Annotated in this window: 228 protein-coding genes and 7 tRNA genes (2 of these 235 cut by a window edge); 133 read left to right on the plus strand and 102 right to left on the minus strand. The window is 68.4% G+C overall.

The features are described from left to right. The 7 genes from AMK34_RS17810 to AMK34_RS17840 all read left to right on the plus strand — a co-directional run. Positions 1-763, plus strand: the 3' portion of a protein-coding gene (locus AMK34_RS17810) for an NAD-dependent epimerase/dehydratase family protein (RefSeq protein WP_037333500.1). The gene continues 170 nt to the left of window position 1, outside the view; 763 of the gene's 933 nt are visible here — the last part of the coding sequence; its start codon lies beyond the left edge, outside the window; the stop codon is at positions 761-763. Between the two features lie 26 nt (positions 764-789). Continuing rightward, a complete protein-coding gene (locus AMK34_RS17815; protein WP_038507471.1) occupies positions 790-1,986 on the plus strand; it encodes a glycosyltransferase family 4 protein in 1,197 nt (398 codons plus the stop codon). After that, complete coding sequence (locus tag AMK34_RS17820) at positions 1,973-2,599, plus strand: acyltransferase (protein WP_038507474.1); 627 nt, start codon at positions 1,973-1,975, stop codon at positions 2,597-2,599. Before AMK34_RS17815 ends, AMK34_RS17820 begins: the two co-directional genes overlap by 14 nt. Positions 2,600-2,866: 267 nt before the next feature. Further along, positions 2,867-3,205, plus strand: coding sequence for a Uma2 family endonuclease (locus AMK34_RS17825; RefSeq protein ID WP_228694833.1), 339 nt, complete (start codon positions 2,867-2,869; stop codon positions 3,203-3,205). A 159-nt stretch (positions 3,206-3,364) separates the two neighbouring features. Beyond that, positions 3,365-3,925: a copper resistance CopC family protein gene (locus tag AMK34_RS17830; protein WP_073846038.1), complete on the plus strand. Its 561-nt coding sequence runs from the start codon at positions 3,365-3,367 to the stop codon at positions 3,923-3,925. Between the two features lie 46 nt (positions 3,926-3,971). Then, positions 3,972-4,481, plus strand: a complete 510-nt coding sequence (locus tag AMK34_RS17835; RefSeq protein ID WP_037333490.1) for a SigE family RNA polymerase sigma factor — start codon at positions 3,972-3,974, stop codon at positions 4,479-4,481. Beyond that, a complete protein-coding gene (locus tag AMK34_RS17840; RefSeq protein ID WP_073846039.1) occupies positions 4,478-5,215 on the plus strand; it encodes a hypothetical protein in 738 nt (245 codons plus the stop codon). Before AMK34_RS17835 ends, AMK34_RS17840 begins: the two co-directional genes overlap by 4 nt. Here the strand turns inward: AMK34_RS17840 and AMK34_RS17845 are convergent. From AMK34_RS17845 to AMK34_RS17855, 3 genes are read right to left on the minus strand one after another with little or no spacing between them, the layout of a single operon-like run. Then, entirely contained in the window at positions 5,205-5,699 is a 495-nt protein-coding gene (locus tag AMK34_RS17845; RefSeq protein WP_073846040.1) for a hypothetical protein, read from the minus strand. The genes AMK34_RS17840 and AMK34_RS17845 overlap by 11 nt on opposite strands. Positions 5,700-5,730: 31 nt before the next feature. Beyond that, on the minus strand, positions 5,731-6,690 hold the full coding sequence (locus AMK34_RS17850; RefSeq protein WP_038507488.1) for a Gfo/Idh/MocA family protein: 960 nt from the start codon (positions 6,688-6,690) through the stop codon (positions 5,731-5,733). Beyond that, the gene (locus AMK34_RS17855; protein WP_038507491.1) at positions 6,687-7,793 is read right to left on the minus strand and encodes a DegT/DnrJ/EryC1/StrS family aminotransferase; all 1,107 of its coding nucleotides are present in this window, start codon (positions 7,791-7,793) and stop codon (positions 6,687-6,689) included. Before AMK34_RS17855 ends, AMK34_RS17850 begins: the two co-directional genes overlap by 4 nt. A gap of 158 nt (positions 7,794-7,951) precedes the next feature. Here AMK34_RS17855 and AMK34_RS17860 point away from each other — a divergent pair, with 158 nt between their 5' ends. The 7 genes from AMK34_RS17860 to AMK34_RS17890 are packed head-to-tail and all read left to right on the plus strand — an operon-like array spanning position 7,952 to position 14,363. Beyond that, on the plus strand, positions 7,952-8,683 hold the full coding sequence (locus AMK34_RS17860; protein WP_073846041.1) for a UDP-N-acetylglucosamine acyltransferase: 732 nt from the start codon (positions 7,952-7,954) through the stop codon (positions 8,681-8,683). Between the two features lie 10 nt (positions 8,684-8,693). Further along, positions 8,694-8,933, plus strand: a complete 240-nt coding sequence (locus tag AMK34_RS17865) for an acyl carrier protein (RefSeq protein WP_037333479.1) — start codon at positions 8,694-8,696, stop codon at positions 8,931-8,933. After that, complete coding sequence (locus AMK34_RS17870; protein WP_073846042.1) at positions 8,933-9,658, plus strand: SDR family NAD(P)-dependent oxidoreductase; 726 nt, start codon at positions 8,933-8,935, stop codon at positions 9,656-9,658. Before AMK34_RS17865 ends, AMK34_RS17870 begins: the two co-directional genes overlap by 1 nt. Beyond that, the gene (locus AMK34_RS17875) at positions 9,658-11,067 is read left to right on the plus strand and encodes an AMP-binding protein (protein WP_073846043.1); all 1,410 of its coding nucleotides are present in this window, start codon (positions 9,658-9,660) and stop codon (positions 11,065-11,067) included. Before AMK34_RS17870 ends, AMK34_RS17875 begins: the two co-directional genes overlap by 1 nt. Beyond that, positions 11,064-12,116 (plus strand): LuxE/PaaK family acyltransferase, encoded by a 1,053-nt coding sequence (locus AMK34_RS17880; protein ID WP_073846044.1) that lies wholly within the window; start codon positions 11,064-11,066, stop codon positions 12,114-12,116. The genes AMK34_RS17875 and AMK34_RS17880 overlap by 4 nt, the downstream gene beginning before the upstream one ends. Then, positions 12,113-13,354 carry an acyl-CoA reductase gene (locus AMK34_RS17885; RefSeq protein WP_073846045.1) on the plus strand — a complete coding sequence of 414 codons (1,242 nt, stop codon included), beginning with the start codon at positions 12,113-12,115 and terminating at the stop codon, positions 13,352-13,354. Before AMK34_RS17880 ends, AMK34_RS17885 begins: the two co-directional genes overlap by 4 nt. A 34-nt stretch (positions 13,355-13,388) precedes the next feature. Beyond that, complete coding sequence (locus AMK34_RS17890) at positions 13,389-14,363, plus strand: lysylphosphatidylglycerol synthase transmembrane domain-containing protein (RefSeq protein WP_073846046.1); 975 nt, start codon at positions 13,389-13,391, stop codon at positions 14,361-14,363. A gap of 4 nt (positions 14,364-14,367) precedes the next feature. On the opposite strand, the gene AMK34_RS17895 is transcribed toward AMK34_RS17890, so the two are convergent. Beyond that, complete coding sequence (locus AMK34_RS17895; protein WP_073846047.1) at positions 14,368-16,311, minus strand: DUF6541 family protein; 1,944 nt, start codon at positions 16,309-16,311, stop codon at positions 14,368-14,370. A 260-nt stretch (positions 16,312-16,571) separates the two neighbouring features. On the opposite strand from AMK34_RS17895, the gene AMK34_RS17900 reads away from it, so the two are divergent. The 3 genes from AMK34_RS17900 to AMK34_RS17910 are packed head-to-tail and all read left to right on the plus strand — an operon-like array spanning position 16,572 to position 20,403. Next, entirely contained in the window at positions 16,572-18,182 is a 1,611-nt protein-coding gene (locus tag AMK34_RS17900) for a hypothetical protein (protein WP_038507509.1), read from the plus strand. Continuing rightward, entirely contained in the window at positions 18,179-19,615 is a 1,437-nt protein-coding gene (wsfD, locus tag AMK34_RS17905; protein ID WP_073846048.1) for a glycan biosynthesis hexose transferase WsfD, read from the plus strand. The genes AMK34_RS17900 and wsfD overlap by 4 nt, the downstream gene beginning before the upstream one ends. Positions 19,616-19,668: 53 nt before the next feature. Then, complete coding sequence (locus AMK34_RS17910) at positions 19,669-20,403, plus strand: lysophospholipid acyltransferase family protein (protein WP_073846049.1); 735 nt, start codon at positions 19,669-19,671, stop codon at positions 20,401-20,403. Between the two features lie 73 nt (positions 20,404-20,476). Here AMK34_RS17910 and AMK34_RS17915 read toward each other — a convergent pair whose 3' ends face one another. After that, positions 20,477-21,292: an HAD family hydrolase gene (locus AMK34_RS17915; RefSeq protein ID WP_228694834.1), complete on the minus strand. Its 816-nt coding sequence runs from the start codon at positions 21,290-21,292 to the stop codon at positions 20,477-20,479. 66 nt (positions 21,293-21,358) lie between these two features. Between AMK34_RS17915 and AMK34_RS17920 the strand changes: the two genes are divergently transcribed. Then, positions 21,359-22,252 carry an LLM class flavin-dependent oxidoreductase gene (locus AMK34_RS17920; RefSeq protein ID WP_073846050.1) on the plus strand — a complete coding sequence of 298 codons (894 nt, stop codon included), beginning with the start codon at positions 21,359-21,361 and terminating at the stop codon, positions 22,250-22,252. Between the two features lie 280 nt (positions 22,253-22,532). On the opposite strand, the gene AMK34_RS17925 is transcribed toward AMK34_RS17920, so the two are convergent. Next, complete coding sequence (locus AMK34_RS17925) at positions 22,533-24,542, minus strand: DUF6541 family protein (protein ID WP_038507520.1); 2,010 nt, start codon at positions 24,540-24,542, stop codon at positions 22,533-22,535. Between the two features lie 82 nt (positions 24,543-24,624). On the opposite strand from AMK34_RS17925, the gene glf reads away from it, so the two are divergent. From glf to AMK34_RS17950, 5 genes are all read left to right on the plus strand, one after another. Then, positions 24,625-25,851 (plus strand): UDP-galactopyranose mutase, encoded by a 1,227-nt coding sequence (glf, locus tag AMK34_RS17930; RefSeq protein WP_038507525.1) that lies wholly within the window; start codon positions 24,625-24,627, stop codon positions 25,849-25,851. Beyond that, positions 25,844-26,359 carry a phosphatase PAP2 family protein gene (locus tag AMK34_RS17935; RefSeq protein WP_037333445.1) on the plus strand — a complete coding sequence of 172 codons (516 nt, stop codon included), beginning with the start codon at positions 25,844-25,846 and terminating at the stop codon, positions 26,357-26,359. The genes glf and AMK34_RS17935 overlap by 8 nt, the downstream gene beginning before the upstream one ends. Next, positions 26,356-27,315, plus strand: coding sequence for a decaprenyl-phosphate phosphoribosyltransferase (locus AMK34_RS17940; RefSeq protein WP_038507528.1), 960 nt, complete (start codon positions 26,356-26,358; stop codon positions 27,313-27,315). Before AMK34_RS17935 ends, AMK34_RS17940 begins: the two co-directional genes overlap by 4 nt. Positions 27,316-27,413: 98 nt before the next feature. Further along, positions 27,414-27,782, plus strand: coding sequence for a hypothetical protein (locus tag AMK34_RS17945; protein WP_073846051.1), 369 nt, complete (start codon positions 27,414-27,416; stop codon positions 27,780-27,782). Positions 27,783-27,820: 38 nt separating this feature from the next. Beyond that, positions 27,821-29,326: a hypothetical protein gene (locus tag AMK34_RS17950; RefSeq protein ID WP_073846340.1), complete on the plus strand. Its 1,506-nt coding sequence runs from the start codon at positions 27,821-27,823 to the stop codon at positions 29,324-29,326. A gap of 95 nt (positions 29,327-29,421) precedes the next feature. Here the strand turns inward: AMK34_RS17950 and AMK34_RS17955 are convergent, their stop codons facing one another. Both AMK34_RS17955 and AMK34_RS17960 read right to left on the minus strand, forming a co-directional pair. Further along, on the minus strand, positions 29,422-30,177 hold the full coding sequence (locus AMK34_RS17955; protein WP_073846052.1) for a decaprenylphospho-beta-D-erythro-pentofuranosid-2-ulose 2-reductase: 756 nt from the start codon (positions 30,175-30,177) through the stop codon (positions 29,422-29,424). Further along, positions 30,174-31,544: an FAD-binding oxidoreductase gene (locus tag AMK34_RS17960; RefSeq protein ID WP_073846341.1), complete on the minus strand. Its 1,371-nt coding sequence runs from the start codon at positions 31,542-31,544 to the stop codon at positions 30,174-30,176. The genes AMK34_RS17955 and AMK34_RS17960 overlap by 4 nt, the downstream gene beginning before the upstream one ends. A 101-nt stretch (positions 31,545-31,645) precedes the next feature. On the opposite strand from AMK34_RS17960, the gene AMK34_RS17965 reads away from it, so the two are divergent. The 3 genes from AMK34_RS17965 (at position 31,646) to AMK34_RS17975 (ending at position 35,194) form a co-directional block, all read left to right on the plus strand. Further along, entirely contained in the window at positions 31,646-32,128 is a 483-nt protein-coding gene (locus AMK34_RS17965) for a GtrA family protein (RefSeq protein WP_038507536.1), read from the plus strand. A gap of 6 nt (positions 32,129-32,134) precedes the next feature. Then, entirely contained in the window at positions 32,135-34,060 is a 1,926-nt protein-coding gene (locus tag AMK34_RS17970) for a glycosyltransferase (RefSeq protein ID WP_073846053.1), read from the plus strand. Positions 34,061-34,180: 120 nt separating this feature from the next. After that, the gene (locus AMK34_RS17975) at positions 34,181-35,194 is read left to right on the plus strand and encodes an acyl-CoA dehydrogenase family protein (RefSeq protein ID WP_073846054.1); all 1,014 of its coding nucleotides are present in this window, start codon (positions 34,181-34,183) and stop codon (positions 35,192-35,194) included. On the opposite strand, the gene AMK34_RS17980 is transcribed toward AMK34_RS17975, so the two are convergent. After that, a complete protein-coding gene (locus tag AMK34_RS17980) occupies positions 35,191-35,433 on the minus strand; it encodes a hypothetical protein (protein WP_016330689.1) in 243 nt (80 codons plus the stop codon). The genes AMK34_RS17975 and AMK34_RS17980 overlap by 4 nt on opposite strands. 114 nt (positions 35,434-35,547) lie before the next feature. Here AMK34_RS17980 and AMK34_RS17985 point away from each other — a divergent pair, with 114 nt between their 5' ends. From AMK34_RS17985 to AMK34_RS18000, 4 genes are all read left to right on the plus strand, one after another. Beyond that, entirely contained in the window at positions 35,548-36,312 is a 765-nt protein-coding gene (locus AMK34_RS17985; RefSeq protein ID WP_038522168.1) for an ESX secretion-associated protein EspG, read from the plus strand. A gap of 143 nt (positions 36,313-36,455) precedes the next feature. After that, a complete protein-coding gene (locus AMK34_RS17990; protein ID WP_228694835.1) occupies positions 36,456-36,932 on the plus strand; it encodes a hypothetical protein in 477 nt (158 codons plus the stop codon). Between the two features lie 6 nt (positions 36,933-36,938). Further along, complete coding sequence (locus AMK34_RS17995; protein WP_073846055.1) at positions 36,939-37,490, plus strand: DUF3558 domain-containing protein; 552 nt, start codon at positions 36,939-36,941, stop codon at positions 37,488-37,490. A gap of 10 nt (positions 37,491-37,500) precedes the next feature. Continuing rightward, entirely contained in the window at positions 37,501-38,958 is a 1,458-nt protein-coding gene (locus AMK34_RS18000; protein WP_073846056.1) for a hypothetical protein, read from the plus strand. Positions 38,959-39,021: 63 nt separating this feature from the next. Here AMK34_RS18000 and AMK34_RS18005 read toward each other — a convergent pair whose 3' ends face one another. Genes AMK34_RS18005 through wzm form a run of 4 tightly spaced genes read right to left on the minus strand, consistent with a single transcriptional unit; the run spans position 39,022 to position 43,483 of the window. Then, a complete protein-coding gene (locus tag AMK34_RS18005) occupies positions 39,022-40,749 on the minus strand; it encodes a hypothetical protein (RefSeq protein ID WP_241832790.1) in 1,728 nt (575 codons plus the stop codon). A 56-nt stretch (positions 40,750-40,805) separates the two neighbouring features. Beyond that, a complete protein-coding gene (gene glfT1 / locus AMK34_RS18010) occupies positions 40,806-41,714 on the minus strand; it encodes a galactofuranosyltransferase GlfT1 (RefSeq protein ID WP_038507551.1) in 909 nt (302 codons plus the stop codon). Further along, entirely contained in the window at positions 41,711-42,535 is an 825-nt protein-coding gene (wzt, locus tag AMK34_RS18015; RefSeq protein WP_073846057.1) for a galactan export ABC transporter ATP-binding subunit Wzt/RfbE, read from the minus strand. Before wzt ends, glfT1 begins: the two co-directional genes overlap by 4 nt. Before the next feature lie 3 nt (positions 42,536-42,538). Next, positions 42,539-43,483, minus strand: a complete 945-nt coding sequence (gene wzm / locus AMK34_RS18020; RefSeq protein WP_073846058.1) for a galactan export ABC transporter permease subunit Wzm/RfbD — start codon at positions 43,481-43,483, stop codon at positions 42,539-42,541. A gap of 145 nt (positions 43,484-43,628) precedes the next feature. Here wzm and AMK34_RS18025 point away from each other — a divergent pair, with 145 nt between their 5' ends. From AMK34_RS18025 to pseI, 4 genes are read left to right on the plus strand one after another with little or no spacing between them, the layout of a single operon-like run. Continuing rightward, positions 43,629-44,258 carry a hypothetical protein gene (locus AMK34_RS18025; protein ID WP_038507558.1) on the plus strand — a complete coding sequence of 210 codons (630 nt, stop codon included), beginning with the start codon at positions 43,629-43,631 and terminating at the stop codon, positions 44,256-44,258. A 35-nt stretch (positions 44,259-44,293) separates the two neighbouring features. Beyond that, positions 44,294-44,734 carry a hypothetical protein gene (locus AMK34_RS18030; RefSeq protein WP_038507561.1) on the plus strand — a complete coding sequence of 147 codons (441 nt, stop codon included), beginning with the start codon at positions 44,294-44,296 and terminating at the stop codon, positions 44,732-44,734. Between the two features lie 3 nt (positions 44,735-44,737). Further along, the gene (locus tag AMK34_RS18035; RefSeq protein ID WP_038507563.1) at positions 44,738-45,190 is read left to right on the plus strand and encodes a GNAT family N-acetyltransferase; all 453 of its coding nucleotides are present in this window, start codon (positions 44,738-44,740) and stop codon (positions 45,188-45,190) included. Positions 45,191-45,220: 30 nt separating this feature from the next. Further along, a complete protein-coding gene (gene pseI / locus AMK34_RS18040) occupies positions 45,221-46,276 on the plus strand; it encodes a pseudaminic acid synthase (protein WP_038507566.1) in 1,056 nt (351 codons plus the stop codon). Between the two features lie 235 nt (positions 46,277-46,511). Here pseI and AMK34_RS18045 read toward each other — a convergent pair whose 3' ends face one another. Both AMK34_RS18045 and pseB read right to left on the minus strand, forming a co-directional pair. Then, positions 46,512-47,645 (minus strand): DegT/DnrJ/EryC1/StrS family aminotransferase, encoded by a 1,134-nt coding sequence (locus tag AMK34_RS18045; RefSeq protein WP_038507569.1) that lies wholly within the window; start codon positions 47,643-47,645, stop codon positions 46,512-46,514. Then, the gene (gene pseB, locus AMK34_RS18050; protein WP_038507572.1) at positions 47,638-48,621 is read right to left on the minus strand and encodes a UDP-N-acetylglucosamine 4,6-dehydratase (inverting); all 984 of its coding nucleotides are present in this window, start codon (positions 48,619-48,621) and stop codon (positions 47,638-47,640) included. Before pseB ends, AMK34_RS18045 begins: the two co-directional genes overlap by 8 nt. Positions 48,622-48,670: 49 nt before the next feature. On the opposite strand from pseB, the gene AMK34_RS18055 reads away from it, so the two are divergent. The 4 genes from AMK34_RS18055 to AMK34_RS18070 are packed head-to-tail and all read left to right on the plus strand — an operon-like array spanning position 48,671 to position 53,149. Further along, positions 48,671-49,417 (plus strand): cytidylyltransferase domain-containing protein, encoded by a 747-nt coding sequence (locus AMK34_RS18055; protein WP_073846059.1) that lies wholly within the window; start codon positions 48,671-48,673, stop codon positions 49,415-49,417. Then, the gene (locus tag AMK34_RS18060; protein ID WP_073846060.1) at positions 49,414-50,382 is read left to right on the plus strand and encodes a spore coat protein; all 969 of its coding nucleotides are present in this window, start codon (positions 49,414-49,416) and stop codon (positions 50,380-50,382) included. The genes AMK34_RS18055 and AMK34_RS18060 overlap by 4 nt, the downstream gene beginning before the upstream one ends. After that, positions 50,379-51,956: a hypothetical protein gene (locus tag AMK34_RS18065; protein ID WP_073846061.1), complete on the plus strand. Its 1,578-nt coding sequence runs from the start codon at positions 50,379-50,381 to the stop codon at positions 51,954-51,956. The genes AMK34_RS18060 and AMK34_RS18065 overlap by 4 nt, the downstream gene beginning before the upstream one ends. 38 nt (positions 51,957-51,994) lie before the next feature. Then, positions 51,995-53,149: an epoxide hydrolase family protein gene (locus AMK34_RS18070; protein ID WP_073846062.1), complete on the plus strand. Its 1,155-nt coding sequence runs from the start codon at positions 51,995-51,997 to the stop codon at positions 53,147-53,149. Positions 53,150-53,216: 67 nt separating this feature from the next. On the opposite strand, the gene AMK34_RS18075 is transcribed toward AMK34_RS18070, so the two are convergent. Then, positions 53,217-53,825 (minus strand): bacterial proteasome activator family protein, encoded by a 609-nt coding sequence (locus AMK34_RS18075; RefSeq protein ID WP_038507584.1) that lies wholly within the window; start codon positions 53,823-53,825, stop codon positions 53,217-53,219. A 135-nt stretch (positions 53,826-53,960) separates the two neighbouring features. Here AMK34_RS18075 and AMK34_RS18080 point away from each other — a divergent pair, with 135 nt between their 5' ends. Then, a complete protein-coding gene (locus AMK34_RS18080) occupies positions 53,961-55,160 on the plus strand; it encodes a cysteine desulfurase-like protein (RefSeq protein WP_016330709.1) in 1,200 nt (399 codons plus the stop codon). Here AMK34_RS18080 and AMK34_RS18085 read toward each other — a convergent pair. Continuing rightward, positions 55,157-56,134: an NAD(P)H-quinone oxidoreductase gene (locus tag AMK34_RS18085; RefSeq protein ID WP_038507587.1), complete on the minus strand. Its 978-nt coding sequence runs from the start codon at positions 56,132-56,134 to the stop codon at positions 55,157-55,159. The two genes, AMK34_RS18080 and AMK34_RS18085, sit on opposite strands and share 4 nt — an antisense overlap. A gap of 80 nt (positions 56,135-56,214) precedes the next feature. Between AMK34_RS18085 and AMK34_RS18090 the strand changes: the two genes are divergently transcribed. After that, positions 56,215-57,756 (plus strand): M28 family metallopeptidase, encoded by a 1,542-nt coding sequence (locus tag AMK34_RS18090; protein ID WP_193786322.1) that lies wholly within the window; start codon positions 56,215-56,217, stop codon positions 57,754-57,756. Between the two features lie 537 nt (positions 57,757-58,293). On the opposite strand, the gene ypfJ is transcribed toward AMK34_RS18090, so the two are convergent. Further along, on the minus strand, positions 58,294-59,211 hold the full coding sequence (gene ypfJ / locus AMK34_RS18095; RefSeq protein WP_073846063.1) for a KPN_02809 family neutral zinc metallopeptidase: 918 nt from the start codon (positions 59,209-59,211) through the stop codon (positions 58,294-58,296). 538 nt (positions 59,212-59,749) lie between these two features. On the opposite strand from ypfJ, the gene AMK34_RS18100 reads away from it, so the two are divergent. Beyond that, the gene (locus tag AMK34_RS18100; RefSeq protein WP_073846064.1) at positions 59,750-60,253 is read left to right on the plus strand and encodes a MarR family winged helix-turn-helix transcriptional regulator; all 504 of its coding nucleotides are present in this window, start codon (positions 59,750-59,752) and stop codon (positions 60,251-60,253) included. Here AMK34_RS18100 and AMK34_RS18105 read toward each other — a convergent pair. Both AMK34_RS18105 and AMK34_RS18110 read right to left on the minus strand, forming a co-directional pair. Further along, complete coding sequence (locus tag AMK34_RS18105) at positions 60,243-61,388, minus strand: RNA polymerase sigma factor (protein ID WP_241832791.1); 1,146 nt, start codon at positions 61,386-61,388, stop codon at positions 60,243-60,245. The genes AMK34_RS18100 and AMK34_RS18105 overlap by 11 nt on opposite strands. Continuing rightward, a complete protein-coding gene (locus tag AMK34_RS18110; protein ID WP_038507599.1) occupies positions 61,385-61,792 on the minus strand; it encodes a YciI family protein in 408 nt (135 codons plus the stop codon). Before AMK34_RS18110 ends, AMK34_RS18105 begins: the two co-directional genes overlap by 4 nt. Positions 61,793-61,895: 103 nt before the next feature. Here AMK34_RS18110 and AMK34_RS18115 point away from each other — a divergent pair, with 103 nt between their 5' ends. Next, positions 61,896-63,620: an RICIN domain-containing protein gene (locus AMK34_RS18115; RefSeq protein WP_073846065.1), complete on the plus strand. Its 1,725-nt coding sequence runs from the start codon at positions 61,896-61,898 to the stop codon at positions 63,618-63,620. 48 nt (positions 63,621-63,668) lie between these two features. Here the strand turns inward: AMK34_RS18115 and AMK34_RS18120 are convergent. The 3 genes from AMK34_RS18120 to AMK34_RS18130 form a co-directional block, all read right to left on the minus strand. Continuing rightward, positions 63,669-63,757, minus strand: a tRNA-Ser gene (locus AMK34_RS18120). Positions 63,758-63,852: 95 nt separating this feature from the next. Then, positions 63,853-64,218, minus strand: coding sequence for a DUF4190 domain-containing protein (locus tag AMK34_RS18125; protein WP_038507605.1), 366 nt, complete (start codon positions 64,216-64,218; stop codon positions 63,853-63,855). 23 nt (positions 64,219-64,241) lie between these two features. Further along, positions 64,242-64,529 carry a DUF2277 domain-containing protein gene (locus tag AMK34_RS18130; RefSeq protein ID WP_038522179.1) on the minus strand — a complete coding sequence of 96 codons (288 nt, stop codon included), beginning with the start codon at positions 64,527-64,529 and terminating at the stop codon, positions 64,242-64,244. A 113-nt stretch (positions 64,530-64,642) separates the two neighbouring features. Here AMK34_RS18130 and AMK34_RS18135 point away from each other — a divergent pair, with 113 nt between their 5' ends. Continuing rightward, positions 64,643-65,596, plus strand: coding sequence for an Ldh family oxidoreductase (locus tag AMK34_RS18135; protein ID WP_228694837.1), 954 nt, complete (start codon positions 64,643-64,645; stop codon positions 65,594-65,596). On the opposite strand, the gene AMK34_RS18140 is transcribed toward AMK34_RS18135, so the two are convergent. Next, the gene (locus tag AMK34_RS18140; RefSeq protein WP_016330720.1) at positions 65,593-65,811 is read right to left on the minus strand and encodes an RNA-binding S4 domain-containing protein; all 219 of its coding nucleotides are present in this window, start codon (positions 65,809-65,811) and stop codon (positions 65,593-65,595) included. The two genes, AMK34_RS18135 and AMK34_RS18140, sit on opposite strands and share 4 nt — an antisense overlap. 7 nt (positions 65,812-65,818) lie before the next feature. Continuing rightward, positions 65,819-66,580, minus strand: coding sequence for a trypsin-like serine peptidase (locus AMK34_RS18145; RefSeq protein ID WP_073846066.1), 762 nt, complete (start codon positions 66,578-66,580; stop codon positions 65,819-65,821). Positions 66,581-66,725: 145 nt separating this feature from the next. On the opposite strand from AMK34_RS18145, the gene AMK34_RS18150 reads away from it, so the two are divergent. Beyond that, entirely contained in the window at positions 66,726-67,550 is an 825-nt protein-coding gene (locus AMK34_RS18150; RefSeq protein ID WP_037333367.1) for an SDR family NAD(P)-dependent oxidoreductase, read from the plus strand. 102 nt (positions 67,551-67,652) lie between these two features. After that, positions 67,653-68,330: a hypothetical protein gene (locus AMK34_RS18155; RefSeq protein WP_083649891.1), complete on the plus strand. Its 678-nt coding sequence runs from the start codon at positions 67,653-67,655 to the stop codon at positions 68,328-68,330. Here AMK34_RS18155 and AMK34_RS18160 read toward each other — a convergent pair. Continuing rightward, positions 68,318-69,166 carry a LysR family transcriptional regulator gene (locus tag AMK34_RS18160; RefSeq protein ID WP_241832792.1) on the minus strand — a complete coding sequence of 283 codons (849 nt, stop codon included), beginning with the start codon at positions 69,164-69,166 and terminating at the stop codon, positions 68,318-68,320. The genes AMK34_RS18155 and AMK34_RS18160 overlap by 13 nt on opposite strands. Before the next feature lie 76 nt (positions 69,167-69,242). Between AMK34_RS18160 and AMK34_RS18165 the strand changes: the two genes are divergently transcribed. The 3 genes from AMK34_RS18165 to AMK34_RS18175 all read left to right on the plus strand — a co-directional run bounded on the left by AMK34_RS18165 (position 69,243) and on the right by AMK34_RS18175 (position 72,724). Then, positions 69,243-69,959, plus strand: coding sequence for a CTP synthase C-terminal region-related (seleno)protein (locus tag AMK34_RS18165; protein ID WP_073846068.1), 717 nt, complete (start codon positions 69,243-69,245; stop codon positions 69,957-69,959). A gap of 72 nt (positions 69,960-70,031) precedes the next feature. Further along, positions 70,032-71,294, plus strand: coding sequence for an MFS transporter (locus AMK34_RS18170; RefSeq protein ID WP_038507619.1), 1,263 nt, complete (start codon positions 70,032-70,034; stop codon positions 71,292-71,294). Between the two features lie 293 nt (positions 71,295-71,587). Continuing rightward, entirely contained in the window at positions 71,588-72,724 is a 1,137-nt protein-coding gene (locus AMK34_RS18175; protein WP_228694839.1) for a GGDEF domain-containing protein, read from the plus strand. Positions 72,725-73,274: 550 nt separating this feature from the next. On the opposite strand, the gene AMK34_RS18180 is transcribed toward AMK34_RS18175, so the two are convergent. From AMK34_RS18180 to AMK34_RS18205, 6 genes are all read right to left on the minus strand, one after another. After that, on the minus strand, positions 73,275-73,799 hold the full coding sequence (locus AMK34_RS18180) for a YbaB/EbfC family nucleoid-associated protein (protein WP_073846069.1): 525 nt from the start codon (positions 73,797-73,799) through the stop codon (positions 73,275-73,277). Beyond that, positions 73,796-74,125, minus strand: a complete 330-nt coding sequence (locus AMK34_RS18185; protein ID WP_038507628.1) for a type VII secretion target — start codon at positions 74,123-74,125, stop codon at positions 73,796-73,798. The genes AMK34_RS18180 and AMK34_RS18185 overlap by 4 nt, the downstream gene beginning before the upstream one ends. Beyond that, complete coding sequence (locus AMK34_RS18190) at positions 74,122-76,107, minus strand: WXG100 family type VII secretion target (RefSeq protein WP_073846070.1); 1,986 nt, start codon at positions 76,105-76,107, stop codon at positions 74,122-74,124. The genes AMK34_RS18185 and AMK34_RS18190 overlap by 4 nt, the downstream gene beginning before the upstream one ends. A gap of 11 nt (positions 76,108-76,118) precedes the next feature. Continuing rightward, on the minus strand, positions 76,119-76,529 hold the full coding sequence (locus tag AMK34_RS18195; RefSeq protein ID WP_038507635.1) for a hypothetical protein: 411 nt from the start codon (positions 76,527-76,529) through the stop codon (positions 76,119-76,121). Between the two features lie 30 nt (positions 76,530-76,559). After that, the gene (locus AMK34_RS18200; RefSeq protein ID WP_038507638.1) at positions 76,560-77,411 is read right to left on the minus strand and encodes an ESX secretion-associated protein EspG; all 852 of its coding nucleotides are present in this window, start codon (positions 77,409-77,411) and stop codon (positions 76,560-76,562) included. A gap of 180 nt (positions 77,412-77,591) precedes the next feature. After that, entirely contained in the window at positions 77,592-80,531 is a 2,940-nt protein-coding gene (locus AMK34_RS18205; RefSeq protein ID WP_073846071.1) for an ATP-binding protein, read from the minus strand. 472 nt (positions 80,532-81,003) lie between these two features. Here AMK34_RS18205 and AMK34_RS18210 point away from each other — a divergent pair, with 472 nt between their 5' ends. After that, positions 81,004-82,098, plus strand: a complete 1,095-nt coding sequence (locus AMK34_RS18210) for a S1 family peptidase (RefSeq protein ID WP_038507645.1) — start codon at positions 81,004-81,006, stop codon at positions 82,096-82,098. A 74-nt stretch (positions 82,099-82,172) separates the two neighbouring features. On the opposite strand, the gene AMK34_RS18215 is transcribed toward AMK34_RS18210, so the two are convergent. Both AMK34_RS18215 and AMK34_RS18220 read right to left on the minus strand, forming a co-directional pair. Beyond that, complete coding sequence (locus tag AMK34_RS18215; protein WP_016330736.1) at positions 82,173-82,577, minus strand: SsgA family sporulation/cell division regulator; 405 nt, start codon at positions 82,575-82,577, stop codon at positions 82,173-82,175. A gap of 206 nt (positions 82,578-82,783) precedes the next feature. After that, positions 82,784-83,257 (minus strand): Lrp/AsnC family transcriptional regulator, encoded by a 474-nt coding sequence (locus AMK34_RS18220; protein WP_037333334.1) that lies wholly within the window; start codon positions 83,255-83,257, stop codon positions 82,784-82,786. Between the two features lie 154 nt (positions 83,258-83,411). Between AMK34_RS18220 and AMK34_RS18225 the strand changes: the two genes are divergently transcribed. After that, on the plus strand, positions 83,412-84,449 hold the full coding sequence (locus tag AMK34_RS18225; RefSeq protein ID WP_073846072.1) for a beta-ketoacyl-ACP synthase III: 1,038 nt from the start codon (positions 83,412-83,414) through the stop codon (positions 84,447-84,449). On the opposite strand, the gene AMK34_RS18230 is transcribed toward AMK34_RS18225, so the two are convergent. Continuing rightward, complete coding sequence (locus tag AMK34_RS18230) at positions 84,436-85,914, minus strand: adenylate/guanylate cyclase domain-containing protein (RefSeq protein WP_037336012.1); 1,479 nt, start codon at positions 85,912-85,914, stop codon at positions 84,436-84,438. The two genes, AMK34_RS18225 and AMK34_RS18230, sit on opposite strands and share 14 nt — an antisense overlap. Positions 85,915-85,998: 84 nt before the next feature. On the opposite strand from AMK34_RS18230, the gene AMK34_RS18235 reads away from it, so the two are divergent. After that, entirely contained in the window at positions 85,999-86,499 is a 501-nt protein-coding gene (locus AMK34_RS18235; protein WP_073846073.1) for an FBP domain-containing protein, read from the plus strand. Positions 86,500-86,549: 50 nt separating this feature from the next. On the opposite strand, the gene AMK34_RS18240 is transcribed toward AMK34_RS18235, so the two are convergent. Next, positions 86,550-87,365, minus strand: coding sequence for a class I SAM-dependent methyltransferase (locus AMK34_RS18240; RefSeq protein WP_073846074.1), 816 nt, complete (start codon positions 87,363-87,365; stop codon positions 86,550-86,552). A 77-nt stretch (positions 87,366-87,442) separates the two neighbouring features. Next, entirely contained in the window at positions 87,443-88,135 is a 693-nt protein-coding gene (locus AMK34_RS18245; protein ID WP_073846075.1) for a FadR/GntR family transcriptional regulator, read from the minus strand. A gap of 74 nt (positions 88,136-88,209) precedes the next feature. Here AMK34_RS18245 and AMK34_RS18250 point away from each other — a divergent pair, with 74 nt between their 5' ends. The 3 genes from AMK34_RS18250 (at position 88,210) to AMK34_RS18260 (ending at position 90,034) form a co-directional block, all read left to right on the plus strand. Then, on the plus strand, positions 88,210-88,836 hold the full coding sequence (locus AMK34_RS18250) for a GNAT family N-acetyltransferase (protein WP_073846076.1): 627 nt from the start codon (positions 88,210-88,212) through the stop codon (positions 88,834-88,836). Position 88,837: 1 nt separating this feature from the next. Continuing rightward, positions 88,838-89,191, plus strand: coding sequence for a VOC family protein (locus AMK34_RS18255; RefSeq protein WP_073846077.1), 354 nt, complete (start codon positions 88,838-88,840; stop codon positions 89,189-89,191). Between the two features lie 81 nt (positions 89,192-89,272). Then, a complete protein-coding gene (locus tag AMK34_RS18260) occupies positions 89,273-90,034 on the plus strand; it encodes a sulfite exporter TauE/SafE family protein (RefSeq protein WP_038507665.1) in 762 nt (253 codons plus the stop codon). A 153-nt stretch (positions 90,035-90,187) separates the two neighbouring features. On the opposite strand, the gene hisC is transcribed toward AMK34_RS18260, so the two are convergent. Beyond that, a complete protein-coding gene (gene hisC, locus AMK34_RS18265) occupies positions 90,188-91,243 on the minus strand; it encodes a histidinol-phosphate transaminase (RefSeq protein WP_038507668.1) in 1,056 nt (351 codons plus the stop codon). Positions 91,244-91,340: 97 nt separating this feature from the next. Between hisC and AMK34_RS18270 the strand changes: the two genes are divergently transcribed. The 8 genes from AMK34_RS18270 (at position 91,341) to AMK34_RS18305 (ending at position 98,342) form a co-directional block, all read left to right on the plus strand. After that, positions 91,341-91,973, plus strand: a complete 633-nt coding sequence (locus AMK34_RS18270) for a dienelactone hydrolase family protein (RefSeq protein ID WP_037333315.1) — start codon at positions 91,341-91,343, stop codon at positions 91,971-91,973. A gap of 48 nt (positions 91,974-92,021) precedes the next feature. Beyond that, entirely contained in the window at positions 92,022-92,501 is a 480-nt protein-coding gene (locus AMK34_RS18275) for a hypothetical protein (RefSeq protein ID WP_228694840.1), read from the plus strand. Beyond that, positions 92,501-93,634 carry a PPE domain-containing protein gene (locus AMK34_RS18280; RefSeq protein WP_073846078.1) on the plus strand — a complete coding sequence of 378 codons (1,134 nt, stop codon included), beginning with the start codon at positions 92,501-92,503 and terminating at the stop codon, positions 93,632-93,634. The genes AMK34_RS18275 and AMK34_RS18280 overlap by 1 nt, the downstream gene beginning before the upstream one ends. Continuing rightward, positions 93,634-94,395 (plus strand): ESX secretion-associated protein EspG, encoded by a 762-nt coding sequence (locus AMK34_RS18285; protein WP_073846079.1) that lies wholly within the window; start codon positions 93,634-93,636, stop codon positions 94,393-94,395. Before AMK34_RS18280 ends, AMK34_RS18285 begins: the two co-directional genes overlap by 1 nt. Before the next feature lie 19 nt (positions 94,396-94,414). Beyond that, positions 94,415-96,391, plus strand: coding sequence for an acetoacetate--CoA ligase (locus tag AMK34_RS18290; RefSeq protein ID WP_073846080.1), 1,977 nt, complete (start codon positions 94,415-94,417; stop codon positions 96,389-96,391). A 30-nt stretch (positions 96,392-96,421) separates the two neighbouring features. Further along, positions 96,422-98,071 carry a phosphatidylglycerol lysyltransferase domain-containing protein gene (locus AMK34_RS18295; RefSeq protein WP_073846081.1) on the plus strand — a complete coding sequence of 550 codons (1,650 nt, stop codon included), beginning with the start codon at positions 96,422-96,424 and terminating at the stop codon, positions 98,069-98,071. A gap of 65 nt (positions 98,072-98,136) precedes the next feature. Next, positions 98,137-98,226 (plus strand) — tRNA-Ser (locus AMK34_RS18300). A gap of 42 nt (positions 98,227-98,268) precedes the next feature. Beyond that, positions 98,269-98,342: transfer RNA gene (locus tag AMK34_RS18305), tRNA-Arg, on the plus strand. A gap of 401 nt (positions 98,343-98,743) precedes the next feature. Here AMK34_RS18305 and AMK34_RS43950 read toward each other — a convergent pair. The 3 genes from AMK34_RS43950 to AMK34_RS18320 are packed head-to-tail and all read right to left on the minus strand — an operon-like array spanning position 98,744 to position 102,829. Then, the gene (locus tag AMK34_RS43950) at positions 98,744-99,610 is read right to left on the minus strand and encodes a protein NO VEIN domain-containing protein (protein WP_083649892.1); all 867 of its coding nucleotides are present in this window, start codon (positions 99,608-99,610) and stop codon (positions 98,744-98,746) included. Further along, positions 99,594-101,426, minus strand: coding sequence for a DEAD/DEAH box helicase (locus AMK34_RS18315; protein WP_073846083.1), 1,833 nt, complete (start codon positions 101,424-101,426; stop codon positions 99,594-99,596). Before AMK34_RS18315 ends, AMK34_RS43950 begins: the two co-directional genes overlap by 17 nt. After that, the gene (locus tag AMK34_RS18320; protein ID WP_073846347.1) at positions 101,426-102,829 is read right to left on the minus strand and encodes a ParB/RepB/Spo0J family partition protein; all 1,404 of its coding nucleotides are present in this window, start codon (positions 102,827-102,829) and stop codon (positions 101,426-101,428) included. Before AMK34_RS18320 ends, AMK34_RS18315 begins: the two co-directional genes overlap by 1 nt. Positions 102,830-102,942: 113 nt before the next feature. Here AMK34_RS18320 and AMK34_RS18325 point away from each other — a divergent pair, with 113 nt between their 5' ends. Then, positions 102,943-103,641 (plus strand): hypothetical protein, encoded by a 699-nt coding sequence (locus AMK34_RS18325; RefSeq protein ID WP_198941681.1) that lies wholly within the window; start codon positions 102,943-102,945, stop codon positions 103,639-103,641. A gap of 135 nt (positions 103,642-103,776) precedes the next feature. Here the strand turns inward: AMK34_RS18325 and AMK34_RS18330 are convergent, their stop codons facing one another. Then, positions 103,777-105,015, minus strand: a complete 1,239-nt coding sequence (locus tag AMK34_RS18330; protein WP_073846085.1) for a DNA cytosine methyltransferase — start codon at positions 105,013-105,015, stop codon at positions 103,777-103,779. Between the two features lie 93 nt (positions 105,016-105,108). Here AMK34_RS18330 and AMK34_RS18335 point away from each other — a divergent pair, with 93 nt between their 5' ends. Continuing rightward, positions 105,109-105,597 (plus strand): DNA mismatch endonuclease Vsr, encoded by a 489-nt coding sequence (locus AMK34_RS18335; RefSeq protein WP_073846348.1) that lies wholly within the window; start codon positions 105,109-105,111, stop codon positions 105,595-105,597. Between the two features lie 9 nt (positions 105,598-105,606). On the opposite strand, the gene AMK34_RS18340 is transcribed toward AMK34_RS18335, so the two are convergent. Then, positions 105,607-106,164, minus strand: coding sequence for a TetR family transcriptional regulator (locus tag AMK34_RS18340; protein ID WP_073846086.1), 558 nt, complete (start codon positions 106,162-106,164; stop codon positions 105,607-105,609). Positions 106,165-106,211: 47 nt separating this feature from the next. On the opposite strand from AMK34_RS18340, the gene AMK34_RS18345 reads away from it, so the two are divergent. Beyond that, positions 106,212-106,880, plus strand: coding sequence for an SDR family NAD(P)-dependent oxidoreductase (locus AMK34_RS18345; protein WP_073846087.1), 669 nt, complete (start codon positions 106,212-106,214; stop codon positions 106,878-106,880). A gap of 5 nt (positions 106,881-106,885) precedes the next feature. Then, the gene (locus AMK34_RS18350; protein ID WP_073846088.1) at positions 106,886-107,779 is read left to right on the plus strand and encodes an SWIM zinc finger family protein; all 894 of its coding nucleotides are present in this window, start codon (positions 106,886-106,888) and stop codon (positions 107,777-107,779) included. Here the strand turns inward: AMK34_RS18350 and AMK34_RS18355 are convergent. Next, positions 107,776-108,768 carry an SEL1-like repeat protein gene (locus tag AMK34_RS18355; RefSeq protein ID WP_073846089.1) on the minus strand — a complete coding sequence of 331 codons (993 nt, stop codon included), beginning with the start codon at positions 108,766-108,768 and terminating at the stop codon, positions 107,776-107,778. The genes AMK34_RS18350 and AMK34_RS18355 overlap by 4 nt on opposite strands. A 157-nt stretch (positions 108,769-108,925) precedes the next feature. Between AMK34_RS18355 and AMK34_RS18360 the strand changes: the two genes are divergently transcribed. Continuing rightward, positions 108,926-109,594: an HNH endonuclease family protein gene (locus AMK34_RS18360; RefSeq protein WP_038507695.1), complete on the plus strand. Its 669-nt coding sequence runs from the start codon at positions 108,926-108,928 to the stop codon at positions 109,592-109,594. Between the two features lie 28 nt (positions 109,595-109,622). Beyond that, on the plus strand, positions 109,623-110,279 hold the full coding sequence (locus AMK34_RS18365; protein WP_073846090.1) for an alpha/beta hydrolase: 657 nt from the start codon (positions 109,623-109,625) through the stop codon (positions 110,277-110,279). On the opposite strand, the gene AMK34_RS18370 is transcribed toward AMK34_RS18365, so the two are convergent. After that, positions 110,257-110,892 carry a nitroreductase family protein gene (locus AMK34_RS18370; protein WP_038507699.1) on the minus strand — a complete coding sequence of 212 codons (636 nt, stop codon included), beginning with the start codon at positions 110,890-110,892 and terminating at the stop codon, positions 110,257-110,259. The two genes, AMK34_RS18365 and AMK34_RS18370, sit on opposite strands and share 23 nt — an antisense overlap. Before the next feature lie 55 nt (positions 110,893-110,947). Between AMK34_RS18370 and AMK34_RS18375 the strand changes: the two genes are divergently transcribed. Further along, positions 110,948-111,424, plus strand: coding sequence for a MarR family transcriptional regulator (locus AMK34_RS18375; protein WP_073846091.1), 477 nt, complete (start codon positions 110,948-110,950; stop codon positions 111,422-111,424). Here AMK34_RS18375 and AMK34_RS18380 read toward each other — a convergent pair. The 3 genes from AMK34_RS18380 to AMK34_RS18390 form a co-directional block, all read right to left on the minus strand. Beyond that, entirely contained in the window at positions 111,393-111,818 is a 426-nt protein-coding gene (locus AMK34_RS18380; RefSeq protein WP_038507701.1) for an ATP-binding protein, read from the minus strand. The genes AMK34_RS18375 and AMK34_RS18380 overlap by 32 nt on opposite strands. Positions 111,819-111,895: 77 nt before the next feature. Next, positions 111,896-112,669: a SigB/SigF/SigG family RNA polymerase sigma factor gene (locus AMK34_RS18385; RefSeq protein WP_038507703.1), complete on the minus strand. Its 774-nt coding sequence runs from the start codon at positions 112,667-112,669 to the stop codon at positions 111,896-111,898. Continuing rightward, a complete protein-coding gene (locus tag AMK34_RS18390) occupies positions 112,666-113,082 on the minus strand; it encodes an ATP-binding protein (protein ID WP_016330768.1) in 417 nt (138 codons plus the stop codon). The genes AMK34_RS18385 and AMK34_RS18390 overlap by 4 nt, the downstream gene beginning before the upstream one ends. Positions 113,083-113,218: 136 nt before the next feature. On the opposite strand from AMK34_RS18390, the gene AMK34_RS18395 reads away from it, so the two are divergent. From AMK34_RS18395 to AMK34_RS18415, 5 genes are all read left to right on the plus strand, one after another. Beyond that, positions 113,219-113,527 (plus strand): WhiB family transcriptional regulator, encoded by a 309-nt coding sequence (locus AMK34_RS18395; RefSeq protein ID WP_016330769.1) that lies wholly within the window; start codon positions 113,219-113,221, stop codon positions 113,525-113,527. 214 nt (positions 113,528-113,741) lie between these two features. Next, the gene (locus AMK34_RS18400) at positions 113,742-114,095 is read left to right on the plus strand and encodes an STAS domain-containing protein (protein WP_016330770.1); all 354 of its coding nucleotides are present in this window, start codon (positions 113,742-113,744) and stop codon (positions 114,093-114,095) included. A gap of 54 nt (positions 114,096-114,149) precedes the next feature. Next, positions 114,150-114,935 carry a metal-dependent hydrolase gene (locus AMK34_RS18405; RefSeq protein WP_038507705.1) on the plus strand — a complete coding sequence of 262 codons (786 nt, stop codon included), beginning with the start codon at positions 114,150-114,152 and terminating at the stop codon, positions 114,933-114,935. Positions 114,936-114,998: 63 nt separating this feature from the next. Further along, positions 114,999-115,556 (plus strand): TetR/AcrR family transcriptional regulator, encoded by a 558-nt coding sequence (locus tag AMK34_RS18410; protein ID WP_038507707.1) that lies wholly within the window; start codon positions 114,999-115,001, stop codon positions 115,554-115,556. 53 nt (positions 115,557-115,609) lie between these two features. Further along, on the plus strand, positions 115,610-115,933 hold the full coding sequence (locus AMK34_RS18415; protein ID WP_073846092.1) for a hypothetical protein: 324 nt from the start codon (positions 115,610-115,612) through the stop codon (positions 115,931-115,933). Between the two features lie 51 nt (positions 115,934-115,984). Here AMK34_RS18415 and AMK34_RS18420 read toward each other — a convergent pair whose 3' ends face one another. Both AMK34_RS18420 and AMK34_RS18425 read right to left on the minus strand, forming a co-directional pair. Then, positions 115,985-117,622: an ABC transporter permease gene (locus tag AMK34_RS18420; protein WP_073846093.1), complete on the minus strand. Its 1,638-nt coding sequence runs from the start codon at positions 117,620-117,622 to the stop codon at positions 115,985-115,987. Continuing rightward, positions 117,619-118,515, minus strand: a complete 897-nt coding sequence (locus AMK34_RS18425) for an ABC transporter ATP-binding protein (protein WP_038507711.1) — start codon at positions 118,513-118,515, stop codon at positions 117,619-117,621. Before AMK34_RS18425 ends, AMK34_RS18420 begins: the two co-directional genes overlap by 4 nt. 94 nt (positions 118,516-118,609) lie before the next feature. On the opposite strand from AMK34_RS18425, the gene AMK34_RS18430 reads away from it, so the two are divergent. Further along, positions 118,610-119,113, plus strand: a complete 504-nt coding sequence (locus tag AMK34_RS18430; RefSeq protein WP_038507712.1) for a GbsR/MarR family transcriptional regulator — start codon at positions 118,610-118,612, stop codon at positions 119,111-119,113. Between the two features lie 192 nt (positions 119,114-119,305). Here the strand turns inward: AMK34_RS18430 and AMK34_RS18435 are convergent, their stop codons facing one another. Next, a complete protein-coding gene (locus AMK34_RS18435; protein ID WP_038507713.1) occupies positions 119,306-119,905 on the minus strand; it encodes a TetR/AcrR family transcriptional regulator in 600 nt (199 codons plus the stop codon). 96 nt (positions 119,906-120,001) lie between these two features. On the opposite strand from AMK34_RS18435, the gene AMK34_RS18440 reads away from it, so the two are divergent. The 6 genes from AMK34_RS18440 (at position 120,002) to AMK34_RS18460 (ending at position 125,786) form a co-directional block, all read left to right on the plus strand. Beyond that, positions 120,002-120,634, plus strand: coding sequence for an NAD(P)-dependent oxidoreductase (locus AMK34_RS18440; protein WP_038522202.1), 633 nt, complete (start codon positions 120,002-120,004; stop codon positions 120,632-120,634). 83 nt (positions 120,635-120,717) lie between these two features. Beyond that, the gene (locus AMK34_RS18445) at positions 120,718-121,434 is read left to right on the plus strand and encodes an SGNH/GDSL hydrolase family protein (protein WP_073846094.1); all 717 of its coding nucleotides are present in this window, start codon (positions 120,718-120,720) and stop codon (positions 121,432-121,434) included. Positions 121,435-121,559: 125 nt separating this feature from the next. Next, complete coding sequence (locus tag AMK34_RS43185; RefSeq protein ID WP_167337756.1) at positions 121,560-121,730, plus strand: hypothetical protein; 171 nt, start codon at positions 121,560-121,562, stop codon at positions 121,728-121,730. Between the two features lie 331 nt (positions 121,731-122,061). Next, on the plus strand, positions 122,062-122,667 hold the full coding sequence (locus AMK34_RS18450) for an RNA polymerase sigma factor (RefSeq protein ID WP_007030724.1): 606 nt from the start codon (positions 122,062-122,064) through the stop codon (positions 122,665-122,667). Continuing rightward, entirely contained in the window at positions 122,664-123,143 is a 480-nt protein-coding gene (locus AMK34_RS18455) for a hypothetical protein (protein ID WP_016330781.1), read from the plus strand. Before AMK34_RS18450 ends, AMK34_RS18455 begins: the two co-directional genes overlap by 4 nt. A gap of 42 nt (positions 123,144-123,185) precedes the next feature. Then, on the plus strand, positions 123,186-125,786 hold the full coding sequence (locus AMK34_RS18460; protein ID WP_083649894.1) for a CHAT domain-containing protein: 2,601 nt from the start codon (positions 123,186-123,188) through the stop codon (positions 125,784-125,786). Between the two features lie 223 nt (positions 125,787-126,009). Here AMK34_RS18460 and AMK34_RS18465 read toward each other — a convergent pair whose 3' ends face one another. Next, entirely contained in the window at positions 126,010-126,450 is a 441-nt protein-coding gene (locus AMK34_RS18465) for an SRPBCC family protein (protein ID WP_073846095.1), read from the minus strand. A 49-nt stretch (positions 126,451-126,499) separates the two neighbouring features. Here AMK34_RS18465 and AMK34_RS18470 point away from each other — a divergent pair, with 49 nt between their 5' ends. The 5 genes from AMK34_RS18470 (at position 126,500) to AMK34_RS18490 (ending at position 130,653) form a co-directional block, all read left to right on the plus strand. After that, positions 126,500-128,464 (plus strand): FUSC family protein, encoded by a 1,965-nt coding sequence (locus AMK34_RS18470; protein ID WP_073846096.1) that lies wholly within the window; start codon positions 126,500-126,502, stop codon positions 128,462-128,464. Positions 128,465-128,503: 39 nt separating this feature from the next. Further along, the gene (locus tag AMK34_RS18475) at positions 128,504-128,818 is read left to right on the plus strand and encodes a hypothetical protein (RefSeq protein WP_073846097.1); all 315 of its coding nucleotides are present in this window, start codon (positions 128,504-128,506) and stop codon (positions 128,816-128,818) included. A 72-nt stretch (positions 128,819-128,890) separates the two neighbouring features. Beyond that, a complete protein-coding gene (locus tag AMK34_RS18480) occupies positions 128,891-129,229 on the plus strand; it encodes a hypothetical protein (RefSeq protein WP_037333240.1) in 339 nt (112 codons plus the stop codon). Between the two features lie 202 nt (positions 129,230-129,431). Next, the gene (locus AMK34_RS18485; protein WP_073846098.1) at positions 129,432-130,364 is read left to right on the plus strand and encodes a TauD/TfdA dioxygenase family protein; all 933 of its coding nucleotides are present in this window, start codon (positions 129,432-129,434) and stop codon (positions 130,362-130,364) included. 61 nt (positions 130,365-130,425) lie between these two features. Beyond that, complete coding sequence (locus AMK34_RS18490) at positions 130,426-130,653, plus strand: antitoxin (protein WP_016330787.1); 228 nt, start codon at positions 130,426-130,428, stop codon at positions 130,651-130,653. A 76-nt stretch (positions 130,654-130,729) separates the two neighbouring features. Here AMK34_RS18490 and AMK34_RS18495 read toward each other — a convergent pair whose 3' ends face one another. The 5 genes from AMK34_RS18495 to AMK34_RS18515 all read right to left on the minus strand — a co-directional run bounded on the left by AMK34_RS18495 (position 130,730) and on the right by AMK34_RS18515 (position 135,751). Next, entirely contained in the window at positions 130,730-131,683 is a 954-nt protein-coding gene (locus tag AMK34_RS18495) for a prephenate dehydrogenase (protein WP_037333234.1), read from the minus strand. Between the two features lie 48 nt (positions 131,684-131,731). Continuing rightward, positions 131,732-133,750 carry an NADPH-dependent 2,4-dienoyl-CoA reductase gene (locus AMK34_RS18500; protein ID WP_073846099.1) on the minus strand — a complete coding sequence of 673 codons (2,019 nt, stop codon included), beginning with the start codon at positions 133,748-133,750 and terminating at the stop codon, positions 131,732-131,734. Positions 133,751-133,759: 9 nt separating this feature from the next. Next, the gene (locus tag AMK34_RS18505) at positions 133,760-134,296 is read right to left on the minus strand and encodes a PadR family transcriptional regulator (protein WP_037333229.1); all 537 of its coding nucleotides are present in this window, start codon (positions 134,294-134,296) and stop codon (positions 133,760-133,762) included. A gap of 111 nt (positions 134,297-134,407) precedes the next feature. Continuing rightward, positions 134,408-135,256 (minus strand): SAM-dependent methyltransferase, encoded by an 849-nt coding sequence (locus AMK34_RS18510; RefSeq protein ID WP_174491988.1) that lies wholly within the window; start codon positions 135,254-135,256, stop codon positions 134,408-134,410. A 27-nt stretch (positions 135,257-135,283) separates the two neighbouring features. After that, positions 135,284-135,751, minus strand: coding sequence for a MarR family winged helix-turn-helix transcriptional regulator (locus AMK34_RS18515; protein ID WP_037333227.1), 468 nt, complete (start codon positions 135,749-135,751; stop codon positions 135,284-135,286). 144 nt (positions 135,752-135,895) lie between these two features. Here AMK34_RS18515 and AMK34_RS18520 point away from each other — a divergent pair, with 144 nt between their 5' ends. Both AMK34_RS18520 and AMK34_RS18525 read left to right on the plus strand, forming a co-directional pair. Beyond that, entirely contained in the window at positions 135,896-136,843 is a 948-nt protein-coding gene (locus AMK34_RS18520) for an alpha/beta hydrolase (RefSeq protein ID WP_073846100.1), read from the plus strand. A gap of 136 nt (positions 136,844-136,979) precedes the next feature. Then, a complete protein-coding gene (locus AMK34_RS18525; RefSeq protein WP_073846350.1) occupies positions 136,980-138,197 on the plus strand; it encodes an alpha/beta hydrolase in 1,218 nt (405 codons plus the stop codon). Here the strand turns inward: AMK34_RS18525 and AMK34_RS18530 are convergent. Together AMK34_RS18530 and AMK34_RS18535 are read right to left on the minus strand one after the other, a co-directional pair. Continuing rightward, a complete protein-coding gene (locus tag AMK34_RS18530) occupies positions 138,177-139,028 on the minus strand; it encodes an oxygenase MpaB family protein (protein WP_073846101.1) in 852 nt (283 codons plus the stop codon). The genes AMK34_RS18525 and AMK34_RS18530 overlap by 21 nt on opposite strands. A gap of 45 nt (positions 139,029-139,073) precedes the next feature. Continuing rightward, positions 139,074-139,979: a serine hydrolase gene (locus AMK34_RS18535; RefSeq protein WP_073846102.1), complete on the minus strand. Its 906-nt coding sequence runs from the start codon at positions 139,977-139,979 to the stop codon at positions 139,074-139,076. Positions 139,980-140,110: 131 nt separating this feature from the next. Between AMK34_RS18535 and AMK34_RS18540 the strand changes: the two genes are divergently transcribed. Beyond that, positions 140,111-140,707 carry a DUF4383 domain-containing protein gene (locus AMK34_RS18540; RefSeq protein ID WP_038507725.1) on the plus strand — a complete coding sequence of 199 codons (597 nt, stop codon included), beginning with the start codon at positions 140,111-140,113 and terminating at the stop codon, positions 140,705-140,707. A gap of 3 nt (positions 140,708-140,710) precedes the next feature. On the opposite strand, the gene AMK34_RS18545 is transcribed toward AMK34_RS18540, so the two are convergent. The 3 genes from AMK34_RS18545 to AMK34_RS18555 form a co-directional block, all read right to left on the minus strand. Then, a complete protein-coding gene (locus AMK34_RS18545; RefSeq protein WP_038507726.1) occupies positions 140,711-141,691 on the minus strand; it encodes a lipoprotein in 981 nt (326 codons plus the stop codon). 82 nt (positions 141,692-141,773) lie between these two features. Continuing rightward, complete coding sequence (gene pcaB, locus AMK34_RS18550; protein ID WP_073846103.1) at positions 141,774-143,147, minus strand: 3-carboxy-cis,cis-muconate cycloisomerase; 1,374 nt, start codon at positions 143,145-143,147, stop codon at positions 141,774-141,776. 25 nt (positions 143,148-143,172) lie between these two features. Next, positions 143,173-143,712, minus strand: coding sequence for a DinB family protein (locus AMK34_RS18555; protein WP_073846351.1), 540 nt, complete (start codon positions 143,710-143,712; stop codon positions 143,173-143,175). Positions 143,713-143,811: 99 nt separating this feature from the next. On the opposite strand from AMK34_RS18555, the gene AMK34_RS18560 reads away from it, so the two are divergent. After that, positions 143,812-143,887, plus strand: a tRNA-Lys gene (locus tag AMK34_RS18560). Positions 143,888-143,926: 39 nt separating this feature from the next. Here AMK34_RS18560 and AMK34_RS18565 read toward each other — a convergent pair. The 4 genes from AMK34_RS18565 to AMK34_RS18575 all read right to left on the minus strand — a co-directional run bounded on the left by AMK34_RS18565 (position 143,927) and on the right by AMK34_RS18575 (position 146,208). Then, the gene (locus tag AMK34_RS18565; RefSeq protein ID WP_073846104.1) at positions 143,927-144,400 is read right to left on the minus strand and encodes a tyrosine-type recombinase/integrase; all 474 of its coding nucleotides are present in this window, start codon (positions 144,398-144,400) and stop codon (positions 143,927-143,929) included. Between the two features lie 30 nt (positions 144,401-144,430). Continuing rightward, the gene (locus AMK34_RS42690; protein ID WP_143202472.1) at positions 144,431-144,901 is read right to left on the minus strand and encodes a site-specific integrase; all 471 of its coding nucleotides are present in this window, start codon (positions 144,899-144,901) and stop codon (positions 144,431-144,433) included. A 443-nt stretch (positions 144,902-145,344) separates the two neighbouring features. Further along, positions 145,345-145,623 carry a hypothetical protein gene (locus tag AMK34_RS18570; RefSeq protein ID WP_073846105.1) on the minus strand — a complete coding sequence of 93 codons (279 nt, stop codon included), beginning with the start codon at positions 145,621-145,623 and terminating at the stop codon, positions 145,345-145,347. Positions 145,624-145,794: 171 nt separating this feature from the next. Then, positions 145,795-146,208: a hypothetical protein gene (locus AMK34_RS18575; RefSeq protein ID WP_083649895.1), complete on the minus strand. Its 414-nt coding sequence runs from the start codon at positions 146,206-146,208 to the stop codon at positions 145,795-145,797. A 9-nt stretch (positions 146,209-146,217) separates the two neighbouring features. Between AMK34_RS18575 and AMK34_RS18580 the strand changes: the two genes are divergently transcribed. Continuing rightward, positions 146,218-147,309 (plus strand): nucleotide kinase domain-containing protein, encoded by a 1,092-nt coding sequence (locus tag AMK34_RS18580; RefSeq protein ID WP_073846106.1) that lies wholly within the window; start codon positions 146,218-146,220, stop codon positions 147,307-147,309. Positions 147,310-147,321: 12 nt separating this feature from the next. Here the strand turns inward: AMK34_RS18580 and AMK34_RS18585 are convergent, their stop codons facing one another. Genes AMK34_RS18585 through AMK34_RS18600 form a run of 4 tightly spaced genes read right to left on the minus strand, consistent with a single transcriptional unit; the run spans position 147,322 to position 149,744 of the window. After that, entirely contained in the window at positions 147,322-148,113 is a 792-nt protein-coding gene (locus tag AMK34_RS18585; protein WP_073846107.1) for a hypothetical protein, read from the minus strand. Beyond that, positions 148,110-149,090: an ImmA/IrrE family metallo-endopeptidase gene (locus AMK34_RS18590; protein WP_073846108.1), complete on the minus strand. Its 981-nt coding sequence runs from the start codon at positions 149,088-149,090 to the stop codon at positions 148,110-148,112. The genes AMK34_RS18585 and AMK34_RS18590 overlap by 4 nt, the downstream gene beginning before the upstream one ends. Beyond that, positions 149,087-149,461: a helix-turn-helix domain-containing protein gene (locus AMK34_RS18595; RefSeq protein ID WP_073846109.1), complete on the minus strand. Its 375-nt coding sequence runs from the start codon at positions 149,459-149,461 to the stop codon at positions 149,087-149,089. Before AMK34_RS18595 ends, AMK34_RS18590 begins: the two co-directional genes overlap by 4 nt. Before the next feature lie 10 nt (positions 149,462-149,471). Next, complete coding sequence (locus AMK34_RS18600) at positions 149,472-149,744, minus strand: acyl carrier protein (protein WP_158073290.1); 273 nt, start codon at positions 149,742-149,744, stop codon at positions 149,472-149,474. Between the two features lie 119 nt (positions 149,745-149,863). On the opposite strand from AMK34_RS18600, the gene AMK34_RS18605 reads away from it, so the two are divergent. The 3 genes from AMK34_RS18605 to AMK34_RS18615 all read left to right on the plus strand — a co-directional run bounded on the left by AMK34_RS18605 (position 149,864) and on the right by AMK34_RS18615 (position 153,355). Continuing rightward, positions 149,864-150,727, plus strand: coding sequence for a nucleoside triphosphate pyrophosphohydrolase family protein (locus AMK34_RS18605; RefSeq protein ID WP_073846111.1), 864 nt, complete (start codon positions 149,864-149,866; stop codon positions 150,725-150,727). A 151-nt stretch (positions 150,728-150,878) separates the two neighbouring features. Beyond that, positions 150,879-151,895: an HNH endonuclease gene (locus AMK34_RS18610; RefSeq protein WP_143202473.1), complete on the plus strand. Its 1,017-nt coding sequence runs from the start codon at positions 150,879-150,881 to the stop codon at positions 151,893-151,895. A 662-nt stretch (positions 151,896-152,557) separates the two neighbouring features. Continuing rightward, a complete protein-coding gene (locus AMK34_RS18615) occupies positions 152,558-153,355 on the plus strand; it encodes a hypothetical protein (RefSeq protein ID WP_073846113.1) in 798 nt (265 codons plus the stop codon). Positions 153,356-153,398: 43 nt separating this feature from the next. On the opposite strand, the gene AMK34_RS18620 is transcribed toward AMK34_RS18615, so the two are convergent. Continuing rightward, positions 153,399-153,944 (minus strand): response regulator transcription factor, encoded by a 546-nt coding sequence (locus AMK34_RS18620; protein ID WP_241832794.1) that lies wholly within the window; start codon positions 153,942-153,944, stop codon positions 153,399-153,401. A 395-nt stretch (positions 153,945-154,339) separates the two neighbouring features. Here AMK34_RS18620 and AMK34_RS18625 point away from each other — a divergent pair, with 395 nt between their 5' ends. Both AMK34_RS18625 and AMK34_RS18630 read left to right on the plus strand, forming a co-directional pair. After that, a complete protein-coding gene (locus tag AMK34_RS18625) occupies positions 154,340-155,377 on the plus strand; it encodes a hypothetical protein (RefSeq protein WP_073846114.1) in 1,038 nt (345 codons plus the stop codon). 240 nt (positions 155,378-155,617) lie between these two features. Continuing rightward, positions 155,618-158,200: a hypothetical protein gene (locus tag AMK34_RS18630; RefSeq protein ID WP_143202474.1), complete on the plus strand. Its 2,583-nt coding sequence runs from the start codon at positions 155,618-155,620 to the stop codon at positions 158,198-158,200. Between the two features lie 83 nt (positions 158,201-158,283). Here AMK34_RS18630 and AMK34_RS42695 read toward each other — a convergent pair whose 3' ends face one another. Next, positions 158,284-158,835, minus strand: coding sequence for a hypothetical protein (locus AMK34_RS42695; protein ID WP_143202475.1), 552 nt, complete (start codon positions 158,833-158,835; stop codon positions 158,284-158,286). Here AMK34_RS42695 and AMK34_RS18635 point away from each other — a divergent pair. Continuing rightward, entirely contained in the window at positions 158,792-159,811 is a 1,020-nt protein-coding gene (locus AMK34_RS18635; RefSeq protein WP_143202476.1) for a hypothetical protein, read from the plus strand. The genes AMK34_RS42695 and AMK34_RS18635 overlap by 44 nt on opposite strands. Before the next feature lie 226 nt (positions 159,812-160,037). On the opposite strand, the gene AMK34_RS43190 is transcribed toward AMK34_RS18635, so the two are convergent. Then, on the minus strand, positions 160,038-160,277 hold the full coding sequence (locus tag AMK34_RS43190; RefSeq protein WP_073846117.1) for a hypothetical protein: 240 nt from the start codon (positions 160,275-160,277) through the stop codon (positions 160,038-160,040). 74 nt (positions 160,278-160,351) lie between these two features. Between AMK34_RS43190 and AMK34_RS18645 the strand changes: the two genes are divergently transcribed. After that, on the plus strand, positions 160,352-160,726 hold the full coding sequence (locus AMK34_RS18645) for a class F sortase (protein WP_241832795.1): 375 nt from the start codon (positions 160,352-160,354) through the stop codon (positions 160,724-160,726). Between the two features lie 16 nt (positions 160,727-160,742). Here AMK34_RS18645 and AMK34_RS18650 read toward each other — a convergent pair whose 3' ends face one another. The 4 genes from AMK34_RS18650 to AMK34_RS18665 form a co-directional block, all read right to left on the minus strand. Beyond that, complete coding sequence (locus AMK34_RS18650) at positions 160,743-161,726, minus strand: variant leucine-rich repeat-containing protein (RefSeq protein ID WP_073846119.1); 984 nt, start codon at positions 161,724-161,726, stop codon at positions 160,743-160,745. Positions 161,727-161,813: 87 nt separating this feature from the next. Then, positions 161,814-162,542 carry a dienelactone hydrolase family protein gene (locus tag AMK34_RS18655; protein WP_038520360.1) on the minus strand — a complete coding sequence of 243 codons (729 nt, stop codon included), beginning with the start codon at positions 162,540-162,542 and terminating at the stop codon, positions 161,814-161,816. A gap of 168 nt (positions 162,543-162,710) precedes the next feature. Beyond that, complete coding sequence (locus AMK34_RS18660; protein WP_073846120.1) at positions 162,711-163,919, minus strand: amidohydrolase family protein; 1,209 nt, start codon at positions 163,917-163,919, stop codon at positions 162,711-162,713. A 61-nt stretch (positions 163,920-163,980) separates the two neighbouring features. Then, entirely contained in the window at positions 163,981-168,447 is a 4,467-nt protein-coding gene (locus AMK34_RS18665; protein ID WP_073846121.1) for a DUF6531 domain-containing protein, read from the minus strand. A gap of 213 nt (positions 168,448-168,660) precedes the next feature. Between AMK34_RS18665 and AMK34_RS18670 the strand changes: the two genes are divergently transcribed. Next, positions 168,661-170,187 (plus strand): nucleobase:cation symporter-2 family protein, encoded by a 1,527-nt coding sequence (locus AMK34_RS18670; RefSeq protein WP_073846122.1) that lies wholly within the window; start codon positions 168,661-168,663, stop codon positions 170,185-170,187. Positions 170,188-170,211: 24 nt separating this feature from the next. On the opposite strand, the gene AMK34_RS18675 is transcribed toward AMK34_RS18670, so the two are convergent. After that, the gene (locus tag AMK34_RS18675; RefSeq protein ID WP_038520354.1) at positions 170,212-170,931 is read right to left on the minus strand and encodes a MerR family transcriptional regulator; all 720 of its coding nucleotides are present in this window, start codon (positions 170,929-170,931) and stop codon (positions 170,212-170,214) included. 20 nt (positions 170,932-170,951) lie between these two features. After that, the gene (locus AMK34_RS18680) at positions 170,952-171,785 is read right to left on the minus strand and encodes an alpha/beta fold hydrolase (protein WP_073846123.1); all 834 of its coding nucleotides are present in this window, start codon (positions 171,783-171,785) and stop codon (positions 170,952-170,954) included. A 183-nt stretch (positions 171,786-171,968) separates the two neighbouring features. Here AMK34_RS18680 and AMK34_RS18685 point away from each other — a divergent pair, with 183 nt between their 5' ends. Then, complete coding sequence (locus tag AMK34_RS18685; RefSeq protein ID WP_005149851.1) at positions 171,969-172,172, plus strand: cold-shock protein; 204 nt, start codon at positions 171,969-171,971, stop codon at positions 172,170-172,172. 102 nt (positions 172,173-172,274) lie between these two features. Then, complete coding sequence (locus tag AMK34_RS18690; protein ID WP_073846124.1) at positions 172,275-172,919, plus strand: GNAT family N-acetyltransferase; 645 nt, start codon at positions 172,275-172,277, stop codon at positions 172,917-172,919. Here the strand turns inward: AMK34_RS18690 and AMK34_RS18695 are convergent. Continuing rightward, positions 172,909-173,556 carry a response regulator gene (locus tag AMK34_RS18695; RefSeq protein WP_038520348.1) on the minus strand — a complete coding sequence of 216 codons (648 nt, stop codon included), beginning with the start codon at positions 173,554-173,556 and terminating at the stop codon, positions 172,909-172,911. The genes AMK34_RS18690 and AMK34_RS18695 overlap by 11 nt on opposite strands. Continuing rightward, positions 173,553-174,749, minus strand: a complete 1,197-nt coding sequence (locus tag AMK34_RS18700) for a sensor histidine kinase (RefSeq protein ID WP_073846125.1) — start codon at positions 174,747-174,749, stop codon at positions 173,553-173,555. The genes AMK34_RS18695 and AMK34_RS18700 overlap by 4 nt, the downstream gene beginning before the upstream one ends. Positions 174,750-174,889: 140 nt before the next feature. On the opposite strand from AMK34_RS18700, the gene AMK34_RS18705 reads away from it, so the two are divergent. After that, positions 174,890-175,978: an alpha/beta hydrolase family protein gene (locus tag AMK34_RS18705; protein ID WP_073846126.1), complete on the plus strand. Its 1,089-nt coding sequence runs from the start codon at positions 174,890-174,892 to the stop codon at positions 175,976-175,978. On the opposite strand, the gene AMK34_RS18710 is transcribed toward AMK34_RS18705, so the two are convergent. Beyond that, positions 175,975-176,931, minus strand: coding sequence for an SDR family NAD(P)-dependent oxidoreductase (locus AMK34_RS18710; protein ID WP_073846127.1), 957 nt, complete (start codon positions 176,929-176,931; stop codon positions 175,975-175,977). The genes AMK34_RS18705 and AMK34_RS18710 overlap by 4 nt on opposite strands. 56 nt (positions 176,932-176,987) lie before the next feature. Here AMK34_RS18710 and AMK34_RS18715 point away from each other — a divergent pair, with 56 nt between their 5' ends. The 3 genes from AMK34_RS18715 (at position 176,988) to AMK34_RS18725 (ending at position 178,894) form a co-directional block, all read left to right on the plus strand. Continuing rightward, positions 176,988-177,380, plus strand: coding sequence for a MerR family transcriptional regulator (locus AMK34_RS18715; RefSeq protein WP_038520341.1), 393 nt, complete (start codon positions 176,988-176,990; stop codon positions 177,378-177,380). Between the two features lie 37 nt (positions 177,381-177,417). Further along, positions 177,418-177,801, plus strand: a complete 384-nt coding sequence (locus AMK34_RS18720) for a PPOX class F420-dependent oxidoreductase (RefSeq protein WP_073846128.1) — start codon at positions 177,418-177,420, stop codon at positions 177,799-177,801. 106 nt (positions 177,802-177,907) lie between these two features. Next, positions 177,908-178,894, plus strand: a complete 987-nt coding sequence (locus tag AMK34_RS18725) for an MCE family protein (protein WP_073846129.1) — start codon at positions 177,908-177,910, stop codon at positions 178,892-178,894. 15 nt (positions 178,895-178,909) lie between these two features. Here AMK34_RS18725 and AMK34_RS18730 read toward each other — a convergent pair whose 3' ends face one another. Together AMK34_RS18730 and AMK34_RS18735 are read right to left on the minus strand one after the other, a co-directional pair. Continuing rightward, a complete protein-coding gene (locus tag AMK34_RS18730) occupies positions 178,910-179,332 on the minus strand; it encodes a hypothetical protein (protein WP_198941682.1) in 423 nt (140 codons plus the stop codon). Then, complete coding sequence (locus AMK34_RS18735; RefSeq protein ID WP_073846130.1) at positions 179,325-179,690, minus strand: hypothetical protein; 366 nt, start codon at positions 179,688-179,690, stop codon at positions 179,325-179,327. Before AMK34_RS18735 ends, AMK34_RS18730 begins: the two co-directional genes overlap by 8 nt. 425 nt (positions 179,691-180,115) lie before the next feature. Between AMK34_RS18735 and lanKC the strand changes: the two genes are divergently transcribed. The 4 genes from lanKC (at position 180,116) to AMK34_RS18750 (ending at position 186,523) form a co-directional block, all read left to right on the plus strand. Continuing rightward, positions 180,116-182,659 carry a class III lanthionine synthetase LanKC gene (lanKC, locus tag AMK34_RS18740; protein WP_073846131.1) on the plus strand — a complete coding sequence of 848 codons (2,544 nt, stop codon included), beginning with the start codon at positions 180,116-180,118 and terminating at the stop codon, positions 182,657-182,659. 39 nt (positions 182,660-182,698) lie between these two features. Then, the gene (locus AMK34_RS42700; RefSeq protein WP_123798255.1) at positions 182,699-182,842 is read left to right on the plus strand and encodes a SapB/AmfS family lanthipeptide; all 144 of its coding nucleotides are present in this window, start codon (positions 182,699-182,701) and stop codon (positions 182,840-182,842) included. 280 nt (positions 182,843-183,122) lie between these two features. Then, positions 183,123-184,790: an ABC transporter ATP-binding protein gene (locus AMK34_RS18745; RefSeq protein WP_073846132.1), complete on the plus strand. Its 1,668-nt coding sequence runs from the start codon at positions 183,123-183,125 to the stop codon at positions 184,788-184,790. Then, entirely contained in the window at positions 184,787-186,523 is a 1,737-nt protein-coding gene (locus AMK34_RS18750) for an ABC transporter ATP-binding protein (protein WP_038520334.1), read from the plus strand. Before AMK34_RS18745 ends, AMK34_RS18750 begins: the two co-directional genes overlap by 4 nt. Here AMK34_RS18750 and AMK34_RS18755 read toward each other — a convergent pair. Further along, a complete protein-coding gene (locus AMK34_RS18755) occupies positions 186,479-186,898 on the minus strand; it encodes an acyl-CoA thioesterase (RefSeq protein WP_073846133.1) in 420 nt (139 codons plus the stop codon). The two genes, AMK34_RS18750 and AMK34_RS18755, sit on opposite strands and share 45 nt — an antisense overlap. Next, positions 186,892-188,124 carry a hydroxyacid-oxoacid transhydrogenase gene (locus tag AMK34_RS18760; protein ID WP_038520332.1) on the minus strand — a complete coding sequence of 411 codons (1,233 nt, stop codon included), beginning with the start codon at positions 188,122-188,124 and terminating at the stop codon, positions 186,892-186,894. The genes AMK34_RS18755 and AMK34_RS18760 overlap by 7 nt, the downstream gene beginning before the upstream one ends. 171 nt (positions 188,125-188,295) lie before the next feature. Between AMK34_RS18760 and AMK34_RS18765 the strand changes: the two genes are divergently transcribed. The 3 genes from AMK34_RS18765 (at position 188,296) to AMK34_RS18770 (ending at position 190,854) form a co-directional block, all read left to right on the plus strand. Then, on the plus strand, positions 188,296-189,957 hold the full coding sequence (locus tag AMK34_RS18765; RefSeq protein ID WP_255355312.1) for a thiamine pyrophosphate-binding protein: 1,662 nt from the start codon (positions 188,296-188,298) through the stop codon (positions 189,955-189,957). A gap of 259 nt (positions 189,958-190,216) precedes the next feature. Then, complete coding sequence (locus tag AMK34_RS43195; protein WP_162836881.1) at positions 190,217-190,387, plus strand: hypothetical protein; 171 nt, start codon at positions 190,217-190,219, stop codon at positions 190,385-190,387. Between the two features lie 263 nt (positions 190,388-190,650). Further along, positions 190,651-190,854 (plus strand): cold-shock protein, encoded by a 204-nt coding sequence (locus AMK34_RS18770; protein WP_005163378.1) that lies wholly within the window; start codon positions 190,651-190,653, stop codon positions 190,852-190,854. Between the two features lie 69 nt (positions 190,855-190,923). Here AMK34_RS18770 and AMK34_RS18775 read toward each other — a convergent pair whose 3' ends face one another. Continuing rightward, positions 190,924-191,586, minus strand: a complete 663-nt coding sequence (locus tag AMK34_RS18775; RefSeq protein ID WP_073846134.1) for a response regulator — start codon at positions 191,584-191,586, stop codon at positions 190,924-190,926. Then, positions 191,583-192,842 carry a sensor histidine kinase gene (locus AMK34_RS18780; protein WP_073846135.1) on the minus strand — a complete coding sequence of 420 codons (1,260 nt, stop codon included), beginning with the start codon at positions 192,840-192,842 and terminating at the stop codon, positions 191,583-191,585. Before AMK34_RS18780 ends, AMK34_RS18775 begins: the two co-directional genes overlap by 4 nt. 186 nt (positions 192,843-193,028) lie before the next feature. On the opposite strand from AMK34_RS18780, the gene AMK34_RS18785 reads away from it, so the two are divergent. The 4 genes from AMK34_RS18785 to AMK34_RS18800 all read left to right on the plus strand — a co-directional run bounded on the left by AMK34_RS18785 (position 193,029) and on the right by AMK34_RS18800 (position 197,706). Then, the gene (locus tag AMK34_RS18785) at positions 193,029-193,898 is read left to right on the plus strand and encodes an ATP-NAD kinase (protein ID WP_051972704.1); all 870 of its coding nucleotides are present in this window, start codon (positions 193,029-193,031) and stop codon (positions 193,896-193,898) included. Between the two features lie 76 nt (positions 193,899-193,974). Then, positions 193,975-195,225, plus strand: a complete 1,251-nt coding sequence (locus AMK34_RS18790; RefSeq protein WP_174492073.1) for a GAF domain-containing protein — start codon at positions 193,975-193,977, stop codon at positions 195,223-195,225. A 130-nt stretch (positions 195,226-195,355) separates the two neighbouring features. After that, positions 195,356-196,741, plus strand: a complete 1,386-nt coding sequence (locus AMK34_RS18795) for a hypothetical protein (RefSeq protein WP_073846136.1) — start codon at positions 195,356-195,358, stop codon at positions 196,739-196,741. Further along, positions 196,741-197,706, plus strand: coding sequence for a glutamate ABC transporter substrate-binding protein (locus tag AMK34_RS18800; protein WP_038520324.1), 966 nt, complete (start codon positions 196,741-196,743; stop codon positions 197,704-197,706). The genes AMK34_RS18795 and AMK34_RS18800 overlap by 1 nt, the downstream gene beginning before the upstream one ends. 43 nt (positions 197,707-197,749) lie before the next feature. Here AMK34_RS18800 and AMK34_RS18805 read toward each other — a convergent pair whose 3' ends face one another. From AMK34_RS18805 to AMK34_RS18820, 4 genes are all read right to left on the minus strand, one after another. Beyond that, positions 197,750-199,219: a PPE domain-containing protein gene (locus AMK34_RS18805; protein WP_073846137.1), complete on the minus strand. Its 1,470-nt coding sequence runs from the start codon at positions 199,217-199,219 to the stop codon at positions 197,750-197,752. A 20-nt stretch (positions 199,220-199,239) separates the two neighbouring features. Further along, positions 199,240-199,755 carry a DUF3558 family protein gene (locus AMK34_RS18810; protein ID WP_073846138.1) on the minus strand — a complete coding sequence of 172 codons (516 nt, stop codon included), beginning with the start codon at positions 199,753-199,755 and terminating at the stop codon, positions 199,240-199,242. 49 nt (positions 199,756-199,804) lie between these two features. Beyond that, positions 199,805-200,221: a hypothetical protein gene (locus tag AMK34_RS18815; protein WP_073846139.1), complete on the minus strand. Its 417-nt coding sequence runs from the start codon at positions 200,219-200,221 to the stop codon at positions 199,805-199,807. 94 nt (positions 200,222-200,315) lie between these two features. Next, entirely contained in the window at positions 200,316-201,068 is a 753-nt protein-coding gene (locus tag AMK34_RS18820) for an ESX secretion-associated protein EspG (RefSeq protein WP_228694761.1), read from the minus strand. 137 nt (positions 201,069-201,205) lie between these two features. Between AMK34_RS18820 and AMK34_RS18825 the strand changes: the two genes are divergently transcribed. Continuing rightward, the gene (locus tag AMK34_RS18825) at positions 201,206-203,881 is read left to right on the plus strand and encodes a tetratricopeptide repeat protein (RefSeq protein WP_038520313.1); all 2,676 of its coding nucleotides are present in this window, start codon (positions 201,206-201,208) and stop codon (positions 203,879-203,881) included. Positions 203,882-203,948: 67 nt separating this feature from the next. On the opposite strand, the gene AMK34_RS18830 is transcribed toward AMK34_RS18825, so the two are convergent. The 6 genes from AMK34_RS18830 to AMK34_RS18855 all read right to left on the minus strand — a co-directional run bounded on the left by AMK34_RS18830 (position 203,949) and on the right by AMK34_RS18855 (position 209,065). Further along, positions 203,949-204,533 (minus strand): PaaI family thioesterase, encoded by a 585-nt coding sequence (locus tag AMK34_RS18830; RefSeq protein ID WP_038520311.1) that lies wholly within the window; start codon positions 204,531-204,533, stop codon positions 203,949-203,951. A 9-nt stretch (positions 204,534-204,542) separates the two neighbouring features. Further along, complete coding sequence (locus AMK34_RS18835) at positions 204,543-205,958, minus strand: MFS transporter (protein ID WP_038520309.1); 1,416 nt, start codon at positions 205,956-205,958, stop codon at positions 204,543-204,545. A gap of 214 nt (positions 205,959-206,172) precedes the next feature. Beyond that, the gene (locus AMK34_RS18840) at positions 206,173-206,631 is read right to left on the minus strand and encodes a hypothetical protein (RefSeq protein ID WP_241832796.1); all 459 of its coding nucleotides are present in this window, start codon (positions 206,629-206,631) and stop codon (positions 206,173-206,175) included. Positions 206,632-206,635: 4 nt separating this feature from the next. After that, the gene (locus AMK34_RS18845) at positions 206,636-207,193 is read right to left on the minus strand and encodes a SigE family RNA polymerase sigma factor (RefSeq protein WP_073846141.1); all 558 of its coding nucleotides are present in this window, start codon (positions 207,191-207,193) and stop codon (positions 206,636-206,638) included. Next, positions 207,194-207,538 carry a hypothetical protein gene (locus tag AMK34_RS18850; RefSeq protein WP_038520304.1) on the minus strand — a complete coding sequence of 115 codons (345 nt, stop codon included), beginning with the start codon at positions 207,536-207,538 and terminating at the stop codon, positions 207,194-207,196. It abuts the gene before it with no gap. A 288-nt stretch (positions 207,539-207,826) separates the two neighbouring features. Beyond that, positions 207,827-209,065 carry a L,D-transpeptidase gene (locus AMK34_RS18855; protein WP_073846142.1) on the minus strand — a complete coding sequence of 413 codons (1,239 nt, stop codon included), beginning with the start codon at positions 209,063-209,065 and terminating at the stop codon, positions 207,827-207,829. 421 nt (positions 209,066-209,486) lie between these two features. Between AMK34_RS18855 and AMK34_RS18860 the strand changes: the two genes are divergently transcribed. Then, the gene (locus AMK34_RS18860) at positions 209,487-209,690 is read left to right on the plus strand and encodes a cold-shock protein (RefSeq protein ID WP_003097368.1); all 204 of its coding nucleotides are present in this window, start codon (positions 209,487-209,489) and stop codon (positions 209,688-209,690) included. A gap of 118 nt (positions 209,691-209,808) precedes the next feature. Here the strand turns inward: AMK34_RS18860 and AMK34_RS18865 are convergent, their stop codons facing one another. Further along, positions 209,809-210,228: a hypothetical protein gene (locus AMK34_RS18865; protein WP_016330848.1), complete on the minus strand. Its 420-nt coding sequence runs from the start codon at positions 210,226-210,228 to the stop codon at positions 209,809-209,811. 514 nt (positions 210,229-210,742) lie between these two features. On the opposite strand from AMK34_RS18865, the gene AMK34_RS18870 reads away from it, so the two are divergent. From AMK34_RS18870 to AMK34_RS18910, 8 genes are all read left to right on the plus strand, one after another. After that, positions 210,743-211,000 carry a hypothetical protein gene (locus AMK34_RS18870; RefSeq protein ID WP_020633070.1) on the plus strand — a complete coding sequence of 86 codons (258 nt, stop codon included), beginning with the start codon at positions 210,743-210,745 and terminating at the stop codon, positions 210,998-211,000. 126 nt (positions 211,001-211,126) lie between these two features. Beyond that, positions 211,127-211,906: an SCO6745 family protein gene (locus AMK34_RS18875; RefSeq protein ID WP_073846143.1), complete on the plus strand. Its 780-nt coding sequence runs from the start codon at positions 211,127-211,129 to the stop codon at positions 211,904-211,906. Positions 211,907-212,051: 145 nt separating this feature from the next. Further along, positions 212,052-212,124 (plus strand) — tRNA-Glu (locus tag AMK34_RS18880). Positions 212,125-212,152: 28 nt separating this feature from the next. Beyond that, a tRNA-Asp gene (locus tag AMK34_RS18885) sits at positions 212,153-212,226 on the plus strand. Between the two features lie 31 nt (positions 212,227-212,257). After that, a tRNA-Phe gene (locus tag AMK34_RS18890) sits at positions 212,258-212,331 on the plus strand. A gap of 91 nt (positions 212,332-212,422) precedes the next feature. Continuing rightward, positions 212,423-213,340 carry a tyrosine-type recombinase/integrase gene (locus tag AMK34_RS18895; protein WP_073846144.1) on the plus strand — a complete coding sequence of 306 codons (918 nt, stop codon included), beginning with the start codon at positions 212,423-212,425 and terminating at the stop codon, positions 213,338-213,340. A 731-nt stretch (positions 213,341-214,071) separates the two neighbouring features. Beyond that, positions 214,072-214,677 (plus strand): hypothetical protein, encoded by a 606-nt coding sequence (locus AMK34_RS18905; RefSeq protein WP_073846145.1) that lies wholly within the window; start codon positions 214,072-214,074, stop codon positions 214,675-214,677. A 117-nt stretch (positions 214,678-214,794) separates the two neighbouring features. Beyond that, on the plus strand, positions 214,795-215,352 hold the full coding sequence (locus tag AMK34_RS18910) for an NUDIX hydrolase (RefSeq protein WP_073846146.1): 558 nt from the start codon (positions 214,795-214,797) through the stop codon (positions 215,350-215,352). A gap of 3 nt (positions 215,353-215,355) precedes the next feature. Here AMK34_RS18910 and AMK34_RS18915 read toward each other — a convergent pair whose 3' ends face one another. Next, positions 215,356-216,807, minus strand: coding sequence for a twin-arginine translocation signal domain-containing protein (locus AMK34_RS18915; protein WP_241832797.1), 1,452 nt, complete (start codon positions 216,805-216,807; stop codon positions 215,356-215,358). A gap of 232 nt (positions 216,808-217,039) precedes the next feature. On the opposite strand from AMK34_RS18915, the gene AMK34_RS42705 reads away from it, so the two are divergent. From AMK34_RS42705 to AMK34_RS18950, 7 genes are all read left to right on the plus strand, one after another. Beyond that, a complete protein-coding gene (locus tag AMK34_RS42705) occupies positions 217,040-217,654 on the plus strand; it encodes a hypothetical protein (protein ID WP_143202478.1) in 615 nt (204 codons plus the stop codon). Then, positions 217,641-218,009 carry a hypothetical protein gene (locus AMK34_RS18925; protein ID WP_143202479.1) on the plus strand — a complete coding sequence of 123 codons (369 nt, stop codon included), beginning with the start codon at positions 217,641-217,643 and terminating at the stop codon, positions 218,007-218,009. Before AMK34_RS42705 ends, AMK34_RS18925 begins: the two co-directional genes overlap by 14 nt. Before the next feature lie 74 nt (positions 218,010-218,083). Next, positions 218,084-218,422 carry a hypothetical protein gene (locus tag AMK34_RS18930; RefSeq protein ID WP_143202480.1) on the plus strand — a complete coding sequence of 113 codons (339 nt, stop codon included), beginning with the start codon at positions 218,084-218,086 and terminating at the stop codon, positions 218,420-218,422. A gap of 173 nt (positions 218,423-218,595) precedes the next feature. Beyond that, the gene (locus tag AMK34_RS18935; protein ID WP_083649923.1) at positions 218,596-219,315 is read left to right on the plus strand and encodes a hypothetical protein; all 720 of its coding nucleotides are present in this window, start codon (positions 218,596-218,598) and stop codon (positions 219,313-219,315) included. Beyond that, positions 219,293-220,756: a B12-binding domain-containing radical SAM protein gene (locus AMK34_RS18940; RefSeq protein ID WP_073846150.1), complete on the plus strand. Its 1,464-nt coding sequence runs from the start codon at positions 219,293-219,295 to the stop codon at positions 220,754-220,756. The genes AMK34_RS18935 and AMK34_RS18940 overlap by 23 nt, the downstream gene beginning before the upstream one ends. Next, positions 220,753-221,394 (plus strand): dTMP kinase, encoded by a 642-nt coding sequence (gene tmk / locus AMK34_RS18945; RefSeq protein ID WP_073846151.1) that lies wholly within the window; start codon positions 220,753-220,755, stop codon positions 221,392-221,394. Before AMK34_RS18940 ends, tmk begins: the two co-directional genes overlap by 4 nt. 71 nt (positions 221,395-221,465) lie before the next feature. Beyond that, complete coding sequence (locus AMK34_RS18950) at positions 221,466-221,927, plus strand: NUDIX hydrolase (RefSeq protein WP_073846152.1); 462 nt, start codon at positions 221,466-221,468, stop codon at positions 221,925-221,927. A gap of 8 nt (positions 221,928-221,935) precedes the next feature. On the opposite strand, the gene AMK34_RS18955 is transcribed toward AMK34_RS18950, so the two are convergent. Beyond that, positions 221,936-222,553 carry a hypothetical protein gene (locus AMK34_RS18955; protein WP_073846153.1) on the minus strand — a complete coding sequence of 206 codons (618 nt, stop codon included), beginning with the start codon at positions 222,551-222,553 and terminating at the stop codon, positions 221,936-221,938. After that, positions 222,553-223,306 carry the 3' portion of a hypothetical protein gene (locus AMK34_RS18960; RefSeq protein WP_073846154.1) on the minus strand. It continues 290 nt past the right edge of the window, so the window shows 754 of its 1,044 coding nt (coding positions 291-1,044); its start codon lies beyond the right edge, outside the window; its stop codon occupies positions 222,553-222,555. The genes AMK34_RS18955 and AMK34_RS18960 overlap by 1 nt, the downstream gene beginning before the upstream one ends.

The following is a 223,306-nucleotide window of genomic DNA, read 5'->3' on the forward strand; positions in this document are numbered from 1 at the left end:
GAAGGACGTGCGCTACGGCGGCGCCGTGCGTGAGGCCATGCGCGGCTGCACGCACGTCATCCACTTCGCCACCGTGTCGATCAACAAGTCGGTCGCCGACCCGCACGAGTCCATCGACATCAACATGGTCGGCAACCACAACGTCTTCGCCGCCGCGGCGGACGAGGGTGTCGAGCGGGTCGTGTTCGCCTCGACCGCGTCCGTCTACGGCGACCCGAAGCGGCTGCCGATGCACGAGGACGACGAGCTCAAGCCGCTCACGCCGTACTGCATCTCGAAGCGCGCCGGCGAGGACATGCTCGGCTTCTACGAGCGCACCAAGGGGCTGTCCTGGAACGCGCTGCGGTTCTTCAACGTGTACGGCCCCGGCCAGAAGATCGAGGCCTACTACACGTCGGTGATCAACCACTTCATCCAGCGCCTGCGCGCGGGCCAGCCGCCGATCATCGACGGCCGCGGCGACCAGTCGATGGACTTCGTGCACGTCACCGACCTGGCCCGTGCCGTCGTCGCCGCGCTCGAATCGGAGAAGGCGAACGTGCCGATCAACATCGGCACCGGTATCGACACCTCCATCGCGACGCTCGCGAAGATCCTCATCGACGCCGTCGGCGTGAACGTCGAGCCGCTGTTCAACGAGCGCGACGTGCTGGTTTCGCGGCGTGCCGCCGACATCACCCGTGCCCGCGAGATCCTCGGCTGGGAGCCGAAGATCTCGGTGGAAGAGGGCATGTACGAACTGGTGAAGGCTTCGGAGGGATGACCGCCGGGCCAGGGGAGAGTCGCCCCATGCGTATCGCCGTGGTGAACAACTTCTTCCCGCCGAGGGTGGGCGGAAGCGCGCACATGGCGGCTTCCCTGGCCGAGCAGTACGCGGCGCGCGGGCACGAGGTGCTCGCGATCACCGCCGCGTACGCCGACGCCCCGGCCGACGAGACGAAGGACGGCTACCGCGTCGTCCGCCTGCCCGCGGTGAAGATGCCGCAGCTGGGCCTGTCGATCGACTTCGACATGAGCTTCGCCTCGCTGCGGCCGGGGAACTGGCGACGGCTGCGGAAGCTGCTGGACGAGTTCAAGCCGGACGCGATCCACCTGCACGGGCAGTTCTTCGACCTGTCGTGGCTGGCCGGACGGTACGCGCGGCGGCACAAGCTGCCGATGCTGCTGACCATCCACACGCTGCTGATCAGCGACAACAAGCTGTACGGCGGCGTCTTCCGGTTCCTGGACACCGTGCTGGTGAACCCGATCCTGCGCTACCTCAAGCCGCGGTACGTCATCCTCGACAAGCTCGGCGTCGACTACTGCGTCGAGCGCTACGGCACGAGCGACGCGAACTCGGACTACTTCCCGATCGCCGTCGACACCGGGAACTTCGAGAAGCCTTTGACGAAGGATGTCCGGGCGGAGCATGGACTCGGCGACGGTCCGGTGATCGTCTCGCTCGGGCACGTGATCCCGCTGCGCAATCGGCTGCCGCTGGTCGAAGCACTTCCGTCTATTTTGGACAAACACCCCGGCGTGAAGGTGGTCGTCGTCGGCCGCGTGTATCACGACGTCTTCCTCAAGCGAGCGGAAGAACTCGGGGTCGCGGACGCCATCATCGTCACCGGTGCCGTGCCGAAGGCGGACGTGCCCGCGTACTTCGCCGCCGCCGACATCGTCACGCACGACCTCAACGGCGGCTGCGGCACCGCGTCGCTGGAGGCGATGCTCTCGGGCACCGCGACCATCGCTTCGGTCACCGAGGACAACTACCCGGGCATCGAACTGCGCAACGGCGAGAACATCCTGCTGGTGCGCCCGGACGACAGCGAGGCGGTGGCGAACACCGTCATCGAACTGCTCGACGACCCGGAGAAGCGGGCTTTGGTGGCACAGCGGGAAAGCGCGATGGTGCGGGCCAACTTCGGCCTCGACGTCGTCGCCGAAGAACACCTGCGTACCTTCGAGAAACTGGTGACCGAGGCCGATGTTCTTCGATGACGAGCGCAGCAACCGGCTGCGCCCGCAGATCCTGACCGAACTCGTTTCGCAGTACATGAACGACGCCGAGCGCGCTCGTTTCTACGGGCTGCCGGAGTCGACCCGGGTCCGCGAACGCGTGAAGATCATCAGCCCGGAGAACCTGAAGATCGGCGAACACTGCTGGATCGGCGAAGGCGCGGCGCTCGACGCGAGCGGCGGGCTGGAGATCGGCGAGCACACCAGCATCGGCCTCAACACGCTGATCTTCACGCATTCCAGCTGGCTCGCGAACATGACGCTGCAGAACCACTCGGGCAGTGACCTCATCGAACGCAAACCCGTGAAAATCGGCAAAGGCTGCTTCATCGGCGGCCTCGTGGTGATCATGGCCGGCGTCACGATCGGCGATTTCGCCACCGTGCAGCCGAATTCCGTGGTCGCCAAGGACGTCCCGCCACGCAGCCTGGTGGCGGGCAACCCGGCGCGCGTCTTCCAGAAGTACGACGACGAGTACATCCAGTCCGAAGTGGAGCGTGTGCGCGCCGAAAACGCGCGGCGGCGGGCGCTGGCCGAGGAACGCGGGGACGCCGCTGGTTCTTGGGGCGCCCCGGCAGGCGATTTCACGGAATAGCTCCGGGGCCGCCGTCACGTGATCAGGCACGTGACTCGCGTGATTGGATGCCGCACTCGGTGTTCCGCCTCTGATCACGCGAGTTCCGGCTTCGATCACGCGAGTGCGGTCTTACGACCCACTGCACCGGCTGCCCGCTGGCGCTTCGACGATTGTGCGCGTTCGACCGGACGGCGCGTGTGGCGTGGGGCGAAGGCTCCCTTCGCCGCATGAGACGCGACGAAGGGAGCCTTCAGCCCAGGCTGGTTGTTGGTCGCCGAGGAGCCGTTGACCATTCGCGTGCCGGACGTACTCGTCACGAGCTCGACCGAGCTGAACGTCCGCCGAGCCTCGCCGTCGGACGTGCGGTTGGTCATCGAGGTGCTCTCCGAGGGAACCGTCCGCACCGACCGGGTCACCAAGTTCTCCGAATACGCCGAAGTCGGCATCGAGCACTACTGGATCGTCGACCTCGAAGAACCGGCGAGCATGACCACGTACCGCCTGATCGACGGCGAGTACGAGAACTTCGGCGAGCACACCGGCAAGGTGAGCCTCGACTTCGACGGCACTCCGCTCACGCTCGACCTCGACGCGCTGACCACCCGCCACGCGCAGCGCCCCTAGATGTCATGAACGACCCTTTCCTGACGAAAAACGTCAGGAAAGGGTCGTTCATGACATTCGACAAAGCTGCAGCGCCCCTGATCACGAGCCGGAACCAACGCCCTTCCCGGCCCGACTACTAGGCTCGGCGGGGGAGTTCCCCGGTGAGAAGGGTGTCTGATGAGGTTCAAGCGGTTCGGTGCGTCGTTGCTGGTCACCGGGTTGGCCCTGCTGGGCACCGCGTCCCCGGCGCTGGCCCATTCGGAGCTGAAGAGCAGTGACCCGGCGAGGGGCGCTTCGCTGGCGACGCCTCCGACGCAGATCAAGCTGACCTTCTCGGGCCCGGTCACCCTCGCCGACCAGAACCCGATCCAGATCACCGGCCCCGAGAACGCGTCGTGGACGGTCGGCCGCGCGGAGGTCGCCGGAACGGTCGTCACGGCGCCGGTCCAGGCCGTCGGCCCCGCGGGCGAGTACACGCTCCGCTACAAGGTCACCTTCGAGGACACGCACGCCACGAGCGGCTCGGTGAAGTTCAACCTCAGCGCGCCGGCACCGAGCCCGACGAGCCAGGCCCCGACGAGCAGCCAGGCTCCGGCCAGTAGCGCTGCCCCGGCACCGCAGGCCGGCGAGACCACTCCCGAAGACCTCGTGCCCACTTGGGTGTGGATCGTCCTCGCGGTGGCCGTGGTCGTGGCGGGGATCGTCGTCGCGCTCCGGTTCATTCGCCGGAAGGACTGAAGCAACCTTTCAGGTGGTCAACCGTCGAACGGAGATGAGGACCAGGGTGGCTCGCGGCGACGACGAGTTCGTCGAGTTCGTGCGGAACTCGGCGACCCGTCTTCAGCATGCGGCCTTCCTGCTCACCAGCGACCGTCATCAAGCGGAGGACGCCACCCAGACGGCGCTCGCCAAGACGTACGCGGCCTGGTCGCGGGTACGCCGCAAGGACGCCTACGCGTACGCGCGGCAGGTGCTCGTCAACCACGTCATCGACGGCTGGCGGCGCCCGATTCGCGAGAACGCCACGGAGGACATCCCCGAGCAGCCGAGCGGCATGGACGTCGCCGGTGCCGTTGTCCAGCGGAAATGGCTGCTTGACGCGTTGCGTACGCTCACAGACCGGGAGAGAGCCGTCGTGGTGCTCAGGCACTTCTTCGACTTGAAGGAATCCGACGTGGCGGGCGAATTGGGTGTCTCGGTCGGCACCGTGAAGAGCACCAATTCCCGCGCCCTGACCAAACTGCGGATCACCGCGGAGGACGGAACGGAACTGATCGGGGGGCTGGGACGATGACCGACCTCGAGACGTTGCGATCGGCTTTGCGGGAACCGCCCGCCGAAGGGTTCGCCGAACCCGACCTCGGCGCGATCATGACCAAGGGCAGGCGTATCCGCCGTCGCCGCCGGCTCGCGACCGGCGCGGGCGGGGTCGCCGCCGCCGTGGTGACGGTGCTGGTCATCGTCGGCGCGGTCGCGCTGCGGGAGCCCGCTCAGCAGCCGCTTCCACCCGCCGCGAGCGCGCCCGTCGCGTCCGCCCCGGTTCCAGCACCGGCGAGCCCGTCGATCACGGCTGCACCCTCGGACGCTCCGTTCGGAGAGGTGATCCCGCTCGGGTACAAGGGCGAAGGTGGCCGTGAGCTGGTGATCTACGCGTCCGAGATCGACGAGCCGTCGATGCCGGACGTCCGGTTCGGCCTGCAGGTCGCGTACCGGACCGGCGCGGGCGAGTACGAGGCGCTCCTGGCCGCCAACGAATTCAAGGGATCCGACCGGTCGTTCGGCTTCCACGCCGTGGACGGCGGCGACGTGATCCGGGGGACGTTCGTACCGGTGTTCGGCTACTTCTCCGGTCCGGCGGTGCGGGTCACCAGCACCGTCCGTGGGAAACCGGTCGAGGCCAAGGTGATCCCGTGGAGTGAGGACCCGTCGGTCGTCATCTTCTGGTTCAGCCCCGGCCAGGTGGAGTCGCCGTACGTGCTGACCCCGCTAGTCGCGTACGACGCGAAGGGCCAGCGGCTCACGAAGTGAGCGACTCAGGGCGCTGTCGCCGGATTTCGGCGAAATAGGCGTTGACCGAGGGCCGGTACAACCCGACGAGTCCGAGCACCGCTCCCGTGAGGGCGAACGCGTCGATCACGACGAGCACGATCCCCGGGACCGGCAGTCGCCAGCCCTCGCCCGCCGCGGTCGCGTCCAGGATGGTCACCGCCGCGTGGACCACGGTGATCAGCAACATGAGGCTCACGAGGGCCGCCGAGCAGGTGAGGAGCACGCGTGCCCAGCTCCGGCCCGAGCGCGTCAGCAGGCACAGCGCCATCTGGACGACGCCGATCACGAGGATCCAGACGATGACCGGCGGGTCCGTGTCCTCCGAGCGGAGGCGGATGCCCTCCGCGGCTTCGGCGTCCGCGGTCAACGCGGCGTCGAGGAGCGAAAGCAGCCCTGACGTGATCATCCACGTCAGGGCCGCCAGCGCGAGCACGGTCGTCGCGCGCTTCAGGGTCTTGGGCACCAGCGAAAGATAGCGCCCCCGCCGCGAAAGGTCAGGCCGCGGCCTGCGTCAGCACCTGGTCGACGACGGCGTGCGACGGCAGGATCAGGTCCCGCTCGACGTCCACGTCGACCTTGCCTTCGAGCAGGTCGACGAACCGGTCCAGCTGCGTCGCGAGCGGCTCGCGCGCGGTGACCAGTTCCGGGATCTCGATGACGGTCTGCTGCCGGTAGCCGAGGCCGTCCTCGGTGACCGAGTCGTGCGAGACGTGCCGGTAGATGGTGACGTCGCGGCGGAGCAGGTCGATCTCGATCATGCGGTCCAGTTCGGACACCCACAGCGAACGGACCTTGCGCTGGCCGAGCCGGGACGCCGAAACCGTGGCGAGCCCGGACTCGAACGACAGCACCGTCTCGATGGTGTCCTCGGCGCCTTCGACGGAGCTCGGGTGGAAGTAGCCGGCACCGGAGGCGACCCGCTGCGGGGTCGCGCCGCCGAAGAACTGGATCGCCAGGTCGACGTCGTGCACCAGGAGGTCCCACGCGACACCGGTCTTGATCCGCGGCGCGTACGGGCCGTGGCGGCGGGCCATCAGGTGGATCGGCTCGTTGACCAGCGCCCGCGCGGTCATCACGGCCGGGTTGTAGCGCTCCAGGAGCCCGCACATCAGCGGGATGCCCTTCTTCGCCGAGAGCCCGACGATCTCCTGGGAGAACTCGAGGCTGTTGCACACCGGCTTCTCGACCAGCATCGGCTTGCCCTGGCCCAGGATCTCCTGCGCCAGCTCGTAATGCGCCTCGGTGGCCGAAGCGAGCACGACGGCGTCCACATCGGACAGCGAGCCGATTTCGGGCGTCCACTGGGTTTCGTAGCGATCGGCGACCTTGCGGCCGGCCTCTTCGCGCGGGTCGATCACGCGGACGAGGTCCACGCGCTCGTTCGCGGCGAGGACACGGGCGTGCAGCGAGCCCATGTTCCCGGTGCCGATGAGGGCGATCTTGTGGGTGGTCATGCGCCGAGTACCTCGCGAACCGTTTCGATGATGGTGTCCAGGTCGGACTCGGAAAGGTGCGGGTGCACCGGCAGGGAAAGCGCCTGCGCGGCGACGGAAGCGGCCACCGGGAAGTCCTCGACCTTCGCGTCGGGGATCAGCGGGTTGTTCCGGTAGCAGTCGTAGTCGAAGACGATCTTCGGGTAGTAGATCCCGTTGCCGATGCCCCGCTCGGTGAGCGCGGCGGCGAGCTCGTCACGCGAGAGGAAGGCGTGCGGGCCGACCAGCACGGTGTACTGGTGCCACACGTGTTCGCGGCCCGGAAGGACCTGCGGGATGTCGAGACCCGGGGTGCCGGCGAGACCTTCGGAAAGACGCTTCGCGTTGGCCTGGCGGGCGGCGGTGAGCTGGTCCAGCTTCTCCAGCTGCGGGATGCCGACGGCGGCGTGCAGGTCGGTCATCCGGTAGTTGTGCCCGGCGACCTCGTACTGGTACCGGGCGCGCATGCCCTGGTTGCGCAGCACCCGCAGGCTGTCGGCCAGCTTGTCGTCGTCCGTGGTGATCACGCCGCCCTCGGCGGTGGTCACGTTCTTGGTGGCGTACAAGGAGAAGCAGCCGATCCCGAAGGAACCCGACGGCTTGCCCTGGAACGACGCGCCGACGGCCTGCGCGGAGTCCTCGATGATCTTGAGGCCGTGCTCGGCGGCCAGCGGCGCGAGCTTGCCCATGTCGGCCGTCTGCCCGTAGAGGTGCACGGGCATGAGGACCTTGGTGCGGTCGGTGATCGCGGCGGCGACGGCGTCCGGGTCGATCGCGAAGTCGTCGCGCCGGATGTCGGCGAAGCGGACGGTCGCGCCGGCTTCCAGGATCGCGTTCAGCGTCGCCACGAAGGTGAACGGCGAGGTGACGACCTCGTCGCCCGGCTTGAGGTCGAGCGCCTGGATGGCGGCGACCAGCGCGGTGGTGCCGTTGTTGACGGCGATCGCGTGCTTCGTGCCGGAAACGCTCGCGAACGCGTCCTCGAAGCGCTTGACCATCGGTCCCTGTGCGATGGCGCCGGATCGCAGCACCTCGACGACGAGGTCCTCCGCGTCACGGACGTCGACCACGGTAATGGGGATCATCTGCAAGTCTCTCTCGACTGGGCGTTCTGGTGCGTCCGGTACAGTGAGCCGCCGGTTCTGCGCCCGGCCGCCCCCTCTGGCGCGGGCCACACGTTACCGGGACCGCCGAAGCGCCCATTACCCCAGGCTGCCTCCAGCCACAACGAACGGATCTTCACGTGGTGAACCGCATCCACCCGACAGCAGTCATCGGCGAGGGTGTCGAGCTCGGCGACGACAACGTCATCGGACCGTTCACGGTCATCGTGGGCCCCACCCGGATCGGGGACGGCAACTGGATCGGCCCGCACGTGACCATCGGGACCCCCGGCGAGGACCGCGGCCGCGAACACCCCGCCGCCTGGGAAAGCGCGCCGAACGGTGATCCCGATCACGACGGCCACGGTGTCGTCATCGGCAGCCGGAACCGGATCCGCGAGTACGTCAGCGTCCACCAGGGCACCTGGCGCACCACCACCATCGGCGACGGCGGCTATTTCCTCCGCGGCTCGCATATCGCCCACGACTGCCTGGTCGAGGACGTCGTCACGGTCGCGTCGAACGTCATCACCGGCGGCCACTGCCATATCTGGTCCGGGGCGAACCTGGGCATGGGCGCGATCCTGCACCAGCGGGTCGTCATCGGCCCCGGCGCGATGGTCGGGATGAGCTCCGCGGTCCGCAAGGAGGTGGGCGCGTTCACCATCGCCGTGGGCAACCCCGCGCGGGTGACCGGCGTCAACACGGTGGGCCTGTCCCGCCGCGGCCTGGACGAGGCCGCCATCGAGGCGCTGGGACCGTGGCTGAAGGGTAAGGCCGGTCTCCCTGAGGACGGGCTGGCCGACCGGCTGCCCGGCGACCTCTCTACCTTGGTGAAGGCGTGGGACGCCCGTCCACGCGACGAGCATTAGGAGTACGGACATGGCGGAAGTCGCCGGCAAGCTGCGTGAGGTCTTCGTCGAGGCGCTGGACCTCGACGGCGAGGTCGATGTCGAGAACCTGAAGTACCGCGACATCGAGGCCTGGGACTCGGTCGGTCACATGGCGCTGGTCGCGGCCATCGAGGACGAGTTCGATGTGGAATTCGACACCGACCAGGTGATCGACATGTCCAGCTTCAAGGTCGCCGTCGACATGGTGACCGACCTCCAGAACAAGTGATGCTGGAAGGCAAGGTCGCCCTGGTCACCGGGGGTACCCGGGGTATCGGGCTGGCCACCGCGCGGGCGCTCGCCGAGGCGGGCGCCACCGTCGTGCTGACCGGCCGCGACGAGGCGAAGGCCAAGGAAGCGGCGGCCGCGGCGGGGGCCGCGAGCGGGCTCGCCCTGGACGTGACCGATGCCAAGGCCGTGTCGACGCTGGTCCGCGGGGTGGCCAAGGAGCACGGCAAGCTCGACATCGTGGTCGCCAACGCCGGGATCATGGAGGACGCGCTCCTCGGCATGATCCGCGAGGAACTGGTCGACACCACGCTGAGCACGAACGTCGCCGGCACGCTGCACACCGTCCAGGCCGCGGCCAGGGCGATGATGCGCAAGAAGACCGGTGCCATCGTGGTGCTCGCTTCGATCGTCGGCGAGCACGGAAGCGCCGGTCAGACGGTGTACGCGGCCTCGAAGGCGGCGGTGGCGAACATCGCGCGTTCGGCCGCGAAGGAACTCGGCCGGTCCGGCATCCGGGTCAACGCGGTGGCGCCCGGCGTCATCGACACCGACCTGACCTCCGGCCTGACCGAGGACGCCAAGGCCGAGAACATCGGCAAGACCCCGCTGGGGCGCCTCGGGACGCCCGAGGACGTGGCGAACGCGATCCGGTTCCTCGTCAGTGATGACGCTTCGTTCATCACCGGGCAGGTGCTGGGCATCGACGGAGGCTTGGTTCTGTAATGACCCTTCTGGGTGTGGGTGCGCGACTGATCGACGTCACGAGCGGCAGGACGCTCGAGGGCGAGGAACTCGACACCGAGGTCACCCGCGTGGGTGCCGCGTTGTCGCTGCTGCCGCCGGGCGCGCTGTTCGCGCGGATGTCGGTGGACCTCTCCAGCGTCCTGAACTACCTCGGCGCTTTCGAGGCGGGCCGCGCGATCGCGCTGATCGACCCGGCGCTGGACGCCGACGTCCTGGCGGGGCTCATCGAGCGTTTCCGCCCGGCCGCCGTGCTGTCCGCGCCGGACGCGCCCGCCCCCGAGGGGTACGGCGTCTCCGACGGCCACTGGGTCCGGGAGTCCGCCGAAGGGGTCGAGCCGCATCCGCAGCTCGCGGTCCTGTTGCCGACCAGTGGTTCCACCGGGAATCCGAAGCTGGTCCGGCTCTCCCGTGGCGCGGTGTACGCCAACGCCGACGCGATCGCCGAGGTGCTCGGTATCGACCGCCACGAGATCGCGCCGACCAGCCTCCCGCTGCACTACAGCTACGGCCTGTCCGTGCTGAACTCGCATCTCGTCCGCGGCGCGACCGTGGTCATCGAGCCCTCCGGCGTGCTGGGGCGCGGGTTCTGGGACGCGGTCAACGAACACAAGGTCACCTCGCTCGCCGGGGTGCCGTACCACTACGAGATGTTGCGGCGCCTCAAGTTCGACCCGGCGAAGTACCCGACGCTGCGCACGCTGACCCAGGCGGGCGGCAAGCTTCGCGACGATCTCGTCGCCCAGTTCAACGACAAGATCCGCGAGGTCGGCGGGCGGATGTTCGTGATGTACGGGCAGACCGAGGCCGCGCCGCGGATGACCACCGTCCCCGCGGAACGGCTCGCGGAGAAGCTCGGTTCGGCCGGGCCCGCGCTGCCCGGCGGTGCGTTCGCCATCCGGCGTGAGGACGGTTCCGAGACCACGCATCCGAAGATCGTCGGCGAGGTCGTCTACCGCGGGCCCAACGTGATGATGGGGTACGCCGAGGACGAGGCCGGGCTGGCCGCGGGCGACGAATACGGCGGCGTGCTGGCCACCGGCGACCTCGGCTACCTCGACGAGGACGGGTTCCTCTACATCACCGGACGCCTCAAGCGGATCGGCAAGGTCTTCGGCAACCGCGTCAGCCTGGATGATCTCGAGCACGCCGTGCGTTCGGCTTCGGTGGGGATCGACGTCGTGGCCGCCGTCCCGGCCGGGGACAAGGTCGTCCTGTTCGCCGAGTTGCCTGAGGGCGACGGAGCCAAGGCCATCTGCAAGGACGCCGCCAAGGCGCTGTCCGAGCGGCTGCACCTGCACACGAGCGGTTTCGACGTCCGCCCCATCGACACCGTGCCGTTGCTCGCCAGCGGCAAGATCGACTACCGGTCGCTGGAGGCCCAGGTATGAGCGTCTTTACGTTGTCCCAGGCGGAGCGCGAGAAGCATCTGCTTCCGCAGCTCGCCGAACTGACCGCGCACCACCGTGAGAACTCCGAAGGCTACGAGCGCATCCTGTCGTCGCTCGGTATCGCGCGGGACGCGTCGTTCGCGTCCATCGCGGAACTGCCGTGGCTGCCGGTGCGGATGTTCAAGACGCACGACCTGCGCAGCATCCCCGAGTCCGAGATCTTCAAGACGCTGACCTCCTCGGGCACCACCGGCGCGGGCGCGTCCCGGATCTACCTGGACAAGGACGCCGCCGGCGCGCAGACCAAGCAGCTCGGCGCCACCCTTCAGGAGGTCCTCGGCGGCGAGCGCCTGCCGATGCTGATGGTCGACACCATCGGCATCATCAAGAACCGCCGCTCGTTCTCCGCGCGCGGCGCGGGCGTGCTGGGCATGGCGAACTTCGGCCGCAAGCACACCTACGTGCTCGACGAGAAAGATCAGCCGGACGTCGAGGCGGTCAAGACGTTCCTGGCGACCTACGGCGACAAGCCGTTCCTGATCTTCGGCTTCACCTTCATGGTGTGGCAGTACCTCTACGAGGTCGCCCGCGAGCACGAGCTGGATCTCTCCAACGGGATCCTGATCCACTCCGGCGGCTGGAAGAAGCTGATCGACCGCGCGGTGGACAACACCGAGTTCCGCCGTCGCTTCAAGGAGGACACCGGGCTCACCCGGATCCACAACTACTACGGGATGATCGAGCAGATCGGTACCGTGTTCCTCGAAGGACCGTCCGGGAACTCGTTGTACTGCCCCGATTTCGCCGATGTGGTGATCCGGAACCCGGAGACCTGGGAAGAGCAGCCGGTCGGCGAGCCCGGGGTGATCGAGGTCGTCAGCACGCTGCCGCGTTCGTACCCCGGCCACGTCCTGCTCACCGAAGACCTCGGTGTCTACAACGGGATCGACGACGGCGACTGGCCGGGCAAGCACTTCTCGGTCATGGGCAGGCTGCCCAAGGCCGAGGCCCGCGGTTGCTCGGACACCTTCCAGGGAGCGGCGGCATGAGTCTCAACCAGCGTTTTCCGCTCGGCGACGCGATCGAGGTCGACAAGCTGGTCGAGGAGCTGCGGGCCGAACCCGTCGGCGGACGGCTCCGCGTCGGCGACCCGCGTGTCGTCGAGTTCCTGACGAAGTTCGCGCGCAAGCTGCTCGCACCCGCGACGGCCCGCCGCTTCCCGGAGCTGGCGTCTCTCGGTTTCTTCCTGCGCAAGGGAGAGATCGCCAAGGCACTGTCCACTTTGGAGACTTCCGGCGACGCGCTGCGCTTCCCGCGCGGGCTGGTCTTCCACGTGCCGCCCGCCAACGTCGACACGATCTTCGTGTACTCGTGGGCGCTTTCGGCGCTGGCGGGCAACCACAACGTCGTCCGCGTCTCCTCGCGTTCGGCCGGTGCCGCCGAAACCGTGCTGGAGGCGCTGAACGCCGCACTGTCCGAAGTGGACGCCGACACCGCCGCCGCGATCACCGCGACGCAGCGCATGGTCACCTACGACCGCAGCGACGCGATCAGCGGCGCACTGTCGGTCGCCGCGGATCTGCGGGTGATCTGGGGCGGCGACGCCTCGGTCGCCGCGCTGCGCAAGTACCCGCTCGCGCCGCACGCCCGCGACCTGACCTTCCCGGACCGGTCGTCGTTCGCGGTCGCGTCGGTCCGCGGCTGGCAGAACGCCTCCGAGGCCGAGCGCCGCGGTGCCGCCGAGGGCTTCTACAACGACTCGTACTGGTTCGATCAGGCCGCCTGCTCGTCACCGCGCGCGGTGTTCTGGGTCGGTGAGGAAGACGGCGCCCGCGAAGCCGGGCAGGAGTTCCGGAAGCTGCTCGCCGAGGTGCTGGCGACGAAACAGCACGTCACCGAGCCCGCCATGGCCGTGCAGAAGCGGGTTTCGGCGTACGGCGCGGCCGTCGACGGGCTCGTCAACGGCATCGAGTTCCAGGGCAACGGCATCGCGACACTGGAGCTGGCCGACCCCGCCGTCCTGCCGCGCGAATGGCTCGGCGCGGGCACTTTCGCCAACGCACGGGTCGACACGCTTTCCGACCTCGTCCCGATCGTGCTCCGCAAAGATCAAACCGTCGGTCAATTCGGCTTCACCAAAGAAGAATTGACGGAATTCGTGACGGAATTGGCGGGCCGCGGCGTGGACCGGGTCGTTCCCTTCGGTTCGGCCCTGACGTTCTCCGCGATTTGGGACGGCTACGATCTGCTGACCGAGTTCAGCCGCTTGGTGACCGTACAGGCCTGACCTGCGGTGACGAGGTAGCAGCAGAGGAGGTTCAGTGACGACGGTCGAAACGCCCGAAGAGGACACTTCGGTTGCGGTAAAACAACCGAAATCCACGAAGGCGAAGATCCTCGACGTCGTCCGCTGGGTCGCCATCCTGCTGGTCGTCGGTTTCGCGGCGAAGACACTTGTCACCAATTGGGGTGAATTCTGGCGGACCTTGTCCGAGGTCGCGTGGGAATCCTCCACGTTGAGCCTGCTCGCGCTCATCGCCGCGATCATGGTGTCGACCTACGGCTGGCAGGTCATGGTCGACGACCTCGGCAAGCCGATCGGCTACGCCCGCGGCGCGCAGATCTGCCTCGTCGGCTCGCTCGGCAAGTACGTGCCGGGTTCGGTGTGGGCGTACCTGCTGCAGATGGAGCTGGGCCGCAAGGCCGGGCTCGCCAGGGCCCGGATCTTCACCGGCTCGCTGATCCAGCTCGGCGTCGGCGTGGTGTCCGCGCTGGTCGTCTCGCTGCTCGCGGCCCCCGCGGTGTTCAGCAACAGCCCGCGGGCGATGTGGCTGTTCGTGCTCATCCCCGTCGGGCTCGCGATGCTGCACCCGCGCGTGCTCACCTGGGGCACGTCGCTGGTGCTGCGGATCCTGCGCCGCCCGCCGCTGGACCACCGGCTGAGCTGGTCGGTCGTCGGGAAGGTCTTCGGCTCGTCGACGGCCGCCTGGGCGCTGCAGGGCGTGCATCTGTGGCTGCTGGCGAACTCCGTCGGCACGCCGGGCTTCAGCGGTTTCGTGCTGTGCGTCGGCGCGATGGCGGTCGCGATGACCGTCGGGACGTTCGCGTTCATCCTGCCCAGCGGGGTCGGTGTCCGCGAGGTCGCGCAGGTCGCCGTGCTGACCGCCTCGGGTCTCACCGTCGTCCAGGCGACGGCCTTCGCCATCGCGTCGCGGGTGATGTTCACCGTCGCGGACCTGATCACCGCCGGCGGCGCCGCCCTCTCGGCCCGCCTCGTCACCCACGACCGCAATTAGTCGACTAATTGCGGGGGTTCAGGCGGTAGATGACGGCGTCGGGGTTGCGGTACACCTCGGTCACGAAGTTCAGCCCGTCCAGGTCGCGCAGGCCCGCCTGGCGCGGAGCACCGGTCGGGTAGCCGTACTGCCCGAGGATCACCCACCGCACGTTCAGCCGCGCCACCGCCGCCCGCACCTGGGCGTTCGACGGGTACTCGCGGAAGTGCCACTCCAGCAGCCGCGCGTCCGACGGCGACAGCGTCTCGTCGAAATGCCCGGAAGTCGTGCGGACGCCGGAGAGCGCGTAGGTCCACACCGTCCCGTCCAGCCGGTCGTTCAGCGCGCGCTCGCCGGGCTTCGCGAACTCGGCGAGCTTCTCCATCGCGACGACCTCGTCCGGGCTCACCGGCAGTTTGTGCTGGTCGATGCCGGGGGTGTTCGCGTAACCGGGCGCGACCTTCGCCGCGTTGGACGGCGCGTAGAAACCGTTGCTGAGGAAGGCGAACGCGCCGAACACCACCACCGCGACGGCGAACGCGGGCACCTTCCGGTGCGCGACGTTGTCCCGCAGCCACGCCTGCGTCTCGGCGAGACCGTGCGCCGCGATGATCGACAGCGGGATCGCCGCCATCGACATGAACCGGTACGGGTCGTTCCACCACGGCCGGGACAGCGCCAGCACGAGCGGCTGCTCGGACGACGTCACCGCGATGTAGGCGAGCCCGGTGATCAGCGCCGTGACCCCGATCCAGCGCAGCGCGCCCGCGCGCGAGAAGAAGATGAAGCCCAGCAACAACGCCACGGAAAGCCAGATCTGCGGATACGGCTCGTGGTGCTGGAAGCCGAGCAGTGCGCCGAGCGCGGTCGTCGCCCGCCATTCGACCGGCCAGCTGCGGTAGGGCACCTCGCCGCTCGCGAGCCCGATCGCGCCGAACAGTTGCAGCCACGCCACGAGGATCGCGACGACCCCGACGATCGCCAGCGCGCGCAGATCCCGCCCGATCCGCCGCCACCGTTCCCCGGGCGCGAGCCAGCGCTGCAGCAGGAGCGGGCCGGCGAACAGGATCGCGCCGAACAACGCCGACGAGTGCACGCAGAGCAGTCCGACGGCGCCCGCCAGCAGCACGAATCCGGTGTCGGGTGCGGGACGGTCGAGGTATCGCTTCACCGCGACGGCGGCCAGCGGCGTCAGCGCGAGGCCGAGCAGGAACGGGAGCAAAGGTCCCCTGCTCATCGATTCGTACAGGCCCATCACCGGCGCGATCGAGACCAGGGCGACGGCGCCCGCGAACACCGCGCGCCCCCGGAACACGCGCACCATCGTGACCAGCGACAACGCCAGCAACGCCGGCAGCAGTGCGGTGTTCACGTCCAGGGTCAGCGGGATGGTCGCCGGGCTCAGCAGATACACGACGGACGCGAGCAGGTGGTACGCGTTGGGGTAGAACACCGGCGCCGCGTCGCCGTACCAGTTCACCTCGCCGGTGCCGAACAGGCTGCCGTCCCCGGTTTCGGCGATCTGCCGGACGCCGTTCGCGTGATACACCGCGTCGAACCCCTGCGGGATGGCGTCCAGCCTGCCCATCCCGCGTACCACCGCGTACATCCCGACGGCGGCCGCGAGCAGCAGGCACGCCCCGACGGCGAGGTGCCCGGAGCGTCCCCACAGCGGTTCTTCCGGCACGGGCGGCCACCGGCGCAGCGTGAGCCGCCGCAGTCCGAACGCGGCACCGGCGAACAGCGCCGTCGCGACCGCGTACGTGACGGGGTTGAACGGCAGCCCGAGCGCGGCCGCCCACGGTCCCGCGAGCCCGCCGATGGCGTAACTCAGCAACGGCGTCATCCCCGCGAGCACCCAGCCGCGCAGGCCGGCGGCGAGACCGGTGAGCAGACCCGGAAGGCCGATGACGAGCAGCGCGACGACCACCGTGAGGACGTCGGCCGACAGGGAGGTGTGGGTGGGCACGGGCTACCTCGGATGGGGAATCCGCACAGAACCCCCGAGGTGCGGAACGGAATGGGAAGCCAGATTAACCACCGGGGACCGATACCCGAAGGAGTCACATCCCGACGGGGAAAACCTCGCGACTCCGTTTACTCGGCGCACACGTCGCTCGCCCATTCGTGTCAATTGACTGCGCCGAAAGAAACACCTTGGCGCGGTGATCGATACTTGACCGTAGTCTTTCGTCAGGGGAGTGGCACGGCCCGGGAGGGTGGGATCAGGTGGTGGTCGCGCTTGTCGTCGCCTGGTCCGCGGTCGCGATCTTCGTGCTGGTGGCCTGGCCCAAGATCGGCGCGGACAAGGGCTGGCGCGCCGCCGCGCTGATGCTGACCCTCGGTTTCTCGCTGGTGCACCAGCTGGTGTTTTCGACCATCGCGGAAGACGCCTACATCACCTTCAGATACGCCCAGAACATCGCCGACGGCAATGGGCCGGTGTTCAACACCGGTGAGCGGATCGAGGGGTACACGAATTTCCTCTGGATGATCGTGATCGCGTTGCCGAAAGCCGCTTTCGGGGCCGATATCGAGACCTCCGCGGTCGTACTCGGCATTCTCGCCACGCTCGGTGCCGTCCTGCTCGCCTACGTGACCGTGAACCGGGTGGTCGCGCGGGCCGCGGGTGAGCCGCGGCCCGCCTACGGGGTGGCCGCCGCGGTGCTCGTCGCCGGAGCCGGGGGCCTCGCCGCATACGGCGGCTCCGGTACCGAGACGCCCTTGTTCGTGCTGCTCCTGTTCGGCGTCTTCGCCGCGCTCGCGGCCCGGCGGCCGGTGGTCGCGGGAGTGCTCGTGGCCTTCGCGATGATGACGCGTCCGGCGGGGATCCTGCTCGCGGTGCTGGTGGGCTGCTGGCTCGTCGTCGCCGCCCTGCGCCGCCGGTACACCTGGTGGTCGCCGGTGGGCTGGCTGCTCGGCGGGCTCGTGTTCGCCGCGCCCTGGACGGCCTGGCGGGTGACCTACTACGACCATGTCCTGCCGACCTCGGTCGTGATCCCCTTCGACCTCGGCATCCAGTCCCGGATCGACCGCGGTTGGCAGTACCTGTCGGGGTTCTCCGTGGTCCACCAAGGATTCCTGCTGCTCGGCCTGATCTCGGTGGTGGCGCTGTCGCTGCGCCGCACCGGCCGGACCCCGCACGAGGCCGAAGCCCGGTCGCTGACCTGGCTGATGCTCGGCACCGCCGTCGCGCTCACCGGGTTCGTGGTCTTCTTCGGCGGCGACGCCGCGCCGGCCTGGCGTTTGCTGGCCCCGATCCCGCCGCTGCTGTCGGTGGCGGCGGTGTCGGTCTACGGCGTGCTGATGGTGGCCGCGAAGCCGAGCCCGCGGCCTCGGCCGCCGATCCGACTGCTGATGCCCGCCGCCGCGGTGACGTTGTCCGGGCTCGCGGTGCTGGTGTCGGTGTTCAGTCCGGAGATGCTGGGCCGGGTGCGTGCCTGGCACGACCACGGCGCGCAGATGGAGGAGATCGGCCGCTGGCTCGACGCCTACCTGCCGCCCGGTTCGGTCGTGAGCACGTCGGCGCCCGGCGTGCTGTCGTATCACGCCGGGACGCAGCTGCAGATCGTCGGCGTCCGCGGTCAGACGGAGGAAGTGGGTGAGGCCGTCGTCTCCCGGCGCCATCCGACGATCGCCGTCATCACCGACAGCGGCTATGCGGCGAAGCAGTCCTGCGTGATCGACCCGGCGTACGCGGCGAGGTACCGCGTCGCGACCTTCGCGCGTGAAGGAAGCTCGTCGTGGATCACCGTGTTCCTGCGGGCGGACGTCGAGCGGGTGGTCAGGGCGGCCCTCGACCGCTCACCCGATTTCCGCCACGTACCGTGCCCTGCGTGAGTGTCGTTTCCCCCAGCAGACCGGCAGCGCTCGAAGCATCGTCGCGCCTGTTCGGCGTCGGCGTGTTCGCCGCCGCGCTCACCGTGCTGCTGGTGCGTTTCCTCGTGCCGAGGCCGGTCGCGATGGCCGACAACGGTGACGGTTTCCGCGTGCTGTGCGGCGCGGGCATCCCGTGGAAGGGCAAGCCGGAGGGCTTCGTCCACCTCGCCTACACCGTTCCGGCCGGCGAATGCGACGCCACCTATCTCCTGACCCAGAGCTGGTTCGCGCGGATCGCGCGGTCGATCGGCGGTGTGCTCGGCCTCGAATCGACGCTCAGCCTGGTGGTTCTCGGCGTGCTCACCAGCGTCCTCGCCGCCGCGGCGGTCGCGCTGATCGTCGTCGGGCTGCCGTACTCGCGCCGCGTCCGCGGCTCCGCGGCTGTCGGGCTGCTGCTCGTCGTCGCGGACTCCGCGTTCTTCGGCTACTTCGCGTCCGTGCTCGGCGAAGGCGCCGCGTTCCTCGGTCTCCTGCTCGCCGTCGGCGGTCTCCTGGTGTCCGCGAGGCCGGGCTGGTGGCGCTACGCGGGCTTGGCCGTGCTGCTCTTCGGTGGCGTGATCGCGGTCAACGCCAAGGTCCAGACGCTGATGATCCTGCCGTTGCTCGCGCTCGCCGCGCTGCTCGTCCGCCCGGCGGGCGTCCACGGCCTGAAGCGCTGGCTCCCCGTGGTGTTCGTCATCGGCGCGCTCGCCGGGGGAACGGCCTACGCGCAGCAGACCGTCGAGCCCGCGAAACTGCCCGACGGCTCACTCGCCGCGCGGCCGGGCGACGATTCGCGGGAGATCAACATGTTCAACACGATCTTCTTGACCATTGTGGACGGTCGGCACGACACCGAAGCCGACCTCGCCGCCTTGGGACTGCCCGCCTCGTTCGGCCAGTACGCGGGCAACGGCTGGTGGCATCCGAAGCCCGCGACACTGGATCCCGAGTACCCGAAGTACCGCGAGCAGATCAGCAGGCGCAACGTCGTCGAGTATTTCGCGACGCATCCCTTCCGCACGGTCGAGATCCTGGATCGCGCGGCGGGCGATCTGCTCACCGCGCGGCCGCCCTACCTCGGCAGCTTCGACCAGTCGGCCGGCTTCGCCCCCGAAGCGCGGGAATATCGCGTCCCCATCGTCTCGACCGCGACGAAACTGCTGGCGCCACTGGGTTTCTTCGCCCTGCTGCCGATATGGGCCCTGATCGCGTGGCGTGGCTGGAAGACCCGGCGCACCGCGCTGGGTGCCGTGCTGGGCTTCCTGCTCGCCGTGGCCGCCGGGCAGTTCGTGCTGGCGGCGCTGGGTGACGGGCTGGAGAACGTCAAACACCAGGTGATCGCGCTGTACTGCACGCTGCTCGGCGTCGTCCTGGCGGTGGTGACCTTCGCGCGTCAGGAGCGCTCGGAGTGATGTGACCTACGCGACCGTAGGTTGGTTACCCTACGGTAGCGTAACCTGAACGAATGGCTGAGCTCGTTTACCCGCCCGTCATCATGGCGGCGAAGTTGATGTTCCGGGTGCTGGACAACCGCATCCGGGTGGAGGGGACCGAGCACATCCCGTCGACGGGCGGGGCGGTCATCGCCTGCAACCACGTGAGCTATCTCGACTTCATCTTCTGCGGGCTCGGCGCGCAGCCGGCGAAACGCCTGGTCCGGTTCATGGCGAAGAAGGAGATCTTCAGCAACCGCGTCGCCGGACCGCTCATGCGCGGCATGCACCACATCTCCGTCGACCGCGGTGCGGGTCTCGCCTCGTACCGGGAAGCCGTCGAGCGCCTGAAGGCAGGCGAGGTCGTCGGCGTGTTCCCCGAGGCCACGATCAGCCGGTCGTTCACCGTGAAGGACATCAAATCCGGCGCCGTCCGGATGGCCGCCGAGGCGGGCGTCCCGGTCGTGCCGATGGCGCTGTGGGGCACGCAGCGGCTGTGGACCAAGGGCCGCCCGAAGGACCTCACCAAACGCCACGTCCCGATCTCGATCCTCGTCGGCGAGCCGATGCACCCGAAGGCCGACGAAGACGCCGAAGTCCTTTCGAAGGACCTTCGCGTGCGGATGTCGGCGCTCGTGGACCGCGTCCAGGCCGGCTACCCGGAGAAGCCCGCCTCCGACGACGAGCGCTGGTGGCTGCCCGCGCACCTCGGCGGCACCGCGCCGACGCCGGAAGAGGCCGCGAAACTCGACCGCGAAGGCCGCTAGCCCCCGGTCCGTGAAGGCCTCCTTGAGGGACCCAGAGTCCCTCAAGGAGGCCTTCACGGACTTGCCGGTCGCCTCAGAACCAGCGCTCCAGCACCTGCGCGACGCCGTCCTCGGAGTTCGGCCCCGTCACCTCGTCGGCGACGTCGAACACGTAGCGGTGCCCGTTGGCCATCGCGACGCCATGGCCGGCCCAGCCGAGCATCTCGACGTCGTTGGGCATGTCCCCGAACGCGATCACCCGCTCGGCGGGCACGTCCAGCCGCTCGCAGACCTCGGCCAGCCCGGTCGCCTTCGTGATGCCGTGCGCGGCGACCTCGATCAGGCCGGTGTCGGTCGAGTAGGTGATGTCGACGGAGCCGTCGAGCACCTCACGCGCCGCCCGCGCCATCTCGTCGGAGCTCATCCCGCGCCTGCTGATCAGCAGCTTGATCGCCGGATGCCCGAGCACCTCGGCCCGCGGCGCCTCCGCGCCCTCGTGGTTGCCCCACGGATTGTGGTAGTCGGGCTCGATCACGAAGCTGCGGACGCGCGGGTCCTGCGCGGACTCGCCGACTCGTTCCGCGGCGAACCGGCAGCCGGGCAGGGCGTGATCAAGAGCACTCACGGTGTCGTGCAGCAGTGCCGGTTCGAGCAGGCCGTGGACCGCCACGATCCGGTCCGTCCCGATCTCGTAGAGCACCGCGCCGTTCGCACAGACCGCGTAGCCGGTGAGGCCCAGCGGGTTCGCGATCGGGGCGATCCAGCGCGGCGGACGGCCGCTGGCCAGCACGAAGGGGACCCCGTCCTCGGTGACCCGCCGGACGATGTCGATCGTGCGTTCGGACAGGACCTCCAAAGGGGCGAGCAGGGTGCCGTCGACGTCGGAGGCGATCAAGAGGGGCTTTTCCACCGGCACATTGTCCCCGAAGATCCGCCCATCGGGCGAAGTGTCGGTCTGGACCAGTACCTTCCCGGTGTGCGCGTAGGCATCGTGATCCTTCCGGAAGATCGTTGGTGGGCGGCCGAGCCGAAATGGCGGGCCGCCGAGGAATACGGCTTCGACCACGCTTGGACGTACGACCACCTCGGCTGGCGGACTCTCGTCGACGGCCCGTGGTTCAGTGCGATGCCAACGTTGACGGCGGCCGCGATGGTGACGTCGCGGATCAGACTGGGCACCTTCGTGGCATCGCCGGTCGCCCGGCATCCCGTGCCGTTCACCCGCGAGCTGACCACCCTCGACGACATCTCCGACGGCCGCTTCATCCTCGGCGTCGGCGCGGGCGTCCCGAACACCAACTACGACGCCACCGTGCTCGACGGTCCCGAACTGTCGGTCAAGCAGCGCACGGACCGTTTCGCCGAGTTCGTCGAAGCGCTCGACGGGCTCTTGATGACCGACGGCTTCGACTTCGAGGGCGTGTACTACCGGGCCAAGGGCGCACGGAACCTGCCGGGCTGCGTGCAGCGGCCGCGGCTGCCGTTCCTCGTGGCCGCGAACGGCCCCCGCACGATGACGCTCGCCGCGCGGTTCGGCGCGGGCTGGGCCACCACCGGCGTCAAGGCGGACACCCAGGACGAGTGGTGGAAGGGCGTCGCGGAGCTCGTGAAGACCTTCGACGAGCGGCTCGACGCCGTTGGCCGGGACAAGGCGAGCGTGCAGCGGTTCCTGAGCCTCGACGCGGCGCCGGTCTTTTCGCTCGAGAGCGTGGGCGCGTTCACCGACGCCGCCGGGCGGGCCGGTGAACTCGGGTTCACCGACATCGTCACGCATTGGCCGAGGTCCGGCGACTACTACGTCGGCCGCGAGTCGACGCTCGAAGAGGTCGTGAGCGACGTACTCCCGGTACTCCAGGGGAGAAGCTCTTAGGCCGATCGGGTGACATTGGCGAGCCGGGTAAACCGGTTCCGCCCAGTAGTCGTCTGAAGAACAAGTACAGCGAGTGGGTGTGGCCGACGACGGCTACCCCTCATGGGTCACCCCGGGGGTGAATGGGGGACGAAAGGCTCGCGTGGTCGCGGCAGGGGCAGTCCGCGACCACGCGAGCCTTTTATCTGTGGACCCGCCCGATGCTAGGAACGGTCCTTTCCTCGCAAAATTTGCAAGGAAAGGACCTTTCATTGCACGCGCCGGCCGCGCGAAGCAGCCGTCAGCGCGTCAACGTGTAGATCGAAGCGCCCGCGTTGGAGAAGTCCTTCCGCAGGAAGTTCAGCCCGTCCAGATCCCGCAGCCCCGGCGCCGGCGGCTCGCCGATCTTGATCGGGGTGCTCCCGATCAGCACGTGCTTGATGTTCAGTCGCTTCACCGCGGCCTGCACCTCGGGGTCGGTGTCGTAGTCGCGGAAGTGCAGCGCGAGGTACTTCGCGTCCGGCGGCGGCACACCCGGGTCGTAGTGCCCGGCGACCGGGTGGATACCGGTGATCGCGTACAGCCACGCCGTCCCGTCGAAGCGCTCGTTGAGCACCTTCTCGTCCGGACCGATGTTCATCTTGGTCAGCTCGTTCATCGCGGCCAGTTCGTCGGCGCTGACCGGCGGCGTGACCTCGCCCTCGGGCCCGTTGTAGTACAGGAACGACACCGCGTGCGCGTTCGACTCGGTGTAGAAACCCTTGGTCAGCACGGCCGACGCGGCCACGACGAACACGGCGGTGGCCAGCCCCAGCCTGGCGGGCAGCGCGGGACGGCTCTTCACCCAGGACCGGCCGCTCGCCCACTTGGCGAACCAGCGCTGCAGCTCCGCCATCCCGTGCCCGGCGAGCAGGCACAGCGGGATCGCGGCGAGCGCCATCAGCCGGTACCGGTCGTTCCACCAGGGCCGCGACAGCGAGATCACCCACGGTTCGGCGCCGTACGAGGCGACCAGCACGAACAGCGCCGAGAAGCCGATCGCCGAAAGCCCCACCCAGCGCATCCGCCCGAGCCGGAACAGGCTCAGCGCGCCGATCGCCAGCAGCACCGTCAGCCACACCTGCGGCGCGCTCAGCACCTGCCGGAAGGTCACCAGCAGCCCCAGCGACTTCAGCACCGGCAGGTCGGAGCCCCACGCGTAATAAGGGTATGAACCCGAGGTGAATTTCAGGGCGCCGAGGATGTGCGGCGCCGCGAGCAGCGCGCTCCCCACCATCACCGGCACCATCTTGACGACGTCGCCGCCGATGACCCGCCAGCCGCCGCGGCCCTCGGGCACGCCGTCGAGCGGCTTGTGCCGCAGCGCGCGGTACCAGCGCTGCACCACCAGCGGGAAGGCGAACAGCAGCGCGCCGAACAGGGCCGACGAATGCGCCGCCAGCAGGCCGACCGCGGTCAGCGCGAGCACGTAGCCGGTGTCGAGGCCGGGACGCGCGAGGAAGCGGGCCAGCGCGACCACGGCCAGCGGCGTCAGCACGATCCCCAGCGCGAACGGCAGCAGCCCGCTCGACACCGACTCGTACGCGCCGGTGGTGGCCGCCGCGGCCACCAGCGCCGTGCAGCCCGCGAACACCGCCCGCCCGCCGAGCTGGCGGATCAGGGCGACCATCGACAGCGCGAAGATCCCGGCGACCGGCATGGTGATGGCGTTCAGCGTGACCGGGATCGTCGTGCCCGAGATCGAGTACACGAGCGAGCCGACCAGGTGATACGCGTTCGGGTAGAACGAGCCGTCCGGGTACCAGTTGATGGTGCCCATCCCGGTCAGCGAGCCGTCGCCGGTCTCGGCGATGTAGCGGATGCCGTTCGCGTGGAACACGGTGTCCCAGCGCTGGAACACCGCCGTCGTGCCGCCGCGGGCCGAGAGCACCACGAGGATCGAGATGCCGACGGCCAGCGCGACGCAGGCCGCGACGGCGTAGTGCGCGCGCGGGTGCCACTTCGTCGGCGGCTCGTCGGCGCCCGGTTTGATCCAGCCGCGTGCCTGGCCCAGCTTCCGAAGGCCGAAGCCCAGTCCGGCGAGCACGGCCGTGACGGCCGCCACGGTCAGGGGGTTGTACGACACGCCCGCGAGTGCCAGCCACGGACCGGCCAGTCCGGTTACCGTGTAGGACAGCAGCGGGGCCAGCCCCGCCAGGGCCCAGCCGCGCAGGCCGGCGGCGCGGCCGACGAGCCCGCCGGGGACCGCGAGGACGGCCAGGTAGGTGAGGGTCGCACCGAAGTACGACCAGAAGGTGTCCGGAGTAGGCACTGCTTCCTAAAATGTGTCTGTCGAAGGTGAAAACCGGTGCTCGCTGCAGGGCACGGAGTCGACGTGCGTACCCTCGACGCCCGTGAGCGCGCACACGAACCCCGACAAGATTACTGAAGCCGATTTCACCGGCTACGACCTCATCGTGGTCGGCTCCGGATTCTTCGGGCTGACCGTCGCCGAACGGGCCGCGGCCGAGCTCGGCAAGAAGGTCCTCGTGCTGGAGCGGCGTCACCACATCGGTGGCAACGCCTACTCCGAGGCCGAGCCCGAGACCGGGATCGAGGTGCACCGCTACGGTGCGCACCTGTTCCACACCTCCAACAAGCGTGTGTGGGAGTACGTCAACCGCTTCACCGACTTCACGAACTACCAGCACCGGGTGTTCGGCAAGTACCAGGGTCAGGTGTACCCGCTGCCGATGAACCTGGCGCTGATCAACCAGTTCTTCGGCAAGTCGCACACGCCGGACGAGGCCCGCGAGCTGATCGCCAAGCAGGCGTCGGAGTTCGAGACCGCGAACGCGCAGAACCTCGAGGAAAAGGCCATCTCGCTGATCGGCCGCCCGCTCTACGAGGCGTTCATCCGCGGCTACACGGCCAAGCAGTGGGAGAACGACCCGAAGAACCTCGGCGCCGACATCATCACCCGGCTCCCGGTCCGCTACACCTTCGACAACCGCTACTTCAACGACACCTACGAGGGGCTGCCGGTCAACGGCTACACCGCGTGGCTCGAGAAGATGGCGGAGCACGAGAACATCGAGGTGCGGCTGAACGTCGACTACTTCGACGTCCGCAAGCACATCCCCGCCGGCACCCCGACCGTCTACACCGGGCCGCTGGACCGCTACTTCGACTACTCCGCGGGCCGCTTCACCTGGCGCACGGTGGACTTCGAATCCGAGGTCGTCGAGACGGGTGACTTCCAGGGAGCTTCGGTCGTCAACTACAACGACGAAGAGGTGCCCTACACCCGGATCATCGAGTTCCGGCACTTCCACCCGGAGCGCAAGCACTACCCGAACGACAAGACGGTCGTGTTCCGCGAGTACTCCCGCTTCGCCGGCGAGGCCGACGAGCCGTACTACCCGATCAACACGCCGGAGAACCGCGAGAAGCTCGAGGCCTACCGCGAGCTGGCGAAGGCCGAGGCCAAGGACAAGAACGTGCTGTTCGGCGGCCGTCTCGGCACCTACAAGTACCTCGACATGCACATGGCCATCGGTTCGGCGCTGTCCGCGTTCGACAACAAGATCGCGCCGCACCTGACCGATGGCGCGCCTCTCGACGGGTCCCTCGATGCTTGAGAAGGGCGCACCCACGGGTGAGGTAGCCGTTCTCGCGAAGGCTCAGGGCGTCCTCAAGAGCGACGTCACGGTGAAGGCGGCGCGGGGTCTTTCGCACTTCGGCGAGCACAGCGCGGGCTGGTTCGCGCTGGGGCTCGTCGGGGCCGCGGTCGACAAGAAGCGACGCAAGGACTGGCTGGTCGCGGCGGCGGGCGTCGTCGGCGCGCACGCCGCGTCCATCGCGGTGAAACGCGTGGTCAGGCGGCCGCGACCGGACCACCCGAGCGTCGAGGTCCTGGTCTCCACGCCGAGCAAGCTGAGCTTCCCGTCCTCGCACGCGACCTCGACTACGGCGGCGGCGGTGCTCTACTCCGGATTGACCGGGCGTAACCTGGTCCCGGCCCTGGTACCGCCGATGCTGGCCTCCCGGCTCGTGCTCGGCGTCCACTACCCGACCGACGTTCTGGCCGGAGCGGCCCTTGGGGGCGTAGTCGGCGGCTTGATACGTAGGAAGCTGAAGCGACGATGAGTGAAACGACCGAGAAGGCCGATTCCAAGCCTGACGACGTAGAACCCGTGGCCGAGGCCGCCGAGTCGAAGAAGGTCGCCGGCGGTCTCGTCGGCGGCATCATCAAAACGGCACGCCCGCGCCAGTGGGTGAAGAACGTGCTGGTGTTCGCCGCACCGTTCTTCGCCTTTTCGAAGTCGACGGACCGGACCGGCCTGCTGATCGCCGCGCTGATCGCCTTCGCGGCGTTCTCGCTGGTGGCCTCCTCGGTCTATCTCATCAACGACGCGATCGACGTCGAGGCGGACCGTGCGCACCCGACCAAGCGGAACCGGCCGATCGCGGCCGGGATCGTGCCGGTGCCGGTGGCGTTCGTCGCGGCGGCCGTGTTCTTCGCCGCCGGTCTCGGCATCTCGTTCTTCGCCAGCTGGCAGCTCGCGGTCGTGCTGGCGGTCTACGAGGCCGTCCAGCTCGGCTACTGCTTCGGGCTCAAGCACCAGCCGGTGGTCGATCTGGCCATCGTCGGCTCGGGCTTCCTGATGCGGTCGATCGCCGGCGGTGTGGCCGCGGGTATCGCGCTTTCGCAGTGGTTCCTGCTGGTCACCGCGTTCGGCTCGCTGTTCATGGTGGCGGGCAAGCGCTACGCCGAGATCATGCTCTTCGAGCGCACCGGGGCGAAGATCCGGTCTTCGCTCAAGAAGTACTCGGCGAGTTACCTGCGGTTCGTCTGGGCGACGTCCGCGGCGATCCTGATCATGTCCTACTGCCTGTGGGCGTTCGAGATCCGCCAGGTCGAGCACGACTCGGTCTGGGCGGTCGTCTCGATGGTCCCGTTCGTGGTGGCCGTCCTGCGCTACGCCGTCGACGTCGACGGCGGCAACGCGGGCGAGCCGGAGGAGATCGCGCTCAAGGACCGCGTGCTCCAGGTGCTCGGCGCGAGCTGGGTGGTCACGCTGTTCCTGTCGTTCTATCTCTGATTCGACAGCTCACACACAGCGCATCCATAGGAAGCGCACGCATCCTCGGTGATGGGGGCGGGCACACAGCCCGCCCCCATCAGCCTGAGGAGCGAAAGATGACTGACCAGCAGCGGCCGTCCGAAGACGAGGACAAGACGGTCGAGCAGCCCGCCGCCGAGAAACCCGCCGAGACCCCGGCCGCCGCTCCCGCGGGCCCGCCGCCGGGCTGGGTTCCGGCGCAGCAGGCTCCGCCCGCGAAGGGCGGTTTCCGCCGCTTCGCCGGGCACCGCGCGACGCAGCTGGTCGCGGTCGGCGTACTCGGCTTCGTCCTCGGTGGCGGCATCATCGGCACCGCCGTCGGACTGGCCTCCCGCGACGGCGACCGGCCCGGTTTCTCCCGTGAACACCGTGGCCCCGGCGGCCACGGCATGGATCGCGACTTCCGTGACGGCCCCGGCTGGCGTGACCAGCGCCACGGCGGGTAGATAACGGAATCATCACGGCACCGTGTACGGTGTTCGTGATGCGAAGCGCCTCCGCTGATCTGCCCCAGGCTTCCGGTGCGCTGCCGGGAGCCGCCGTCCTTACCCGACCCTGGGTGCTCCCGGCCGGGGCGGCGGTGGCGTCGGCCCTGGTGTTCGTGCTGGTCAGCGGACATTTGATCGACGACACGTACATCACGCTCTCGTACGCGAAGAACCTCGCCTTCCACGGCCACTGGGGCCTGATCGAAGAAGGCACCGCCAACACCGCGACGTCGCCGCTGAACGTCCTCGTGCTGGCGCTCGTCACCTTCATCGTGCGAGACGCCGTGTTCGCCGCCGGGATCGTCTTCGTCGCGAGCCAGGTGGCGCTCGTCCTCGGCCTCCGCCGGATCGGCGCCGCGACCGGCCTCTCGGGCTGGTTCGCCCCGCTCGCGCTGGGCTTGCTGCTGGTGAACCCGCTGCTGCTGTCGTCGGTCGGCCTCGAAGTCGCCATGGGCGCGACGGCCGTCGTCTGGTCGATGGTGTTCCTGCACGAACGGCGGCCAGCCGCCGCGGGCGCGATGATCGGCCTGATCGCGCTGATCCGGATCGATCTGCTGCTGATCGCGTTCGTGCTGTTCCTCGGGCGCCGCGAATTCTGGGTGGGCATCTGGCGGATGACGTTCGCCGCACTCGCGGTGATGCTGCCGTGGTTCGTGTTCAGCTGGCTGGTGCTGGGTTCGGCGGTGCCGGACACCCTGGTCATCAAGATCATGCAGCGGTCGTGGGGACCGTTCAGCTTCACCAACGGCCCGCTGCTGTATTGGCGCAATTTCCCGGTGGCGGCGACACTTTCCTTCCTGCCGCTCGTGATCGGCGCGCTCGCCGGTCTACTGTGGACGTTCCACTTCCGGCGCGGCTCGGAGCGGGCGAAGCGCCTGCTGCCGTTCGCGACCCTCGCCATCGCCGGCGCGGCGCATTATCTGGCCTATTGCTGGCTGAACGTCCCGCCGTACCACTGGTACTACGCGCCCAGCATCGTCGGCGCGACGGTCTTCCTCGCCGCCGCGGCTTGCGCGGTACCCGGCCGGGCCCGGCTCGGGACGGGGATCCTCGCGGGCGCGTTCCTGCTGACGAGCGCCGTCGCCTACGCGGCTCCCGAACTGCCGCGCCGGTTCGCGCCGATCACCAGCAACCATGCCGCGTCGGACGAATATCGTGCGATCGGCTCGCAACTGGGCGAACTGACCAAGGGACGCAAGGTGGAGAGTGCGGGCGAGGTCGGCGCGCTCGCGTACTCCTGCGACTGCGACATCGTCGACCAGTTCTCCGACCGCGGCTCCGTCGACCCGGCGATCATCGAGACGAAGAACCGCAGCAGCGAACTGGGGAAGGCGCTGCTGGCGGCGAACTTCCGGTTCTTCGACCACAGCGTCCCGCCCGCGACACCGGATCTGGTGCTGGCCACCACCAGCAAGGCCCCGCCCCCGAACGCCCTGGCGACCTGGACCATCCACTCGCCGTGGATGGGCACGCAAAGCCTGTACCTCCTCCCGGCCCGCTGACCCCCGCATTTCGTCCTCTGAATGCGGTAGTTCGCGATGCCAACTACCGCATCCAGAGGACGAAACGCGAGGGTGGGAGCGGGTCCGGGTCGGCCTTAGATCGGCAGCTTCCGGAAGATCGGCCGGGGGATGTGCCGCAGCGCCGACATGACCAGCCGGAACGGCGCGGGCGACCACACCAGTTCCTTACCGGCGCGCGAAGCGGCGACGGCGGTCTCGGCGACCTGCTCGACGTCCACCGTCAGCGGGGCGTCCTTGAGGCCTTCGGTCATCTTGGTCCGGACCTGGCCGGACCGGACGACGGTGATCTGCACGCCGAACTCCGCCAGCGCCTCGCCGAGGCCCAGGTAGAAGCCGTCGAAACCGGCCTTGGAGGAGCCGTAGACGAAGTTCGACCGGCGGACCCGCTCACCGGCGACCGAGGACAGCGCGATGACCTTGCCGTGTCCCTGCGTCTTGAGCTTGTTCGACAGCGCGACCCCGACGGACACCGCGGACGTGTAGTTCACGGTCGCCGCCTCGACGGCCTTCGCGTGGTCCTGCCACAGCTCTTCCTGGTCGCCGAGCAGGCCGAACGCCACGACGGTGACGTCGATGTCGCCACCCTCGAAGGCCTTGTCCAGCACGGCGGGGTGGCTGTCCAGGGCCTTCGCGTCGAAGTCGACGGTGGACACTTCGGCGCCCTTGTCCTTCAGGCGCTGAGCGGCCGCGTCGAGCCGCGGCGACTGGCGGCCGGCCAGTACGACGCGGAGTGGCCGCTCGGACAGGTACTTCTCCGCGATCGCGAGCGCGATGTCGGAGGTGCCGCCGAGCAGCAGCAGGGACTGGGGGTTGCCCACAGCGTCGATCACAGTTCCAACCTTCGGGACATGTCAGAGGCGAAAACGCCTTCGGGGTCTACGGAAGCGCGGACCTTGCGCCATTCCTCGAGCCGCGGGTACATCTTCGCGAAGTTCTCCGCGGAGGTGCGCGAGTCCTTCGCCGTGTACAGACGGCCGCCGAGGGCGAGCACGTCCTCGTCGAGTTCCTGGCAGAACCGGCTCAGCCCGTCCTTGATCGGGAAGTCGAGGCAGACCATCCAGCCGGGGTGCGGGAACGACAGCGGCGCCGCGTTGCCCTCGCCCATCTGCTTGAACACGTTGAGGAACGACACGTGTCCGGAGTCGGCGACCTTCTGGATGATCCGGCGCAGCGGCTCGTGCGCGTTCAGCGGCGTGCTGAACTGGTACTGCAGGAAGCCGTTGGTGCCGTATGCCCGGTTCCACTCGCCGAACAGGTCTAGCGGGTGGTAGAAGGCGGTCAGGCTCTGGATCACGTCGCGCGCGTTCTTGGCGGTCTTGCGGTAGTACAGCTCGCCGATCGCGGAGAACGACAGCTTGTTCGCCAGCCCGTTCGGGAACACGTCCGGCAGGGTGGCCAGAGTGCCCGGGTTGAACTTGAGCGGGTCGGCCCGCAGCTTGGGCGGCAGTTCGTCCAGTTTGGCGAGCGAGCCGCGCTGGAAGGCGGCGCGGCCGAGCTTCGCGCCCCTGGAGATCGAGTCGAACCAGCCCGAGGAGTACGTGTAGTTGTCCTCGGAGCCGTCGGTGACCAGCGCCAGCGTCTCGTCGAGGTTCGCGGTGCGCTGGATGTCGGCCTTGAAGTAGGCCGTCTCCGTCTTGGTCATCCGGATCTTGGCGCGGACGACGATGCCGGTCAGGCCGATGCCGGCCACGGTCGCCCAGAACAGCTCCGCGTCGGGGCCGTCCGGCGTGATCGTGCGCACCTGCCCGTCGGCGGTGACCAGGTCCATCGACACCACGTGGTTGCCGAAGCTGCCCGCCGAGTGGTGGTTCTTGCCGTGGATGTCGTTGGCGATCGCCCCGCCGATGGTCACCTGGCGCGTGCCCGGCAGCACCGGGACCCACAGGCCGTACGGGAGGCCCTCGCGCATCAGCTTGTCGAGGCTGACCCCGGCGTCGAGGTCGACGATGCCCGAATCCGGGTCGATCGAGTGGATGCGGTCCAGCGCGGTCATGTCCACGACCAGGCCGCCCGCGTTCTGCGCCGGGTCGCCGTACGAGCGGCCGAGACCACGCGCGATGACCCCGCGTTCCCCGGCCCGCGTCACCGCGCGGGCGATGGCTTCCACGTCGGGGGTGCTCAGGACGTTCGCGATACTCGGCGACGTCCTTGCCCAGCCCATGAGCGACTGCCGCTGTGTCTTGGGTGCTTGGGTCACGCCGACCAGGGTAACCACGCCGAACACTGCCCGGAACGTGACCCTGAAGTGCTCGCTTCTACACTTTGCGCATCAGCCCCAGCAGTTTATGAGGTAGAGCAGTGGTGGCGACCGACCCGAAAGCCGGCGTGACGGCAGCAGCGCCGTCCTCCCCTGGGCTGCTCGGGCAGCTCATCCGCTTCGGCCTCATCGGCGGTTTCTGCGCCCTGGTCGATTTCGGCGTCTACCAGGGGCTTCGTGCCCTCGGAATGGACGTGACGCCGTGGGTGGACATCGCCCGCGCGCTCAGCTTCATCGTGGGCACCACGACCGCCTTCTTCCTGAACCGCAAGTTCACCTTCGCCGGTGGACGTCAGGAGGGCGCGCGTCAGATCGGTGGCTTCGTGCTCTTGTACGCCGTGACGTTCCTCGTGGCCGTCGGCGTCAACCGCACGATGCTGCACGTCCTGCCGGAGTCGGCCTGGAAGGCCACCTTCGGTTGGGTCGTCTCGCAGGCAACCGCGACCGTGATCAACTTCGTCATGCTCAAGTGGGTCGTCTTCCGTGAGCCCCGCGCCACCGCCACCAGCACAGAGGAGAACTGAGGATTCATGCCCGGTAAAGCCGCCGTCACCGGAGAGGCCCCGAGCGCCATGGTGAGCACTGTCGACGACACCCGCTTCGCGGAACGCACCCCGCAGGGCCGTCTCACCGCGCAGCGCGGGCTCTACGCCGGCCCGGCCCCCATCGTCAGCAAGGACCTCTACGCCGAACTCGAATGGGGTACCGCCGTGCGCGAGCGCGGGGGCATCTCCATCGAGCCCGCGTCGAAGGTGTCCGGCAACACGTACTTCGGCCGGTTCCCCGCCAGCTACTGGCAGCGCTGGACCGACGTGACCGAGGTCCAGGTCGAGGCCGTCGTCACCGGTGACGGCCAGCTGTCCGTCGGCGCCTCCGACATCGAGGGCGACTCGCGAGTCGTCGCCGCCGAGGTCGTCGCGGGTGCGAAGCAGCAGAAGGTGACGCTCACCGCGAAGCTCGACAAGTTCTACGACGGCGGCGCGCTCTGGCTCGACATCGAGACCGAGGGCGGCCAGTCGCTGTGTGTCGAGAAGGTCCGCTGGACGGTCGAAGCGCCGGAGAAGATCCGCCCGACCGCCGTGACCATCTGCACGATGAACCGCGCCGACGACTGCCTGTCGAACCTGCAGGCGCTCGCCGCCGACGTCTCCTCGCTGGAGACGCTCGACGCGATCTACGTCGCCGACCAGGGCACCGACCTCGTCGAGTCGCGCGACGGCTTCGAGCAGGTCGCCAAGGATCTCGGCGACAAGCTGCACTACATCAAGCAGCCGAACCTCGGCGGTGCCGGCGGGTTCACCCGCGGCCTCTACGAGGTCGCCGGGCACACCGAGACCGAGCACGCGAACGTCCTGTTCATGGACGACGACGTGCTGCTGGAGCCGGATCTGGTGATCCGGATGACCGCGTTCTCCAACCGCACGGTCAACCCGGTCATCGTCGGCGGGCAGATGCTGAACCTGCTGCACCCGAACCAGCTGCACGTCGGCGCCGAATACGCCCGGCTGAACACGCTGGAGCCCGGCCAGCCGGTGACGCACTCGCTCTCGACCGCCGACCTGCTCGGCGTCGACGAGGAGACCCTCAAGCCGAACCGCCAGGAACGCCGCCTCGACGCCGGGTACAACGGCTGGTGGTCGTGCCTGATCCCGTACGAGGTCGTCAAGGCCACGGGCTACCCGCTGCCGTTCTTCTTCCAGTGGGACGACGCGGAGTACAGCTACCGCGCCCGCGCGCACGGCTTCCCCACGGTCACCCTTCCGGGCGCCGGCGTCTGGCACGCCGACTTCCACTGGAAGGACTGGGACGAGTGGCACCGCTACTTCAACCTGCGGAACTCGATCATCACCGCCGCGCTGCACTCGCCGTTCAACCTGAACCTGCTCTCGCGCGTGCTCATCGCGCAGCTGGTCCGGTACCTGCTCGGCATGCAGTACGGCCTGTCCGCCACGCTGATCAAGGCCGTCGAGGACTTCCTCGAGGGGCCGGAGGTCCTGCGTGACGGCGGCGTCGCCGCGATGAAGGAGATCCGCCGGATCCGCGACGAGTACCCCGAGACCAAGCGGCACAAGGCCACCGACGTCCCGGGTATCGCGTCGAACGACATCGGCATCATCAACAGCGCGCCGCGGCCCAGCATGCAGCGTCTGGTGCTGATCAAGCGGATCCTCGACCGGGTGCTCGGCCGCAGCCGCCACTCGCTCGGCGCGATCCCGATCGACGAGGCCCACTGGTGGCACGTCGCGACCTTCGACACCGCCGTCGTCACCGACGCTTCGCAGGAAGGCGTGCGGGTCCGCTCGTACGACCGCGCGAAGATGTTCGACCTGGCGCGCCGGGGCGCGAAGGTGATCCAGCGGCTCCGCAAGGAAGGCGCGGCGGTGCAGGAGCAGTACAAGCGCTCCATGCCCGAGCTGACCTCGCGGGACAACTGGAAGCGGCTTTACGAGCTGTAAGCACGCTTCGCTTCACTCGCGTGCCAGGAAAGGCTCTTTCCTTGCAAATTTTGCAAGGAAAGAGCCTTTCCTGGCGTTCGGGGACGGGCGACAAGAGGTCAAGTAAGGGTAGCCTTCCACATGACGGATCTGGTCACCCGAGCCCAAGCCCTCGCCGATGATCTCCTCTTCCCCGCGGCCACCGAAGTCGACCTCAAGGGCGAAGTGCCCTCAAGCCACTTCGACGCTCTCGCCGCCGAAGGCTTCTACGGTCTCGCGGCGCCCAAGGAAGCCGGCGGTCCGGGCGCCGACCTCCCGACGATCGTCCAGGTCCTGGAGACCCTGGCGGGCGGCTGCCTCAGCACGATGTTCACCTGGATCCAGCACCACGGCCTGGTCGCGGCGCTCACGACGGCCGGCAACACGGAACTGCGCGACCGCTATCTCCCGCGGCTGGTCAGCGGGGAACTCAAGGCGGGCGCCGCGTTCGCCGCGGTGATCCCGACCCCGCCCAGGTTGCGCGCGGAACGCGTCGAGGGCGGCTACCTGCTCGACGGCGAGGCCCCGTTCGTCAGCGGCTGGGGCGTCATCGACCTGCTCCAGCTCTGCGCCCGCGACGGCGACACCGTCGTGAGCGCGATCATCGACCCGGTGGCGGGGGAGCGGCTGGAGGCCCGGCCGCTCGACCTCGTCGCGGCGCAGGGCACGGCCACCGTGCACCTCGTCTTCACCCGCTACTTCCTGCCCGACGACCGCGTCTACGGGAAGACCCCGCACGCCGATTTCGTCGCGGGCAACACTTTCGCCTCCCGGCTCAACGGCTGCGCGCCCCTCGGCCTCGCCGCCCGTGCCGCGCGGCTCATCGAGGAACTCGGGAAGGCCGACGTCGCCGCTGGGATCCGGGCCGAGATCGACGCCGCCCGGCTGCGGCTCGACGCGGCACTCGCCGATCCGCCCTCGCTGCCCGCGGCCAGGGCGGCGGGCGCGGAGCTCGCCTTCCGGGCCGCGGGCGCGCTGGTCGCGGCCAACGGCAGCACGTCGGTACTCGCCGGACGACACCCCCAGCGGCTCGTCCGGGAAGCCACCTTCCTGCTGGTCGCCGCCAGCCGTCCGGAGATCAAAACGGGACTGCTGGAGCTCTTCTCCCGGAACTAGTGCAGCCCGAACACTCGGGTCTTGCGGTTCAGATCGTCGATGTAGGCGGCGGCGACGTGGGAGAAGTTGATCGCCACCTCGGAGTCGTCCCTCGTCTGGATCGTCTGCACCGAACCGGTGCGGACGAAATGCGAGAGATCCTTGGTCAGCCGTTCGGTTTCTTCCGTCGTGAGCGCGAAGAGCAGCGGCTCCCCGCCGGTGGCGAGATGGAGGACGAGCGCGGGTTTCTGGTCTGCCATGGATCCATGGCACCAGCCGTGATCACGGCCGGGCAAGCGGGTTCGCTGCGGGCGTATCGGGCGCGTGGACTACGTTCATCCCGACGGACAAGACACCCGCGGGGGGAAATGGCGATGCCGCATTCGTTCTCGTTGTCGCTGGCGGCGGTGGACATCCTGCTCGAACACGGCCGGTTCGGGCCGGCGCCCGTCCCGTTCGAGATCCCGCACATCGGCACGACGACCGATCAGCGCGCGATGGTGCGCGAGGCCGTCTTCCGCGACCTCGAAGGCCGCGGCCTGATGCGCGGCGGCAGGCTCGACGCCGACGTCGAACTCGCGATCGCGACCTTCGCCGACCCGCAGCTCGCCGTCTGGGCGGTCGCGCAGATGGACAAGGACAAGCAGCTGCTCGCGAGGGCGGCGACGAACGGGCAGTTCGCGGTCGTCGTGCGCCAGGACGAGAACCTGCTCGTGTTCGAGGAGACCAGGCCGACCGCGATCGTCGCGTCCATCGTCGACCTGCTGCCGCTCACCCCGGCAGGCCCCGGTCAGTCGGTCACCATCGCGAAGCCGGCGAGCGCGCCGAAGCGCCCTCGAAACGACGACACGTACGACCCCTTCGCCAAGGTCAGCGGGCCGCGGTCGCACGGGTCGAACCCGCAGCTGCGGCACGTGGAGCGGATCTTCGAGAAGCCGAAGACGCGAGTGGGCCAGTTCAGCGTGTTCATCCGCGGTGGCCAGGTCTTCCCGCCGCTGGCGTGGTTCGACACCGAAGCGGGCCGCTTCATGATGACTTCGCGCCAGGCGGCCGACGGGCAAAGCTGGCTGACCTACGCTCCCGCCGACAACGCGAGGATCGCTCAGCAGCTGTATGCCCAGCTCGAAGGGCAGTTCTGAACCACGGGGAACCGGGGTGACGCCCGTTTCGTCACAGTCACGGAGATCTTCGGCGATCGGTGAATCACCGTCGCGCTGAGTGCCCGGCTAGTAGACTGCCGGGCGATACGCACGGGCGAGCAGACGAGGCAGTGGGGCGGGCGATGGCTTTCGAAGCGGACGGCGGACAGGCGGCACCGGACTTCTCGATCGGCGCGGCCATGGGCGCGGCAGCCGGTTATGTGGCGGCGGGTGGCCTGAACGCGGCCGCGGTAGCCCAGGTGAGCGCGGAGACCCAGAAGCTGGTCTCGGCCGCCAAGAGCGGCGGCTTCAAGATCACCTCCGAAGGCGTCAAGCCGCTGCTCAAGGCGGTGCGCGACATGGGGACCGAGCTCACCAGGCTGGAGCGGCAGACGATCCGGCTCTCCGAAGCGCCGCAGCTCGGCGACCACCCGTACGGCAGGGCCGTCGCGGCCCACGACCAGAAGGGCGCCGCCCAGTCGGCCAATTCGGCGAGTGCCGTACTCGGCAAGTTCAAGCAGGTCGTGCAGGACACCGAGGAAGCGCTGTTGCGCGCGTCGGGGCAGTACAAGAAGAAGGAAGACGAAACGGTCGAGGCGCTCGATCGGCTCAAGAACTGAGGCGGAATGAAGAAGCTGCTCCTCGTACCGCTGACCGCGGCCGCGTTCGTGCTCGCGGCCTGTTCCACCGAAAAGCCGGGCACACCCTCCGCGGCGCCGTCGTCGCCGTCGCAAGGCGGCGAGTCCACCGCCCCGACGACGGCCACCGGTGGCGCCGACCCCGCGTCGATCGATCCGTGCTCGCTCCTCGGCGTGGCCGATCTCGCGTCGTACGGCACCTTCAAGGCGCCGGTTCCCCAGAACGACGCCGGTGCCCGTGGCTGCGAGTTCACCAAGGAGGCCGAGACGGCGGCGGACGCCGTCTCGCTCGGCGTCGACATCCGTGACAAGCAGGGCATCGACAGCGTCTCCGACGGTGGGAACGGCAAGACCACCGGCAACGTCAACGGCCGCAAAGCGGTACTCGTCCCGAAACCGCCCTCCGGCTGCCTGATGGCGCTCGAAATCGGCGCCTCGGCCCGGGCCGACATCGTGGTCGTCGCCTCGGATCCGGAGAAGTCGTGCGGGATGGCGGAAAAGATCGCCGACATCGTCGAACCGAAACTTCCGAAGGGCTAGGGGGACCAGGATGACCACCAACAAGGCTCAGATGACCGAGCAGGAGTACGTCGCCGGTCTCTCGCCCCAAGCCCGGGACCAGTACTACCGGGACAAGGCGAGCGGCGAGGGCGACGACGGGCCGTTCGGCATCTTCCAGCGGTTGATCGCCCAGGGCAGGGCTCAGCAGCAGTCCGAAGACGTCGGTGACAAGACCGTCGACGAGCTGACCAAGAACAAGGACGTCAAGTACGTCGAGGGGCTCGAGCCGCCGAACGGCGACTACCTCGGCTACGACCACGAGAAGCTCGAACAGTTCGTCAACAGCAACCTGAACGTCGAGCAGGTCTCCGAGGTCTCGACCGCGTACCACGAGATCCACAAGGCCTTCGACACCTTCTCGAGGACGATGGACCAGGCCGTCACCGCTTCGCAGGGCACCTGGGAAGGTGACGCGGCGGGCAACGCGCAGGGCTACTTCAAGAGCCTCAGCAAATGGTCCGAGGCGAACTCCCAGAACGCCAAGCTCGCCTCCGAGACGATCTACGACCAGGGCACCGCGGCCTCCACCGTGAAGAACACGATGCCCAAGCCGATCCCCTTCAGCTGGAAGGAAGAGGTCGGGGGGTGGATGACGTCGAACCCGTTCAACATGGGCGAGAACATCGACAAGTCCATCCAGAAGCAGAAGGACAGCCAGGAGGCCCACACCCAGGCGGCCTCCGCCATGAACAGCTACGACAAGTCCTTGTACGAGGCCGCGTCGAAGCAGCCGGTGTTCGCCGAGCCGCCGAAGTTCGGCGAGGGTGGCGGAGGCGGTATCGACGATCCGGGCAAGCCGCAGCCGTACCAGGTGCCGCCCGGTTCGAACACGCCCGGCTCCAACAACCCCGGCAACACCTACATCCCGCCCGGCAGCGGTGGCGGGGGTAGCGGCGGTGGTGGAGGCGGTGGCGGCGGCTACGGCTCCAACCTGCCCGGCCCGGGCAGCACCACGGGATCCGGCAGCCTTCCGTCGGGTACGACGCCGTCCGGCTTCCAGAACGGGCCGGCGCCGATCACCACGCCCGGCCCCAACAACAACACCGCGATGCCGATCAGCCCCATGCCGATGGCGCCGCCCATGATGGGTGGCGGCATGGGCGACTCGGACTACAACAGCCGAACCGGCCGCGGTGGCGGCGGAAGCGGGTTCGGCCCCGGCAGCGGCGGCGGTTCCACGCCCGGTTCGGGTTCCGCGTCCGGCGCGGCCCGCCCGGGTGGTATCGGTGCCGCCGAAGCGGCCGCCGGCCGCGGTATGGGCGGTCTCGGCGGCGGCGCGGCCGGTCGTGGCGGGCCGGGGATGGGCGGCGGCATGGGTGGCCGCGGCCAGCAGTCGGACGGGGACGAGGACACCGAGCACCAGCGTCCGACGTACCTCGTCGAGGGCGACCCCGACGAGGTCTTCGGGACCGACATGCGCACCGCGCCGCCGGTCATCGGCGAGTAGACGTCTCCGAAAAGGCCCTTCCGCACGCCAGGCGTACGGAAGGGCCTTTTTCGTATCCGGAGGTCAGCGTCCGAACTGCGCGACGTACGGGTCGCGGTCGTAGCGCAGGCTGGACCGGCCGACCGAATGCACCAGGTTCTGCCAGAACCGGTTTCCGGTCAGCGGTGCTCGCACGGAAGCCAGCATTTCCTGGATCTCGGGCCGCGCGAGGGAACGCCTCGCGGACGCGATCTCCTCCGCGGGAACCACGCCTTCGGTCGCCGCGGACAGCTCTTCCGGCGTGCCCCGGCCGGCGTCCGCGAGGGTCCAGGCGACCGAGAGCAGCTTGTCGTGCCCCATCGCCCCGCCTTCGATCGAGAGCGAGTGCGACGCCAGCGGGCTCGCCAAGCCGAGGTCGTCGACCACCTTGTAGTCGTAGGACAGCAGCATTCCGGGGAAGCCGAGTGCGCCGGGAGAGGAGACCACGGTCCGCTCCCGCGCCGGCACGACGAGCCATCGGTGGTAACGCGACACCGCGACGACAGGCCCCTGCTCGCCTTCCATGGCCGTGGCCAGTTCCGGCAGATACCCGATGGCCTTGGCGGCGTCCTCGGCCAGGATCGGATGGGACTTGCCCGTGGTGTCGAGCCAGAAGACGCGGGAATCGGTGATGGCGTGGGCGCCGATCTTGTGCTCGACCGCCGAGGGCGCCCGCAGCCAGCCTCCGCTCACCACGGCCCACACACCGAGCACCAGCAGGGGTAGCGCGGTCCACTTGCTCAGCGGTACGGCGAGCACCGGGAGGAGAAGCAGCAAGAGCGACGGAAGCAGCATCCGGCCGTGCATGTAGTCACCGCCGACGCGCGTGACGTAGAAGAGCAGGCAAAGCGCGGCGACGACCGGCATCACGACCGCGATGGTCGTCGCACGCGTCAGCCTCCGAAGCACCAAGGCTGCGAGAACCACCAGCGTGAGCAGCGGGATCACCAGCAGATACGGGTCGAGCAGGTCGGCGATGTAGAAGAATCCCCGGTCCCAGCGGGCCTTCGAGGCTTCTTTCGCCAGCGCGGTGTTCGGCGTGATCAGGCCGTAGTAGCCCATCCGGAACACTTGATAGCCGGCCGGCAGTGCGCCCGCGACGAGAATCCAGAGCAGGGCGCGTTTCCAGCCCGGCTTGGCGATGAGGAGCAAGGCGACGCCCCCCAGCGCCGTCACCACTGCGAATTCGGGGCGGACCAGCGGGCCGAGGCCGAGGATGAACACCGTCGCCCATGGTCGCGTGTCGGGCCGGGTGGCGTGGCGGACCAACAGCCACCACACGCCGGCGAGCCAGCAGGTGACGAGGCCGGTTTCGAGGCCCGAGGTCGCGAAGTCCCAGAACGGGGAGAGGCCGAGAAGCAGGAGCGCTCCGGCGGGAAGGATCGGTTTCGAGGGATGCAGGCGCCGCGCGCCGTCGAGGCCGAGCGCCATTCCGGCGACCGCGAAGAGCAGTCCGAGAACGACGGCGGCCCATTCGAGCCGGACGCCGAGGAGGCCGGGAAGTGCGAGGAGGTACGTCCAAAGTGTGCTGGTGTTCGCTTCGACGCGTTCACCGGCGTTGAAGACCGGACCGTTGCCGTCCAAGAGGTTCTGCACGGTCCGAAGCACGATCAGTCCGTCGTCGCACACCCATCTTCGGTTCCAGGCGATGACCGCGAAGAGGGCCACGACCAGCCCGATGGTGACGAAATTCCCGTCGAACCGGCGGCTGGGTCTATGTCTGGATCTAGGTCTCGCCTCGGTGGTTTCCAGCGCGAGTACAGGTGCGTTCACGAGCTGAGCACGCCTGAGGCCGGGCACAGGTTGCCCGGCCACGGCCGGAAATGCGCTCAGTAGCGGTAGAACTTCTCCTTGCGACCCTGGCGGACCAGCTTCAGCCACTGCAGGAAGGCCTTCGGGTCCCGCTTCACGCCGACGAAGTACAGGCCGAACCGCACCACTTCGAGCGCGCCGATCTTGCGCATACCCGGCTGGGACAGCAGGTATCCACGGTTTCGGTAGGTGTAGTAGCGCTTGACCTCGTTCTCCGGATCCTGCGCGTGGAACCGGCCGCCCAGCATCGGCTTGAACTCGTCCGAGCCGTCCGGGTGCAGGTACGCGGTCTTGAGCGAGGTGCCGAACGGCAGCCCGGAACGCACCAGGCGCCGGTGCAGTTCGACCTCGTCACCGCGGAAGAACAGCCGCAGATCCGGCACGCCGACGACGTCCAAAGTGGACGCGCGGAACAACGCGCCGTTCATCAGCGAGGCGATCCCCGGCAGGAAGTCGACGCCCAGTTCCGACGACGAGCGCTTCCAGGTCAGCCCGCGCCGCAACGGGAACGCGAGTTTGTCCGGAGCGTCGATGTTGGACACCACCGGGGAGATCTCGGCCAGGTCCCGCTTCTCGGCCTCCTCCAGCAGGATCGCGAGGACGTTCTCGTCGGCGGGGCGGCCGTCGTCGTCGGCCAGCCAGATCCAGTCCGCGCCAAGGGAAAGCGCGTGCAGCATGCCGAGCGCGAACCCGCCCGCACCGCCGAGGTTGCGGTGCGAAGGCAGGTACGTGAAGGGAAGCGGGTAGTCCTCGACGATGTCCCGCGCCGACTTGTCCGGCCCGTTGTCGACCACGACGAGGTGGTCGACCGGCCGGGTCTGCGCGGCGATCACCTTGAGCGAGTCCGCGAGCAGTTCCCGTCGATGGCGCGTGACGACCACGCCGACGACGGCGCCTTCGGGTAACTGCCGGGTCTCGCTGGTCATCCTTGGCCACCGTTCGTCGTCGCCACCGGCTCGGGTTCGATACCGAACCGCTCCAGCGTCTCCTGGCTCATGTTCTCGAACGGGTCGCGCCCCTTGTAGCCGGTGAGCACGTCGCGCAGCGAACCGCGCTGCTTGACGTGCCCCTCGTCCATCCAGATGGCGGAGTCGCAGAGCTCGAAGAGGAACTCGTCCGAGTGGCTGGCGAACACCAGGATCCCCGACCGCTTCACGAGGTCCTTGAGCCGGTCCTTCGCCTTGTTGAGGAACGCCGCGTCGACCGCGCCGATACCCTCGTCGAGGATCAGGATCTCCGGGTCGATCGAGGTGACCACGCCCAGCGCCAGGCGCACCCGCATACCGGTCGAGTACGTCCGCAGCGGCATCTGCAGGTAGTCGCCGAGTTCGGTGAACTCCGCGATGTCGTCGACCCGGGCTTCCATCTGCTTCGCGGTCATCCCGAGGAACAGGCCGCGGATGATGATGTTCTCCATCCCGGAGATCTCCGGGTCCATGCCGATGCCGAGGTCGAAGACCGGGGCGATCTTGCCGGTGATCCGCGCCGAACCACGGGTGGGTTCGTAGATGCCGGACAGCAGCCGCAGCAGCGTCGACTTCCCGGCGCCGTTGTGGCCGACGAGGCCGACCCGGTCGCCTTCGCGGAGCTGAAGGCTCACGTCGTGCAGGGCTTCGATGATCGGCACCTTGCTCTCGGTGCCGATCTTGCCGCCGACCTTGCCCAGCACCTTTTTCTTCATGGAGCGGGTCTTCGCGTCGAAAATGGGGAAGTCGACGTAGGCGTTGTGCACATCAATGCTGACCATCTGTCACACCCAATAAGAGACGCGGGAACGGTAATTGCGCATCGCGACCAGCGCGAGGCCCCAGCCGACGACGGTGATGCCGAGCACCACGTACCAGCTGTTGATGCTGACCGCCTGGCCGATGAGCGGCGCGCGGACGATCTGGATGAAGTGGAAGAGCGGGTTGGCGTAGACGAACGGCAGGGCACCCGAAATGCCGTCGCGGGCCCCACCCGCCATCAACTGGTCGATCGGCCACACGATCGGCGTCATGTAGAAGAGCAGCTGGATGAGCGAGTTGATCACCTGCGGGATGTCGCGGTAGCGGGTCGAGATGATGCCCAGCAGCAGGGTGACCCAGCCGGCGTTCAGCGCGAGCACCAGAATGCCGGGAATCGCGCTCAGCGAGTACCAGCCGAGCCCGGGGTGGCACAGGACCTGGCCGACGCACTCGCCGCTCATCGCATACGGCTGGTCCAGGCTGGTGAAGAAGATCGCGACCACGATCACGTAGACGATCAGGTTGTGCGCCAGCATCAGCGTCTGGCGCCAGACCGTCCGCAGCACGTACACCGAAAGCGGCGCCGGGAGCTGTTTGATCAGCCCCTCGTTGGAGATGAAGGTCTCCATGCCCTCGGACAGGCAGCCACTGATGAAGCCCCAGATGATGAAGCCGGTGCTGATGTAGGGAAGGAACGTCGCCGTCGGCAGGTTGAACAACTGTGAGTACAGAAGCCCCAGGCCGAGTGCGATGACGCCCTGGCTGATGGTGATCCAGAACGGGCCGATCACCGAGCGGCGGTAGCGCTGCTTGATGTCCTGCCAGCCGAGGTGTCCCCACAGCTCTTTGGCGGCGAAACCGGTCTTGATGTCGGCGAACGCGCGCGAAAAGGTCTTGCTGTCCGAAATCGGCGGAACCGAGGTCGGAGCAGCACCGTCGGCGGCGTGAACCGTGCTGGTGGCATGCACGGGAACGAGGGTACCGATGGGGCCGATGATGCCTGGGGCGCCCCGTCCCGACCACGGAACGCTACCGTCGGATTCGCACCCGAACGCGGTGCGTGTGCTGGTACTTTCTGCCCTCATGACTGCTGCACTCGGCGACGCGAGCCTGATGGTCAATCTGCTCGCCGCATACGCCGACCGGCCGGAGCCCCGTTCGGTGGCCGTGGTCGGGAATCAGCCGCTTCCGCCGGACCCCCGGCGCGCGAAGGCCATCGACGCGTGTGACCTCGTGATCCGCGTCAACGGCTTCGTCGTCGACGAGCCGGGTGGCCCCGAAACGGTCGGCAGCCGGGTGCACGTCGTCGTGTTCAACCGCGCCGTCCGCGCCACCAAGCACGTCTTCCGTGACTACCGCAAACGGCTCTACCTGCTGGTCGAGCCGGGCCGGATGCACTGGGAGCCCGAAGACATCCCAGGCTGGTGGCCCGGTGACCTCGGTTACGTGCCGGTGCCGAACCGCGAGGTCGTCCTGCCGCTGTCCGACGCGCTCGGGCTGCCGAGCCGCGAAGAGGGTCTGTGGTCGACCACCGGGACGCTGGCCGCGTGGATCGCGCGCACGTCGTTCCCGCACGCCACGCTGGTCCTGTCCGGGTTCTCGTTCATCGACGACCCGGCCCAGACCCACTGGGAGCACGCCGCGGGCGACTCCTGCATCGTCGGACCCGAGCACCGCATCGCCGCCGAGGGCAGGCTGCTGGACTCGTGGACGAAGACCGGCGAAACCGAACTCCTGCGCTGAACTCCCAGCCAGCCCATCCCGAGAAGGAACACCCCATGGCAGTGCAGAAACTCCGCAGCGGCGTGATCGGCCGGATCGCCCGGCTCATCGACTTCCGGATCGACGAGCGGCTTCGCGACCTCAACGGGCGCGTCAACGACCTCGAACACGCCACCGCGGACCACCGCCGACGGCTCGACGGCGCCGAGAGCGGCCTCGAGCACGCTCGCGGCGACTTGCGCTGGACCCGTGCCGAGCTGGACCGCCTGATCCCGAGTGTCGCGGCCCAGGAGGCCCAGCTGGAGGATCTGCGCGAGTCGCTGTCGCTGCCGGTGCACGCGGACAAGCCCGAGCTGGCCGAGGCGCGCAGCCTGATCCAGGAGATCCAGCGCCAGCACGCCCAGATCCGCGTCCGGCTCGCCGGGATCGCCCGGTACGAGGACCGGCTGCGCCGGATCGAAGACCGCCAGCGCGAAACCATCGAGCAGACGCAGTAATCCGTGCTGGCTCGCGAGGCCACGGAGGCCGACGCCGGATTGCTGCTCGCCTGGCGGAACGATCCTCGTACCCGGCAGGCGTCCCGTTCGACCGCGGTGATCACGCTCGACGAACATTCCGCGTGGCTGCGTGGGGTGCTGGCGTCGCCGGACAGGGTGCTGTACGTCGTCGAACTCGACGGGATCCCGGTCGGCACCGTCCGGTTCGACCGCGAGGACGAAGGGGTCTGGGAGGTCAGCATCACCCTCGCGCCGGAAAGCCGGGGCCGCGGCTTGTCGGCTTCGGTTCTGGCGGAGGGCGAGCGGGCCTTCACCACCGGTCACCGCGTGCGGGTGGTGACCGCGGCCGTGCACCGGGACAACGCGGCGTCGGCCGCGCTCTTCGACCGGGCCGGGTACGCCGAGACCGCGCCTGCCGTCGACGGTTTCCGGAAGCTGCGTAAGACTGTGTCCTGACCAGACCGTCGTCAGGGAGGCGTTTCGTCCATGTCAGCACAGGAAGTCCGGATCGGCGCGCACCGCATCGGGGCCGGGCATCCGCCGTTCGTCATCGCCGAAATGTCCGGTAACCACAACGGCGAGCTCGCCAGGGCGCTGGAGATCGTCGACGCGATCGCCGAAACCGGCGCGCAGGCGGTCAAACTGCAGACCTACCGGCCGGACACGATCACGATCGACGTCGACGCCCCCGCTTTCCGGGTGAGCGACTCGCATTCGCTGTGGGGCGGCGAGAACCTCTACAAGCTCTACGAGCGCGCCCACACGCCGTGGGAATGGCACGAGCCGCTGTTCGAACGCGCCCGCGCCCGCGGCTTGGAGATCTTCTCCAGCCCGTTCGACCCCACCGCCGTCGAACTGCTGGAGTCGCTGGACGCGCCCGCGTACAAGATCGCGTCGTCGGAGATCGTCGACCTGCCGCTGATCGAACTGTGCGCGAAGACCGGCAAGCCGCTGATCATCTCGACCGGGATGGCCAGCGTCGCCGAGATCGACGCGGCGGTCCGGACCGCGCGGGAGGCGGGCAATGACAGGCTGATCGTGCTCGGCTGCACCGCGAGCTACCCGGCGTCGCCCAGCGAGAGCAACCTGCGCGGCCTGCCCGTCCTGGCGGGCGTGACCGGGACGCTCGTCGGGCTGTCCGACCACACACCCGGCATCGGCGCCCCGCTCGCGGCCGTCGCGCTCGGTGCCGTCGCCATCGAGAAGCACGTGACGCTGGCCAGGAGCGACGGCGGCGTCGACTCGGAGTTCTCCCTGGAGCCCGCCGAACTGGCCGCGCTGGTCACCGAATCGCACCGTGCGTGGGAGGCGCTGGGCGCCGCCGTGATCGGGCCGCGCGAGAGCGAGAAGGAAGGACTGCGGCTGCGGCGTTCCCTGTACGTCGTCGAAGACGTGCGTGCCGGGGACACCGTGACGCGGGAGAACGTCCGCTCGATCCGGCCGGCCGGCGGGCTGGCCCCCGCCGAGATCGTGAACGTGCTCGGCCGCACCTTCTCGTCCGATGTCCCGAAGGGCACCGCGCTCACCTGGGGCCTGATCTAGCCTCGCGTGACCTGGTGGACGACACGCGTGATCCGACGGACGACACGTGTGATCCGACGGACGACACGCGTGACTGGATGGACGACACACTCGCGGCCGGGGCTATGGCGCGTGTCGTCCGCCCAGTCACACGTGTCGTCCATCCCGACACGTGTGTCGTCCGTCCAGTCACGCGAAACCGCCACCCGTGCACCCGTGCACCGGTGGGACGTACCTACCAAAGGCACGGTCGGCCTTAGCCGAAGAAGCCGTGGACCTCGTCGATGACGCGGTCCACGTCGGCGTCGGTCAACGCCGGGAACAGCGGCAGCGAAAGCTCCTGGCCGTAGTACAGCTCCGCGTTCGGGCACATCCCGCGCCGGTACCCGAGGTCCTCGAACACCGGGTGCCAGTAGGCGGGGATGTAGTTGACCTGCACGCCGATCCCCTTGGCGCGCAAGTGATCGAACAGCGCACGGCGACGTCCTTCGAGGACTCGCAGCGGGTACAGGTGCCACACCGGATCCGCGCCTTCGCGCACGGCAGGCGTCAGCACTCCGTCCAATGAGGACAGTGCGGCGGTGTAACGCGCGTGGATCTCCGCGCGCCGCTTCTTGAACTCCGCGAGCCTCCGCAGCTGGCTGCTTCCCAAGGCGCACAACACATCCGGCAAGCGGTAGTTGAGGCCGAACTCGTGCACCTCCTGGTGCCAAGCGCCTTCGTCCGGATACCGCTGCGCCGCCTTGTCCCGCACCAGCCCGTGGTTGCGGAAACCGCGGGCGCGCGCCAGCAGCTCGTCCGAACCGGCGACCACCGCGCCGCCTTCGGCCGTGGTGAGGTTCTTGGTGGGGAAGAAGGAGAACGTCGTGAGGTCGGCGAGCGAGCCGACCGGCCTGCCCTGCCAGCTTCCGCCGACGGAATGCGCCGCGTCCTCCAGCAGCAGCGCGCCGTTGTCGTGCGCGATCCGGCCGAGCTCGTCCAGCTCGGCCGGGTGGCCGGCGTAGTCCACGGCCGCGACGACCTTGGTGCGCGAGGTGACGGCAGCCGCAGCCGCCGCCGGGTCGAGGTTGCCCGTGTCCGCCTCGACATCGGCGAACACGACGTTGCCGCCGAGCAACGCGGCCGTCGCGGCGGTGGCGACGAACGTCATCGGCGAGGTGACGACCTCGTCGTCAGGGCCGATCCCCGCTGCCGCGTACGCGACGTGCAACGCGGCCGTGCCCGACGTGACGGCCACCGCGGGCGTGCCACCGGTGTGCTCGGCGAGGTCGGATTCGAACCGCGTGACGGCGGGGCCGGTGGTCAGCCAGTCGCCGCGCAGCACCTCGGTGACGGCGGCGATGTCCTCGTCCGAAACGGACTGACGGCCGTAGGGCAGGAAGTCAGCCATACTGCTCGACCAGGTCGCGCAGCTCGTCCGCGTCGAGCCACAGGTCGTTGGTGTCCGAGCGGTAGGCGAAGTTCTCCGGCACGGCCTCGCCGCCGGTCGGCGGTTCGTAGCCCCAGCCCGCGATATGCGGCTGGACGACGTACCGGTCGCTCAGCCGCACGGTGCGGCGGGCGTCGTCGGGGGCGATCATCTCTTCGTGCAGCTTCTCGCCGGGGCGGATGCCGACCTCGTGCATCGGCGAACCGGGCGCGATCGCCTGGGCGAGATCGACCAGCCGCATGCTCGGGATACGCGGCACGTACAGCTCGCCGCCGTTCATCTGGTCGAACGAATCGATCACGAACTGCACGGCCTGCGGGAGCGTGATCCAGAACCGGGTCATCTCCTTGTGCGTGATCGGGAGCGACTCGCCCTTGGCCGCGAGCGCGCGGAAGAACGGGATCACACTGCCGCGCGAGCCCATCACGTTGCCGTAGCGGACCACGGAGAACCTGGTCGGATGCGTCGCGGCGTAGTGGTTCGCGCTGATGAACATCCGGTCGGCGCACAGCTTCGTGGCGCCGTAGAGGTTGATCGGGCTGGACGCCTTGTCCGTCGACAGCGCGACGACCTTCTTCACCCCGGTGTCGATCGCGGCCTCGATGACGTGCTGCGAGCCGACGACGTTGGTCTGCACGAATTCGAACGGGTTGTACTCACCCGTGTCGACCTGCTTGAGCGCGGCGGCGTGCACCACGTAGTCGACGCCGTGCATCGCGCGCTCGAGGCGGCGGCGGTCCCGGATGTCGCCGATGAACCAGCGCAGCCGCGGGTCGTTGTCGAACTGCTGGCGCGCTTCGTACTGCTTGAGCTCGTCGCGGGAGAGCACGACCAGCCGTCGCGGGTTCAGCTCGGCCAGGGCGTAGGTGATGAACGCCTTGCCGAACGAACCGGTCCCGCCGGTGAGCAGGATGCTGGAGCCATCCAGCTCGGACATCGTTGACCTCCGCGTTTCGGTGCTACTGCCGCACGACATCATGTCACCCATGGATCCAGACCCCGGGGCCCACGTGGTCAACGCCGTCATCCAGGCACGCGCGTCGTCCACCCGGCTACCTGGCAAGGTGCTCCGCCCCCTGGCGGGCCGGAGCGTCCTCGGCTGGGTCGTCCGTGCCGCCGCCGCTTCGCCGGGGATCGACGACGTCGTGGTCGCGACCTCGACGGAGGCCGACGACGACGCGGTGGCCGAGGAGGCCGCCCGGCACGGCGCCCTGGTCGCCAGAGGTCCGCTCGACGACGTCCTCGCGCGTTTCGCGGTCGCTATCGAGTCGTACCCGGCCGACGCGGTGGTGCGGCTCACGGCGGACTGTCCGTTGCTGGATCCCCACCTCATCGGCCAGCTCGTGGCGCAGTGGCGCGCGCAGCCGTCGCTGGACTACTTGAGCACCGTGCTGGTGCGCACCCTGCCACGCGGTTTCGACGCCGAGCTCGTGCGCACCGGAGTGCTCGCCGAACAGATCGAGACGGCCCGGGGTGCCGACCGCGAGCACGTCACCTCCGGCGTCTACGCGCACCCGGAGCGGTACTCGTGCGCCGGGATCGTCGTCAGCCCGGCCGCCGACGACCTGCGCGTGACCTTGGACACCGTCGAGGACTGGTCGGTCATCGAAGGCATCGTCGCCGAACTGGGCGACCGCGTCGGCGACTGGCGCGAGGTGGTCGCGGTGCTGCGATCCCGGCCCGAGCTGGCGAAGCTCAACGCGCACGTTGAGCAGAAGAAGGTGGCCAGGTGACCCGGCTGCTGCTTCGAGCCGACGCCTCGCCGTCGATCGGCGCGGGCCATGTCTCGCGCATGGTCGCCTACGCCGAGCGTGCCGTCGCGCGCGGCTGGGAAGTCGTGTTCGCGGGGCGGGTGGACAACGCCGAATGGCTGGCCGCGCGATTCGCGGAGCTGTCCGTTCCGGTGGTGCCGACCGCACCCTTCGAGGGCTTCGACGCGGTGGTCGTCGATCACTACGGTCTCGGCGAGCTGCGTGAGGAGGTCAACGCCGCGGGCGCGCTGCTGGTGTCCATCGAGGACGACGTTTTCGGCAGGCGTGCGGCGGATCTCGTGGTCGACTGCGCCTTCGAGCCGAAGCCGCGTCCCGAGGACGGCTCGGGAGAGTTGCTGCGCGGCGCGCGCTACGCGCCGCTGAGGGAAGCCGTCGTGCGGGCGCGGGAAAAGCGGTCCCAGGGGCCGGCTGGGGAACGGCCGCGGATCACCGTCGTGCTGGGAGGCGGCGCGGAATGGGCCGATACGGTCAGCGCGCTCTTACGTGCCCTTCGCGACACTCGCGCGCCCTTCGAAGCCGACGTGCTCGTACGCGGTGAGCCGACCGTGCCCGAACCGCTGCCCGGCCAGGAGTTCCGGATCGCACCGCCGGGGCCGGGCCTGCTCGACCTGCTGGTGGAAACGGACGTGGCGATCAGCGCGGCGGGGGTGACGCTGCTCGAACTGTGCTGCCTCGGCGTACCCACCGCCGTCGTCCGGCTCGTGGAGAACCAGGACGCGGGATATCGCGCGGCTTTGGATCTCGGGCTGGCGGCCGGGCTGGGCAGCGCAGACGCGCTCGACGGCCGAGCCACCGAGACGCTCGGAGAATTGCTTTCGGACTCGGCCGTGCGTAACGGTCTTTCCGCGACTTCGATGGCTCTTGTGGACGGGCGAGGAGTCGACCGCGTACTGGACCGGCTGGAGAAGACGAGGATGGCGGAATGACGACCACGGCGGAGCGAAGCGAGGCCGACGCCGTCCAGGAACCGAAGCCGCGTCGAGGGCTTCTCGCCGTCTTGCTCGGTTTCGGAGCGCTCTTCCTCGCCGGGTGCTGGGCGGCGTGGTTCTTCACCGTCGACGACGCCTTCATCACCTTCCGGTACTCGGCGAACATGGCGAACGGCCACGGTCCGGTGTGGAACGTGGGAGAAGACCCGATCGAGGGCTTCACGAACTTCCTCTGGATGCTCTGGCACGTCCCGTTCGCCCTCGCGGGCCTGCCGTTGGAGACCGTCGCCAAGGTGACGTCCGTCGTGCTGGGCGCCTTGATCCTGGTGATGCTGGTCCGCGCCGGGCATCGCGCGGCGGGTGTCCTCGGCGCGCTCGTGGCGGGCGGCACGCTGCTGCTGTTCGTGCCGACCTACTTCCACGTCACCGCCGGCCTGGAGACCATCGCGTTCGCCGCCGTCGTGCTGCGCGCCGCCATCGTCGGCGTGGACCTCGTCCAGGGCCGCGCGGTACGCGACTGGGAACCGCCGCTCTTGCTGCTGCTCGCCGGGATGATCCGGCCCGAAGGTGTCCTCGCGACCTTCCCGGCGTTCCTGATCTGGCTGTGGCTCGGGCGCGGGCGACGGCGGACCTGGGCACTGGTCGCCGCCGTCCTCGTCGTCGGCGGCGGATACTTCGCCTGGCGGTGGGCCTACTTCGGGCATCCGTTCCCGAACACCTTCTACGTCAAGTTCGGCAACCTCGACGCCGGATCGGTCTGGCTGGAGACCACCGCCTGGCTCGTCCTCCCGCTGCTGGCGCTGACCGCCTTCCTGCTGTTCCGCAAGACGAGCAGGGGAGCGGGCCTGGTGCTGTCCTCGGTCGTCCTCCTGACCGGCATGACCTACGCGGTTTCCGGGCCGACCATGGACTACATCCACCGCTTCGCCTTCCACGCCTTCCCCGTGCTCTGCCTCGGCGCGGGGCTGGCCATGGCGCACCTCGGCCGCCGGTGGATCGCCGCGGTGTCCGGCGCGGTGGCGGTCGGCTGGGTCGCCGTCACCGGTGCCCAGTCGACGGATCTGCCGGTGATCGCCAACTACGGTCCCGACCTGCAGCGCGCCCACGTCGCCATCGGCAAGGGCCTCGCGAACGCCCAGGTGCCGGAGGCGGCACGGAGCCTGGCGGTCTCCGACGCGGGGGCGATCCCGTACTACAGCGGCTGGAAGTCGATCGACTACATCGGACTGAACGACGAGGCCATCGCGCACGGCGCCTCGCCGACGGACGTCGTCAAGGCCGTCCGCCCGACGGTCATCGTCGTCACCGCTCGCGACCGCGGGGCCACCCCCGGCTGGGCGTACGGCCTCGTCGTCCCCGACGCGGCGCGCGACTACCAGCTGGTCGCGGACGTGCAGATGCGCGAGGGCTACTTCCAAGAGGTCTTCGCCCTGCCCGAGCACGCCGCGCGGATCCGCGCGGCGCTCGACGAGTCCGTCGGCGAGGCACAGCGCCGGAACGACCCCGGCCGGTACGAGGACACCATCGACCGGTGGCTCGATCGCCTGCGTGCTCAGCTGCCGGGAGGCTGAGGACCGCGGCTGTCCTCGATCCTCCCTACCGTCGCCCCATGACCATCACGCCGTTCACGATCGACGTCCCCCAGCGCGACCTCGACGACCTCGCCGCCCGCCTGGCGAACACCCGCTGGCCGGACGAGATCGGCGGCGTCGGCTGGGGCCTCGGGACGCCGCTCGGCTACCTCCAGGAGCTCGCCGAATACTGGCGGCTCCGCTACGACTGGCGCACCCACGAGGAGCGGCTCAACGGTTTCCCCGGGTTCCTGACGAACATCGACGGCGCGAACGTCCATTTCCTGCACGCGCGGTCACCGGAGCCGGACGCGATCCCGCTGGTGCTCACGCACGGCTGGCCGGGGTCCATTGTGGAATTCCTCGACGTCGTCGGGCCCCTTTCGGACCCGCGCGCGTACGGCGGAGATCCGGGGGACGCGTTCCACGTCGTCGTGCCGTCGCTGCCGGGGTTCGGTTTCTCCGGGCCGACGACCGAGGCGAACTGGGGTTCGGACCGGACCGCGGACGCCTGGGTCGAGCTGCTGTCGCGCCTCGGGTACGAGCGGTTCGGGCTGCACGGCGGAGACTGGGGCGCGATCGTGTCGCGCGCGGTGGGCGTCCGGTGCCCGGAACGGGTGATCGGCGCGCATCTGACGATGTTGCCTCACGCGGTGCCCCGGAGCGAGGCCGATCTCGAAGGACTCACCGGCGAAGAACTCGCGCGGGGCGAGGCGGCGCTGGCGCGCGGGCGGGAGTTCCAGAGCGGCGAATTGGGCTACGCGATGATCCAGTCGACCAAGCCGCAAACGCTTGCCTACGGGCTCACCGACTCGCCCGCCGGGCAGCTCGGCTGGCTGGTGGAGAAGTTCAAGTCCTATTCGGACTCGTGTGACGTCCCGGAGGACGCGATCGATCGCGACGATCTGCTCACCAGCGTGATGCTCTACTGGCTCACCGGCACGGCGAACTCGTCATCGCGGATCTACGCCACGCTGGGCCCGGCTTGGGGTACGCCACCGCCACAGTCCACAGTGCCCACTGGAGTGGCCGTGTTCCCGAAGGACACCGGCCTGCCGATCCGGCACCTCGCCGAGCGCACCGACAACGTCGTGCACTGGTCCACTCCGGACCGAGGGGGTCACTTCCCCGGGCTGGAGGTGCCGGATCTGCTCATCGACGACCTGCGGACGTTCTTCCGCCCGCTGCGCTGACTCCCGGCTGCAATGAAAGGACCTTTCCTTGCAAAATTTGCGAGGAAAGGACCTTTCCTTGCGCGTGTCAGAGGTACTGGCCGGGCCCGTGAGACTCGCCGGCGGCCCCGTGCCCACCCAAAGCGGCGCCGCCCGCGGACGGACCCGCCGGAAGCCCCCGCCGCATCTGCTCCAGCTGCACCCGCGCCGCCATCTGCTGCGCGAACAGCGCGGTCTGGATGCCGCTGAACAGCCCTTCCAGCCAGCCGACGAGCTGCGCCTGCGCGATCCGCAGTTCGGCATCGGACGGCGTCGAGTTCTCGGTGAACGGCCGTACGAGCCGCTCCAGCTCGTCCTGCAGCTCGGGCGCGAGCGCCTGCTCCAGCTCACGGATCGAGGTCTGGTGGATCTCGCGCACGCGGGTGCGGCTGGCGTCGTCCAGCGGTGCGGCGCGGACCTCCTCCAGCAGCTGTTTGATCATCGTGCCGATGCGCATCACCTTGGCGGGCTCTTCGACGAGGTCGCCGAGCGATTCCTCGTGCGCCTCCTCGCCGGAGTCGGAGCCGGGGGCGGCGATGCGTGCGGTGCCGACCGGCGTGCCGTCGGGACCGACGACCACCACATGGTGTTGGGAGTCTCCGCCGCCGTCACCGGGGGTGGTCGATTCGCGGGAAACTGGGTCGGTCATGTGCTCCATCCTGGCCTACGTCGGGCACGAAGCGCAGTGTGGTTTTTCGGCGCCGTCTCCGAGCGTAGCGGGAATCGTCGCGCCCCGTGGTCGGGCAGCCAACCCCGGGTAAAGCGCCAAACCGCACGTCCGTACGGTGTCCACATGGCGTTCGACGTCGCTCGTATCCGTGGGTTGTTTCCCGCGCTGGGTGACGGCTGGATTCACTTCGACGGCGCCGCCGGAATGCTCGTACCTGAACAGGTCGCTTCGGCCGTATCCACGGCCATGCGCGCTCCGGTGTCCGGGCCGGGTGGAGCGTTTCCGGCCTCCCAGCGCGCGGAAAGCATTGTCACGGCCGCTCGCCGGGCGGTCGCCGACCTGGTCGGCGCCGACCCGGCCGGAGTCGTGCTCGGACCCAACGCGCCCGATCTCATCCGCCGTCTCGTCGACGCGATGGCCGATCGCTGGACGATCGGCGACGAGGTCGTCGTCTCCCGGCTCGACGAGGAGGCCAACCTCGCGCCGTGGCGCCGCGCGGCGAAACGCGTCGGCGCGGTCGTGCGCTGGGGCGAGATCGACATCGAGACCTGCGAGCTGCCCGCCTGGCAGTACGAGAACCTCGTCTCCGCGCGCACCAAGGCCGTCGCGGTCACGCTGGCGTCCGGTTCGGTCGGCACCCGGCCCGACGTCCCGACGGTGATCGAGTTCGCCAAACGCGTCGGCGCGCTGGTCGTCGTCGACGCGACGTACGCGGCGCCGTTCGTGCCGCTGGACCTCAACGCGCTCGGCGCCGACGTGATGGTGGTTTCGGCGCAGGCCTGGGGCGGGCCGTCGGTGGGGGCGCTGGTCTTCCGCGACCCCGAACTGCTCGAACGCCTGCCGTCGGTCTCGCTCGACCCGGCCGCGCGCGGTCCGGCCCGGATGGAACTGGGGCCGCACGCGTACCCGTTGCTGGCCGGACTGATCGCGTCGATCGACTACCTGGCCGGTCTGGACGACGCCGCGCTGGGCTCCCGGCGCGAGAAACTGGTGACGTCGCTGGGCTCCGCGAAGTCGTACCACGCGGGACTTCTGGCGCAACTGTCCACAGAGCTGCGTTCGCTGCGGCACGTCATGGTCATCGGCGACGCCATGCGCCGGATCCCCGCGCTCGCGTTCGCCGTCGCGGGCAAGAAAGCGCCCGAGGTCGCCGAATACCTGGCGTCCCAGGGGCTCTGCGCCTTCGCCGACGACGGCACGAGCGGTGTCTTCGGCTCCCTCGGCGCCGCCGAAGTCGGCGGCGCCGTCCGCATCGGACTCGCGCACTACTCGAACGTCTTCGAGGTCAATCAGCTCGTCCGAGTGCTGGAAGAGATCCGCTAGGACTTCGCGGCGAGGAGAACCTTGCCGAAAACCGTGCCTTCTTCGAGCGCGCGGTGCGCGGACGCGGCTTCGGCCATCGGGACGACCTGACCGACGATCGGCTTCACCGAACCCTGCTCCACCAACGGCCACAGCCGCTCGCGGACGTCGGCGACGATCGCCGCCTTCTGCGCCAGCGGCCGCGAACGCAGGCCCGCCCCGAACACGCTCGCCCGTTTGCCCATCAGCTTGCCGATGTTCAGCTCGCCCTTGACGCCGCCCTGCATGCCGATGATCACCAGCCTGCCGTCCATGGCCAGCGCGTCGATGTTGCGGCCGAGGTACTTGGCGCCCATGTTGTCGAGGATGACGTTCGCGCCGCCGGTTTCGGCGCGCAGCACCTCGACGAAGTCCTGCTCCTTGTAGTTGATCGCGATGTCGGCGCCGAGCTGGCGGCAGCTCTCCAGCCGCTCATCCGAACCCGCGGTCACCGCGACCGTCGCGCCGAGCGCCTTGGCGACCTGGATCGCGTGCGTGCCGATCCCGCCCGCGCCGCCGTGGACGAGCAGGACGTCACCCTCGGACAAGCCGCCGTGCATCACCACATTCGCCCAAACCGTGCACGCGACTTCGGGCAGTCCGGCGGCCGCGAGCAATTCGACTTCGGCGGGAAGAGGAAGCAGTTGTCCGGCCGGGACGGCGACCTTTTCCCCGTAGCCACCACCGGCGAGCAAAGCACAAACTTCGTCGCCGATTCGCCATCCTTCGACGCCCTCGCCGATTTCGGCGATCGTGCCCGAACATTCGAGCCCGAGGATTTCGCTGGCACCCGGCGGAGGCGGATAGTTTCCCTGCCGTTGCAGCAGGTCAGCGCGGTTGACGGCGCTCGCGGCGACTTCGATGACGACTTCGCCTTCACCCGCCACGGGATCAGGGACCTCGGTCCATTCGAGAACATCGGGATCGCCGGGCTCACGGATGGTGATCGCGTACATACAAACGACCCTATCCCGGTGTCGTAAAGTCCGCCGAACGTCGGTTGACCTGTGGCGCAAACCACACAAAGGTGACGCTCATGTCATATTCGCGAAGAAGCATTGTTCCCTCGATCGTGGTGATGGCCACCGCCGCGCTCACGGTCGGAATGGCTCCCGCTGCGACGGCCACGACCGGAATCGACGGTCCCGCGCTGGCCAAGCAGCTCGTCAAGAAGGTCGACGTGAACAACGTCAACCGGCACCTGATCGCGCTGCAGCGGATCTCGGACGCGAACGGTGGCCGCCGCGCCGCCAGCACCGAAGGGCACAAGAAGTCCGCGGAGTACGTCGCCACGAAGCTGGAGCAGGCGGGCTTCACGGTGACGCGGCAGGAGTTCCCCTTCACCTACGCGGAAACCCTCGCGGAGAAGCTGACGGTCGCGGGCGCCGACGTCCCGATCATCATCATGTCCTACAGCCCGTCGACGCCCGCCGGCGGAATCACCGCCCCGCTCGCGGTGGTCCCGGTCGACGACACCAGCGGCTGCGAAGCGACCGACTACGCCGGCGGCGTCACCGGCAAGATCGCGCTGATCCAGCGCGGTGGCTGCTCCTTCGCGCAGAAGCAGGCGACGGCCGCGGCGGCGGGCGCCGTCGGCGCGATCGTCTACAACAACGTCCCGGGCCCGGTCAACGGCACCCTGGGCGACCCGGCCGCGGGCAAGATCCCGACCGGCGGCATCACCCAGGCCGACGGACAGGCGCTCGCCGGCAAGGCCGGTGCCTCGGTCACCCTCGACCTGCGTGCCTTCCAGGAGGCGCGGACCAGCTACAACGTCCTCGCCGAGACCAAGACCGGTCGCAAGGACAACGTCGTGATGCTCGGCGCCCACCTCGACAGCGTCACCGAGGGCCCCGGCATCAACGACAACGGCACCGGCTCCGCCGCGCTGCTGGAGACCGCGCTGCAGCTGGGCAGCAAGCCCAAGGCCAACAACGCCGTCCGCTTCGGCTGGTGGAGCGCCGAGGAGTTCGGCCTCGTCGGCTCGACCTACTACGTCAACTCGCTGAGCTTCGAGCAGCAGCTCGACATCGCGCTCTACTACAACTACGACATGATCGGCTCGCCGAACGCGGCGTACTTCGCCTACGACGGTGACAACTCCGACGGTGTCGGCGCGGGCGCGGGCCCGTACGGTTCCGCGCAGCTCGAGAAGACGCTCGTGGACTACCTCCAGCTCGGCAAGGGTGTCCCGGTCGAGGGCACGGACTTCACCGGTCGCTCCGACTACGGCCAGTTCATCGCGGTCGGCATCCCGGCCGGTGGCCTGTTCACCGGCGCCGAAGGCGTGAAGACCGCGGCGCAGGCGGCCAAGTGGGGCGGCAGTGCCGACGTTCCTTACGACAAGTGCTACCACCAGGCGTGCGACAACCTCGGCAACGTCGATCGCGTCGCGCTCGAACGCAACTCCGACGCCGTCGCGTGGGCGCTGGGCGTGTACGCGACCAGCACCGCGGACATCAACGGTGTGTCGGGCAGTTCGGCCGCGAAGGCGAAGGCCCTTCGCGCGACCGAGCGGTCTCAGCAGCGGAGCATGACGGCTTCCGTCCAGGCCGACGACCACCACGTCGCCGCCTGATCTCTCACGAGACGCGCCCCTCGCAGTACGTGAAGGCCCCCTTCATTGCGCTAGACGCAGTGAAGGGGGCCTTCATGTACTTGGGGAAGGTGTGAAGGTCGAGTTTCCTCGACTGAGCCGGGGGAAGGGGGCCTTCACGCGCATCTGCTGTGACTGCTGGGTCTAGTGGTTTCAGAGCTGCAGGTGGCGATCGTGTAGTCCGTGAAGGCCTCCTTGGTGAACCCGTATTTGCTGACCCGCTGGTGTGGCCGGGGCCGGGTGTGGAGGATTCGGGACGTTGTGCGTCCTGAATCCTCCACGGTCGACCCCGTTGGTGAGGGAGGCGGGGCAGTGAAGCTGATGCCGGCTGTCGTCTTGGGCGAGTGGGGAAGATTCCGGCCGTCCAACGTCCGGGATCTTCCCCACTCGGTCGTCCGCCCCGGGGCGTGACCGGCACGATCAAGGTTCAAGACAGGACGGCCACCGCGACGATGAAGGCCTCCTTGAGGGACCCAGAGTCCCTCAAGGAGGCCTTCACGGACTTGCACCCGCGAGTGCTCAGCCCAGGCTCTTGGCCGCGAAGGTGTCGCACCGCGCGGGCTCGCCGGTCTGGAAGCCGGTGGTGAACCACTTCTTCCGCTGCGCCGAGGTGCCGTGGCTGAACTTCGACTCGTCGACCCGGCCCCCGCCGAGCTTCGACTGGATGTAGTCGTCACCGATCCGCGAAGCGGTGTCCAGCGCCGAGTCGACGTCCTCCTGGCTGATCTCGCTGATCAGCGGCCGTCCGGTTTCGGTCGGGGTGGTCGTCGCGTGGTTCGCCCAGACACCGGCGTAGCAGTCGGCCTGCAGTTCGAGCCGCACCGAACCGGACGTCGGCCCGCTGCCGGTGCCCTTTTTGGACACTCCGGTGAGGTTCTGCACGTGGTGGCCGTATTCGTGGGCCAGCACGTACGCCTCCGCGAACGGCCCGCCCTGTGCGCCGAACCTGGTGCGGAGTTCGTTGAAGAAGCCCAGATCGATGTAGACCTCGGAGTCGCCGGGGCAGTAGAACGGCCCGACGTCGGAAGTCGCGTTGCCGCAGGCCGTGTTCACGCCGCCGTTGAAGAAGTTCGTGACGGCCTTGCGGTAGGTCGACCCGGACCGCTGGAACTCCTGCCCCCAGTAGTCCTGGATCGAGTTGATGATGGCGACGATCGCGCAGTCGTGGTTCCGGTTCGCGTCCGCGCCGGTCTTGCACTCCTGGGACAGCGTGGTGTTGTCCACCTGCTGCCCGGAGCCCAGTCCGCCGAGCCCGCTCGAGGACGGGTTCAGGCTCACGCCGCCGAACTGGGAGATGAGGAAGTAGATGACCAGGCCGACCACACTGAGCCCGCCGCCGCCGAGTGCCACCCGGCCGCCGATCCCGCCGCCACCGCCACCGCCGCGCAGGTCCTCGACCTCGGAGGTGTCCAGGCCCGCGCCTTCGTCGAATCGCACGGGGGAAGCGTAGCCGGAAGACCCCGGATATGCCTGGGTGCGGCCGCGTGGAGCGGCCGCACCCAGGGCTACCGAGGTTGTCTTGTTCTGATCGCCGGTCGGCCGCGATCACCGGGCCGGCGTCCTGGCACTGCCGAGGCGGTCGAAGAGGCCGCTAACCCGAAACAGGCCGGAGTGACGCCGAATGCGCCAGAATTGTCGAGCGCATCCGAGATGCCCGCGCTCGTCGCTGTTCACAGTCGCGACCGACCCGGTCCTTTCCGTTCCGGTCGCGGGGACACAGCAGGCGGTCAACCGCGAGAATCACCCGCCATACCACCACCTGACCCTTCCCGGCTGGGAGCAGGTCCGGCGACCCTTCCACGGGTTCGCCCGGTACTTGCCCGACCATCCGCTGACAAGCAGAATGCGCCTTTTCGCGCCGAGTCTCAACCTTTTCGTAACCCTCCTTCGGGCGAATGTTCCGCCGGATTTTTCAGGGGCCGAAAAGTGACCGGTGGGTATGCGCCTTGTGCGATCAACGCTCTACTCTGCGTGGATGGCGGTGGAGCAGAAGGAAGTGCGCTGGCTTTCCGAGTCCGAGATGGTCGCCTGGCGTTCGTACATCGTCGCCACCATGCGGCTGCGACAGCGCCTCCATCGCGAGCTCTCCGAGCGCCACGACGTCACCCTCGCCGACTACGAGGTCTTGGTCTGCCTTTCTCTCCAGCCCGACCGGAGGATGCGGATGACGGAGCTGGCGAGCATGCTCGGCTCGACCAAGAGCAGGCTTTCGCACCAGATGGTCCGGCTGGAGGCGGAGGGCCTCATCCGTCGCACCCGCGATCCGGCGGACAAACGCGGCGTCGTCGCGGAGATGACCGGGAGCGGCGCGGAACTGCTGGAAGGCGCGGCGCCGACGCATGTCGAGGGTGTCCGTGAGCATCTGATCGACCTGCTGAGCCCCGAGGAGCAGCGGGTGCTGGGGCAGGCTTTCGGACGCGTGCTGGAGCACCTGTCCGAGATCGACGGCCTGCCGCGGCTGCCGCCGATCACTTCCTGAGCCTGGCCGCCTGACGCGTCAGGTGGGCACGCTCGGCCAGGTCGGCCGCCTTGCCCGCGGCCTCGCCGTACAGCCGCGCCGCGGTCTCCAGGTCGCCGTCGCGCTCGTGGAGGTACGCCGCCACGGCCGCGTACCTCGGCAGTGAATCGTCCAGTTCCGCGAGCGCGGCCAGGCCCGCGCGCGGTCCGTCCGCCTCGCCGACGGCGACCGCGCGGTTGAGCCGGACGACCGGGCTGCCGGTGAGCCGCGCGAGTTCGTCGTACCACTCGACGATCTGCACCCAGTCGGTCTCCGCCGCGGTGCGCGCGTCGGCGTGGAGCGCCGCGATGGCGGCCTGCGCCTGGAACTCGCCCAGCCTGTCGCGGGCCAGCGCGGCTTGCAGGATCTCGACGCCGTCGGCGATCAGACGCGTGTCCCATACGCCACGGTCCTGATCGGCGAGCGGCACCAGTTCGCCGTCGGCCGCCGTCCGCGCGGCGCGCCGGGCGTGGTGGAGCAGCATGAGGGCGAGCAGTCCGGCGACCTCGGGATGGTCGATCGAGGCGAAGAGCCGCCGGGTGAGCCGGATGGCTTCGGCGGCGAGGTCGACGTCGCCCGAGTAGCCCTCGTTGAACACGAGATACAGCACGCGGAGCACGGTGGAGACGTCGCCTGCCTGGTCGAAACGCACTCCTGAGACGGTGCGCTTGGCCCGGCTGATGCGCTGCGCCATGGTCGCTTCGGGCACCAGGTACGCCTGGGCGATCTGGCGCGTGGTGAGCCCGCCGACGGCGCGCAGGGTGAGCGCGACCGCCGAAGACGGCGTCAGCGACGGGTGGGCGCACAGGAAGTAGAGCTGCAGCGTGTCGTCCATCGCGGGAGCGGGCCCCGGGGCGGGCTCGTCGTCGACGAGGTCTTCGCGACGGCGGCGGGCGGCGTCGGACCGTGCCATACCGAGGAACTTGCGCCAGGCGACGGTGACGAGCCAGCCCTTGGGATCGTCCGGCCGGTCGCCGGGCCAGACGCGGACGGCCTCGATCAGCGCCTCCTGGACGGCGTCCTCGGCCGACGCGAAGTCGGCTCCGCGGCGGACGAGGATCCCGAGGACGTTCGGCGTGAGGCTCCGGAGCAGGGCCTCGTCCAGTTCGGTGGTCACTCCGTGACGACGAGCGGCTCGCCCTGCAACGGACGCAGTTCGAGCCATTCGTGAATCGGCTTCCCACCCGCTCCCGGGGCGGCCGACAGCTCACCCGCGAGTTCGAGCGCCCGCTCGTAGCTGTCGACGTCGATGATCATGAAACCGGCGATGAGGTCCTTGGTCTCGGCGAACGGGCCGTCGGTGACCGGCGGTTTGCCCTCTCCGTCGTAACGGACGAAGGTGCCTTCGGGCGCGAGAGCCTGCTCTCCGACGTACTCGCCGGTCTCCACGAGCCGGGTCGCGAAATCCCTCATGTAGTCGATGTGCGCCGTGATCTCCTCCGGCGCCCATTGCTCCATCGGGATGTCGTTCACCGCCGCCGGAGCGCCGCGGTAGTGCTTGAGCAGCAGGTACTTGGGCATGCCGGAAGGGTAGCGGCAGACTGCCGGTCCTTCTGCCTGGTCGGCTGAGACATCCGACCTCTAGCGTCTTTTTCGCGTTCCTCCATCGCGAAAGGAAGAGCCCTTGTCCAAGGCGAAACGGCGAACCGCCTGCCTGCTCGTGACCATCGGTCTCGGCTGTGGCCTGCTCACCGGAGAAGCGGTCGCCTCCGAGGTGGCCCCGGCCCCGCTCGCTCCAGCCGTCGCCCAAGCGCTGATCGCCGCGAACCCGGTGGTCTGCGAGGGCGACGGGGTTTCCGGCAAACGTGTCGAGCTGGTGTACGTCCGTGAGGCCGGCCAGCCCGACCGGTACGCGACCGTCGCGCCGTCCCTGCGCGCCTACGCGTCCGGGATCGACGATTCGTTCAACGACAGCGCCGCCGCGACCGGCGGCAGCAGGCATCTCCGCTACGTGACGACCGCGGGCGCGGGCTGCCAGGTCGCCGTCGCGAATCTCGTGGTGCCCGACGGCACGTATCTGTCCGGCGCCATCCGCGACCGCGCCATCCAGGCCGGTTTCTTCAACGCGGACCGCGACTACATGCTGTTCTCCGACAACCCGCACACCTGCGCGGGCACGTGGGGCGACAGCGACGACCAGCCCGGCCCCGCCAACGCCTTCAACAACGGCAGGCATTACACGGAGATCGCCGTCCCCTGCTGGGGCGTCAACGCCGCCGCCCACGAACTGGGCCACATGCTCGGCGCGGTTCTGCCGGGCGCTCCGCACTATCAGGGCGGCGGGCACTGCTCCCAGGAATGGGATCTGATGTGTTACGGCGACACGCAGTCCTTCGACTGCACGGAACGCGACTTCGACCGGCTGCTGGACTGCGGCAACGACGACTACTTCAGCACGAACCCCACGCCGGGCAGCTGGCTCGCGACGCATTGGAACGTCGCGAACAGCGCCTTCCTGATCAAGAAGGACACGCCCGACAACGACGACGGCCACGCCAGGGGCGGGAAGACCTACGTCATTACCGGCGCGAGCGGTAACGCGATCGACGTCGTGGGCTCGTCGACCGGCGGCCTCGTCAACCTCAGCCATCGGCCGCGGACCGACGCCATGAGCCAGAAGTGGATCCTGGGCTACAACACCGGGCTTCAGCTGGTGAACGCCAACAGTCAGCTGTGCGCCGACAGCGCCCAGAGCGGGACGGCGCCGGGAACGCCGATCCTGCAGTACAACTGCAACGGCCAGAACGGCATGCGGTGGGCGTTCCAGCCGCTCGGCAACGGCAAGGTGGCGATCTTCAACTACCTGACCGGTTACGCGATCACCGACGGCGGCACGTACCCGGCGCCTCTGGTCCAGCAGCCCTACACCGGGGCGGCCAACCAGCAGTGGACGCTGAACCCCGTCGCCGATCCCGGCCCGCAGGCGGGCAAGAAGTACTACTTGACGGTCGCCACCAACGGAAACAGCGCGGCGGTCGTCGACGGCTCGTCGTCGGCGGGCGCGAAGATCACCCATGTGGCCAGGCAGAACGACAACGGCCAGAAATGGCGGCTCACCGACGCGGGCGGCGGGTACTGGAAGATCTCCAACGAGCGGAGCGGTCAGTGCCTGCGACCGGTCTCCGGCAGCACCGCGGAGGGCGCGCAGTTCGAGCAGACGCACTGCGGCTCCGCCATCGACCAGCAGTGGAAGCTGTTGCGGAGCGCCGACATGCGCTACGGACTGGTGAACCGGGCGAGCAAGCTGGCGGTGCGGCAGATCAACAACGGCACGGCTTCGCTGCTGGAGCAGCGGCCGTTCCTGGGCGGCCGGAGCGACGAGACGGTCTGGGCACTGGTACCCGCGTGACGCGAAGCGCCCCAGGTCGGTCGGCCTGGGGCGCTTTCGTTTCAAGACTGGCGGTAGCGGTGGGATTCGAACCCACGGAGGACAGAGCCCTCGCATGTTTTCAAGACATGTTCCTTCGGCCGCTCGGACACGCTACCGCTGTCGAGGGTATCCGACGGGGCTTTGCCTTAATGCTTCGGATGTAGTCGAAGCGCAGCTTTCCGTTGAGGGTGGTGGTGGGGGCATGGATGGACTAGTCGAAGTCCCAGTCGGTCAGGATGCCCACGAAGATGACGCCGATCAGGATCAGCACGATGACGGCGACGCCGATGTAGCCGATGATGATCGCCGCGAGCGCCATCCCCTGGCCGCCCGCTTCCCCGCGTTTGGCCTTGGAATGCGCGATATGCCCCATGATGACGCCGGCGATCGACGGCAGCCCGCTGCACGCGACGAGACTGGCGATCGACACGACCAGCGCCGCGATCGCGAGCCCTTGTTCCTGCGGCGGCGGCATCGCCGGGCCGTATCCGTAACCCGGTTGCTGGTACGGCTGCCCGTACGGAGGTTGCTGGCCGTAGGGCTGCTGCTGACCGTAGGGGTCTTGCGGGTATGTCACCCGCTAACCGTAACCGCCTGAGCTCAGGATGCCTGGCTCTTCGCGGCCTTCGCCGCGATTCGCGCCTGGACCTCGGGACGGCGCAACGGCGGCACCTTCGCCGGCGGCTGGCGGCGCTCGGGCAGTTCGGCCAGCAGCCGCCGGGTGATGGCGGTGACCTCGGCGACGGCGGCCTCGAACGGCTCACGGGTGGCGTCGGAAAGGCTCTGCACCCCGGACACCTTGCGGACGTATTGGCGGGCGGCGGCCTCGATCTCGTCCGGCGTCGCCGCCGGTTCCAGGCCTCGTAGCGTGGTGATGTTCCGGCACATGCCCCGATCGTACGTCCGCCCACCGACGTTTCCGAGTGCTCCGATCACACAGTCGGTTAGAAGGTGCCGTGGTTCGTTGACGCCGAAAAACGCGTTTGGGCACCCTCGGCGGAGTGCCCCTCAGACCTCGCTCTCTTCGCCGTGCGCCCGTCGAGCCGACCCCCGAACCGGCCGAACCTTCCCCGATACCGGAACAGATCTGGCAGCGCGTCCCGATCGACGCCCTGATCGACCTGGTCACCGAGATCTTCACCGCGCACGACCTGCCCTGGTCGCGGGCCAGGATGGCCGCCGAGGCGTTGTGCCACGGCGATCTCACCGGAACGCCGGAATCCGGTGTCGCCGAACTGACCCGGCTGTATCTGCCGATGCTGACCAACGGGATGGTGCGGCCGAGGGCCGAACCGCTGATGATCGCCGACCGCGGCGCCGCCGCCCTGATCGACTACCGCCGCGCGCCGGGCCTGTGGGCCGTCGGCGACGCGATGGACCGGGCGGTGTCCCGGGCTGGCCGGTACGGCGTCGGGCTCATGTCGGTGCGCGGCGTCGGGCCGTTCGGCAGCGCCGGGCATCATGCCGCGAGGGCGTTGCCGCACACCATGATCGGACTCGTCATGGCGGCGGGCGGGGAGCGCGGGACGGCCGCGAACCCGCTCGGTATGGCCGCCCCCGCCGGTGCGTACCCCGAATTCGTCCTCGACTTAAACACGCTGGGAGACGTCGACGGCGCGGGCAGCGCCGCGATCGCCGGCTTCGCCCTGCTGGTGGAGATCTTCGCCGGGGTGCTGTCGGGCGTCGGCGACCACGACCACGACACCGGCCTGATGGTGATGGCCATCGCGCCGACGACGCTGCGCAGCGCAGACGGGTTCTACAAGGCGGCGAGCGCGTTGTTCGGCAGCCTGCTCGGCTGGGAGGGCGGCACCCCGGTCCGCTATCCGGGCTGGCGGGAGGCGCAGTACCTCGAACAGTGCCAGGCGCTGGGTGTCCCGCTGAACGAGCCGGTGCACCGCGAACTGGAAGAACTCGCGAAGGCGTTGCGCCTGGCGCCGCTGCAGGGGCGTTAGCCCAGGACGACGCGGCCGCCTTCGCCGCCGACCTCCACGACGTCGCCGTTCGTCAGCTGACGGCCGCGCCGGACCTCCACCTCGCCGTTGACCGTGACCTCTTCGGCGTCGAGGAGGTCTTTGGCGTGCGATCCGTCTTCGGCCAGGTTGGCCAGTTTGAGGAACTGGCCGAGGCGGATCGGTTCACCGGTGATCGGGACGTCGTGGATGCTCATGGGGAGATCATCCCCGTGCGTCCATCTTCCGGTACAAGGTGGCGACGTCGGTGTCGAAGTAGCTGCTGTAGGACGTGTCCGGATCGTCCCCGCCGTAGAGGTAGCCGCCGATCACACCGACGACGGTGCCGAGTCCGGTCTTCGGGTCGGGGTCGACCACCCACGGGCCGCCGCTGGTGCCGGTCGTGAAGCCGGGACACGCGACGCGCATCTGGTAGGTGTCGGCCTGGGCGCTGGTGCCGTGGCAGACGACCGGCGCCTCCCGTTCGTCGGGATACCCGGTCAGGGTGATCGGGTGGTCGAATCCGCCGCCGGTCAGCAGGGTGTTGGCGCCCGTGACGCTTTCGAGGGTCTTCGTGGTGCCCGCCTGGCGGGCGGTCGCGAACCCCACGTCGAGGTCCGGATCGGAGGAATCGGCCCAGCCGTCGGGAACCTGCGGATCGGAGACTTCCCAGTAGCCGTACGGCGCGACACCGTCGTGGTAGCCGGGTGCGAACGAGATCCCCGTCGCGTACTCGCCGCCTTCGCCGTCGTGCAGGCAATGCGCCGCCGTGAGCAGGAGGTCGCCGGGGGCGCTGTGGACGACGCTGGCCGTGCAGAAATGCGTTCCGTCGAGGAAGAGCGCGCCGATCGCGGGATTGGTCTCCGGTGCCGCGGGAGTCGCTGCCACCGTCGCGGGGACGGCGCCGTCTTCGGTCGCGGCGGGATCCGACGCGGCGGAACAACCGGACAGAACGACACAGAGCACGAGCAACAGGGCGCGGCGCATCGCCTTCCTTTCGCTCGTCCACGGCTGTCCGGGTACAGATCACCATAAGTGGGGTACGAACACAGCCCGAATCGATCAACGCACAGCAAGCTCACAGCCGTAGTATGTGTTACCTCCGGTAACAGTCGAGCGGGTTGGAGCGGGTATGAAGTCGTTCACGGACAAGGTCGTGGTGATCACGGGCGCGGGCTCGGGGATCGGCAAGGCGCTCGCGATCGAGCTCGCCGGTCGGGGCGCCAGGCTGGCGCTCTCCGACGTCGACGCCGTCCGCGCGGCCGGCACCGTCGCGGAGTGCGAGAAGGCGGGCGCGACCGCGAAGGCGTACGAGCTCGACGTCGCCGACCGTGACGCCGTACTCGCGCACGCCGAGGAGGTCGCCGTCGATTTCGGCGGCGCCAACGTCGTGGTGAACAACGCCGGGGTCGCGCTCGGTGCCACGGTCGAGGAAATGACCTGGGACGACTACGACTGGCTGATGGGGATCAATCTCGGCGGCGTGGTCAACGGTACGAAAGCGTTTCTGCCGCAGGTGATCGCTTCGGGTGACGGGCACATCGTCAACCTTTCGAGTGTGTTCGGCTTCATCGGCGTGCCCACGCAGAGCGCATACAACGCCGCGAAATTCGCGGTGCGGGGGTTCACCGAGGCGCTGCGGCAGGAAATGCTGATCGCCCGGCATCCGGTCAAGGTCAGCTGCGTGCATCCCGGTGGCATCAAGACGAATATCGCCCGTGACGCGCGGGGCGGCGCCGAGCGGGACATCGACAAAGCCGCCGAGGGATTCGAAAAGATCGCGAGGACGACGCCGGAGAAGGCCGCACAGACCATCGTCCGCGGTATCGAACGGGGGACGGCGCGGATCCTGATCGGTCCGGACGCGTACGCCATCGACGCGATTCCCCGCGTGCTCGGCTCCTTTTACCAGCGGCCGCTAGCGCTGTTGGGGCGCTTGGGAATGCGGAATCTCTGAGAAAGCGGAAGCCACTGAACGGAGTAACCCTCCGTGGTCCGGACGGCTCGGGATAACTCGATCGGGGTGCGTTACTTACGGCGGCGTCGGAAATGCACCACAATGCTCAAGTTCGTGATTCCCCTTCCGGAGGTCCCCATGCCGCGCGCCGCCCAGCGCCGTACGCCGACCGATGCCGCGCTCTCCGTCGAGACGGCGGAGTTGCTGGACCGGACCGGGATCATCGCGGCGAGCCTGCCGAAACGGCGGCGCAGCCCGGAGAACGAACCCGTGCCCGAGCCGATGCCGGTGCGGCCCCCGGTCTGCGAACCGGTGGTGGACAAGGATCTCCGCCCGAAGGCCGTCGTCATCCATCGCCGTGCCCGGTCCTGGCTCGTCGGCGGGGCGGGGGTGGCGCTGCTCGCGATCGGCTGGTTCGCCGGCACCTTCAGCTTCCAGCCTGCCGACGACACCGCCTTGCCCGAGCAGCCGTTGCCCGCCGTGGCGACTCAGCAGGCGGCACCGCCGGTCGCGCAGCCCGCGCCGCAGGCCGCGCCGGTGACCGTTTACGTCCCGGTCACCGTGAAGCAGCAAGCGCCCGCGACGAAGAAGAAGCCCGTCAAGGAACGCGTCGTCGCCCTCCCGCCCGCCGAGACCCGGCCGCCGGAGCAGCCGCGCACCGACCTCGGCTCGCGCGACAAGGCCACACAGGACATCCGGAGCATGATGGATCCCGTCGTGGCGAGTTCCCTCGCGATGCAGATGGCGCAGGGAATGGTGAGTTACGGCTACGGCCGCTGACCTGTCAGCGCGGCGGCCAGCGCCGAGCCCTCGCCGGGATCCCCGTGCACGAGTTCGGTGCGATGCACCACGCGCGGCGAGGACAGCGAAAGCGCGCTCACGCCGGTGATGACGTCCGCCGGGAGCAGCGCCAGTCCCTGACCGGCGGCGACCAGGCCCAGCAGACCGCGGACGTCGGTCCCGGTGTAGCGCAGCCGACCGCGGAATCCGTCGGTCGAAGCGAACTTTCTCAAACGTTCCAACGGAATCGCCGTATCCGGCCCGTCGATCCACGCCGCGTCGGCGAGTTCGGCGAGCCGGACCGCCCGGCCCGCCATCGGATGGCCGTCGGGTACCGCGACCGCGAGCGGGCGTTCGCCGACGACGGTGGTGGTGAGCGGGCCGACGTCCGGCAGCGGGAGCGGATCGCTCGGCGCGGTCATCCCGTCGACGAGGCCGAGGTCGAGTGAGCCTGTCGCGACCTCCGTCAGGACGTCTTCGCGGCCCAGGACGCGCAATTCGGTGCCACGACGCGCGGCCGCGGCGACTTCGGCGGTGAGCGACAGCGGGGTGAGCCCGAGGATGACCCGTCCGTTGGGAGCCGCGGAGAGCCGGGCGAGGTCCGCGCGGGCGGCGTCGAGCCGGGTCAGCAGCGGCCCGGCGTGTTCGAGGAGACGTTCCCCGGCGCGCGTCGGGGCGACGGGCCGCCGGGTGAGCAGCGCGGTGCCGAGGTCCTGTTCGAGCGCGGCGATGTGCTGGGAGATCGCGGATTGCGTGTAGCCGAGGTCGCGGGCCGCCCGCGAGAACGAGCCGCCGCGGGCCACCGCCACGAAGGTGCGGAGCAGATGAGTCTCCATGGTCATCAGTATCGCTTATGGAGATAGCAAGGATCATCGTTGGCGCTGAACTCGGTTCGCGGGTCAGGATGACCGCATGACACAGACAGCCCGGGTCGCCCTGGTCGGCGACCGATCGGACGGCGTCCGCTCCCACGTCCGCATCCCGATGCTCTTCGAGCGGCTCGCCGAACGCGACGGCCTCGAACTCGACGCCTATTGGATCCCGACGGACGCCGTCGGCGACCTCACCGGTTTCGACGCCGTCTGGCTGGTGCCCGGCAGTCCTTACCGGTCCGAATCCGGTGCGATCGAGACCGTGCGCGCCGCCCGCGAGAACGGCATCCCGTTCCTCGGAACCTGCGCCGGATTCCAGCACGCGCTGCTGGAATTCGCGCGGAACGTCTGTGGTCTCGGCGGAATCGGGCACGCGGAGAACGCGCCGGACGCGGAAGAGCGGTTGATCGTCCCGCTCGCGTGTTCGCTCGTCGGGCACGAAGGCGCGGTCCACGTCACGCCGGGCACCCTGGCGGCACGGGTTCTGGGGGCGGAGCGTTCCGTTGAGCGGTACCACTGTTCGTACGGTCTCGACGCCCGGCATCTGGACACCTTGGCGGCGGGCGGTGTGGTCTTCAGCGGATTCGACGGCGATGGCGACGCGCGGATCGCGGAACTGCCGGAGCACCCGTTCTTCCTGGCGACGCTGTTCCAGCCGGAACTGGCCGGCGATGGAACCCGGCCGCATCCGGTCGTCCGTGCCTTCGCGCTGGCCGCCGTGGAGCACGCGCATCTGCCTGTCCACAGTGGACACTGACGGTCGTCGTGGGCCGGATGGCCGCTGACACTGCGGAAGTGATCGACTACCGTGAGCCAAGGGGAGGGGCTCATGGAGAAGGGGGATTCCGCTCGGGGCACCGCGTTCAGGGCCGCTTTCGCGGTCGGCGAGTTCCGTGCGTTGTGGGCGGCCGAGGCGCTTTCGCAGGCCGGTGACCAGCTGGCCAGGGTCGCGTTGTCGGTGCTGGTCTGGGAAAGAACGGCGTCGGCCGGGCTGACCGGGCTCACTTACGGCCTGACGTATCTGCCGACGCTGATCGGCGGCACGCTGTTCGCCGGTCTGGCGGACCGGTATTCGCGGCGGACGGTGATGATCGTCTGCGACCTGGTACGCGCGGCGATCGCGGCGCTGATGGCCGTCCCGGGGATACCGCTGCCGGTCCTGGCCGGACTGCTGGTGATCCTGACGATGGCGGGCGGTCCGTTCCGGGCGGCGCAGCTCGCGTTGCTCCCGGACGTCCTCGAAGGTGACCGGTACGTCGCCGGGCTCGCGGTCCGGACGATCACCATCCAAACGGCACAACTGGCCGGATTCGGCGGTGGCGGACTGGTGATCGGGCTCGTGACGCCCTACTGGGGACTGGTGATCGACGCGGTGACCTTTGTGGTCTCGGCGCTGCTCGTGTCCGTCGGGGTGCGCCGCCGAGGGCCCGCCGCCACGGAATCTTCGGTGAAAAGCCGTGTGGCGCGGGCTTTCAGTGGCGAAGGCGCCAAGGAACTGTGGCAGGGCAAGGGAATCCGGGTGCTCTTCGGGTTGAAGATGCTCGCCGGGTTCGCCATCGCGCCGGAAGGGCTCGCGGCGCCGCTCGCCGTCGGGCTCGGGGCGGGCAGTTTCGCGGTCGGACTTATTCTCGCGGCCGATCCGATCGGTTCGGTAATAGGTTCGTGGATCTTCACGAAATGGGTTCCGGCACGACGGAAAACGCGAATCGTCGGCATTCTCGCCATCGCATCCGTCGTTCCTCTGGTGTTCGTCTTCTTTCGCCCGTCATTACCCGTCTGCCTCGCGCTGATCGGGCTCAGCGGGGCCTTCGCGGCGCCGTACCACCTGCAGGCCGTCGCGTTGATGGCCCGCGCGGTGCCGGACGGCGTCCGGGCGCAGGTGATGGGCCTGACCTCGACGAGTTTGGTGACCGTGCAAGGAATCGGGATCATGCTCGCGGGCGGTCTCGCCCAGTTGACCGGTCCGTTCGTGGCCGTCGGGGTGGCCGCGACGGTGGCCGTCGCGTCGGCGGGACCGATGGCGATGGCGTGGAAACGGGCCATCGCCACCGGCCCCGATGTATGGCTCCCGGCCGGGAGCCGAACCGGCTGAATTGGTGGGATCAGTCCTCGCGACCGTTCATGATGGTCCTCCCTCCCACTGCTCCATCTGTGTGTTCCGGAAATGACTCGAGCCACCCTCAGTACTACCTCGGATACATTGAAATGTGTACGGAAGGGGGACCGGTGACGATGATTATGGGGGATGTCGAACTCGCCGGAGAAGGGGCCGGCACACGTCTGAGAGCCAGGGTCCGACGCTGGGAATTATGGTCCGGACCACGCGGTGTTCCCGCGGTTTTTCTTGTGGTGGAAGGCCTCGCGGCGGCAGTCGCCGTAATCGCCTTGCTCCGATCGAACTACGAGACTACGGAATTCGTCCGATTTGGATCACTGCTCGGCCTCGCTGTTCTGCAGGCCGAGCTTTCGCGTTCGGTGGAACGGTTGCGGCGCACGCTGTGCGACCGGCCGCATATCAACATGACTTCGGTGTGGACGTTCGCGGGGGTGCTCGTCCTGCCGTCCGGGCTCGCGCTCGCCCTCGGTCTGCTCATCTACCTGCATCTTTGGTTCCGGGTGTGGCGGGGGATGAGCCACCGCCCGGCCTACCGCGTCGTGTACTGCGCGGCGGCGATCGTGATCTCCTGCCTGGCCGCGGGGGCCATCGTCGCCGGCTGGAACGGCCTGCCCGTCGGGTTCGCCGGCTCGCTCAAGATCGTCGAAGCGGCGGCCGTGTTCACCGTGGTCAACGCGTTCATCGTGGCGCTCTCGGTGTACCTGCACACCGGGGCGAGGTCGCTGCGGTCGCTGTTCGGCACCGGTGACGACAACCTGCTGGAGGTCACCACCCTGGTGCTCGGGACCTCGACCGCGCTGGGCATCGTGCACGCGCCCGCGCTCGTCCCGTTCGTGCTGCTCCCGGTGCTGGTGCTGCACCGCAGCGTGCTGGTGCGGCAACTGGAGATCGCGGCGAACATCGACGGCAAGACCGGCGTCCTGAACGCGCACGCGTGGCACGCGCTGAGCGAACGGGAGCTGTCGTCGGCGGCGAGGGCGAAGAGCAAACTCGGCGTGCTGATGCTCGATCTCGACCATTTCAAGCAGGTCAACGACGTCTACGGGCATCTCGCGGGTGACGTCGTGCTCAAGGTCGTCGCGAAGACGATCTCCGAGCACGTACGCGACTACGACTCCGTCGGCCGTTTCGGTGGCGAGGAGTTCGTCGTGCTGCTGCCCGGCGCGACGGAGACCGAGGTGCTCCCCGTGGCCGAGCGGGTCCGCCGGGCGGTGATGGCGATCGAGGTCGAGGTCGTGACCGCGTCGGGGCCCCGGGTCGTGCGAGGGCTTTCGGTGTCCATCGGCGCGGCGGTGTACCCGTCGGGCGGGACCGTGCTGGAGCGGCTGCTGCACGTCGCCGACTCCGCGCTCTACCAGGCGAAGAACAGCGGGCGAAACCGCGTCGTGTCCCTCGCGGCCGCCTGACCGCCTTGTGAGTGGTGAGGGCGGGCAGGGCCCGTTGGTCGAAGGTCCGTGAAGGCCTCCTTCCCTACCCTCAAGGTAGTGAAGGAGGCCTTCACGGACTACGCGATCGCCACCGAAGCCCCAGCAACACCACCAGACCCCGCAGTCGCAGCGGTGGCGCGTGAAGGCCCCTCGAGGAGCTTGATCAACGGAAGATCGGGGACGTTGAATGTCCTGAATCCTCCGTTGATCAAGGTCATGCCGAGCGGGGAAGATTCCGGACACTGGACGTCCCCGATCCTCCCCACTCGCCGACATCCGGTTCCGCCACGGCAGCAGGACGGCGTCAAGCCGAGTGGGTGAGCAAATACAGGTTCACCAGAACGACCATAGCCACTCACGACCCCGGGACAATACTGCGCAAAGTGCCCAAATCGGATGCTTTGATCTCGAGCAGTATCCTTTTTGGACAGTCCAAGGGGTGTGCTAGGTCTCGGTGGTGAGCCTGCTCGCACCGCCGACTTCATCACGCCACTTTTGGCTTACCCCTCAAGTAGAACCATCGAGGGTGCTACCAGGGCGAGTTCTCTTCGTCGTCCGGCGCTTCGTGACGCCGTTCCCGAGGGGCCTGCGGCGGAGGCGGAGCGTCGGTCGCGGACGCCGGAGGTGCGGGCGGCGGCGGAGGCGGCTCTTCCTCCTCGATCTCGGGGAAGCGGCTGCGCAGGGTGCCGATCATCAGCGACCTGGTCTCCTGGTCCTCGTCGCCGAGTGATTCCTGCATGACCTCGGCGACCTGGCCCGCGATCCCGGCCTGCGCCTGGTGCATGGTCTGCAGGATCGCCCGCGACAGTTCCTCCAGCGGGTACGTCCTGGCCTTGTTCCCGAACTCGATGTCCGTCACGCCGCCGTCCGCCCCGACGGTGATCTTCACGGCGCCGTCGGAGCTGGACGCGGTCAGCCGGAGCTGCTCCGTCCGCTCCTGGGCGGCCGCGTACCGCTGGGCCTTCTCTTCCAGCCCGGCGGCCCATCGCTCCATTTTGCGCTGGGCCTCGTCCGGGTCCAGCATGAGTTCGCCGAGCTCGTTCGCGCCGGTCACTTCTTTCCTCCGATGTTCAAGGCGGAGAAGTCCGCTTTGAACGGTTCCGCGTTGGTCTTGTCACCGTCTACATAGGACTTGGCGGCGGTGCGAACGTTGTCGGCCGTCGCCTGTATCCCTTCCACGGCCGCCTTGATCGTCTCCGCCGCGCGTTCGCCCGCCGGGTTGACGATCGGCGGCAGGAACGCGCACAGCAGGCCGTACGCGTCCGCCGACATCGCCGAACCGGTCGCGGCGTGCGCGGTGTTCAGCCGGTCCACGAGCCCGTCGAGATGGCTCGCGTGCGCGGTCAGGTCGTCCGGGTCGACCTCGAACGAGGCCGTCACTTCCAGTCCTTGTTCTTCCAGTCGCCGATCACCGGCGGCGCCACGACCTCGTCGGCCGCGAAGAAGGACGGGTCGTCGGATTCGACGTAGTCGGCGACCTTGTGCTCCTTGTCGTCCTGGCCCTGACCCTTGCCGGCGCCGGGGGCCATCCCGCCCATCGGTCCCATGCCGCCGGGAGTACCGGGCTTGCCGCCGGACGCCGCCGCACGGGCTGCGGCCGCTTCGGCGTCCATCGCGCCCGCGCCGACGGCGCCGCCCATGCCGAGCGAGCCGGACGCCCGTCCGGCGCCACCGAGACCGCCGCCGCCCGCGCCACCCGCACCGGTGCCGCCGCCGCCGAAGCCACTGGTCCCGCCGGTGCCGCCACCGCCGGGGATGTTCGGCATGCCGAGTTTGGGCGCGTTGTACGGCGTGCCCTTGTACGAGTTGCCGTCGGGGAACGAGGGGCCGGTGAGCCGCTCGCCGATGCCGCCGGGCCGCGGAATGGGCGGGATGTTCGGCATGACCGGCCTCGGTCCGCCGCTGGTGGGTCCGTTGGGGCCGTTCGGGAGGGGGATGTTCGGGGGCGTGAACGGAAGACCGCCGCCGGGCCGCGGTCCGCCGCTCTCCGGGATCGGGATGTTCGGCGGGGTGAACGACGGCGGCGAAACGGACGGGGGCGTGTAGCCCGTCGTGCGCGTGCTGTCGTCGATCTTGGGCATGTTCGGGAGGTTGGGGCCCGACGACGCGGCGGGCTTGTAGGTCTCGCCGCCGGTCGGCCCGTTCGGGATGGTGGGCATGTTCAGGTTGCCGCCAGGGCCGCCGCCACCGGGACCACCGCTACCAGGACCACCGCCGCCGGGGAAGCCGCCGGGACCTCCGCCCGGGCCACCACCGGGGCCGCCGCCCGGCCCGCCGGTCGGCGAGTTGAACGGCGACACACCGCCGGGACCACCGGTCCCGCCCTGCGGCGTCCCGTCCATCGAAGCGACAAGGCCGTCCGGGCGCGTCCGGTCCGAGGTCGCGCTGAACGGGCTGAGCTCCCCGTCGGCGCCTTCGGGCGACATCCGGTCGCGAAGTGTGCCCGCGGGCGAACCCGCGCCACCGCCGGCGGGAGTGCCCTGCATCTGCCTGGTCGCCGTCGCCAGCTTCGGCGGAGCGGGGAACGCAGGGGTGGCGATCGCCGAGCCGACCGTGGTGTCGAAGTCGGTCATCACCTTCGCGGCCTGGTCCCGCGCGTCCTGCTGCTTCTTGAAGGTGCCGAGATCCTTCCCGAGCTGCGCCATGTAGACGTACGGGTCGGTGATCTTCTGCAGGTTGGCGTTGGCCTCCTGCACGTTGAACGCCACCGGCGGGTTCGCCGCCATCTGCTTCTGCGTCTCGTTGAGCGTCTGCGAGTGGATCTGCTGCTGCCGTCCGGCCAGCGTCGCGCCGTTCGCGGTCGAGCCGAGCCATTTGCCGACACCGGCGAGGTGCTCGCGGGCCGCGTCGCCGCCCTCGCCCTCCCAGTTGGCCGTGCTCGCGCTGATCGCCTTCGCCAGGTTGCGCTGATGCGAGGCCAGGTCGTTGCCCGCCCGGACCCACTCTTCGGAGGTCTCGCCCACCGCGGCCGGATCCGCGTTGTCCAGGATCGCGGTCTGCATCTGCTCGTGGGTGGCGTTCGCCCAGACCGTGGACGGCGGCTCGCCGGGCTTGCGGATGTCCAGGTTCTTGTCGAGACCTTCGCGCGCCTTCTCCAGCTGCCCCTCGTACATCTTCTGCGTGAAGATGTCCTTGAAGCCGTTGAGCGCCTTGTCACCCCAGCCGAGGATGTTGAAGAGGAGGTCCGTCCCGGCCGAGGCCCCGGCCCGGATCTCGTCGCCGGAGGCGGCCTCGTTCGCCAGCGGTCCGACGTAGTAGTCGGACGACGAGTCGGCCGTCGGGTCGTAGTGCGGGTCGAGCTTGTCGTAGTCGGGCGAGTTCGGGTCGGAGACCTTCGCCGTCTTCTCCTCGGATTCGGTCACAGGTCTCTCCTTCAGATCTCGGTGTCGATCCGCTTCAGGTCACGCTGGTTCTGCGTGTCGCGTTCCCGGTAGTTCCGCTGGGCGAGCTCGATCGCCTCGATGTAAGTGGGGAACTCGGCGCGAGCGGCCTGGAGCTGGGTGAGCAGACCTTGCGCGTCCGTCGCGGTGCCGTGCATGTGCTCGGACACCCAGCGTGCGGTCGCGGTGGAGCTCATCGGCGGCGACTTCTGCAGCTTGGTCAGCGCGCTCCAGCGCTCTTCGAGGCTGTCGATCACACCCTGGAGTGAACGGATCATCTCCTGGCCGGTGGTCTCGTCGACGGCGAAGCCGCCCTGCTTGGCCATCTCCTTCAGCCGCGCGCTCGCGAACGCCACCTTGCGCGCCGCCATCATCGGCTGCAGTTCTTGTGCTTCCTCGGTCAACGGAGGGTCCTCTCGCCGGATTCAGGAAGGTCAGTAGATGTCCGCGATGGCGTCCCGGATCGCGTTCGCCACGCCCGATTGACTGGCCGGGTCGTAGTGCCCGATCACGGCGCCGGAGGCCTCGTCGGTCTCGGTCCGGATCAGGTACCGGCCGTCTTCGGTGTCGAGCCAGCTCAACGGTGTCGACCGGAGCCGTTCGCCGCGGCGGCCGATCCCGCTCACGATGATGTAGCCACCGCCGAGGCGGGTCCCGGACAGCACCTTCTCCAGGACCTCGACGTCGCTCTCGTCGTTGCGCGGCGCCGCGGTCTCCGGCCGGGCGCGGACGACGCCGGTGAACTGGAGGTTGCCGAACGCGTCGGTCTCTTCCTCGTCGAACTCGGCTTCGGCCTGGCGGCGCGCGGCCATCGCGGAGACGGCGCGCTCCTCCTTCTGCACGAGCGTGCGGCGGCCGGTCGACGCGGGGCGCATCCGCGGCAGGACGCCGGAGAGGACCTCGACCAGCTCTTCGTCGTCGAAGAGCGCGAACTGCAGGAGGTCTTCGCCGTGGGCCTGCGTGATGCCGAGCGCCTGCCTGCCGTCGGTGAGCGCGAGGACGGCGATGTCCTGGCCGATACCGTCGATACCGTTGATCGAAACGGTGATCCGGTGGTTCCCGAGCAGCGCGAACGCGGTGCGGACGGCCTGGTTCAGCTCGCCGTCGATCGACAGGCGGCGCCGTTCGAGATCGGTATAGACCTTCCGGATGATCGCGGAGTACCGCTCCGGGTCGATCGAAGTGTTCTGGACGCGCAAGGGAAACAAGCGGGCATCGACGCCAAGCGCCCGCCCGACTACTGTCGCCTCGACCGTCCCCAGCGCGAAATCGGCTCGCTCAGCCATGCTTCTGCGCTACTCCCTCACGGGGTCGGGCCCCGACTTTGTTAATGGCCAAAACAAACTAGCACAGCGCATGAACCTACGGAACCATACGTACACGGCTGAACACGATGGAATGGATCACCGTGCCCGATCGGGCACTTTTCCTGCCCCTAAAGGAATAGCGGCCTGTTCACCGGCGCGTTACCGGTCGGCCGCCGCGGGGGCGTAGGTCGTCATCCGGCGGGCCACGTCGGTCCGTGAACGGGCGCCCAGTTTCCGCAGGACTTTCGCGACGTGCTGTTCGACCGTACGCGGCGAAAGGAACAATCCGTCCGCTATCTCCCGATTCGTGCGTCCGTCGGAAAGCATGCGCGCGACCTCGAGTTCGCGGGGCGAGAGCTCCTGGCCGTAGCCGCGCCGCCCCCGCTGCGAGGGCGCCCACGCGCCGTGTTCCCGGAGCAGGTGGCGGCAGCGGCCGGCGTCCCTGGTCGCGCCGAGCCGCTCGTAGGCCTCCGCGGCCGCCGCGAGCTCCTCGATCGCCTTGCGGTCGCCCGCGTCGAGACGACCCGCGGTCAGGCGGCCCGCAGTTAGACGGCACAGCGCCGCTCGCTCGCGGGCGCCGATCGCCTGATAGGGCATCGGCAGTGCTTCGTAACCGGCCGCGGCCTCGTCGAAAACCGTTGCCGCGGCGGGATGTTTGCCGCGCGCGTCGAGCAGGATCGCCCGGCCGGCGAGCAGCGCGACCCGGGAGACCGGCGAATCCTTGCCGTCCACACCGCGGGCGAATTCCTCGACCACGGCGTCCGCCTCCGACCAGCGCCCGGCCCGCGTGTAGGCCTCGGCGGCGGCGGGGACGAGCGCCGCCGCCCACACCCAGACACCCTTGCGCCGGGCCGCCGCGACGGCGTTGTCGGCCGCCGCGCACGCCCCGTCGACGTCGTCCGTCGCGAGGAGCACCCGGATCAGGACGCCCGCCGCCGAGAGGACGACCGGGATGGGCCCGTGCTCCGGCGCGTGCACGCTCGCCGCGGTCAGATGTCGTTGCGCGGCGGCGAATTCCCCGCGCACGGCGGCCAGCCCGCCGAGGACCAGCGAGCACTCCATGACGATCGGGCCCAAGTCGGGATAGCCGTCGCGGAGCTGCTCGGTGGCCTCCGCGAGCCCGGACCAGTCGCCGCGCACCCAGTCGAGCCGGACCCTGGTGCCCTGCGCGAGGCCGGCGGCGTAGAGCGCGCCCGCGTCGGTCGCGCGGCGGATCCCTTCCGTGACCAGCTTTTCCGCCCTGGCCAGATGCCCGGCCCAGGACTGCGCGTCGGCGAGGTTGCACCACATCCTGGCCAGCTGGACCCGTTCGGCCACCCCGCCGCCCTGGTCGGCCAGTTCGGTGAACTCGGTCCAGGCCGAGCCGTCGCCGATATGCGCCTGGGTGGAGATCCGGTCACCGAGCAGCGCGAGGCGCAGCTCCGGGTCTTCGATCCGGTCGAAGACCTCCCGGGCCCGGTCCATCCAGACCTCGTGCCAGGACAGCGGGGTCAGCCCGTCGATCGGCTGGGCGAGCAGGTTGATCCCGCGCGCGGCCAGCTCCGGCTCGTCGACCAGTTCGGTGATCGCCTTCTCCACCTCGACCCGGCCGCGGGCGAGCCGCCCGATCGTGCGGACCAGCAGCATCCCGAGGCTGAGCCGGATCGTCCCGCGCACGCTCGGGCGCAGGTCGGTGAGGTCTTCGAGGATCCGCTCCAGTGTCTCGATGACGTCCGGGCGGAACCCGCGCAGCGCGACCTGGCTGAGCTTCGTGGCCAGCCGCGCGACGTCGTCCTCGCCGAGTCCGGCCTCGGCCAGCACGGACTGGAGCAGGTCGATGGCGCGTGAGGTGTCGCCGTGGGCGATGGCCTCGTCGGCGGCGGCTTCGGCGTAGTGGCGCCATTGCCCGGTCCGGCCCGCCGCGCGCGAATGGTTCGCCAGCAGGGTCAGCGGCGGGGCGGGCTGCTCGGCGAGCACCTTGATGGCGCGCGAATGCAGCAAAGTCCGTTCCGGGCCGCTGATCGTGTCGTAGACGGCCTTGCGGGCCAAGGGATGCCGGAAGCCGTAGCGGTCGCCGCCGAGTTCGCCGAGCACTCCGCCGTCCAAAGTGGACAACAGGGCGGTGCGGAGGGCGTCGCCGTCGAGGCACGCGAGTTCACCGATCACGGCCGGTTCGGAGGGGACGGCGAGCACCGCCGCCGCGCGGGCGAGCCGGACGGCGGGTTCCGGCAGCGCGTCGAGCCGTTCGGTGATGGCCTCACGCAGGGAGATCGGGACTTCCAGGCTTTCCAGCAGCCGGTCGCCCAGCACCTCGCCGATCGGCAGCCGTCCCGCCGCGTCCCGCAGCGCCCGCAGGGTCTCCTCGACCACGAACGGGATCCCGGCGGTGCTTTCGTGGAGCTTCGCGGTGAACGGCGCGGAAACCCTCGGCAGGTCCAGCAGTTCCTCCGCGAGCTTCCCGACGGCGTCGAGATCGAGCGGGCCCAGCGTCACGCGGGCGGTCTGGACGTTCGGCGGGGTGCGGAACGGGATGCCGGCACCGTGCCCGGAGGGGGAACCGGTCCGGTAGGCCGCGACGACGGCCAGCTCGGCGGGCATCGCGGCGGCGAGGAAACGCAAGAGGTCACGGGTGCCTTCGTCGGCCCACTGGAGGTCGTCGATCAAGACGAGCGCGGGCCCGCAGGCGATCAGGAGTTCACGGACGGCGCGGAACTGACGGTGGCGTTCGGCGCACAGGTCGGCGAGCGGTTCCGGTTGGGGCGGAAGGCTTTCCGCCAGTTCTGGCAGCAAGGGTCTCAGTACCCCGGCCACCGGGCTGAGCGGCCCGAGCGGCCGGTCGCCCGCCGAGCGCAGCGCTTCGAGCACCGGCCCGAACGGGAACGGTTCGCGCATCGGCTGGCAGGCGCCCGAAAGCACCCGGGCGGACGCGAACTCGCGGCGTCCGGCCAGCTCTTCGAGCAGCCTGCTGCGGCCCATCCCGGGTTCGCCTTCGATCAGCACGGCGGCGGGACGGCGCAGCAGGATCTTCACGATCGCCGAGACCTCGACGTCGCGGCCCACTAATGCCGTCGATCCGGCGCGGACCGAAACCGAGGTCGGGCGAGGGGTGGCAAGCCACATCATGCGCTCCTCGGTGGGGAGTTCCCGCTGAGCCCGACACGATCTTGTGCGTTGTCCTGCGGAGCCTAAGCACTGCCTACCGGGTCGTAAACCACCCAACACGGACACCCCGGGCACCCCCTGAGGCCGTTCGAGGACGCAGAGTCACCGGTTGGCTGACGGATCATCGGTTGGAAAATCACCGGACACCCGAAACGTCGGCCACCAACCCGATTCGGCGATTCATCCCACGTTCAGGGGGTGGAAACGACTACGCAAGGTATTCGCTCGAAACCCTACTTACGGACGTGTCCGTCCGGGTGCCTGCTCTAGGTGGCCGCCCGTGGAGCAGGGGATTCGGTTCCCGAAGAATGGGTATACCTATCCCGCGCCGACCCGGATTGCGGCCTTCCCCGGAGTCCAGAACCCTCACCCGTCAGGGGAGGGCCATCGCATGGCGAACCGGAGCCGTGCGTGATGACGAGGGAGAAGCATGAAGATCACGAAGCTCCTCGGTGTGGCCGCCACGGCAGCACTGGCCACCGGCGCGCTCGTCACGGGTACCCCCGCGGCAGCGACCTCGAACACTCTGCTCAACGCCGAGATGGTCCCCGCCCTGCAACGGGACCTCGGCCTGACCGCCGACCAGGCACTCGCCCGGATCCAGAGCGAGACCGCCGCCGGCACGCTCGAACAGGCACTCGCCTCGGCGCTCGCCGGCAGCTTCGGCGGCGCGAGCTACAACGAGGCCACCGGCAAGCTCCGCGTCGGCGTGACGGACGCGGCGAAACTCGGCCAGGTCCTCGCCAGTGGCGCGGAGGCCGAACTGGTCCGCTTCTCGGCCGCCCAGCTCGATTCCACTGTGGACAGACTGAACGCGAGTGAGCGCGCGGCGGACGGCGCGATCACCGGCTGGGGTGTGGACACCAAGACCAACCGGGTGACGGTGAACGTCCTGCCGGGCAAGAGCGGCGTCGTCGACTCGTACCTGGAGAAGGCCAAGGTGGACAAGACCGCCGTCTCGGTGGTCGAGACCACTTCGGTGCCGACCCTCAAGTACGACGTCCGCGGCGGTGACGCCTACTACATCAACAGCTCTTCGCGCTGCTCGATCGGCTTCTCGGTCAACGGCGGCTTCCTCACCGCCGGGCATTGCGGCCCGGGCACGGTGACCGGCTCGAACCGGGTCGCGATGGGCTCGTTCGCCCGCGTCAGCTTCCCGACCAACGACTACGGGCACGTCCGGGTCAACAGCAACTGGACGCCGCGCGGCATCATCAACAACGGCACCCGGGTGAGCGGCTCGACCGTCGCCGCCACCGGCGCTTCGGTCTGCAAGTCGGGCTCGACCACCGGCTGGACCTGCGGCACCGTCGGCGCCAAGAACCAGACCGTCCGCTACGCCGAAGGCACTGTCTACGGCATGACCGCCACCAACGTCCGCTCCCAGGCGGGCGACTCCGGCGGCTCGTTCATCGCGGGCAATCAGGCGCAGGGCATGCTGTCCGGCGGCAACAGCTCGGTGACCTACTTCTTCCCGGTCCGGCCGGCGTTGTCCGCGACCGGGACCTCCCTGGTCCTGGGCTGACACAGGACGAAGGGCGGACCGAGTGCCTCCAGCGCACTCGGGCCGCCCTTCGTTTTCGTGCCGCGGGAAAGTTTTCAGACGTTGCTGATCTCCTCGATCAGCGCTTCGACGTCGAAGTGCTCGCTCTCGGACCCGAGCGGGACCAGGTCGTAAGTGGACTCGAGGAACGTCTCCACGTCCTCGCGTTCCAGCTCGAACGACGCATAACCGTCAGGTGACTCGATTTCGAGCGTCAGCATCGCCTCGTCCTCGGAGAGGTCGGGGCGGACACGGACGTCGCCGAGCCCGGCGGGATCGGTGAGGCCGGTGACGAGCAGCTCACGCGCGAAGGTCCACTCGACCCACCGGCCGCGCTCGGTCCGGAACGACACGGTGACCGCGAACGGTTCGCCGGCGTGGAAGGACAGGCGGGAGAGAACGGGCGTGCTGCTGTTGTTCAGCAGAACGAACTGGCTCTGGTGAATTGCGTCGGTGTGCACGGCCACTCCTCAGTGCTCTCGTGGTTCGCGCGGCGCGAACTTTTCGTCTCGGGGAGGAGATGGCCGGGCACGGGCCGGATGACGCGACTGTCGCCACGTTCACGCTATCGGCTGCATATGTCCATAGTGGTGTAACGCCGGGCACAGACCCCTTGCGTTCGGGCCGATACCCGTGGTGACGAGGTCAGGGAGTCCTTTTTGGACCCTCAGGGCTCCAGCGGCAGGGACAGCCCGGTCTTGACCCGGTCCATCGCCACCGACGTCGTGAAGTGCCGCACGTTCGGGTTGTCGAAGAACATCCGCCGCGTGAACGTCTCGAAATCCGCCATGTCCCGGCAGGTCACCACGAGCACGAAGTCGGCGTTGCCGGTGACGTAGTAGCACTGCTGGACGTTGTCGTCCGCGAGCACCTGACGGCGGAACCCGTCGAGCACCGCGAGGTTCTCCCGCTCCATCTCGACCATCACCACGAACGTCATCGACAGCCCGAGCGCTGCCGGCGACAGCACCGCGACCTCGCGTTCGATCACCCCGGCCTCGCGCAGCCGCTTGATCCGCCGCTGCACGGCCGCCGCCGACAGGCCCACCTTCGCGCCGATGTGCTCGGCGATCGTGCGGGCGTCGGACTGCAGGCAGGCGAGGATGGCGACGTCCAGGCGGTCGAGGTCGGGTGTGTGCACCAGGTCAGGCTAACCGGACGGCTCTCCCCGGCGCCTGTTCTTTGATCGCGCCCTCGCGCGGCGTCGGTCACGCCCGGGGCGAAGGTGAGAATTCTTTGAATTGTGACCCGGAACACAACTGACGGGTCTACTGAATGGTAGCGCTTACAAGTGAATGGCAGACCTCTCATTTCCCCCGCGAAAGGATTTCTTGGTGCCCTCATCTCAGGTGGCCGTTCTCGCCGGTCTCGGCTCTTGGCTGCCTCCGCGCGTGGTGGGCAACGAGGAGATCGCCCAGCGGCTGGACACCTCCGATGAGTGGATCCGCTCGCGGACCGGCATCGCCGAGCGCCGGGTCGTCGATCCCGGGACGTCCACTGTGGATCTCGCCGTCGAGGCGGGGCGACGAGCGCTGACCTCGGCGGGGGAGACCGAGGCGGACGCGGTCGTGCTGGCGACGTCGACCGCCGACCAGCTGTGCCCGGCCAGCGCGCCGCAGGTCGCGACGAAGCTCGGGCTGAACGGTGTCGCCGCCTTCGACGTCAACGCCGTGTGCAGCGGGTTCGTCTACGGGCTCGCCACCGGCGCCGGGCTGATCGCCGCCGGTGTCGCGCGGCGGGTGCTGGTGATCGGCGCCGACGTCTTCACCTCGCTCGTCGACCCCGAAGACCGCGGCACGGTGCCGATCTTCGGCGACGGCGCGGGCGCCGTCCTGCTGCGCGCGGGCGACCCGGACGAACTCGGCGCGCTCGGCCCGTTCGACCTGCACAGCGAAGGCGAACTGGCGGAACTGCTCTGGGTCGAGGCCGGTGGCGCGAAGAACCGCCGCTCGGACGACCCGCGTGACCACTATCTGGTGATGCAGGGCCAGACCGTCTTCCGGCACGCCTGCGCGCGCATGGCCGAATCGGCGCGCGCGGTGGTCGGCGCCGCGGGCTGGGCGGTCGGCGACATCGACCGGTTCATCGGGCACCAGGCGAACATCCGCATCCTGCAGACCTGCGCGAAGCAGCTCGGGCTCGCGGAGGACGTGATGTACTCGAACATCGAGAAGGTGGGCAACACGAGCGCGGCGTCCATCCCGATCGCGCTGGCCGACGCGGCCAAGGAAGGCGCGCTCCAGCCGGGGCACCGCGTCGTGATGGGGGCGTTCGGGGCCGGGCTGACCTGGGGTTCGACGTTGCTGCGCTGGCCGGACGTCATTCCGGGCTGAGCGCCGCCCAGGCGTGCGTCGGTTCCTGACGCCCGCGAAGCTCCAGTTCCGCGTACGGCTCCCAGTGCGAGCGCTCGCTCTCCAAGGCCGCTTTGAGCACCGCTTCGCTCGCCAGGATCCGGCCGTCGGCGGCTTTCGCGTACTCGGTCAGGCGCGCGGCCTCGTTCACCGCATCGCCGATGACGGTGTACTCGAACCGGCTGCTGGTGCCCAGCTGACCGGCGAAGACCCGGCCGCTCGCGACGCCGATGCCGAGGTCGAGCTCGCCGGTCTCCTGGACCGCGTCCCGGATCGCCCGCGCGGCCGAAAGCGCGGCCGTCGGCGCGTCCGCGAGGCGGGTCGGGGCGCCGAAGACGCAGAGCGCGGCGTCACCCTGGAACTTGTTGACCAGCCCGCCCCGCGCCCCGACCGCGTGCACCACGCTGGTGAAGAACCGGTTGAGCATCTTCACCAGGTCTTCGGGCGGGGTGCGGCTCGCCAGGGCCGTCGAATCGACGACGTCCACGAACAGCGCCGTCACCTCGCGCACGTCACCCGAAAGGGAGGCGCCGTACTCGAGCGCGTGCCGCGCGACCTCGTCCCCGACGTGCCTGCCGAAGAGGTCCCGCATCCGTTCCTGCTCGCGCAGCCCGGCGGCGAGGTCGTTGACCGACGTCTGCAGCAGGCCGATCTCGCTGGAGTCGTCGACCTCGACCACGACCTCCTTGTTGCCGCGGGCGATCTCGTCGAGCGCTATCCGCAGGCGGTGCAGCGGAGTCGCGACGGCCTTCGCCAGCAGGCCCGTCCCGATCGCGCCGACGCCCAGCCCGATCACCGAAAGCATGATCAGGCTCGCGACGTGGTCGCCCTGGCCGAGATCCGGCGGCGTGGCCACCAGCAGCACGCCGAGGAACGGGACCCCGCTCGCCAGCGACCAGGTGACGACCACCCTGGTCAGCACGGTGACCTTGAGCGTCCCCTTCGGCGGCGTCACCTTGAGCGCGATCGTCATCACCGGCCGGGCGACCCATTCCGCGGCGAGATAGGTGAGGCCGACCGTCGTCAGCCCGCCGAGCCCGATGACCAGCGCCATGCCGAGCGCGTCCATCCAGGACCCGAGCACCCGCGCGAGTGAACCGAGCACGATCGTGCCGATCAGCCAGAGCGTGCCGCTCACGATCCCCATGTCGACCGGGAGCCGGAGCGCCCGCTCGGCCTCGGCCTTCGTCGGCGGGCGGCCGAAGACGAACCAGACCGCCGTGCGCCGCTGCAGCCAGGCCGTCCACACGGTGCCGACGATCAGCGACAGCGCCACGATCCCGGCTGCGGTGACGCCAAGGATCCAGCCGCGATCGCCGACCTCGCTCGGAAGGCCCTGCAGGAGCAGCAGCAACGCCACGACACCGGCGCCGCACACACTGGATCCGACGCCGAGCGCGGCGAAGCCGAGACTGGTCCTGAGCACCAGCCGGAACCGGCTCGACATCGTCTTCGCGCGCACCCGGTGATCGTATGACCTCCGGCGGAAAACGGTTCGCCGGTTCCCGGGCGCGGTGGTTACCGTGCGGGCATGGAACCGTTGGGCCAGGACGAGATCAGAGCGTCCTTCGTGAACTGCACCCGAGGCGAGGCCAAGGGGGTCACGCTGCCCGCCCGGCCCGAAGAGATCCCTTGGGAGAAAAGGGAATTCCTCGGCTGGCGCGATCCGAAGGCCGCCGCGCGGGCGTATCTCGTGCTGCCGTACCGCGGGGAGACCGTCGGGCTTTCCCTGCGCGCCGCGCCCCGGCCGAAGGGCCGTGTGCTGCTGAGCAACATGTGCGGCCTGTGCACGACGACACATCCGCTGTCCGACATCGCGCTGTTCTCCGGCCGCCGCGCCGGGAAGCTCGGGCGCGAGGGCAACACGCTCGGCATCTACGCGTGCGCGAATCTGGCGTGCAGCCAGTACATCCGCGGCGAGTTGAAGTCGGACGTGCCGCAGCCGGCGGAAACGCTGTCGCTCGAAGAACGCGTCGTCCGGCTGGAGGACAAGCTGCACCGGTTCGTGGAGCGGGTACTCGAGTCACGCTGAGGGGCCTGCGGTAGAACGCATTCAGAGGACTAAATGCGTTCTACCGCGCCTCAGAACCGCATCCGCAGGATCCGCCCCATCTTCTTGAACGCCGGGAACAGCCCCGCGAACCACAGCTGCGCCCGCATCGACCCGGAAAGCCGATCCTTCACCTCAGGCGTCGCGTAATCCGTCGAGTCGAGTTTCGACACCAGCGTCAGCCCGAGCCGCTCCAATTCGGAGATCTCGTCGATGCCCCAGTACAGCGTCGCGTTGGCTTTGCGGACAACGGGATTCAGCTTCTGCAGTTTGATCCCCAGCCTGCTGAAGATGTCGAAGACCATTTCGCCGCCCTGCGGGAAATGCGCGATCAGCCGCCGCAGCAATTCCTCGCCTTCGGACTGCCGCAGGTACATCGTCAGCCCCTCCGCGATCACCAGACCGGGTTTGTCCGACGGGATCTCGTCGATCCAGCCGAAGTCCGTCACCGACGAGCCGATGGTCCGGTAGCCGTCCCGTTCGGGATAGATCCGGGCGCGCAGGTCGACGACCTCGGGGTAGTCGACGTCGAACCACCGCACCGTGGGCGGCGGGTCGACGCGGTACACGCGGCTGTCCATCCCGCAGCCGAGCTGGACGACGGTCGCGTCCGGGTGCTCCTGGAGGAACGACGCGGCCCAGTCGTCCATCGGCTTGGCGCGCAGCGCGACGGTCAGCCCCATGTCGGCGTTCACGCCCAGCGAGGCGAAGTCGTAGTCGATCTGCTTGACGGCCTCGTCGGCGGCCTTGTCGCCGAGGATCGGCCGCTCGCCGCGGGCGTCGAGCGCCCGGCCGTACAACGTGGCGAGCATCGTCGCCTTCTCTTCGGTGAACCGGACCTTCTCCACCGCACACCCCCGTCAGAAGTTTCACAAACTTCTGAAAACAATACTCGCGCGAGGGCGGTCGCGCCATCAAGGAAGCGTTAATCCCCGGTCGTGTAGTCGTGGACGTAGGTCTTCGCGTCGAGCAGATGCCGCAAGGTGATCTCCCGCGCGGCCGCCGCGTCCGACCGGCGGATCGCTTCGAGGATCGCGCGATGTTCGTCGACGGCCTTGCGGATCTGCCCCGGAAGCCGCAGCGCCGCCCGCCGCTCCTCGCCGACCAGCGAGAGCACCGAACGCAGCAGATCGGTGACGTCGTCGTTGCCGGCGTTGCCCGCGATCACCCGGTGGAATTCGGCGTCGGCCGCGATCACGCGCAGCATGTCGCCGTCGGCGGCGGCCTCGTCCATCTCGTCGACGGTGCTTTCCAGCCGGGCGAGCACCCGCGGCGTGTGCTCGAGCGCGAGCCGCTCGGCCAGCGTCGGCTCGACGGTGGTCCGCAGGTCGAAGAGCTTCTCGACCAGTTGCTCGTGTTCGGAGAACCACCCGCGCAGCGGCTGTTCGCCGAGGTTCTCGCGGACGTAGGTGCCCGAACCCGGCCGCACCTGCACGTAACCGATGGAGTCCAGCACCCGCAACGCCTGCCGCAGCGAACCGCGGCTGATCCCGAGCTGCTCGCAGAGCGCCCGTTCGGCGGGCAGTCTCGACCCGGCGGGGAGCCTGCCCGAGTCGATCATCGTGCGCAGATGATCGACGGTCGCACTCCACACCTGTTCGCGCTCGTCGTCGGCCACGGCCCCATCCTCGCAGGCCCGGCGGGACGTCCGGAATTGTCGGTGCGGGATGTCATCCTGTGCCGATGACTGGGGTGGCAGGGCTGATCAAGGCATGGGTGCACGGCTGGGCGCTCTCCCGCGGCGTCGGGGTCCCCGTCGCCGAGCCGGACGGTTACCGGCTCGACGTCGGGCGTCCGGGGCATCGCGTGCGGTACGTGCTGGCGGACACCGGATCGGTCGCGAGCCGGGCGCGTTCGCTGACCGAGCCCGGAACATGGTTGAAGGTGAGCGGTTCCCGTGAGGAAGTGGCGAAGACGGTGCCGCCGGAGTGGCAGGTGGGCCCGCCGGAATACCTGATGAGCGCGCCGATCGCGCTCCGTCCCGTCATGGCCGCGCCCGAGCCGTACCGGGCGGAGCTGGTCGGCGACGGCGTCGTCACCGACGTCGTGGTGCGCGCCCCCGACGGTTCGCGCGCGGCCACCGGCCGGGTCGCCATCGCCGGTGGCACGGCGGTGATCGATCAGGTCGTGACGGAGCCCGAGCACCAGCGGCGAGGGCTGGGCCGGTTCGTGATGCGCAGGCTCGACGAGGTGGCGGTCGCCGCCGGGGCGGAGCGGGCGGTCCTGGTCGCGACGGAGGAGGGGCGCGCGTTGTACCTGACACTCGGCTGGACGGTCGCCACGGAGATCACCGCGGCCCATCTGCCGGAGGAGAACTGACATGGCGGCGGTGTTCAAGGACATCTGTCTCGACGCGAGCGATCATCAGGCCCTCGCGGACTGGTGGTGCGCCGCGATGGACTACGTCCGCCGCCACCGGGACGAGCGGCCGGTGGAGTGGCCGGTCGCGATCGAGGATCCGGCCGGTCGTGGCCCGCTGATCTGGGTCAACCCGGTGCCCGAGGCGAAGACCGTGAAGAACCGCATGCACATCGACGTCTTCGGCTCGACGGCCGAGCTGGTCGCCGCCGGCGCGCGGCTCGTCCGGGCCAGGGACGGCGAGATCGACTGGGACATCCTCGAGGATCCGGAAGGCAACGAGTTCTGCGTGTTCTCCGCGCCGAACGGGACATAACGGGCTCGTTGAATGTTCGACTAGACACATCCGGAGCGCGAAAGGAGGTAACGGTGCTTAGGGTGCGGACGTGAGTGCTTTATGACGTGGTGGCACGCGGTCGTGATCTTCATCGCGGGGCTCTGGGCGGGCACCATCAACACGGTCGTCGGTTCGGGCACGCTCGTGACGTTCCCGGTCCTGGTCGCGCTCGGCTACTCGCCGCTGACGGCGACGACGTCCAACGCGATCGGCCTCGCCCCCGGCACGGTCAGCGGGGCGATCGGCTACCGGCAGGAGCTCAAGGGCTACTGGCCCGAGGTCGTCAAACTCGCGGTGGCGTCGTTCTTCGGCGCGATCTGCGGGACGATCCTGTTGCTCTCGTTGCCGAAGGACGCCTTCGAGACCGTCGTACCCGCGCTGGTCGGGCTCGCGGTGGTGCTCGTGATCGTCCAGCCGCGCGTGGCCGCCTGGGTCGCGAAGCGCCGCGAGGAGAACGGGAAGGTCCACAAGATCGGGCCGCTCCTGTTGTTCCTGATCTTCCTGATCGGTATCTACGGCGGATACTTCACGGCCGCGCAGGGCGTGATGATGGTGGCCGTCATGGGGATGCTGATGTCGGAGTCGCTGCAGCGCCTCAACGGCGTCAAGAACGCCCTGTCCGCCGTCGTGAACATCGTCGCGGGCACGATCTACGCCTTCATCGCGCCGGTCAGCTGGCCCGTGGTCGCGCTGCTCGCGGTCGGGTCGACGATCGGCGGACAGCTCGGCGCGAAGATCGGCCGCAAGCTCTCGCCGAAGGTGCTGCGCGGCGTGATCGTCGTGGTCGGCGTCGCCGCGATGGTGCAGCTACTCCTGAAGTAAGAACGGCCCGCACCCCGACCGACACCCCCCCCGGCGAACGCCATGAAAGGTCCTTTCCTTGCAAATTTTGCAAGGAAAGGACCTTTCATGGCACGCGAGAAGAGAACGGCCCGCACTCCGTCCACGAAGTGCGGGCCGCGGCGAAACCCCTTGTCAGCGCGGGAAGTCCCCGGCCGCTTCGAGGAAGAGGTCGTTCTCCTCCGGCGTCCCGATGGTCACTCGCGCGCCTTCGCCCGCGAAGGGGCGCACGATCAGCTTCCGCTCCAGGGCGTGCTCCGCGAACTCGGTCGTCCGCTCGCCCAGCGGCAGCCAGACGAAGTTCGCCTGCGTCTCCGGCACCTCGTAACCCTTGGCCACCAACGCATCCCGGACCCGGGTGCGTTCCGAGACGATCTCCTTGCAGCGTTCCAGCAGTTCGTCGGCCGCGTCGAGCGAGGCGATGGCCGCCGCCTGGGCGATCATGTTCACCGAGAACGCGACGTAGACCTGCTTCAGCGCGACGGTGATCGCTTCCGGGGCCACCGCGTAGCCCACGCGAAGGCCGGCGAGGCCATACGCCTTCGAGAACGTCCGAAGCACCGCGACGTTGTCCCTGCCGCGCGCGAGTTCGACGCCGTCCGGCACCTCGGCGTCGGTCACGAACTCCTTGTACGCCTCGTCGAGCACGACGAGGACGCCCGAGGGGACGGCGTCGAGGAAGCGCTCGAGTTCCGCGCGCCGCAGGACCGTTCCGGTCGGGTTGTTGGGGTTGCACACGAAGACCAGCCGCGTCTTCGGCGTGATCGCGGCGAGCATCGCGTCGAGGTCCAGCCCGTGCCCGGCCGTGAGTGGCACCTTCACGCTCACGGCGTTCGCCACCTGCGTGACGATCGGGTACGCCTCGAACGAGCGCCACGGGAAGACGACCTCGTCGCCCGGGCCGCACAGAGCCTGGATCATCTGCTGGCAAAGGGAAACCGAACCGCAGCCGATGGCGATCCGGTCGACGGACTCGTTCAGCTCGCGGGCCAGCCGCTCGACGAGCGCGGAAGCCGTGATGTCCGGGTACCGGTTGATGCCCTGCGCCGTCTCGGCTATGGCCTGCGCCACACTCGGCAGCGGGCCACCGGGGACCTCGTTGCTCGCCAGCTTGATCGCGCCCTGGATTGTCCGGCCAGGGACGTACTTCGGCAACGATTCGAGATCCGCACGCGGCGAAACAGGTGACATCTTCGGCGCTCCTACGTCTGGGGGACGGCTCCGACACCGTATCCTCCCGCGCGAGCGCAAGCTCCGAATATTTACCTAAGAGTGGTCTGATGGAGGAATGACCCTGACGACCACCGTGGAACATCAGCACGCCGACGGCCACACGCTGCGCCTGACCTTCGCCGAACCGGATGGTGTCGTCCGCGGCGGACTCGTGGTGCTGCACGAGGAGGCCGAAGAGGTCGAAGAGGGTTTGGGCCTGCTCCTGGCCGGTCTCGCCGGCGAAGGCTGGCTCACCGTCACACCGCATCTCGACCGGGACAACCTCACGCAGCAGGACCTGCTCGAAGCCACCGACGCGACGCTCTCCTGGCTTGCGGAGCGCGGTGTCCAAGCGGATCTCGTCGGTGTCGTCGGTTTCGACCTCGGGGGCACGGCCGCGCTGGTCGTGGCGTCCAACCGCAGGCTGGGCGCGGCGGTCAGCGTCGGCGGGCAGGGGGTCACCGGGCTGCCGGTCCTCGTCGAAATCGCAGGACGGCTCACCAGCCCGTGGCTCGGCATGTACGGCGACGCCGGCGACGAGGCCGGAGGCGCCGAGGTCGAGCAGCTGCGTGACGCGGCGGCGACGGCGAACGTCGCGACGAACGTCGTCCACTACCCGGGCGCCAATCACCGCTTCGACGCCGACCCGGACGCGGCCGCGGAGGCCTGGCAGCGCACGTTGAATTGGTTCGACGCCCACCTGCGCTGACGCCGTTCGCGCTAGCATTCCCCTCAAGATGTGACAGGGGAGGGTCGAATGGCACAGTCACCCAAGGTGCCCGTGACGCCACAAGCCGCGTTCGGAGCTTCGGCTCCGGCGCTGGCTCCGGTGGCGGGTCAGATCCGGGACTCCAAGACCGATGCCAAGAAGGGGGCCGTCAAGGTCTCCGAGGACGCCGCCAAGAAGCTCGTCGACGCCCTGCTCAAGGCGCGCCAGGAGCTCAACGCGCTGATCAAGGACTCGACGGAGTTCAACGCGCCGCTGAAACTGGGCGACAACGTCGTCGGGCACACCATGAGCGATCGCTTCCAGGGCGCCGCGAACAAGGGGACCGAAGCGGCCGTGCCCGTGCTCAAGGATTTCGCGAAGGTCCTCAAGGATTTCCAGCTCACCGTGATGGCGGCGCGGAAGATGTACGTCGCCGCGGACGAGGAGGGCCAGGAGCAGCTCGAACGGGTCGCCCGCCGGTTCGACATGGAGGACATCGTCGGCCACGAGCGGAAGGACGAGCACTGATGCGCATCCTGCCCATGCCGTGGCCGCCGCGGGAGCCCGAACCACAACCGGGCCCCGAAAGCCTCATCGCCGACATCGACTGGATGAGTTATTCGCATCGAGAGCTCTACGCGATGGTCCACAACGAGCTGGATCTCGCGAGCGCGGAAGCCGTCGCCGCGCAGTGGACGAAGATCAGCGCCTTCCTCGACCGGGTCGGTTCCGAGCTCAGGGCGGCCCTCGCGGCCACCGCCGACGGCTGGACGGGCGAGGGCGCGGACAGGGCCCGCGACGCCGCGGTCAAGCTCGTCGACTGGGCGGGCGAGACGGGCTGGCGGGCGGAGAACGTCGCGAACTGCGTGCGCCGCCAGGCGGACATCGCCGAAACCGCGCGCCGCACGATGCCCGAGCCGCCGGGACACGCGCCGCGACCCAAGCTGCCGGAGCCGCCGAAGCGGCGTCCGATCCCGGTCTCCGATTCGACGCAGGCCATGTCGGCCTCGGCGCCGTCGGGATCCGAGTTCGCCGAAGCCGGGCGGATCGTCGCCGAACCCACCGACGAGAGCTCGCAGGATCTGCACCGTCAGGCCGCCGACGTGATGAAGCGGATGCAGTTCAGCTCCGGCGAGGTCTACGAGAACGTTCCGAGCTTCACGTCGTACGGCAAACAGCCGAAGATCCTTGAGACGCCCGAAGAACCGAAGCCGAAACCCGAAGAACCGAAGCCGGAGCCGGTCCCGCCGCCGGACGACTCGACACACAGCAGCGGCGTCGACGACGCGGCCCCGATCCAGGTGCGGGAGCCGGTCGAGGCGCCGCGCGCGCCGGGCGCGGGCAGCGGCGCCTACGTGCCACCGCCGCCCGGCACCGTCGGAGGAACCCAGGAACAGCTCGGGCAAGGCGGCCGGTCCGGCGCCGGTGCCGGTGGTTTCGGGCCGTCGGGGCAGCCCGGCCAGCCGGCCGGGACCCGCGCCGCGGCCGCGGGCATGGGCGGCTTCGGCGGCATGCCGATGGGGATGGCGCCTTCGCAAGGGCGGCAGGGCGAAGAAGCGCACAAGGCGCCGGACTACCTCGTCGAGGATTCCGACGTATGGGGCCTCAGCGGGCACGTCACACCGCCGGTCATCGGCGAGGACCCGAGGAGCGGTCGTTGATGGACTGGATCCGGCTGCACGTCGGCGAGCTGTTCCTGCTCTGGTCGGCGCACGGACGCGACGAACTGCCCGCCGTGCTGGAGGTCCCGCACGTCGGGCGGACACCGGAGTTCCGCGCGGAGCTGGTGGCCACGGCGAGCGCGACGCTGTCGGAACGCGGCCTCGGCACGGTGGACGCCCCAGCGCCCGAACTGGTCCGGCTGCTGCACACCGTCGCGAACAGCGAACTCACGCTCGACCTGCGGCTCGACGGGGATCCGGCGTACCGGGCGGTCGGCTGCGTAGCCGATCGCGGCGCGGTCGCGATCGGCGTTTCGGGCACCGGCGTCGAGTTGGCGGCCCTGCGGGAACCGCTCGTCGCCGCGACGCTGCTGCAGGCCTTGCCGCCGTGCGAGCAGGGGCGGGGCCTGTCGGTCAACCTGCGCGTCGACGACTACACGGCCGCGTGCGAGGCGGGGGAACGCGGCGGGCAGCCGGCGTTCTCCGACGTCCTGCGCGACGCCGGGCTGCGGGAACCCGAGATCATCGTCATGGTGCGGATCGCGACGCAGCGGATCGGCAGCGGGCGGCTCGGCGCGGTCAGGAAGTCTTGGGAGGGCCGCTGGGTGCGCGGAGAGGGTACGTTGACCTGGGTCGACACCCCCGACGGCCGCTACGGGCTCCGGCGCGACCGAGGGTGGCTGACCGTCACCCCGCTCGACGCGTCACGGCTGAAGTCGATGGCGTACGAGCTGTTCACGGGGGCTCGCCAAGCAGGTTAACGAGGGTTAACATCGCGGGGTGACTCACACCGCCGACGCCCCGGAAGTGCTCTGGCGCCCCGAGCCGAGCCGCCTGCCCGACACCAAGATCGACGCGTTCCGCCAGTGGCTGCGCACCGAACGCGGCGTGGAGGTCGACGACTACAACGCGTTGTGGGAGTTCTCCGCGCGGCGGGGGCCGGAGTTCTGGTCCGCCGTCGCCGAGTTCCTCGGCGTGCGCTGGCACGAGCAGCCCGGTGAGGTGCTCACCGGGGAAATGCCGAACGCCCAGTGGTTCGTGGGCGGCACGCTGAACTACGCCGAGCACTCGCTCATGCCCGGCGTCGCGGGCGCCGCGAAGGCCGACGACGAGATCGCCGTGATCTTCCACCGCGAGGACGGCCTCTCGTCGCAGCTGACATACGGCGCGTTGCGCTCCGCCGTCGCCGCCGCGCGGCAGGGGCTGCGCGAGCTCGGAGTGTCCAAAGGGGACAGGGTCGTCGCGCTGGCGCCGAACTGCCCGCAGACGCTGATCGCCTTCCTCGCCACCGCGAGCCTCGGTGCCATCTGGTCGTCGTGCTCGCCGGACTTCGGTGTCCGCGCGATCACCGACCGGTTCGCGCAGATCGAGCCGAAGGTGCTCATCGCGGTCAACGGATATGTCTACAATGGACGGTGGTTCGACAGTCGGTCGACGGTGAACTCGTTGCGCGACGAGATCCCCACGCTCGAAGCGACCGTGCTCGTCGACTACGCCGGCGGCCGCCTCGACGGCACCCTCGACTGGGACGAACTGCTCGCCGACAACGAAGGCGCGGAGCTGGCCTTCGAGCCCGTCGACTTCGCGCACCCGCTGTGGGTCCTGTACTCCTCGGGGACCACCGGCCTGCCGAAGGGCATCGTCCACGGGCACGGCGGGATCACCCTCGAACACCTCAAAGCCCTTGCCCTGCAAAGCGATCTCGGCCCGGGCGATCGGTTCTTCTGGTTCACCACCACCGGCTGGATGATGTGGAACTTCCTCATCTCCGGCCTGCTGACCGGCACCACGATCGTGCTCTTCGACGGCAGCCCCGGCAGCCCGGACCTCAACGTGCTGTGGCATCTGGCCGAGCAGCACCGCGTGACGTACTTCGGCACGTCGGCGCCGTACATCCAGAGCTGCCTGAAGGCCGGGATCAAACCGGCCGAGCGGTTCGACCTGACGGCGTTGCGCGCCTTGGGATCCACCGGCGCGCCGCTGAGCGTCGAGGGTTTCCGGTGGATCGTCGACGAGGTGGGCAAACGCGTCCAGATCTGCTCGGTGTCCGGCGGCACGGATCTGTGCGCGGCGTTCGTCGCGTCGGCCCCGGACGTCCCGGTCTGGCTGGGCGAACTCTCGGTCCGCGCGCTCGGCGCCGCCGTCGCCGCCTTCGACGAGGACGGCAAGCCGGTGGTGGAGACGGTCGGCGAACTGGTGATCACCGAGCCGATGCCGTCGATGCCGGTGTTCTTCTGGAACGACCCGGACGGCTCGCGGCTGCGCGAGGCGTATTTCGAGATGTACCCGGGGATCTGGCGGCACGGCGACTGGATCCGGATCACCGGCCGCGGCTCCGCCGTCATCTACGGGCGCAGCGATTCGACGCTCAATCGCGGCGGCGTCCGGATGGGCACGGCCGAGTTCTACCGCGTCGTCGAATCGTTCGACCAGGTCGCGGACTCGCTCGTGATCGACACTTCGGCGGCGGGCAACGAGGACGGGCAGCTGCTGTGCTTCCTCGTGCTGACCGAAGGCGCGTCGCTCGACGAGGTCGAACCCGCGCTGCGCAAGGAACTGCGCGGAGCCCTCTCGCCGCGGCATGTGCCCGACCGGTTCGTCCAGGTGAGCGAGGTGCCCCGCACGCTCAACGGCAAGAAGTGCGAGGTCCCGGTCAAGAAGATCCTTTCGGGGGTCTCACCTGACCGCGCCGTCAGCCGGGATGCCCTGCTGAACCCCGACGCCCTTGTACCGTTCGTAGAGCTGGCAGGGAGCTGACAGGGGCGGAACTTGGCGGGTGCTTGGCGGGTGGCGGGCGCCACCTCGGTGGCGGTGATCACCTGGGTGACGCGGCTGGCCGGGCTGCTGGCACTGGTCTCGGTGCTGGTCCCGGCCGGGCGGCGCACCCTGCGCGGGCACGTCGCCACCTGGCTGGAACTGCCGCACGAGGCCACGGTCGGCGCGGCGACGGTCGCGCTGGTGACCGGCGTGCTGCTGATGCTGCTCGCCACCGGCCTCAAACTACGGAAGCGCCGGGCCTGGCAATTGGCGGTCGCCGCGGCCGCGCTGCTCACGGTGTCGCACCTCGGACTTCGGCACACCCTCGGCGCGGGTCTCGTGTCGCTCGCGCTGCTGATCGCCCTGATCGGGACGCGGCGGTACTTCATCGCGCTCCCCGATCCGGTGACCGGCCGGTGGCGCGCGATCCGGGTCTTCCTGCAACTGACGGTGGCCGGGGTCGCGATCAACTTCGCGCTGCTGTCGGCCGCGCCTGTCGACGCGGGTGTCGGCGACCGCCTGGCGCAGTCGACGCTGGCCCTGGTCGGCGTGAGCGGCCCGGTGACGTTCCCCGCGCTGTGGCTGGAAGACCTGTCGGCCGCGGTCGGCCTGCTGTTCGGGATCGGCGCGGTGCTGCTGGCGGCGTACTTCCTGCTCCGCTCGGCCGAACCCGCGCCGGAGCTGACCGACGAGGAGGTCGAGCGGCTCAGGGGTCTGCTGGGGGAGCGGGACTCGCTCGGGTACTTCGCGCTACGCCGGGACAAGTTCGTGGTCTTCTCGAAGTCGGGGAAGGCCGCGGTGACCTATCGGGTGATCGCCGGGGTCGCACTGTGCTCGGCGGACCCGCTCGGTGACCCGGAAGCGTGGCCCGGCGCGATCGAGGAGTACCTGGACGTCTGCCGGCGGTACGCGTGGACCCCGGCGACCATGGGCTGCTCGGAATTGGGCGCGACCGTCTGGGCCCGCTTCGGCCTCGAAGTGCTGGAGATCGGCGACGAGGCCGTCGTCGACACCGACACCTTCACGCTCGAAGGGCGCGTCATGCGCGGAGTCCGCCAAGCCGTCTCACGCACGAAGCGCGCCGGCTACACCGCGCGCATCCGAAAGGCCGAAGACCTACCGGCCGCGGAACTCGACGAACTCCGCGCCCTCGCCGCCACCTGGCGCGGCACGGATACGGAACGCGGCTTCTCGATGGCGCTCGGCCGCATGGGCGACCCGGGCTCGGTCCTCGTGACCGCCGAACACGACGGCCAGGTGCGCGGCGTCCTCCAGTTCGTCCCCTGGGGTGAGAAAGGCCTGTCGCTGGACGTCATGCGCCGCGACCGGACCGCCGACAACGGCGTCAACGAACTGATGATCTCCGAGCTGCTTCTGACGACGCCCGCCCAGCACGTCTCCTTGAACTTCGCCGCCTTCCGCGCGGTACTGGAACAAGGCCAACGCATCGGCGCCGGCCCCGTCGCGCGCCTGTCCGCCCGGACACTGCGATTCTTCTCACGCTGGATCCAGATCGAGACCCTCTACCGCTTCAACGCGAAGTTCCAGCCGCGCTGGGTCCCGCGCTACCTCGCCTACCCCGCGGCCCGCGACCTCCCTCGCGTCGGCGTCGCCGTCTTCGAAGCCGAAGGACTCGGCGGACGCCCATCAGGCCTGCTCAGAGCCCTGCAACGCGTCTAAGGGGGGTGCCTTCCGAGGGGGCCCAGGGGGTGTGTAACCTATTTGAGCAGTGGTCGTTGGGCCTGGGAGGCTTCGCCTAGTCTGGTCTATGGCGCCGCACTGCTAATGCGGTTGGGGGTAACCCCCCCTCCCGGGTTCAAATCCCGGAGCCTCCGCTGGTGCCTGTTCCGGCAGGTGCTAGATTGATAACTGAACAAGCGCCCGTAGCTCAGCTGGATAGAGCATCTGACTACGGATCAGAAGGTCAGGGGTTCGAATCCCTTCGGGCGCACGTCTGGTTGAGACAGCACTAAGGCCCTCCCGTTCGCGGGAGGGCCTTTTTGTCTGTCCGTTGTGGAGACGCCAGTGCGAAACGCTCCGGACATATGCCTGCTTCCGGTCCAGGCAGTGTCCTCGCATGACCAGCCTTTGAGAGCTTGTAGCTTCGGGTGCCGACGGCGCAACCAGTCGGCTGGTAAGTAACGGCGAGACTCTAGAGAGAGCTGGTAACAGAGGGTGCTGGCGCGATCTCGCGTATGTGCTTGCCTGGCGCTGGCAGGACCCGCGAACTTCCCGGAGTAACTTAGCCACGACCGCGGGCTCGGAATGACCGGCGCGAGTACTGTCAGTACTCCGGCTTGTCCAAAGTCGTGAAACGACCTCAGTTAGATTAAGCGTAACGTGAAGGTCAAACTAGTGCAGTAGGTTACAGGCCTGGGTCCCTGCTACAAGTGGACTTTGAATGTCGCCCATTAGTGACTTGCAAAGACTTGGAATCCCTGGCACTAGGGCAGTTTTTGGAACTTCCAGTCGACACGACTCCCATCTACCAAAATTATTGCCATCGACGGGTGTTTGAGTCGATATCCAGCCTTTTGGGACTGTGGCTATGGCTGCGATCTCTAAGGTGGCCGTCAATCGCAACGCTACGAGCTGCCAGTGAGTGTCTCGCAGCATTGTCTCGTACTCGTTTCGAGACAGGTATAAGGCTAGCCGCCCGCGGCGGGTCGTTGTCTTTACCTCAATGTGAGCTGTGCATCTATCTCCTGTCACTGACACGTCGTACCCGAATCCGTCGGAGATTAATGACGTGTGTTCCACATGTGCATCTACGGCATCAGTGAGTAGTTGGACCAGTGCAAGCTCTCCCGCGGCGCCGATTCGTTCTCGTTCTGCGGTGTCCACCTTTCCCCAGATTGATTTGATCTGAGCGTATGCTTCGGCTTCGTCAATTCCAAGTGTATCTGCGGCACGCCTGGCATCCTCGGGCAGTTCTGCAGGGCTGCACACAAGAATGTCTGCATCGCGAAACCATGGGGTATTTCCAGTCGCGGTGGCAGCAGCAAATACACGTTGAGCTGCCGGGATGCGGCTATTAATATCCTCTAAGAGGCCAACAACACGGAGCCAAACGTATGCGGCTTCATATTGTGTTGGTGTTGTGTCGCTGTAGTCCTTGTGGGTAGTGAAGAGAGCGCGACAACGGCTTACGCCGGAAACTGGTAGTCGTTCTAGCCAGCGCGTTGCGGCTCGTAATACAGGGTCAGGTGGAATAGGCATTGAGATGCCCGATCAGAGCCTGGAGGTCATGTTGGTCCAGCATGCCGCCTATCTCAGGTTCTTCATCGAGATCGGCTAGCTCTCGAACTGCGGGGTCGTCGAGCACGCTGCCCATGAACTGCAACTTATCGCCTAATCGCTGGTCAACAACCTCGTCGATAGTGCCCTCGGCGGCTAAAACGGTGATCCTTGTTTGCGTTCCGGGGGCAAGGCCGAGACGGTGGATGCGGTCCAAACTTTGCAAGAATTTTCCAGCAGCAAAGTCTCGGTCGACATAAACGGCGTCGTGGCAATGATGATGGAGACTGATGCCTTCGCCGAGGGTTGCGGGGTTCGATAGAAGAACCATGCAGTCAGCGTCGTTGCGAAAACGACTGATCTGTGCCTCCCGGTCTTCTGTGCCGCCATGGACCATGGCAGGCTGAAACTGGTGAAGCAGTCGTTGCATGGTGTTTAGGCTGCGAATAAAAGTTGACCAAATAAGAGTCTTGCGACCTTGTGCTGCGTTTTTCGCAACTATGGCTAGAACTTCGCGATACTTCGGGGACATTTCATAGCTAGGTAGATCCTGCATCAGGTCGAACAGGCGTGTTCGTTCTGGCGCGACCAAGGGAGGAACCCGGTACGGGAGCGGTTCGTATCGAGTCGTGCCGACAGAGAGTAAGGCGGGACTCGTCGCGGCCATCAACATGTACACGACAACACGGCCAAGGGCGTAAAAGTCGTCTTCTGAGCCTGTGGCACGGAGAGAAAATCGCCCGGCGAGCGCGTCATAGATTTCGCGATGTAGCGGCGGCATTGGCAACGGGCGTAGAGTCACAGTTGGCGGGGTTAGGCCTAGCTCGTTCTTAGTGGTGCGCGTGAACAGTGGGCGGAGTACCGTGCTCGCCTTCGCAAGGTTTCCTCCTGCGACTGCTTGGATGACTTTCTGGCGCCCGTATCCTGGCCAGACAAAGCCGAAGAGGTTTTCCAGGTCCTTGACCCCATTTGGCGCCGGGGTTCCTGTAAGAATTAATCGATGGCGAGCGCGGGGGCCTAGTGCAAGACAAGCGGCACCATACGTACCGTTGGCCCCCAGTTTCATGCGGTGAGCTTCGTCTAGCAGCAGCATAGACGGCCGAGCTGACAACCATTTGCCGAGCTCATTAACGGAGCCATTAAGCCTCTCATAGTTCACTATCAAGGCGTCTGCAGCAGGATCGGTGTCGCGGGCAAGCACAGACATGCGCAGCTGATTATTCAAACATTGATGGTTCTCGTAAATCCAGGACTCGTAGCACGACTTGGGGCCAACAATAAGAATCCGCTCAAGATTCTGGGTGCGACGAAGTGCCTGAAACACGGCCAGGCCTACCCGAGTCTTGCCTGCGCCAGGAACCGAGAAATTTGCACCATGTCGCAGAGATAGCAACTTGGCGATATCTCTACGCTGAAAACCTGTAAGGTCACCTATCCAATCAGGTCCTACGAGATCGGCTACATCCTCTGCTGCTGGCCCACCCGTTGCGCCTTCTTCTGCAGTGAGTCGCTTAGCGACAGCCTGGGCATCCTGAGCCGAACCGGTCGCCAGGTCCGCGAGCTGCGGTTCCCATGTGACAGTAGCTGGCTCTCGCCAGCTTCCGAGTGCTACCAGGTTTGTGAGCAGGTCGTCTATGTCGACCTCCATCGTGCCTGGGGCTTTCTGGACGGCGCTACGGAAACGCAGGGCCAAGCGACGCAAATCTTCCGCAAAGCCTTCGCCAGACCGCAGGCGTGCCGTAGCGACAGTATTGCCAAAGCTGAGGTGAAGACTTGGTTCCGCAGGTAGCGTTACCATCAACGCTCCCTGGAAGCGTCCAGGAGCCAAGCGACACCGTCACTGGGCGAGCTGAAAGTCCGTCCCGCCAGCCGAGCCAACCTTGCAAGGCTGGCTCGGACAGTAAGTAGCGCGTCGTCGAAGGCATCCTCATCAAGAGCGCGTTTCGCCTTGGCATCGGCAAACTCGGCTACACACTGGTCGATATGTTCGGCTGCATCCGTGAGCCGTTCCGGAACCGCTATCTGCCGTTTCTGCAGCTCGGCGTTCTGGCCGGCCAGCTTAACGGCAGTGTCGAAAACGTTGCGGCCATCTTTAAGGAGGTCATCCGCCGCCTTGGCAGATGTTAGGGGAACTTTGTCGCCAGCTTGCACCCTGGCTTTTGCTTGGAGCAGGGAATCGGTAACGGCTCGGGTAACCTTCACTGCTTCCGTGGCGTCCGGCATTACCACGTTTGCCAGGCCTGGTATTGACACTTCCGACTCCGCCTGGGTGTCTGGGCGCAGACTGTTTGGAAGGCGCTTGCTCAGGTACCGGCTGTGGAAGTCTGCCTCGGCGAGGCGCACGGAAGTCTTTGAGTAGTTGAGGACGACCATTGCCAGCCGCGATTCTTTCAGCTGCTCTGCGGCATCGGGGTCAGTTTGTGCAAGGTTGGTGTAGTCGCGGTGCAACTCGCGAAGCTTTTCTTGATGATCTTCAAAGTCGACAAGTCGCAGAGTAGCGCCGTCGGGTGTTGCGCTTCGTTCGATGGCTTCGTTGATAAGTTGAAATACCCATCGATCCTTGGTGAGCGTGGTGCTCTTAATGTTGAAGTCGCGTGCGACATCTTCCGGCCGTCGACCGTTGGCCAATTGTTCCTCAACCGCGATAAGCCGATTGATGTACGAGTAGTCTCGACGCTTGTCCCGCCTCAGCTGCAGGGCAAGCTCAACACTGTTGATATCGAGCCGGGACGTGTCGGAAGGGAGTACGCCAACACGAATGTCTTTAACGCCCAGGTCACGGAGTGCTGCGCAGCGGGTATTCCCGTCGACAAGGATGCCATCGGGACTGATGATTCCTGGTTCTTTCTGTCCGAAGTCTGCGAGTTCTTCAGTGAGCTGTACGAAATCTGGGTCAGTCACTTCTGGGTTTGATGGCTTGCGGCTGAGAAGGTAACGTAAATATTCCTGAGCCAATTCGCTCCAAGGGTCCTCTTCGAGGGCCTTGTTGCGTTCTGGGTCCAGGGTCCGTTGGGCGCGGATGCGGTGGGTGTCCGGGTTCAGATACAGCATGTCGACTGGCATAGCGATCACGTGCAGGTGCTTCTGTTCGCCGCGCCAGTCGACAGTAGTCTTGGCGCCGTTATCTTCCATGGCCTGCCGAAGACGGTCCTCGACAACTGAGCGGATCCTGGCACCCTCGGGCGGGATATCAAACCTCAACTGGCCCCTCCACGTAACCTGTGTTGCCTCAGCGTTCGTGCACCGCAGCAGCGGCGCTGATAGGCATGCTCTGCTGAAGCTGATCTCCAGGTACAACGGTAGACGGAGGCGAAGTGTTACTTCCAGACTGGGACGACCCAACACTCAAAGCTGGAACGATGATCAGGGGTGCCCTCTGGTTGATGCAGGTGGTGGGCGTTGGCAACACCTTTACAAAGGAGCAGGTCCGAGCCGCGTTTCCTGGCATCTCACAAGCTGACCGTCGGCTACGTGACCTGCGCAGCTACGGCTGGGTCATCCTGACTAGCACCGAGGATGCGACGCTGGGGGCGGAGGACCAGCGCTTCGCGAAGCCCGGCGTGCCTGTGTGGGATCCAGAAGAGCGGCGTGCCGCTGACCTTCTGGCCGGGCCGACCGCAAAAGAAGTGCGGGCTGTGATGGCACGCGATGGCTACCTATGCACGGTGTGTGGCGTCTCGGCAGCAGAGCCCTACGCGGATGACACCAACCAGACGGCCGTACTTTCTGTTACACGTCATCAAACTGTTATGGCAGATGGAACACAGGGTTTTGAGCTGATGACAGAGTGTAAACGCTGCAGAGCTGGAGCTGCGGGCGGCTCAGCCAGCGTCAATGAGGTTCTGGCGGAAATTCAGGCCCTTGGAACTGATGATCAACGCCGCTTGTCTCGTTGGGCCAAGCGAGGCCGACGCGGTGCAACACCCCTGGATCGCGCATGGAACTCCTATCGTCGCCTCCCCGAGGCTGGGCGCAATACAGTACGTTCTACGCTAGAAGAGAACGCGAAGTAACGGGCGCAGTGGGCATCTTCGCGCCTGTTTGACTTCGGGGCGAAGTTGCTCTGGTCAGGCGGCCTACGGCGCATTCAGGCAGTTGCCGGTGCGTCGTGCCGCCTCTGATTCATATCGCCCCAGATATAAGCTGTATCAGCTGATCTTCGCGCGATGCTTTAAAAAGAGGTCGTTACGGTCGTGATCTTCTTGTCCCACGAAGGCCTTGAAGTTGCCGAGTTTGTAAGCGGTTTTCGTGCCATTGATAGCGATCTCGACCTCGAAGTCGCGGCTGAGCAAGCTGATCCTGCGTTCGAGCTCGGCCGGGTCGTCGAGGCCAGCTGTCTTCATGAGACGTTCCGGGGTGATGAAGTCACTGGCTGACCGAAGAGCTGTGTACACCGGATCTTGTTCTGTAGCTGCTACTTGCTTTTCTGGTGCATCATGCTCGAGCGCCTTGAAGATCGCTTCACCGACTGCTTGCGCGACGGGGGGTGGGAAGGCGTTTCCGATTTGGCGGTACCTGGAAGTCTTGCGGCCCGTGAACTCCCAGGGGTACTCCTCGGTCCAGCCCTGGATGCGCGCGACCATCTCGGTGGTCAATTTCGGAATGAAGTCGAAGGGATGGTCAGGCGTCGGGGGAGCGTCCGCGACGCCAAGGGCGTCCACTCCCATCTCGGCCCAGGCGCGTTTCGCCCGTGTGGGGCCCAGGTCGGCCCCGCCGTGCTTCTTGGAACCACCGACAATCGTGGGCGCGATCTTGTTCGCCTTCTTGGACCAGGCTTCGGCGCCCTGCCAGCCATCAGCCGCCATGAGGTCGACCAGGAGCTCTCCCACCGTCGGCGGGGGCCCTGCATGCTTCGGCCAATGGAAGTAGGGAGCGTCTTCGGCTTTGAGTGCGACGAGGATGAAGCGTGGCCGGAGCTGTGCGACACCGAAATCTGACGCTTGCAGTAGCCGCCATTCGGCGACGTACCCGAGTTCGGCAAGGCGGTCGAGCACGTGCTGACGGTAACCAGCGAACCGCGGCATGCTCAGTCCGCGAACGTTTTCGAGCATCAACGCGCGAGGTTGGACAACGGTGACTTGTTCCACGGCCCAGGCGAAAAGATCGCGCTCGTCGTTCGCGCCGAGTTGCTTGCCCGCGATCGAAAATGGAGGGCATGGCACTCCTCCGGCGAGGAGGGACACACCCTCGTAGTCGGAGGGTTGCCAGTTCTCTGTATCGGCGACGTCGCCCTCTGCGACCTTCCAGCTGGACCTGTTGGCTCGAAGCGTGTTGCAGGCGTGTGTGTCGAGTTCGACGGCAAGGGCGTGCTCGAACCCTGCCTTCTCGAGGCCCAGGGCTTGTCCACCGGCGCCTGCGCAGATCTCGACCACATCGTGTGTGCTCATCGATGCTCCTCTCTATCTGCGCGGGTGGGCGGTCTGCCGGTATCTTGCCTCACGCGGGACGCAGAGTTGTGATTGGTCTGGTGGTTGGTGAACGTGTCGGAGAGTGATCGTGCTGAGCCGGACCCGCGCGAGGCTGAGCGGCGTCGATCTCCCGCGCCTCTGAACGCTGGACGCTCGCGCAACATGAAGGCGAATCGGCGGTCTGATACCAAACCCGAGGTCGAGCTGCGTCAGGCATTGCACCGGCTCGGCTATCGCTACCGCAAGGATCATCGACTCGACTTGCCGGCTGGCGTTCGAGTGCGGCCTGACATCGTGTTCACGCGGCGTAAGATCGCGGTCTTTGTCGATGGATGCTTTTGGCACGTTTGCCCGGAGCATGGACGTGAGCCCACGCGAAACGAGTGGTACTGGACTCCGAAGTTACGACGGAACATCGAACGCGATCGCCTGGCTGACGCGGCACTTGCCGATGCTGGATGGCGGGTCGTGCGTATCTGGGAGCACGAAGACGTACAAGGGGCGGTGGGCAGGGTACGCGAGGTCATCGAACATGGGTTCGATGCTATTGATGGGGTCTGACACTTTCTGTTAGTTCCCAAAGACGCTGGTCAGCGTCTTGCGGATCAATCCCGCCAGATCCGCCTCCCCGTCGGTCTCCGCCCACCGAAGCAGCGCGACATGCGCCGCCCCAAGGCATGCCATAGCCGTAGCCCGCACCCGAAACTCCTCCTCGGGAGAGCAACCGAGGGCGGCCACGATCGCATCGGCCGTCGCGTACTGGCTGTCCAGATGCCGCGCCCGCAGCGCCGGCACCGAGATCATCAGCCGTAGCCGCGCCAGCAGGAACGCCTTCTCCGAAGAAGACCCGTGAGCGGCCGTCTCAGAGAGCGCGTGTCCGATCCGCGCGGCCAAGGGGCCAGGAGGCGCGGCAGCGACGGCAGAAGCGGTCACGGGGTCGTATTCGTCGTAGAGGACCAGGTCCTCCTTCGTCGGGAAGTGCCGGTAGACCGTCATCGCCGAGACGCCGGCGGCCGCGGCGACGTCGGCGACGGTGGTCGCGTCGTAGCCGACGTCGGTGAAGAGGCGGATGGCGTGCGTCTGCACGGCGAGCCGGGTTTCGGCGCGCTGGCGGTCTCGGAGGCTCACGTGGTAGACACTATCAAAGTGTTAGTCACTAACATCTGGGGTGCGCAATGAAGACGGCATTGGTGACCGGGGCGTCGCGGGGGATCGGGGCGGCGATCGCCCGGAGGCTCGAGAAAGACGGCATACGAACGATCAAACGCTCAAGCGAGCAGGGCGACTTGTCGACCATGGACGGAGTCGACAAGGCCCTGGAGGGCATCGACAGCCTGGACATCCTGGTCAACAACGCGGCGGCCGCACCGGGAGGGCCGATCGAGACCGACACGCCCGAGGGCTTCGATCACCTGATGGCGGTGAACGTGAAGGCGCCGTACTTCCTCATCCAGCGGGCACCGCTGAACGACGGCGGCCGCATCGTCAACATCTCGTCGGTCGCCACCAGGATGGCCAACCCGGCGCAGACGTCCTTCGCGATGACCAAGGGCGCGCTCGAGACGATGAGTCGCACCCTCGCCCACCAGCTCGGACCGCGCGGGATCACGGTCAACGTCGTCGCGCCGGGCGCGACCAGGACCGCGGACAACGGCCAGATCTTCACACCGGAGCTGGAAGCCGCCATCAAGACGCTCACCGCGCAGCAAAGGCTCGGCACCGCGGAGGACATCGCGGACGTCGTCGCGTTCCTCGTTTCCGACGACGCCCGCTGGGTGACCGGGCAGGTCCTCGACGTGAGCGGTGGGTTGTTCCTCGGTCCGCCGGCGCAAGGCGCAGAATAGGCCGGGTGACGTGGTTCAGCGAGGACGAACTCCGCAGGCAAGCCGGTGACGTCTCGTTCGCGCGTGGCGCCAAGTACCTGGAGTCGGTCGAGACGCTGGACGACGTCGCGGGCGGGGTGACGGCCGTGGTCAGCGGCACCGACCGCTACACGGTCCGGTTGCGCAACGTCGACGGCGAACTGGTCGGCGAGTGCTCCTGTCCGCACGCGGCGGACGGCTTCTTCTGCAAGCACTGCGTGGCCGTCGGGCTGCTGGTCCTCGAAGGGGTGGCGGACGGCGGCGCCGCCGACATCCGCGGGTACGTCGAGACGCTGGACCGCGACGAGCTGATCGAGCTGCTCGTCGGGCACGCGAACGAAGATCCGGTCCTGTTCCGCAAACTCTCGCTCAAGGCAGGCCGCGGCGACCTCGACGCGTTGCGCCGGCACGTCGAGGGAACGTTGCGGTTGCGCGGTTTCGTCGGCTTCCAGGGCACGGTCGCGTACACCGAGAAGGTGCGCGAGGTGCTCGCCACCGCCAGGGAACTCATGGACGGGCCGCTGCTGTGCCGCGTCATCGAGCTGGTCGTGGAGGCACTGGACTTCGTCGAGGACTCCTTCGGCGTGCTCGGCTCCGAGGTGTCGGGCGCGCTCGCGCTGTACGCGGAAGCCTGCGCGGACACGCCACCGGAGCCCAAGGAGCTCGCGGAATGGTTGCTACGGCTGGATCTTGACGGTTCCGGCCGGATCGACGTGAACATCGCGGACTTCACCGCGGGCCTCGGTTTCGAGGGGCTCGCGGTGTTCCGCGCCGGCGTCGAGGAGCGGTGGCGGCTCGACGACGGCGAGGACCCGTATCGCAGCCGCAAGCTCCAGCGGCTGCGCGAAGGGTTCGCGGCGATGCGGAACTGGAAGGCCTAATACCGCTGCCGGTTGCGGTACAGCTCCTCCAGATCCCGTAGGCCCGCCTGGTCGCCGGTGTCGGCGGCCGCGCGGAACCAGTGTTCGGCCTCCTGGAAGTTGCCGTGGTCGGCGGCCAGCCTGCCGAGGTTGGTGTACGCGGGAACGCTGCCGAGTTCCGCGGCCTTCCGGTACCAGGCGGTGGCCTCACCGGGATCGTTCCGGTCGTTGGCCAGCACCCCCAGGTTCGTCATCGCGGCGGCGTCGCCTCGTTTGGCGGCCTTGAGATACCAGCGTTCGGCGGCGTCGAGTTCGCCGCGGCGGTGCAGCACCAGGCCGAGGCGGACGGCGGCGTCGGGGGCACCGGCGGCCGCGGCCGCGTGGAAGCAGCTTTCGGCGCGCGTGAGGTCACCTCGTTGCTGCGCCTGATGGCCGAGTTTGATCAGCGACGCGGCGTCGGCCTCTTCGCTCGCCTTGCGCCACCAGGGATCCGCTTCGGACGTCCGGCCGGTGTCGCACAGCACCGCGCCGAGCGTGATCATGCCTTCGACGTTGCCCGCTTCGGCGGCCTCGCCCGCCCAGTACTCGGCTTCCTCGAGATCGCCACCGCGGTGCCTGGACCGCGCGAGTTCCGCCATCGCCTCGACCCGGCCCTCGGCGGCGGCCCGGCGCCACCAGTCCTCCGCCGCCTCCCGATCCCCTCGGCGCGCGCAGAGATTTCCCAGATGCGACATGGCATGCGAATCACCGGCGGTCGCGGCTTCGCGATACCAGCGTTCGGCCTGTTCCGGCACGCCGCGCTCGTTCAGGAGATGCGCCAGGTTGCCCATCGCGACCCTGTCCCCGCCCTCGGCGGCCTTGCGGAACCACGTCTCGGCCCCGTCGAGATCACCACGCTCCAGCGCGGTGGATCCCATACGTGCCATGGCGATCACGTGTCCGCGTTCCGCGGCCTTCCGGTTCAGATAGTCGTCGACCCGGGTGTTCCACTTACGTTTTTCGGCGCTCACGAGCCCGCTCCTTCCGGCAGCGTCCCTGGGGTAGTCGCTGCTCAGGGCCCCGATGTGACAACAACTACCGGGTGTCATCGCCGTGTCGCGCCCGGTTTCCGCGCCCCGCGCGGCGATACTTGGCGCTCCCCATTCCCCCGTCGAGAGGAACCGCGCGGTGGCCACGCGTACCAGCCAGATGACCACTGCTCAGCGGTTGCTCCTGCTGATCACCCTCGCCGCCGTCGTACTCGCGGTGTTCTGGTTCGTGAGCGGCAAGGGCGACGCGCTGCAGCCGAAGCCCGCGAACCCGGCGAGCGCGGCCGACGCGCGCAAGCAACTGGACGAGCTCACCGTCGCCCCGCGCGGTTCGATGGACGGCTACGACCGCAAGAAGTACCCGCACTGGGACAACCAGGGGAACAACTGCAACACCCGCGAGTTCGTGCTCAAACGCGACGGCAAGGACGTCAAGGCCGGTTCCGACTGCGCCCCGACCTCCGGCAGCTGGACGAGCATCTACGACGGCGAGACCTGGACGAAGCCGACCGACGTCGACATCGACCACATGGTGCCGCTCGCGCAAAGCTGGGTCAGCGGAGCGAAGTCGTGGACCGACGAGAAGCGGCGCCAGTTCGCGAACGACCTGACGCGGCCGCAGCTGTTCGCCGTCACCGACAACGTCAACCAGGAGAAGAGCGACAAGGCGCCGGACCAGTGGAAGCCGCCGCTCGTCTCGTTCTGGTGCACCTACGCCACCGACTGGATCACCGTGAAGCACTACTACGGCCTCACGATCACGACAGCGGAGAAGAGCGCGCTCAGCGACATGCTCGGTCGTTGCTGATCCGCCCGGCTTCGGGTTGGCTGGGGCCATGGCGACCTTCGTACTGATCCATGGCGGTGGCGGCAGCGCCTGGGACTTCCACCTCCTCGAGGCGGAACTGACCGGGCGCGGGCACGACGTCGTCGCGGTGAACCTGCCGATCGACGACGAAAAGGCGGGCTTCCCGGAACACGTGGAAGCCGTCGTGAACGCCATCGGCGATCGCGGGGACCTGGTCGTGCTCGGCCATTCCTATGGCGGCTTCACCGCGCCGTTGGTGGCCGAGAAGCTTTCACCGCGGCTGCTCGTGATGCTGACGCCGATGATCCCGAAGCCGGGCGAATCGCCGGGGGACTGGTGGGGCAACACGGGTTTCAAGTCCGACGAAAGCCTCAGCGAAGAAGAGCAGTTCTACAACGGCGTCCCCGCGGACATCGTCGCGGAGGCGGGCTCGCACGCCCGGAACCAGGTCAGCGCCGAATGGGGACAGCCATGGCCGCTGGACAAGTGGCCGGACGTCCCGACGAAGGTGCTCATCGCGCGCGAAGACCGCTTCTTCGCGCCCGAGTTCCAACGCCGGGTCGTCCAGGACCGGCTCGGTTTCGCCCCCGACGAGATCGACGGCTCCCACTCCGTGCCCTTGAGCCACCCCAAGGAACTGGCGGACCGGCTGGAGTCCTACCTCACCAGCGATCCAGCCGCATGACGTCTTCGAGCGGCTGACGCGCGGCGGGCTTGAAGGTGTCGCCGGTGTAGAACGCCGTCGGGATGAGCGCGGCCTGGTGCACGTTCTCGGGCAGGCCGAGGATCTCCGCGGCCTCCTTCTCGTACGCGAGGTGCAGCGTCGTCCACGCCGTGCCGAGCGTGACCGCCCGCGCCGCGAGCATGTAGCTCCACACCGCCGGCAGCAGGTTCCCCCACAGCCCGGCCTGGTTCCCGGCGGGCAGGTCCGCGCTGTTCGTCTCCAGGCACGGGATGACGTGCACGGGCACTTCGCCCATCTTGTCGGCGAGGTACTCGACGCTGGAGCCGACGCGCTGCTGCACCTTCGACCGCTCCGGGTCGTCCGCGAACAGCTTTCCCGCCGCCCGAGGGGAATCCAGGTACTCGCGGCACGCCCGCTGGTAGAGCTTCCCGAGCTCGGCCCGCTGCCCGGGATCGGTGATCACCAGCCAGTGCCAGCGCTGGGTGTTCGACCCGCTCGGCGCCTGCAGCGCGACCTGCAGGGCGTGTTTGACCAGTTCGAGAGGCACCGGCCGGGTCAGGTCCAGTCGTTTGCGGACGGTCCGGGTGGTCGTCAGCAGCTCTTCGGGCGTCATCTCAGGATTATGTCGTTATGATCCGCTGGTGGGGAGGCCGCCGCGCGAACGAGGGATGGGCACTTTGCTCAGGCACGTCCTCGACGTGACCGAGGCGGACGTCTCCGCGTTCTTCGAGGACATCGGGCTGGGGGACTACCGGCCGCGGTTCACGCCGTTCGTCCGCGCGATCGTCACGCACGGGCCGCTGCCCATCCGCGACCTCGCCGCCGAAGTCGGCGTCACCCATTCCGCGGCCAGCCAGACCATCGCGCAGATGGCGCGTCAGGACCTCGTCTCGCTCCGGCCGGGGACCGACGCCCGGCAAAGGATCGTCTCGCTGACCGAGAAGACACTCGGCCTGATGCCGACGCTCGAAGCGGAATGGGCGGCGACCAGCGCCGCGGCCGCCCAGCTGGAAGCCGAACTGCCGTACCCGCTCAGGGAAGTACTGGTCGCCGCCGTCGAAGCGTTGGAGCGGAAATCGCTCCGTGAGCGCATCGCCGAGACGGACGCCGCGCTCAAGCTGAAGCGTCGGCCCGAGCAAGACTGAACACGGCCCAGACGTACTTGCCGCCGGAGCAGAGCTCGTGTCCCCAGTCGTCGGACAACGCGTGCACCAGCTGAAGACCGCGGCTGCGCGCCGCCATCGGCGACGGCTCCTTCAGCTTCGGCCGGCTCGTCCCGGAGTCGAAGACCCGCAGGGTGAGCCTTCCGTCGGAGTATTCGACCTCGAGCCTGTCCGGCTTCTCCCCGTGCTCGAAGGCGTTCGTGACGAGCTCGGAGGTGGCCAAGAGGACGTCATCGACTTCCGGCCCGTCGAGGCCGAGGCCGCCGAGAGTCGCCCGCACGGCCTGTCGCGCGACGGCGGGGGCCGTCACATCGACCGGCAGGGGCAGGGAGACCACCGGCAACGAGCCCTCCGATCGCGTCTTGGACATCGTCATGGTTCCGCACCTCCCCTCACGAGAGACTCCCAGATCCGCTGTTCGCCTCCCTGATACCCACAAGGGCCGAGGTCGAATCAGACTCCGTCGGTGAGTTCCGTCTCGGTCAGTCCTTCACGCAGTTTCTTGAGCGTGGCGGCCAGCAATCTCGACACCTGCATCTGGGAAACACCGACACGGCGGGCGATATCCGACTGGCTCATCCCGGACCCGAACCGCAGCGCGACGATCTTGCGCTCGCGATCGGGCAGCCGTTCCAGCATCGGCCGCAGCGCCTCGCGCAGCTCAGCCTGGCTCAGATTCGCGTCAGCCTCGCCGAAGCGGGTGTGCGCCGAGTTCTCCAGGAGGTTGTCCAGCGAAGCCCCATAGCGGCCTTGGCCGGCCCGGAGGCCCTCGTAGACCTCGTCGATCGGGACGCCGAGATGCGCGGCGATCTCACTGGGTTTCGGCGCGCGCGAGAGCCGGACGGTGAGCTCCTCGCGCACGGCCGAGATGTTCGCGTTCAGCTCCTTGAGCCGCCGCGGCACCCGGACCGACCAGCTGTTGTCACGGAAGTGATGCCGCAGCTCGCCGGAGATGGTGGGGACCGCGAAGGCCAGGAAGTCGCTGCCCTGACCGGGATCGAACCGGTCGACGGCGTGGATCAGCCCGATCGTCGCGATCTGGACCAGATCCTCCATCGACTCGTCCCGGTTGCGGAACTTGCGCGCCAGATTGCGCGCGAGTTCGAGGTGCGCGCGCACCAGCTCGTCCCGCAGCGCCTCGCGCTCGGGGGCGTTCGGGGGCAGCGCGCACATGCGCTCGAACAGGACCGGGACATCCGCGCCGTCTTGCTCGACGGGTTCGGTCACGGCCGGGCCGCCTCGCTCTCCCGGATGAGTTCCACCCTGGACAGGTAGCCGCCGTCGGCCGGGGTGACACTCCGCCGCGCGGACGTCGCGAGCGCGGTGAGCAGCTGCCAGGACAGACCGGTCTCGTCGTCGGGCTCCGGGGAGTCCGAAAGCACCGAGACGGTCACCTCGATCCGCCCGTCCTTCCACGAGAAGACGCAGGTCAGATGGCCGTCGGCGGCCGAGGGGAGCAGCATGGAGCAGGCCTCGTCCACCGCCATCCGGAGGTCTTCGACGGCGTCCAGATCGAAGTCCTGGCGCATCGCGATATCCGCGACGATCGTACGGAGAGTGGGTACCACGTGCGGTACCGCGGCCGTGCGTACCTCGATGAGTTGAGCGCCCTCCCCGCCGGGCGGGGTGTTGTCCACCACGTGTGTTCCTCTCTCGAGCTGCGCTGCCGATGGGTCACATGCCCTGGGTGTGAGCAAACCAAACCCACGTTTGAGCCGTGCAGGGGGCGGGCATGTAACCGGCGACAAACGATCTCCTTGGAAGGCGGGGACCGACATGGCTGACGTGAGCCGGCTGCCGAACGTGGTGGCGGAAGAGTGGGACTGGCAGCTCCGTGGGTCGTGCCGAGGCGCGGACAGCAGCTTGTTCTTCCACACGGACAACGAACGCGGTTCCGCCCGCGAGCGGCGCGAATCGCGCGCCAAGGCGATCTGCCACACCTGCCCCGTGCTGGCGCAGTGCCGTAAGCACGCGCTCGCGGTGCAGGAGCCGTACGGCATCTGGGGTGGCCTCGGCGAGATCGAGCGTCGCGAGCTGTTCCTCCGCGAACGCCGCGCCGGGCGCAAGGCGTTGACCGCGCATTGAGCGCGCCCCGGGCACCGGTCGGCGACGCGCACGACGGCGATCGTGGCGCCCCGTCCGTACTGGGTTAGGGTTGGGACTGTCGTTGCGGGGACAGCCACGCCTACCCGCCGAAGAAGAGCGTGCGTCCGTGTCCGGACTGGGCGCGGCCGTCGCTTGAGACCACAGGCGCGTTCCGGCGCTGAGCGTCGGTTCTCACCTGATGAGGAGAATGTGCATGCCCGCAGCGGACCAGAACACCACGCCGCCCGGTTTCAGCATCACGCTGGACGCCGACGCGTCTGAACCGCGTGTGGTGGTCACCGGTGAGCTCGACCTGCTGACGAGCCCGCAGCTTCAGGAGACCCTCGGGGCCCTGATCACGGACAAACCGTCCGGCCGGGTGGTCGCCGACCTGACCGGCGTGACCTTCTTCGACTCCTCGGCGCTGAACGTGGTGCTCCAGGCGCAGCGTCAGGCCGCCGAGAAGGCGGTCGAGCTCGAACTGGTGCCCAGCCCCCAGGTGAGCCGCGTGATCGAGCTCACCGGCGTCGCCGAGCACCTCAGCGTGTCGGAGGAGCCCCCCGCCTGATCCCCCGCTACGGTCGTGGGCTCGTGATCCGCGACACCTGGGGGCAGCAAGATGATGGGGCGGACGCATGCCCTGACGGGGTGGTGCGCGGGCCTCGCGCTCGCGCCCGCCGTCGGAGCGGGCACGGTGCACCAAGCGGTCGTCTTCGCCGCGACCACGGCGGGTTTCGCCCTCCTTCCCGACCTCGACCACCCGGGCGCTCGCGCGTCGAAGCTGCTCGGCTGGTTCACCGGCGCGATCTCATGGCTGCTTCGCCGCGTTTCGGCGGCGCTCTACGCGCTGACCAAGGGACCTCGGGACGAGAAGGTCACCGGTAAGCACCGCCATCTCTCGCACACCGTCCTGTTCGCCGTCGGCCTCGGCTTCCTGACCTCGTGGGGAACCGCCGAGGGCGGGCCTTGGGCCGTGTTCGGCGTCGTCGTCCTCGGCCTGCTGCTCGCGGAAGGCGCGCTCGGCGACTGGCTCCTGCCGGTCAGCGGCGCGGCCGTCGGCTGGTGGGTGTGGACCGCCCCGCCGGACAAGGCGGCGCAGCTCGCGGAGATCTCCGGCTGGCTCGGCATCGCCGTCGCGGCCGGGTGTTTCGTGCACTGCCTCGGCGACGCGCTGACCGAGTCCGGCTGCCCGTTCCTGTTCCCGATCCCGATCGCGGGCGAGACCTGGTACGAGATCCGGCCGCCGAAGCCGCTGCGGTTCCGCACCGGCAAGAAGGTGGAGAACCGGCTGATCTTCCCGGTGTTCGCGGTCGCCGCGGTGGTGCTGATCCCGGGTGTCTGGGAGTACCTCTTCACCACGGTCCAAGGGCTGCTCACGCCGGACGGGACGCAGACCGCGGTGCAGTGAGGAATGCCCTCGTCGCCGCCGGCGTTGAATTGGAACGCCGGACCCGGTTGAGGAGGGGGAACAGTGGACAAGCCCGTGCTGCGCGCCGACGCGCGCCGCAACCGAGCGAAGGTGCTCGCGGCCGCCGAAGAGGCCTTCGCCGTCGACGGCCTCGCCGTCCCCCTCGACGAGATCGCCCGCATGGCCGGTGTCGGCGCGGGCACCGTCTACCGGCATTTCCCCAGTAAGGAAGCGCTCTTCCAGGCCGTCGTCGTGGACCGTCTCGAACAGTTCGCGCGGGAAGCCCGCGAGTTGCTGACCGCCGAAGACCCCGGCGAAGCGTTCTTCGACTTCTTCAGACGCGTCGTCCAGCAGGCGTCCCGTAACCGGGCCCTCTGCGACGCGCTCGCCGAGACGACCGGACTGGGTTTCAAGGCGGGCGCGGGCGACGAATTCCGCTCGGCGACGCAGGCGCTGCTGACGCGGGCACAGGCCGCGGGCGCGGTGCGCGAGGACATCGACGGCGACGATCTGCGCGCCCTGATCGCCGGGTGCCTCGCCGCCGAACGGTACTCACTCGAAGAGCGGCATCTCGTGCGGATCATTGTCGACGGTTTGCGCACGCTACGTAACAAAACGTAAGATCAACGCGAGAAGTCCTCGTACCTGCGCTTCGCATGGCGAGGGGGTGCCGGATGTCCAGTCAGGGTCCCACCACCGGTTCCGTCACGGTCGCGGCCATCGCGGGTCTCGCGACCGGGCTGCTCGTCGCCGCGCTTTTGGTCGCCGGCCGCGAGCCACAACCCCGCGTCTACGAAGTCGGCACGACCCCGTCCCCGACCTCGACGTCCCGTTCGGTCGGGCCGGTCACGGTGACCGTGCCGGGGAGCGCTCCGGAGCCGCTCGTCATCACGCGGACCAGCACACCGGCGCCGCGCACGGTGACCAGGACCGTGACGCCTACACCGACATCGACGGTGCTTCCGCCTTCGACGACCACCGGGTTCCGAAGCGACTGAGGACCGTGAAGGCCGCCCCCGATGAACGGCCTCCACGGTCATCCCCTGTGGCTAGCCGACGTCGCGACGCCGCCAGCCCATGAGCCCGGCCACGAGCGCGACCACGGCGACCCCGGTCAGCCAGACCAGCGGTGTCGCGGTGAACTCCGCGGCGGGCAGCTTCGGAACGTGCGAGAACGGTGAGGCGTCGACGATCGCCTGCGGCAGGTTCAGCACCGGGCCGAACAGGCTGAGCAGCAACGCCAGCCCCGCGATCGCCCACGCCGCCGTCGTGAACTTCGGCGCCAGGCCGAAGAGCGTCACGGCGAGCCCGGTGATCACCCACACCGCCGGAAGCTGCGCGAGCGACGCGACCACCATGTCGCCGACCGCGTCGCCGACACCGCCGGACCGCATCCCGTTCGACAGTCCCAAGAGGACACCGCTGACGACCATCATCAGCGCCGTGCCGCCGAACGCGAACACGAGATGGCTCCCCAGCAACCGCATCCTGCCCACGCCCGTCGCGAGCAGCGGCTCGACCCGCACCGCGGTCTCCTCGGCGCGCAGCCGCAACGCGGCCTGTACCCCGTAGAGCGCGATGACCATGGCGAACAGTCCGGTCATCGCCGCCATGAAGGCGTCGATCAGCCCGTCCGTGCCGCCTAGGCGCTGGAAGATCTCCTTCGCCTGCTGGCTTTCCCCGACGACGTCGCCGATCCCGCTCGCGACCGAGCCGAACACCGCGGCGCAGACCGCCGTGCCGATCAGCCAGCCGATCAACGGACCCCGGTGCAGCCGCCACGCCAGCGCGAACGGGCTCCGCAGCGACGCCGCGGCTTCGGCGGGCCCGGGACGCGGCGGGATGATGCCGGTGCCGACGTCGCGGCGCGGGAGGAGCGCGTAACCGATCGCGCCGACGACCACGGTCGCGGCCAGCGGCAGCAGGAGCACCCACCACCGTTCGTCGGCGAACGGCCGGATCCGCTGCGCCCACCCGATCGGGGAAAGCCAGGAGACCCAGCCCGCGTCGGAGGTCGAGTCGCCGACGGCGCGCAGCAGGAACGCGACCCCGACGGCGGTGGCGCCGATCCCGTTGGCCGTCCGCGAATACTCGGCCACCTGGGCGGCCACCGCGGCGACCGCCGTGAAGACCAGACCGGTCACCGCGGTGGCGGCGCCGAGCGCGAGCGAGCCTTCGACGGGCAGCTTCGCGCCGATCATCAGCCCGGTCTCGACGAGTCCGATGAGGACACTCGCCCCGGCGGACACCAGCACACCCGCGGTCAGCAGGGCGTACCGGCCGACCACCGCGGAGGCCAGCAGTTCCGCGCGGCCCGAGTCCTCCTCGGCCCTGGTGTGGCGGGTGACGGTGAAGACCGCCATCAGCCCGATGACCAGGGCGAGGAAACCGCCGAGCCGCCACGCGGTGAACCCGCCCGCGGTCGAGAGGTCGAAGGCCGGGCCGTAGATCAGCGAAAGGGACGGGTTCGCGCCCATGCTCGCGGTGAGCCCGGCCCGTTCGGCGGCCGTCGGGTACAGGGTTTCGAACGTGCCCGACGACGTCGAGGGCATGATCCCGAGCAGGACGATCCAGATCGGCAGGACGATCCGGTCCCGCCGCAGCGCCAGCCTGGTCAGCTGCCACGTGCCGACCAGTCCGTGCGCCGGCCCGGAAACGACGGCCGGGCGCTCCAGCGTCGCGGTCATTTCGCGCTCGCTTCGGTGGTGTAGTGGCGGAGGAACAGCTCCTCCAGCGTCGGCGGCTGGCTGGTCAGGCTGCGGACGCCGACCTGGGTGAGCTGCCGCAGCGCTTCGTCGAGGGAACGGGTTTCGACGTCGAAGCGGACCCGGTTGCCCTCGACCTTGAGGTCGTGGATGTTCTGGAGTTTGGTCAGCCCGTTCGGCGGACCGGCGAGTTCGGCCGAGATCGACGTCCTGGTGAGGTGCCGGAGCTCGGCGAGCGTGCCGGTCTCGACGGTGCGCCCGTTGCGGATGATGCTGACCTTGTCGCAGAGCGCCTCGACCTCGGCCAGGATGTGGCTCGACAGCAGCACCGTGCGGCCCTGCTCGCGCTCCTCCTGGATCGCGTACTGGAAGGTGGCCTCCATCAGCGGGTCGAGGCCGGAGGTCGGCTCGTCGAGGATCAGCAGGTCCACGTGCGAGGCCAGCGCGGCCACGATCGCGACCTTCTGCCGGTTGCCCTTGGAGTAGGTGCGGCCCTTCTTCTTGGGGTCGAGGTCGAAGCGTTCGACGAGGTCCTTGCGGCGGCGCTGATCGAGCCCGCCCCGCAGGCGCCCCAGCAGATCGATCACCTCGCCGCCGGAGAGGTTGGGCCAGAGGTTCACGTCGCCGGGGACGTAGGCGAGGCGCCGGTGCAGGCTCGCCGCGTCCTTCCATGGGTCGCCGCCGAGCAGGCGGACGTCGCCCGAGTCCGCGTGGAGCAGACCGAGCAGGACCCGGACGGTGGTCGACTTCCCCGCGCCGTTCGGGCCGAGGAAGCCGTGCACCTCCCCAACGGGTACCCGCAGGTCAAGGCCGTCCAAAGCCTTGGTCCGGCCGAAGGATTTGTGGAGGCCGGAGATGGAGATGGCGTTTTCCATGAAGCTGAAGGTACAGTGATTTCACGAAGTTGTGAAGTTAAGAAAACGTATGGATGGTGTGATCACTCTGGGGGAAGTAAGAGAGGATGTGCCCATGACGACGACGCCTGAGAGTGCTTCGAGCACGCAGAGAGACGAGGACGCCGTCCGCCGTTACGTGGAGCACCTGGGCCTCACGCTTTCCCAGATCGGGATGCAGCGGATGCCCGCCAGGGTGTTCGCCGCGTTGATGACCACCGACGCCGGCCGGCTCACCGCGGCCGAGCTGGCCGACCAGCTCTCGGTGAGCCCCGCCGCGATCTCGGGGGCCGTGCGGTACCTGGAGCAGATCGGGCTGGTCGCCAAGGAACGCGAGCCAGGCTCGCGCCGCGACCACTACCGGCTCTTCGACGACCTCTGGTACGCCACCTTCATGAAACGCGACCGCATGATCACCATGTGGCGCGACGCGGCCGACGAGGGCGTTTCGGCGCTGGGGTCGGACACGCCGGCGGGCGAGCGGGTCGCCGAGATGCGCGACTTCCTGAGCTTCATGATCAAGGAGCTCAACGACATGTACGCGAAGTGGCACGAGATGCGGGCCGAAAAAGGCAAGTAGGTCATCGGCCTCGTGAGTGAGGACGGTTGGACACTCGGTTGTCGCCGAGTGTCGTCCACGCATGTCTGGTCTTGACCGGGGTTGCGAAAGCCACCTTCGCCACGTTGAAGGTTGCGAAAGTGGCTTTCGCAACACGCCCCCAGAACCTTTGCGGACCGAAGCCTGGGACGGGGTAGAGCCGTCCTCAAGCACTCACGAGGCCACCGCGACCAGGAGCGTCGCCGCGAGCCGTTCCGCCCACTCGTCCAGCTCCTTCGGGGACGGTTCGCGGTCCTCGAAGGACGCCAGGAACGCGTACTGGAAACACGCCCCGAGCAGCAGCGACGCCGCCGCGTCCAGATCCGCGTCCTCGCGGATCCTGCCGAGCCGGGCCTCTTCCTTCAGGTACTCGGCGACACGCACGAGCGGGACGTCCGGTCCGCGGTCCCTGCTCAGGACCCGTTCCCGGTGGGTCGCGAGCAACTCCCGTGAAGAGAACAGCGACACCGCGATCGGGAAGCTCTCCAGGTAGAACGACAGCGTGATCCGCGCCAGCCGGGCGAGGTTCGCCGCGAGCGGGGTGTCCGAAGACGTCCCAGCGGTGTCCATCAGCTCGTCCAAGGTCGACCCGAGCGCGGGCAGCCGCTCGGTGAGCACGCTGGTGAAGATCTCGGTCTTGTCCTTGAAGTGCTTGTACAGCAACGCCTCGGAGTAGCCCGCCGCCTGCGCGATGGCCTTCGTCGTGGCATGCGCGTAGCCCTGCTCGCGCATCACCTTCGCCGCCGCGGCGACGATCTCCTCGCGGCTTCCCATGTTCGCTCCTGAGGGCTTCTCAGCGTTCGCTCGACAAGTGGTTAGTGAACACTCACCATAGTGGGTGAGTGTTCACTAACCCAGGAAGGCGTGACCATGAAGCTCACTGTTCTCGGTGCCACGGGCGGGGTCGGTTCCGAAGTCGTCAAGCAGGCACTGGCCGCGGGCCACCACGTCACCGCGGTCGTCCGCGACCCGTCCCGGCTGGACGTCGAAGGAGACCTGCTGGAAGTGGTCGTCGCGCAGCTGTCCGAGCATGGCGCGCTGACCGAGGCGGTGTCCGGACGCGACGTGGTGATCTCCGCCCTCGGCGCCCGCGACCGCAACCCGACGACCATCGTCACCGACGGTGCCCGCGCCGCCGTCGCCGCGCTCGGCTCGGCGGGGGTCCGGCGGCTGCTGCTGGTGAGCGCCAGCGGTCCGTTCGTCGACGGCGACACCTTCTTCACCAGGAACGTCGTCAAGCCGATCCTGGGCAGGATCCTCCGGCACGCGTTCACGGACATGATCGGCGCCGAGCGGATCGTGCGCGGGAGCGACCTCGACTGGACGATCGTGCGTCCGCCGCGTCTGCTGAACGGGCCGCACACCGGCGAGATCGCCGCGCGCACCGACGGCAACGTCCGCGGGAGCTACAGCATCAACCGCGCCGACGTCGCCGATTACCTGCTCCGCGCGGCCGCGGACGACTCGCTCGTCCGCCAGACGGTCTCGATCGCCCACGGCTGACCCCGCATTTAGTCCTCTCGATGCGGTTGTTGCGTGCGCAACGATCGCGTTCAGAGGACGAAACGCGGCAGTAAGGTCGCGAGGTGATCAGCCGTGCGGTGGTGCTCGCCCCGATCCTGCTCGCGCAAGCCGTCCGGGTGCGCCGTACGACGCCCAGGCTGCCCGGTGCCGCGGGGCCGGTCAGTGGCCTGGTGGCCGGCGACGGCGACCCGGTGCGGCTCGCGGTGCTCGGCGAGTCCACTGTGGACGGGGTCGGCGCGGCGACGCACGCAGAGGCGCTGACCGGACGGCTCGCGGAGGAACTCGCGCGGGACGGCCGCGCGGTCGCCTGGCAGGCACTCGGCCGGACCGGCGCCAACGCCCGCGTGGTGCGCGAGGACCTGCTGCCGCTGCTCGAACCCGCCGACCTCGTCGTGATCGCGCTCGGCGTCAACGACACGATCGAACTGCATTCGGCCACGCGCTACCGGCGTGACCTGCTCGACCTGATCGTCGAACTGCGACGTCGCGTGGGACGGGTCCCGGTGGTGCTGGCCGGTGTGCCGCCCATGGGCCGGTTCCCCTCGCTGCCGCGCCCGCTGCGGGACGTCCTCGGCGCGCGGTCGGCCGTCCTCGACGCCGCGGCCGCCCGGCTGGCCCTGCTGCCCGGCGTCGTCCACGTCCCGATGCCTGCCGCGATGCTGGACCCCGCGACCTTCGCCGAGGACCGTTTCCACCCCGGTCCCGAGGGCTACCGGCGCTGGGCCGGGCAACTCGCGGACGTGAGCCGTCGGCTACTCAGCGACACCTTTTCGGGCTAAAAGCGCTGATCAGGTCACTCGCATGCCACAGATTAAGAAATTTCCATGAAAAAGCTGGCTCTGCGTGTATCTGGTGGCAGCCTCGTTGCGTCCTATGGAGCAGTCGAGGAAATGAGGGACACCCGATGACGACCGAGACCAACACCGCGCCCGTCGACGACGAGGCCACGGCCACCGAAGACCTCGAAGAGACGACCCCGAAGCCGAAGCCGATCACGGCGCCGGTCCCGCCCCGTCCCGGCACCAGCCCCGACGGCAACTGGGACCCGTACGGCACCAACCCGCCGTCGAACTGAATGAACACAGACAGGTGATGTCCGGAGGCCGAGGGGGCCGCCGGGCATCACCTCCGGGTGCTCCTTCGGGGGAGGGGGACGCCCGGACGCGGGTCCGTTGGGGAGCGGGCCCGGGGGGAGGGAAAAAAGGACCGGCCGGTGCGCAGTCCACACCTACTCGCGCCGGCCGGTGCCTTTGTCCTTCGCCTCAGACCGAGGGGGACCACCGAAACTCGACAAAAAAGTTAGTGACTTGATGTATCCCAGAGCCTCTTGCACGCTCCTTCTCCCCGAAGGGCCCGCGATACTGCCAGCGCCGACACGAAGACACGTCCGAAGTGGGGCAGATACGGTGACCGACGTGCAAACGACCGAGGTAGACCCGCCATGGGAAGGACTGACCGGTGCCGACCTGCATGCCGCCTGCATGCGCGCGGCGCGGGCCGGTGACCGCCAGGCGATGGACAGACTTGTGCACGAGCTGACCCCGCTCGTGTGGCATGTCGCGCGCGCGAACGGGCTCGATCGCCTGACCGCCGAAGACGTGGTCCAAACGGTGTGGCTCGCGCTCTTCAGCCAGCTCGAAAAACTCCGTGACCCCAAAGCGCTCGCCGCCTGGTTGATCACCACCACCAGGCGCGAGGCCCAGCATCCCTTCGGCCGCCGCGCTCAGCCCGTCCCGCTGACCGACGAGCTGGCCGAAAGCATGGAGAGCACCCATCCGGCCCCCGAAGAGGAAGCCGTCCGCGCCGACCGGGATCGCCGGGTCTGGCGCGCCTTCCTTCGCCTGCCGCACCGCTGTCAGCAGCTTCTTCGGCTGACCGTGCTCGCCGGGCGGGCCGAATACCAACTGGTCGCCGAAGCACTCCGTATGCCGCGCGGAAGTGTCGGCCCGACCAGGGGCCGTTGCCTCGAATCGATGCGCGACCTGCTGGCCCACGAAGGGGGAAGCCGATGAACGACCTCGGGACGCCGGGGGAGATGACCTCCCCGGGCGATGAGGAGTTGCTCGCCGATATCGGACGTTTCATGGACGAACTGGACCCGCCACCGGGAGACCTGGTGCAGCGGGTTCAGTTCGCGCTCGCGCTCGAAAACCTCGACGTCGAGGTCGCCCGCTGGGAACGGATGGACGCCACCGCGGGCGTTCGCGGCAGCGACACCGGCACGATCACCTTCACCGTCAGCGACCTGACCGTGATGATCAACCTCACCAAGATCGGCAAGAAGCACCGGATCGACGGCTGGCTCGTGCCCGCCGGCGAGTACGGAGTGGAGGTTCGCGTCGCCGAACACGGCACGAGTTCCACCACCGCCGACGAAGGAGGCCGGTTCGTGCTGGACAACGTCCCCCAGGGCACCACCCAGATCGTGATCCACCTCGGCGACGTGACCTGTCGCCGGACGGTCGTGACCCCCACAGTGGTGCTGTAACCGGACGGCTGTTCCGTTATGCGGCGTGGGTGTGCTCCCATAGTGCGTGTGCCCGCGCAGCCTTCCGTCGTCGACGCCGTAGTCGAATCGGCGGCCGATCTGCACCGCCGGGCCAGAGTCGCGGCGTCCGACCACGGGCCCGGCGCGGCGATCAGGTTGCTGCAGAGCGGGTTGTCCCGTCTCGGGCGGGTCGACACGGACAGTCCCGAACGGCTGGAGATCCGGGTCCGGATCCTGGTCAGTCTCGCGGCGGCGGAAGCGGAGATCACGTCCCAAGAGGACGGTTTCGTCCGGCTGGACGAGGCGGAGCGGACACGGCTTCGGCTGCCGAGCGGTGAAGCCCGGCGGGAACTGGGTTTCATCGTCGTATTGCAGCGCGCGCTGGTGATGATGCGCGTGGGGCGGCTCGACGAATCGCTCGCGCTCTACAACGCGGTGATCCCCCAGCTCGTCGCCGAGGCGGACAGACACAGTCTCCTGGTTACCAAGACCTTGATGAACCGGGCCTGGCTTCAGCTGCAGAAGACCAACCCCGTCGACGCGCACCGGGACCTCGCCGACGCGCTCGATCTCGCCGTCGAACACGGGCACCGGATGCTGGAAGGGAAGATCCGGCACAACCTGGGAGATCATGCCCAGTTGCTCGGTGACATCCCCGAGGCGCTCCGGCACTACGAGCAGGCCGCCTCGATCTTCGTCACCGACGGGCCCGGTTCGCTGCCGCTGGTCCGGCTCGATCAGGCGAAGGCCCTGCTCACCGCCGGGCTGGCCGAGGAGGCGGCGCGGCATCTCGACGAGGCGATCCCCGAACTTCGCGGCAACGGCGCGCATCATCTCGTCGCCGAAGCCGAGGTCGCGCGGGCCGGAGCGGCCATCCTGGAGGGCGACCACGTTCTCGCGAAGAAGCTCGCGACTTCCGCGCGACGGAGTTTCCTGCGGCGTGGCAACGGCCGGTGGGCGGAGATCGCCGAACTGACCAGGCTCCGCGCGGACGCGGTGAAGGTCTTGGCGGACCGGGAGAAGAAACCGCCCGCGAAACTGCCGGAGCGGCTGGCCGAACTCGCCATCCGGTTGGCGGGGCTGGGTCTGCGCGACGAAGCGGGCGCGGCGCGGATGTTCGCGGTGCGGCTGCTGATCCGTCGCGGGGAGACGGCCGCCGCCCAGGCGCTGCTGGCGCAGGTGCCGAAACCGCGGCAGACCACGCCGATCGACCACCGGATGCAGCTGCGGTTGTGCCGGGCCGAACTCGCGGTGGCGTCCCATCGGCCGCGTTCGGCGCTCGCGCAGGCACGGGCCGGGCTGGCGGAACTCGGGCAGATCCGCGACCGCATGGGCGGGCTCGACCTCGTCTGCGGGACGGCGGCGCACGGCGAAGAGCTGGGCAAACTCGCGCTGACGTTGGTGCTCAAGAAGGCGAGGCGCAGCGGCGCCGGCGCGAAGAGCCTGTTCGCGTGGTTGGAACGCACGCGCGCGCAGGTGTACCGCTACGAGCCGCTCCCGGTCATCGAGGATCCCGCGCTCGCCCGGCATATCAACGAAATGCGGCACGTGCAGGGGACGATCCAGGCGCGGCGGCTGTCCGGTGAACCGGTCGGACAGCTCGAGGAGCGCTACGACCGTTTGCAGCGGGAGGCGACGCGGCTCGGCTGGTACACCAGCCAGTGGGGTCGTCCGCGGCCCGTCTCGGCACCCGAAGAGGTGGTCGAGCGGCTCGGCGATCGCGTGCTGGTCAGCCTGATGGGGTATCGAGACACCTTGTACGCGGTGGTCGTCGACCGCGGCCGGTTCCGGCTCCTGAAGCTGGGGCCGTTGGGGGAGATCGTCGAGACCGCGCGGCAGTTGCACGCGGACCTCGACGCGCTGGCGCCGGACAACCTGCCCGCGCCGCTGGTCGAGGTCGTCACCGGTTCCGCGCGGCGCCGGGCGGACAAACTGGACCGGCTGATCTCCGCGTCGCTGGCGAAGACGCTGGAGAACCGTGAGCTGATCATCGTGCCGATCGGTTCGCTGTACGCGTTGCCTTGGGGCGCTTTGCCTTCACTGCACGGACATCCGGTGTCGATCGCGCCGTCGGCGACCGCCTGGGTGACCGCGTCCGGTCGGCGGAACTCCGGCCCGGTGCTGCTCGCCGGCGGGCCGGGGGTGCCGGGTTCGGTCGGTGAGGTGCGGAACCTGCGGGCCGTGTACCCGCACGCCCGCCTGGTCGACGGGAAGGACGCGACCAGCGACACCGTCCTGTCCGCTTTGGACGGTTCCGGCATGGCGCACCTGGTCGCGCACGGCGCGCACGAACCGGCGAACGCGTTGTTCTCGCGGCTGGAACTGGTCGACGGCCCGTTGTACGCGCACGAAACGGCCCGGCTCGCGAAGCCGCCGGAGCGGGTGGTGCTGGCCGCGTGCGAGCTCGCGATGAGTCACATCCGGCCCGGCGAGGAGGCGCTCGGTTTCGCCGGGACGTTGCTCGCCAGCGGTTCGCGGACGGTCATCGGCGCGATCGCGCGGGTCGGCGACAAGGCGGCCGCGGCCGCGATGTCCGATCTGCACCGGCGGCTGGCGCTGGGGACCGCGCCCGCTCTGGCGCTCGCGGAAGCGACGGCGGCCGATCCGCTGCGGCGCCCTTTCCTGTGCCTGGGCGCGGGCTGAAGTTCTCTCTCACTTATGGGGTGAAAGCGTCCTTCACCTCGTCTCATGCGGCGAAAGCTCCCTTCGCCGCGTCCAATGTGGCTATGGCGTCCTTCGCCTACCCACAGGAGTTGTCCACAACCATCGTCGTCTGTGGACAACTCCGCCGAGCGCCCGTTCCCGTCGCCCTCCGCCGGTAGACTGGACTCGGGGTCGCCCCCCTTGGGAAGGGCGGGGGGTGGGGTCAGGCGCGTTCGGCGTGTTTCACCAGGCGGGTGGCCAGGATCGAGATCACGGCGCGCAGGGCCGTGCGGATGCCGGCGCCGGTGCCGGGCAGCGGTTCGGTGAACCGGCCGGTCCACCGGAGATCCGTTCCGCCGGAAGCGTTCGGCGTGAACGAGACTTCGGCGCGATAGTCCTTCAGCAGCGCGAGACCCGCGAAGCCGTAGACGTGCTTTCGGTCCTGTTCGTACTCCAGCGTCTCTTCGTGGAGATACACCGGCCACAGGCCGACGGCCCGCACGGCGCCGACGCCGTCCGCGCCCGGTTCCCGCGCCCAGCGCGAGTGGAACACCACCGGCTTCGCCCATTCCGACCACCGGGAACCGTCGGCCTCCAGCGCGAACAGCGAAGCGGGCGAGGCGCTGCTCGTCCGGTTGACCTCGAAGGAGTACGTCTTGCCCATGTGGCGACGATAACCGCTCCGAACGCCACGGATAAGTAAAGATAGGGGCGTGAGCACGCCGCGCCGCGAGATCGCCGCACCACATTGGCTGGTGCAGCTGCTCCGCAGCACACCCGTTCCCATTCCGTGGAACATGGTCGCCCGCGCCGTCCTCGCCCTCGCCGTCCCGCTCGCCGTCGGCTACGCATTGGGCGACATCGGAGTCGGCGCGCTCGTCTCCACCGGCGCCCTGCCGACCGTCCTTTCCGAATCCGCCGGCCCGTACCGCTACCGCGCCCGGCGGCTCGGCGGCGCCACCGCGGCGGCGGGTCTCGGCTACTTCGCCGGACTGATCACCGGCGGCATCCCCGCCGCGTCCATCCCGGTCGTCGTCGGAGTCGCGGCGGTGTCCGCGCTGATCAGCGCGGCGGGCAGCAACGCGTCGGTCGCCGGACTGCAGATGTTCGTCTTCTGCGTGCTCGGCACCGGCCAGCACGTCACCGGCCTGCGCGTCGAAGTCCTCCTCGGCTACTTCTGCGTCGGCGCCGCCTGGAGCCTGCTGATCGCGCTCGCCACCTGGACCTTCCGCGCCACCAGTCCCGAACGCGGCGCCGTCGCACACGTCTACGTCGAACTCGCCGCGATGCTCTCCGCGACCGACGAGGCCACCTCCCGCGTCGCGCGGCACCAGCTCACGACCGCGATGAACACCGCGTACGACCGGCTGCTCACCGCCCGCTCCTGGCTGTCCGGCCGCGACGCCACCTACCGCCAGCTGCTCAACCTGCTCTCGGCCAGCACCCCCGCCGTCGAGGCGTCGGTCGCGATGGTCAACGCCGGCCGCCACGCCCCGGACGACGTGATCGACCACTTCATCGCGACTTCGGCCGCCGTCCTCGCGAACCAGGAACTCCCGGAGCCGCCCGAAGCGCCCGAAGACGCCGACCCGGTCCTCGCCGCCCTCTACGCCGGGCTCACCCGGATAGGCAAGGGCGACAACCGGAAGCGGCGCGAGGTCCAGCCTTGGCACAAACGCCTTCGCGGCTGGGCGGGTTCGCTCGTTTCCGGCCCGCTCACCTGGTTCGCCGCGCTCCGCCTCACGTTGTGCGTCGCGATCGCCGAAGTCGTCGCGCTGCTCGTCCCGTTCGAACGGTCCTACTGGATCACGCTCACCGTCGGCATCGTCCTCAAACCGGACTTCGGCTCGGTCTTCGGCCGCGCCGTGCTGCGCGGCATCGGCACGGTGATCGGCGTGGGCATCGGCGCGGCCGTGCTCGCCGCGGGCGGCGAAGGCTGGCTGCTGGTCCTGCTGATCGCCGTCTTCGCGGGCGGCGTCGCGGTCGGCAAGGTCCGCAACTACGGCATCCTCAGCGCCTTCGTGACGCCGCTGATCATCCTGCAGATGGACCTCGCCAGCACCGGAAGCTGGAACATCGTGCTCGCGAGACTCGTCGACACCGTGCTCGGCTGCGCGATCGTCCTGATCTTCGGCTACCTGCTCTGGCCGGGAAGCCGACGGCCGCAGGTCGGCGGACGGCTCGCCGACAGCCTCGACAGCCTGGTGAAGTACGTCGACAAAGGACTCGTGCTCGCGCCGTCCGGCGAGGCCCGCCTGGAACGCTCACGCGCCCGCCGCCGCGCCTACCGCGCACTGGCCGACCTGCGGACCGCGTTCCAGCAGGTCGTCGTCGAACCCTCCGCCGCCGGACGGCAGGCCGTCGCCTGGTGGCCGGTGATCGCCGGGCTCGAACGCGTCGCCGACGCCGTCACCGAGGTCGGCGTCACCCTCGGACGCGGCGCCCCCGCCCCCGACGAAGCCGACGTCGCGCTCCTGACGGCGGCCCTCGCCGAACTCGCGGCCGCCGTCCGCGAGGAACGGGATCCGGCGGAGATGCCGATGCCCGACAACGAACGGCTGTCCGGCGTCGTCGACCAGATCGGCGCCGCCTTCGACGCCGTGCGCGGTCCCGACCTCGTCGAACGCGCGCCGTTGCGGCTGGTCCGGCGCTTCCTGCCGTATCACCGCCGCGCCTGAGGCATCCTGGTCCGGACGGACCGACTTCCTGGGGGCTCGATGAAGGACTGGATACCGCTGATCCAAAGCCTGATCTGGCCGGTGCCTCGGGAGTCCGCGTCGGCCGAACCACGGCCGGACACGACCGGCGTCAACACGATCCACCTCGCCCACACGGCACGACGTGAGAAGCAACTGGACCGGGACAACTACCAGTACCACGGCATCCACGCCTTCCTCGTGGGAGACGACGACCGCGATCTCGACCGCGTCACCAAGGTCGTCTACCACCTCCACCCGTTCAACCTCACGGCCGACGTCCACCTCGAAGGCCGCGCGACGCCGCTGCGACTCGAGCGGTACATCAACTTCTGATCACCCACCCGGACGGGGGATGGGTGAGCATCATCTCGAACTAATGTTCGAGTTTTCACGCATAATCGACGCATGCTCGACACTGGTGACACGCTGCCGCCGGGGCCGCGTCACCTGCACATGGTCCGGCCCAACCAGCCCGTTTGGGTCGATCTCACGCTGGTGTACCCCGTCGGCGCGGTGAAGACCCGCCTGCCCGACGGCCTGGACCTGACCGCCACCGTCCCCGGGCTGCTGGGGATGTGGCGGGCGACGACGACGGGGCACTGGGTCGGCTGGGTCACCTTCCAGCTCGGCCCGGTGGGCCGGGGCGGCACGACGCATTCGCAGTGGGTGCTGGCCGAGGCGCTGCGGCCACGCGAGCACCGGAACACGTGGTCGGGCAGCTTCCCCTCCGAACGGAGGCGATGATCGTCCCGGCTCGTGGACTGTATTGACCGCATGCCAGAACGCGCCCACGATGGCCACGTGTCCGCCATCCTGGAGTCCTCGCCGATCCGTTCGGTGGGTGAAGGTGCCGTCGCGCTCTTCCTGCGCCGTGGACGTTTGGGCTCTCCGCCCGCGTAGCTCCTTATCTCGCCAAGTCGTCCGACGGTGAATCCAGGGAGCCTCCATGTCCATCGAACTGCCCGACCGTGTCCGTCTCCGCCCCGCGACCGTCCCCGACGGCGGGATCCTCGAAGGGCCGCGTCTGCTGCGGCGTTTGCCGGAAGGCGTCGAGGAGCGCCCGTACGAGCTTTTCTCGCTACGCCCGTTGGGAAGGGTGATCGGCGCCGAGATCGGCGGCGTCGACCTCGCCCGTCCGCTGACACCCGAGCTCCACGCCGAGCTGAACCGCGCGCTGCTGGAGTGGAAGGTGCTGTTCTTCCGCGATCAGGACATCACTTCGGCGCACCAGCGCGCGTTCGCCGCCAGCTGGGGCGAACTGGAGACGAACCCGTTCATCCCCCAGGGCGAGACCGAGGACACCACGCGGTTCGCCCGGTCCGCGACCATGCCCGCGTTCGAGAACATCTGGCACGTGGACGTCACGTTCCGGCCCGCGCCGGCGCTCGGTTCGGTCCTGCGGCTGATCGAGGTCCCGCCGGTGGGCGGCGACACGATGTGGGCCGACATGGCCGCCGCCTACGACAACCTGCCCGAAGACGTCCGCGAACGCGTCGACGGGTTGACCGCGGTGCACGACTTCATCCCCGGCTTCGACCGCTTCTCCGACCCGGAACTCCTGCTGCGCCACCAAGACGCGTTCCCGCCGGTCGAGCATCCGGTCGCCCGCACGCATCCGGAGACCGGACGCCGCACCCTCTTCGTGAACCAGGCCTTCACGACGCACATCGTCGGCATCGACCGCGACGAGAGCGACAGGCTCCTGCGGTACCTGTTCAGCCGGGCGCACATCCCGGAGTTCCAGGTGCGCTTCGCCTGGCGGCCGGGTTCGGTGGCCTTCTGGGACAACCGCGCCACGCAGCATTACGCCGTCAACGACTACCACCCGTACGCGCGGGTGGCCGAACGCGTCGCCATCGCGGGCGACCGGCCGTTCTGAGCGTCCCCATGACGGGTGATCGTCGAGGCGTGTTCACTCGTACCTGTGTGACGATGTGGCCATGGGCATCAACTTCGATGAATTGAAGAACAAGGCCACCGACGCTCTCCGCGAGCACAACGACAAGATCGAGGGCGGCCTGGACAAGGCGGCCGACTTCGCCAAGTCGAAGTTCTCCGGTCACGACTCCCAGATCGACTCGGGTGTCGAGAAGGCGAAGGGGTTCATCAACAAGTTCGACGACACCCCCGACAACCCCCAGCCCCAGAACCCGCCGCAGGGCCAGTAACCCCCAACCTCCCGCATTTCGTCCTCTGAATGCGGTACTTGCACACGCAAGGACCGCGTTCAGAGGACGAAACGCGTCAGGAGACCTCGCCGATCGCGATGTCGCCTTCGATGGCCGTGATCCGGCCGCCGCGCTCGCCGAGCGCGATCAGACCGTCGCGCGCGTCCGGGGCGCTCAGGCTGACCCGCACCCCCGCGCGTTCCGCGTCCTTACTGGCCGCAAACGCTTGCGCACCCTCGTGACCCGCGTTGACCGTCACCGCGAGACCACCCGTCGACGCCAGCGAACCCCGCGCGGCACCCAGTCGCCCGAGCGCCTCGTCGACGATCGGCAGCAGCGCGTCCCGGTTGCCTTCGGTCATCGCCCGCACCAGCGCCGGGCTCGACCCGGCCACCCGCGTGCCGTCCGTATAGGACCCGGCGGCCAGCGACATCGCCAACGGTCCGCCCTGCGCGCCGATCGTGGCCAGGATGGCCGCGAAGATATGCGGCAGATGCGAGATCCGCGCGACCGTCTCGTCGTGCGAGTCCGCGGGCAGCGGCACGACGTGCGCGCCGACGTCCAGCACGAGCTGGGCGACCTCCGCCCACGCCGTCAGATCGGTGTCGTGTTCGACGCCCAGCACCCACGCCGCGCCGCCGAACAACGCCGGATTGCTCGCCTTCCAGCCCGAGTTCGCCGTCCCGGCCATCGGATGCCCGCCGACGAACTTCGCGTACGGCGCGCGGCGCCGCACCGAGTCGAGCACCGGCCCCTTCACGCTGGTCACGTCGGTGAGCACGCAGTGCCCGGCGACCCGCGAAACGGTACGGAGCACCTCTTCGACCGCGGGCAGCGGCACCGCGAGCACGATCATCGCGTCCCGCTCCGCCGCCTTGCTCAGCGCCGCTTCGACCTGTGTGGTGACGTCGAAACCCGCTCTGCTGGCGGCGTCCGCGTCAGCTTCGGAGGTCGTCGCCCCGAACGTGGTGCGGCCGATCGAATGCGCCGCGCGCAGCAGCGAACCACCGATCAACCCGAGCCCGATCACGCATACGTCCCGCACAAGGGTTCATCCTGCCATCTAGTAGGCCACTCGTCAGAGAACGGCGGCCAGGCGGGTTCCCTGATCGATGGCCCGTTTGGCGTCCAGTTCGGCCGCGACGTCGGCGCCGCCGATCAGGTGCACCGGCAGTCCGGCCGCCCGCAGGTCGTCGACGAGGTCGCGCACCGGCTCCTGTCCCGCGCAGACGACGACGGTGTCGACGTCGAGCACGCGCGGCTTGTCATCGACGGTGATGTGCAGGCCGTCGTCGTCGATCCGCTCGTAGGCGACCCCGGTGAGCTGCTCGACGCGCTTGGCCTTCAGCGCGGCACGGTGCACCCAGCCGCTGGTCTTGCCCAGCCCCGCGCCGATCCCGGACTTCTTGCGCTGCAGCAGGAAGACCTGCCGCGGTGACGGCTCGACCTTCCGCTCGGTCAGCCCGCCCGCGGCCCGCTCGGGATCGGTGACGCCCCATTCGGCCATCCACGCGTCCAGATCGAGGGCGGGGGAGGTGGTGTGCGTCAGGAACTCGCTGACGTCCACGCCGATCCCGCCCGCGCCGATCACGGCGACCTTGCCGCCCACCGGTTTCCCGTGCCGGACGACGTCCACATAGGACAGAACCTTGGGATGGTCGATACCGGGGAGCGACGGCACCCGCGGTGTCACGCCGGTGGCCAGCACGACCTCGTCGAACCCCGCGTCGACCAGATCGGCGGCGGCCACGCGGGTGCCGAGGCGCACCTTGACGCCGGTGACCTCCAGCCGCCGCGTGTAGTACCGGATGGTCTCCGCGAACTCCTCCTTGCCCGGGATCTTGCGCGCGATCCCGAACTGGCCGCCGATCTCGTCGTCGGCTTCGAAGAGTTCGACCGCGTGCCCGCGTTCGGCGAGGCCGGTCGCGGCCGCGAGCCCGGCGGGACCCGCGCCGACGACGGCGACGCGTTTGGTCTTCCGTGTCGGCGACAACGTCAGCGTCGTCTCGTGGCCCGCGCGCGGATTCACCATGCAGGACACCAGTTTCCGCTTGAAAGCGTGGTCGAGGCAGGCCTGGTTGCAGGCGATGCAAGTGTTGATCTCGTCCTCGCGCCCGGTCTCCGCCTTTCGGATCCACTCCGGGTCGGCGAGGAACGGCCGCGCCATCGACACCAGGTCGGCGTCGCCGCCGGCCAGCGCCTCCTCGGCGACCTCGGGCATGTTGATCCGGTTCGACGTGACCACCGGGATCCCGACGTGCGGCTTGAGTTTCCCGGTCACCCAGGTGAAGGCCGCGCGCGGGACGGACGTCACGATCGTCGGCACCCGTGCCTCGTGCCAGCCGATGCCGGTGTTGATGATCGTCGCGCCCGCCTCTTCGACCTCCTTGGCCAAGGCGACGACGTCTTCCCAGCTTTGCCCGCCCTCGACGAGGTCCAACATGGACAGCCGGTAGATGATGATGAAGTCCTCGCCGACCGCTTCCCGCGTGCGGCGCACGATCTCGACGGCGATCCGCCGCCGGTTTTCCGCGCTGCCGCCCCATTCGTCGGTGCGTTTGTTGGTCCGCTCGGCGAGGAACTGGTTGATGAAGTAGCCCTCGGAGCCCATGATCTCGACGCCGTCGTAGCCCGCTTCCTTCGCCAGGAAGGCACAATCGGCGAAAGCGCGGATCTGGCGCAGCACGCCGTATCCGGAAAGGGCCCGCGGTTTGAAGGGGTTGATCGGCGCCTTGATACCCGACGCGGAAACGCTCAGCGGGTGATAGGAATACCGGCCGGCGTGCAGGATCTGCAGTGCGATCTTTCCGCCCGCCTCATGCACCGGATCGGTGAGTTGCTTATGTGCCTTGGCTTCCGCGCGCGTCGAGAGCTTCGATGCCAGCGGCAGGAGCCATCCGGTCCGGTTCGGCGCGAAACCGCCGGTGACGATCAGCCCGACGCCGCCTCGGGCGCGTTCGGCGTAATACTCGGCCAGTTGCGGGAAATGCGCTTCCTTGTCTTCGAGGCCGGTGTGCATCGAACCCATGATCACCCTGTTGCGCAGGGTGGTGAAGCCGAGGTCGAGAGGGGACAGCAGGTTCGGGTACGGGCTCATCGCTGGTCCTTACGCATCGTGGTGGAATGCCCGGAGGACTTCTTCGAGCCACTCGACGTGGCCCTGTTCGGTTCGGATTCCTCCGCGCAGCACGAGGAACTGGTGCAACGACTGTCCACTGAGGACGCTGGGGTCGGGGAAGTCGCGCTTCTCGATCAGCAGGTACGCGTCGAGCTGTGCCGCGTGCGCGTCGCGATGCCGGGTGACCTCGGCGGCGACGGCGGCCGGATCGCCGAGCGCCGCGCCGCGGATCTTCACGGCGAGCTCCCTGGCGGTGGCCGACGGATCGGGTTCGGCGAGCCAGCGGGCCAGTTCGGCCCGCCCCGCGTCGCCGACGGTGTACACCTTCTTGTCGGGTTTCCCGGACTGCGCGACCTGGTCGACGGTGATCCAGCCCGCGTCCTCCATCCGCTTGAGGACGCGGTAGATCTGCTGGTGGGTGGCGCTCCACCACAGCCCGATGGACTTCTCGAAGCGGCGCGTCAGCTCGTAGCCCGAGCCGGACCGCTCGGACAGTGAGACCAGGATCGCGTGCTCCAGTGCCATGCACCTAGTTTCATATGCACCTAGTTGCACTGCAAGGCGACGCACGTCACAAGCGCGTGAAGGCCCCCTTCCCTCGGCTCAGTCGCGGGAAGGGGGCCTTCACGGGAAAAGCTACGGCTTGCGGGCGATCCCGCCGATGACGCGCGACTCCGACGGCGAAGCGGCGAAGATCGTCTTCTCGTCCGGGTGCCACGCCGGCGCGTAGACCAGGCCCGGCTCCAGCAGCGGCCAGCCGCCGAAGAAGCGCCGGAACTCGTCCATGGTGCGCAGGAAACCGGGGTTCGTCGTGGTCTCGTAGTACTCGAGGATGTCCAGCAGCGCCTGCCGTTCCTCGTCGTTGGCCGGGTTCTCGTTCGTCATCTGCGAGAGCACCAGCAGCGAACCCGGCGCGAGCCGGTCGCGGTAGAAGTCCAGCAGCCCGTCCGGGTCCTGCTCGTCCTTGATGAAGTGCATGACCGCGTTGACCACCAGCGCGATCGGTTCGCGGACGTCGATGATGCCGGAGTCCATCACCCGGTTCCAGAGGTCCTCGGGATCGAACAGATCCGCCGCGATCGCGTGGTGGCGGTCCGGATCGGCGGTGTCGGCGAGCAGCAGCGTCGAATGCGCGAGCGCGATCGGCTCGTTGTCGATGTAGAGGACGTGCGTGTCCTCCTGCGGCCGCGCCTCGTCGGCGACCTCGTGCACGTTGCCCGCGGTCGGCAGCCCGGAGCCGATGTCGACGAACTGCTTGATGCCCAGTTCCGCGCAGTGCCGCACGGCCCGGCCGAGGAACTGCCTGCTGGTCTTGCAGTAGTCGCCCATGAGCGGCAGGCGCTCGCGCACCTTCTCGGCGAAGTTGCGGTCGATGGCGTAGTGCGTGTCGCCGCCGATGAAGTAGTCGTAGACGCGGGCCGCGGACGGCCGGTCCAAGCTGTTCTCGACGGCCTTGAGCGCCGCGTCGTGATCGATCATCGTCATCCCTTTGTCCGCGCCGGAAATCCCATGCTAACCGGCCGGGACGTAGGCCTCGCGGTAGGCGTTCACGGATTCGGTCAAGCGATCGAGCTCCGCGCGGGTGCGGGCGAGACCGGCCGCGTCGAGTCCCATCGCGTCGCCGATGATCTTCGGGATCCCGCTCGCGCGTTCCCTGAGCGCGGCGCCGTCCCCGGTCAGGCTGATGCGCACGGACCGCTCGTCGTCGGCCTGCCGGACGCGCTGGACCAGTCCGGACTTCTCCAGCCGTTTGAGCAGCGGGGACAGCGTGCCGGAGTCGAGGTTCAGCACGGTGCCGAGCTCCTTGACCAGCCGCTCGTCCTCCTCCCAGAGCGCGAGCATCACCAGATACTGGGGATAGGTCAGGCCCAGATCGTCGAGCACCACGCGGTAAAGCGCGGTGACGGCCCGCGATGCCGCGTAGAGCCCGAAGCACAGCTGATCGTCCAGGCACAGCGACCCGGTGTTGTCCGTGGGCATCGGTCCTCCTTCTCCCCATGGTGCGCCGATCATGCCGCACCTCGCCATGGGAGTGGGGTAAATCTCCTTGGGTGCATTTTAGTTGTGCACAACTGAGTTGCGAGCTATCTTTGCTGCATCGACTTCGGAACCCAGGAGGCAGAAATGACCGCCAACCCGCACAACCTGGCCCTCGAACCGGCCGCGCAGGCCTTCGTCGAGGCCACCGCCACGCCGCCGTTCCTCTTCCAGCTGCCGCCGGAGGAAGGACGCAAGGCCGTCGACGAGGTCCAGGGCGGCGACGTCGAACTGCCCGCCGCGGACGTCGAGACCACGCACGTGGACGGTGTCGAGGTCCGCATCGTGCGGCCGCAAGGTGCGACCGGGCCGCTGCCCGTGATCGTCTACATCCACGGCGCCGGCTGGGTCTTCGGGAACTTCCACACCCACGAGCGCCTGGTCCGCGAGCTCGCCGTCGGCGCGGGCGCGGCGGTCGTCTTCCCCGAATACGACCGCTCGCCGGAGGCGCGCTACCCGGTCGCCATCGAGCAGAGCTACGCCGTGGCGAAGTGGGTCGCCGAGCACGGCGCCGAAAACGGGCTCGACGGCACGAAGATCGCGATCGCCGGGGACTCCGTCGGCGGGAACATGACCGCGGCGCTCACCTTGCTCGCCAAGCAGCGCGGCGACGTCACCTTCCGTCAGCAGGTGCTCTTCTACCCGGTCACCGACGCGAGCTTCGAGACCGAGTCCTACCGGCGGTTCGCCGAGGGCTACTTCCTCGCGCTCGACGGCATGAAGTGGTTCTGGGACCAGTACACGACCGATCCGGCGCAGCGCGCGGAAATCACCGCGTCGCCGCTGCGGGCGAGCCTCGACGAGCTGGCCGGTCTCCCGCCCGCGCTGGTGATCACGGCCGAGGCCGACGTCCTGCGCGACGAAGGCGAGGCGTACGCCGCGAAGCTGCGTCAGGCCGGTGTGCCGGTGACGGCCGTGCGATACCAGGGCATCGTCCACGACTTCGTCATGCTCAACACGTTGCGCGAAACGCACGCCGCGGAGGCCGCGATAAAGCAAGCGATCGGCGTGCTGCGTACCGCCCTCGCAGGCTGAGTAGTCCGGAACCCGGTTTGTCCAGGGTGACACGCGTCACCCTGGACAACACTTCCCGGTGGTCGCACGTCTCTTGATCCAGATGTGGGAAGTGCGGTGCGGGGGCGTGCCGCGGCCGGAGAGGGACACGATCGCCATGGGACTGGGACTGAGTGCCATCCGGCTCGATTCGACACTGAACCTCGTCATCGTCCTGGTGCTGACGCTGCTCGCGATCATCGCCGTCCCGTTCCTCTGGGAACGCTGGCGCCGCAAGGTTCTCGGCCGCAGCGGCACGATCCTCGTCGCGGTCGTGCTGGTGGTGGTCAGCACCGGGATGGGCGGGAACATGATCGGCGGGTTCTTCCCGACGGTCGGCGCCCTGTTCGGCACCGGCGTGTACTCCGGCGAGAGTGTCGACGCCGTCGCCGGGCAGAACGGTTCGGATCTCGACAAACTGCGTGACGCCGGGGCGATGCGGGCCAAGGAGGGCAAGGGTTCCGTCGTGCACATGACGGTGACCGGCAAGCGCACCGGCCTCACCCGCGACGTCTCGGTGTACTTCCCGCCCCAGTACTACGATCCCGCGTTCCGGTCGCTCAAATTCCCGGTCATCGAATGGATCCCGAACTACCCGTCCGGGCCCGAAGTGGTCACCGGTCCCTACGAACTGCCCGCCAAACTCGACGCGGCCATCGCGAAGCACGTGCTCCCGCCGACCCTGGTGATCATCCCGGACCCGACCGGGAAACCGAAGGTCGGCCACGACACCGAATGCATCGACGAGGTCAACGGGACCGCCAACGACACCTACCTGACCGCCGACATCCGCGACTGGGCGATCGAGAAACTCGGCGCCAACCCGCAGCGGAAGGCGTGGACGATGGCGGGCTGGTCGTCGGGCGGATACTGCGCGATGAACCTGGTGACGCGGCATCCGCAGTGGTACGGCCAGGCGGCGAGCGTCAGCGGGTACTACAAGGCTTCGGTGGACGCGGAGACGGAGAACCTGTTCAAGGGCAGGCAGGACATCGTCGACGCGAACACGGTCACGGTGAACCTGCAGAAGCATCCGTCGCCCGTCGACATCCTCGCGATCGCGGGGGACAAGGAAAGCTTCGAGAGCTTCTCGATCGACCAGATCCAGGCGGCCGTCCGCGCGCCCGCGACGCTTTCGTCGTGGCGGATCCCGGACGCCGGGCACAACATGAACACCTTCAAGGCGCAGGTGCCCGACGTGCTGGCGTGGATCGGCGCGCGGACCGTGCCGCCGTGCGCACCGCAGGACAAGAAGATCATCACCAACGGCGGCGTCACGCCGTGGCCGCTGCCCAACACCGGCGCCAAGGGCGCGCTAGTGGACGTCGTCGAGTGACTTGGCTCGATAAGCCTTGGGATACAAGCGGATCCGGTCTGGAACCCGTTTCCCGGCCGCCCGCGTGATCGCTCCGAGGCGCCGAAGACGGCGTTCGTCGGTATCTGTCCACTTGAGACTCAAGCGCTCGCGAAGAGCCGGTGGCAGCAAGCCGATCGCGCACAGGGTCAGCACGTTCCCGCCCGCCGGCCGCACGGGGCGCCACAGTGCTTCCGGCAAGAACCACCACGGGGGCGGTGGTGTGTCGCGCATGGTGATCGAGCGGAGCAGTTCCCGGACCGTGTGGTTGTCTTCGAGCCGGTTCGCGACGACGTCGTCGAAGTAGGCCTCGAATCCTTCGAGGTCCTCCGGCATGTGGTGCTCACGGAGGCCGAGCAGCAGGCCGACGCGTCGCCACTCCGCGTAGAACCGGCGCTTTTCCTTGTCTGACAAGGGATGGACGAAGACCTCGTGCATGCGGGCGGTCGTCCAGAACGTCGAGCCGTGCACCCACCAGTACGCCTCGGGGTTCAGCGCGTGGTAGCGCTCGCCGTGGTGGTCGACGCCCTTGATCGCCTTGTGCATCTCGCGGAGCCGCTCGGCCTCCGCGACCGCCTCCCGGCCGCCGAAAACCTGGCTCAGCAAGGAATCGATGGTCCGGTCGAGGCGGCCCCACGGGTCTTCGGTGTAGTTCGAATGGTCGTGGACACCGGCGCCGACCACCGGATGCGCGACCTGCAACAGCAACGCCGTCCCCGCGCCGAGCAGCAGTCTCCGGTCGCCGACCACTTGCCAGGCAACGGAATCCGGGCCGAGCGGGGTCACGGTGGGCAGGCGGGCTTCGGTGCTCATGACGACCTCCCGGGAGAGCGGCGTGACGCCACTGTCCCACCTTGTTTACACTTCGTCAATAGCGGGGAGCAGTGCCTTGACCACCTCCGTCACTTGTCGGCCCGCGCCGGCGTAGGTGGTCGACAACGGCTGCGAGGTCAGGACGACGACGATGTAGCGATCGTCTTCGCCGACCACGCCCGAGCTGTGCAGGATCCGCGAGCCGCGGCAGCACGCCCAGCCCTGTTTGATCGACCAGGGAAGGGAACCGACGGCGTCCGGGATGCCGAAGTACTGCCGGATCCCGTCGGAGCCGTTCTCCGTCGCGCCGCTCAACGCCCGCATGATCGTCGTGCGCGGCCCGGCGCCCGCCTTGTCCAGCAGGTAGCGGTAGATCTTCACGACGTCCGCGGCGGTGATCCGGGTGTCGCCCCAGCGGCCGGGATCCTCGGGCGGACGCGTACCGCCGAGGCCGATCTTGGTCGCCCAGCGGGTCACGATCGTGGGGCCGCCGAGGGCCGTCCACAGCCTGCTGGCGATGTCGTCGTCGCTGACCGACAGCATCCGCTGGACGGTGCTCGGCGGTGTGCCGGCTTGAAGCGCTTCCAACGCGATGAGGAGCTTCACGAGCGACGCCGAGGTGTAGGACCGTTCCGACCTGAGCGAAACGGTGCTCTTCTTGGCCGTGCGGTCGTAGACGACGACGCTCACCTGCCCGCCGGGGACGAGGTCCGCGAGGGCTTGGCTGTCGACGGATTTCGGTGGCGGACCCGGCGCCGCCGAGGACGAGGGTGTCGGGGACACGACCGGATCCTCCGGTTCGACCTCGACTTCGACGGACGGCGCAGGGGTGCTCGGCACCGCCTCCGCGACCGCCACCGGACCGGGACGCGACGTCGGGATCAGGACCATCGCGAGGATGGCGCCCAGGCACAGCCCCACCAGGAGGAAGACTCCGCTCACCTTGCCCACATGACCTGTTGACCGCGTCACCCGTTCGTGTTCACGGGTAGCCCGTTCGGACGATGCTGTTTGTCCGGAAGGGCAGCGGGGTATCCGGGGTCCAGCGTGAATTCAGGTCGCCAACTCTGGGAGGCGGAGCAATGGCACGTGCACAACGCGCTCGTATCCGGACGGCGGGGCTCCAGCCCGCTCAGGTTCTCGCCGGGCTGTCGAGCCTGGCCTTCCTGGTGTTCGGGATCGTGGGCTTCACCAGGACGGGATTCGCCGATTTCGCCGGGCGCAGCGACGCGACCGTGCTCGGCTTCTCGGTGAATCCCCTGTACAACCTCGGTTTCGTCCTGCTGGGCGCGATCGGGCTGCTGCTGACCTTCGGGTCGGGGCGGTCCCGGGTCTTCGGTTTCCTGACGTTCGTCGCCTTCGGGGTGCTGTTCGTCTGGGGCCTCATGATCACGGGGACCGTTTCGACGAACCCGGTCTCACAGGCCGGTAACCCGTTCAACCTCAACGGGCCGGACAACTGGCTGCACCTCGGCCTCGCCGCGCTCGGGCTGGTGATCGCGTTCCTGCCCGCACGGCACAAGGTGCTGCTGCCGGAGGACGAAGAGGAGACCGTGGTCGCGGACCGGGCGGACAGCGCCACGGCCGTCGAACCCCTTCCGGACGATTCGCGACGGCCGAAGCACGGAAAAGGCCCGACCGTCGCTCGGGAAGAGCGACCGCCGGGCCTGGCCCACTAGCGCTCAGTAGCCGGAATCCTGGGCGGGAGCGTCTTCCTCCTTCTTGGGGGCGGCGTTCCCGCTCTGCGCTGCCTTGTCCTTCACCGGCGCGGTGCTCTTGCAGCCGGCGGGCTCGATGACGAACCAGGTGCCGCCGACGCCGTGACCGTTGGCCTCGCCCGCGTTGGCGTCCTTGGCGTAGCGGTAGACGGCCCAGCCGCCGACGGTGACCTGCATGGTGCCGTCCGCGCGCTTCACCTTGCCGAGCAGCTTCTGGTCGATGCCTTCGAGCTGGACGTCGCCCTCGGCGAGCACCGGCGGCCAGGCCTTCGCGCAGTCACCGTTGCAGGTCGGCTGCTTGTTCTTCTTGTCCTTGGTGAACATGTACAGCGTGAAGCCGTCTTGGTCCACAATGGCCGGTCCGATACCGTCGACGTTGCTCGCGACGAGCTTCGTGTCGCCGCCCTTTTGTTCGGCCGGAGCCTCCTTCGCCGCCTGGCCCGCCTTGCCGCCCTTGGCATTCGCGGCGTACCAGGTGCTGCCGACGCCCTGCCCCTTCGCTTCGCCGGCCTTGGCATCCTTGGCGTAGCGGTAAAGCGCCCAGCCGCCGACGGTGACCTGCTTGCGCCCGTCGGCACGGGTCACCTCGCCGACCAGGGCCTGATCCACGCCTTCGATCTGGACTTCGCCCTCGGCCAGCACCGGCGGCCAGGCCTTCGCGCAGTCACCGTCACAATTGGACTTCGGCGGCTTCGCGCTGTCCTTGTCGAAGCGGTACAAGGTGAAGCCGTCCTTGTCGACGAGGACCTGGCCGAGATTCCCGGCTTCGGCCACGGCCACCTTGGTCTCACCCTTGGCCGCGGGGGCGTTCCCGCCCGCCCCGGCCACCGCCGCGGCGGGAGCGACGGCGGGGGCCGCCGCCTCGGTGCCGCCGGAGCAGGCCGACAGCACCACCAGACCCGCGGCCGCGGACGCCGCTGCGACGACGAAACGCTTGCGAAGCATGGGATTTCTCCTTGTTCGTAGGGGTTCCGCGGCTTGGCGCGGTGAGCTTGTACCCCCTACACGGAGCCGGTTCGAGACCGGTTCAAGGAGTTTTCGGTTTTTCTTCGCGGGCCTCCAGCGCGGCATCGACGAGTACCCCGGCCGAGCCGGTGTAGTGCGCGGGATCCAGCAGATCGGCCAGGGATTCGGCGGGAAGCACTCCGGTTATCTCCGGCAGGCCGGAAAGAACCTCGCCGAGGGCCTTGTCCTGTTCGAGGGCGAGCTTGGCCGCCTGCCCGAGAACCTCCTTGGCCCGTGCCTTGCCGAGCAGCGGGGCGAGCACGGTCGAAAGCCGCTCGGAGACGATCTGGCCGTGCGTGAGGCCGAGGTTCTGGCGCATCCGCTCGTCGTTGACGACCAGACCGCGGGCGAGCTCGGCCGCCGTATGCGCGGCGCCGCCGGTCAGGCGCAGGCACTCGCGCAGCAGCTGCCACTCCGCGTGCCACGCGCCCGCGGACCGTTCGTCCTCGGAGACCAGGGCCTGGGTGACGCCGGTGGCCAGCACCGGCACCTGGAGGGCGGCCGACCGGATCAGCGTCGCGAGCACCGGATTGCGTTTGTGCGGCATCGCCGAGGACCCGCCACGGCCCTCACCCGCCGGCTCGGCGACCTCCCCGACCTCGGTGCGCGTCAGGAACTGGACGTCGACCGCGATCTTCCCGAGCGCGGCGGCGGTGAAGGAGAGGGCGGCCGCGAGGTCGGCCGTCGGAGTGCGAAGCGTGTGCCAGGGGAGCGTGGTCTCGGCGAGCCCGGTCTCCTCGGCGAAGGCCGTTTGGAGGCGCTGCGGATACCCGTCGGGCAGCTCGGCGAGGCGCGCGTACTCGGCGTACGCGGCCCTCGTGCCCGCTGCGCCCCCGAGCGAGACCGGCAGAACGACCCGGTTCAGCCTGTCGAGCGCTTCGAGCGTCAGCTGACGCCAGCCCGCCGCCTTGAGCCCGAACGTCGTCGGCACCGCGTGCGCGGTGAGCGTGCGCCCGGCCATCGTCGTGTCGCGATGCGCGCGGGCGAGATCCGCCAGCGCCTCCGCCGTCGACTCGAGGTCCGCGGTGAGAAGTGCCCGCGTCCGCGCGGCGACCAGCATCATCGCGGTGTCGAAGATGTCCTGGCTGGTCGAGCCACGATGGACGTACTCCGTCCCGGCGGCCTCGGTCAGCTCCTTGATCAGCCCGACGACCGGGTTCGCCGTCTCACGAGCCGCCCTCGCCAACGCGACCACGTCGATCTCGGCGGACGCGGCCGCCTCGGTGATCGCCGCCGCGGCGTCCTGCGGGATCAGCCCGGTGCGGGCCTGCGCCCTGGCGAGCGCCGCCTCCGTGTCCAACAGGGCCCGTAACCAGGCGAGATCACCCGTCGCCGCCTCGGCGGGCGTGCCGGCGCGGACCGGGGACAGGAGGCCGGAATCGGGATCGGCGTTCATCGGCCCAGCATCGCATTTCAAAATGTCAGTGGCCTGTCCTCCCATCGATGCGCTCGCGAAGCAAGTCCGCGTGGCCGGCGTGGCGGGCGTACTCGGCGATGTGACGGGTCAGCAGCCACCGCAACGAGAACGGCTCCCCGTCGCGACGGCGCTTGCCCGTGTCGTCGAGCGACGCGGCCGCCACGATCTCCCGCGACCGCGCGCACTCCGCACGCCAAGCCGCCCACGCCTCCTCGACATCGCCGCCCAGATCCTCGAAGTCCTGCTCGGGCCACTCGTCGGAGTAATAGAGCAACGGGACGTCCTCGCCCACGAACTGCACGCGGAACCACCAGCGCTCGACGCCCGTGAGGTGCCTGAGCAGCCCGTGCAGCGACAAACTCGACGGCTCGATCGGCCGCCGGGCCATCTGCTCCGGCGTCAGCCCCTGACACTTCAGCTCGAAGGTGCGGCGATGCCAGTCGAGCGTGGACGTCAGGATCTCGCGCTCGCTCGCCACCCGCGGAGGCTCCGGGCGGTCGCCCTCCCAGCTCGCCGCGTAGTTCTCGTCGGGGATCGTGTCCATGCCCACGACCATGGCAGAGACCCCCGACAATTCCATGGCGCTCCGGCCGCCGCCCCGGCATCCTGGTGGTCGACGGCGGTCTACTAGACTCGGCCGCACGGGCCGTTAGCTCAATTGGTAGAGCTGCGGACTTTTAATCCGTAGGTTCTGGGTTCGAGCCCCAGGCGGCCCACCAAAAGCCCAGGTCAGAGGCACTTGTTGATCACCTGTCTGATCATGGTGCCCCTTTACTGCCCTCTTTGAGATCACCGCCAAGGACTTCCAGAACCTCAGCGGCACGACGTGATGGCGCCTTCCGACCAACGTAGGTGTCGGTGGTCTGGGAGACCCGGGAGTGTCCCAGCAGGTCACTCGCGTACCGGGCCGGTAGGGCGTCGGTGAGCACAGTGGCGACGGTGCGGCGGAAGGTACGAGGGGTGAACCAGTCGCCCAGCCCATGCCGTACCCGGAAGGCTCGCCAGTCGCGGCGGAGGTTGCTGGCCTCCCGAAGGCCACCCTTGGAGTTGGGGAAGATCCAGCCGGTCAGAGCGTCGGGAGCGATGCCGCGTTGAGCGGCGACCCGGGCGCGACGGTTCAACAGCATGGTGACCAGCCAGTCGGCAAGCACAACGTCACGTTGCGCGTTCTCGCTCTTACCATCGTTGATCTTGGCTCCGTCGGCTTTCGTCCGGACGAAGTTGCCCTCCATGCGCGTGACCTTGGCTTTGAAGTCGATGTGCTACCAGCGCACGGCGATGCCCTCACCAGTGCGTTCCCCGGTGCCCGCATAGAACCGCATAATGTCCGGGAGATCTTGCCGCACCGCGATCCCATCACCGTCAGCAAGCTCGAAGATCGCCAGTGCTTCGTGGACTTCTAGGGCTCGTGGAGCCTTGCGACGCTTTCGGTTCTCCACGGGCCGAGCGTCCCGAACAGGGTTGCTCTTCAACGGTCCATTGCGGACAGCGTAGCCCCAGAGTCCTGAAAGGACGGTGCGTGCTGTCTTCGCGGAACTTGTCGACAACGCGCGGTTGATGTCTTGCAAGATCGTATCAACGCGCCCCGCGTCCAAGTCGCCCATGCTCAACCCGAGCACGCGAGGCTTCACGTGGGTGTTCCATCGGTGTTCATATGTGTCCAATGAGGACCCACTGCGATTGCCAAGATCGACCTGTTCACGAAACTCGGACAACCATTTTTCGCCCACCACCGTGTGATCGTGTTTCCCCAGCTCAGGGTCGATATTGATGCTTGGTGAAAAGGGTGAACCTGCGATTCGCCATCCGAGGGTTAACTTTCGAGGCAGTAGGTGGCACGTTCCGACACTCGGCGGCACTGCCCGCTACATGTCGGCAGGGGAGCAGGCGCCGGGCCCGGTGCGTACGGCCGAGCGGTGCGGCGAACAGAGACGTGCTTATCTTCTCGGCGGCCTGGTGGCGGGTGCCAGGTAGAGCGAGACGTAGTAGTCGGCGGTGAGGGATTTGTCGTGGAACGCGTGGCCAGCAGGCATTCCCATTCTCCGGTGTCGATGGCTTTGAGTCCGTCGGCGGCTTGGCTGGCGAGGTCGCCGCGGGCGCTGAGGATGCGGGCGCTCCCTCGATCGCTTCGGGCTTGCCTGGGAGGAGGGCTGCCGGGGCGCTGGTGTCTATGAGTTCAGCCATCGCTTGCCGGTCCTCGACCCGGGGCGGCGGTGAGCGAGCCGGCAGTGGCGGAGTCGGTGCCCGGTACGCGGCAGACGCAGCAGTTCAGCAGCGCGTTGTGGATGCCGTCGTGTCCATACACGGCGGTGTCGCCGCACAGGCTGCGTAGCTCGAAGCTCGACTGATCGATCATGCATAGCTTGATGCCGTTCGCGGCTTCTTCGACCTTGCCGACGTTGACGTGGAACCCAGGCCAGCCCCGAATCAGAATTCGAACACGTTCAGCACTCATCGAGTGTGGAGGATGTGGTCACCAATTGACACGTGGGTGATCCTTCGTGGGTGCAGCGGCGTGAGTGAAGACATCATGGAGTCCGATCTGTTGTACGCCTGTGCCGGGTACTCCCTTCTGTGCGCGAATGTGCTGGCAGTGGCCGCTGGCGTTGCCGCTTGGCCATGATCGTCATTCTGGATCTGCAGGTTCCAAGGTGGAGTCGGGCTGAAGCTGTTCAAGCGAGGAGCCTCGAGGGCCGGGCTTCCGCCTGCCTCGCGCCAACGGCGGCGCCTCCTCGTCTTCGCGGGTGAAGGTCGCTTCGTCCTGGGTGCGATACCTGCGCAGCAATCTGGCGAGCTTCAGTCCGTCGCGCGGTGCCGCCGCGACCAAGGCGGCGAGGAGCTGAGCACGGCTAGCGTTTTCTCCGGTCTGTTCCACGAGGTGCAACAGCAGATCGAGGCGATGGTCGACCTTCTCTGGCCAGTGGACGAGCGTGCTGCGCCGCTTCCCACGGTACAGCCTCATCTCGACCTCGCTACTTTCATAACCTATAATAAACATATGGTAGCTAACCGTCTGAACAGCAATGTTGCTGAAGATCATGGTGACCTAGTGCTGCCTTTCGAACCCGGCGATGCGCAGGTTGACGTCGCATCGATCGAGATCGCGGGACGCGTGCTGACGCCAAGTCCGGTGTTCGATACTTACTGGCGGTTCGCGGCTGCTCGCCAGGAGGTGTACCTGGCCCGGGTGGAGGGTAGGCCGGGGCCGTGGACTCATGATCCGATCCTGCTGAGGCACCGCTTCACCAACTGCTTTCGGGCTGCGGATCGAGTCAGTCAGTACTTACTCGCCCATGTGAGCTACGACGGCGACCAGGCGTGGGAAGAGGTGTTCTTCCGAACGATCGTCTTCAAGCTGTTCAACCGTCTCTCTACGTGGCAGATGTTGAGTGAGTCGCTCGGTGAGATCCGATGGGACCAATACTCGTTCGACCTCTACAACGCCGTGCTGACCCGCGCGTTCCAGGCGGGGGAGAAGCTGTACTCCGCCGCATATGTCATGCCGGCACCGCACCTGTCCGAGGTGCGCAAGCATAGTAACCACCTGCGGTTGATCGAACTGATGATGCGCTCGTCAGCGCCGCAACGAATCCAGGACTCAGCCAAAATGCAGGACGCCTTCACCGTGCTGCGGGACTTCCCTGGAATAGGCGACTTTCTGGCATATCAGTACTTGATCGACCTAAACTACTCAGCCGGCCTGGACTTCGACGAGATGGAGTTCGTCGTTCCCGGGCCTGGAGCCAAAGATGGGATCAGGAAATGTTTCGGTCCGGCGTCCGCCGGGATCGAGCACGAGATCATCCGCTATATGGCCGATCATCAGGAAGAACACTTCGCCCGGCTGGGTTTCTCTTTCCCGGGCCTGTGGGGCAGACCGCTTCAACTGATCGACTGCCAGAACCTGTTCTGTGAGGTTGACAAGTACGCGCGCGTAGCACATCCCGATGTCGAGGGCTTGTCGGGACGCACCCGCATCAAACAGACGTTCCGGCGTGACCCGGCGCCAATCGCAGCGTGGTTCCCCCCCAAGTGGGGCATCAACGCCCGTATCGGTCAGGCGACACCTCGAACGGCATCACGAGGCTCCACCGCCGATCGACGTCGGCGGCCGGATCCGCTGCAGCTGCAGCTGGGCTGAACGAACCTTCCTTCAGGTCATGCGCTGGTCGGCAATCCGGTCCAGCGTCGTGTCGAGGTCTGACAGGTGATTTTCAATTTGGGCGTAGCCTGCTACGACAGTCAGGCGGCCAACTTCGAGTCCGGCTTGCAGGGCCACGTAGTGGACGAGTTGCCCTAGGCCGAGGTAGTTGCCGTAGGCGCGTTCGAGGAGGTAATGGCTGCGGTAATGCGCGACAGCATGAACTCGGTTGCCTTCTCGCTGGAACGCGACGTTGCTCAAGCAGGGACCGCCGCGTCCGTGGCGACCACGGGTGGGATGGTGGATAAGAGTCCCGGGATCGGGGATCTCCGACAGCTCTGCCGCGTCCTCAGCGGTGGCTAGGGCGGTCTCGTAATTGGCGCCGATCACCCGTTCTCCACGGAGTGCCTTGATCACTGGCGCGAGCTGATCGAAGGGCGCCGGGTGCCTCTCGCTGCCGACCGGGTAAGCGACAAGTCTGCCGAAGTAGGTACCCCAGGAATTCTTCGGAAACCGCTGGATGACTTCGTAGCTGGCCCGGTACTTGGTGACGAGTTGCTCATGAGTGCGGCACAACGCGGCCAAGCCGGCTGGCATGATCGTGTTGGCGACCGTTTCGACTGTTTGCAGACCAAGGTTGGCGAGGAGTTTGTCCACCTCATGCCGAGTCGCCTCGTCCTCAGCGACGGGATCTGTGATGGTGACGATGAGGTGAAAAACCTTGTGGCCGGGGACCGAGCGGGTCGCTGTCACGGCCTCATACCACGCGGCCGACACCGTGTCGGCCTGAATCGGATTGATCATTCCGTGCTCTCCTCCGGTGTGTCGGGTATGGGAGTCTGGCGACGTTCCAGCCAGGATAGGTCTATCCCGTCGCGTATCGAGACGGGCTCGATGACGATGGACCATCCTGCGGCAGTGGGATCGTCCGAGCTCAGACGCAAGGAGTCGGTGAACTCCGGTGTGACCTGCCAGCAGGCGATGCGGGGCTCGTCTAGGAGATCAAGTTGTCCCTCCGCAGCATCGTCGAGCTCAACTCGTTCCAAGCCGACGATCTCGCTAAAGAGCATCGTGATGGCCCTGTCCACGGTCGGCGTAGCGACGAGCAAATCGTTCGCGGCGACATGCACCGTAACGTTTCGCACGTCGGTGTCGAGGATGTGGACCTCTCCATCGGCGACATAAGCGTAGGGGCCTGCGAGGGCAGACCGTACCCGAGCACGGCCTGCCCTCACCCACGTCGCTGCGGTCGCCGACGCGAGAAGTTCGAGGTTAACCAGGTGGCGGCATACGCCGCGGAACGATGCGCCGAGCAGGGTCGCGAGACGGTAGGCGTCGTGAGCCGACCGTGGCTTGTCCGTACCCAGGAGCTGGAGGCAACGCAGGACCGCCGGTCTCGGCATTAGGAACCATGCCGCGAAGGCTTCCGCAGACATTTCCGTGCCGGTCCATGCGCCAGGAGCTTGCGACTCCCACAGGTCGAGGTTGAGGTCATTCGCGTCACCGTGGCCCAGCTGGTGGTGACCCAGTTCGTGTGCGGCGGTGTGCCGCAGTGTCGGCATCGTCAAGCGCGAGTTGATCAAGATTCCTGGGCCATGCGTTGCTGGAGAGATATAGGTGCCGAAGTGGCCGGGCATGTCTTGGAACATCAGAGGGATGCCGGCGCGGCGGATCGCCTCCAGGACGTCGACATAGGTGTCTCGCGGCAGGTCGAAGTCCGCACGGGCGTGCACCGCGGCGAGTTGCGCGACGCGGTGGGCTTGCCGCCACGTTGTGATCAACTTCGGTCCCCGTTGCTGGCTTTGTCCTGGGCGAGGAACTCGGCGAACGCCTGCACGGCCTTGCGGTTCTCCTCGGTCAAATTCGTCAAGTTGCGCATCAGCGCTGCGATCGCGTGATCGCCAGCTGAGGACGACCCGTCTTCGTCGAGGAAGTACCCGACTGGCTTGCGGTACAACCCGGCGAGTTTCTTCAACTCGAGGCTGTCCAGCTTCCGCTCGCCGCGTTCGATGTCTGAAATTGCCGATCGGGGTATCCCCGTCCGGTCCGACACGTACTGTTGAGACAGGGTCAGGTACTCGCGGACTTCCTTGAGCTTCAGGCCGAGCTTGCCCCAATCGCTCAACTGTGTCCCAATGGACAACTCGTTCACGTCGCTCTCCTCAGGCCGTGGTGTCGCCGGTCGCCAGCGTCACGATCAGTTCCGCGAAGGTGGACACCGACCTCAAGGCGCGCGCGGCCACCATCGTGTCGGGCACGCGGACCCCATAGCGCTTCTCGAGCTCGACCACGAACTGCACGAGCACCAGTGAGCTGTAGGGCATCTCCGCGCCTTCGGCGAGTAACTCCTCACGCAACGTCTCCGGGTCGGAGCCAGTCTCCTGCGCCAGGAGCTCCAGGATCACATCTTCGACTTCGGCCTGTGTCGGTATCACGCGCACCCCCTGCAATCGCTGCCATCTCCGTCTTGTCATCCGACAAGTACTGTCGTATTCTCGCACATTGTCGATATGTCCGACAAGTGCTGTCGGGCAAGCGGACAAGGAGGAGTTCGGTGCAACTGTCGGACTATCAGCGGGCCGCCGTTCGGACTGACCAGCGGCCCGGTGCAGACCTCGAAGCGATCACCATCGGTCTGCTCGGCCTCGCCGGTGAAGCAGGGTCGGTCGCCACCGAGTACAAGAAGCAGCGCCGCGACGGCGCGGCCTATCGTGCGTCCAAGATCCGAATGCGCGAGGAGCTCGGCGACGTCCTCTGGTACGTGGCCGACCTGTGTGAGAAGTTCGGCCTCGACCTGGATGACGTCGCTGTCGCCAACCTCGACAAAGTCAAGGACCGATGGCGGCCCTCGCTCCACGTCGAACTCTTCGACCGGGCATTTCCCGAGCATGAGCAGTTGCCTCGTCGAGCGCGGATCGAGTTCCAGCTGCAAGAGCTGGACGACGGCCGAACTGCCAGCGCGATGGTCTGGAATGGTGCCCCGCTCGGCGACCCCCTCACCGACGCCGCCCGGGTCGAGGACGGGTACCGGTTTCACGACGCCTTCCACCTCGCTTATGCCGCTGTACTCGGCTGGTCACCGGTGATGCGCGCCTTGATGCGCCGCAAGCGCAAGTCCGATCCGGCCACGGACGAAGCCGAAGATGGCGGCCGGGCGGTTGTCGTCGAAGAGGGTATTTCGGCACTGGTGTTCGCCTATGCCTCCGCACACGACTACCTCGATGGAATCGAACACATCGACCAGCCGATGCTCGAGACTATCCGCACCCTTGTCGGCGGCCTCGAAGTCAGTGTCCTGCGCTCGGCAGACTGGGAACGAGCGATTCTCACCGGCTTCGAAGTATGGCGGACTCTCAACCGGACACACGGAGGCACAGTGGAACTGGATGCTGACGCCCGTACCCTCCGCGTGGTTTGACCTCAGCCCATCTGAGGGCTTCCGACGTGAGCGCACAGCGGACCTGGCGAGCCGGTCGCGACGCTTCGTGGTGCCTCGCGGGCCCAATGTGCTGCAGGGCGAACCGTTACACGAGCGGCCAAATCACGACCCGACCTTCTACGATTCCGACGTGCGCTACAGGGAACCCGTGATTAAGGAACTGTTTGGCAGTGCGAGCTGGTGCGCATTCCCGGGGTGCTGGGAGAGGCTCATCGCCGAGGACCGTGGTGTGTCCATAGTCAATGTCGACATCGCCCATATTCGGTCGAAGTCACCTCGAGGTCCGCGCTATGACGAGAAATACCCGGGGGAATCGATCGACGAGGCGCGCAACCTGCTACTACTTTGCATGAAGCACCACCGCCTCGCCGACGCCTCGGACTCGACCTACACTGTCGCAGAGCTGGAGAGTTGGAAGCGTGATCAGGTCGCTGGCTGGATCGGCGGTGCACTGCCCGACGGTCGCGCCGAGGAGATCTTCCGGTTCTTTGAGAGGTTCGCCGACCATGTCGCGGACGATTTGGATTTCGACCGTTGGCAACCTGACACCGACGAGAGCAAGACCTCTTCTTCAGAAGGTGGCACTGCGGGATTCGCCCTTGTGGCCGATGACCCAGTATCGGTATCGGCGGCCTGGTCGGTAGCGCAGCTCCTTGACGGCTTCGCGCCGGACGCCGTCGTCTGCCCCCAAAGCGCGGAAGCGTTCGGGGCGGCTGTCGCGGCGTTTCTGCTCGATGGTATGTCTGGCTTTACACGGCAGGTCGGCAAGTTGGAGCACTGCTGCCGGACAGACCCGTTCGAGGCAATGCTGACTTCCGTCGTGTTCGGTGTCACGGCGGCGCGGTTGTGGGAGACGGTGGCTGGCCAGCCTGTCGGCCTGCTGTGCGATGTTTGGGTCGCCGCAGGCCTGACGATCCCGTACGTCGCGGACATCGTGATAGCAGCCTTTTACGGGAGGACCGATCACGACCCATTGCCCGGTCACCCAAGCGACCAGCGGAAGGTGGCGATGAACCTCGGCAAGGTTACCGCTATGACTCTTCAGCTGACCGCCGACAGGCAGAACAATCCGATGGTCTCGGTCGTCCAAGATCTCCTGATCGGCGTCCAACGATTGCCGCTACCGTCCTCGCGGAGTGCGAATTGATCACCTGTGAGCAGTCCGAAGCCGTAGCCAGGAGACGTCCGCCCGGCTCTGGAACCTGCATGCGGACACGCTGGCCCGAAGTGGTAGCAAACCGCATCCGGCGAGTGGACTCCCGGGCTGTCTGTCGCGGCCAGTGACGGCAGTGATCCATCGGCCTAGGTTCCTTCATGCGGCGCTCACCTTGGTCCGCAATGGATGGTCTAACCCTGCGTCTCCGATGGGGCTCCGTTGTCGAAGTAGTGTCCGACACCGGGCGACACTCCGCGACACTGAAAAGTGGTGAGGATGTCGGCTGACCTGGATCTATTGGCAGCGGGTGGCATTTAGTGACACTCGCCGACATTGTTTCCCGCAATCTTTTAGTCCGTAGGTTCTGAGTTTGAGCCCAGGCGGCCCACTTACTCGACATCCTCGCCAACCATGACGCCGGCGGACAACGCGCCGTCGGCGGAGGTGAGGAGCACGATGAGTCGGCGGCGCCGTGGGCCAGTGTCCGGATGCAGCTCCGGGGGGACCTCGTGAGCAGCACCGAGCCGGCGAGGTAGCCAGCCGGCAAGCGGCAGTTTTGGCGAGAAGGGGTCACAACAGCGCCGCATTCTGTGACACTTTCACGGGCTGTGTCCCGTTGTGACAGCGCGAGAAGGGAATCTGCTGTGTCCGGAATGCTCAACAGACGCAAGGCGCTCGCTCTCGGTGGAGGTGCCGCGCTCGGCGCCATGGTCGCCGGTGCCGGTACGGCTTCCGCCGCGACGGGATGGATCCGGCTGCCGATCGTCACCGCCAACATCGGCCGCGACAACCTCGGGGCGCGCGAGGCCGCGATCGACGCCGTCCGCAACTGTGACTCCCTGGTGCGGCCCCTGGTCGGCTGGCAGGAGATCAACGAGGGCGACACCGGCGAGCCCGCGATGATCGACCACTACTTCGGGCCCCTGTACAACAACGCGTTCCTGCGGCACAACACGTCGTTCCGGATCCCGATCTCGATCCCGCAGCCGTGGGAGGTGGCGAGCGCGAAGACCACGTATGTGCACGGCGGCATCACCGGGGTGACCCCGCCGCGCTGGATCAACGAGGTCGTGGTGCGTCACCAGAGCCACCCGACGCTCCAGTTCGCGCTGATCAACTCGCACTACATCGCGAACGCGTACAACGGCGACCAGCGCGCCGACCTGCGCGACGAGTGGAACGAGCACAAGAGGATCCACGCCAGTCGTGTGCTCGCGCACCACAACGTCGGGCGCCTGGTCTTCTGGACCGCGGACACCAACAACCCGAACTACTACAAGGCCACCGGCCTGGACGCGGAGCGCCGGTGCTTCGGCACCGGGATCGACCGCATCAACTGGCTGGCGGGCAACGGCGTCGTCCAGGAACAGTTCATCGACACCAAGACCGTGGACATGCGCGTGGACGGGCATGACGCCCGGGTCGCCGTCTTCCAGGTCCGTCTGGCCTGACGGCACGCACGGGCCGGGCGCCACCCCGCCCGGTCCGTGCGGGTCAGGAAAGGAAACCGGCGCGGAAGCCGATGGCGACCGCTTCGGCGCGATCGTGGACGCCCAGCTTGCGGAAGATTCGTTTGCAGTGGGTCTTGACGCTGTCTTCGGAGAGCGCGAGATCGGCGCCGATCTGGATGTTCCGTTTCCCCTGTGCCATACCCCAGAGGATCTGGAGTTCACGTTCGGACAGGCGGAGGCGTTCGGCGTCGGGTGGCGCGGTGGCCGGTTCGGGGTACAGGCCGTCGTACTTCCGGAGGAATCCGCCGATACCGGGCACCAGCGCCCCGGCGGCCGTGCCGAACGACCCGAACATGATCACCGCGGCGTCGGGGGCGACCGACAGTAGCGCCTTCGCGGCGGCGGGACCGGTCGGCTCGTCCGGCCGGACCGCGACGAGCACCACGTCGGCGGGCGCGCGCGTGTAGCCGCGGACGAGTTCCTCGGTGGTCGCGGCGCATTCGACGCGCCCGATCCCCGGCGCGCCCCGCAGGGACCGTGCGATCCCGTGGCGCGTACTCGGCCGGTCGGCGTAGACCACTATCGCCACCGCGACCGTCCTTTCCGGGGATCGATCGCGATCGCGTTCGTTTCGGGGATCGAACACGGCCTCCATGTCCGTGGAACGCCGGTTCGCACATTCTCTTACGCGGGATGATCAAAAATTTCCGGCACCCGATGTCGAGTTATCGAACTGTGACCCTCGACCCTGGGCCGGGATTTCGACAAGCAGTTGACCGCCACTATTTCGATTCACCCGATCGTGGTCATAAGGTCGAATTTTCCGCGTTACGGCTCCGACGGAGAGTGGTTCATTCGCGGCGGGGGAGACTGTAAGGAGTGGCGGCCGCGGGTCCCGTAAGTGGCAGTTCCCTATTGCCTGACGGGTCCTTACTGTCTGCTGTTGGGGCAAACCTTCGAGTAAGCCGGAAATGGTGGAGTGCGATGGTGTGGCTGCGAACGACCGACGGTGGAATGGGCACGGCGCCCGTTTCACGCGGTCTTCGCGAGCCCGCCTCGCGGCGGGCGAGTTGCTTCGCCGTGGTCTGCCGCGCGGTTCTGCTCGGTGCGTTCATCCTCGCCGGTTTCGCCGTGATGAACGCCTTCGAGACCGCTGTCGCCGCCGATTCCGGATGCGATCCAGGTGACCCCGCCACGGCGCCGCCGGGTTGCGAACTCGCGACCGTCGCCGTCCAGGAGACGGAGCCAGTCGCACGGATCGCGACCTCGCCGATCACGACGAAGGCGATCTCCCTCGTGAACACGACCGCCGGGCGGACCACGGCCTTGGTCGGCTCGGCCGCGCCGGCGCTGGCTCCGGCGATCGAGCAGGTCAGCGCGATGACGACCGCGCTCACCCAGGCCGTCGACACCGCGGTGAGCGAGACCGTCACCACGGTGAACCGCACGCTCGACAACCCGATCACGACCAAGCTCACCGGCACGGTGTCCGCGCTCGCGCCGGTCGTTTCCAGCACCGGCCTGCAGCCCCGGATCAGCGTGCCGGGCGTCGTCACGATCACGGCGACGGAGGGCTCGCAGCCGGAGCCGTCCCACCTGCGGCCCGTCCTGGAAACGCACCGCGAGCCGGTTTCGGCGGCGCCGCAGACCTCGACGGCGGTGGACCTGCCGGTGGTTTCCGCCCCGGCGGCTCCGCTCGACGGCGACTGCGCGTTCTGCGTGAACGGGCCGCACGAAGCATCCTCGTTCCAGCCCTCGACCGCGACGGCGGCGCCTGCCGACATCGGCTCGCAGCGCCCGGTCGACCGCCTTCCCCTTGGTTTCCCGGCAGCGCCCATCGGCGCCGTCGGGCCCGGCGCCGGCACCTCGTCGGCGGGCTCCAACGGTGGCCACGCGCAAGGCGCGATCGTGCTGCCCGGAAGGTCCGCCCACGACCAGCGAATCGCCTGCTGGAGTGTCGGCCCGGATCACATCGCTCCGCTGCGCAAGCGCGCGCAGCAACCTCCAGTGTCGCCTGACTGACGTGTCGGCCACGAAGTGAATTCCTTGATCGGTAGCGACAGCAGGACCGCCGAGGTGCAACTCGACGGCAGGCTCGCGAACTCATGGGCTGAAATCGCCAGTCTGTAGCTCCCGCTGCCACTACCTCCATCAAACGGTTCGGTGTCCAGGGCTGTCGGTGAACAAACCCCTTTTCTCAGCAGACACGTCAACCGCCATGCCGATTTTATCGGCAGGCGCTCATGAACTGGAGCGTTGAAAATGAAAATCACACGTCGGACTCGGCGCCATCGCGCCGATGTCCCCGGCGGACGGGCCCCAATCGGCCTTTCCCCGGCAAATCCGTTCTCCCGCCGATCGAACCGCGTACTGCGCGGGGCGGCGATATCGCTCACCGCGACTTTCGCGATCGTCGGACTGGTCACGAACACCGCCGCTGCTTCCTTGCCGGGCCTCGACGGCCTCGGCCTTTCCGGAACGGACACCACCTCACTGCTCACGAGCTCTCAGCCCGGCTCGTCGGTGAGTGCTTCCGGAACGAGCGGCACCTCCAGCCCGGTCCCCACGGGGGACCTCCCGACAGCGCAGATCCCGACCGTCGGCAAGTTCCTCAGCGGCGACGTGCTCAGCGGTGGCGTCTTCACCGGCGGCCTGTTCGGCGGCGAGACGAAGCAGACGTCCGTCGACCCGAACCAGTCCGGCGGCCACTCGACCGGCGACACCACCCATGAGGGCGGCGGCGACGCGTGCGACTTCTTCCTGCAGCACATGTGGAAGAACGAGGACGGGATCCCGCTGCTGGGCAGCAACTCGCACGCCCTGACCTACCACACGGACCCGGCGTACAAGAACCTGATCCTGTCCATGGCCAGCGGTGCGATCGGCAACTCGCATATGCCGGTCATCGACGCGTACGGCGGACCGCTGGGCTGGATCCCGATCTTCAATCCCTCGCATGTGCGGGGCCACGGCACCGACTACCTCACGATGGCGACGGGATGCGGCGGCATGGGGCTGCCCATCGACACCAAGACCATGGCCGTCGACATGTCCCGGCTGCCGACGCCGGAGAAGGTGGTCAACTTCGTCCAGAAGGGGATGCCGAGCGTTCCCGACCCGGCGAGGGTCCTGGCACCGGACTACCTCTACAACACCCTCCAGGTCGCCGAGATCATGAACCGGCTCGGCCCCGACACGGTGTTCACCCCGGACGAGTACTTGTCCTTCGCGGGCAACAACTTCGACGCCATGCGCCTGCTGTGGCAGACCGCGTTCGAAAAGGTGAGCAGCGGCGACCCGGCCGCGGTCCTGGACGTCCTGAAGGTCACCGACAACATCAAGACGTTCGAGTCGCTCGGCATGCCGGGCCTGCCCGGCTCGGGTGGTGACACGGCGACCGGGAGCTTGCCGCTCGTCGGTCCCGCCTTGGGCGGCGTTCTCGGCGGTTCGCCCACCAAGCCGGGCACCCCGGGGTCGTCTCCGCTGCGACCGGGCGTTCCGGCCATCGGCGGCACGCCGATCTCGGGCGAGGGTCCGACCATCCCGGCCGGTTCGCCGGTCTCGGGTTCGGTCACCTTCACGAACACCGGCACCGAGACGCTCACCAACCTGAGCGGTTCGTTCCCCGGCGGCACCGTCACCCCGTCCGCGACCTCGGTCGCGCCGGGCGGCACCGTCACCTACACGTTCACGGCCCCGGCGAAGCCGGGTTCGCAGAGCGCGAAGCTGACGATCACCGGCACCAAGCCGAACGGCTCGACCGTCGGCTCGGAGATGACGATCCGTTACGTGGGCAAGCCTGCTCCTGGTACGCCCGGTACCCCGGCTCCTGGTACGCCGGGACAGCCTGGCACGCCGCTCCCGGGTCTGCCTGGCCTGCCTGGTCTGCCGAGCCTGCCGGGTCTGCCCGGCGCCGGGCAGCCGGGTGTCGGCGGGATTCTCTCGCCGGTGACCGGTCTGCTGGGCAACGTGGTTCCGGGCTCGACCCCGAAACCGCAGCCGGTCCCGCAGCCGACGCCGAAGCCGACTCCGGTTCCGGTTCCGGTTCCGACGCCGCAGCCGGTTCCGGTCCCGCAGCCGCACCCGACGCCGCAGCCGTCGGCGAGCATCTCCATCGGTACCCCGCTGGTGAACGGGAAGGCCGCGGGCAGCGCCCCCGGTCCGAACGTTCCGTCGGGCAGCCCGGTCACCATCACGATCCCGGTGACCAACAACGGGACCGTCCCGGTGTCCGGGCTGGGTGGCACCACCTCGCTCGGCAAGCTGAACTGCGGCTCGGCCCAGCTGGCGCCGGGCAGCACGGCCCGCTGCACGGTCACCACGACCGCGCGGCCGGGCTCGAACACCGCGCAGTTCAACTTCACCGTGTCGGGTCCGAACGGCACGCAGCAGAGCAAGGCCTGCCGGATCTTCTACACCGGTACGCAAGCGGGTGCGGGCAAGCTGTCGATCACCGGCAAGCCTTCGGTCAACGGCGCCGTGGTCGGCTCGAACTCGACCGCGACCGTGCCCGCCGGCAGCACGTCCACCGTCAAGGTGCAGATGACCAACACCGGCACCGCGCCGATCGCCAACCTGCGAGGCACCTCGCAGAACGGCCGGGTCACCTGCAACGGGACGACGCTCGCGCCGGGTGCCAGCACTCAGTGCACGATCACGTTCACCGCGAGTCCCGGTGCCAAAGCGGTGAAGGCGACCTTCACCGGTAAGGACGCTTCCGGCAACACCTCGACCGTCGGTTTCTCGCAGAGCTACACCACCACCGGTGTGTGCACCTGCGACCCGGCCATGTCGACCGGGGGCCACCAGCCGCAATCGTCCGCCACCGGCACCGGAACCCACTGACAGACCGGACACCGCCGAGAGCACTGATCAACTCAGCAGAACTTGGAAAGGTTTCCCATGCGTACCTGGGTAAAACGGTCCCTTCAGGCCGGGTTGCTCGCAGGTGGCTTGATGCTCCTCGGCGTGGGTGTGGCCCACGCCGAGGAGGGCACCGATCCTCCTGAACCCGGTAACCAAGTGACCGAGACGACCGCGGGCACCAGCCCGCTGAACACCGTGACATCGCTGGTGTCGGGGCTCGTGCAGCCGCGGCAGGCGGCGACGACCGGCACGACCTCGGCATCCTCTACCTCGGCGACAACGACCGGCACCGCCTCGACCGCGTCGTCGGACAGCGGAGCCGCCAGTGACGTCACGACGTTGCCGGCGGTCGAGCCGCTGCCGACGCCGGTAGCGGCGACATCGACCGACGCCGCGGGCGAAAGCACGGCCGGCGCCGACACCACCGCCACGACCACGTCGACGCCGGCGGACACCGGGTGTTCGTGCGATCTGACCATGGGCACGCCCACGGTCAACGGCATGGACGCCGGATCGTCGGACAACGCCGTACCGGTCAACGCCGGCCAGCCGGCGACGGTGAGCGTGCCGGTGACGAACACCGGCACCGGCACGGTCAGCAACGTCAGCGGCACCACCGCCGACGGTGCGATGACTTGTTACGACAGCACGCTGACCGCCAGTGAAAGCACCGTGTGCACCGGGCCGTTCACACCGACCGCGGACACCACCGCGGCACCGGTCACGGTCACCGGCACGACGGCGAACGGTGAGCAGGCCGGCACCACCGGCACCGCCTACCTCGCGCCGGCCGTCAGCCCGGCACCCGCACCGGGTACCGGCAGCGACACCGGGTGTTCGTGCGATCTGACCATGGGCACGCCCACGGTCAACGGCACGGACGCCGGATCACCGGACAACGCGGTACCGGTCACCGCCGGGCAGCCGGCGACGGTGAGCGTGCCGGTGACGAACTCCGGCACCGGCACGGTCAGCAACGTCGAGAGCACCACTCCCAATGGTGCCTTGACCTGCGGTGACAGCACTCTGGCCGCCAAGGAAAGCACCGTGTGCACGGGAACGTTCACGCCGTCCGCGGACACCACCGCGGCACCGGTCACGGTCACCGGCACGACGGCGAACGGTGAGCAGGCCGGCGCCACCGGCACCGCTTACCTCGCCCCCGCCGGTCCGGCACCGGTACCCGTTCCGGCACCGGCTCCGATGCCGGTACCGGGCACCGGCGACCCGCACGGTGACCCCGGAACCCACCCGGGTTCGCCGTCCGGCGGCGGAACCGGCGGCACGACCGGTCACCAGACCGGTGGCTCCGGGCACGGCACCGTCGGTGCCGGTCAGGGAGTGGTCATGGTGGGGAGCGGTCTCGTTTCCCACGCGGCCGGAGCGCACAGCGGTTCGGCGGAAGCGTCCCTCCACGGCGCCTCCGGCGAGCACGTCGACGCCGGATACCCGGTGCCCGCCGGTGCTGTCGAGGCCGGTGGCGGCGGGACCGCTGACGATCAGTGGCCCGTCGGCGGCGGACTGGCGTTCCTGGTGATCGCCCTGCTCATGGTGACGGCGGCAGCCGCGCGCCGTCGTCACTTCCGATAGGGGGAACGGTGTGGTGTGGCCTTGCCCCGGCCACACCACACCATCCCTCCTCGTTCGACGACTGGAGAGGCATGGCTGTCGAAACCATCCGGACCCGGCTGCTCCTGCTCGCCCTCGTCGGCCTGGCGTGGATGCTGGCGGCCGTCACGTTCTTGCCGGGCAACACCGGTTTCGCCGTGGTGAGCGCGTCTTTCGTGATCATCGTCGGCGTCGGCTGGGAGACACTTCAGCAGGCCGGTCGGCAGCTGCGCCGAGGCAAGGACCGGCCGAGTCCCGGGTTCGGCGCGATCACCTCGGCCTTGGCCGCCGCGGCGGCAATGGGGCTGGTGATCAGCCTGACCACGAACCCGATGCCGGCTCCGCCCGCGCCTGCCATGGCGGCCCCACGACCGTCCTCACCGCCGGTGATGCCGGCCAGGACGGTCGTCGATCCCGCGGTCCGCGTGAACCCGGTCGCGGTGCACATCCCCAAACTCGGCGCCGACTCGTCGCTGATCGAGCTCGGCCTCGACGCGAACCCGGCGTATGCGGACCCCGCCGGTGACCACGCCGATGCAGGCGGGCTGGTACGAGCCGGGACCGGCGCCCGGACAGACCGGGCCCGCGGTGATCGTCGGTCACGTCGACGGCGCGTCCCAGCCCGGCATCTTCTACCGGCTGCACGAACTCGCGCCGGGAGATCGCGTCACCGTCGAACGCGCGGACGGTTCCGTCGTCACCTTCGTGGTGCGCCGGACCATCCACGCCCCCAAAGATCGCTTTCCCACCAAGGAGGTCTACGGCCGCACCGCCGGCCCGGAACTGCGGCTGATCACCTGCGGCGGTTCCTTCGACCGAGCCGCGCGCTCGTATCGCGACAACGTCATCGTTTTCGCTCAGCTCGACGGAGACGACGGACACGACCGGCATGGGTGAGCACAGAAGCCCGTCGTCACCCGTTATGGCGGTAAGTAGCGATCAGCCGTTCCATCACTTCGACGGGGAGTGACGGGTTGGCGGCCGCGCATCCGGCCAGGCTCGGGTCCTCCACGAGTCCGATCAAGACGTCGGCCGGCAGGTTCGGGTGCGCCGCGGCCCACCGTCGTGCGACATCGTCCCCGAGACAGAGCAGCAACGTTTCCCCGCGCGTGTTCGGGTGTTCGGCGACCGCGCGGTAGATCCGGCGTGCGGTGGCGTTGTGTGCCATGTGATGCAGCAGGTCCGGGTCGCAGTGGGGGTTCGTCGCGAGCCTGCGGAACAGGCTCGGCCCGTGCCGCTCGGCGAGTGCCCACAGCCGGTCCGCCGACAGCGCGGGGTGCGGCGCGATTCCTTTGACGACACGGATGTCGTCGTCCGTCACGAGTCGTTCGAAGACGTCCGCGGGCAGTGCGACGCGCTCGGCGACCAGCATGCGGACCCGTGCGGACGGTGCTGCCGCGAGAAGACGCAGTTCCTCGTCCGTCGCCGCCGTGACGCGAGGCAACAGGCTCGGCCCGATCCGGATCGAGTCGGCCAAGCGGGTGAGCACGTCCAGCGGGACGGACGGGTTGTGCGCCACGCTTCGCCGAACGTCCGCGTCCTCGTCGTTCGCCAGTCCGCGCAGGATCGGCTCCGACACCACGGCGGGATTGGCGGCGAGGTCCGCGCGGACACCCGGGATGGGATCGGCGGCCAGCCGCGCGTGGACCTCACCGGGCAGGTCCGGACGACCGGCGAGGGTCCACCGGACCAGCGCGCTGTCGTGGTCCAGCAACGCGAGCACCTCGTCCGAGGGTGTGGTCGGATCGGCTGCCCGCGCGACGTCCGGATCGACGTCGTGCCACGTTGTGTCAGGTGCCGTCGCCACGGGTGGAGCGGGCAGGAGTGCGCGCAGAGGGCCGGGCAAAGCCGGGTTCGTCATCAGACCGCACAGGATCTCTCGCGTTCGTTCGTCCACTCCGCACTCCGGTCGGATCGTCGCGGTTCCGCTCAAGATACGGCCTGAAGCCGGGGCCGCGGCCGGTACCGCCCGCGGCCCCGGACGTCACTTCAGGTGCCGGGCGAGGAACCGGCCCGCGGCTTCCCCGGCGAACGACGGGACGCCCGTGTGCCCGCCCATGTTGGCGTTCAACGTCTTCTCCTGGGAGCCGAAGGCGTCGAACAGATCCAGCGCCTGCTGCCGGTCGTTCCCTTCGTCGTCCCACTGGAGCAGGACGTGCAGCGGAATGGTGACCTGCCGCGCCTCTTCGAGGATGCTGCGCGGCACATAACTCCCGGCGAACAGGACGGCGGCTTCGACGCGCGGCTCGACCAACGCCAGCCGCGTGCCGATGGCGATCACCCCGCCCGAGAACCCGACCGGGCCGCCGATTTCAGGCAGTGCGAGGAGCGCGTCGAGGGTGGCCCGCCATTCGGGGACGGCCGTTTCGACCAGCGGTAGGACGAGCCGGTCGACGATGTCGTCGGTGACCGGCTCGCCGGCCTTCAGCACGCGCTGAAGATCGGCGCGGGCCTCGTCGACGACGGTGAAACGCGGCCGGTCACCGGCTCCGGGGAGCTCGATGGTGGCCGTCGCGTAGCCATCCGCCGCGCAAGCGAGGGCCCGGGCCACGAGCCGCGGGTGCATCCTGCCCAGTCCGCCGGGGTGGCCCATCAGGATCAGCGGGACCGGCTCCGTGGACTCCGGGGTCCACAGGACGCCGGGGATCTCGCCGAGGGTGAATCCGCGCTCGAGGACACCGTCTTCGAGGCGTTTTTCGGAAGTGAAGTGCATGGTCGTGCCTTTCGGGAGTGCTCGTGAAACGGCGCTCCCGGACGACCTATCGCCCGACCGTGACCCCTGAGGGGAGCACCCATGTCGAAATGTCCACGGGTACCACCTCCTCGTTCGCTCGCACGGCCTCCGGCAAGTTAGCAGCGGCCGCGATCGGGCGCCAACGGTTTAACCCACCACCGAAAGCCCGTCCGCCACGACGACGCCGTCGTGCAGCACCGTGCGGTCCTTGCCCCGGTCCATCACCGCGCTCGTCGGGGTCTCGCCGTCCACCAGCACGAGGTCGGCGCGGTCGCCGACGGCCACCCCCGGCCGGTCGGCGATGCCCGCCGGCCGCGGGACGTCGTGGCTCATGATCGACGCGCCACCCATCGTGGCGACGGCCAGCGCCATCTCGATCAGATCGTCGCGGCGGAAGCCGTTCGTGAAGGCGAGTTGCCAGGTGCGGTCGAGCAGGTCGCAGTTGCCGTACGGGCTCCAGTAGTCCCGCTGGCCGTCTTCGCCGAGGCCGACGCGCACGCCCGCGGTCGTGAGTTCCGCGAGCGACAGCTGGCCGTCGGTCGACGGCGCGACGGTCGCCATCGCGATGTCCAGTTCCGCGAACGTGTCGATCAGCCGGCGGCTCACCGATTCCGAGATCGAGCCCAGTTCGTACGCGTGCGACAGGGTGACCTTGCCGCGCATGTCCAGCGCGCGGACCCGTTCGATCACCAGATCGGTGGAGAACACGCCCAGATGGCCGGGTTCGTGCAGGTGGATGTCGACCTCGACGCCGTACTTCTCGGCGAGCCCGAACACGACGTCGAGATGCCCCTTGGGGTCTTTGTCCAGCGAGCACGGGTCGATCCCGCCGACGACCGTGGCGCCCGAGCGCAGCGAGGCCTCCAGGACGTCGACGGTGCCGGGTTCGCGCAGGATCCCGGCCTGGGGGAACGCCATGATCTCGACGTCCGCGTGCTTGGCGAAGCGCTCCTTCGCGGCGAGGACGGCGTCGAGCTTCTCGAGCCGGCAATCGACGTCCACCTGCGCGTAGGTGCGCACGCGGGTGGTGCCGTTGGCGATCATCCGCTCCAGCGTCCCGGCGACGCGCTCGGGCAGCGGGACCTCGGCGTTTCGCCAGTTCTCGCGGTCGTTCAGCATCATCGCCCATACGCCGGGCGCGCCGGTGTGCGGCCGGAACGGCAGGCCGACCCGCGTCGAGTCCAGGTGGACGTGCACGTCGCTGAACGACGGGAACAGCAGCCGCCCGCGACCGTCGACGGTGTCCGGCGCCGTCTTGGCGGCGGGATCGTGCGGCCGTACCGCGGTGATCCGGCCATCGGCCACTTCGACGTCGCTGCGCTGTCCACCCCAGGGGCGGACGTCACGGATCAACAAGGGAGCACCTTTCTCGACAGGCTCCCCTTTGGTATACCAAAGCGCTCCGTCAGAGGCAACGTCACTTGGTGTGCCGGTACGGGCGCGTGTGCCCGGTTTCCGCGTTGTGCTTGGTGATGTCGTCGATCCCCATCTTTTCCAGCCGCGGGTACTCGGTCACGTCGAACACGTTGTCCTCGCGGCGATGCGGGTAGATGTCGTGTCCCTTGCCCGGCCAGTAGGGGAAGACCACGTGCGTGTCCTTGTTGGAGTTCTTGGCGAAGGTTTCGGAGACGTAGTCCCACTTCTCCTGGACGAGCGGCCTCCTCGGGTCCTTCGGATCGTTGATCCACCCGGGCATCTTGATGTTGTTGTCCTTGAGGGTGCCCTCGAGGGTGTTGCCGCCGTTCTGCTTCGCGATCTTGGTGGCCTTCTCCTCGATCGAGCCGAGGTACTCGTCCTCTTCGCCGCGTTTGCGCTTCTTGGTACCGCCGGACCAGAAGAAGTGCTTGTCCGCCTTCAGGATCTCGTCGAGCTTCGGCTTGAACTTCTCGAACTCCTCCTTCGACATCTTGTCGACGTTGACGGGAGGTTTCCGCGGGCTCCTCCGCAACGGCTGGGGTTGCCCGCTGGGGCCGACGGGCTGGGGCCGCGGCTGGTTGCCAGGACCGCTCCGCCCGCAGGGCGGGACGAGGCCGAGCGGGTCGCCGATGAGCAGCGGCTGATCGACGTAGCCGACGGGGTTCGGCGCGGCCGCGAGGCCGAGCGGGTCCTGGCTGAGGTAGCGCGACGTCCGCGGGTCGTAGTACCGGAAAACGTTGTAGTGCAGCCCGGTTTCCTCGTCGCGGTGCTGGCCGGGGAAGGCCAGCGGCATCGACGCGGTGTCCGCGCCGGGCAGCGGCACGCCCCAGAAACTGCTGCGGTCCTGCCAGACGAGCGTGCCGCGTTCGTCGAGCAGCTCGGTCGGCGTGCCCGCCGGCGACGTGATCACGGCGCGGAACGCCACGTCTTCCGCGGCGCCGGTGCGCTCGATCTGCGCGACCGGGCGGTCGTCGTCGTAGCGTTCCCAGGTGAAGAGCCGGTAGGACTCGTCGGCGGGGTCGTAGTCCATCCGCTCGACCACGTTCATCCCGCTCCACAGGAAGCGGACGTCGTGCGTGAGTTCGGCCCCGCCATCCTGATCGATCAGCCACCGGCGTTTGGCGAACCGCCGCCCGAGCGGGTCGTAGTGGTACGTCCAGAACGCACCGTCGGGAGTGCGCACCGAACGCAGCCGGTCGAGGTGATCCCACTCGTAGGCGCAGGATCGGTCGCCGGTGACGCGGCCCCGCTCGTCGGAGTCGTAGACGCCCTCGTCGTGGGTGAGGTTTCCGGCCGCGTCGTGGGCGAACCGCTCGACGCCGGCTGGTCCGCGTGCCTCGCTGACCCGGCCCGCGGCGTCGAAGGCGAGTCGCCACGGCCGGATCGCGTCGTCGACGGCGGCGAGCCTGCCGTCCGGGCGGTAGCCGTACACGCGCTTCCCGACCCCCGCGATCTCCTCTTCGGCGAGCCGGTCTTCCGCGTCGAAGCGCCGCTGGAGCACCACGGTGCCGTCGACGCTGCGCGTGATCTCGCGTTCGGCGTCGTCGTAGCCGAATTCGATCTCGTGCCCGGCGATCTTCAGCGACCGAGGCAGTCCCGATTCGGTGAACCGCCACTCACTGTCCACACCGGACGATGTCCGGCGCAGGAGCACGTCGCCCTCGCGGCGCCAGCACACCCCGAGCCCGTTGATCGTGTCGACGACGACCTCATCCCTGTCGTCGTGTGTCATCTCGACCCGCGACTCGATGTTCTCGGCGACGATCAACCTGCCGAGCGCGTCGTATTCGTAGCGGGTGACGTCGTCCGGAGTACGCCGCGCCACGACGTTGCCCTGGAGGTCGTAGAAGTACTCGGTCACGTCGCCCGTGCTGCTGGTCATGCGAAGCAGCTGTCCGGCGGCGTCGTAGGTGTAGCCGATCCGGCGGCCGTCGTAGTCGGTCTCCTCGACGAGCCGTCCCGCGGCGTCGCGGACGTAGCGCCAGGTGAGGCCGTTCGGATTCGTCACCGAGGTGAGCCGCAGTTCGCCGTCGTAGGTGAACAGCGTGCGCGCGCCCGCCGCGTCGGTCTCCTCCAGGACGAGGCCGAACGGGCCGTACTTGCGGCGCCGCGCGGCACCGGTCGCGTCGCGGTGCTCGACGACGTGGCCTTCCGCGTCGTGCACCCACGTCTCACGGCCACCGTCCGGGCCGAGCCGCCACGCGCGGCGGCCGTCGGCCGTCCAGCCGAGCTTCGCCGCACCACCGGACGCCGTGTACGCGAGCCGCGGGCGGCCGAACAGGTCGCGATCGCCGGGGCGATCCGTCACGGGGGCGTCGGTGAGCGGGTCGGGCGCGTCCGGGATCTCCATCGGCAGCCCGGTGCCGGTGAGGGTGGTGGCCGGATCGAACGCGGGGACCGTCCGCCGGACGTCTCCCGCCGAGAGCCGGACCTCGCCCTCGGCGTGTGCCAGCGACACCGTTTCCCCGCCGGGCCGGTGGACGGCCATCAGTTCGCCGTGTTCGTCGTATTCGTAACCGGTCTCGCGGCCGAGTTCGTCCACTGTGGACAAAAGCTCGTCGCGCCGGTTCCAGCTGTAGTGCTGGGAGTTGCCCAGCGGATCGATGCGTTCGATCAACTGCTTGGCGTCGTTGAGGCGATACGTCCACGTGTGGCCGACGGCGTCGGTGTGCCGGGTCGTGCCGGGCTCGTAGGCGAACGTCGCGTTGTAGTAACCACTCGCGCCCACGGCGCGGACGCAGCGTCCGGCGTCGTCGTAGACGTAGCGGTACCAGGTTCCCGTGCGGTCCTTCCAGCCGACGAGCCGGTGCCCGAAGTCGTAGTCGAGCGTCATCGGGCGCCCGGCGTAGTCCGTGACGGTGCTCAGTTGGCCGTGCCGGTTGTAGGCGAAGCGCACGAGCGGCGGCTGACCCGGGGCGCCGAGCGCGACGATCCGCCCGTTCGCCGTGCCGATCGCGATTTCGACGCCGTCGTCGCGGCGGAGTCCCACGGGAGAGCCGTCGGCCGCGTACGCGAATTCCGTGCGCCCGCCGTTCTGCTCGATGGCCACGAGCGGCAGGATCCGGCCCGCACCGGCGAAACGCAGTTCGCGATCGCCCATCGACAGCCGGTACCCGTCCGCCGCGCGGCGCAGCCGGTGCCGCGGCCCCTGCACCGGCAGCACGGGCGTGACCACGGGAACGGGATAGGTGAGCACCATGCCGTCTTCGGCGTAGAACAGGACCCGATCGCCCGTGAACGCCAACCTTTGGTCCATTGTGGACGTCCAAGAAGGACCGAACCAGCGTCCGGCGGTGTAGGACGAGAGATGCGTGCGCGAGAGCTCCAGCTCCGCCGCGTCGCCGGGCAACGTCACGTCGACCTGCTTCATGACGACCTCACCGGTCGCGACGTCGACGGGGTCACCGCAGTAGTTCTTGGAATCCGAAGACGTCGAGCGGTCCCCGTTGCCGTCCTTCTTGGTGGTGTCGTTGTTCCCGCCCCGGTCCCGGTCGCCCCCGCCGCCGGCGCCGCTGCTGTTCGTCTGGTCGTTGTCGGACTTGGTGTTGGTGCCCTTGTCGTTGGAGTTGCCGCCACCGTTGTTGTTGCCACCGTCGGGTTTGCCGTCGGCGCTGGAACTGGTGGTGCCCTCGTCGGGATCCTTGTCCTTCTTGGGGTCGAGCCCGCGATCGTTGCCGCCCTTGGTCTTGGGCGGCGGCGGGGCGTCGACCTTCCCGCCCTTCAGTTTGCGCAGGGCCTTCGCCGCGTCGTCGAAGAGCGAGTCGGCCCGCTTGAGCAGCGGCATCAGGCCTTTGAGTGCCTTGACGAGTTTGGTGGTGATGTCGGCGATCTTCGCGGCGGTCTTGGCGACCGCGGTCACCACCTGCGGCACCACCCAGGTCAGCCCGATGCCGAGGGTGAACAGCACCTGCAGCGCCCAGCTGATGAGGTGGCCGACGAGTTCGGCGATGATGTCGCGGACGAGGGTGCGGACGGCGGCGACGACCTCGCCCGCGGTCTTGACCCCGCTGGAGGCTCCTTCGCAGCCCTTCTGCGCGGCCGTGAGGACATTGACGGTGTCCGCCGAGCGCTCGCGATAGCGGTCCGCCGCGTCACCGGCCCAGGTCTGCAGGTCGGCCTTGACCAGGTCGGTCAGCTCCGTGCCGACGGCGCCGAGTTCCTTGGCGATGTTGGCCCAGGTTTCGGCCTGCGCCTTGATCTGGTCGGCGTCGCCGGTCAGGGCGTCGAGCGCGTCGGACAGCGGGCCGACGTGTTCGAGCAGCCAGCCGACGCCCGCGGCGAGGATCGACCCGAACGGATCCATGGCCATCGACAGCGCGTCGAGAGCCGTCCCGACGGCGCCCATCGCGACGGCGGCCCAGTCGCCCTTCTCGATGCCTTCTTTGAGGTCGTTCGCCGATTCCAGCAGCGGAACGCCGGTGTGCCCCTTGGTGGAGTCCTCACGTTCAGCGACCAGCGGATTCGCCATGTTGTGCCGTCTTCCTGCCTTCGGGATCTCGCCGACTGGGCCAGGCGTTTCTACCATCGTCGCGCCCCGGCTCCTTGTGCGGGAAAGGATCTTTGTCCGCTCGCCGGAAGGACGACCCGTACGGGCAGGGTCTTGCAACTTCTGCTATGTGGAAGTTAACCTCCGCAGACTGAAATTGCCCGGCATCGCTCGCTTCTACCGAGAGGCGGATCCATGGTGAAGAGGACGCAGGCCGAAACGGCCGCGAGCGGCAGGCCCGAGGACGAACGGCTCGGGATCGGCAAGAGTTTCACTTACGGCATCCAGCACGTCCTGACGATGTACGGCGGGATCATCGCGCCGCCGTTGATCATCGGCGGTGCCGCGGGCGTTTCGACGGCGGAGATCGGGCTGCTCGTCGCGTCGTGCCTGTTCATCGGCGGGCTGGCGACGATCCTGCAGTCGTTCGGCATCCCCTTCTTCGGTTCCCGGCTGCCGCTGGTCCAGGGCACTTCCTTCGCCGGCGTGGCGACGATGACCGCGATCGTCGCGGACGGCGGGCTGCCCGCCGTCTTCGGCTCGGTGATCGCGTCCGCGGCGCTCGGCCTGCTCATCACGCCGGTGTTCTCGCGGCTGGTGAAGTACTTCCCGCCGGTCGTCACCGGGACGGTCATCACGGTGATCGGGCTCAGCCTGATGCCGGTCGCGGCCCAATGGGCGATGGGCAACAACACCAAATCGCCGGAATTCGGTTCGGTCTCCAACGTCGGCCTGGCCGCGATGACGCTGGCGATCGTGCTGCTGCTCAGCAAGGTCGCCGTCCCGGCGATCTCCCGGCTCTCGATCCTGCTGTCGATCGTGGTGGGCACCGTACTGGCCGCCGTGCTGGGCAAGGCCGATTTCTCCCAGGTCTGGGAAGGCCCGATCTTCGCGGTACCGACGCCGTTCGCCTTCGGTATGCCGACCTTCGACGTCGCCGCGATCGTGTCGATGTTCATCGTCGTGCTGGTGACCCTCACGGAGACCACGGCCGACATCCTCGCGGTCGGCGAGATCGTCGACACCCGCGTCGGCAAACGCCGGATCGGCGACGGGCTGCGTGCCGACATGGCGTCCTCGGCGATCGCACCGGTGTTCAACGGCTTCATGCAGAGCGCGTTCGCCCAGAACGTCGGCCTCGTCGCGATCACCGGGATCCGGAGCCGGTTCGTGGTGACCGCCGGCGGCGTGATCCTGCTGATCCTCGGCATGCTCCCGGTGCTCGGCCGCGTGGTGGCCGCGATCCCGTATCCGGTGCTGGGCGGTGCCGGTCTCGTGCTGTTCGGCACGGTCGCCGCGTCCGGTATCAAGACCCTGTCCAAAGTGGACTACAACGGGAACATGAACCTGGTGATCGTCGCGGCCTCGGTCGGGATGGGCATGATCCCGATCGCGGCACCGGAGTTCTATCACCACTTCCCGGCGTGGGTCGGCACGATCTTCCATTCGGGGATCAGCTCCGCCGCGCTCACGGCCGTCGTGCTGAACCTGTTGTTCAACCACCTCAAGCCCGCCAAGGCGGGCAGCGATCCGTCGGTGTTCGCGACGGCGACCAGGGTGATCGACTACTCCGATCTGAAAGCCTTCTCCCGGCTCGAAAACGGCGACAAGATCGTCGACGGCAAGATCGTGGACGCCGACGGCAAACCGGTCGAGGTGCGCGACGAGGAAGGCAGGCCGGTGTCCTATCGGATCGGCTCGGAGCCCGACGCGCACGGGTGAGCGAGGCCGGCCGGGGACTCTGAACTATCCGCGCTCGGCGCGGCGCCGGGCGAGTTCGCCGACAACGCGTTGCCACGCAGGGGAAGCCTCGGAGACACGGGAAACCACCAGCTCGCCGTACCCCGGACGGCCACCCCGCCGCTCGTGTTCGACCGCCCAGGCGTCCAGGTCGTCGATGAGCGCGTCCAGGCGCGGATCACGCGGGTCCCATCCGACGGCCTGATCGCACGCGAGGTACACGCGGAGCGTCTCGGGATCGTCGAAGGCGGCGTTCTTCTCCCGCACCCGTTCCGGTACGGCGCGGGGATCCAGCGCCCGCATCAGGATCCATGCGTCGCGTTCGAGCAGCACCCGCTGCTCGCTGACGCCGAGGCCGCGCATCCGCTCCAGCAAGGCGACCACGTCGGGCGGCAGGACGAGCCGCTCGCCGCCGGTCAGTTCGGCGATCCGGAGCCGGTTTTCGGCGAGCCGGTCGATCTTGCGCCGGAGTTCGGCGTCGATGTCGGAAATGGCGGCGGCGAACTCGGCGGGTTCCGCGTGCAGCAGCGCGTCGACGCGGGCCAGCGGGACCCCGGCGTCGGCGAGGGTCCTGATCCGGATGAGGTCCACCGCCGCTTGCGCGGTGTAGCGGCGGTAACCGGAGGCGTCCCGTTCGGGCTCGGGCAGGAGGCCGATGTGGTGGTAGTGGCGGACGGTGCGCACGGTCACGCCCGCGGTCGCCGCGAGCTGGCCGATCGTGAGCACCCGTCCTCCTCTTCTTGAGCCTAAATGCCGTCGACGACGTCGCGGATCGCCTGGACCACCGCGTCAGGGCGATCGAAGCAGAGCCGATGATGCAGTGTGTCGTTGAGGACGCGTTGCTCCCCTCGGGAGAACCCGCCGACCCGGGCCGCGTCCATCTTCAGCTTGGCCTCGTCGATCTCCTGCGGCGGATGCGCGACGACGGTGAGCGCGATCGCCGGGACGTCGGGCAGCTCCGGCCCGGCTCGCAGTTCGGTGGCGAGCGCGACCAGGCCGGTGCGCTCCGCGGCGCCGATGCGCAGCCACTCGTCGCTCACCTTGGCGTCGACGAGCGCCTCGCGCACGTCTTCCGGGTAGTCCTCGCGCAGCTCGGCGTACATCGCGCGAAGGGCGGCGCGATCCGGACCGGGTGACGGCCGCCCGGCCGCCGACAGGCTCGCCTCGGGCGGCATGAAGTCGTCCCAGTCGGGATGGAGGGCGTCCAGGAAGACCAGCCCGGCCACGTCGCGCGGATAGAGCTGCGCGAACCGGTGCGCGTAGAGGCCGCCGAGCGAGTGCGCCGCCAGCACGTACGGGGCGGGAATGTCCAGGCTGACCAGCAGCTCGCGCAGTTCCGAGGCGACCGCGGCGGCGGTGCGGGGCAGGGGGAGGGCGTCGCTGTGGCCCGTCCCGCCGCGGTCGTACACCACGGCGGTGGTGAACCGCGCGACCTCCTGCTGGACGCCGAAGTAGTCGAGGCCGACCGCACCGGCGCCCGGCAAGAACACGACGGCGGGCCCACCTTCACCCGATCGGTGCACGAAAAGGCGGTGCTCGTCGATCTCCTGGAGTCCTCCGACAGGGGGTGTGTTCGTCATGCGGCAAGGCTCCGACCCTGACGCAGGGTCAAGGTCAAGCGGCCGGGAAGGTCGACGCTGACCTGGGGAAATGACCCGGTTCGGGATGGCAGCGTGTGCAAACGGGCAAGACCTGCGACAATGGACGGCGAGATCGGGGCATCGAATGGGCTCAGACTCGCTATGAAGAGCAGGTAAAAAAGTATGGCTCAGGGCAGCGTTAAGTGGTTCAACGGCGAAAAGGGCTTCGGCTTCATCGCTCAGGACGACGGCGGACCGGACGTTTTCGTGCACTACTCGGAGATCCAGGGCAGCGGTTTCAAGTCCCTGGACGAGGGGCAGCGCGTCGAGTTCGAGATCGGCCAAGGTCAGAAGGGCCCGCAGGCCCAGCGCGTCGTCGCCATCTGACTTTCTTCACGCCGAAGGCCTCCATCCGTACCGGGTGGGGGCCTTCGGGCGTTTCGGCTACCGATATCGTCGAAGCATGCTTGTGATCGTTCGTGAGCACCCGTGCGGCCGGACGCGGTGAGCCGCTCCGCCCTGGAGCCCGAGCAGGTCGGGCGGAAGGTGCGGTTGCGCGAGGTCGGCCTCCGGGACCGCCGGGTCCTGATGGGCTTCGACCGCGACATGGCCCGCGAGGCGACGCCGCTGATCGGCGGCGGGCACCGGCACTGGGCTTCGCACCGTTCGGGGTCCGCCGGCGACGACATCCACTTCGGTATCGAGACCGTGCGCGGCCGCATGCTGGTCGGCTCGGTCTGCACCATCGGCGCCGACCCGGCGACCGGCCGGTTCGGCTACGGCATCGGGATCGCGCCGCGCCACCAGCGCTGCGGCTACGCCACGGACGCCATCACCGTCCTGCTGGCGCATATGTTCGGACAGCGCGGCTTCCGCAAATGCGAGGTCAGCGTCTACGGCGGCAACCTCGCGTCGCTCTCGCTGCACGGCGGCCTCGGCTTCCGCGAGGAAGGCAGGCTGCGCGACACCGAAGTCGTGCGCGGCGAGATCAAGTATCTGGTGCGGATGGGCATCACGGCCGAGGAATTCGCCGCGCGGCCTCTGGACGCCCTCGGTGATCTCGGCAGGCGTGGCCAGCACCGGCGGCCCCGCCGCGGCAAGCACTGGCGCGCGCCCGCCGCGGTCAGCGGCTGATCAGCCCGGATTCGTAGGCGAACACGACCGCCTGGACGCGGTCGCGGAGGCCGAGCTTCGTGAGGATGCGGCCGACGTGCGTTTTCACCGTCCCCGGTGAGAGGAACAGCAGTTCGGCGATCTCGGCGTTGGACAGGCCCCTGGCCAGCTGCTGCAGCACCTCGTTCTCCCGTCCGGTGAGCAGGGCGAGCCGGTCGTCCGGCGGCGCCGCGGGCAGGCCGGTGACGACGCGGTCGAGCAGCCGCCGGGTGACGGTCGGCGCGAGAGTGGCCTCGCCGGAGGCGACCACGCGGACGCCGGAGAGCAGATCCGGCGCCAGCGCGTCCTTGAGCAGGAAGCCGCTGGCCCCGGCCTGGAGCGCGGCGTAGACGTATTCGTCCAGGTCGAACGTGGTCAGCACCAGGACGCGGGCACGGTGGGCCGCGGCGATCGCGGCGGTGGCCTCGACGCCGTCCATCTCGGGCATCCGGATGTCCATCAGCACCACGTCCGGATCGAGGTCCGCCACCAGCGCGACGGCCTCCGCCCCGTCACCCGCCTCGCCGACGACGTCGATGTCGTCCGCGTTGTCCAGGATCATCCGCAGGCCGGTGCGCACGAGCGACTGGTCGTCGGCGATGACCACCCGGATGGTCATGACGGCAGGGTCGCGCGGACGACGAAGCCGCGCTCCGGACGCGGTCCCGCGTCGAAGGTGCCGCCCAGGACGTTCACCCGCTCACGCATGCCCTCGAGGCCGTGCCCGGCGCCGGACGGCTCTTCCGTCGCGATGCCGTCGTCGGTCACTTCGATCTCCAGCGTCTCGGGCCCATACCGCATCACGATAGTCACCGACGCCGCCGGACCGGCGTGTTTCAGGACGTTCGTCAGCGCTTCCTGCACGATCCGGTACGCCGCCAAGTCCACTGTGGACGAAAGCGGGCGGGGTTCCCCTTCGACCAGGAACTCGACCGGCGTCCCCGCGGAACGGATGTCGGCGGCCAGCCGCGGCAGGCGTTCCGCGCCCGGCTGGGGCTCCCAATCGGGCTCGTCCTGGCCGAGCGCGCCGAGCAGGCGCCGGATCTCGCCCAACGCGGTCCGCCCGGTGCCGACGATGGCGTCGAGCGCTTCCCGCGCCCGTTCCGGCCGCCGTTCCAGTTCGGCTTGGGCGCCCTGCGCCTGCAACACCACCACGGAAAGCGCGTGCGCGACGACGTCGTGCAGCTCGCGGCTGATGCGGCCGCGTTCGGCGGCCACGGCCAGCGCGGCCTGGGTGTCCCGCTCGCGTTCGAGGTCGGCGGCCCGCTGTTCCAGCACCGAAAGGCGGATCCGGCGCTGCCGTGTGTTCAGCCCGGCGAGCCACGCCACCGCGAGCGACAACCCGATGCCGGCGAAACCGCCCCAGTCCTGCACCTGGTCGTCTTCGGGTCCGGGAGGTGCCAGCCGATCGATGATGATGATCCGCGGCGGTGGCGGAGCCGGTTCCCGCGTATTCGCGTCGGCGGCGTGGATCGCCCACGCTCCGGCGACCAGCAGGCTCGCCGCCAGCAGGGCGAACGAAAGTCGTCGCGACCCCCACGCCGCGACGGAGAAGAGGCCGATCAAGGCCACGACGTCGACCGGGCGAAGATCGTTGCCCATGGCCAGATGCAGGAGTGAGACGGTCGCGCCGGTCGCGAAGGTGATCGTGGGATTGCGGTGCCGGACGAGCAGGGAAGCCAAGGACACCAAGGAGGTCAGCCACCAGTCGAAGCCCTCCGGATCGTCGGCCGAGACCACAGTGGACAGTCCGATGAGCACGGTCAGCCCGATGTCCACGGCTTTCGGGTGGTTCCTGAGGAAGGAGAGCACCGGCCGAGCGTAATCCCGGATCGGGGCCTCGCGGATCCCTCTCGCGACAGACATCGGGATACGACCTGCGGCAGACGCGCGAATACGGCGGCGGGTCCCAGGCTGGACGCAGGAAGATCCCCGACAGAAACGGAATCCTCATGAGAAGGCTTCTCGTCGCGCTGGTCGCCCTCGCCGGCATGGTGTCCTTGGCGAGCCCGGCCGCGGCGGCTCCACGACTGAAGTTGCCGCCGCCGACCGGCTCGCATCCCGTCGGCTCCAGCGATCTGCATCTGATCGACTCTTCGCGCAAGGACCCCTGGGTGCCGACCGGGCCGCGCGAGCTGATGGTGTCGATGTTCTACCCCGCGCTGGTGCCGTTCGGCGCGAAACGGCCCTACCTCACCTCGGCCGAGGCGAAGGCGTTCCTGACCGAATCGGGCCTGCCCGACGTCGACCCCGGGCTGCTCTCCGGGCTCCGGACCAGCGCCAGGGTCGACGCCCCGCCGCTGCCGGGGAGGCACGCGCTCGTCGTCCTGTCGCCGGGATTCGGCAAACCGCGCACCACGCTCACCGGCCTGGCGGAAGACCTGGCGAGCAAGGGTTTCGTGGTCGCGCTGATCGGCCACAACTACGAGTCCCACGGCACCGCGTTCCCCGACGGGCACGTCACCGAATGCGCCGCCTGCGGATCCGATTCCATGTTGCTCCCGCCGATCCGCTCCGCGGACGTCTCCTTCGTGCTCGACACCCTGACCAAGCCTTCCTCGCGCTGGGCCCGGCTGATCGACCGGACGCGGATCGGGATGGCGGGCCATTCCATCGGCGGCTACAGTGCGCCGACCGCGATGGTCGACGACCAGCGGATCCGGGCGGGCGTCGACATGGACGGCAGGCTGTGGTCGCCGATCCCCGCGTCCGGTATCGACCGGCCGTTCCTGCTGCTCGGCCGCGAAAGCGAGTACACCCCGGCCGGCCCGGACACGACCTGGGCGGGCAGCTGGCCGAACCTCACCGGCTGGAAGCGCTGGATCAGCGTCGCGACGGCCGGGCACGCGTCCTTCACCGACGTCGGCGTCCTCGGTGAACAGCTCGGCCTGACCAAGCCCGGCCTGCTCGGTGGCGAGCGCGGAATGCAGCTGACCAGGGCGTACGTCTCGGCGTTCTTCGACGCGAACCTGCGCGGCGGGCACCAGCCGTTGCTCGACGGGCCGGTGGCGGACAACCCGGAGATCAAGTTCTGGAACTAGCCGAGGGGGACCCCGGTGAGGCCGGCGGAGAACTTCCACAGCCGCTCGGCCTCACCGGCGTCGATCGCGTACGGGCGCACGCCGACCCACTCGCCCTCCTCAGCGGCGATCTCGGCGACGTCGCAGTCCTCGCAGTAGAGCCCACCCAGTCCATCGAGCCGCGGCGACGTCGCCGCCCAGACCTGGGTGGCCGCGCCCTGCTCCGGCGATTTGAACTCCGGGTCGGCCTGGTTCCCGTGCTCGTCGATCCAGCCGCGCTCGACCATCTCCTCCGGCCGCAGATGCCGCTGGAGGGGAGTGAGGATGGCGCCCGGATGCAGGCTGAACGCGCGGATCCCGTGTTCGGTGCCGAGCTTGTCCAGGTGCACGGCGAACAGCACGTTCGCCGTCTTGGCCTGGCCGTAGGCGAGCCAGCGGTCGTAGCCGCGCTCGAACTGGACGTCGTCCCAGCGCATCGGCGACGAGTGATGGCCGGACGAGGCCACCGTGACGACGCGCGCGCCGCCGCCGGCCTTCAGCGCGGGCCAAAGCCGGTTCACCAGGGCGTGGTGACCGAGGTGGCAGATCGCGAAATGCGACTCCCAGCCGGGGCCGACCCGCCGTTCCGGCGCGGCCATGATCCCGGCGCTCGCGATCAGGATGTCGATCGGGCGGCCGGTGCCGAGGAAGCGGCCGGCGAAGGACTCGACGCTCGCCAGATCGGCCAGGTCGAGCTCGCCGACCTCGGTGCCGGGGATCCCGGCGAGGGCGGCCTCGGCGTCGGCCGGACGGCGCGCGGGGACGACGACATGCGCGCCGGCGTTCGCCAGTGCCCGCGTGGTTTCCAAGCCCAGTCCCGAATATCCGCCGGTGACGAGGGCGAGCCTGCCGGAGAGGTCGATGCCGTTCAGTACTTCTTCGGCCGTGCTGCGCGGGCCGAAGCCGGAGCCGATCTTGTGTTGTGCGGTGGTCATGAGGCGGACGCTAAGAGCTAGAGGGCTCTCTAGGTCAAGGCGCTATCGTCGGTCCGGTGACGGAACTCGCGATCGGCCAGGTCACCGAGCGGACGGGCCTCAGCGTCCACGCGCTTCGCTTCTACGAGAAGGAAGGGCTGCTCGCGGCACCGGTGAAACGGGACGCGAACGGGCGCCGCGTGTACACCGAACACGACGTCGACTGGCTGCTGAACTGCACCAAGTTCCGGGCGTCCGGAATGCCGCTCGCCGTCATCCGCGAATTCGCCGAACTCGTCCGCCAAGGGCCGGGAAACGAGGAAAAGCGGCTCGAACTGCTGCGGGAACACCAGAACACCGTCCGCGACCGGATCGCCGAACTGGCCGACTGCCTGGAACTGATCAGCCGGAAGGTCGAGGTCTACGAGGAGCATGTCGCGCGGGGGACCGCGAACGAGCTCTGGCGGTAGCCCGTCACGTTTCGCGTGGCGGCTTCGTCCTCATGACATGACTAAGCAGCTCACCGAATTCACCGCCCAGAAGACGATCTTGCTGAAGACCTTCAAACGGGACGGGACACCCATCGGGACGCCGATCAACATCGCCGTCGAAGGCGATCACGCGTACATCCGGACGTATGACGCGGCGTGGAAGGCCAAACGGATGCGCAACGATCCGCGGGTCGAGATCGCCCCGTCGACGTTCCGTGGCGTCCCGACCGGGGAGCCCGTGAACGCGCGGGTCCGCCTGCTCGACGGCGCCGAGGCGCGGCACGCGGCCACCCTCCTGGCGAGGAAACATCGGCTCTTGCACGGCTTCCTCGTCCCGCTCTTCCATCGGCTGAAGAAGTACAAGACGCTCCATTACGAAGTCCGGCTCGACACCCCTTAGCGTCCACAGTGGACAGACGTTGCCACCCGATCGGTGCAACGTTTCGCCTGGCGATGGGCAAGAGCGGCCCCTAAGCTTTGCCGCTCGTGACCTGCGAGGTGAGACGATGAGGTCCTTCGGCGCGGTGGATCCGGTCAAGGTGGCGCTCGCCGGGCTCACCACGATGGCCCTCGGCATGGCGGCGGCGCTCAACGCCGACGCTTTGCCGGTGATCGGCGGCGGCACGACGTATTCCGCCGAATTCTCCGACGCGGGCGGACTGCGCGCCGACAACGACGTCCGGATCGCCGGGGTGAAGGTCGGCAAGGTTTCCGAAATCGACCTCGAAGGCGATCGCGTGCTCGTCTCCTTCCGGGTGAAGGACGCCTGGGTCGGCGACGCCACGAGCGCGTCCATCCAGATCAAGAACGTCCTGGGACAGAAGTATTTGGCGCTCGACCCGCGTGGCGAAGCGATCCTCGATCCCGGAGACCCGATCCCGCTGCGGCGGACCACCGCGCCGTATGACGTCCTTGAAGCGTTTCGGGATTTGTCGAAAACCGTCGACGCCATCGACGTCGGCCAACTGGCGAGAAGCTTCGACACGATTTCGGCGACTTTCGCCGATACGCCCGCCGACGTCCGCTCCGCGCTCGACGGGATCACGAAGCTCTCCGGCACCATCGCTTCCCGGGATCGGCAGCTCCGGACGCTCGTCGCGAACACGCGGCAGGTCTCGCAGACCCTCGTCGACCGCGACACCGAGGCCCAGCGGCTGATCCAGGACGGCAACGCGCTGCTGCGCGCGATCTCCACCCGGCAGCAGGCGATCAAGGACCTGCTCGACGGCTCGAAACGGCTCGCGACCGCGCTCGACGGCATCATCGCCGACAACGACGGGCAGCTGGGGCCGGTGCTCGAACAACTCGACCGGCTGACGTCGATGCTCCAGCGCAATCAGGATTCGCTGGCCAAGGGGATCGCCGCGTTCGCGCCGGCGATCCGGGTGCTCACCAACGTCGCGGGCAACGGCCGCTGGATCGACGGCTACCTGTGCGGGCTGGTCCTGCCGACGTTCGGCCCGCTCAACGAAAAAGGCTGCTTCGAGAAGTGAGCGGCACGCTGTCCGTCAGGGCTTCGTCCGCCGCAACCAGAACAACCCGATCACCGGCAGCACCAGCGGGATGAAGAGGTAGCCCTGCCCGTACACCGACCACACGGTGGCGTGGGGGAAGGCCTCGCGGTCGAAAAGGCTGAACGTGCCGACGGTCAGCACGCCGAGCAGTTCGACAGCGCAGGCGATCAGCGCGATCCGCCACCAGCCCGCGCCGCGGCGGGCCAGCGCCACGGTGGCCAGCAGGTAGACCACGGCCGCGAACGCGGAGAGGGCGTAGGCCAGCGGGGCTTCGTGGAACTTGGTGCTGATCTGCACGGCGGCGCGCGAGGTCGCCGCCAGCGCGAAGATCGCGTACACGGCGACCAGGATCCGTCCCGGGCCGGAGGCCTTGTCCGTCGCGGTGTCCACCGTCTTCTCCTCGGTTTCTTCAGGCACTGGCGCCCGCCCACACCTCGTGCAGCCGGAGCACCATCACCGGGATGGCGAGGCACGCGATGCCGAGGATCGCGGTGCTCGCCCGGGTGCGCTCGGCCAGCGCCCAGAACGTCCCGAGCGGGAGCACGACCAGGCAGCCGATCAGGTAGGCGAGATAGGTGGCCATGCTGCCGGGGCGGCCGCCGCCGATCAGCAGGACGACACCGATCACGAGCTGGGCCACCAGGAGCACTTCGATCACGGCGAGGCCGGCGAGCAGTGCGTTGTCCGGCAACTTCTTGCGCGCAGCCTGGACGAAACTCCACGCCGCGACCAGCGTCGCGCAGATCGCGACGGTCACCGCGAACCCTGTGATCACGTCGGCCTCCTTACCCGCTCCACCGGCGACAACGTACCTCCGGGCCGATCATCGCCGACGGGCGACCGGTGGGCCGCGTGGCGGGCGCCACGGGCCCGGCAGTGGTCCAGACCTCGGGTGAATAGATCACGAAACGCGGCCGGTTGGCGCACTGTCAATTTCCTTGCGCATTATTGCGTTCGGTGCCTCGACCTGGGATTACGGCACCGGTGCGTTCCTGTTACACACCGACCGGGTGGTTGGAATCCGAGTTGATCTCACGCTGGGTACCCCTACCATTCGGTAGTTTTCGAATTCACGTCCCTGAACAGCCCATCCGAACCCCCGATATGGCGGATTGGCCGTTCGGGGTCCGGCGGGTGGAATATTCTGCATCGCGATGGTGCACATGGCCCATCCGATTGGTGCCAAGGAGGGGGCGCTCGATGGACGTCCGGTACGAAGCGTATTGCTTCGCCGATCCACTGTTCTTCGATGAACAGCGGGAAACCGGGGACGCCGCCGACGATTTCGCCTCCCTGTTGCCCGCTCCTGGGGACGGCTGGCGCACCGGAGTGCGCGGAGTGTGGCGGTTACTGCACCCTGTTGCTCGAAACCTTCCCTTGCAGGGCTGGAAAATCCACGTATCGGCAGGTTTGGGCAACGCCGAGCGGGTGCTCGTGAAGGTGCACGAGCATTGTGTCGAGCACGCCGTGTCGTACAAGCATCTGCGTTCGCGGACGACCCTGCTGGCCAGGAATTCGAAATACGCTCCGCGTGACGGAAGCGGTAAGTTACTGACTCTTTATCCGGCTGACAACAACGAGCTGGAGCGTGTTCTCGCGGCGTTGTCGGCGAAGCTCGACGGCGAGCCCGGCGCGTACATTCTCAGTGATCTTCGGTATGGTGCCGGCCCGCTCTACGTCCGCTACGGCGGATTCGCCGAGCAATGGGTCGAACTCGACGGCAAGCGGGTCCTCGCGATACGCAAACCGGACGGGACGCTGGTCCCGGACAAGCGCGAACCGACCTTCTCCGTACCCGACTGGGTGACGATTCCGGAGTTCCTCGCGCCTCATCTCGCAGCTCGCAAGAGCGGCGGAGCGGATCAGTTCCCCTATCAGGTGAAAAGTTCTCTGCACTTCTCCAACGGCGGCGGCGTGTACCTCGCCGACCGGAAGGCCGACGACGAACGAGTGGTCCTCAAGGAGGCCAGGCCGTTCGCCGGCCTGGACCGCGACGAGGTCGACGCCGTCGAACGCCTCCGCCGTGAGCACGAGGTGCTGGAGCGGCTGAAGGGCATCGACGGCATCCCCACCGCCTACGACCGCTTCACCGTCTGGGAGCACCACTTCCTGGCGATGGAGTACATGCCCGGCGTCTCGCTCGGCAACTGGCTGGCCCGCAACTACCCGCTCACCCGGCGCGACACCACCGAGGCCGACATCGCCGCGTACACCGAACGCGCGCTGGCGCTGGTCCGGCGGGTGGAGGCGATGGTCGGCGAGGTGCACGAACGCGGGATCGTCTTCGGCGACCTGCACTCGCTGAACATCCTCGTGGACGGGGACGACGACGCGGTCTCCCTGATCGACTTCGAGATGGCTTCGGACGTCGAAAGCGGCACCCGGCCCGCGCTCGGCGCGCCCGGCTTCCGCGCGCCGAGGGACCGGAACGGGTTCGAGGTCGACGAGTACGCGCTCGCCGTCCTGAAGCTGTGGATCTTCCTGCCGCTCACGACGCTCCTCGAACTCGCCCCGGCGAAACTGCGCGGGCTCGCGGACTTCGTCCAGCAGCGCTTCGACGTCCCGGAGGGCTACGCCGACTCGATCGTCGCGGAGCTCGCACCCCGGAACGTGCCGCCGCTCACGAGCGCCACCGAGCTGGACCAGGAACGACCGGACTGGGCGCTGGTCCGCAAGCAGATCACCGAGGCGATCCTCGCCAGCGCGACCCCCGAGCGCACCGACCGGCTCTTCCCCGGCGACATCGAGCAGTTCCGCGTCGGCGGAGCGTGTTTCGGCTACGGCGCGGCCGGCGTCCTCCACGCGTTGAAAGCGGTCAGCGGCGAGCGGCATCCCGCGCACGAACGCTGGCTGCTGGACTCGATCCGCCGCGATCCGCCCGGACGGCCGGGGTTCTACGACGGCTCGTACGGGATCGCATACGTCCTCGAAGAGCTCGGTTACCGCGAAGAGGCCACCAAGCTCTTGACGGCGTCGACGACGCTGGTCGAGCAGACCACCGACCACGGTCTGGAAGGCGGCCTGTCCGGGATCGGGCTCACTCAGCTGCATTTCGCGGTTGCCCGTAAGGACAACGAGTTCGGCAGGCAGGCGCTCGCCACCGCCGTCCGGCTCGCCGAAGCGCTCGAGATCGCCGACCCGCCTGGCGACTTCGGCCGCGCAGGGCTGCTCAACGGCTGGTCCGGTCCGGCGCTGCTGTTCGTGCGGCTGTTCGAACGCACCCGCGAAGAAGGCTGGCTGTCCTTCGCCGACCAGGCGCTGGAGCGGGACATCGAGGAATGCGTCGAGTCCGACGACGGCTCGCTGCAGGTCCGCGACGGCGAGACCCGGACGTTGCCCTACGTGGGTGTCGGCAGCGCCGGGATCCTCATGGTCGCCGAGGAACTGGCGAAGCACCGTCCCGACGCGAAGGCGCTGAAGAGCCTTCCCGGCCTGCGTGAAGCGTGCCGCGGCGAGTTCGTCATCCACCCCGGGCTGCTGTTCGGCAGGGGCGGGCTGATGACCGCGCTGGCCATGGGCGCCGAACCGGACCAGCGCGTCCGCGACGCCATCGACCTGCATCTTTCCCGGCTGGCCTGGTACGCGGTGCCGTACAAGGGCGGCCTGGCGTTCCCCGGCAACCAGCTGCTGCGGCTGTCGATGGACGTCGTCACCGGCGGCGCGGGCGTCCTGCTCGCCTTGGCCGCCACCCTGGACGGGAAGGCCGCGCTGCCTTTCCTGTCCTCCCGAACTGCCGTCCGATGAGGACGGCGGACCAAGAGGTAACTAGTGAAAGGGAACACCATGGAACTGGTTCTCGACCTGCAGGCCCTGGAAGCCCCCGAGGTTCTCGAAGGTGGCGGCGGTGGCAGCCACGGCGGCGCGAGCAACCTCAGCCTGCTGGCCTCCTGCGCGAACAGCACCGTCAGCCTGCTGACCTGCCACTGAGTCACGGCTGAGCACTGAAGGCGCGGGAGCGGCACAGGCCAAGTGCGCCGCTCCCGCGTCTTCATTTTGCCTTCCGGTTCATCTCGTTGGGATCACGGTGTGAGGAGTGGGAGGCGGAGCTGAGGTCGCGCCGCCTTGATCAGCCCGAACGCGACCCCGCCCGGCCGGAGGCCCCGCTATCGCGGTGGCAGGGCACTCTGTTCGCCCACCTCGGCATTTCGTGTCAACGGCCCTGCCGACGTCGATCGCGGTCGCGGGGTCACCAGGACTAAGGAGTGGGATGGCGGGTTCCGCCGATCGGTTGCTGGTCACGGTGACCGCACTGGATCGCCCCCGCCTGATCGCGCTGATCTTCAGCGCGCTCGCCGGGACGGCGGCGGGGCTGCTCCTGCCCGGCGCGCTCGCCGCCGCGGTCGACGCCGTCGTCGCCGGACGGCCCAGCCTGCCCGAGGTCACCTGGCTGATCGTCCTCGGCGTCACCGAGATCGCCGTCGGCCTGATCGGCGGCATCCTCACCGCGCGGATGACCGCGTCCGCGACCGCCTGGTTGCGCCGCAAACTCGCTGACCGCTATCTCGCGCTCGGCACCCGATCGACCTTCGCCGACGGTGACGCGATCAGCAGGCTCACCGGTGACTGCACCGGCGCGGGACTGGTCGCCTCCGTCGTCGTGCAGCTCGGGTCGACCACCCTCATCTCCGGTGGGGCCGTCGTCCTGCTCGCGCTGATGGACTGGCGGCTCGCGCTCGTCTTCCTCGGCAGCATCCCGTTCGGCCTGATGCTCGCGCGCACCCACCTGAAGAACACCGCCGACGACGTCCTCACTTATCAAGAGGTGTCCGGCGAGCTCGCGGCGAGGATGGTCGACGCCGTCGCCGGGCTCCGCACGATCGCCGCGTCGGGCACCGCCGACCGCGAAGCCGACCGTGTGCTGCGGCCGCTGCCGAAGCTGAGCCTCGCCGGACGCGGGATGTGGCGCACGCAGGCCCGGATGGTGTGGCGGTCCGGTCTGCTGCTGCCCGCGGTCGAGCTCGCGGTGCTCGCCGCCGCCGGTTTCGGCGTGCTGGAAGGCAGGCTGACCGTCGGCCAGGTCCTCGCGGCCCTCGGCTACGTCGCCCTCGGCATGGGCCTGATCACGCAGATTCCCTTGCTCACCACACTTTCCCGCGCGCGGTCGTGTGCGCGACGGATCACCGAGGTGCTGGAGGCGCCGGTCCCCGAACCGGGTGACCTCGGCGTCGTCCCCGGGCGGGGCACGCTCGAACTGCGCGGCGTCACCGTCGAGGGCGCGTTGCGCGACGTCGACCTGCTCGTGCGGGGCGGCCGGTTCACCGCGGTCGTCGGGCGGTCCGGTTCGGGGAAGTCCGCGCTGGTCAACGTCCTCGGTGGGCTGCTGACCCCGGACGAGGGGACGGCGACGCTCGACGGCCGTCCGCTGGAGAAGCTGCGGCCGTACGAGCTCCGCGCGGTCGTCGGGTTCGCCTTCGAGCGGCCCGCGCTGCTCGGCGCGACGATCGGCGACGCCGTCGGCTACGGCTCGTGGGCCGGGGAGGCCGCCGTGCGCGCCGCCTGCCGGTCCGCGCAGGTCGACGACCTGATCGTCCGGCTGCCGGACGGCTACCGGACGCCGCTCAGGGAAACCCCGCTCTCCGGCGGGGAGGCGCAGCGGATCGGGCTGGCGCGCGCGATCGCGCACGCGCCGCGGGTGCTCATCCTCGACGACGCCACCGCCAGTCTCGACACGGTCACCGAAGCCGCCGTCGAGGAGGCGATCGAACGCACGCTGCCCGGCAGGACCAGGGTGGTGGTGACGCATCGCGCGGCCACCGCGTCGCGGGCGGACACGGTGGTGTGGCTGGAAGACGGCCGCGTCCGGGCTGTCGGCGCCCACGACGAGCTGTGGCGGACTCCGGCTTATCGCGCGGTCTTCACCGAGGGTGCGCAATGAGCGTCTGGGGGCTCTACCGCTCGGCGCTGGCCGGGCAGTGGCGCGGCGGGCTGGTGCTGCTGGCCTGCTCCGTACTGGAGAGCGCGCCCGCGTTCTTGTCCGGTCGCCTGGTCGAACTCGCGGTTGACGAGGGGTTTGCCGCGGATCGGCCAGGCACCGGACTGCGTTGGCTCGCGGTCTTCGGGCTGGTCGCCGTGATCGGCGCGTTCGGTTCGCGGCTGGTGTGGCATCAGCTCGGCAAGGTCGTCGAGCCGTTGCGCGACGCGCTGGTGACCGCCGTCGTGCGCGGGGTCCTGCACGATCCGGCGCCGCCACGCAATCAGCCGGACGCCAGCGGCGTCGCCCGCATCACCCAGCACGTCGAGGTGGTACGCGACGCCACGGCCGGACTGCTGGTGCAGGCGCGCGGGATGATCGTGACGACGGTGGCGGCGCTGGCCGGGTTGTTCACCGTCGCCGGTTCGCTCGCGTTGATCGTCGCGATCCCGGTGGTGGTCTCGGTCCTCGTGTTCGCCTGCCTGCTCCCGTCACTGGCGCGGCGTCAGCGCGCGCTCGCGCTGGCCGACGAGCGGACCGCCGAGGTCGCGGGCGCGTCGTTGTCCGGTATGCGGGACATCGTCGCGTGCGGCGCGGAACCCTTGGCCGCGCTGGAGCTCTACGACGCCATCGACACGCAGGCCAAGGCGGCCGTGCGGGTGGCGCGGTCCGGGGCGGCCCGGACGGTGGTGATCGCGACCGGCGGTTTCGTGCCGCTGCTCCTGGCGTTGCTGGTGGCGCCGGGCATGGTCCAGGCCGGAGTGCTCACCGCCGGTGCCGCGCTCGGCGCGCTGGTCTACCTGGCGACGACGATGCAGCCGGCGTTGCGCGGGCTGGCCGCGACCGCGAGCACCGTGGTGCTGCGGCTGATCGTCGCGCTGCGGCGGCTCGCCGAAACCGCCGAGGCCGAGCCGGAGGCCGACGGCACGGCCGAACCCGACGGGACCGCGATCTACGTGCGCGACCTGACCTTCAGCTGGGGCGCGGCCGCGCAACCGGTGGTGCGCGGACTCGACCTGCACCTGCGGCCCGGCGAGCGGCTCGCGGTGGTGGGGCCGAGCGGGATCGGCAAGTCGACCTTGGCCGGGCTCCTGACCGGCATGCTCACCCCGCAGGCCGGCCGGGTGCTGCTCGGTGGGGTCCCGGTCCGGGAGGTCCCGGCGGCGCTGCGGCACCGGATGGTCGCGCTGATCCCGCAGGAGGCGTACGTCTTCGCGGGGACCGTGCGGGACAACGTCGGTCTGTTCGCGCAGACCGCGATGGACGGCGAACTGCTGGCGGCGGTGCGGGCCGTCGGCGCGGAACCGCTGGTCACGCGGCTGGGCGGGCTCGACGGCGAGATCGGGCACGGCACGCTGTCCGCCGGTGAGGCGCAGTTGATCGCGCTCGCCCGGGTGTACGCGAGCGACGCGACCGTCGTCATCCTCGACGAGGCGACGTCGCACCTCGACCCGCCCGCCGAAGCCCGCGCGGAACGGGCGTTCGCCGAGCGGGGCGGGGTGCTGGTGGTGATCGCGCACCGGCTGACGTCGGCGCTGCGCGCGGACCGGGTCCTGGTGATGGACGGCAAGGAAACCGCCCTCGGCACCCACCTCGAACTCATGGACCGGTCCACGCGCTACGCCCAGCTCATGCACGCGTGGTCGCCGCGGTTACCCCAGCCCAGTGCGCAGTTCTTCCAGCGCGCTCCTGAGTAGACCCTCGACGGGGACCGGCCGCCGGGATTCACGATCGACGAAGACGTGCACGAAGTGACCTTCCGCGATCACCGTCTCCTTCGAATACATCCCGACCTCGTAGCGGACGCTGGACCGGCCGAGATGGCCCACCCGCAGGCCGACTTCGAGTTCTCCCGGGAACGACACCGAAGCGTGGTACTTGCATTGGGATTCCACGCACAACCCGATGACCTCACCGGTCTCGATGTCGAGTCGGCCGCGTTCGATCAGCCAGGTGTTGATCACGGTGTCCATCACCGAATAGTGGACGACGTTGTTGACGTGTCCGTAGACGTCGTTGTCCTTCCACCGCAACGGAACCGTCTGCCAGTGCGGATACTCGGCGTTCACCACAGCGTCACCGATTCCCGCAGGATGACGGCGAGGTCGGCTTCGGACGCCTCGCGCGGCGCCGTCGCCAGCAGCCGTTGTTGTTTCACCGTGCCGGAAACCAGAGAGTCCACATCGGACTCGGTGTAGCCGACGGCGCCGATCCCGTTGGGGATCCCGATCTCCCGCATGATCTGGCCGAGTACCGCGGGCAGGTGATCCCGCAGATCGCCCGGCCATTCGTAATCCGGCGCGAGCAGCCGCGCCACCCGGATGTGCCGTTCGGGCGCGGCGTCGAAGGTGAACCGGAACGCCGCGGGCGCGGTCAGCGAGACGGCCATCCCGTGCGGCACCATCGCTTCGTCGCCCGGATACCCGGACGGATGGAAGTCCCGTACCTGCCCGGCGATCGGATACGCGTTGGCGTGCGGGATGTGCACCCCGGCGTTGCCGAAACCGAGCCCGGCGAACGTCGCCGCGAGCGCCATCGCCTCGCGCGCCTTCATGTCGGAACCGTCGCGCACGGCCGCGGGCAACGCCCACGACAGCAACCGCAGCGACTGCTCGGCGAACATGTCGGCCAGCGGATTCGAGCCACAGTAAGGAACCCGGTCCTCCGGCCGCTTCCGGTCGAACTCGGTGTACGGCTTGGCCGTGTAGCTTTCCGCGGCGTGGCAAAGGATGTCCATCCCGCTCGCGGCGGTCACCTCGGGCGGCTGCGAGACCGTGAGCCTCGGGTCGACCACCGCGAGGCTCGGCCGCATCCGGAGATGGCTGATGCCGCTCTTCACCCGCAGCGACAACACGTCCAGCACGCACACCGTGGTGCTCTCCGAGCCCGTCCCGGTGGTGGTCGGCACCGCGACCAGCGGTTTCAGCGGCGCGCTCGGGGCGCGGCCGCCGCCGACCGGCGCGTTGACGTAGTCCATCAGGTCGCCGTCGTTGCTGGTCAACAGGTTCACCGCCTTGGCGGTGTCGATGGCCGACCCGCCACCGACGGCGACGAAGGCGTCCCACTCGCCCTGTCCCCGCGCGAAGTCGACGGCCTTCCGCATGCTGACGTCGGTCGGCTCGACATGCACGCCGTCGAAGACGACGGCTTCGATGCCATAGGTCTCGATGCCTTCGGCGATCCGTTGTGGCCAGCCCGTCGCGGCGACACCCGCGTCGGTCAGGACGAGCACCCGGCGAGCGCCGTACTGGGTGAGGTCGTAGCCGATCTCATCGCTCGACCCGGTGCCGTACTTCAAGGCAGGCGCCCCGTAAGTGAAAACAGTTTCACGTCCGGCGGTGGCTGAGGTCACGTTTTCGTGCTCCCTTGCTCGAACACGTTCCGAATATCGGACATTCCGCCGCTCCGGGGTTGCCGGAATCGGAAGATCGCTTGACGGCACCGATCACCGCCCGCCTAAGCTCTTCTCATTAGATACCAACCGGGAGCGTCCGTCGCCCAGACGGCCGTGCGGATCCTGACCGAGGCGCAGATCCACCGCGTGTACGCGGTGGTGGGTGAGTCCTTCCTGGATCTGCTCGACGCGCTGCAACGCGAGCGCTCGATCACCTTCGTCTCGGCGAGGCACGACTCCGGCGCCGCCTTCATGGCGGAGGCCGAAGGCAAGCTCACCGAGCATCCCGCGGTCCTGCTCGCCGGCCGCGGCCCGAACGCGGCGAACCTCGCGATCGGCGTCTCCACGGCGTACCAGGACGAGAGCCCGATGGTCGTCCTCCTGGAGAACCCGCCGCAGGATCCCGGCCCGACGAGCGAGCTGCCCACCGCGGACCTGACCGCGATGTTCGAGCCGATCTCGAAGTGGACCGGCCGCGCGGAATCCCCCGACGAGGTCCCCGGCCTGCTGGTCGAGGCGCTGACCCGCTGCCGTGAGGGGCGGCCGGGCCCCACCGTCGTCGCCGTCCCCGCCGATTTCTGGGGTGTCCCGTTCGACTCGGCGAAACCGGTCGCCTCCGTGCGGCCGCCGGCCACCGGCGCGCTCGGCCGGACCGCCGAGGCGGTCGCGCAGCTGGTCGACGAGGCCCGCTACCCGGTGGTGATCGTCGGCGGCCGGGCCCGCGCGGCGCGCGACGAGCTGATCGCCGTCGCCGACGAGCTCGCGCTGCCGGTGTACAACGCGTTCCGCCGTCAGGACGCCTTTCCCGAGAACCACGCGCGCTACGCCGGCCATCTCGGCATCGGCATCCCCGCTCGGCAGCTCGACGCGCTGGAGCGCGCGGACCTCGTGCTCGCGCTGGGCACGCAGCTCGACGAGGTCACCACCCAGTCCTTCCGTTACCCGACGCCGTCGCAGACGCTGGTGCTGGTCGGCACCGGGATCGAGCCCGCCCGCCGCGGCGGCCTGACCTTCCGGGTCGACTCCGAGGTCGAGCCCTTCCTGCGTGAACTGCGCAATGTCGCCTCGCCTCGGCAACGGCGCGCGTCGGCCGCGAACGCGGCGGTGCACACCTTCATGACGCCGCCCGACACCAGCGGCGCCACCCGCGTCCACCCCGCCGACGTCATCCGCGCGGTGCGCAAGCTCGCGCCCGAAGACGCGATCGTTACCAGCGACGCGGGCAACTTCGCCCAGTTCATGCACCGCTACTGGTGTTTCACCGCGCCGCGCAGCCAGCTCGGGCCGAGCAACGCGGCCATGGGCTACGCGGTCCCCGCGGCGGTCGCGGCGAAACTCGCCGAACCACGCCGCACGGTGATCGCGATGGCGGGCGACGGCGGCGCGCTGATGACCGGGCAGGAGATCGAGACCGCCGTCCGCTACCGGGTACCGGTGACCGTTCTGGTGTTCCAGAACGGACTGCACGGCCCGCTCGCCGTGCACCAGGCGCGCAAACACGGGCGGCTGTCGGGGGTCACCGTCCCCGTCACCGACTTCGCGTCGTGGGCGCGCGGGCTCGGCGCCGCCGGGTACACCGTGGACGATCGGGAAGAGCTGGAGCCGATCATCGCGAGCGCGCTGGTGCGGCAACGCCCTTGTGTGATCGACATCCGGACGGATCCGGACGTGGTGACGCCGGACATCCGGTTGACGAGCCTGCTGGGCGCGTCGAGGCAGCAACAGGGCGGCCAGTAGGGGCCGCCACGCCGATTACCGGGCGGTACTTTTTCTCAGGGGATACACAGAAACCCTTGTGGTGCCGCCTTCACCTGCCCCAAAGGGTGGGAACGAGGTGACGACTCGGCCGACTTTCGGTCGCGGACACCGGATTTTGTCGGTCGGCCGTGGCACAATCGCGGCAACACCGAGAGTCCGATATGGACCGGGCAATGGCCGGTGGGGTTGTTGGCACGCAGTACGTACCTAGAGCGTTGTGTTGACACTGGGAGAAAACATGGCTGACGAAGCGAAGCCACAGGACAAGTCCGTTTCCGGCGTGGTGCCGGTGCTGTTCAGCGCGGACGCGGAGACCCACGACATCGCCGTCGTGGCCACGAACCGGGAGGCGTTGCGCCGCTCGCCGTTCGGCAACGAGGCGCCGCTGCGCGCGGCCAGCGGGGAATAGCCCGGCCGGTCGCCCCTCCTGTCGGAGGGGTACAGTCGGCGAAGGTGCAGTGCGGCTGCGCACACCCGAGTGATGGCGCTTGTCGGCCTGCGTGAGGTGTGCTTTACTGCACCAGGTCTCGATTTTTGTGTTCGTGTTGGTTCACGCTCGCAGAACTCAGCGGGCGTAGTGTCTCCTCGTGTTTCCGGGGAAGCAAACCGTCTGGTCATGACCCGGGCTGCCGACGTGGCTTCCTGTTTGTTTGTGTTGCATATGGAGATTTTATGACTCAGGGCACTGTGAAGTGGTTCAACTCCGAGAAGGGGTTCGGCTTCATCACTCCCGACAACGGCGGCGGCGACGTCTTCGTGCACTACAGCGAGATCAAGGGCAACGGCTTCCGTACCCTCGAGGAGAACGCCCGCGTGGAGTTCGAGATCGGGCAGGGCGCGAAGGGTCCGCAGGCCACCTCGGTCACCGTGATCTGATCCAGGTTTTCCAAGCAGGGCCGCCATCCCCTCGGGGAGGCGGCCCTGCTGCTTTTCCGGGACCGTTCTTCACGCGGGGGAGACGAGTCCCGCCTCGTACGCGAGCACGATCGCCTGAGCGCGGTCCCGCACCCCGAGTTTCGCCAGTATCCGGCCCACATACGTCTTCACGGTCTGCGCCGACAGCACCAGATCCGCGGCGATCTCCGGATTGGACCGTCCTTTCGCGATCAGCCGCAGCACTTCCCGCTCGCGTTCGGTGAGCACGTCGAACCGCGCCGGGGACGGCCGCGGAACCGGAGCGGTGGCCACGAAGTTCGCGATGAGCCGCTTCGTGACCGCGGGGGAGAGCAGCGCTTCGCCGGCGGCGACCACTTCGATGGCGTTGATCAGCTCGGCGGACGGCGCGTCCTTCAACAGGAATCCGCTCGCGCCCGCCCGCAGTGCCTCGTAGACGTAGTCGTCCAGATGGAACGTCGTCAGGACGATCACCTTCGGCTTCGCATCGTCGCCTTCGAGCAACCGCCTCGTCGCTTCGATGCCGTCCATGACCGGCATCCGGATGTCCATCAGGACGACGTCCGGTCGCGTCGCCAAGGCGGAAATACCCGCGAGCGCCTCGATTCCGTCGCCGGCTTGGCCCACCACGTCCAGCCCCGGCTGCGCGTTCAGCAGGCTGGCGAAACTTTCCCGCACGAGGGCCTGGTCGTCGACGATGAAGACGGTCGTCACGCGTCACTCACCCTCGGGAGATCCAGTTCGACGGCCACGCGGAAACCGCCGTCCGGCCGCGGCCCGGCCTCGTAGGTGCCGCCGATCAGCGTAACGCGTTCGGCGATCCCGGCAAGGCCGGTGCCGTCGCCCGCCGTTGGTGCCGCGGGCCTCGACGGCGCCCCGTTTTCGACGAGGATCGTGAGCGCGTCCGGTTCTCGCCGCACCACGACGTCCACTCCCGCCCCCGGACTGTGCCGGGCCGCGTTGCTCAGCGCCTCCTGCAGGATCCGGTACGCGGCCAGTTCGACCAAGGCGGGAATGCCGTCCCCATCGTCGATCTCCGCCCGGATCTCGATCCCGGACGCCCGGCAGCCGTCGATCAGCGACGGCACCTCCGCGAGCCCGGGCTGCGGCTCGTGTTCCGGTTCGGCGTCGGTGTCGCGCAGCACCCCGACCAGCCGCCTGGCTTCGTCGAGCGCTTCCCTGGCCGCGACCCCGATGGCGTGGAACTCCTCGGCCGCGGCCTCGGACACGTCCGGGACGCGATAGCGCGCGCTGTCGGTCCGCAGCGCGATCAGCGAGAGATGATGGCCGATGATGTCGTGCAACTCCCTGGCGATCAGCGCGCGTTCCTGCAAGGTGGCCCGTTTCGTCCGCTCCTCGACCGTCGTGCGCTCGGCCGCGTCGGCCTGCTCCAGCGCCCGGCGGCGTTGCTGCATCCCGTAGCCCGCCACGATGGTCACGGCCACCACGACCAACGACCACACCAGGGTCTTCGTACCCGCCCGAGGTATCCAGGCGATGCCGACCGCGACGGCGAGTGCCACCGCGATGATCGAAATCCCTATGCCCTGCCCGGGCTTCGTGCGGGCGAGCGTCATCGCGAGCACCGGCAGATAGGGCAGGACCTGTACCTGCAACGGCCATTCCGACAGCGTGGGGCCGAACAGCGCGTAGTCGGCGGGGAAGAGGATCGCGATGATCGCGCTGATCATTCCCGCCGCGGCCACCCGCACGGCGGTCAGCGGGAAGCGGACGACGAGCAACGGCGGCGTGATCTGCAGGATCAGCAGGAAGAAGATCAGCGGCACACTGCCGCCGCCGAGATAGCGCGCCCACGAGCCGTAGGTCAGGCCCAGCAGTACCGCGAGCGCGGAGCCGGCGAGGACGGCCTTGACCCAGGCCGGCCCGCGCCACCAGGCCGACGGCGGTTCGAGATCGGCGTCGCGGCCGGTGAGGAGCGCCCACCCCAGAGAGGCGCCGTACGAGTCCATGGCTCGACGCTAACGACGCCGACGACCGGGCACATCCCCTCCTGGGGGACACCACGAGTCCTCCACGGGGTGTCCGTGGCGCTCGCCGAACTCGCGGTGGCTTTGTGATGCAACCTCGTGCAACTCTTTCTTTCGTGGCCCGGAAGTCGTTTCCTTGTAGGGACTTGGCGCGGCAGCGGAGGACATGTGGGCGAAGCGGTTGCGGGGATCGTGGCGAACCCCGCTTCGGAGCGTGACATCCAGAGCCTGCGTTCGGCACTGAGGGTGGCCGGCGTCGGCCGCGTGATGGTGTGGACCGACGCGGGCAAGATCATCGGCACCGTCCGCCGGATGGTGGACGCGGGTGCGAGCGTGCTCATCTGCCTGGGCAACGCGACCATGATGCGGGCCGCGGCGGCCGCCTGTGGCGACGTCCCGCTGCTGATGCTGCCCGCCGGGGGCGCCGACGAGTCCGCCGTCGCCGGGCTCGCCGCGGGGCTGGTGGCCACCCATCAGGTGGACACGGACCTGGTCACGAACCGCGCCACCGTGCTCGAAGTCGTCACGAAGGCCCGGCGCGAGATCGCGCTGATCGACGTCAGCGTGTGCTCGGAGAGCCGATGGGATCCCGCGTCGCTGACCGAGCTGTACTGCACTTTCGCGGTTCCGGACGGGGTCGGGCTGTCGAGCATCCCAGGACGGCTGTGTCCCAGCCCGAAGTCCACTGTGGACGGTGTCGCGGTCTCGCTCGGACCGGTCGACGAGACGCCGTACGTCGTACAGGCGCCGATCGCGCCCGGCGAGGTGCGGGAGGTGGGTGTACGCGGCTGGAGCGTGCTGGAAGCCGGGGTCCGCGTCGATCTCGCCGCGGGCGGCGGTTCCATCGCGCTGGACGGCCAGCCGCATTTCGTGCTCAAACCAGGAGAGAGCGCTTTCGTCGAGTTGAAACCCGACGGGCCGTGGTGCGTCGACGTCCGCGCCGTGATGGCCGAGGCCACCCGGACCGGCCTGCTGCTCGGCCGGAAACCGACGCCGGCCCTTCCCACGCCCCGCCTGGCGGACGCACCCTTGCCCTAGCCCAGGTCACAGAGACCTTCCGCTCCCCGGTCCGCCCGGGCACACTGGCCTGAACAGAGCAGAAGGAGTAGGCCAGGTGCAGCTCGAGGCGGCGCTGCCGGTCGGTGCGGATCCGCGGCGGCACGCGCGTGCCCTCGCCGAAGTGCGCGAGGCCGCGCTCGCCGGGACCACGCTCCCGGGCAGGCCACGTGCGGTGATCGGCGCGTCCTGGCAGCGTATGCGGCGGCTGGGCCTGGACCCGGACCACGGCTCGCCGACTCCTCCGCTCGCCCCGGAACAGCTGGAAGCCCGGCGTCGGGGCAGCGGCCTCGCGACCGTCCTCCCCGCCCTTCGCGGCGGTCTGATCGGCCTCGCCGAGCAGGCCGCGCACATCATGGTCGTCGTCGACGCCGACGGCCGGGTGCTCTGGCGCGACGGCAGCACCGCGGTCCGCCGTCGCGCCGACGGGCTCGGCTTCGTCGAAGGGGCGGACTGGCACGAACCCGCCACGGGCACCAATGCCATCGGGACGGCGCTGGTCGCCAGGCATCCGGTGCAGGTCTACTCGGCCGAGCACTACGTCAGCAACCAGCACGACTGGACCTGCGCCGCCGCGCCACTGCACGATCCGAGGAACGGCAGGCTGCTCGGCGCCGTCGATCTCTCGGGACCGGCCTCCACCGTGCATCCGTCCACCCTCGCCCTGGTCGACGCGGTCGCGAAGCTCGCCGAAGCGCATCTGCGCACCACACACCTCTCGGATCTCGAACGGTTACGCGGCCTGGCCACGCCCCTGCTCGCCAAGGTGAAGGGCCGGGCGGTCATCACCGACCCGCACGGCTGGATCGCGGCCTCGGCGGGGCTCGTCCCGGTCGGCCGGATCGCGCTGCCGAACGACGCCGCCCCCGGCCGCACCTGGCTGCCGACGTACGGCAATTGCCTGCTGGAGCCGTTGCCCGGCGGCTGGCTCGTCCGGCTCACCGAGGAGGAGGACGCGTCGCCGACCCGGGTCGTGCTCGATCTGAGATCGTCGCGGGAAAGCACGCTGCGCGTCTCGGGCGCGGCAGGCACCTGGTCGCATCGGCTGAGCCCGCGGCACGCGGAGATGCTCTACGTCCTCGCGCGCCATCGTCAGGGGAGGTCGGCCTCGGAACTGTCGCTCGACCTCTTCGGCGACGCCGGGCGCACCGTCACCGTCCGCGCGGAGATGTCCAGGATGAGGCGGCATTTCGGCGGGTTCCTGCTGGCCAGGCCGTACCGGTTCGACGACGACGTCGAGGTCGTCGTCGAGCGGCCCGCCGACGGCGACGTCCTGCCGCACTCCGTCGCGCCCGCCGTCCGGGCTTGACCTTCGGTGTGCGCAATCGTGCGGTACGGCCCGGAGATCACGTGCCGATGACACACCCTGGTGTCACTGGCTGCGCTGATCCCGACTCGGATACCTTCTTTGCGGATAGAGCCAATGGGGAGGATCGGCGATGACGAGCACTGTGACCCGGCCGGGGAGCCCCGCGCCACCCCCCGCGCCGGAAGGCCGCGGCGGGATCGCCGGGCTGCTCGAGCTGCCGGGTAACGGGATCCGCGCGATCGTCCGCTCCGCGGCGACCACGCCGGGCAGGCTGTCGGTGATCGCGATCGGGCTCGTCCTGCTGTCGCTGGTCGCCGGGCTGTTCGGCACGCTGGCGGCGCAGGACAAGAAGGACACGATCAACGGACTGATCGACCACCGCGAACCGCTGGCCGCCGCCGCGCAACAGGTCTATCGCGCGCTTTCGGACGCCGACGCGACGGCCGCCAGTTCGTTCCTCTCCATCGGCACCGAGCCGCCCTTGATGCGCCAGCGGTACGACCGCGACATCGCGGAGGCCGGCGCGGCGCTGGCGAAGGCGGCATCGGACTCGTCCGGCGCGGGCAAGGCGGCCGAGCAGATCAACATCCTCGGCCGCGAAATCCCCGTCTACACGGGACTGATCGAGACCGCACGCGTCTACAACCGGCAGGGTTATCCCGTCGGTGCCTCGTATCTGCGCGAGGCGTCCGAACTGATGCGGGCGAAAATCCTTCCCGCCGCACAGGATCTCTACCGGACCGACACCGACCGGCTCGCCGCCGAGCAGGACGACGCGACCGGATTCCCTTGGCTGGCAACGGCTTTGATGCTCGCCCTGCTCGCCGCGCTGATCGTCACCCAGGTGCACCTGACGCGGAAGACCAACCGGTTGCTGAACGTCGGGCTCGTCGTCGCGACCGCGTCGGTGGTGGTCGCCCTGCTGTGGGGCGCGGTCGCGCTGATCGTGCAGAGCACCCTCGTCGGCAGCGGTGAGGAAGACGGTTCGCACCAGGTGGACGTGCTCGTCCGGGCCAGGATCGCGGCGCTGCAGGCGCGCGCCGACGAAACGCTGACCCTCGTCGCCCGCGGCGACGGCGCGGCGTACGAAAAGAACTTCGGCGATCTCGCGGCGCAACTCGGCGGAACGGACGGCCAAGGCGGTCTGCTGGGCGAGGCCCGCGGACTCGCGGCGGGCGGCGCGGCCGCGGAGAAGGTGGACGCGGCCATCCAAGCGGCGTCGGCGTGGTTCAAGGCGCACGGCGAGGTACGGCGGCAGGACGAAGACGGCTTCTACCAGGACGCCGTCGCCACGGCCACCCGCGACGACAAGAAGGACAGCGCGGCCGGGGCGTTCCTGCGGCTCGACGAGAACCTGGTGGCCGCGATCAACGTGGGACGACAGGAATTCCTCGACGACACCCGCGGCGCCGACCGCGCGCTGACCCTGCTCGCCCCGGGCATCGCGGTGCTGGCGGTGCTGGCGGCGGCGGGGTCGGCCTTGGGAATCCGTGAACGGCTGAGGGAGTACCGGTGATGCGGAACGGTCTGCGAACGGCCGTGCTCGGCGCGGTTTTGGTGCTGGCGACGGCTTGTGGCAGCGCGGGGGCGCCGGTCGACCCGGCACCCGTCGGCGACGTCGCGCCGCCGCTGCCCGCGAACGTCGGCGGCGCCGACAACGCCGGCGGTGGCGGAACGACCGACACGAGCTGCAACCCGCTGGCCAGCCTGCGGCCGACCAGCGGCACGTCGATCACCAGCGGCTCGACGATGGCGAAGATCAAGGAGAACGGCAAGCTCGTCGCGGGCGTCGACCAGACGACGTTCCTATTCGGCTTCCGGAATCCGACTTCGGGCCAGCTCGAAGGGTTCGACATCGACATGGTCAACGAGATCGCGAAGGCGATCTTCGGTAGTGCGGAAGGCCGCGTCCAGTTCCGGGCCATCCCGTCGAAACTGCGGGAAGAAGTGCTCGAGAAGAAGCAGGTCGACATCGTGGTGCGGACGTACAGCATCACCTGCAGCCGGCTGAAGAAGGTCAATTTCTCGACCGCTTATTACCAAGCGGGGCAACGGATCCTGGTCGAATCCGGCTCGAAGGTCGGGCAGCTTTCGGACCTCGCCGGGCGGCGGGTGTGCGCGACCAAGACGTCGACCTCGCTGACGAAGATCGCGGCGGATCCGTCGAAGCCGGTGCCGGTCTCGGTGGACAACTGGTCGGATTGCCTGGTGATGCTGCAGCAGAAGCAGGTCGAGGCGGTGTCGACGGACGACGTCATCCTCGCCGGGATGCTCGCGCAGGACCCGACGCTGAAGATCGTGGGGGACCGGTTCACCGAGGAGAACTACGGCATCGGCATCCCGAAGGAGAACGAGGACATGGTGCGGTACGTGAACGCCGTGCTGGAGAACGTCCGCGGTGGCGCGTGGCAGGCGATCTACGCCAAATGGATCGGGAACAAACTCGAGGGCGGGACGCCGCCGTCGCCGGTGTACAAATGAGAACGGGCCGTTCGGGATTCGCTCTCGAACGGCCCGCTTCGTCTTACGGGGATTTGTCGCCGATCACCGGCGGCACCGGCTTCATCTCGCCGTCGTAGCCGCCGAACAAGACGTCGGCGTCTTCCTCCTGCAGGTAGTTCGGGGCCTTCTTTTCCTTGTCCTCTTCCTTCTGCCCCTTGCCACCGGGCGCGCCGGCCCCCATCGGTCCGTGCCCGCCGCTCTTGCCCGCCGCGGCCGCGCCACCCCGGGTGACGCGCTCCTCCGGCAGCTTGCCCGACCCGGACCCGCCGCCCTTGCCCGCGAGCTTCTCGGCGTCACCGGCCGAAACCTTGCCGCCCGCGAGCCGCTCGGCGACGTTGCCGGACCCGCCGTTGCGCCCGAACCCGCCACTGGTCAACCGGTTCGCCGCACTGCCGCCCGGCCCGCTCGTCGTCCGGCCGGGTTTGCCGCGATACTGCTCGCTGCCCAGCCGCCCGAGCCCGGTCGGACCAGGCCCGTTCATCGCCGCCAACCCCGGCCCCGGCCCCGGCCGGAACGACCCCGGCGGCCCGCTGACCGGCTGATTCGGCCCCGGCACGCCGGTGTGCCCGCCGCCCGTGGTGATCCCGGGCCCCGGCGCTGGCCCGCTCGGACCACCCGGCACTCCTGGCCCTGGACCACTGTTGGGCCCAGGCCCCGGCCCGCCGCTGAAGCCCCTGGGCTCGGTGCCCCCGGAAAACCCGGACGCCGTCGTCGACTCGCCCATCTCCGGCGGCGGGGCGAAGGTGGGCTGCTTGGAATTGACGTCGAAGAGCGACTGGTCGTAGTTGTGCATCACCTGCGCGGCCTGCTGATGCGCCTGGAACGACTGCTCCTGCTTGGCCGAGATGTTGCCGACCGTGTCCACCGCGCCGGCGAGATTCCCCGTCGCGAGCTGGTTGAGGGCGTTCTTGTACTCGGCGTTGCGGTCGAAGGGGATCTCTTCGGGCATGGAGTTCTTCGCGGAGGTGGCCGCTGCGGCGGACTGGGAGAAGCGGTTGGAGGCCAGGTAAGCGCCGTCGCCCGCGGTGTCGGCCCACTTGCTGATGTTGGTGAAGAAATCGGTGACCGACTTGGCGCCGTCACCCTGCCAGTGCTCGCCCTCTTTGCCGATCGCGTCGCGGACGGCGTTGCTGAAGTTGTTCAGGGAGTTGCCCTGGTTGTTCCAGAGCTCGCCCTTCTCGTCGATGTCCAGCGGATCGAGGTCCTGCGTGACCATGTTCTTGAGCTCGCCGTGAGGGACGGCTTCGTAGCGCTGGTCCGACGGGTTGAGGCCGGTGCGGAACTGCTGGCCCTGCGAGAGCGCCGCGGCCTGCTCGGCCGAGTACTGCCCGGCCTTCGCCTCAGCCGTCAACCTCGCGGTCACGGAGTTGCCGCCGGGTCCGGCGTTGGTCTCGTTGTACGTGTCGGAGTACCGCTTGGCCTCGTACGTCCGGCCGGGATTGCCCAGCGCGGAGAACTTGCTGTCGAAGTCGTCTTGCCCGACGTTGACCATGGTCCCCTCCCGTTCCGTCGTCAGTTGCCTCTAGGCAGTTTCGGTTCAGCGGCTTCTGCGATCTCGCGGGAGAGGGCGCAGGCTTCCTCGTTGGTTCCTGTCTGTTCCAGCGTGGTTGACGCCGTCATTCGCGCGTTCGGACCGACAGCGACGGCGACTGTGCAGGCATCGGTTCCCGCGTCACCCGGGATTTCCACCGCTTCACGGCCGTTCAACTTCGAGGGGACCTTGGTTCCTTGCCCAGGCGACAGCTTGTCGATCCCGGCCTCGGGGACGAGGTAGATGCTGACGGAGGCATAGCCGCGTTTCGCGGTTCTGCAGCCGTTGTCGCTCTCATAGGTCTCAACCCTTGGAGACTCGAACCCTTTGGCCGTGGTCGTCGGTTCCAGCAGGTCGCATGCCTTCAGCGCACCGAAGATGTTCGCAGGGGCAGCGTCAGAAGAGATGGCCGTCGTGGGATTGGATGACGTTGGCACGGGGGTCGCTGTTCCAGGTGTCTCCGACGAACATGCGGTCACGGTGACCAAAGCGACCATCAGAGCCGGTACCAAGCGGTGGCGAAGGTGAAGTTTCATAGGAAAGAAGTCAGCCCTGCTTCAGATTCTTGAATGCGTCCGCGCCATTTTCGTCTTGCTGCTTGTACTTGGTCTTTGCCAGTTCGATGGCTTCATTAGCCCGAATCACGATGTCTCTCAACATGTCCAACTGCCTCTTCGCGGACAAGTCGTCACCGTCCGCAACCAGAACTGCATGGTCACCGATCCGCTGGGCGTATGGACCGGTGCCCAGCTTTGGTTTTTCCGCAAGGCGTTGAAACATGCCTTTGGTGTTGTTCCAGTCGTAGAGATAGTCGTTGACCGCCTTCTTCAGAGCCTCTCCAGCTTCCTCGCTGACAGCGAACCGCCCTTCCTTGGCGGCAGTCACCATCGCGTCGGCCTGCGCCGAGAAGTCACCCAAGATGTCCGAGAAGTTGCCCGGCGGTCCGCCGGTGCCGTCCGTCATGGTCTCTCCCCTGTACCAAGTCCCGGTTACTCGTAGCGCTCGTCAGATCACGATATCAGCGGAAACGGCCTCGAAGGCCGCCTTCCGGCGAGGATCACGCGCTGCCGACGCGGGCGGCTTCGACCAGGTCGTGGACCCATCGCGCCAGGTGAGAGCCACTCGTCGGGGTGAACGTGCGGCGGACTTCGCCGTCGGGGAAGCGGTCTGTGGTGAGCATGAAGCGGCCCTGAAGGCTGTCGAACCACTGGACGCTCTTCTGCTGCGGTTTACCCCGATCGTCGCGCAGGGTGACGCTGATCGTGCCCAGCCGCGCGAGCGGGTGTTCGAAGAAGCGGGCGGCCGCGCCCAAGCGGAGGTTGTTCGGGTCCTCGTCGAACGGGTCGTCCGGTCGTTTGGCCGGGGGGAGCGTGCTGGACGTCGTCACCCGACCGGGGAACGGCGGCAGGGACGGCAGATAGCCGAGCAGTGTCGTGACGACCTGTTCGGGGTAGACCGGCTCGAAGAGGATGTCGAAGCCGCGCTGCTGGCTCACGATGCCCAGGCGGCTGTTCCACGCACCCCGATAGAGGTATTCGGCGTCCTCCTCCACCTCGTGCGCCTCCATGGTGAGGACGAAGTCCCCGGTGGCCCAGAGCCGGAGGGATTGTTCGTAGTCGCGCAGGAGTTCGCGGCCGCGGGCGAAGCCTCGGTCGGCCAGCCCCGCCCAGATCTCTTCGCAGTGCCGCTCGCGTTCGGTGATGGTGGTTCCGACGGTCGGGATCTCGAAGGGCAGCACGAATCTGCCGAGCCCGAGTTCTTCGAGTACGACGTCGAGCTGGGCCATCGACATCGAAAATGACGCAGGCACCCGGTCCTCCCCCTCATCACCTGCTGAATCGGTTCTCTCCCGCACCGTAGCGGGTTCGACCCGGCGCGGGCACGACCTGGGCGCTCACCCCCTAAGATCTGGGGTGACGTGGTCGCGGGGGATTTCGGGAGGTACCAGTGTCGGAAGAGCCGCGCCGTCCTCGGCACGCAGCGCCGGACGACGCCACGCCGGAGCGTGAGGCGGAGTCCGCGTCCTGGACGCCGCCGGCGCCGGTCCGCTGGGAAACGCCCGAACCGTCCATTTCCGGCAGGCTCGATCTCGCCGAGCCGTCGCGGCCCAAACCGAAGCCCCAGCCGGAGACGGACGCCGAGCGCACGATCTACCACGCGCCCGTCCAGCGTCCGCAGACTCCGCCGCGCGGCCAGCAGCGGCCGATCCCCGGCGCCGAGGATCCGACGCGTCCGCCGGGCGACATGGCCCCGGTGAGCCCGCAGACCCAGGTCGTCCGCCCCGCGTGGCAGGCACCCGCCGACGCGCCGCAGCCGACCAGCGTGCTCTCCTCGCCGGCACCGGAGACGCAGAGCATCATGCCGCCGACGCCGCGCGTCGACAACGGGCCCGGGCCGCTGCCGGACCCGGGCACGGAAAGCGTCCTTCCCGAACGTTCCAGCGAAAGCCGGGGAACCGGCACCGGCACCGGGTCGGGCAGCCACGGCACCGGAACCGGGACCGGGACGGGTTCGTTCCCCGGAACCGCACGCAGGACGTCGTCCCGCACGTCGCGTCGCGGCCGTCTCGGCGCCGGGCTCGTCGACGTCCCGCAGGTGCCGTACCGCGACCCGGCGTCCGCCGTCCTCGAGAACCCGATGGTGGCCGAGGAGAAACGCTTCTGCGGCAGCTGCAGTGCCAAGGTCGGCCGCGGCAAGGACGGCAAGCCCGGTTCGCCCGAGGGCGAATGCGAGAAGTGCGGGAACCCGTTCTCCTTCGTCCCGAAGCTGCGGCCGAACGAGATCGTCGGCGGCCAGTACGAGGTGCTCGGCGCGCTCGCGTACGGCGGCCTCGGCTGGATCTACCTCGCGCAGGACCACAACGTCAGCGACCGCTGGGTGGTCCTCAAGGGCCTGATCGACACCGGCGACGCCACCGCGATGGCGGCCGCCGCCAACGAGCAGCGGTTCCTCGCCGAGGTCGAGCACCCCAACATCGTCAAGATCCACAACTTCGTGCAGCACCCGGACGGCGACACCGGCAACTCGGTCGGCTACATCGTCATGGAGTACGTCGGCGGCCAGTCACTGCGCCAGCTCGCGCTCGCGCACCACCGCGAGACGAAACGCCCGGAGCCGCTGCCCATCGGCCAGGTGATCGCCTACGGGCTCGAGATCCTGCCCGCCATGGGCTACCTGCACGGCCAGAACCTGCTGTACTGCGACCTCAAGCCCGACAACGTCATCCAGACGCACGAACAGCTCAAGCTGATCGACCTCGGCGCGGTCCGCCGCATCGACGACTACGAGAGCCCGCTGTTCTTCACCACCGGCTACAGCGCGCCCGAACTGGCGACGCACGGCGCTTCGGTGGCATCGGACCTGTACACGGTCGGCCGCACGCTCGCCGTGCTCAGCTTCGAATTCTCCGGTTACACCAGCAAGTACAAGACGACCTTGCCCGGCCCGGACGTCGTGCCGCTGTTCGCGCTCTTCGGTTCGTACTACCGCTTCCTGAAGCGCGCGACGCACACCGACCCGGACCGCCGGTTCATCGCGGCCGAGGACATGGCCGACCAGCTGACCGGCGTGCTCCGCGAGATCATGGCGCTGGGCACCGGGAAACAGCGTCCTGGCGCGTCGACCGTCTTCGGGCCGGAGACCCGCACGTTCGGCGTCGACATGGTCGTTCCGGAACACGGCGGGAGCGTGCCGCTGCCCGATCCGGGCGAAGTGGTCGCGGGGCTCCCGATCCCGCAGGTCGACACGGACGACCCGGCGGCCGGTGTGCTGGCCTCGACGGTCGCGCTCGATCCCGCGGGCGCGATCGAGTCGCTGTCCGGGGCACCGCGCGAGTCGATCGAGGTCCGGCTGCGCATCGTCCGTGCCCGGATCGAGCTCGGTGAGCTGGTCGAGGCACAGCGGCAGCTGCAGGCCGCGCAGTACCTCGCGATCAAGGCCGGTTTCCCGCACGACTGGCGGATCGACTGGTACCGCGGCCTGATCGAGCTCGCGGGCGGACGGTCCCGCGTCGCGCACGTCGCGTTCGAAGCGGTGTACGACGACCTGCCCGGCGAGATCGCGCCGAAGCTTGCCTTGGCCGTCAGCGCGGAAGGGGTCGGGGACTACTTCGGCGCCGCGCGCTACTACGAGCTGGTGTGGCGAACGGACCGCTCGTACGTCAGCGCCGCCTTCGGGCTCGCTCGCGTGTACCTCGCGCAAGGCGCCAGGGCCAGCGCGATCGAGGTGCTGGAAGCCGTCCCGGCGTCGTCGTCGCATCACGTCGCCGCGCAGGTGGCCGCGATCAAGATCAAGACCAGGATCAACGGCGGCGGCAAGGATCCGGTGATGGTGTCGGAGCGCGACCTCGTCGACGCCTCGACGCGTTTGGAGCGCCTGCAGCTCGACGCCGAACGCCGCACTCGTTTGTCGGCGGAGGTCCTCGAAGCGGCGTACGGCTGGCTCAACTCGCAGAACCAGCCGACACCGGGCGCGAAGGTCCTGGGCTGTGCCTTGGAGGAACGAGACCTGCGGTTCGGGCTCGAGCGCTGCTATCGGACGTTGGCGCGGTTGGCCGGATCGGTCGACCAGCGGGTCGAACTCGTCGACAAGGCGAACGCGATCCGGCCGCGAACCCTCACCTAGCCCCGCATTTCGTCCTCTGAACGCGGTAGTTGGGCGTACGAACCACCGCATTCAGAGGACGAAATGCTCAGGGGTTGATGTCCCACTCGCGGGCGCGCTTGGCCTTTTCGTGCGCGGCGGCGAGCTTCTGGAGCGCCTCGGGGTCTCCGTGGGTGCTGAAGTGCTCGAACTCCACCCGCACGAACAACGCCCGCGCGCGCACCGCGACAGGGCCGTCTTCGGCGTCCAGCCGCCCGTCTGCGCTCACGTAGATCTTCCGGCCGGCGATGCCGTCCAGTTTCGTGGCGATGTACAGGGTCGAGCCGACCGGAACCGGCCGGAGGAAGTCCGTCTCCAGTTTCCCGGTGACGGCGGGGCGACGCAGCAGGTTGCCGACGGTCGAGCCGAGCGCCTCGTCGAAGGCGCATGCCAGCAGACCGCCATGGGCGAGACCGGGCGCACCCTGGTGGGCGGAGGTGACGGTGAACTTGGAGTACACCGTCGTCCCTTCGCCCACCGTCGAATGCAGGTGGAGCCCGGCCTCGATCTCGTCGCCGCACCCGAAACACTCACCGAAGTGGATGCCGAGGTGGCTGCCCTGCTTGGGGGCTTCCGGGTGGACGGTCGCCGGTTCGACTTCGACCGGCGGCCACGGCTGCGAGATACGGCTCATGGAAAGACGTTAACTCGCCGGTAGCTCCGAAGCGCCGCCGGGAGTGGCCGTTTCCGGTTTCCGGCGCCGCGCGATCCGCGAGTTCACGATGCCGCGCAGCGACACCCCGGCCGTTTCGGGCAGCAGCAGGATCGGGATGGCCGCGATCGCCGCCGCGCCCATCAGGTAGTACGCGGGCCACAGGTTGTCACCCGTATTGGTCACCAGGCTGCCGATGATGTACGACGCCGTGCCGCCGAACGCCGCGGTGGAAACGCTGTAGCCGATGGAGAAACCGCTGTAGCGTTCCTGGGTCGGGAACATCGCCGGCAGCGTCGCCGCGAGCACGGCGAGGATCAGCACCAGCGGCACCGCGATCATCACCAGGCCGAGCATGAGCTGCCAGGCGTTCCGGTCGTCCGCGGCCGCGCCCATCAGCGAGAACGCCGGGATCGGCAGCACCAGGAAGCTCGCGCAGCACGTGATCAGGATGGGTTTTCGCCCGATGCGGTCGGACAGCATGCCGACCGGCACGATCAAGATCAGCATCAACCCGATGGTGGCCAGGATGATGAGCAAGGGTGTGTGCCCGCTGAAGCCGACCACGTCCTTGAGATACGTCTCCAGGTAGGTGATCACGATGTAGTCGGCGACGTTCAGCATCACCACGATGCCGATCAGGTGCAGGATCGACGTCCAGTGCTTCTTGAGCAGCGCCTTCAGCGGCGACTTTTCGACCTGGTTCTTCTTCTCGATCTCCTGGAACAGCGGAGTGTCCTCCAGCTTGTTCCGCAGGTACAGACCGACGATGCCGAGCGGGCCCGCGATCAGGAACGGCAGGCGCCAGCCCCATTCGCGCATGGCCTCGTCGCCGAGCACGACGGTGAAGATCGTGACGAAGCCGGCGCCCATCGCGAAGCCGACGAGCGTGCCGAATTCCAGCCAGCTGCCCCAGAAACCCCGGCGCCGGGCGGGCGCGTACTCCGCGATGAACGTCGCCGCACCGCCGTACTCACCGCCCGCCGAGAAGCCTTGGATGGTGCGCAACAGGATCAGCAGGACCGCCGCGGCCGGGCCGATCGTCGCGTAGGACGGCAACAGACCGATGATGAACGTCGATCCGGACATCAGGATGATCGTCAGCGCGAGAACCTTCTGGCGCCCGATCTTGTCGCCCAGCGGCCCGAACACGAAGCTGCCGAACGGCCGGACGATGAACGTGATCGCCAAGACCGCGAAGGTCGCCAGCGCGCCTTCGGAAGTGCTCGACGCATTGAAGAAGACCTGCCCCAGAATGGCCGGCATGAAGCCGAAAACACCGAAGTCGTACCACTCGATGCAGTTACCCATCGCCGCCCCGGCGACGGCCTTTCTGATCTGTTCAGGTGGGGCCTCCGCCGGTTCCCCTTTTTCCTGATGTGACGCGCTCAGCGCCTCTTCGGCCATGGGTTTGACCTCCCGACCCACCCGTTTACTTACCCATCGTCGAGGGTTTGTTCCCTCGACCGTAGGGGTTCAAACGTCCGGGTTCAGCGCTTTGGATCGGTCGTGCGAGGGCCGTTCCCCCAATACGGTGACGAACCACCAGGTGAAGCCGATGTCGGAGAATTTCCGATTACTTTGGGTCACACTTCGGGAATCGGACGTTCCGGACGGGAGATCAGCGGGTCGTGGCCGTCGTCGGAGGCTCGCTCGGCTGCTTCGTCGGCGTGGGCGCGCGATGGGGACCGGTCGTCGTCGTCCGGCCGGGTGGGAGAGACCTCGGCGTCGAACGTTGCTGATCGGTCATCGGCGCGGAAGCGGGTGGAGCCGGCGTCCCGGGAGTGACCTCCGCCCGCGGGGGCGACTCGGACGGTGCGGGGGAGACCGGTGACGGGGCGATCGTCGACAGACCCGGCCCGGCGGGTTGAACCGGCGCGGGCCCCTCGCCACCGCGACCGCCGACGGCGATCGCGCCGAACACGATCACCGCGATCGTCGCCAGCGAACTGCCCGCCACGGCCAGCCGCTTGCGTCGTCGCCGGATCCGGCCACCCCGCTCGATGATGTCCGCCGCCCGGATGCCCAGCGGGGGACCGCTCGCGCCGTGCGAAAGCACGCCTTTGATGTCCTCGTCCATCTCCTCACCTCCCATCGTCGTGCGCTCCGCTCAAGGCCAGTTCACTGAAATGCGGACCGAGCCGTTTACGCAGGGTCGCCAGACCCCGCGCACCCTGGCTCTTCACGTTCCCGGTGCTGCAGCCCAGCGCCGTGGCCGTCTCTTCGACGCTGAGATCTTCGAAGTACCGCAGGACAAGGACGGCCCGCTGCTTCGGGGCGATGCCGGACAGGGCGTGCCTGACCAGCATCTCCTGTTCCGTGCCGTTGGTTTCGCCCGGGACGTCGGGAAGGGCGTCCGTGAGCTTCTCCCGTTTGCGCCAGACGCGCCGATGCTCGGAGAGGAACGTCCGCAGCACGATCTTGCGCGCGTAGCCGTCGAGCGCGTCGTGCCGGGAGAGCCTCGGCCAAGCCAGGTACAGCTTCAGCAGCGCGGCCTGGGTGATGTCCTCGGCCTGATGCCAGTCGCCGCACAGGAGGTACGCGGTGGCACGCAGGTTGTGCGCGCGCTCGTCGAAGTACCGGGCGAACTCGCCGTCCCACGGCGAGCCCGTCCCGGTCTTCGACGAGCGGCTCGGCGTCACCTAGTTACCGGCTCCTTCGACGATGGCGGGGAGGTGCAGATCCCCGGTCGGCCCGGCGGGAACGGCCTTGGGCACGCGGTGCTCGCCCGGCGCGGCGACGGCGGGGGTCTGCGGGAGGCTCCGCGGCGGGGCGGTCGTGGCGCGGGGCGGCTCCGCCGGCCGCGTGGTGGTGGGCTCCTTGGCCGGCGGCTGGGGCGCCTGAGTGGCCGTCGGCGACGGCGCGCTCTGATCGGCCGACGCCAGCGACGTGGTCGCGAAGGCGGCGCCGCCCGCCAGCAGCAGCGCGCCGAGAGTGAGAGCGATACGAGTACGCAAGTGTGTCTCCTCGATCCGGGCGCCGCTCATTGACCGCGGCGCCTTACGTCGTTAGACATGCGTCCCGCCCCAGGCAGGGTTGCAGTGACTTTTCGCGCGCTGACGGAAAAATTTCGCCGGGCGCTCGACCGCAGGTCAGCGAGGGTAGTTGCCTCGGCGCCCGGCAAAACTTTTCCGTGGCCTTCGGCCAAGAGCGGCGCGCGGGGTGAAGTCTTCCCGTCGCGCTGACGCGCTCCCGGAAAGACGCGTCCCTCGCCCAAGCACGAACGGCCGGAGACCACAGGGGGTCTCCGGCCGCCCGGTTTCATGGAAGTCCCGTCAGCGCAGGGCAGACAAGCCCTGCCACTCGTCCCAGGAGTAGGTCCAGTCGCTGTAGTCGCGCGCCCGGTTGATCTTCTGGGTGCTGCCCTCGATCTCGACCGGATCCCCGACCAGGGCGCCGTCCATGTACGCCTTGGCGTTCGCCGGCGCCAGGTTCACGCAGCCGTGGGAGATGTTCTTCTTGCCCTGCGCCCAGATCGAAGGCGCGTAGCCGTGGATGAACTCGCCGTTGGTCGAGAACCGCACCGCGGACGGCACGACGATGTTCTCGTAGTCGTAGCGCTCGTTGGTCATCGAGTACGTGTCGTGCTTGGACATCACCACGTGCGTGCCGCTCGGCGTGACACGGCCCGGGTCGGCGTCGAGGCCGTAGCTGGCCGGGTAGTCCGCGATCTGCTGCCCGTCGCGGATCACGAGGAGCCGGTGGGTCTGGGTGTTGCCCTTGACGATCTGCGAGCGGCCGATCGTGAAGCTCGCCGAGCGGTCTTCCTTGCCGTACACGCCTTCGCCGATCTTGACGCCGTAGATCTTGGCGTTGAACTTCACCGTGGTGCCGGGCTGCCAGTAGGCCTTCGGCCGCCAGTGCACCGAAGTGTCGTCGTGGACCCAGGCCCAGGAACCCTCGGTCTTCGGCGTGGTCTCGACCGACAGCGCCTTCTCGACCGAGGCCTTGTCGGTGACCTTGCTCGGGAACGTCAGCGTGATCGGCATGGCGATGCCGTACGTCTGCCCGTCGAAGACGTTGATGTTCGCGCCCACCTGCTTGCGCGGCTTGACCGTGGTGAAGGCACCGCCGATGTCGACGGGTTTGCCGTCGGTGCCGGTGGCCTTGCCGGACCACGTGTAGGACTTGCCGTAGCCGAGCTGCTCGGTGGTGGACCAGCTCTTCTTGTCCTCGGACGGCTGCCCCGCGACCTGCTTGCCGTCGGGATTGGTCAGCACGACCTGGTCGAGCGTGCCGTCGGCGACGCTGACCTTGATGGGCTGCCCCGGCGCGACGTCCTGCGCGCCCGCGGCGGGCTCGTACGTCAGCTTGGCAGGCGCGGGCGCCTTGCCGCCGGTGTCGCTGCTGACCGGCCCGCCGCCGTCCGGCCCGCTGGCCGACACGGTCGGCTCGCTGCTGCACGCCCCCAGCGTCAGAACGGCCACCAACCCCAGTGCCGCGATCGCCGCCCGGCGGCGCGCGGTTTCCGTGAACCTCAAAGCTTCCCCTTTGCTCCCCTGTACACCGACCATGACGTCCGGACAGCCCCGTAAGTTGATCCCATCGAGAGTGATGCGAGTCACAATCGGGTGGATCGTAGTTCACGATCGGGGCATGGCCGACTTCGGTCCGTGTCCGGCGATGACCTGAGGTCGGCGTGCGGCGACAGGCTAGCGAGGGGGTCCGACAGAAGCCGGATCGGTATACGACGTTCCGGTGACCTTGGTACTTGGGGGTGCCCAGAGTCCGATCACGGGCTTCAAATATGGCCAGATCCCGGTACGCTGCCATCAGGCCGTCGTTTTGCGTGTTCGTGGCTTCACACTCGCGGAACTTCTGACGCGAGCCATGAGCCGGTGACGCGCTCTTCGCTCGACTCGTTGGAACCGCCCGGGACGGTCTGGGTGTCGCTTCGGAGGCACTCGAAGCGGATGTGCAACGAGGAGTACAGCGGTGGCGCAAGGCACTGTGAAGTGGTTCAACGCGGAGAAGGGCTTCGGCTTCATCGCGCAGGATGGCGGCGAGGGCGACGTCTTCGTTCACTACTCGGAGATCGAGGGTCGCGGTTTCCGCACGCTCGAGGAGAACCAGCGAGTGGAGTTCGAGGTCGGTCAGGGCCAGAAGGGCCCGCAGGCCCAGAAGGTCCGCGCGATCTGAGTCCGCCCTTCAGGCGTTGCTCAGACTGATCGGAAAAGCCCCCGGCGATCTCGCCGGGGGCTTTTCCCTTTGCCGCTCAAGCTTCTTCTGATGTGCTGTTCCGTTCCGGGGCGACGGGTCAGCGGGGGACGGGCTGCTCCCACGCGTTGGCGTCGAAGCGGAATTCGTCGGTGTGGGCTTCCTCGTGGCGGCGCTGCTGGGCCGAGTTGGCCTGCGACTCCCACGAAAGGCGCTCGAGGATCCATTCCTGCGCCAGCGCCTGCGGCGACAGGTTGCGCTCGGCGGCGGCGTCCTTGAGCTGTTCGCAGGCGATGAGGTTCATCCGCAGCTGGAAGACCTGCGCTTCGCCGAAACGCTTGCCGGTGCCGGTGCTCTCCGGGTCGTTTTCCGGGGCGAGGGCACGAAGGTAGCTGGTGAGCTCCGTGTCTTCGACGACCGCTTCGGCCTCCTTGGTGGGGGAGTTGCGGTGACGACCGGGGTTGACCGGCTTCAAGTTCGTGCGGCTGCCGCTACGACGGCTGAGGGAAGGAAGGGGCACCGGGTCACGATAACGGTTCGGTCTCGGCAAACCAACCACAGTGAGCCACGACACACCCAATTTCTTGTCTCGAATGGCCCAGCACCGACAGGAAAACCTTTTCTCGTGATCACAAACCGCAGCCGGAAGAGGAATGATCAACAGGACCGGTCCTGGGCTGCCAACCGCCGCCGCAAGGAACCTGGGGTCTGGGGGTGGCCCCCAGAAAACGGAGCGACCCCCGCGCCAGGGGGAGGAACGCGGGGGTCGGAGGGGATCTCCACAGGCGCTGACCGGGGGTGTGTCAGCAAATCGATTGTTGCACGGTTTCCTGAGAAGGGCGAGTGGGCGCGGGCAGAATTCCGGTCAGGGCGCCACCTCTGGTTCGCCTGTGGTTCATGTGGCGCGGGTGTGCGCGTGATCGCTCTGCGTTGTGCGGAGCGTGGCGACAGGTTCACTCTCCGGGGGGCTGTGTGTCGCGGCCGGCTCTGGCTAGCCTCGCGGCCAAGCTGTTCGTTGGCCGTCTGGAGGAACCATGGGTGGGTCTGTGGAAGTGCGACAGTTCCTCCTTCGGTACGAAGGTGCCGATGGGGGAAGCTCGACGACGTTGGCCGGTGGTCTGCCGGCACAGCGCACGGGTCAGGGGGATGCCCAGCGGGTGTCCGACGACCAGGTGCGGCGTGCCCGGCTGGCGGTGGCCAACGGGGCGCTGGGCGTCGATGACTGTGTCCAGTTGCTGGACATGCTGGGGTTGACGCTGGACGAGGACGGGCAGGCGCCCGTCCAGCGCTGAGTTCGTTCGTTCACGAGGCCCGGTCGCGCGGGGTGTGCCGCGCGGCCGGGCCTTCGTTCGTCCTCGACGACCGTCCGTCAGTTGTGTAACACTGTTATCAAACAACTGGCGGGAAGGTGTGGCGACATGGCCGACGAAGCGGCGATCGCGGTGGCGCGGGAGATCCGGGGTCCGGTGCAGGTGCTGGGCGGGAAGTTCATGACCTCGCCGGAGCTCTCCGAGGTCGAGACGGAAGTGGGGTTGTCGCCGCGGTCGCTGTACCTCCGCGGCCGGTCCGCGGTGCTGGGCGACCCGCCGCCGAAGGTGGTCTCGGAGCTGTTCGGCATCTTCCCGTCGTGGCTCTTCGAGTTCGCTCTTCCGTCCGCGACGGCGGCGCTCGACGCGGCCTCCGCGGTCCGTGCCTACTCGCGGTCATCGGCGAACTGGGGGTGCGTCAATCTTTCGGGTGCCGACGACCCCGGCCGTTCGGCGGATCTGCTGTTCCGTCTCGTGGATGCCGCGGACGCGAGCGGTCTCGCGTTGTTCGCCGGCTGGCAACTCGCCGAACGTCCGGCGGACGACGCCGAGCGGCTGGCGTTCGCGCTCATGGTCTTCCGCGAGTTCCGCGGCGGCATCCACTTCGCGGCCCTTCGCGCGGTGGGCCTGACGGTGCCCGAGGCGGTCGTCGCGGATCCGGAAGGCGGCCGTGGTCGTCTCCTGCGCACCGCGTGGTCCGAGGAGGCCGCCGACGGGCTGATCGCCGCGGCGGAGGCGAAGGGCGATCTGCGGCAGCGGTGGCGGCAGGCGGAGGACCTGACCGATCGGCGCGTGGCCGACCTTCTCGACGTCACTCTGACGGACGACGAGCAGGAGGAGCTTCGGCGCCGTCTTGGAGCCCTGCGGGCAGCCTCGGCCCTGATATCCTGAACTCGCCGCGTTCTCGCAGGTCCCAGCCCTGTGAACAACTAGAGGACCCCCTGTGCGGGAGCCGAAACAGGGGTGTCCTATAGTTATGTTCGCTCCCGGGGACACCGGAGAGCGCGGGTCGGTCGGTTCGCCGAAACCGAACCGGGCTCCCATCGTCCAGCGGCCTAGGACTCCGCCCTTTCAAGGCGGCAACGCGGGTTCGAATCCCGTTGGGAGTACGCAGTACAGTTACAAAGCAGTATGCAAGGCCCTGTGGCGCAGTTGGTTAGCGCGTCGCCCTGTCACGGCGAAGGTCGCGGGTTCGAGTCCCGTCAGGGTCGCAAGATCGTTCGGCTCCTCGCCGGCGTTCCCGGCCAGGTAGCTCAGTTGGTACGAGCGTCCGCCTGAAAAGCGGAAGGTCGCCGGTTCGACCCCGGCCCTGGCCACTTTTCACCCCTGACCTGCGGAAATATCCGCCGGTCGGGGGTTTCTTCGTTTGCACAGTGCTCAGTGACACTCCGCTTGGAGGATCTGAGTATGCAGTTACCCCACGACTGGGCGTCCCTGATCAAGGACTGGGAGAGGGCGCTCAAGGCCGAGAACAAGTCCGATAGGACCATCGGCATCTACACCACTGCGGCCCGCGACTTCGGTCTCTGGGTCAACCGCGAGGACGACATCGCGCCCGACGAGGCCGGCACTCATGAGGTCCGCGACTTCGTGGCCCACCTCATCGAGCGGACGTCCCCCGGCAATGCGAACACCAACTACCGGGCTCTACAGCAGTGGTTCAAGTTCTTGATCATCGAAGACGAGATCGAGACGAGCCCGATGGTGAACATGAAGCCGCCTTACGTGCCTGAGAAGCCGGTGCCGATCGTGCCGGACGACTTGCTCAAGCGCGTATTGGAAACGTGCAAGGGTAAGGACTTCCAGTCGCGCCGCGACACGGCCCTCGTCCGGATCTTCTTCGACACAGGTGCGCGCTTGTCGGAGATCGCGAATCTCACGCTCGACGACATCGACTTCAACGTCGACGCCGTCCGGGTCGTGGGTAAGGGCAGCAAAGAGCGCGTGGTGCCGTTCAGCCCGAACACGGGCACGGCGTTGTCGCGCTATCTCCGTGCGCGGAAGTCGCACAAGCTCTCTGAGCACGAGCGGGTTTGGCTCGGTATCAAGAACCGCGGCCCGATGACGCCTAACGGCATCGGGCAGATGCTTCGTCGGCGTGGTCGTGAGGTCGGCGTCGAGGCGGAGATGGGCCGGCACCTGCACGCGCACCTCGGCCGACATGCTGCCTCGCACCACTGGCAGGCCAACGGCGGTTCCGAGAGCGACCTTATGCTCGTGATGGGCTGGACTTCGCCGCAGATGCCGAAGCGGTACGGCAAGAGCGCAGCAGTCGAGCGCGCTCACGCGTCGGCCCGGAAACTGCGGCTTGGTGATCGGTTCTAGAAGGTGACACGGGTGCGCTGTGCTGGTGATCATGAACGAATCGAAGATGACACCAGCGCAGCGCACCCTACGAGCCAAGCTTGCGGCACACGCGTCTTGGGCGAATACGGCGAACCGAACGACCAGGACGGAAGCAGCACGCAAGGCGTCGCACGACCGGTTCGAGCGACAGGTCGACCCGGATGGGACTTTGCCGCCCGACGAGCGCCGACAGCGTGCAGCCTCGGCGCGTAAAGCGTTCTACACGGCTATGGCCTACCGCAGTGCACAAGCTCGTCGCCGGCCCTCCCTGCCAGAGGGTTAGGGCTGTTCAGGTTCGACGACGACGGCATCGGGCGCCAGAGCTGCGCCGACTGCCTGTGGATGACACGCGGGCGTTGCTGTGGGTACACATGTGGATAACTGACCCGTTCGTGTGGATAAGTTACCGCTGTGGAGTGAATCCGCTGGTCAGCGTGTCAAGCGGGCGCTAGTGCACGGCAAGAGTCGACATGTGGACTGACAGCGGGTGTGTGCGCGGGAGACTGCCGTCGCACTCATGTTCTAGAATCCCAAAAGACCCCAGGGGTAGCTGACCTGGAAAAGGGCCAACCCCTAGGGCCTCGGGTGTTGCGGACACTTCACCCTAACGCGGTCTGTGTAACGAACACAGGCTCAACAACCCTAAGTGTGGCCCCGGTCACAGTGCTGCCTGCATTAGGCAGGTAGCTCGAACCGGGAAGGTGGGCCCGATGGCCTACGTAACTCTGCCGACTTTCGTCGGCTTCACCACCAGATCTGGTCCGAAGCGGGCTACGTTCGCTCAGAACGCACGTCGGCTCTACGAGAACCCCGAGAAGGGCGCGTTCGACTTCTACCTTCGGGCGGTCAACGCGATTCGTGCTGGCCGGGCGAAGGACGCTGACGAGATGGCCATGGCGTCCTTGGTCGACCAGGCCAACGTCAAGTCGCGTGCGCACTTTGCGGCCGTCTCCGAGGGGTGGCTCGCCTACCTTGGTCGCCGTCGGCCCGAGCTTGTCGATGTCGGTCGCAGCCGATGGGGGTACGGGGCCTTCGAGATCGGTATTAGTCCTCATCTGGCGATCAAGCGCGGCGGCCAGGTGTTCGTGGTTTGGCTCTACCTCAAGGCGGAGCCGCTCAACCAGGACGGCGCCAACGCGGCACTTTGGCTCATGAACGAGGTTATGGACGACCTCGCACCTGGTGCCAAACCGTTGGTCATCGATGTCCGGCGGGCGAAGGAACACCATCTCTCCGAACGTGACCGCCTCCGTATCGGGCGATGGGTTCGGAGCGAAGCGTCTTCGTTCCTGACCCTCTGGGACGCGGCAGCGTAAAGGTTCCGGCTGTGATGGGGCAGCGCTCCATCACAGCCGGTGTCACGCAATCAGCCCTTGCGTGATCTGCGCGCTAAACGCGCGCTCCGGGATCGATGCGCCGTAGCATCTACTCACGTGGCCACGGAACCCAATGGGCAAGAGCTGACGCGCTGGAAGATCCACGGCGAGCGACTCGTCGACGACACGCGCCGTGACCACGTGAGCATCGCCTCGGTCGAACTGCCCGACGGCGTGAAGTTCGAGCAATGGGTCTTCCGCATCCGCCCGGCCGCGATGATGGCCGTTCTAGACGATCAAGACCGGGTGCTCATGCTGTGGCGGCACCGCTTCATCATCGACCGGTGGGTGTGGGAGCTGCCCGGCGGTTACGTCAACCCGGACGAAGATCCCGCGGTGACTGCGGCGCGCGAGGTTGAGGAAGAGACCGGCTGGCGCCCGCTCGAGGTCGAACCGCTCGGCTCGTTGCAACCCATCGTCGGCAGTGCTGACGCCGAGAACCTGCTGTACGTGGCTCGACGGTCTGAGTACATCGGTGAGCCCGAGGACATCAACGAAGCCGAGCGGGTCGCCTGGATTTCGCTCGACACGGTCCGGGACCGCATCACCAAGGGCGAGATTGTCGGTGCTGCCTCGCAGGTCGCGCTACTTCACGTCCTCGCGTTCTACCGCTGAGCCCTACGTCGGTGTAGGAACGCCAACGGCTTTCATTTGTGCGTAGACCGAGCGCACCCGGTGGTCGGTGCGGTACGGAGAAAGGCGCCGGCCGACGTCTGCGAGGTAGGCGCCACCCCTGATCGACCGAACGTTCTCGCTCATCCGCACCGCCTTCGCTGCCTCGGCGCACGCCTCGTCGACGCGGCCTTGATCAGCGAGGATCGACGAGAGAAGGGCCGTATTGAACAACCGGCCTCGGTCGTACCCGTCGCTCATGCCGAGCGACCGACGGGCGAACTGCTCGGCGTCCGCGGGGTGGCCGAGGTCGCGGAAGGTATGAGCGAACTTGGCCGATAGGTAGGCGCTGTCGAAGTAGCTCAGCCACCCCGGCCCGGAGCCGGGCACGAATCGCTCGAAAGCGCGCTCGGCTTCGCCGAGCGCCGCGAAGCAGGCTCCGGTGTTGCCCTTGAGCGCCTGGCCGTGAGCCTCCAGCACGGCGGCCTCTGCTTGCAGGGCGGCCAGGCCGGATCGTTTCGCCGTTCGCCTGGACGCGAGCGCCATGTCGACGGCGGTGTCGCGGGACAGGTTGAATGCTGCATGGTGCGACATAGCGGCGAGCATCTCGGCCTCGAGCGCATCGTCGCCGGCGTCCTGCGACAGCTTCAACGCTTCGCGCAGGTGCCGTTGCCCTTCCGCTGCATTGCCGACGTCGTAAGCACTCCAGCCGGCGACCTGGCGCAGCTCGGCGGCGGCTGCGAAAAGCTCGTTGCGAGCCGTTGCTGTCCTGCTCGTGTCGTTCAGCATTGGCGTCACGCTCGAGGTCAGGTAGCTGGTGATTGAAGTCGTTCCGCGGCTGTGTCCGCCGCCGAACCGGTTGTCGAGCTGGCGGAACGTCTCTGTCATGTGACGAACGATTTCGGCGTCGGTACTTCTGGGCTTGGTCGGTCCCGACGCGGCCGCCGGGCTCGAGCCAAGCAATGACGCGCCAATCGCTGTGACGCCTACGCCTGCGGTCTTGATGAACTGTCGCCGTTGCACGTCATCGAGGCTAACCACGACTGTCGACTCGGCCGATTCTTCGGGCGTATGGGAAACGCTGAACCAGAGCAGCGAGCGTGGCACATGCAGAGCCAATGCCCAGCGCTCGAGCTTGTCCAGGTCGCTCGGACGCCGAGCGTCGTCAGCCTCGAGACGGCTCACTTGCCCTTGCGTGAGGCCGACCCACAGGCCGAGCGCAGCTTGCGAGACATGGGGCTTGCGCACTTGGCGGTAGGCCGCAAAGAGCCAGCCGAAATGACGCGCCTTGAGGGCAGTGCGGATGCTGTCCGCTTCCCAGAACGCGGCGGGTTGTGGCTGCGCTTCGTGCGAGATCAGCCGGCGAGAGCAGATGCCGCAGTGGTTGCTTACGCGGTCGCGAGCTAGTCGTGCGCCGCACGCCTCACAGGTTCGCGCTGCTCTCCGCACCCTGGTCACCCCTCGTCCATCGTTCACCGCGCAGTGTATGCGAGTCGCCACGCTATGTCGCCGGATTCCATACAAGGTATGCATGGAATCCGGCGTTAAGACGCTGTACCTGCCGGATCTCATACGCCGATGTCGTTTTCCGCGGGGGTTCTTCGGCGGACGCTCATTGCATGTACGAGGTAGCTCACGGTAACAACGCCACGTCGCACTACGTTGCGTCCCTGCTTGACGGGGTCGCCGCGTGAGCGCCGGCGAGGTTGCCGTGCGCGCCGTGATCGGTGCCGTTGCTGGCGCTGCTGCGGTTGCTGCCTTGGTCCCGTACCTGCGCCACGCTCGTCGACACCGCACGCGCTTCCTCGACGAGCAGCGGTCGGCCAAGCCGCGCAACGGCCGGAAGCCGGCAGGCATGTCCGGCGATCCCCTCGAATTCGTGGCGGGTGCGGAGAGAAGGCCCCTCGGTCCTCCGCGCCCGCCACGCTCCAACGCTGCGACCGCTCGTCAGAAGGTCGCCACGACTGGTGAGGTTTTCGCGCGGGCGGCGGCGTCAATTCCCGAGCGTGACCGGGTGATGGTCTGGCGCGAACTTACCGACGAAAGCCGACCATTTCGAGTCGCTTACCGGTGGGCGACAAGTTTCGGCAAGCTATTTACGCTTGGCGTCCTTTTCTTTGTAGCTTCCATCGTTGCGCTTCTTGGCGACTATTCGCGTGTCGTTCTGGTGGCAACCTTGTCGGCTAGTGCGATCCTCGTCGGAATTCCGGCGGTCAAGTTGCACCGTATCGCGTGGCAGGCACTCAACCTGTCGGCCGGCGTGTACGTAGTTGCACTCAAGGGAGAAAATCATGTGGACGAGTGAAGATGCTCTCAAAGAGTTGGTCTCCCGCAACTTTCGAGCCATTGAACTTGCCGGTTCGCCGGGTCGGCCGGAAATGCTGTTGTTCTCGCGGGGCTGGGAAGAACCCTATATGGACGAGGTTATCGTCAGGGGCGAAGATGACGCGACCGCGTGTAGGCGGCGGCTTGCGGACGGCGTCGACTTACTCGAGCGCAAAGACTACGTCTGGTACAAGGATGGGTCGGTGGTCGAGGTTGTCGACGAACTGATTTTTCATCTTCCTCACCCGGCCAATCCTGCGGCCCCAAAGCTGGTGATACCGACTCCGGGCACGCTTTGGCTCCCGCCTGGTGCTCGAACCGAAGTCCATTCGTAGCGCTACTCAATTCAGACAGTGGGGCTCTTATGTCTTTTGTGACTATTGCTGGCGCGGTTATCAGTCTTACGCTCATGGCGCTGGTCGCTCTTTTTCTGCGCGTCTATGTTTTCGCGTCGAGCACGGGGCGACATGCGCTCGGTGTCGATGTTGATAATGGGAAGCGTTGTGTCGATATTAGCCTTATCGGCGTTGGAGAAGTAGTTTATGCGCAGGTTGTCGATGAAATTATCGACCAATGTGAACTTGGCTTGGCTTTTAACGACGACTTCCCAACTGGTTTGAGTCTGGTTCGCCCGTATCTCGAACACTTCTACCTCGAAAGCGAAAAAACTATCGAATTCGCTGCCATTAAATGGTTTGGCGACGACGAATTCGAGAGCGTGAGCGGACAGCTCGAGCTCGTCGCATGACAGGCACACGGTGCGAGGTCGCACGAGCACCACCCGCGCGAGAATGCCGGGAACCAACACGAGAAGGGCCGAACGTGGCGCACCCGAACATGATGCTTGACCACCCCGGATGGCTGCATGGCGATGACGGGCGCGCTCGGCGCCTGCTCCGGTCGGCAGACTCTGTGTGGTCGATGATCTGTACGCCGGAGCCTGCCGGCGGGCATCTGGTCGACGCCGTTCGGCTCACTGGCGACACGGACGTCGCCCCGGTCGTCGACACGATCGACCCGCGAACACTGGTGGGCGACGCGGCGGTGTGCGAGCCGCTGCGGGCCGATGGCCCGGTCGCGCGCGTGCGGACTTCGGATGTGTGGGAAGCGCTCGGCACTGCGGTCACTCGGCAGGTCATCAAGGCCGGGACCGCGCGCGAGAACTACCGCCGGTTCTGCGAAGCCTACGGCGAGCGGTACGACACCGAGGCCGGTCCGGCGTGGTTGTTCCCCTCGCCCGAGACCGTGCTCGCCTTGTCTGATGCCGAGTTCGACGTGCTGCGGATGAAGTTCTTCCGCGGCGGCTTGCGCTCGGCGGCCGACGCGAGCCTTAAGGCGGCCGAGGACTGGGCGGGCATGACGGGTGAGCAGCTCGTCGCCGCGGTGCAGAGCGTTCGCCGGATCGGCCCGTGGACGGCCGGAGCCACGGTCGCCGACGTCACCAACGACTACAGCCTCTATCCCTTCGCCGACCTCGCGGTGCGCACCTGGGCGGGCAAGCTCGCCCCTTCGGTCGACTGGCCGAAACCCGAACCTGAGTTCGGGCGGTTGTGGCAAGCGATGGCCGGCGCGCAGTTGTCCGAGTGGACGCTGCTCACCCTCGCTTGGGGAGTTCGACATGCAACCGGAGTTGCCCTCTGACCTGATCGCCGGCGCTGACCTCCGCCGAGAGATCGACGTCCTGTTCGTCAACGCACCGTTGCGCGATTACGACGAGCGCCCGCGGGTGAACGACTTCACGTTGCCGGTGCTCGGTATGGCCTACATCGCCACCTACGCGGCCGCGCAGGGATTCAACGTCGGTGTGCTCGACGCCGAGGCGCACGGGCTCGGCGTCGAGCAGACCGTTCGCCTGGTGAACGCGGCCGCGCCGCGGTGGGTCGGGTTCAACCTGTTAGCCCCGACGTACGAGATCAGCGCGCGGATCGCCGAGCGGCTCGACCGCGACATCATGGTCATGCTCGGCGGGCACCAGGCGAAAGCCATGCCGGCCGAGATTCTGCTCGACCAGCGGATGAGCCAGTGCGAAGCGCTGGTGATCGGCGAAGGCGAGACCCGGGTCGCTGCCCTGCTCGACGACCACAAGCGGCGGATTGAGCTGCCCGGGGTGATGTGGCTCGACCCGATCCTGCGCGAGCCGGTCACGGGCGGAATCGGCCTCAAGAACGGTCACCACCTGGCGCCGGACATCAACGCGTTGCCGTTCGTCGACCGCGGCTACCTCACGCAAGACCCGCACCGCGACAACGGGCGACTTGAGGCGAACATGGTCGGCGCCCGCGGCTGTCCCTACGACTGCTCATTCTGCGGCGCCGCGGTCTCGGCGAACCCGGATATCACCATCCGCACCCGCGAGCCGCACAACATCCTCAACGAGATGGACGAACTTCGCCGTACAGGGGTGAACGCGTTCCGGTTCGTCGACGACCTGTTCCTCGGCGTCCCGCGCGTTATCAAGACGATGATGACCGCGTTCACCGCGGACCACGTCGGTGACTGGGCAAGGTGGGACGCCACCGGCCGGATCAACGTGCTGAACCGCACGAGCGACGCCATGCTCGACACCCTCGCCGAGAACGGCCTACGCGAGGTCGCGCTCGGCGTCGAGTCCGGCAACGCGCGGATGCTCGAGCGGATCGACAAGCGCATCACCCCGGACATGGCGCGCTCGGTGGTCCACCGGCTCACCGAGCGCGGGATCAACGTCAAGGGCTATTTCATCCTCGGGTTTCCGACCGAGACGCGGACCGAGATCGACGACACGGTGCGGCTGGTTCACGACCTGTGGGACCTCACCGCCAACCAGCCAGGCCGGTTCCGCGCCTCGGCGTTCGAGTACCGCCCATACCCGGGTACGCCCGACTGGGGCGAGCTGATGAAGTCCGGGAAGTACACGGCCGAGCAACTGCTCAACTACAGCGCCGTCGACCTCACCTCCGATGGCATCGACGAGTCGATGCGCGAGCGCGACGAGTTCAATTTCTCCGTCAACATCCAGCTGAGCGAAGCACCCATCGACTACATCCGCCGCAACCTCGTCACGCTCTCCCGCGCGCAGTACGACCGGAAGGCGGCGGCGTGACCACCACTCACCGCGGAGCGTTCGTCACCCTCGACGGACCGGCCGGCGTCGGCAAAACCACGACAACCCAACTGGTGCGCGAGTACCTCGGCAAGCGCGGGTACAAGGTGCACGCCACGACCGAACCGTCGCACGGCGTTCTCGGCAACACGGCCCGGCACGGTACCGACACCTACAGCGGGCACACGCTCGCGTGCCTGGTCGCTGCCGACCGATATCACCACCTCGAGACCGAGGTGCGCCCCCGTGTGCAAGAGGGGCACATCGTCGTGTGCGACCGCTACGTCGCCTCGTCCTACGTGCTGCAACGCATGGACGGCGTCCCGCTCATGTTCGTGGAGGCGATCAACGCGGCCGCCGACCGACCCGACCTCGCTGTCATCTTGCAGGCGCCGCCGGCCGTGACTGCGGCACGGGTCGCCGCTCGTGGTGCTCACGACCGATTCCACGCAGGCGAGGAAAGCAGCAAGCGCGAGAGCGCGCTGTACGAAGACGCCGCTAAGCGGCTCGCACAGTGGCGGTACCCGGTCGTTGCCGTCGACACCGGGGAGGCTTCGCCGGTTGACGTCGCGGCGTACCTCACCGACCGAATCGCCGACTTGGTAGAGGGTCCGGCCGCCGAGGCAGCGACGGCGTAGCCTGCCTGCGAGCCCGCCGGCGCGGGCGGGCTCGCAGGTTCGACACCGCTACCTCGTGAGGATCTCGCCGGATGCCCGACGGCCAACACACCATCATTGACGTGCACGTCTTGCTCGTCCGTGGTGACGAACTGCTACTCATCCGGCGCCGAGGCGACTACGGCGGGGGCATGTGGCACTTGCCGTCGGGCAAGCTCGACGCCGGCGAGTCGCTGCCGGCCGCCGCATCGCGGGAAGCAGCCGAAGAGGTCGGCGTGCTCGTCGACCTGGCGGACCTGCGCCATGTGCATACGGTGCACGTCGCGAACTCCGGACCAGTGCCGCGACTCGGCGTGTTCTTCGAGGCTCGCCGTTGGTCTGGAGAACCGCACAACCGAGAGCCTGACAAGTGCTCGGCTGTCGAGTGGTTCCCGCTCGGCAACCTGCCTGACGACGTGATCCCGTACCCGCTCGCCGGCATCCGCGCCTACCGCAATGGCGACTCGTTCGGCCTGCTCGGCTGGGCCGACCAGCCGCGGCCTGTGCTCGCCTGACCGGCTGCTCAGCGCAGCGAGCCCCAGAACTTCTGATTCGCCCTGGTCCACACGGCATCGTTCAAGTTGAGTGTCAACGGCAACGGTGCGACCTGCCCGGACCGGTACACGCTGTACGGGGTTTCGTTGAGCAGCGCGGACGCGCCGGCGCCGGTGGCTGGCGTGGTCGAGGCGAGCCTCGGCGCGGTCCCGCTGCCGGTGGTGAGTCCGGCGAACGCGACGGCGTCGCCGAGGTTGACGGCGACCGCGCCGAGGTTGACCGACTTCATGCCAGCAGCGGCAATCCAGCTCAGCCCGGACACTGTGACCTTGCGGTCGAGGCTGGACACGGTCGGACCGACGTAGACGCCGAAGTCAAACCCGGTGAGCCCGGTGTGCACGGCGTAAACGCAGAACTTCGCCAACGTCGAGGCGAGCGAGCGCGACGCGATGGTCGCCCACACGGTGAGGTAGCCGGGTGAGAGGGTCTCGCCCCAGATGGCATCGGCGCGTCGGAGTGTTGAGACCAGGTCGCCGTAGAGCGTTGTGTCGGTGGCTTGCGCTTCGGCGGTGGGTAGCTGCCCCATCGTGGCGACGTCGACCCCGTCGACCGGGGCCGGTCCGCGGTACTCGAGTGCGCCGGCCACTACCCGATCACCACCACGCGGTAGGTACCGGCGCCGCCGAACGACAGCGCGACGTTGTCGGCGTCGGTGAGGTCCACGCCGGTGAGCACGAGCGCCGGCGTGGTCGTGCTGATGTCGTAGACCGAGACGTCGACGAACTGATTTCCGAGCCCGTGCCGGATGGTGATCGGGCCGGCCGCGGTGGGCGTCACGTCGGCGATGACCTTGCGGGCGACGACGGCCGTGTCGACAGCGACGGCGTCCGCGGTGACGACGATGCCGGGGCCGGCGCCGACGGCGATCGTGTCCGCGCCGACAGCGAGCAGGCCGGCGCCGGCGAGGGTGAAGCCGTCCGACCCGGTGCCGTAGACGGCCCACGTCTGCCCGGTCACTCCGGGCGAGACGCTGCCGTTGGTGGTGAGCAGGTAGAGCCGGTCGCCGTTGGTGGCGCCTTCCTCGACGGCGACGACGGCGCCGCCGCGCAGATCTCCGGGGCTGTCGGCGTCCGTGGCGCGCGCCCATGCGCCCGCCTTGGCGAGGTAGATGCCGTTCTCGACCGGGTCGGCCTGCGCCTTGACGAGCACCCGATCATCGGCGTTGGGGGTGATGCCGTCGACGGCGGCGAGCCCGGTGCGGGTGATAGGTCCGGTGGTGGCCAGGCGCACGGCGGCTTTGAACGAGACGCCGGCGGCCGCGGCTGCTACGGCGTCTTGGAGCTGGCCGTACGTGGCGAGGTCGCTGGCGGCCGAGCCCGGGGCGGCGTTGGTGATGCGC

Origin of the sequence: Amycolatopsis sp. CB00013, from assembly GCF_001905755.1 — a bacterium.
GTDB classification, from domain to species: Bacteria; Actinomycetota; Actinomycetes; order Mycobacteriales; family Pseudonocardiaceae; genus Amycolatopsis; species Amycolatopsis japonica.

Bases quoted from the DNA above. Each gene is read 5' to 3' on its own strand.
- AMK34_RS17815 (WP_038507471.1), top strand. From the start codon at position 790: ATGCGTATCGCCGTGGTGAACAACTTCTTCCCGCCGAGGGTGGGCGGA.
- AMK34_RS17820 (WP_038507474.1), top strand. From the start codon at position 1,973: ATGTTCTTCGATGACGAGCGCAGCAACCGGCTGCGCCCGCAGATCCTG.
- AMK34_RS17830 (WP_073846038.1), top strand. From the start codon at position 3,365: ATGAGGTTCAAGCGGTTCGGTGCGTCGTTGCTGGTCACCGGGTTGGCC.
- AMK34_RS17840 (WP_073846039.1), top strand. From the start codon at position 4,478: ATGACCGACCTCGAGACGTTGCGATCGGCTTTGCGGGAACCGCCCGCC.
- AMK34_RS17850 (WP_038507488.1), bottom strand. From the start codon at position 6,690: ATGACCACCCACAAGATCGCCCTCATCGGCACCGGGAACATGGGCTCG.
- AMK34_RS17855 (WP_038507491.1), bottom strand. From the start codon at position 7,793: ATGATCCCCATTACCGTGGTCGACGTCCGTGACGCGGAGGACCTCGTC.
- AMK34_RS17865 (WP_037333479.1), top strand. From the start codon at position 8,694: ATGGCGGAAGTCGCCGGCAAGCTGCGTGAGGTCTTCGTCGAGGCGCTG.
- AMK34_RS17870 (WP_073846042.1), top strand. From the start codon at position 8,933: ATGCTGGAAGGCAAGGTCGCCCTGGTCACCGGGGGTACCCGGGGTATC.
- AMK34_RS17875 (WP_073846043.1), top strand. From the start codon at position 9,658: ATGACCCTTCTGGGTGTGGGTGCGCGACTGATCGACGTCACGAGCGGC.
- AMK34_RS17880 (WP_073846044.1), top strand. From the start codon at position 11,064: ATGAGCGTCTTTACGTTGTCCCAGGCGGAGCGCGAGAAGCATCTGCTT.
- AMK34_RS17885 (WP_073846045.1), top strand. From the start codon at position 12,113: ATGAGTCTCAACCAGCGTTTTCCGCTCGGCGACGCGATCGAGGTCGAC.
- AMK34_RS17910 (WP_073846049.1), top strand. From the start codon at position 19,669: ATGGCTGAGCTCGTTTACCCGCCCGTCATCATGGCGGCGAAGTTGATG.
- AMK34_RS17935 (WP_037333445.1), top strand. From the start codon at position 25,844: ATGCTTGAGAAGGGCGCACCCACGGGTGAGGTAGCCGTTCTCGCGAAG.
- AMK34_RS17940 (WP_038507528.1), top strand. From the start codon at position 26,356: ATGAGTGAAACGACCGAGAAGGCCGATTCCAAGCCTGACGACGTAGAA.
- AMK34_RS17945 (WP_073846051.1), top strand. From the start codon at position 27,414: ATGACTGACCAGCAGCGGCCGTCCGAAGACGAGGACAAGACGGTCGAG.
- AMK34_RS17950 (WP_073846340.1), top strand. From the start codon at position 27,821: ATGCGAAGCGCCTCCGCTGATCTGCCCCAGGCTTCCGGTGCGCTGCCG.
- AMK34_RS17970 (WP_073846053.1), top strand. From the start codon at position 32,135: ATGCCCGGTAAAGCCGCCGTCACCGGAGAGGCCCCGAGCGCCATGGTG.
- AMK34_RS17975 (WP_073846054.1), top strand. From the start codon at position 34,181: ATGACGGATCTGGTCACCCGAGCCCAAGCCCTCGCCGATGATCTCCTC.
- AMK34_RS17980 (WP_016330689.1), bottom strand. From the start codon at position 35,433: ATGGCAGACCAGAAACCCGCGCTCGTCCTCCATCTCGCCACCGGCGGG.
- AMK34_RS17985 (WP_038522168.1), top strand. From the start codon at position 35,548: ATGCCGCATTCGTTCTCGTTGTCGCTGGCGGCGGTGGACATCCTGCTC.
- AMK34_RS17990 (WP_228694835.1), top strand. From the start codon at position 36,456: ATGGCTTTCGAAGCGGACGGCGGACAGGCGGCACCGGACTTCTCGATC.
- AMK34_RS17995 (WP_073846055.1), top strand. From the start codon at position 36,939: ATGAAGAAGCTGCTCCTCGTACCGCTGACCGCGGCCGCGTTCGTGCTC.
- AMK34_RS18000 (WP_073846056.1), top strand. From the start codon at position 37,501: ATGACCACCAACAAGGCTCAGATGACCGAGCAGGAGTACGTCGCCGGT.
- glfT1 (WP_038507551.1), bottom strand. From the start codon at position 41,714: ATGACCAGCGAGACCCGGCAGTTACCCGAAGGCGCCGTCGTCGGCGTG.
- wzt (WP_073846057.1), bottom strand. From the start codon at position 42,535: ATGGTCAGCATTGATGTGCACAACGCCTACGTCGACTTCCCCATTTTC.
- AMK34_RS18025 (WP_038507558.1), top strand. From the start codon at position 43,629: ATGGTCAATCTGCTCGCCGCATACGCCGACCGGCCGGAGCCCCGTTCG.
- AMK34_RS18030 (WP_038507561.1), top strand. From the start codon at position 44,294: ATGGCAGTGCAGAAACTCCGCAGCGGCGTGATCGGCCGGATCGCCCGG.
- pseI (WP_038507566.1), top strand. From the start codon at position 45,221: ATGTCAGCACAGGAAGTCCGGATCGGCGCGCACCGCATCGGGGCCGGG.
- AMK34_RS18045 (WP_038507569.1), bottom strand. From the start codon at position 47,645: ATGGCTGACTTCCTGCCCTACGGCCGTCAGTCCGTTTCGGACGAGGAC.
- pseB (WP_038507572.1), bottom strand. From the start codon at position 48,621: ATGTCCGAGCTGGATGGCTCCAGCATCCTGCTCACCGGCGGGACCGGT.
- AMK34_RS18055 (WP_073846059.1), top strand. From the start codon at position 48,671: ATGGATCCAGACCCCGGGGCCCACGTGGTCAACGCCGTCATCCAGGCA.
- AMK34_RS18065 (WP_073846061.1), top strand. From the start codon at position 50,379: ATGACGACCACGGCGGAGCGAAGCGAGGCCGACGCCGTCCAGGAACCG.
- AMK34_RS18070 (WP_073846062.1), top strand. From the start codon at position 51,995: ATGACCATCACGCCGTTCACGATCGACGTCCCCCAGCGCGACCTCGAC.
- AMK34_RS18075 (WP_038507584.1), bottom strand. From the start codon at position 53,825: ATGGAGCACATGACCGACCCAGTTTCCCGCGAATCGACCACCCCCGGT.
- AMK34_RS18080 (WP_016330709.1), top strand. From the start codon at position 53,961: ATGGCGTTCGACGTCGCTCGTATCCGTGGGTTGTTTCCCGCGCTGGGT.
- AMK34_RS18085 (WP_038507587.1), bottom strand. From the start codon at position 56,134: ATGTACGCGATCACCATCCGTGAGCCCGGCGATCCCGATGTTCTCGAA.
- AMK34_RS18090 (WP_193786322.1), top strand. From the start codon at position 56,215: ATGTCATATTCGCGAAGAAGCATTGTTCCCTCGATCGTGGTGATGGCC.
- AMK34_RS18100 (WP_073846064.1), top strand. From the start codon at position 59,750: ATGGCGGTGGAGCAGAAGGAAGTGCGCTGGCTTTCCGAGTCCGAGATG.
- AMK34_RS18110 (WP_038507599.1), bottom strand. From the start codon at position 61,792: ATGCCCAAGTACCTGCTGCTCAAGCACTACCGCGGCGCTCCGGCGGCG.
- AMK34_RS18130 (WP_038522179.1), bottom strand. From the start codon at position 64,529: ATGTGCCGGAACATCACCACGCTACGAGGCCTGGAACCGGCGGCGACG.
- AMK34_RS18140 (WP_016330720.1), bottom strand. From the start codon at position 65,811: ATGAGCATCCACGACGTCCCGATCACCGGTGAACCGATCCGCCTCGGC.
- AMK34_RS18145 (WP_073846066.1), bottom strand. From the start codon at position 66,580: ATGCGCCGCGCCCTGTTGCTCGTGCTCTGTGTCGTTCTGTCCGGTTGT.
- AMK34_RS18150 (WP_037333367.1), top strand. From the start codon at position 66,726: ATGAAGTCGTTCACGGACAAGGTCGTGGTGATCACGGGCGCGGGCTCG.
- AMK34_RS18155 (WP_083649891.1), top strand. From the start codon at position 67,653: ATGCTCAAGTTCGTGATTCCCCTTCCGGAGGTCCCCATGCCGCGCGCC.
- AMK34_RS18160 (WP_241832792.1), bottom strand. From the start codon at position 69,166: ATGGAGACTCATCTGCTCCGCACCTTCGTGGCGGTGGCCCGCGGCGGC.
- AMK34_RS18165 (WP_073846068.1), top strand. From the start codon at position 69,243: ATGACACAGACAGCCCGGGTCGCCCTGGTCGGCGACCGATCGGACGGC.
- AMK34_RS18170 (WP_038507619.1), top strand. From the start codon at position 70,032: ATGGAGAAGGGGGATTCCGCTCGGGGCACCGCGTTCAGGGCCGCTTTC.
- AMK34_RS18200 (WP_038507638.1), bottom strand. From the start codon at position 77,411: ATGGCTGAGCGAGCCGATTTCGCGCTGGGGACGGTCGAGGCGACAGTA.
- AMK34_RS18205 (WP_073846071.1), bottom strand. From the start codon at position 80,531: ATGTGGCTTGCCACCCCTCGCCCGACCTCGGTTTCGGTCCGCGCCGGA.
- AMK34_RS18210 (WP_038507645.1), top strand. From the start codon at position 81,004: ATGAAGATCACGAAGCTCCTCGGTGTGGCCGCCACGGCAGCACTGGCC.
- AMK34_RS18225 (WP_073846072.1), top strand. From the start codon at position 83,412: ATGGCAGACCTCTCATTTCCCCCGCGAAAGGATTTCTTGGTGCCCTCA.
- AMK34_RS18230 (WP_037336012.1), bottom strand. From the start codon at position 85,914: ATGTCGAGCCGGTTCCGGCTGGTGCTCAGGACCAGTCTCGGCTTCGCC.
- AMK34_RS18235 (WP_073846073.1), top strand. From the start codon at position 85,999: ATGGAACCGTTGGGCCAGGACGAGATCAGAGCGTCCTTCGTGAACTGC.
- AMK34_RS18255 (WP_073846077.1), top strand. From the start codon at position 88,838: ATGGCGGCGGTGTTCAAGGACATCTGTCTCGACGCGAGCGATCATCAG.
- AMK34_RS18260 (WP_038507665.1), top strand. From the start codon at position 89,273: ATGACGTGGTGGCACGCGGTCGTGATCTTCATCGCGGGGCTCTGGGCG.
- hisC (WP_038507668.1), bottom strand. From the start codon at position 91,243: ATGTCACCTGTTTCGCCGCGTGCGGATCTCGAATCGTTGCCGAAGTAC.
- AMK34_RS18270 (WP_037333315.1), top strand. From the start codon at position 91,341: ATGACCCTGACGACCACCGTGGAACATCAGCACGCCGACGGCCACACG.
- AMK34_RS18275 (WP_228694840.1), top strand. From the start codon at position 92,022: ATGGCACAGTCACCCAAGGTGCCCGTGACGCCACAAGCCGCGTTCGGA.
- AMK34_RS18280 (WP_073846078.1), top strand. From the start codon at position 92,501: ATGCGCATCCTGCCCATGCCGTGGCCGCCGCGGGAGCCCGAACCACAA.
- AMK34_RS18285 (WP_073846079.1), top strand. From the start codon at position 93,634: ATGGACTGGATCCGGCTGCACGTCGGCGAGCTGTTCCTGCTCTGGTCG.
- AMK34_RS43950 (WP_083649892.1), bottom strand. From the start codon at position 99,610: ATGCCTATTCCACCTGACCCTGTATTACGAGCCGCAACGCGCTGGCTA.
- AMK34_RS18315 (WP_073846083.1), bottom strand. From the start codon at position 101,426: ATGGTAACGCTACCTGCGGAACCAAGTCTTCACCTCAGCTTTGGCAAT.
- AMK34_RS18330 (WP_073846085.1), bottom strand. From the start codon at position 105,015: ATGAGCACACACGATGTGGTCGAGATCTGCGCAGGCGCCGGTGGACAA.
- AMK34_RS18345 (WP_073846087.1), top strand. From the start codon at position 106,212: ATGAAGACGGCATTGGTGACCGGGGCGTCGCGGGGGATCGGGGCGGCG.
- AMK34_RS18365 (WP_073846090.1), top strand. From the start codon at position 109,623: ATGGCGACCTTCGTACTGATCCATGGCGGTGGCGGCAGCGCCTGGGAC.
- AMK34_RS18370 (WP_038507699.1), bottom strand. From the start codon at position 110,892: ATGACGCCCGAAGAGCTGCTGACGACCACCCGGACCGTCCGCAAACGA.
- AMK34_RS18375 (WP_073846091.1), top strand. From the start codon at position 110,948: ATGGGCACTTTGCTCAGGCACGTCCTCGACGTGACCGAGGCGGACGTC.
- AMK34_RS18380 (WP_038507701.1), bottom strand. From the start codon at position 111,818: ATGACGATGTCCAAGACGCGATCGGAGGGCTCGTTGCCGGTGGTCTCC.
- AMK34_RS18395 (WP_016330769.1), top strand. From the start codon at position 113,219: ATGGCTGACGTGAGCCGGCTGCCGAACGTGGTGGCGGAAGAGTGGGAC.
- AMK34_RS18400 (WP_016330770.1), top strand. From the start codon at position 113,742: ATGCCCGCAGCGGACCAGAACACCACGCCGCCCGGTTTCAGCATCACG.
- AMK34_RS18405 (WP_038507705.1), top strand. From the start codon at position 114,150: ATGGGGCGGACGCATGCCCTGACGGGGTGGTGCGCGGGCCTCGCGCTC.
- AMK34_RS18415 (WP_073846092.1), top strand. From the start codon at position 115,610: ATGTCCAGTCAGGGTCCCACCACCGGTTCCGTCACGGTCGCGGCCATC.
- AMK34_RS18420 (WP_073846093.1), bottom strand. From the start codon at position 117,622: ATGACCGCGACGCTGGAGCGCCCGGCCGTCGTTTCCGGGCCGGCGCAC.
- AMK34_RS18425 (WP_038507711.1), bottom strand. From the start codon at position 118,515: ATGGAAAACGCCATCTCCATCTCCGGCCTCCACAAATCCTTCGGCCGG.
- AMK34_RS18430 (WP_038507712.1), top strand. From the start codon at position 118,610: ATGACGACGACGCCTGAGAGTGCTTCGAGCACGCAGAGAGACGAGGAC.
- AMK34_RS18435 (WP_038507713.1), bottom strand. From the start codon at position 119,905: ATGGGAAGCCGCGAGGAGATCGTCGCCGCGGCGGCGAAGGTGATGCGC.
- AMK34_RS18440 (WP_038522202.1), top strand. From the start codon at position 120,002: ATGAAGCTCACTGTTCTCGGTGCCACGGGCGGGGTCGGTTCCGAAGTC.
- AMK34_RS43185 (WP_167337756.1), top strand. From the start codon at position 121,560: ATGACGACCGAGACCAACACCGCGCCCGTCGACGACGAGGCCACGGCC.
- AMK34_RS18455 (WP_016330781.1), top strand. From the start codon at position 122,664: ATGAACGACCTCGGGACGCCGGGGGAGATGACCTCCCCGGGCGATGAG.
- AMK34_RS18465 (WP_073846095.1), bottom strand. From the start codon at position 126,450: ATGGGCAAGACGTACTCCTTCGAGGTCAACCGGACGAGCAGCGCCTCG.
- AMK34_RS18475 (WP_073846097.1), top strand. From the start codon at position 128,504: ATGAAGGACTGGATACCGCTGATCCAAAGCCTGATCTGGCCGGTGCCT.
- AMK34_RS18480 (WP_037333240.1), top strand. From the start codon at position 128,891: ATGCTCGACACTGGTGACACGCTGCCGCCGGGGCCGCGTCACCTGCAC.
- AMK34_RS18485 (WP_073846098.1), top strand. From the start codon at position 129,432: ATGTCCATCGAACTGCCCGACCGTGTCCGTCTCCGCCCCGCGACCGTC.
- AMK34_RS18490 (WP_016330787.1), top strand. From the start codon at position 130,426: ATGGGCATCAACTTCGATGAATTGAAGAACAAGGCCACCGACGCTCTC.
- AMK34_RS18500 (WP_073846099.1), bottom strand. From the start codon at position 133,750: ATGAGCCCGTACCCGAACCTGCTGTCCCCTCTCGACCTCGGCTTCACC.
- AMK34_RS18505 (WP_037333229.1), bottom strand. From the start codon at position 134,296: ATGGCACTGGAGCACGCGATCCTGGTCTCACTGTCCGAGCGGTCCGGC.
- AMK34_RS18510 (WP_174491988.1), bottom strand. From the start codon at position 135,256: ATGACGATGATCGATCACGACGCGGCGCTCAAGGCCGTCGAGAACAGC.
- AMK34_RS18515 (WP_037333227.1), bottom strand. From the start codon at position 135,751: ATGCCCACGGACAACACCGGGTCGCTGTGCCTGGACGATCAGCTGTGC.
- AMK34_RS18520 (WP_073846100.1), top strand. From the start codon at position 135,896: ATGACCGCCAACCCGCACAACCTGGCCCTCGAACCGGCCGCGCAGGCC.
- AMK34_RS18525 (WP_073846350.1), top strand. From the start codon at position 136,980: ATGGGACTGGGACTGAGTGCCATCCGGCTCGATTCGACACTGAACCTC.
- AMK34_RS18530 (WP_073846101.1), bottom strand. From the start codon at position 139,028: ATGAGCACCGAAGCCCGCCTGCCCACCGTGACCCCGCTCGGCCCGGAT.
- AMK34_RS18540 (WP_038507725.1), top strand. From the start codon at position 140,111: ATGGCACGTGCACAACGCGCTCGTATCCGGACGGCGGGGCTCCAGCCC.
- AMK34_RS18545 (WP_038507726.1), bottom strand. From the start codon at position 141,691: ATGCTTCGCAAGCGTTTCGTCGTCGCAGCGGCGTCCGCGGCCGCGGGT.
- pcaB (WP_073846103.1), bottom strand. From the start codon at position 143,147: ATGAACGCCGATCCCGATTCCGGCCTCCTGTCCCCGGTCCGCGCCGGC.
- AMK34_RS18555 (WP_073846351.1), bottom strand. From the start codon at position 143,712: ATGGACACGATCCCCGACGAGAACTACGCGGCGAGCTGGGAGGGCGAC.
- AMK34_RS18565 (WP_073846104.1), bottom strand. From the start codon at position 144,400: ATGGAGGGCAACTTCGTCCGGACGAAAGCCGACGGAGCCAAGATCAAC.
- AMK34_RS18570 (WP_073846105.1), bottom strand. From the start codon at position 145,623: ATGAGTGCTGAACGTGTTCGAATTCTGATTCGGGGCTGGCCTGGGTTC.
- AMK34_RS18575 (WP_083649895.1), bottom strand. From the start codon at position 146,208: ATGATCTTCAGCAACATTGCTGTTCAGACGGTTAGCTACCATATGTTT.
- AMK34_RS18585 (WP_073846107.1), bottom strand. From the start codon at position 148,113: ATGATCAATCCGATTCAGGCCGACACGGTGTCGGCCGCGTGGTATGAG.
- AMK34_RS18615 (WP_073846113.1), top strand. From the start codon at position 152,558: ATGCTCAACAGACGCAAGGCGCTCGCTCTCGGTGGAGGTGCCGCGCTC.
- AMK34_RS18625 (WP_073846114.1), top strand. From the start codon at position 154,340: ATGGTGTGGCTGCGAACGACCGACGGTGGAATGGGCACGGCGCCCGTT.
- AMK34_RS18630 (WP_143202474.1), top strand. From the start codon at position 155,618: ATGAAAATCACACGTCGGACTCGGCGCCATCGCGCCGATGTCCCCGGC.
- AMK34_RS43190 (WP_073846117.1), bottom strand. From the start codon at position 160,277: ATGTGCACCGCGACCGGGTTCACGCGGACCGCGGGATCGACGACCGTC.
- AMK34_RS18655 (WP_038520360.1), bottom strand. From the start codon at position 162,542: ATGCACTTCACTTCCGAAAAACGCCTCGAAGACGGTGTCCTCGAGCGC.
- AMK34_RS18665 (WP_073846121.1), bottom strand. From the start codon at position 168,447: ATGGCGAATCCGCTGGTCGCTGAACGTGAGGACTCCACCAAGGGGCAC.
- AMK34_RS18670 (WP_073846122.1), top strand. From the start codon at position 168,661: ATGGTGAAGAGGACGCAGGCCGAAACGGCCGCGAGCGGCAGGCCCGAG.
- AMK34_RS18680 (WP_073846123.1), bottom strand. From the start codon at position 171,785: ATGACGAACACACCCCCTGTCGGAGGACTCCAGGAGATCGACGAGCAC.
- AMK34_RS18685 (WP_005149851.1), top strand. From the start codon at position 171,969: ATGGCTCAGGGCAGCGTTAAGTGGTTCAACGGCGAAAAGGGCTTCGGC.
- AMK34_RS18695 (WP_038520348.1), bottom strand. From the start codon at position 173,556: ATGACCATCCGGGTGGTCATCGCCGACGACCAGTCGCTCGTGCGCACC.
- AMK34_RS18705 (WP_073846126.1), top strand. From the start codon at position 174,890: ATGAGAAGGCTTCTCGTCGCGCTGGTCGCCCTCGCCGGCATGGTGTCC.
- AMK34_RS18710 (WP_073846127.1), bottom strand. From the start codon at position 176,931: ATGACCACCGCACAACACAAGATCGGCTCCGGCTTCGGCCCGCGCAGC.
- AMK34_RS18720 (WP_073846128.1), top strand. From the start codon at position 177,418: ATGACTAAGCAGCTCACCGAATTCACCGCCCAGAAGACGATCTTGCTG.
- AMK34_RS18725 (WP_073846129.1), top strand. From the start codon at position 177,908: ATGAGGTCCTTCGGCGCGGTGGATCCGGTCAAGGTGGCGCTCGCCGGG.
- lanKC (WP_073846131.1), top strand. From the start codon at position 180,116: ATGGACGTCCGGTACGAAGCGTATTGCTTCGCCGATCCACTGTTCTTC.
- AMK34_RS42700 (WP_123798255.1), top strand. From the start codon at position 182,699: ATGGAACTGGTTCTCGACCTGCAGGCCCTGGAAGCCCCCGAGGTTCTC.
- AMK34_RS18745 (WP_073846132.1), top strand. From the start codon at position 183,123: ATGGCGGGTTCCGCCGATCGGTTGCTGGTCACGGTGACCGCACTGGAT.
- AMK34_RS18750 (WP_038520334.1), top strand. From the start codon at position 184,787: ATGAGCGTCTGGGGGCTCTACCGCTCGGCGCTGGCCGGGCAGTGGCGC.
- AMK34_RS43195 (WP_162836881.1), top strand. From the start codon at position 190,217: ATGGCTGACGAAGCGAAGCCACAGGACAAGTCCGTTTCCGGCGTGGTG.
- AMK34_RS18770 (WP_005163378.1), top strand. From the start codon at position 190,651: ATGACTCAGGGCACTGTGAAGTGGTTCAACTCCGAGAAGGGGTTCGGC.
- AMK34_RS18780 (WP_073846135.1), bottom strand. From the start codon at position 192,842: ATGGACTCGTACGGCGCCTCTCTGGGGTGGGCGCTCCTCACCGGCCGC.
- AMK34_RS18795 (WP_073846136.1), top strand. From the start codon at position 195,356: ATGACGAGCACTGTGACCCGGCCGGGGAGCCCCGCGCCACCCCCCGCG.
- AMK34_RS18800 (WP_038520324.1), top strand. From the start codon at position 196,741: ATGCGGAACGGTCTGCGAACGGCCGTGCTCGGCGCGGTTTTGGTGCTG.
- AMK34_RS18805 (WP_073846137.1), bottom strand. From the start codon at position 199,219: ATGGTCAACGTCGGGCAAGACGACTTCGACAGCAAGTTCTCCGCGCTG.
- AMK34_RS18810 (WP_073846138.1), bottom strand. From the start codon at position 199,755: ATGGTCGCTTTGGTCACCGTGACCGCATGTTCGTCGGAGACACCTGGA.
- AMK34_RS18815 (WP_073846139.1), bottom strand. From the start codon at position 200,221: ATGACGGACGGCACCGGCGGACCGCCGGGCAACTTCTCGGACATCTTG.
- AMK34_RS18830 (WP_038520311.1), bottom strand. From the start codon at position 204,533: ATGAGCCGTATCTCGCAGCCGTGGCCGCCGGTCGAAGTCGAACCGGCG.
- AMK34_RS18835 (WP_038520309.1), bottom strand. From the start codon at position 205,958: ATGGCCGAAGAGGCGCTGAGCGCGTCACATCAGGAAAAAGGGGAACCG.
- AMK34_RS18840 (WP_241832796.1), bottom strand. From the start codon at position 206,631: ATGGACGAGGACATCAAAGGCGTGCTTTCGCACGGCGCGAGCGGTCCC.
- AMK34_RS18850 (WP_038520304.1), bottom strand. From the start codon at position 207,538: ATGAGCGGCGCCCGGATCGAGGAGACACACTTGCGTACTCGTATCGCT.
- AMK34_RS18855 (WP_073846142.1), bottom strand. From the start codon at position 209,065: ATGGTCGGTGTACAGGGGAGCAAAGGGGAAGCTTTGAGGTTCACGGAA.
- AMK34_RS18870 (WP_020633070.1), top strand. From the start codon at position 210,743: ATGGGTGGGTCTGTGGAAGTGCGACAGTTCCTCCTTCGGTACGAAGGT.
- AMK34_RS18875 (WP_073846143.1), top strand. From the start codon at position 211,127: ATGGCCGACGAAGCGGCGATCGCGGTGGCGCGGGAGATCCGGGGTCCG.
- AMK34_RS18895 (WP_073846144.1), top strand. From the start codon at position 212,423: ATGCAGTTACCCCACGACTGGGCGTCCCTGATCAAGGACTGGGAGAGG.
- AMK34_RS18905 (WP_073846145.1), top strand. From the start codon at position 214,072: ATGGCCTACGTAACTCTGCCGACTTTCGTCGGCTTCACCACCAGATCT.
- AMK34_RS18925 (WP_143202479.1), top strand. From the start codon at position 217,641: ATGTGGACGAGTGAAGATGCTCTCAAAGAGTTGGTCTCCCGCAACTTT.
- AMK34_RS18930 (WP_143202480.1), top strand. From the start codon at position 218,084: ATGGCGCTGGTCGCTCTTTTTCTGCGCGTCTATGTTTTCGCGTCGAGC.
- AMK34_RS18935 (WP_083649923.1), top strand. From the start codon at position 218,596: ATGATCTGTACGCCGGAGCCTGCCGGCGGGCATCTGGTCGACGCCGTT.
- AMK34_RS18940 (WP_073846150.1), top strand. From the start codon at position 219,293: ATGCAACCGGAGTTGCCCTCTGACCTGATCGCCGGCGCTGACCTCCGC.
- AMK34_RS18950 (WP_073846152.1), top strand. From the start codon at position 221,466: ATGCCCGACGGCCAACACACCATCATTGACGTGCACGTCTTGCTCGTC.